Raw genomic sequence first — 230,686 nt, 5'->3', positions numbered from 1 at the left:
CGTTCCGTTCCGGGCGCAGCGCGGCGACAAAAAACGGCGACCTCGCGGCCGCCGTACGTGTCGGACCCGGGCAGGCGCGGATCGTCCGGCCTGCGGCTGCGGTGCGATGCGCGACGACCCACTCGGGACCGGGCGCGCAGTCTAGCGCGCCGATAGTGAAGCGTCGATGCGTGCCGCGCGACGGCCGGAGCGGCTGTGGCGCGGCCGTCGAAATGAACCTTTCACATCGCACGGCGAACGCAATCGCTGAACCGGTCAGGAGCGATGGCGTGGGCGGCTGACGCGCGCTGCGGCGCGTCCTGGATCGCCTCGTATCGCCTCGTATCGCCGGTTCGGCGATACGCCTAGCGTCGGCTACCGCACCCGATTACGCCGCCCCGCTCACCCCGTAGACAACAGCCGCCACGCCAGCCAGGCCGGGACGCCGAGGTAGAACGCCAAGCGGCCCAGCCATTCCAGCGCGTCGCGCAAGACGGCGGCGTGCGCGTAGCGCAGCGCCATGGCGAGTGCCGCGACCGTTTCGACGGCCACGCGCAGCACGGCGGCGAACAGCATCAGGCCGATCACCCAGGACGCCCACCAGATCAGCAAGCCGGTGAGATAGGCCGCCAACCCATAGCTGTAGTACTCGCCGAAGGTGCCGCCGAAGGCGATGACCTGATGCAGGCGGAACGCGACCAGCGCCAGCAGCAACGGGAATAGCGCGAACTTCACCAGCGGATGATCGAGCCGGCACCGGCGCGCATCGTCGCGGTGCTGGACGAGCTCGGCCCGAGCGGCGGCGAAGCGGCCTTCCCAGGCGATCGGCACGCCGGTCGAAACCAACAGTCGACGCAAGGCTTGCGGACGCGCCGACGCCAGGCTCCTGGTCCAGAGCGGGCCCGCGGCCAGGCGCAGATCGACGCCGCTGCGCGGCAACGGCAACCGCCATGGCCGCAACGCAGCGATCGACGCCAGCGGAAGTTCGATCCGTTGCCGTCGCTGATCCAGCACCAGCGACGCACCTTCGACGCGCACTTGCGCGGCGAACGCGAACTCGATGGCCCAGGCCGCCAGCGACGGCAGCAGCACCGCCACGGCGAACAGCCGCAGCTGCGACAGGGATTGGATCTGCAAGCCGGTACGCGCCAGCATGTCGAAGGCCAGCCACAACAGCCCCGCGCCGGCGCACAGCCTCAACACGCCGCTGAGCGCGCGCCACAACGGGGTCAGCACCACCGCGTCGACGACCGCTTCCGGTTCCGGCGCGGCGACGACGCGGCGGCGCAACGCCTGCCATACGGCCAGCGCCGTCAAAGCCAGTAGGAAGACCATGCCCGCGCGCCCTACCCAATCGCCCCAGCGCACCATCAAGGTGGGCGACGGGTCGCGGGCGCCGACGAAGGCGGTCAACACCGCCTGGTCGCCGACCGAGGTGTTCGCCAGCACCTCGCCGGTGTCGTCGATGATCGCACTGAGGCCGTTGGTGGTGACGCGCACCTGCGGCAACCGCGTTTCGATGCTGCGGAAGGCGGCGACCGCCAGGTGCAAGCGGGCGCCTACCGGGTAAGCGGTGAACCAGGAATCGTTGGACATACCTAGGATGGCTTGCGCGCCGAGCCGTGCGCCGTCGATGGCCAGGTCGGTATGCACGTCGTCCAGGCAGATCAGCGGCACCACGTTGACCTCGCGCCCGTCCGCGCTGCGCAGGGGCAGCACACGCGCGCCGTCGCCCGCGCGCCAGCCGCCGGTCCACGGCAGCCAGCTCCGCAACAGCGGACCGTCGAGCCAACGCGGCACGTACTCGGTCAGCGGGAACGGATGGCTCTTGCGATAGAAGCCGAGCAAGCCCTTGCCGGGCTCGAGGAACGCGGCGGCGTTGTATTCGCCTTGTTCGTCGCGGTCGTAGGTGCCGAACACCAGGGGCACGCCGGCGGTATCGACGAAGCCCTGGATCTCGCGGTCCAGCGCGGCGCCGTCCTCGCTGCGCGGGCTGCCGAAGCTGGTCGGGTAGACGGTCTCCGACCACAACAGCACGTCGGCGCCGTGGTCGCGGATCGCCGACCAGGACAATTCGTAATGCGTATCGAGCACCTTGCGCACCACCGCATAGGCGCCGATTTCCTTGCGCAAGCGCTCGTAGTCGGTGATGTTGGCCTGGACCATGGCGACGCGCAGCGTCGGCGCATCGTCGGCCACCGGCGCCTGCAAGCCGGCACGGCGCACCGCGCCGTAGCCTGCCATGCACACGACGATCAGCGCCCCCAGCGCGAGCGGCCGCAGCAGTGCGCGCATGCCGCGGTCGCGCTGGCGGACGGCGAATGCGACCGTCTCGTTGACCAACAGCAACAACAAGGTGATGCCGGCGGCGCCGCCGAGGTCGGCGACCTGGCGCAACACCGCGGACGGAAACAGGCCGTGCCCCAAGGTGTCGCCCAGCAGCTTGGGCAGCAGCCACTCGCAGGCCACCCAGGCCGACGCCGCGGCCAGGGCGCGCAGCACCGGCCCGTAACGCCGCCCCGCCCACCGGCGCACCAGCGCGAAGGCGAGGAATTGCGGCTGCAGCACGGGGGCCAGCACCAGCAACACCGTCGTCGCGGTGAGCGCGCCTACCCCGATATAGGCGCCGATCGCCGCGCCGAACCAATGAAACACGGCGGCCGCGAAGGCGATGCTCATCAACGCCGCATTCGCCAACGTGCGCAGCGTGGACCTGTCGCGGTCGAGAACCAACAACCACGGCACCAGCGCGACGAAGCCCAGGCCCCAGGCGGGGCCGCCGCGCGCGTACAGGCCGAGCAGGACAGCGGTGGCGAGAATGCCGGCGAGGCTACGCCAGCGGGACGAGGACAACCGCTCCTGGATCAATCGAAACACTCCGTGTCGCGGGTTCAGCGCGGGGGAATCCGGATCGGCCGCTGCGGCATCCCGGGCGGTGCGAGTTCCGGCGGCACCACCCGATCGGCCGGCATCGCGATGGGCCGGCCCTGCGCGTCGTGCAAGGTGAAGCCCGGAGCGAACATCAGCACCGGCTCGATCGGCACGCCCTCGTCGGTCACCTGATGGTGGCGAACATAGCCCGTGGGCAGCTCGTAGTTCTCCGGCACGGCCAGGCCGAGCAGCGGTGGACTGGTCCCGGGCGGATTGAATGCGCCGAGCCCGGTACGCACGCCGGCTTGCTGCAAGGCCTCGATGACCTGGGCGCCGGTGGGTTCGGGGTCGCCGGGTTGGAAGTAAGCGGCGAGGTCGTTCGGATCGTTGCTCGGCATGGCGGGCGGTTCGGGCGACGGTGCGGCGGGTCGTGTGCGACTCGCGGTTGCAGGCGAACCGTCGAGCGGAGCGGACACCGCGTTGCGATCCACGCCGGCCGTTGCGGCGACGGCATACGCGCCGCGCGCAGGCTCGCGCATCCACCACCCCGCCGCAATCACGGCGGCCAAGACCACGGCGCCGACCATCCACGGCGCGCGCCCACCTCGACCCGCGGGCGTTTTCGCGATCACACGCATGCCCTCGCCGTCCGCTCGGAACGACGGGGCATGCGGGCGATCGCGCCGGGTCATGGTCGGCTATCCGCCGGGCGCATACGTCAGGGCGAAGCCGGCTGATAGACCGACAAAGCCCAGCCCATGCGCTCGTGCCCGTACTGGTTCCAGATCGGGCTGCGGCCGTTGGTGAAGCTGGAATAGCGCGGCGCGCCGGTGCCGGTGCTGCCGCCCCACAGCCCAGCCGACACGGTGCCGCCGGTGTAGGTCGGGTGGGTATCGTCGGACTGGATGTAGTCGAACGAACTCGACGACGACACGAACTTGGTGTTGGCGTCGCGCAAGGTCGCACGCAAGGTGACGGCGGTGCGGTTGATGTAGCTCGCCTCGCTTTCGCCGGCCACGTAGCGCAAAGCGTCGGAGTCGATCTGGCCGTCGCCGTTGCTGTCGTAGTCCGCGCCCATGTACTGGGCGAAGCTGTCCGCGCACTGGAAGCCCTTCTGGCGAGCGTATTCGCACATCCAGTAATTCATCTTGGCGATGGCGGGCAGGAAGCGATCGCGCATGTTCACCGTCTGGCCGGTGGCGGCATCGCGGCACGAGCTCTGCACGTTGTCGGCGTTGTAACCGGGGTAATACAGATTCGAAATCACCTTGAGCTTGGTGTTGGCATGCGCATTGGCGTTGATGTAGTCCATCGCCGCCGCCACGTAGGTCCTGCAGGAACTGACCGCCGCGTCCAGCCCGCTGTAATTGCAGGTACCGGTCTGCTCCTTGAACGCGGTGCGCGCCTGCAGGCCGTCGTTGCCGCACATCTCGAAGCTCACCACCCGGGTCGAGGCGGCCTGCATGTAGGAACGGTCGGCGACGATCTTATTCTCGTACACATCCCGCGCCACCGCACCGGACTTGGCCCGGCGAATGCTTTCGACATCGACATTCCAGCGCGCCGACAGGTACTCGGCATCCACGGTCGGCGCCGAGTAGCGCGCCGCGTTGCTGATCGAACCGTTGTAGCCGGCGAAGATCGAATCGCCGTAAGCGACGACGCGGTACTTGGTGGTAGTCGCGGGCCGGTCGACGGTCCACGACACGTTCTGGTTGAGCGTGCTGGCCATGCCCGAAGCCGAGAGCGCGAACAGCGCCGCAGCCGAAAGCAACCGCCCCGCCTTATTGCGGAACAGAGTCTTCATCCTTAATTCCCCTTCGAGGTGATGAGCGCTGCGGACACCGGTGGGTGCCCGATGAGTAACGCGAAACCCGAATCACGATGGGGATGCCCGGACCTCGCAGCACGCCCCCCTGCCATCGCCCCCGGACGCTAGCGTATGGTTTCAGGGGGCGCAATGTGCGCTGCAACAGCAGCGGGGGGCTGCATCACGGTTTGGAGTTTGGGGGCCGTATACGCGCTATATGCGCCGATGAGGACTGCTATCTGGGCAGCAATCAAGCAAGTCTGTTATCTGAAATCGTGCTGTCTCATTGATCTAAAAATACCGCTGTGTAGATCAAGACAAGTTCCAAAAGGTGGAGCGTATACCTTCAACGCAGACGCCCCCCCCTCTCACCCATACCGCCCCACGTAATACAACGCCCCAATCAACCCGCTTGCCGCCAACGTCCACCCCATGCCGATCTTGAAGCGCAGCATGGCGATCAGCGCGGCGAGCGCGAGCACGGCGGCGCCGGGTTCGAGCGATGTCCAGTCCGGCCGGTCCAGGGTCAGCGGGCCCCACTGCCATGCGATGGTGGCGCGGAAGATCGTATGCAGTGCGAACCAGACGGCGAGGTTGAGTATCACGCCGACCACGGCTGCGGTGATCGTCGAGAGGGCCGCCTGCAGGCCGCGGCGTCGGCGCAATTTTTCGACGTAGGGCGCGCCTACGAAGATGAATAAGAAGCTCGGCACGAAGGTGACCCAGGTCGTCAGCGCGGCCCCCGACATTGCCGCCAACATCGGGTCCAGCGCGCCGGGGTTGCGGTAGGCGGCGACGAAGCCGACGAACTGCAGGACCATGATCAGCGGCCCCGGCGTGGTCTCGGCCAAGGCGAGGCCGTCGATCATCTCGTGCGGGCGTAGCCAGCCGAAGTCCTCGACGGCGCGCTGGGCGACGTAGGCCAGCACGGCGTAGGCGCCGCCGAAGGTCACCACGGCGGCCTGGCTGAAGAACACGCCTTCGCGCGCGATGACGTGGTCGCGCCCCAGCCACCAACCGGCCAGGGCGACCGGAAGCAGCCAAAGCACCAGCCCGATCGCGCTGGTCCACAAGCCTTTACGCCAGGAGGGCCGGGTATGCGGCGCCGCCCCGGACGCGAGCATCCGGTCGATCACGTAGCGCTCGTCTTCGCCGTCCGCGGACGTTTGCGATGTCGGCAACCAGGTCGGCGAGACGCGGTACGCCATCCAGCCCAACACGCCCGCCCCCAGCACGATCAGCGGAAACGGCACATGCAGTGCGTAGATCGCGACGAAGGACAGCCCCGCCACGCTCGTCAGGAAGCGGGTCTTCAATGCGCGCTTGCCGATCCGCAGCACCGCCTCGACCACGATGGCGAGCACGGCCGCCTTCAAGCCGAAGAACAAGGCCGCCACGAGCGGGGCCGAGCCGTGAACGACATACAGCCAGCCGAGCAGGCCCAAGACCAAAGCGCCCGGCAGAACAAACAGCACCCCGGCGACGATGCCGCCCCATTTGCGGTGCAGCAGCCAGCCGATATACACCGCAAGCTGCTGGGCCTCGGGCCCGGGCAATAACATGCAGTAGTTCAAGGCGTGCAGGAAGCGCGGCTCGCTGATCCACTTGCGCTTCTCGACCAGCTCGCGATGCATCAGCGCGATCTGGCCCGCCGGCCCGCCGAAGCCGAGCGCGCCGATCTTGGCCCACACGCGCAGCGCCTGTCCGAAGCCGATGCGCTCGTGCGTCTCGGCGGGGTCGTTCGGCGCGGGATCTGGCTCGTTCACATGGCACCCAAGGCTGGAGTCGGCGTGTCGCTGTCGGAGACGATAGCGTCGGCGAGCCTCCGTCGCCTTCGCCGCTGCATCGCACTCGGTCCGTTCGCCGATCGGCAGGATCTTCGATGGCTGCGCCAGTATCCGCCAGATGCTTGGCGATGGCCGCTGGGATATGCCCGGCCTCAAGACAGCCTGCGTGGCGCCCGACGCGCGTGCAGAGGCTCATCGGCCGGTTAGGCGGGAATGGACCGCGGCCTCGGCCTGCGGCGATATCGGCAGCGATCGCTGCGATGGGAATGGAGCGGGTGATGGGAATCGAACCCTTCACTAATTTCCAGATGCTAATCAGTTACTTAACGATTGGCATGGCTGGAAAACCGATACCTGAAACTATACCCATAGCCTACCTCAACCTCGACGCAAACCTCCAGAGGCAGTGAAGTGCCTGCAGGCTCGGAGCGCCGGTGCCAACCGACCCTCATTCTCGGCTCAGGCATAGCAAGCCGAGTGATGCAGCGCACCTTGCCCCCCCCGCGTGCTGCCAATCCATCTCGTCAAAGGTCTCCGCTATCCCCGGCGAGGCAAGGATGCGATCGAATGACCGGACGGGCATGTGCTCACGCGTCATCGAACTGGCAGACGGCGCTCCGCCACTTTGTTCGCGTTCTACGCAATCCATCTCAGTTCGCGGCCCTTGCCGATGTCGGTCTTTCTGCTTCTATCAATAGACCGCAACCAGCAGGAGACGACAATTAGAAGAATGCGTTTGATGATAGCGACCCATCTACTAGGTAGTTTGATCGCGCGCGACCAGGGTCGATCCTTGGCCCATCGAGAAGAAGAGATCGACCACAGTCTCCAACTCGCCGACCGGCTGATCGAGAAATCGGAACAAAAGCCACCAGAGCCAAACCAAGCTCCGATTTTTCCTAGGCAACAAGACAAGAAGGCACGGCCAGACACTCCGCGTCCCGTGCCCATCGGACGGGGAGAAAAACTGGTCAAGCCGAGACGCGCTTCCCACCTACCTACGCTGCACTGAATGATTTCCGACTTCCGAATAGGGCGCGCCCCAAAGGCGCGCCCATTGTCCTTACTGGGACCTAGTGAAGCGTCGATCGCAACCTGCGGGGTGCTTGATGCCCCTTCGCATGTCTCTGGTCATCAAGCGCCTCCTCTGCCTTTGAAACCTCAGGCGTGATCGGCTCGACCTCCTTGATCGAATACGACTTGCTCATACGATCGGCAATCCGCTTTAACTCGACCAAGCTCCGATCGACTTCCCGGGTATAGCGCACCTGAGCCTCAGGTCCTGTCGCATCCCGGGCCTCATCTCGCGCTCGCTGACGCTCGGCAACCCGCTGTTCCTGCGCTCGCCGACGCTGGGCCCACTCACGCTTGGTCCAGAGCGCTGCGCGAGCGATCTTTGGGTCTAACTGGCCCAACTCCAGCCTGGCCTGATCCAGCTCCATTTGAGCCCTGTCCGCGGCTTCCAGGCTCCTGGGCCACTGCGATTGGTCACGGCTGAACTGGCGTATAGCGCGAACAAGTTCCCGGCAGTCTCGATGTAGAGCCACGCGATGGCCGTGCTGGCGTATCAGCTCCTCCCGCTGCACCAAAAATAGCTCGATCGCCCAGTTGCTTTTTCGCACGGTCTCGTCAATCCCTTCCAGCCAACGGCGCATTGCCTCGAACAAGAGCAACTCGATCTCGCTCTCACGAGCGCTCTTCCCCTTCCCCACCCGCTGAAGACTGACACGCTGAGAACCTATCACCACCGGTGCCGATCGCGTGCGACGAACGCGTGGCCGGGCAAGACCGGCAGCCACAAGCTGTTCCGAGGAGAGATCTAGACGCGCGGATTGTTTGGCTTCCTGGCGTTCACGACGGGCGGCTTCTTGGGTATGACCGTCAGGTGTGGACATCAGGCGCCCCTCCTTCTGTATAGCCTCCAGCCGTGCCTGAAGATCGCCGTTGTTCTCCACCCGGATCATTTCGTTTTCGGCGCCTAGCGCTGAAGCCAAGCCTCCACGATCAAGGGCGGCCGCAGACTTGCCCAGATGTTTGGTAGGCTCGCGGGCCAGGAGCATTGCTGCTGCAAAATCACCTCGTTCCTCAGCGGATTGGGACTGCGCTTCGAGCGTGCGATGGTCGACCCGTGCGCTAATCCCTGCTTGTGCCAAGTGCGCATTGATCCGGTTGGCGAGCATTTCCCGCACCCAGTTCACCTCTGCCCGCCCCGAGGGCCCGCCATCGAGCTCTCGGGTCTTCTCACCCAGCCCCTCACGGGTCATCCGGCGGGTGGTCGCCAGGATGTGGACATGCCAGTTCAAGCCTCCCTGCGTGCGCGGGCTGTGGATGCTGGCTTGAACAGCAAAATTGTATCGATCAATCAACTGGCCGCAGATGTCTCCGACCAAGGCTGAGCGCTGGACAGCGTCGAGCTGATGAGGGAGTGCTGCTTCAAACTCCCGACAGAGCATCGCATCACAGCGTTTTTCGGCGGCACTCGCTCTAACCCAAAGCTCTTCGGGCTTGATCGCCCATTCCGGAGATCCCTTGGGAGCAAAGCAAACCGTATTTTCCACACCGCCGCGCCGCTTGTAGTTGTGGTGCTCACCCTTTGCATCCACAAGATGAAGGCCGGCGCGATACGCCGCCGCGGCTACTGCACTGTGGCCTTTGGCTCGACTGAAGGTTTTGATGTCTGCGTGATAAATCGCCATTAATCTCTCCGAAGTGGGGACGATTCCTTTATGTCTGGAAAGTCCCGCTTCGCAAGGCGATTCCAGCCTCTCAGCGACGACCCTAGAGGGTCTAGCATCGGGTGCCGTCGCGCAGCGACGGGGGTTCGGGGCGGAGCCCTGGCGCACGCATTCGAAGAATGCCTAGGTGCGCTCTTGCTCTGGTTTTTCAGCGTCGCTGAATGGGTCGTGGCATTTTCCGGAGCTGCGGTTGACGCGTCGGAAAGTTTTGCTTGGATGTTGGCGTATACCCACCATTCAGGAGCAAGCATGGGAACGACCGAACGACTTCGCGCACAGATCGACCGATCCACTCAGCGGCTAGCCCAACTGCGGGCGAAGGAGATGCTTTCTGAGCAACGGGAGGCAGTGAAGACACGACAAGCGAACCGGCGAGCGGAGCTTCACCGGAAGATCCAACTAGGCGGATGGGCAATGGACGCTGGCGCGGGAGAAATGACGGGCGCCGAACTGGTCGGCGCCCTACTCTCGTATCGCGAGAAAGTCGTGGCAACGGCTGAGCGGGAGCACCATCGCCAGCGCGGTGCCGTTCATTTGGCTCAACAGGCGGCGGCTCGAAGCGACGCCCGTCCCAACTGATACGGTCTCTTACTTCAGAGTGGCCAGCCCGGTCCAGGCCTTGAGCCGGGCGAACCACTCATCTCTCTCCTGGCCATTGATCTTGCTGGTCTTGATCCACCGGTCCGAATGGCGCTCGAATAGCACGCAGCATTGAGGGTTCGCGATATCCGCGATTTGGAGCTCAATGCGCTGCCTAAAAGTGCCATTCCGCCAATCGTGGTCGGTCTTCGCGGCCAAGATATCCGAGCGCAAGAGGTAGCGTTCGCCGCGCGTAGGATCTCGTATCCACAGCACCCCCTGTTCTGCGTCCAGCGCAATGTTGTCGTGCGCGATCGAGGGGATAAAGCCGTCTCGATACTTGACCGGCGCGGCCGGTCGGCGGTGGCTAAAGAGAAGTGGCACGAGCCACAGCACGGCCAGAACGATCGCCACGGGCACGACAGTCAAAATCAACCCGACGATATCGTCGCCGCGAAAGCTGATGAACAAAATCAGGGCGCAGAGGGCCGTTATCGCCAGCCTGGCGATTTTTAATAGTGCGAACATTGTGTCCTTCCTTAGAGAGGTGGGTAGCGGTTGACTGCAGTTTCCTAGCCGCATACAGCGGCTTATTCAAATAGGTGCGTCCGCTTCCTGGCTCCGGCCAAACACGCGGCTGGCCTGAGCGCGAGGTTCGTTGCCGTCATCGTCTTCGTGACCACCTCCCCTATTGGATGAGCACGCAGTGATCGCCCGGAGATGGCGCCGTTCCGGGTAACAGCTCTGTCTCAAGCACGGCGCCCCGCTGTCCCAGGACCAGCACGACCTGGCTGGGACTCGCTGAGGAGTCCTCCTCCCGCTCAACGAGGTAGGCCAACGCGACCTTGCCGCCGTAGTCGATCGAGCGACCAAAGCGGATCGAGCCTGCGAGAGGCGCCGGCAGCCGGAGCGCCTTGCCATCGAGCGTCAGGACCGTGGCTGGCCCCGTGCCCGCACCTTGGTAGATGTGGCCGATGCTGGTCTTGATCGGGCCCGCAGCCTCCTCCGTGCCGTGCGCTGCGCTCCAAATGAACTCAGCGACGACTGGAGCCCTAGCGGTGCCCTTGATTTGATCGCCGTGGACCCGGCACGACAGGCTGGCCGTCTCAGCGGCTTTCGACGGCGGCGCACCCAAAAAGCCCGCCAAGACGATTACGAGCGCCAAGGCGCGGGACAGGTGGGAAAGGATGGGCAGGCTCATGCTGGGGCTCCGGAGCGGATTGGCAGACTCTAATGAAGTCTTAGAAGACAAGTCCAGCGCCTTCTAAGACCCTCTTAGGTGTCGTTCACGCATGAGATCCCTGGCTTGCCCCGAGGTCCGGCCCCCAGCTCACTTGGTGTTGTCGCCCTGCGCCTGAAGCAGGCGCGCGAAGCCGTGGGCATGTCTCAGCGTGGCCTTGGCATCGCCGCTGGGTTCGACCCCACCGTCGCGTCGCCCAGGGTTAACCAATACGAGGCGGGCAAGCACACGCCGGACGTGCGCTCGCTGGAGTTGTTAGGGAAAGTGCTGGGCAAGCCCGTGCCGTTCTTCTATGCGTCCGACGATATCTTGGCGGAAGCGATCGACTTGCTCGCTCGAATGCCAATAAAGACCAGGAAAGAAGCGCTCAAGGCTCTGCGCGAGAGCATGGAAGCGAGTTGAGTTTGGAAAGCCGGCGAGCACTATTGGCCTGTCCGTCCTGAGCAGCACCCGGGAGACGGCTCTGTCTCGTTGATGTCAGTTGGACCTGTCGCTCTGAACGTTTGACCACAAAGAGAAAGGACTCCTCCATGAGCACACCCCAGGCTATTTTGCGCATTCTTGGCGCTATCCCGATGCCGGTCTCTCACAGCATGGCAGCCCTTATAGGAATCTGGCTGAGCTTAGGTATTCCACATCAGATAATCGTGGCGATGGTGATTGATCTGTTGATCGGGGGAGATGCAAGCCATTTGATTGATCAGAAAAAGCACGCGGATGCAGATTCGCTCGCGCAGGGCATTACGGACAAGACGGATACCGCAGCAGCGTTAAAGCTTGCCCTTTCAAGACACGCAATCGTTCAGCACTGGGCTCGTTGGGAACGAGTAGTGCGACGGATCAAAGAGCGTGCAGGCTCATTGACGCGCGACCAGCTCGCCGAGATTTATGAACGCTTCTGCGCTGGCGAGATGGATACCAGCGAAGACATCGACAGGATCCTAGACGCACTACTCCACCCTGTCGCGCAAGCGGGAAGCGATCGGCTTGGTGTTCCGCCAAGCGACCTTGGTGTCCGCTGAAGGCCTGAAATACTCCAAGACCAACGCATCCGCAGGCAGCGACTTGCTCCTTGCCGCGTAGGCCAAAAACGAAAGGACCACGGGCCTGTTCTCTTCCGACAGGAAGCGTAGTTCAGAGACATCCACGGGAAACTTCTGAGCGTATCCCAGTGCATTTAAGGCAATGCGCGCCATCAGCGACTTGTTTCGGTTCGCCATCCTAAAATAGCGAACGAAACTCGATAGGGGCAGAGACGAATGCATCGATCAATCCGCCCCTTGTTGTTGCGGCTCAGTCGGGAATGCACTCACCAGTTCCATCAACGCATGGCAGAGCCCCTCTTCTTTGTGCCAACTGCCATACTCGATGGGGAAGGACCCGCAGTTGCTGAAGAATGCGCCCACCATGATGCGGTTCTCGCTATGCAAGGCCAGCACCTCTGATAGGTCGACGGGATACTGTTCGGGATCGAAAAGAAAGTTGAGTGCTACACGAGCCATCACCCGCTGCTCTTCAGGCCAGCGGTTGGCCTCAATCACAAACAACGCGAAATCGCCTGGGTAGAGCATAGGTGGACTGGGTGTCGGGGCCCTCAACCTAGCCTCAGATCGTCTGGCGTCAAGATACGGAGCAAGCGCTTGGCGTGCCCACGGGGCGGTTAGCCGTTTTAAGACTGTCCAACAGCTGGCCGCGCCCCTTGATGCCCTGAGACACTACGGATATGCATCCAATCTTCCATATCACGGTCGACCAGATCCGCCGGCTCAATGATGGCCAAGCACGCGAGCTGATCGCCCGGCTCTCCCGCGCCCATCTCCAACGCGCAGGTCTGGACAGTTCCAGCGTGCAGTGGGGTGGCGACCAGCGCGCAGCGGATGGCGGTATAGATGTGCTGATCGAGCACTCGCCCGCGGTCGATATGGATGGCCCACTACGGCGCAGTGCCGGGATCATCCAGGTAAAGGCCGAAACGTTTGGTCCCGCCAAGATTGGACCTGAGATGGCTCCCAAGGGCGTCCTACGCCCGACCATCGCGGCGCTTGCGCCCCAACGCGGCACCTACCTAATCGCCTCGACTCGCGACGATCCCGCTGCCCCCGGAAAGCGCAAGCGCGTGGCGGCCATGGAGCAAGTGCTAAGCGACCATGGGTTCGCTGGACAGATCCATGTTGACTTTCTTGGGGCCAGAGAAGTCGCAGACTGGGTCGAGCAGTTCCCCCCGCTCGCCATTTGGCTTCGTCAAGCGATTGGCGATCCGCTGGTTGGCTGGAAAGGCTATGGACCCTGGGCCTACCATGAGGACGACGTCCAGGCAGCATTCGTTCTGAGTGACACACCTCGGGTGTTCGCTCCCGGCGCAACCGAGGCGATGACCGATGTGCAAGGTATCGATGCCATTCGCGCCGACCTGCACGCCGGGCGGTCAGTGCGACTGGTCGGATTGTCCGGCGTGGGTAAGACCCGCTTGGCGCAGGCGCTGTTCGATCCTCGTATCGAGACGAACACTCCAGCCCTATCGCCAGAGCGAGCTATCTATACCGACATTTCCGATCGGCCAGATCCTTCACCCGAGGCCATGACGGAGATCCTTCGGTCGACGCACGAACCTGCTGTATTGATCGTCGACAACTGCGGGCAGGAGACCCACAGCGCGCTTGTTGCGAAGAAGGGGCGGAACGCAAATACGCTTGGCCTTTTGACTATCGAATACGACATTCGCGACGACATTCCAGACGATACCCGCTGCTATCGGCTGGAAGGCTCCTCAGATGAGGCCCTGTGGTCCGTCTTGCACTCGCACTACCCAAATCTGTCCGGCCCGGATCTCACGACAGTTATTGCGGCGAGCCAAGGCAACGCCAGGCTCTCGTTCGCGCTGGCCTCCACCTCTCAACAGACTGGAGATCTCGCATCATTGCGCAGCGACGATCTTTTTAGACGGCTATTTGAACAAAAGCGTGGAGCTGGAGACGAACTGCTGCGGTGCGCCAAAGCAGCAAGCCTCATTTACTCTTTCAACGGCGAAGATCTCTCGGCCGGCTCAGAGATGACCCTCTTGTCGACATTTGCCCGCGTTTCGGCTGCGGACTTCCTGGCCTACATGGTCGAAATCCGCAGGCGCGGTTTGCTCCAAGAGCGCGGAAAGATGCGTGCCCTCCTGCCACATGCCGTGTCCAATCGCTTAGCCGCCGAGGCCCTCGAAGAGCTAAGTGCGGAGGATCTACAGGAGCGTCTGTTTCGCAGCGCACCGGCCCGCGTGCGGGCATCGTTTGCCAATCGCCTGAGTTATCTGCATTCGTCGCCTGACGCCCGGGCGATCGTCGCTAAATGGCTGGCGCCAACTGGGGATCTTGGGAACATCGGGACCCTCTCGCATCAAGACTTCCAGATCTTTCAGCGCGTCGCCGGCGTCGACCTGGCAGCAACGCTGGCCGCGATAGAACGCTTTTCTGAGCGTTCGCATTTAGGCCTTCGCAATGAGTATGAGATCGACAAGCTGGCGCAGATTACGCATTCCATCGCTTATGAGGCTCCCTATTTCGACCGATGTGTTGAAGTATTGCTGAAGTTGGCCCCCATGCAGCCAGTCAACCGAAACAGCGGCAAGCGAGGCCTGGAGCATCTAAAAGCGCTGTTCCAAGCCTACGGGTCCGGCACCCTAGCGCTCGCCCCTCAGCGCGCTGCGCATGTATCACGGCTACTGGCCTCTCGCGACCCCTCGGAACGCGAGATCGGCACAACGCTACTTGTTGAAGCGCTCAAAGTGCGGAACTTCCGCAATCATGGATCGTTCCAGTTTGGAGCACGCACGCGAACACAAGGGTGGCGACCGAGAGATGCGGCGGAGCATCGTGGTTGGTTTGAGGAGTTTCTAGTGCTTGCCGAGCCTCTTGCGATCCAGGACGATGAGGCTGGCCGCGCCATACGAACAGCGTTGGGCGGAACGATGCCGGGCTTTATCCGTGACCCGCTGTTAATGCGGCATTTGGAGCAACTGGCACCTCGCCTTCTGAAGATCGACGGCTGGCTTGCGAGTCTGAAGACGGCTAGGCTATTTCTGAAGCAGAAAGACCTGGACGTCCAGCTACGCGATCGCGCTCGTGAGTTCGAGCAGCTTGTGTCGCCCAAGGGCTTGCGTGACCAAGTGCTTGCCGCAATAGCAATGCGCGATCCGTTCGACTACGCGAAGGATGTCGAAGAAGATGCGGACCCCTATCAACGCGCCGCAAAACAAGCCGAGGCGCTCGGCCACCAGCTTGCGGCCGAGCCAACGCTGTTGCAGGAGTTGCTGCCCCGCTTGATCCACGGTGACGTCTACATTCAAGCCTTATCCATTGGCCGAGGCGTCGCCTCTGCCACCGCGGATGCGCAGACCCTGGTAGCGCAGGTCCGGTCCCAGATGCTGTCAGTTAGCGATCTACGATCACTGAGCCCGGCCTTTGTCAGCGGCCTGTTCTCCGGCTGGAACGACCGCGATCCGGCGCTGGCCACCCTGCTTCTTGATGAATCGCTCAACGACCCTGTTCTCGGCACATGGTTTACCTATTTGCAACTGAGCGTACCTTTGGATGCGCATGGCGCCGCGCGCATTCTGACCTCGATCGAGGTCGGACTCGCCCCAATAGCGAGCTATACGTCACTTGGACATGGCGGCGCTCTCAAGTCCATTTCCATCGCCGACGTTACTCGCATCCTTAATGCGCTTGCTCGCCTCGGTCCAGAAGGCGTCCATGTCGCCATAGATGTCTTGTCCATGGTTGTGTTTAGTGCAAACGAACGCGAGGCCTCGGAGCAGGCGGAACTGGCGGAGTTTTGTCGAAACTTTATGGCTCGGATTGACTGGCCGGCGACCGGTGACTTAGAGGACGGGCAAGATCATGAGATCTCGCAGATCATCGCCTTTGGAACGAAGCATTCGCAGGACTTCGAAGATGTGCGCCCATTGCTGCAGCGGGTCGTGAGCTATCGCGAGGACAGCTCGCAGTATGTCCCAGAGAACAAGGGGAACTATTTGTCACCTATCCTCCGACGACACCCACAAAAAGCTTTGGGCTATCTGTCGGAGCAGAGCACCGTGGACCTTCACCTCATCAGTGACATGGTGCTGAAAGCATGGGTCAGCGATGAGGTGGGGCAACCTCGCCCTGTGATGGAGGCCGATATGCTCGTCGATTGGTGCGCCGAGAAGCCGCACGAGCGTATGGCGTTCTGCGTCCAAATCTGCCCACTCGATGAGCCTGCAGACGGCACCATTTCAACTGCGGCGCGCCTCTATTCATTGGCGCCTAACAAGCCGGCCTTCATTGAAGGGATAGAGGAACGCTGTATGCACGGCGACAGCTCACAGGAAGAAATCCCGAACCTCACCGCAGGCATTCGTCTACTAGAGAGACTTCCTGTGCCTGGGGGTTCGCCGGAGGAGGCGCTGAATAAGCAGGCCATTGAAGGCTTGCGAAAACGCATCGACTGGTGGAACAAAATGCTCGGGCACACCGGCCGAGAGCGGGACGAAGGTTTCGAGTAGCGCGAGCCGATTTGCGCCATCTAAGGAAACGACGACCTCCGCATTATTTGCTGGGGAGCGGTCTTACGCACTCGTCCAGGCATCTGAGAGGAGCGCCCACCCTTGCAGGCTCGTCGCATCCCGCCGCGGCGCTTGGACATCCATATCAAGAACAGTGAACCGCCCCTGTTCCGCGACAGGCATCACATTACAGTCATGTCAATAACGACAGGTCTCTGTCGCCCCTGCGATTTTTTACTTTTTAACATTCTAGCGGCCAAGACCTTGAAGTGCGTTGGAAAAAGGACCTTGAGCATTGCCTCGAACTGTCTGCAGGAAAGGCCGACCCCGGTTGGCAGGCAGAGCACATTGAGCCGCTGGATACGCAGACCTAAGTGCTCGCCATCCTGACTTCGTTTCTGTAGCAGAGAAGGTGCGTGAGTGGATATTGGCGACCCCGGCCAAGGATGAAAAACAGGGCACGCAGAAAGCGCAATGACAACCTGACCTCAACAACAGGGCACTGGCTAGAACATCGAATTCGGCATATGGCAGAAGACGAATGGCCAGTCAGCCATGCAGTTGCTCTCATGCCTAAGGGCTTTGACTGCGATCGACTAATAGCAACCTGCCCAAGCTCTCGTATGGACGGGACGGGTGCTGCAGTTCAACAGACCATTTCGCGAAACGCACCACCGAGCGGTGGGCGTCAAAACTCGCATTCTGTCGACCATCAAGATCGAATGCGATGTAGTCGGTATCGAAGCCGCCTCCGTCCACATCACCACCAATGATTACTGGCCCAGCAGGCCCGACCGTCAGCGTGGCGGTTTGGTTGGCATCGCGCTGGGGAGTGGCGCCGTCCTCCACCGCTGGAAACCAGGTAAACGAAGAAGCGATCATCAAGCACCGTGGCATGCCGCTGCCAATCTTTATTAGCCGACCCGCGTAATCTCCCTCAAGCATGATGAAGCCTTTGGTCTCGGTTTGGTTGCCGAATACCACACGTAGTGCCCAGGAGTCCCTGAGCTTAAACAACTGACCAGGCAACATCTCTGATGGAAACTCCTCGCCGAACACTTCTGCTGGGATGCTCATAAATGTCCTAAGTTTTTTGAGTTGCACGAACCATCTGCAGCCCGCATGCCCGACAAGAGCAAAGTGGCATGGGAAATGCCGCCGCCAGTTGATAGACCATGGACAACATGGCACCTCCTAGCGTTGCAGGGATTCAATCAGCATTCCCCAATAGAGTTCTGCCGCCCCCTCCTGGGACAACTTCCGATCACGGTCTTGCGAGAAGCTCACCATTCCCATGTTCCTGAGGTAAAGCGTTTGATCGTCTGCCTGAACGGTCAGGCTCTCGTTCATGCTGTTGCTCTGGTGGGCGTGCCCATGGACGTAAGCAATGCCGCCAAGAAAACCGCCTGTATACACGGTGGCGCGGGCGACGTCCTTTCCATCTTTGTAGATCGAGGCAAAGAAACGACTAGCGTCGATGCGCCGAAAATCAATGTCGTAACCTGGGTTTCGAGCGGCCAGCTCCGTCAACGAGTTCTCGAAGTAACGTGCGATAAACTCGAACGTATCGGCCTGGAAGCGGTCTTTGTCTAACTGCGTAAACGACTTCGCCAAGCGCAAGTTGCTTGACCGCACGACAGCGGCTGACGCCGATGTCGTTGGAGCCGCACCGACCTGCAGCGCTGCGGCGAGCTTGGGTGCCGGCACGTCCGCCGGCGCCTTAGCTTGCTCCAAGCGCGCCGCCGCACCGCGAACCGCCTTCGCAACATGCAGAAAGGCTTCGTCGGTGTTCGGCCATTGGGTCACCGGTTTTCCGTCCAGAGGCGTGGCGTTGAGTTTTCCAAACGGCGCGGGGTGCCAGTCGCAGGGCCTTAGGATTACTGGAATGACGATAGCTGCGCCGGTTGCATGTCGTTCCATGGCCCGTTTCATTTCGATGTTGTAGCAGTAGTGGGAGGCGATGAAGTCCGGGCTCACGAGGAGCAGAATGATCTCGTCACCGTTGATTCGCTCATCGATAGCTTCATCGATATTTTCGCCAGCCCCGATCCGACGATCGTGCCAAGTTTCGATCACCCCCTGGTGTTTGAGCATGGAGAGCTGCTTTTCGAGCTGGTCCCGCAGCGCTTCGTCGGCGTGCGAGTAAGAAAAAAAGACGCTGGGCAAGATCTCTCTCCTTGCGATTGCCGTCGGCGAACCTTGATCATGGGGCCGGTGACGTCTGGGTTCCAGTGGTCTCGGGCAACAACAGCCCTGTTCGGATCTCGATGCCTTCTTTAGAGATAGTTCTCAGCACGCTGGTATCGATGTCATAGATTGCGATCAGAGTGTCGTTGGCCGAGACGATGTAGCCCCGAGCTTCCCGCTTGTCTCCGCGCCATAACTCGGAGCGACGCTCCAGCGTCTTAGAAGCGATGCGTGCTCGCGCCTTGTTGGCCATGCCCTTCCCCGCGGACACCCCTATCCCGACCGGCAGTATGCCAAGCACGAGCATGGCCACGCCGATGGCGCCGACGAATGCCAATGCCAACCCCGATGCAATACTCGACATGATGAGCTCTTGTATCCACCTGCGACGCCGCTTCAACCAAGCGCGGAGGGGCGCTTCACGTTTAACCGGGACCCGCGACAGCCAGATGGCTACTGTGACACTCAGGAAGATGATTACCGCGCCTTCCCATGGCAGCGCGGCAAGCAAATCCGTTCCCAGCAAGATGATCGCCTGGTAGCCAAGAAGTATCTTCCATTCTGACGCTTGCGAAAACAGATCCGAGTCGAGCCCGAGCGCCTCCAAATAGGTCGCGTGAGCGACATGTCCGATGAGGTGGAGACAGAATCCCACCAGCGTGGCAATCGCCAGCAACGTGGCTAATATTGAGCTCAAACTAGTGAGGGTGCGCAAAGGCTGTTCTGTTTCGTCGCTTTTGGCACCGGATTTCTGGTTATTCATAGGATCCTAAGTAGACGTTAGGTCGATGTCGGCCTCAACTCCGTCGTCTGCAGTCGAATACATCCCCGTCTCATCTAATGAGACCGCACCGAATTTCGACATACGGTCACCGGATACAGTCGCATCCAGGCCCCAGTCCGGGCTTCCACCACGGAGTAGACAGCACAAATCAACGTAAAGCTAGACGGCACAAATCGCTGCGAGGCAAGCGTTTCTGAGCCATATATATTCGTGGCTCTCGGATAGGAGCTCCTCATTAGCGCCCTAGCCCACAGGCTGCCTGGTCGCCTCACGGTGCCGGTAGGTGTCGGCCACGAAGTCGATGAACGCCACCGCCGAGGAAACCGCCAGCCGAGCATGCCGCGGCTGCAGGCCTCGATGCTTCCCATCGCGCCCATGGCCAGACCCATACAACCCGCGCAACTGGGCCAGGTTGTTCGTGAGCTGGGTTAGGTTGCGCAGGATGAGGCGGATGTTCTCGGCGCCCTTGGCCTCGTCGGAAATACCTTCAGGAACCAACTGGATCTCCTTGACCAGGAGTTTGGTCAGATCATTGAGGTCCACGCCCCTGGCGAACGCCACCCCGCGTTCGGTCAGGATGGTCTTACAGCACGATTCAACTAAATCCTTGGCCGTGCCGATGGCCAACTCCGGATCGGTGTCGATCGAGCGCTCTAGGCGCTCGATGGCCTTAGCCATCCAACCCGCGCTCAGTGCATCGGCCACCGTGCGGGCACGCGACACCGCACGGCCGCCCTGATGGTCGAGCTGGCGGTAGGTGAAGCGGGGCCGGCCACCGATGAGTTCTTCCTCGATTATTTCCCAACCGGCAGGTCGCAACTGGTTATTGTAGTGCGACACCACCTTGGCAGCATCGTCGCGCTCGGGGCGCACCACCGGGTGGACAGTTTCACAAAGAAAACGCAAGAAGCCTTCTGTCGAGCCATCCATCAGGCCGAAGCGCTTATCAGAGAATATCCAGCCTGCATCCCAATCGTCGTTGTTGATGCAGTGCTGCCAAATATCCCCGGCGGCATCCTTAAAGCGGGTGTCGTGCGACGGCAGCTTCTCCAGGTCGTAAAGGCGGCTCAGGAACTCGACATCGTCTAACTGCCCCCGCCAAGACACGTTCTCCAGGCGCAGGCCGTCGACAATGTTCGCCCGAACCTCGCGCGGCAAGCTAGAGCTTTCCGCTCGCCAGTCCTTAGCTTGTGTTCGTCGGGGCATGATCTTGGCGGAATACCAGTCCTGGGTTTCCGGCTCTACGACGGTCTTGAGCCGGGCCGTGATTTGCTCTTCGATTTGCGCTCGACGGGAGCCCAGACGGGCGTAATCCACCGGGGGCACGTCGAAGTAGACATCCCAAATGTTCGTCCCCCCGTTCCAGTTGTCATAGCCGGTTTGCTCAGTCCTTGCCGGATAGGCTCTTACAAAGTGCGCAGCGTCGTTCATGCCTTCTGCCACCAGCAAATCGTGGACGGTCCCCAACACTGCTTCCAGCTCAGTCGTGTCCATGCCCTCTCCTCGCCTTTTCCTCGGTCACCCGCAGTATTGATCGACGACGGTAAGCGGCTAATGTCGCGGCGATTGAGAACCCGCTCCCTAGCACCCCCGTCGTCAGCCGGCGAAAGCTCATGTTCATAGAAGCGCCTCGTCCGGCCGCAGGACCGAAGCCTTTTTTCGACCTTTTAGTTCAGCCACTTGCCAACCTCGGAGTTAGCCTTAGCCTCCGGGTATGGAACTCAATAAACCGCCAACCGATTCCGATAGCGAGGAGCCGCTCCCGCGTTACCTAGTAATCATGATCAAGATGCAGCCCTGGGTTAATGCAATCGGTGCATTAGTAGTGGTTGCTGGCGCTACATATCTGCTCACTCACTAGATCCAAGCAAACTGAAAGGGGCGTAAAAGAATGCGGCGGCAATCATCAACCAGATGACTATCCCAAAGCCATCGGCAAGCCGATCTTTTAAGGCGCGCTTATTCGGCTTTGCTCTGCGGTAAAGGTTGAGAGACAAGATCAACTTGTAGATAGCGACCAGGGACGCCGCAAAACCGCTGGCAAAAGCGATCTGTTGATCCGGAGTCAAAAGCCTAAGCATGTCGAACATGTCGCCTTAGGGACCTCGCTGACGTCAGGGGTGAAGTATTTTCTTGTCCACAAGTGCCGCATCGAACTGTCCTTGTGCATAACTTGCAAGGACAACTGCCGGCTCAAAACGCCGAAGGGCCTCCACGCGATCCGGCATGGTTTTGACCTCGGCAATATGGATGTAGTGGGTCTCTAGCACCGGCACCTGCTGCTTGCGGGCGTGGCCCGTCAACATCGCGATGACATTGATGTCCACCTCCGCCTCGGTGAGCTTCGTGGAAAGCGTGTGCCGGAAAGCGTGGAACGCCACACCCTTCTCCATGCCGAAGGTCTTGAGGTAAGCCGCGAACTGCCTCGATAGCTGGCGCCCATAACCTGTGCCATTCGGCTTGCCCGATTTGCTGGTCCCCGCCGGCAGGTGGGGAAACAGGCGCGGATGGCCAGCCCTACGCATGTCCTCGACGAACTCCAGGAACCCGGCATCGAGGAGGGGTTGCGCCAGTGGGACGAAACGGATGGACGATTGCGTTTTGATCTTCTGCGCCCGAGCGTTCTTCCAGAAGAAGACGCCCCAAACCCCCTTCACCTGACGAACATCGTCAAGGTAGAGCTGCGCGACCTCATTTACCCGAGCATCGGTATACAAGCCGAGCATGGGCCCCCACCAGCGATGCGGTAGGTCCTCAGCCCACGGCAGAAAGCGGGATGGATCGAAGATTTGCTGAAGCTCTTGATCGGTAAACGGCCGGCCAGTGTCCAGATCCGTCGAGGTATCGATCTCGGGCCCCATGCCCTTCAATGGAGACTTGGCAATCAAGTTGGTATCGACCAACCCATTGAAGAACACACTGAGCCGCTGTCGGTGCTTGTTGAGGGTATGCGTCGAGGGGGCGGGGACATCCTCGGCCTTGCCCCGCTCGATGATCTCGTGGATAGACAAGCCTTTGTAGGCGGGTTTCACGGTGGCATTAGCCGGCCACCAGCGCACTCCATTCCAAAAGAACCGAATGTGCGGCGCCTTGATCTTGTCGACTGGAACATCCCCGGCCAATGCCAAGAAGAGGCGCAGCGTGTGCTTGCTTTCGGTGATGGTGTCCGGCGATAACTTGCGTCGCTCCAGATCAGCGATGTGATTGGCGATCTCTGCGGACAGCAAGGGCGCGGACGAAATAGGTGCCGGAGCCGATGACTGGACGAATACTGGGGCGGTGGCCCGCCCCTCCGCTGCGAGAATCGCAGCCTCGAACACCTTCAGGAAATCGGCGGTGTCTTCCGGCCCGCTTGTAGTGACCGTGCCGAAGTCGACTTTGCCGACCTTCAAGCCGGTGGCCGTCCAGTCGCGGACAGACCCGTCGTCCGCAGCCTGCTGGGCTCCTTCCAAAAGCTTCTTGAAAGTCGACCATCCTGGGCCCCCGACGCAGCGCATCGAACGCCTCAGAGAGTGCCATAGCACAGTAGGCGGCCGCCAGCCGGGCATGGTCGCCGCGGCGTCCACCAAGGGATTGGACAATGAAGCGCGAGCCTACGCAGGCCCGAAGATCGACGGGCACTAGGAAGCGGACATAGAGCCCCGAAGGACGCACCAGCAACGCTGGCTTTGGCATAAACGATACCTAAAACGATACCCAGGGGAAGTCGTTTCAGGAATCACTGCCTATCCGAAAAAGCCTTGAAAACCAGCGATTTAGACATCGCGGCCAATCGGAATGGAGCGGGTGATGGGAATCGAACCCACGCTAGCAGCTTGGGAAGCTGCAGTTCTACCATTGAACTACACCCGCTTGCGAGCAGTTTATAGCGCCTGCCGCGCGGGTGGCAAACCCGGGGGCCGGTGGCGCCATGGCGCGGGGTCGGCGCCCTGCCCGCCCCGCGCTTGGGCCCGTCGCTGCACCTCGACAACGCCCCCAATCGATGCGTTGTCTCCGCCCAAAAAGAAACCGGGCCTTTCGGCCCGGTTCCAGTGACGCGATCGAACGAGTGCAGTACAGCAGCGATCAGAAGCCGCGGCCGACCTGTGCGAATACCGTGGTGTTGTTGCCGCCGCCCTGGCCGACGGTGGCGCTGGCGCCGATGTTGGCGTCCATGCCGAACAGGTGGGTGCGCACGCCGAACAGCAAGGTGCCGTAGTTCTGGTCGAACTGGCGGCCCATCACGGCGTAGTCGCCGAGGCCCGGCACCGTCTGCAGGCGTGCGTAGGCGTGTTCGGGGGCGTCCTCGAACTCGCGGTCGACGGTCAGGCGCGCGTACGGGCGGAAGCTTTCGCTGTGGGCGTAGTTGATCTGCCAGCCGACGCTGCCGATCAGCGAGTCGAACTCCTGCCTCGGATAGGCCAGCGAGGTCGACAGGGCCGGGTCGCTTTCGGCGAAGCCGTCGACTTCGATCTTCTGCGAGACCAGGCCGAGCACCGGGCCGTGGCGCAGCGCGTCCTGGCCGAACTCCCAGCCGCCGTTGACGGCGATGGTGAGGTTGTCGCCGTCGGCCGAGCCGTGGTGGACGCGGGTGACCGGGCCGAGATTGGCGTTGCGGTCGATGTCGAAGTCGAGCTGGGTGTAGCTGACCTGGCCGTTGACCCAGGCGCGCTCGCCGTACCAGCCGACGAAGCCGCCGAGGGTGGCTTCCTTCTGCTCGAACTCGCCGTTGCGCAGGCCGAAGTCGTTCTTCTGCTGGCCGTAGCCGGCGAAGGCGCCGAACACCAGGTTGCCGCGGTTCCAGTCGATACCGCCGCTCAGCGCCGGGCCGGCGCCGTCGTACAGGTCGCCATGGCCGTAGCGCTGGAAATCGCCGCGCAGGCTCGTCCACCAACGCATGCCGTCGCCGTCCTGCGGGCCGGCGAGGTGGTTGGCGACCTGGTCGGCGCGGGCGCGGCCGCTCATCGCCGCCGAGTTCGGCAACACCGCGATGAAGCGCGGCGCTTCGAGCACCGACAAGGCGTAGTCGCCGAGGATGCGGTGCGCCTTGCTCGAGGGATGCACGCCGTCGGCGAAGGCGTAGGTTTCCGGCGCGTCGGCGGCGGCGTAGTTGAGCGGGCTGCAGGTCAGCGACGAGCCGGTGATCTGCGGATTGCAGGCGGTGCCGGTGACGTTGGTGATGCCGTACGGCGCCGGGTTGGCGGCGATTTCCGCCAACAGGCTGAAGGTGTTGAGCGGGATCACCCGCAGGCCGGCCGAGGCGAGGCCGCCGTACAGCGCGTTGTTGTAGGTGGTCGACAGTTGGGTGCCGGTGGCCTGGGCGGCGGCGCCGCCCGCGCGGAACTGCGGGGTCAGGCCGAGGTTCGGCACGGTCGGCACCAGCACGTACTGGGCGCCGGCGTTCTGCAGCGCGGCGACCACGCCGATCTGCGCGGTGACGGCATTGGTGATGGTCGTCTGCACCGGTGCGCCGGCGACCACCGCGAACAGGTCGTTGGCGCCGCCCCACACGGTGTACAGCGCGTTGGGGTCGGCGCGGCCGCCGTTGGCGGCGAGGTAGTTGGCGGTCTGGGTGGCCAGCGATGGAATCGTGCCGAGCGCGCCGCTGGTGTTGGTGCCGGTGCGGGCGCCGCCGACGGCGTAGTTGGTGCCGCCCTGGTTGGCGCTGGTGGCGTTGGTGCCGTAGTACTCGGCGACGTATTCCGACCAGACCAGGCCCGGATTGGTGGTGAAGCGGCCGATCAGGGCCGCGTTCGGACCGACCGCCTGGAACAGCGCCGGGCGGAAATGGCCGGAGTCGGTCAGGCTGTCGCCGATGAAGACGGTCTGCGAATACTCCTGGGCGAAAGCCGGAGCGGCGGCCAGCACGAGAGCGGCGGCCAGCGCGGTACGAACGGGTTTCATCATGAACTTCCCTGCGGTGTTGTGACGGGTGATGGCGATCGAACGGTCGGTCGACCGCCGGAGAAAGACAGCCGCCGAGCCGGACATACGCCGGCGGATGGGCGAATCGAAACACGCGCCGGCGGATCAAGGCAAGGCGCAGCGCGGCAAAACCAGGCCGCGATTATCTCCGGCCGGACGCTCCGGCGCCGGGGCCAGAGGTCACAGAGCGCGGATACTCGGCCGGCTCGATGCGCGCCGACCGCCGCCGCCGAGACTGGCCGCGAGCCGGCGCCCACGCGACAATGGCGGCATGAATATCCTGCTCAATGGCGAACCGCGCGCGCTCGCGGCGCCGACCACGGTGGTCGAACTGTTGCACAACGAAGGCCTGGGCGAACGCCGGGTCGCGGTCGAGATCAACGGCGAGATCGTTCCGCGCGGGCGCCACGCCGAGCGCACCCTGGCCGACGGCGACAAGGTCGAGATCGTGCATGCGCTGGGCGGCGGTTGAGCGCGCAACCGCGCTGAGCCGCGGCGCCCCCCGGCGGCCGATGCGGGCGAGGGCTCGCCGGCCTCGATGTCTCTCGTCGCCCCGCTCCGCTGCTCCAGGGCGCGCCGGATAGGCAGCGCGCGCGGCTTATCGCCGGTTGAAATACACCGGGTTGCCCATCAACAGCAGGCGGCCTTGCGCATCGCGCACGTCGACGCGCAGCCAATGACGGGCGCCGTCGCTGCGCCAACGGAAATCGAAGCGCTGTTCGGCTTCGTCGATCGTCGGTCGGCCGATCAGCGGCGCGACGACGCCGTCGACGAGGGTCTCGACCCGGCCGCCGGCGACGTTGCGCACGGTCAGGCTCAACTTCGCCTCGTCTCCGGCGCGCAGGCGCAGTTCCCCGCCCATCGCGACTTGCTGGTCGCCGTGCCGAGCGCTGAGTTCCAGCGCACGGTCCTTCGAACCGCGCACGTCGACGAAGACATTGCCGGCGCGCAGGCCATCGAGGATCGCCGGCATCGACAGCTCGCGCGCATGCACCACCGTGGTCGGCCGGCCGATGCGGCTGGCGCCATAGGTCTCTTCGGCCTCGGTCGGCGCGTCGTGGTTGTCGCTGCCGCCGATGCCGGTGAGGCGGTGGCCGGCATTGAGTTCGCGCTGCCAGAACGCGATGCCGGAGCCCGGCGTGTCGGCGTCGCCGCCGTTGACCGCTTCGACCATGCCGACTCGCGACAGGTCCGCCGCCGGCACCGGCGTCCAGCCGCAGCCCATGCAGCGTTCGTCGGAGGGGCGGATCGGGTGGTTGATCGACACCGGCGCGCCGCGCTTTTCCAGCGCGCGCAATACGCTGTCCCAGTCCGGCACGGCGGCGCTGCCGACGCGGAAATCGACCGGCGCGTAGGTGCCGAACACGTTGGCATGGCCCTGGAAGGTGGTGATCTCGATGCCGGGCATCAGCAGCAACCGGTCGAAGTAGGGCTGCAACTCGCGCAGGGCCGACAGATGCGAGACGGTGTTGTGTTCGGTCACGGCGACGAAGTCGAGCCCCTGCCTGCTCGCGGCCTGCGCGGTCAGGAACAGCGGGCACGGCACCCGCGCGCCGGCCTGCGAGGCGCAGCTGCCGTCGCTGTGGCCGCTGTGCATGTGCAGGTCGCCGCGGTACCAGCCAGGCCCGGAGCGCAGCGGTTTGCCGGCGATGGCGGCAGTCAGGGCATCGGGACGATCGGCTGTGCCGAAATGGATGCGCGCGACGTACCCGGCGCGTTGATCGGCGCGGATGTTGGGAATGCCGAGCAACACCTTCCACTCGCCGGCCGGCAAGGCCCCGGCCGGGTACGACGGGGTGGCGTCGGTGGCGCTGACGGTGAACACGCGTTTGTTGCCGCCGCTCCAACCGCGGAAGCCGTCGCGGCCGAGGAAGTCGCCCGGTCCGATCAGGCCGAGGTCGATGGTGGTCTTGTGCTCGCGGCCGTCGTAGTCGAACTCGACGGTGATGCGGGCGACGCCATCCGGCACCCGGAACGGCAGTTCGCGGTAGCTGCGATTGTCACGGCCATCGATCGTGCCCTCGATGGTCAGGTCGGCGGCGGCGCTGGTCACCTCCGCGGCCGTGGCCGTCGCGCAGGCGAGGACCAGGATCAGCGCACCGCAGCAACGGCGCAGCGAAAACATCGCAAACGGATTCATGATCGCTCCGTACAGGTCAATCGTGCTTCTCGATCGCTTCGGCCGGGCGCTGGTTGCAACGCTCCGGCTGGCGCCGCGGGTTGCAGCGCGCGATTTCGCCGCGCGGGAATATCACGCGATAGCGGCTGAAGCGCCGATCGGGCTGCGGGTAGTCGGTAGAGATGTAGTGCGCGCCGCTGGCGAACGCGGCCTCGCGCCGGCCCGGGTCGTTGCGCCGCGCCTCGACCGTATCGGCGTCGGCGCGCGTGCGCACCAGGAAACCGGCGGCGACCGCCTTGGCGATGCGATCGCCTTGGCCGACCGGGTCGTTGAGGGTCAGGTAGGCGGCATCGGAGGCCTGCTCGTCGGTGTTGACGAACATCGCCCGCCCTTCCAGCGAGCGTCGCCCGCCGCGGTACAGGCCGACCTTGCGCGGGTCCTCGTCGAGCGCGAACAAGACCTTGCCGCGCGCCTGCCCCAGCGTCGGCCAGCCGCCGGCCAGCACCGCCGCGCGCAGGCTCGGCGCGGTGCCGCGCACGTCGTCGGGCACGATCAGTTCGCCAGCGGCGAACACCGAGCGGATCTCGGCGTCGAGCGCATCGAAGGCGGCGGCGTCGAACGGCAGCGGCGCCACCGCACCGGGTCCGCCGCGTCCGTCCTTGGCGTTGATTAGGATCAGGATCGGCGCGTGCTCGCGATGCCGTTGCGACCAGTCGCGGATCTGCCGCAGGCATTGCACGAAGACCATGCATTGGCTGCGGAAATCGATGTCGGCCAGGTGCATGACCTTGAAGCCGGGCCGCGCCATCTCGGCCGCGACCGCCGGCGACCAGGGGCCGGCCTCGCCGTAGCCGCGACGCGAGGCTCCCGGCGGATGCGCGTAACGGCCGCCGCGCGGGTCGTGGTAGACGTCGAGTTCGAGCGTGCGCGCGCCCTGCTCCAACTGCGCGAACAAGGGCGGGTGCGCGTAGTCGAGCGAATCCGCGCCGGCCGCATCGAGCGCGCGATGCGCGGCCAACTCTTCCGGCGGTATCGCGAGCTTGTAGCTGTTGTGGGTGCCGATCGCCTGCAGATCGTTGATCCGCAGGCGCGCATCGATCCAGGCCCGGCTGCAGTCCTGGCCGGCCGACGCGGCACGTTCGGCATCGAGCCTGCAGCCTGGGTCCGCGGCCGGTGCGCCGGTTTGCGCGCCGGCCACGCTTGCAAGGACCGGGACGCCAAGCAGCGCGCAGACAAGCAACGCGCCGCTCAGCCGGACTTTCGGCGTGGGTGCCCGCACCGCGCTCAGAACCGGTACATCAGCGCGGCGCGGAACGACCGGCCGAGCAGCGGGCGGGCGATGAAGGTGTTGGCGCCGGCGTCGGCACTCTGCAATTCGCCGGCACGTGGGTTGCCTTCGGTCAGGCCGCGCGAGTTGGTCAGGTTGTCGCCGTACAGGAACAGGGTCAGCCCTGGGGTGAACTCGTAGCGGGCGCTGGCGTTGAGGACGTTGTACGACGGCAGCCGCACCGAATTGGCGGTGTCGACGAAGCGCTCGCCCTGGTACTCGTAGGCGAGCTGCAGGCGCAGGCGGTCGTCGAGCAGGTTGATGCCGGGGACGATGCGGAAGCTGTTCTTCGGCACCCGGATCAACTGGTTGCCGACGAAGTCGCGCAACACCGGCGCGCCGTTGACGATCTCGGTATAGCGCAGGCCCTTGTACTGCGGGTCCTGCACGGTCGCGGTCAGCTGCAGGTCGAACCAGCGCACCGGGAACCACGAGGCCTCCAGTTCCAGGCCGGTGGTCTTGGTGTCGGCGTAGCCCTGCTGGACGGTCGAGGTGCCGGCGTTGAGGTCGAACACCGCATTGCTGAAGCCGACGTTCTCGTACTTGGTGTAGAACACGGTGGCGAACACGTCGAAGGTTTCGTTGCTGAACTTGTAGCCGACCTCGCCGAGCTGCATGGTCTGGATCACCGGCTGCGCCGCGGTGTCCTTGCCGACGCAGTCCTGCGCCGCGGCCTGGGTGCAGTTGGAATAACGGGTGATGAAGCTCGACAGATTGGGCAGGCGGAAGGTCGGGGTCCAGCGCGCGAACAGGCCGGAGTACTTGTCGAACTGCCAGTTGGCGCCCACGGTCCAGCCGAGCTTGTCGTAGTCGCGGTCGTAGCTCACGAAGCGGCCCGAGCCGGTCAGGATCTGCGAACTCGCCGGGGTGCCGAGGTCGACCTGTTTGCGGATCTCGGTCCAGCCCTTGGCGTTGACTTTCTCCCAGCGCACGCCGGCGTCGATGCGCAGGCGGTCGTTGACCTGCCATTCGTCCGACAGGTACACCGCCTGGGTGGTCGAGCGGCCGCTGGCGTTCTCCCACTCGTAACCGTACCGATAGAAGCCCTGGTCGGTCAGCGTCGTCAGCGCCCGGCCGGCGGTATCCACCGCGACCAGGTCCAGCAAACGCGCGTTGTCGCGCACGTCGAGCAGGGTCGTCGAGGAATATCGGTCGAAATCCTGGTCGAAGCGCGCGTAGTAATAGCCGAAGGTGAGGTCGTGGCTCTGCCCGCCGAAATCGAAGCGGCGCATCAGCCGGGTGTCGCTGATCAACTCGTCGACCGGCATGGTCACGCCGCGCAGGCCGCCGACCGTGACCAGGCCGTTGCCGTTCTGGTTGGCCACATCGAACACCTGGCCCGGGCTGTCGACATAACGCAGCTGGGCGCCAGCGGCGCCGGCAATCGCCGCGAGCTGCTTCTTCAGCGCCGGGTCGGACAGGAACCTGGAGGCGCTGAGCAGTTGCAGCGGGAATACGCCGTTGCGCTGGGTCTCGGTGCGGTCGTAGCGCAGCGACTGGGCCAGTTTGAAGCCGGCGCCGAGCTCGTAGTCGAACTTGACCGTGTACTGGTCGCGCTCGACCTCGGTGCCGCGCGCGTTGTCGAACGCATAGCGGCTGCGGTCGCCCTGCAGCATCGAGGCGTGACGCGTTTCCGGGCCGGCCAGGGTGCCGTAGTGGTCGTCGAAACCGGGCACGCCGCGGATCTTGCCGTCGGCGTAGGTGCGCATCGGAATGCCCAGGTACAGCGCGACGTTGTCGTCGAGGCGCTTGTAGTCGAGGGCGAAGCGGCCGCGTTCGAACTCCTTGCTCAGGTTGATCCGGTACTGGCCGCCGTCGTTGGCCTGGAAGCCGGGGTCGCGGATGCCGTCGTCGAAGCGATAGAAGCCGCCGAGGCCGAGCTTCCAGCCGGCGCCGAGCGGCGTACCGAAGAAGACATCGTAGCGGTTCAGGCCGTAGTCGCCGGCGGTGTACTTGACCACGCCCTCGGCGCTGTCGCCGACCACACGCGGGATGAAGTTGATCGCGCCGGCGGGCGCGTTCGAATAGAACACCGACGAGGGGCCGCCGCGCACCACCTCGATGCGTTCGATGGTTTCGTCGAGGCGGAACGCCTGATCGCCGTTGAGGAAGCCCAGGGCCGGGTCGTGCTGCACCGGGATGCCGTCTTCGAGCAGGGTCACCGAGCCGAAGCCGTCGACCGGGATGCCGCGCGCGCGGATGTTGCCGCTGGCTTCGCCGCCGGTGGCTTCGACCCAGAAGCCCGGCACCGACTTCATCGCCTCGGTGACCGAGGTCGGCGCCTGCATGCGCAGGCGGTCCTCGTCGATGGCGGTGATCGAATAGCTGGTCTCGGCCTTGCTGCGCTGGCGGGTGCCGGAGCGGCCGGTGACGATGACGGTGTCGAGATCGGTGGCGCTGGCGGCGGCTAGGCTCGCGTCGCTGGCGGAGGCCGCGGCGGTGTCCTGGGCCTGTGCGGTGGAGACGGCGAAGGCGGCGGCAGCGGTCGATACGAGGGCGCAGCGGATCGCCCGGCTCAGCTGGCGGGTGGAAGGCATCATGGATTCGGCGTTCGGAAGGAAGGGAAGGCTGCCGGCCGGTTCCGTCCGAAGGCCCTGCGTCGAGCCCGGCAATCCTGCGAATGCTGAGCCGCGACGTTTAAAGATTCGTGACAGCCGTCGATGCGATTGCGCGCATGCGGCTTGGCGCCAGGATCGGTCAAGCGTGGTGCGCGGGAGTCGGAGAGCCGCGCGCGGTCGCACAGCACAAGTAAATCCCTGCGCCGTCAGCCGAAGCGAAGCCAGGCTGCGCCAGGGTCACGCAGATCGCCATGATCTCGATGAGGCACTGACGCGCCGCCTCGCTCCACGCAAAGAGCCCCGGCCGAGGCCGGGGCTCTGTTGCGGTTTGCGAGTACCGTACGTATCAGCTGTCGCCGCCTCCGTCGATCACGGTGGCCGGCGAGACCGAGCAATGGCCGGGTCCGGTCGTGCCTTCGTTGTAGGCGGCGAGAATGCCGGCGAGCCGGATCGCGGTGTCGCGTGCCGGGCCCTTCGGCGCGTTGGTGTTGCGGCCGATGAACCATGCGGTGGCTTCGGCGATCGCGGCCTGCACCTGGGACGGAGCGCCCGCGCCGGCTTCGGCGTTGAGGCGTGCGGCCATGTACTGGTGCGCGAGGATGTAGTACCCGTTGCCGCCCTTCGGCGGGGTCCAGAACACCTTGTACCAGGTCTGACCGGACGCGAAGAACAGGGTGTCTTCGCCGATCGAGGCCCAGGTCGCGTCATACGGCGCGGGGCCGTACGTCGAGTGGGTCTTCCAATAACCCTGGGTGTAGGTGCATCCGCTCACGGCGCACAGTTCCGGCACCTTCACGCTGATCACGGCTTCGTCGCTCCTGTTGGCGCCGTTGTCGGTCGCCAGGTTGAGGAGGTTCGGAACCATGAATTCGCACGTGTTACCGGGGCCGACCTGGCTCGGCAGTATCCACGACGAGAAAATGTCGAGGCTGTTGACGATGCCCGGATCGGGGTTGATGTCGCCGGTGACGTACTGGTTGAAGCTGTCGCACATCAGCGGGCTGACCTGCCAACCGAAGCTGTCGCCGAGGTTGAGGCCGGCGGTGCCGTTGAACAGGTCGCTGACCTGCACGCAGGCGTCGGTTTCGACGTTCGGCGAGCCGTACACCAGCGCGGCCTGGTTGGAGGTGTAGCTCTTGAAGCCGCAGTCGCTGGCGTTGCCGGCGGCGTCGTAGCACTTCAGCACGCGCTGGATGCTCGCCTCGTTATAGCCTTCGAGCTTGCCGCTCAGCGCGGCCTCGTAGGTGCAGTTGAGCGAGGTCGGGCCCTGCGGATCGCAGGTCGGCGACACCGACTGGGTGTCTCCACCGGCGAAGTACAAGGTATCGCTCGGATCGGCCGGGCTGAACTGCGGCGTGGCGTCGGCGGGCCAGGAGACCATGATGCCGCCGCTGACCGCGAAGCCGCTTTCCGACTCGATGCTGCGGGTCGCCGCGAGACGATACACCGTCTCGTAGTTGCCGCCGACATTGAGCAGCACCTGCACGTCGTCGCACAGGAAGTTGCCAGCGTAGACGCCGCTGGCGATCGGATCGGCCAGGCAGCCCTGCATGCCGACGACCGTCGCGTCGGCCGGCGAAACCACCACGTGCTTGTCGGGAGCCCAAGCGTAGTCGCGGTCGTAGCGGGTCTGCGCGGTCTTGCTGATCGCGACGGTCCGGCAGGCGACGTTGACCATGGCCGAGTCGCTGGCGGTGGCCCTGGTGCTGGCGCTGGTGCTCCAGGTGCCGGTCGCGGTGTTGTTGTGCTGGCCCTCGTCGGCGCCGCACACGAACGGCAACGGACGCGGATAGGTCCACACGTACGGACCGTTGCCGAGACTGAAGCTGTGGTTCGGATCGCCGGGCAGCATCGAGTCGTCGATCGCGAACGTATCGCCGTAGCTCTCGGCCGGGTTCGCCGGGATCGAGAACGACGCCGAAGCGACGAACGTGTACGAACCGCCCGCCCGCTCGCTGGTGATGCCGGCGGCGTTACCGCCTCCGGAGGCATCCAGCAGGAAGGGATGGCTGTTGCTGCTCAAGTCGAATGCGTAATCGCAGGTCAGGATGATCTTGTCCGGATTCGCCGCCGGCTTGACGCAGGCCAGGGTGTCGGTGTCGCCGCCCTGCGAGGTCCACGCGAGCTGGAACTGGGTCGCGCTGTTGTTGAACTGCAGGGTGTCGACCACCGCGGTGGTCTTCCAGCCGAAGTCGAACGGATCCCTGACCGTGATGGCGCCGGCGACGCGGTACATGCCGCGGGTGGTCGGCGTCGCGGTGACGGTGTATTCGACCTGGTGGCTGTCGCCGTCGAACATCACGATGTTCTCGGGCGTGACGGTCTTGTCGATCTGCCAGTCGGTATAGCGCTTCCAACTCGCCGTGGCGGTCTTGTCGCCGCTCGGCTTGGGCAGGAAACAGTACACGACATGGCTGACGCCGGCGGGTTCGCCGCTGGAATTGAGCGGCGCGAACAGGTTGCCGTCGCTGAGCACGCCGGGGGCGTACTGGAAGACGTTGTAAGCGTTGCCGCCCTTGACCACGATGTAGTCCATCGGCGCGGTCGAGCTGAAGCCGAGGTACCTGTTTTGGTCGGCGGGGGTGTAGTTGAAGGTGATGGTCTGGCCGGCCGCGCCGAGGCTGTAACTTTGGCCGTTGACCGGCGCGCTGCCAGTGCTGCCGCCCAATCCGGACCAGGTCGCGACGCCGGGCAGGTCGTCGCAACTGGTGAAATTCCCCGAATAAGTGGTCGGCTGCACCGAGGCCGCCCAGGCCCCGGCAGGCAAGGCGGCAGCGGAAGCAAGCAGGAGCGCCGTTGCAAGCAACGGACGCCAACGTCGAGTGGTGGACATGTCAGAACTCCGTGAGCGGGGTGGCAAAGCACCCTGTTCTTCGCGCTCGGTAGCTCGGCCATGCTGACCTGGACGGCCCGCACCCGTGGCTTTGCGACGCCGGCTCTCGCCGGTTGTGCCTTTGTCGAGTCCCGTATGACGGCGCGGCGCCCACTTCCCCAGCGGACGCCGCCGGCGATGGCCTGTGCGTCGCGAACTACGGCGACGCCCAGTACCGCCTGGCGGCCAATATACGCTTCAAAATGTGATTGCAATCACATTTTTATCATTCGGCGACGAACGGTCGCCAACCTGGATAGCTGGCGCGGGCGGCCGGATTCGGCGCCGAGCCGCCTTATTCCGGCCCCTCCCCCACCCGACCGGGCGAGCCGCGGCAAGCACCGCGAAAACCGCATGCCGGATGAAACGCCGACGCGCGCGGGGTCCAAGCGCAGGGCGTTATCCGACATAATTCACCGATGACGAACAACGCCTTATCCGATCCGCTGGTCATCGCCGGCAAAACCTATCGCTCGCGCCTGTTGACCGGCACCGGCAAGTTCAAGGACCTCGACGAAACCCGCCTGGCGACCGAAGCGGCCGGCGCCGAGATCGTCACCGTCGCCATCCGCCGCACCAACATCGGCCAGAACCCCGGCGAGCCCAACCTGCTCGACGTGCTGCCGCCGGACCGCTACACCCTGCTGCCCAACACCGCCGGCTGCTATACCGCCGACGACGCGGTGCGCACCTGTCGCCTCGCCCGCGAGCTGCTCGACGGCCACAAGCTGGTCAAGCTCGAAGTGCTCGGCGACCAACGCACCCTGTTCCCGGACGTCGTCCAGACCCTGGCCGCGGCCGAGATCCTGGTCAAGGACGGTTTCGACGTCATGGTCTACACCTCCGACGACCCGATCCTGGCCAAGCGCCTGGAACAGATCGGCTGCGTGGCGGTGATGCCGCTGGCCGCGCCGATCGGCTCGGGCCTGGGCGTGCAGAACAAGTACAACCTGCTCGAGATCATCGAGAACGCCAAGGTGCCGATCCTGGTCGACGCCGGCGTCGGCACCGCTTCGGACGCCGCCATCGCGATGGAGCTGGGCTGCGACGGCGTGCTGATGAACACCGCCATCGCCGGCGCCCGCGACCCGATCCTGATGGCGCATGCGATGAAGCTGGCGATCGAGGCCGGCCGCGCCGCGTTCAAGGCCGGCCGCATCCCGCGCAAGCGCTATGCCAGCGCCTCGAGCCCGGTGGACGGGTTGATCGGCTGATATGACTGACCCGTTCTCGAGCGACGGCGCCAAGACCCCGCCCAAGCCGTTCACCGTGGAAGAAGGCCGGCGCCAGGTGCGCAGCTTCGTCCTGCGCCAGGGCCGCTTCACCCCGGCCCAGCAGCGCGCCTTCGACGAACTGTGGCCGCGCTTCGGCATCGACTACCAGGGCGTCCCGCGCGATTACGACGACATCTTCGGCCGCAGCGCCAAGCGCGTGCTCGAAATCGGTTTCGGCAACGGCGAGGCCTTGCGCTTCGCCGCCCAGCACGACCGCGAACGCGACCTCATCGGCATCGAGGTCCACGCGCCCGGTGTCGGCCGGCTGTTGAACGCCCTGGCCGAAGACGGCAGCGACCACGTCCGCCTGTATCACCACGACGCGGTCGAAGTGTTGAACCACGAAATCGCCGACGCTTCGCTCGACGAGGTCCGGATCTACTTCCCGGACCCCTGGCACAAGAAGCGCCACAACAAGCGCCGCCTGGTCCAGCCGGCGTTCGCCGAGCTGCTGGTGCGCAAGCTCTCGCCCGACGGTCGCTTGCACCTCGCCACCGATTGGCAGGACTATGCCGAACAGATGTGGGACGTGCTCGACGCGACCGCCGGCCTGGTCAACCGCGCCGGCCCGCGCGGCAGCGTGGCCCGGCCGCCGTGGCGTCCGCAGACCCACTTCGAGACCCGCGGCCAGAAACTCGGCCACGGCGTGTGGGATTTGCTGTACGACAAGAAGCCGGGAACTGGGAATCGGGAATAGGGAACCGGATGCGCCCCACCGAACATTCGCGATGCTTTGCCGAGCCCGAATCCGGTGCCGACGGGTTGCCTCGCCCCTGCTGTTCCGATTCCCGATTCCCCCATCCCGAATCCCGGCCCTAAATGGATACCGCCCTCGCGCTCACCACCGACATGAAGCTCGTTCTCGGGCTGGTGGTCTTCACGATGGCGATGTTCCTGTTCGAGCGCATCCGCGCCGACGTCGTCGCCCTGGTGGTGCTGGTGCTGCTGGGCCTGTCCGGCCTGGTCGAGCCCGACGAGCTGTTCAACGGCTTCTCGGGCAACGCGGTCATCAGCATCATCGCCACGATGATCCTCGGCGCCGGCCTCGACCGCACCGGCGCGCTCAACCGCCTCGCCGCCTGGCTGCTGCGGCGCGCGCACGGCGTCGAGCAACGATTGCTGCTGCTGACCACCGCGGTGGCCGGGCTCAATTCGTCCTTCATGCAGAACCCTTCGGTGATGGCGCTGTACATGCCGGTCGCCTCGCGCCTGTCCTCGCGCACCGGCCTGTCGCTGCCGCGCCTGCTGCTGCCGATCGCCGCGGCCATCGTGATGGGCGGCGCCCTGACCATGGTCGGCAACTCGCCGCTGATCCTGCTCAACGACTTGCTGCTCAACGCCAACAGCAACCTGCCCTCGGGCGCGGCGACCATCGAGCCGCTGAAGATGTTCGCGCCGCTGCCGATCGGCATCGCCCTGCTGGTGGCTTCGCTGGCGTACTTCCATTTCTTCGGCGACAAACTGCTGCGCGACGACAGCGACAAGGGCGCCACCCCGGCGCGCACCCAGAGCTATTTCGCCAAGGCCTACGGGATCGAGGGCGACGTCTACGAAATGACCGTCACCGCCGACAGCCCTTTGGTCGGCATGTCGCTCGGCGAGGCCGAGGCCCTGCGCGGCGCGCCGCTGCTGCTCGCGCTCAAGAGCGACGGCGAAGCGCGGCTGGCGCCGCCGGCCGAAACCCGCATCTGGGTCGGCAGCGTGCTCGGCGCGATGGGGCCGAAGCAGCAGGTCGCCGACTTCGCCCAGAACCAGTTCCTGCGCCTGTCCACGCGCTTGCGCAACTTCGCCGACCTGTTCAACCCCAGCCGCGCCGGCATCTCCGAAGCGGTGGTGCCGGCGACTTCGGCCTACATCGGCAAGACCGCCGGCGACCTGCACCTGCGCAAGCAAGCCGGCCTGAGCCTGCTGGCGATCAACCGCGACAAGAGCGTGCTGCGCGACAACGTGCGCACCGTGCCGATGCGCGCCGGCGACATGCTGGTGTTCCATAGCATCTGGACCGATCTGGCGACCGCGGCGGCGAGCAAGGACCTGGTCGTGGTCACCGACTACCCCAAGGGCGAGCAGCGCCCGCACAAGCTCAAACTCGCGCTGACCATCTTCGCCGTGGCGATGCTGCTGGCCCTGTCTTCGCGCCTGCCGGTGTCGATCGCGCTGATGACCGGCGTGGCCGGCATGCTGATCGCCGGAGTGATCAACATCGACGAGGCCTACGCGGCGATCAACTGGAAGACCGTGTTCCTGATGGCCTGCCTGATCCCGCTGGGCTGGGCGATGGATTCCAGCGGCGCGGCGGCGTGGATCGCCGGCCACACCATCGAGCGCCTGCCGACCGGCACTCCGGTGTGGCTGCTGGAGATTTTCATCGGCTTGCTGACCACGATGTTCTCGTTGGTCATCAGCCATGTCGGCGCGACCATCGTGGTGGTGCCGCTCGCGGTCAACCTCGCGCTGGCCGCCGGTGGCAACCCGACCGCTTTCGCCCTGATCGTGGCGCTGTCGGCCTCGAACAACTTCATGACCGCCTCGAACCCGGTGATCTCGATGATCACCGGCCCGGCCGGCTACACCGGCAAGGAGCTGTGGCGCATCGGCGGCCCGCTGTCGCTGATCTACACCGTGGTGACGGTGCTGATGGTGAATTTGTTGTTCTGGGGAAAGTGATGTCGCAGAAGCCGCAGCTTCGGTACGGCGGCCGGAAAAGCTGTTGGCTGTTGGCTGTTGGCTGTTGGCTGTTGGCTGTTGGCCGCTAACCGTCAACAGCCCTGTCTCACCCCAGCCACACCGCCCCATCGCGCACGGTCACCGCGACCGCGCGCAGCGCTTCGCCCCGGCAGGGGCCGGCGACGCACTGGCCGCCTTGCAGCTCGAAACTCGCGCCGTGCGCGGCGCAGACCAGCAGGCCGTCCTTGCTCTTGAGGAATTGCCCCGGCGCCCAGTCGAGACGACGGCCGGCATGCGGGCAGATATTCAACCAGGCGCGCACGGCCTCGCCGTCGCGATACAGCAGCAACGACTCGGCGTCGCCGTCCAGGGTCGCTTCGACTTCGGCGAAGGCGCCGTCGGCCAGCCGTTCAAGCCCGATCAGGGGCAACGCTGCGTTGCCGCCGTCGGCGGGAGGATTTAACGAACTTCTCACACCCTCGTCCATGCCTGGAACGATACTCCTGTGTCCGGCGTTTGCCGCATTGTCTCACGACACCCTAAATGTTTGCCCAGACCTTCCGATTCTCCGATCACCGACCGCAATGGAATGCGTTCCAGTCGCGCGTGCGCAACGCTTTCGAGCCGCGCAAGCCGCGTCACCGCCTCCTGCGTTTCGTGCTCGGCGTGGTCGGGCTCGGCCTGCTGGCGCTGCTGGTGATGTTCAGCATGGTGGTCGGCGCGGCGATGATCGCCGTCGGCCTCGCCTACAAGCTGTGGAAGCGCCGCGGCCAGCCGATGGCCCATCGCGGCCACGACATCGTCGAAGGCGAGTTCCGCGTCGTCGACGCGGCCCGGCTCGACCATCGCGCCCCTACTTCCTCCACCCATTGAACGCATGAGCGACGCGATCGCGGCACCGCCGCACACCCGCATTCCGGTCCGCGGCGCCGCCGTCGCCGACGGCACCACCTTCCCGGTCCGCCGCGTCTACTGCGTCGGCCGCAACTTCGCCGAACACGCTCGCGAGATGGGCGCGGCCGTACCGACCTCGGCCGCCGATCGCGGCCGCCCGGTGTTCTTCCTCAAGCCGCACGACGCGATCGAACTCGGCCAGGCCGTGCCCTACCCGCCCGGCACCGACGACCTGCACCATGAGGTCGAGCTGGTGGTCGCGATCGGTCGCGACGCGCCGGCCGGCGAGCTCGCCGTCGGCGACGCCCAGACGCTGGTCTATGGCTATGCGGTCGGCCTGGACCTGACCCGCCGCGACCTGCAGTCGCAGGCCAAAGCCAAGGGCCTGCCCTGGGATACCGGCAAGTCCTTCGATCATGCCGCGCCGATCAGCGCGATCGTGCCGGTCGCCGACGTCGGCGAACTCGGCGCGCGCGCCCTGAGCCTGGAAGTGAACGGCGAAGTCCGCCAGCGCGGCACGCTCGACGACCTGGTCTGGAACGTGCCCGAAATCCTGCACGAGCTGTCGCGGCTGTACGCGCTGCGCGCCGGCGACCTGATCTACATGGGCACGCCCTCCGGGGTCGGCCCGCTGCGGCCGGGCGACCGCTACCACGCCGTGCTCGAAGGCGTGGCCGAGCTGCACGGACACATCATCGCGGCGCCGGTATAGTCGCCCCGGCGCTGCGGCGCCGCCTTCATGTCGTCAACCAGGGAGAGCATGCGGATGGGCATGGTCAGCGAGTTCAAAGAGTTCATAGCGCGCGGCAACGTGGTCGATCTGGCCGTCGGTGTGGTGATCGGCGCGGCTTTCGGCAAGATCGTCACCGCCTTGGTCGACGGCATCGTCATGCCTTTCATCGGCTACCTCAGCGGCGGGGTCAACCTCAGCGACGCCAAGTACGTGCTGACCGCGGCGCAGATGGACGCCGCCGGCAAGGAAGTCGCCGCCGAAGTGGCGATCAAGTACGGCGCTTTCCTGCAGACCGCGGTCGACTTCCTGCTGATCGCGTTCGTGATCTTCCTGTTCCTCAAGGCTTACAACAAGGTCCGCAAGCCCGCCGACGCGGCGCCGGCGGCGACGCCCGAGGACATCGTGCTGCTGCGCGAGATCCGCGATTCGCTGCGCAGGTGAGAACGCTTCGCCCGTTGCGGCAAACCGCCTCAAACCTGGCGATAGGCAGCGACAAAAAACCCTCAAGTCCAACGTGACTTGCGACAGGTAGAGACGAAGCCGCGGGTTGCTAAGCTCGCGGCTTCGTCTTTTCCGGCCGTCTGGCTCCAGGCGGCCTCCGTACTTTCCAGATCAGGGAGTTGGGGATGCGCGCACCGTTGTGGGCAGCGATCGCTGCTGTGTTGTTCGTCGGCTCCGCCGTGGCCGCCCCGCGCGAAACGCGCATCCCCGAGGCCGCCATCGCCGCCGCCGGCGAATTGCGCGAAACCGCGCTGGCCAGCGACCTGGGTTATCGCATTACCGAATCGCTGACCACCGAAGTCGGCCCGCGCCTGGCCGGCAGCGAAGCCGATGCGCGCGCGGTGAAGTGGGCCGAAGCCAAGTTCCGCGAACTCGGCTTCGACAAGGTCTGGCTGGAGCCGGTGACGTTTCCGAAGTGGGAGCGCCGCAGCGAGCGGGCCGAAGTGCTCGGCGAGCATCGCCAGCCCTTGCACCTGACCGCCCTGGGCGGCAGCCCCGCCGGCAAGGTCGAGGGCGAGATCGTGCGCTTCGCCGACCTCGCCGCGCTGGAAGCCGCGCCGGCCGGTTCGCTCGAGGGCAAGATCGCCTTCATCGACTACCGCATGGAGCGGGCGAAAGACGGCGCCGGCTACGGCCCCGGCGGACGCGTGCGCAGCCGCGGCCCCTCGGCGGCGATCCGCGCCGGCGCCAGCGCCTACCTGATGCGTTCGGCCGGCACCGACTCGCACCGTAACCCGCACACCGGCATCACCCGTTTCGACGAAGGCCTGACCCCGATCCCGTCGGCCGCGCTGGCCGCGCCCGATGCCGACCAGCTCGCCCGCCTCGCCGCGCGCGGCCCGGTGCGCGTGCGCGTCGCCCTGGACTGCGGCTGGGACGGCGAAGCGACCTCGCACAACGTCATCGGCGAGATCCGCGGCAAGAGCAAGCCCGAGGAAGTCGTGATCATCGGCGGTCACCTGGACTCGTGGGACCTCGGCACCGGCGCGATCGACGACGGCGCCGGCGTCGGCCTGACCATGGCCGCGGCCAAGTTGATCGGCCAGAGCAAGCTGCGCCCGGCGCGCAGCATCCGGGTGATCGCCTTCGCCAACGAAGAGCAGGGCCTGTACGGCGGCAAGGCCTATGCGCTCAAGCACGCCGCGCAGGTCAAGCAACACCAGATCGGCGCCGAGAGCGATTTCGGCGCGGGCCGCATCTACGCCTATTCGAGTTCGGCCCCGGCGCATGCGCAGGCCGCCGACAAGCAGATCGCCGAGGCCCTGGCGCCGCTCGGCATCGAGCACACCCCGGGCAAGGGCGGGCCGGGTCCGGACATCTCGCCGTTCGCCGCGCAAGGCCTGGCCTGGGCGCGCCTGGCCCAGGACGGCAGCGACTACTTCGACTATCACCACACTCCCGACGACACCCTCGACAAGATCGACCCGAAGGCGCTGGCGCAGAACGTCGCCGCGTATGCGGTGTTCGCCTACCTGGCCGCCTCGGCCGAAGGCGATTTCGGCAGCGAAGCCAAGGCGGTTACGCCGCCGGAGGAGTGAAGCGGCGCGGTACTGCCGCTTGCCCGAGGCCACGGCAGAATCTGTTCGATCCACCCTGGTCTCTGCTTGAAACTGGCGCCCTCACCCCAACCCCTCTCCCGCACGCGGGAGAGGGGCTTTGAATCGGGCGGGACGGTCGGTTCGCTAGCTCGACGGAAACAAAGCCAGCCCCTTTCTCGCATGCGGAAAGGGGTTTTGCTTTTGCGCGGCACGGCGGTGCCGTTGCTGGAAGCGACGCAGGCTCAGTCCCCCTCTCCCGCGTGCGGGAGAGGGTCAGGGTGAGGGCGCTGCTACGCCCTGAAAGCCATGGTCAGAGCGCTCGCCGCCCCAAGGGCTATGCGCTGCGCGCCGTCCAGGCCGCCAGCAGCACCGCGGTCGCCGCGGCGACGTTGAGACTTTCGACCTTGCCGCTGCCGGGAATCGACAAACGCAGGTCGCAGGCGGCGACGAGGTCGCGGTCCATGCCTTCGCTTTCCGCGCCCAGCACATAGACCAGGCGCTGCGGCAGCGGGGTCGCGAAGGCGTTGTCGCCGCCGGAGACCACCGTCGCGGCCAGGGCGAAACCGGCGCCGCGCAGCTGGGTCAGCGCATTGTCGCTGCGGCCCATCCGCACCATCGGCACCGCTTCGGCGCCGCCTTCGGCGACGCGCGCGGCGGCGCCCGACAGGGCCAGGGTCGAGTCCTTCGGCATCAGCACCGCGGCGACGCCGAAGTGGGCGGCCGAACGCAGGATCGCGCCGAGGTTGTGCGGGTTGCCGACGCCGTCCAGCCAGATCGCCAGCTGCGGGCCGTCCGGCAATTCGCGCAGCCATTCCGACAAAGAGACCGGCTCCTCGCGCAATACGTCGGCGACCACGCCTTCGTGGTGGCCGCTCGCGGCGAGTTTGTCGAGGTCTGCTTCCTCGACCACGCGATAACCGACGCGATTGGCCACGCACCACGCCAGCAACGGCTGCAGGGCGGGAATGCGGTTGCCGCTCAGGTACAGCTTGCGGATCGCCTGCGGCCGGCGCGCGAACACCGCGCGGATCGCATTGAGACCGTACAGGCGCAGCTCGACGTCGCGGCGCGTGCGCTGCGGATGCGGCGCCTCGAACATGTCCTCGCCGAGGGGCTGGCGCAGGTCGGCCTCGTCGCGCTGGCGGTAGACCCGCTCGTCGCGCTCGTGGCGTTCCGGCCGGGCCCGCTCGCGCGGTGGACGCGTGTCGCCGGCATGTTGGGTGCGTTGCTCGCGCCGCTCCGAGCGCGAGTGCGGGTGCGCGTGCGCATGCCCGCTGCGGTCGTGTCCACCGCGATAGGGCGACGGCGGCGGCTCGACCGGCCCCGCGCCAGCCGGCGCATCGGGCTCGCGCCGCGGGCGTTGTTCGTCGTCGCGGCGCGGGCCGGTTCGCCAGGGGCTCTGTCCCGGAGCGAGGGGGGGGCGCGGACCGCGCGGGGGATCACGTCGCATCGTCGAGACTCCTTCTTACTTTGGCGAACACCCGCAGGTCGTGCAGTCGCCCGCGCTTGAACACGGCGCAGCGTTGCGCGCCTTCTTCTTCGAAGCCGTTCTTCAGCAGCACCCGCGCCGAGGCCGGATTGTGGTCGAGCACCGTCGCGCACAGCCGATACAGCGACAGCTCGCGCATGACCCAGGGCGCGAACACGCCGACCGCGCGGGTCATCAGGCCGGTATTCCACAGCGCGCGGCCGAGCCAGTAACCGAGCTCGGCGCTGTGGCCGCGCTCGCCCTGGCCGGCGCGTACGCCGATGCCGCCGCAGGCGCGGCCGTCGACTTCGATCGCGAACACCGGGGCCGAGAAATCGACGACCTGGCCGGACAAGAACCGTTCGCCGTCTTCGCGGGTATAGGGATACGGAAAACGGTCGCTGGTGGAACGCGAGACGTGTTCGTCGTTGGCGTGCAGGACCAGGTTGTCGAGGTCGTCGGGCCGCCAGCGGCGCAGGACGAAGCCTTCGCCAAGCAGGCGGATATCGCCCGGGTCGGATAAGGGAGCGGCGTTCATGGCGATAGCGTACTGCATCGCCCTCGGCGGGCGGAAACCGCGGTCTTTAGACGGATCGGGAGCAGGAGCGGCGCGAGCCGCGACCTGCGTCGTGGCCGCAGCCGCGCGGTCGCGGCCTGCGCCGTTCCTGCCCTGAGAACGACGCGTCCAGCCCGGAGACGGACGGCTTACCCGGTCAGGCGTGACCGCCGGCCTGCGGGGTTTCCTTTTCCAGTTTCTCCAGTTCGTGTGCGACCGCCTCGGGCGACTTGGTGTAGCGCGCCAGCAGGACGTAGAACGCCGGTACGATGAACAGCGACAACAGAGTCGAGAACGACACGCCGAAGATCACCACGATGCCGATCGTCGCGCGGCTCGCCGAGCCCGGGCCGCCGGCCAGGACCAGGGGCACGGCGCCGACCACGGTCGCGATCGAGGTCATCAGGATCGGGCGCAGGCGCACCGCCGAGGACTCGACGATCGCGGCATGGATGCTGCGGCCCTCGTCGCGCAACTGGTTGGCGAACTCGACGATCAGGATGCCGTTCTTCGCCGCCAGGCCGACCAGCATGACGATGCCGATCTGACTGAACAGGTTGAGGGTGCCGCCGGTCATCCACAGACCGAGCAAGGCCCCGAGCACGCCGAGCGGCACGGTCAGCATGATCACGAAGGGGTGGATGAAGCTCTCGAACTGCGCCGCGAGCACCAGGTACACGACGAGCAGCGCGAGAGTGAAGGTCATCAGCACTGCGCCGCCGGCCTTCTGGTATTCGCGCGATTCGCCTTTCCAGTCGATCTGCGCCTGCTCCGGCAGTTCTTCCTCGACCACCTGGTTGAGCCAGGCGATCGCCTCGCCCATGGAATAGCCGGGCGCGAGGCCGGCGCTGACGGTGATCGCGCGCAGCCGGTTGAAACGGTTGAGGCTGCCGGGCTCGGCCAGTTCCTTCAGCGTGACCAGGTTCGACAACGGCACCAGGCCGCCGTCGCGGGCGCGTACCTGGATCGCCGCCAGGTCGGCCGGCGAAGCGCGCACTTCGCGGCCGGCCTGGACGATCACGTCGTATTCCTCGCCGTTCTGCACGAAGGTGGTCGCGCGGCGCGACCCCATCATGGTTTCCAGCGAATGGCCGATGTCGGTGACGCTGACGCCGAGGTCGGCGGCGCGTTGGCGGTCGATCTCCACGCGCATCTGCGGCCGGGTTTCCTTGTAGTCCGAATCGACCGAGAACAGCCCCTTGTTCTGCTCGATGCGGGCCAGCAGCCGGTCGCGCCATTTCGCCAGTTCGAGGTATTCCGGGCCGCCGAGCACGATCTGGATCGGCTGCCCGCGGGTGCGCACCAGGCCGCCGCCGACCTGCGGCAGCGCGCGCACGCCGGTCAGCTGGCCGAGCTCGCTGCGCAGGCCGTCTGCGACGTCGGCGGTGCTGACCTCGCGCTTGTCCCAATCCTGCAGGAACACCGCGATGCGACCGGTGTGCATTTCCTCGCTGGCGCCGAAGCCGCCGGGCACGCGCGGGTTGTAGCGCTGGATGGTCTGGTCCGGCCCGGTGTGCGAGGCGATGATCTTCTCGACCTGCTGCACCTGCTTGACCGTGTAGTCGTAACCGGCGCCTTCCGGGCCGACGATCGAGACCTGGAACGAGCCGCGGTCTTCCTGCGGCGCCAGTTCCGACGGCACCAGCTTGAACAGGCCGAAGCTCAGGGCCAGCGCGATCAACAGCAGCGCGCCGAACAGCCACGGCCGCTCGACGGTGCGGTCGAGCAGCCCCTTGTAGCGCCGGCTCACGCCGTCGAGGCGCGCGTTGACCCAGCGGTTGACCGGATTGGATTTCTCTTCGCTGTGCGGTCGCACGAACTTCGACGACATCATCGGCGTCAGGGTCAGGGCGACGAAGGCCGACAAGGCCACCGCGCCGGCCAGCGCCACCGACAACTCGCGGAACAGCCGCCCGGTGTTGCCTTCCATGAAACCGATCGGCAGGAACACCGCGACCAGCACCGCAGTGGTCGCGATCACCGCGAACGCGACCTGCTTGGTGCCGCGCGCGGCGGCGACCAGTTTCGGCTCGCCGAGGTCGGCGCGGCGCTGGATGTTCTCCAGCACCACGATCGCATCGTCGACCACCAGGCCGATGCACAGCACCAGCGCCAGCAAGGTCAACAGGTTGATCGAGAAGTCGAAGGCGTACAGCGGGATGAAGGCGGCGATCAGGCACACCGGCACGGTCACCGCCGGGATCAGCGCGGCGCGGAAGCTGCCGAGGAACAGCCAGATCACGATCAACACCAGCACCACCGCCTCGGCCAGCGTGTGGTACACGCGTTCGACCGCCGACTCGATGAAGATGGTGGTATCGAAGGCGACGAAGATGTCGGTGCCGTCCGGCAGGCTGGGGCGGATCTTGTCGGCCTCGGCGCGAATCGCGCGGGCCACGTCCAGACTGTTCGCGGTCGAGGTCTTGACCACGCCCAGGCCGATGTTGGGCTCGCCGTTGCTGCGATAGTAGGCGCGGCGTTCGGCCGAATCGAGCTGGATCTTGGCCACGTCGCCGAGCCGCACCACATAGCCGTCGGCGCCCTTCTTCAGCGGAATCTGGGCGAAGTCCTCGGGCTTTTGATAACTGCGCGCGACCCGCAGGGTGAAGTCGCGCGACTGCGATTCGATGCGCCCGGCCGGCAGTTCGACGTTCTCGGCGCCGAGCGCGGCCTCGACTTCGTTGACGGTGATGTCGCGCGCCGCCAGCGCGTCCTGATCGAGCCAGATGCGCATGGCATAGCGCTGCTGGCCGCCGATGCGGACCTGAGCCACGCCGTCGACCGAGGACAGCCGGTCGACCACGTAACGCTCCGCATAGTCGGACAGCTGCAGCGTGTCCATCTGCTTGGAGTTCATGTTGAGCCACATGATCGGGTCGGCGTCGCTTTCGACCTTCTCGATCTGCGGCGGGTCGGCCTCTTCCGGCATGCGATTGGAAACGCGGCTGACCGCGTCGCGCACGTCGTTGGCCGCGGCTTCGATCTCGCGCTGCAGGGTGAACTCGATGCTGATCGAGGCGCGCCCGTTGACGCTGCGCGACTCGATGCTCTCGATGCCTTCGATGCCGGCCAGCGCGTCTTCCAGCACCTGGGTGATGCGGGTTTCGACCACCGCCGCCGAGGCGCCGGGATAGGTCACGTCGACCGAGACCACCGGCGGGTCGATCGCCGGCAATTCGCGCAAGGTCAGGCGCGAGAACGCCATCACGCCGAGGGCGATCAACAGCAGGCTCATCACGGTGGCGAACACCGGACGGCGGATCGACAGGTCGGAAATATTCATTGCGCTTCGCCGCCGTCGCGGCGCTTGGGCGCGCTGCGCTTGGGCGCTATGTAGATCGGCACGACCCGGGGCCGGTCGCCCGCGGCCTGCCCGGGGTCGCTGGCGAGGTCTTCAGGCGGCGCCGCCGGCACGCTGCGCAGGCGGAAGTCCAGAGCGCGCTTGACCGCGGCGCGCAGGTCGCCGGCATCGGGCTTGCGCGGCAGCGAGGACAGCAGGGAACGCATCCAGTCAGCCATTCGCGCCGCCCTTCGCCGCGGCGGCGCCCTTCTGTGCCGGCGGCTTCGTGCCGGCGGCCTGAATCTTGTTGCCGACGCGCAGCTTGCCGGTGCCGTCGACGACGATGACGTCGCCGACCTTGAGGCCCTTGACGATTTCGGCCAAGCCTTCGCGGCGGGTGCCGACCTCCACGTCGGCGCGCTCGACCGTGTTGTCCGGCTTGACCCGGAACACATAGGAATCGGTGCCGACCTGCACCACCGCGATCTCCGGCACCAACAGCGCCTGGCGTTCCGGCTGCAACAAGGTCACCTGCATCAGCATGCCCGGACGCAGGCGATGCTCGGGATTGGGGAAATCCGCGCGCACCGTGATCGCGCGCGTGGCCGGGTCGACCCGCGCGTCGATCGTGCTGACCTCGCCCTGGAACGGCTGGTCCGGATACGCGGCGCTGCGGCCCTCGACGGTCTGGCCCTTGGCCACCCGGGCCAACTGGGTTTCCGGCACCGGGAAATCGACGTAGACCCGGCCGGTGTCGTCGAGGGTCGCGATCGGCGTGCCCGGCGTCACCAGCGAGCCGGGGCTGACCTGGCGGATGCCCAGCACGCCGGCGAACGGCGCGCGGATCACCCGGTCGCCGATGTCGGCCTTCATTTGTTCGACCCGGGCGCGGGCGGCGTCGCGGGTCGCGCGCTGGGTGTCGAGCGCGGACCGCGCGATCAACTGCTGCGCGGCCAGTTCGCTCTGGCGCTGGTACAGGGCGGCGGCTTCCTTGGCGGTGGCCTCGGCCTGGGCCAGCGCGGCCTGCTGCGCCTTGCCGCTGAGGGTGACCAGGGACGCGCCGGCGGCGACCTGATCGCCGCTGTCGAAGTGCACGCCCTGGACGATCTCGCTGACCTTGGCGGTGACCGTGATCGACTCGCGCGCTTTGACGTTGCCCAGCGCCTGCACAGTGTCGTTCCAGGACCGCAGGCGGACCGGCTCGGTGGTGACCGGGATCGGACGATCGCCGCCCTGCCCTGCCTGGGGCGCCCCGCCCTTGCTGCCGCAGGCGGCTAGAGCGAGGGCGAAGGCAAGGGTGCAGCAGGAGCGAAGGCCGGAACGTGGTCGCATGCGGTTCTCTGAACGGGTGCCCGGAAGGGCGGCGGCGCGGGTCTGCCGGGCGCTGTCGCGACCCGGGCAGGCGATCCGCGCGGAAGGTAGAGCCGGCGCGGCGATGAGGCCGCGCGATTCTAGCGGTGCAGCATTAACGCTCGCGTGGGCCATTGGTTGACCACCGTATAGGCAAAGTCGTCCCGGCGATGTGTTGGGCCGGGCCCGCTCATCCGGCGCTCGTCCGGCGCTCGTCCTGGGCCTCGGCCGCAGTCCCCGCCGCGCCGATGTTTCATCGCGGTAATGACGGTGGTGCGCGGGCGGCACGGACGGAGTTCATACTCAGCGGGTCCCCCTGCTGGAGCCTGGTCATGATCCACGACAGCATTCTCGACACCATCGGCCGCACCCCGGTGATCCGCCTGCATCGCATCGCCCCGGCCCACGTCAGCCTGTACGCCAAGGTCGAATCCTTCAATCCCGGCGGTTCGGTCAAGGACCGCCTGGCCCTGGCGATCATCCTCGACGCCGAAGCCAAGGGCCTGATCAAGCCCGGCGACACGGTGATCGAGGCGACCTCGGGCAACACCGGCGTGGCCCTGGCGATGGTCTGCGCCGCGCTCGGCTACAAGTTCGTCGCCACGATGAGCGAAACCTTCTCGATGGAGCGCCGCAAACTCATGCGCGCCTATGGCGCCAAGGTGATCCTGACCCCGGCCGCCGAACGCGGCAGCGGCATGGTGCGGCGCGCCGAGGAACTGGCGAAGAAGCACGGCTGGTTCCTCGCCCGCCAGTTCGAGAATCCGGCCAACCCGGCCTATCACCGCAGCACCACCGCGGCGGAGATCCTGCAGGATTTCGCCGGCCGCCGGCTCGACCATTTCGTCACCGGCTGGGGTACCGGCGGCACCCTCACCGGTGTCGGCGAAGTGCTGCGGGTGGCGCGCCCGGAAGTACGCGTCACCGCCTGCGAGCCGGCCGGCGCGGCCCTGCTCAGCGGCAACGCCTGGCAGCCGCACAAGATCCAGGGCTGGACCCCGGATTTCGTCCCGGCCGTGCTCAACCGCGACGCCGCCCACGACGTGCTGACGGTCGACGAGGTGCTTGCGCGCGACACCGCACGCCGGCTGGCGCTGGAAGAAGGCATCTTCGTCGGCATTTCCGCCGGCGCCACCGCCGCGGCCGCGCTCGAAGTCGCGCGCACCGCCGAGCACGGCGCGGTGATCCTGGCGATGCTGCCCGACACCGGCGAGCGCTACCTCAGCACCTTCCTGTTCGAAGGCATCAACGAAGGCAGCGACGACGAGTGGCTGGCCTCGCTGGACTGAGAATCGGGACCGCGGGCTCTGTATCGACGGTCTAGCTACCCGATACGTACCAGGCCACCGCCGCCGCCCCGGCGATCAGCAACGCCCACCACAGCATCCCGGCGTCGCTGTCGCCGGGCCGGACCGTGCCGTCGACGCGGCCGCTCAGGCCGCGCTTGCCGCGCTGCCGTTCGTACTGCAGCACGCGCTGGATCGCGTCCGCATTCGCCAGCCCATGGGTCTTTTCCAACAGCTCGAGCGCGCCGACCCGGTCGCCGTGCATCAGCGCCATGGTTACATCGGCGGGCAAATCGGCGCGACCGGCGCCCACCCCGGTGGTGGACGCGTCCGCGTGTTGCCCGCGCAGATGCGCATCGACCACCGCGAGCGCATCGCGCAGGTCGAGCCGGTGGACCGCGCGCACGATCTTGACCGCCTCGATCTTGTTGCCGCTGCGCAGCGCCAGCTCGGCCTGCGCCGGGAAACCCTCGGGCGGCGATGGTGCCTCGTCGGGGGCGGCGCGGACTTGCCCGCCTTCGGCAGGCTGGCGCTGGTAATGCTCGACCGCGTTCTTCGCGTCGCGCAGGCCCAGTCCCGGATTCGCATCCAGCACCTGCTTGATCGCCTCGATCTTGCGACCGGCGCGCAACAGCGTGGCCGCCTGCGGCGGTATGAAAGGCGTGCGGTGGTCGCTCATCGCGGGCTCCTTGCCGGCTGCGGATCCAGCCAGCCTAACGGGCCATGGCCGGATCCGTCACGCTCGCAGGCCGCGCCTCAGCGCGACGACCACGCCAGCCTGGCGCCGAAGCCCAGCATCATCGTGCCGATCAGTCCGTCGAGCGCGCGCGCGACCCGTGCGCTGCGCAAGGTCCCGGCCATGCACGAGGCGGCCATCGCGACCACGCACAGCCACACCGCGCCGATGCTGTAGTGCAGCCCGATCATCAGCATCGAGTCGCGCGCCATGTGCGCGCCCGGGGCGAGGAATTGCGGCAGGAACGCGAGATAGAACATGGCGATCTTCGGATTGAGCGCATTGGTCAGCGCGCCCTGCGCGAACGCGCGCCACAACCCGGTCGCGGGCGTCGCCGGTTCCGGCAGCGGCGCGTCGGCGCGCGGCCGCAGCGCCGCGCGCAGCGCCTTCACGCCCAGATACGCCAGATACCCGGCGCCGAGCATTTTCACCGTCCAGAACGCGCGCTCGGAATACATCAACAACCGGGTCACGCCCAACGCGAACAGCGCGACATGGAACAAGCCGCCGAAGGTGATGCCGGCGACCGCAGCGAGCCCGCGGCGCACGCCGCCGAGCGCGTTGCCGATCACCAGGAACGTGTCGGGGCCGGGCATCAGCGTGAGCATCAGCGCGGCGACGGAGAAAGCGAGCCACTGGGTTTCCATGCGTCCGGATCCTGGCAGGTTGAAAGGAACGGTGGGCGCCAACGAAAAACGCCGGCGCGAAGCCGGCGTTTTTCCGATGCGTCGTAGCCGAAGCTTACGCCGCCGACTTCCACTGGCCCAGCGCCGCCAGGCCGTTGGCCTTGGCGCGCTCGTACACGGTCTGCTGGGCCTTGGCGATGTTGCCGACCAGGTCCTGCGACCACAGCTTCAGCGCCGCCGACTGCATGGCGCGGCCGTAGGAGAACGACAGTGGCCACGGGTTCGGGCCCATCTGGTTCATCGCGTTGAGATGCGCGGTGGCGTCCTCGTCCGACTGGCCGCCCGACAGGAACACGATGCCCGGCAGGGTCGCCGGCACGGTCGACTTCAGGCACTGCAGGGTGGCCGCGGCGACGTCGTCGACGCTGGCGCGGTCGTTCGACAAGGTGCCCGGCAGGACCATCGAGGCCTTCAGGATGGTGCCTTCGAGCACGACGCTCTGCTCGTACAGCGCGCCGAACAGCGAACGCAGGGTCACTTCGGTGACCTCGAAGCAGGTGTCGATGTCGTGGCTGCCGTCCATGATCACTTCCGGCTCGACCATCGGCACCAGGCCCTGCTCCTGGCACAGCGCGGCGTAGCGCGCCAGCGCGTGGCTGTTGGCCTCGATGCAGGTGCCCGACGGGATGTCGTCGCCGATGTTGATGACCGCGCGCCACTTGGCGAAACGGGCGCCGAGCTTGTAGTACTCCTCCAGGCGCGCGCGCAGGCCGTCGAGGCCTTCGGTCACGACTTCGCCGGGGAAGCCGGCCAGCGGCTGCGGGCCCTTGTCGACCTTGATGCCCGGGATCACGCCGTTGTCCATCATGATCTTGGTGAACGGCACGCCGGCCTTGGTCGACTGACGGATGGTTTCGTCGTACAGGATCGCGCCGGAGATGTAGTCGCCGATCTTCGGCGTGGTGAGCAGCAGCTCGCGGTAGGCGCGGCGATTCTCTTCGGTGTTGTCGATGCCGACGCCGGCGAAACGCTTGGCGATGGTGGCGTTCGACTCGTCGATCGCGATGATGCCCTTGCCCGCGGCGACCATGGCCTGGGCGGTTTCGGCAAGCTGTTCGATGCTCATGGAGATCCTGCGGCAGCGGTGGGAAGCCCGCGATTATAGCCGCTGACGGTGAACCTTGCCCCCTCCCGGGGCCTGTCGAATCAGGCACTTGCGCCCAGTTTCGACCGAAACCGTTTTCAGTGCGGCGCAGTCATCGATGTCACTGCGAAGCGCGGACCCGGCCGCTTTGCCGGCTCCGGCGCCGCTGCGAGCGCCTTGGCTGGGGACCGCATGGGGCTGATCGGAGTGGCATGGAATGAGGTATCACGGTGGTTCTGCCGACCACATGGCAGGACCGATCCATTGCCCCATCGCTTCGACGCGAAGGCACCGGACGCACCACGTCGTTGACACTCATACCGGCACCGTCGAGCATTCCACTGGCAATCGGCGCGCCATGGACGCCGCCCTCATCGCTCAGCAAGGAAGCCCTCGCATGTCCTATCTCCATTCCCGCCGCATCCTAGCCGCAGCTCTCGCCTGTGCGATCAGCCTGCTGCCTGCAACGGCCCTCGCCCAATCCAGCGACGCCGACCGCGAGTACCGCGAGGCGCTCGCCCATTGCGAATCGCATCCGGCGCCGTCGGTGCGCTACGTCGTGGCCGATGCGGCACGGATGCGTTCGCTGCCGCGCGCCGAGGGCGGCGCGGTAACCTCGGTGCCGATCGGCGCCGAGGTCGAGGTGCAATGCGCGTACGGCGAGTGGGTGCGGGCGACCTCGGAACGGCCGAACCCGTCGGTCGGGTGGATCCGCGCCGACCTGCTCGGCCCGCGCGCGCCGACCGCAGCCTCGCTGGAACAGGACTACCGCCGCGCCGCTGGCGCCGAACGGCGCACCATCGCCGAACGCGCGATCGCGCTGCGTCCGTTCGCGCGCGACAGCCATCAACTTTTGATCGATGCGCTGCAGGCCGATGGCGACAGCGCTGCGGCACAAGCCGCGATCCTGCGCCGCGAACGCATGACCGCGCCCAAGGTCGAACGCCTGGCCGGCGAACCGCGCCTGTTGTTCGGCGTCGATGGCGGTTATTTAATCGCGATTGCGCGAATCGACGGCACCGGCCGCTACGCCGAGGCCGCGATGCCGGACAGTACCTACGCGATCTGGCGCGGCTTTCATCTGTACCGCAACGGCGCGGCCGACGGACTGGTACAGATCATCGACCGCGGCGATGCCGTCGGCCTCGGAATGGAAGCGCAGGTGCGCCGCCCGCCGGCGACCGAGCGCGCCGATGGCCTGAGCGGCCTGGCCAGCAACGAAAGCCTCGGCGCCGGCGCGGCGCGGGTCGAACCGAACGTGTCGGCCGACGAGCGCCGCGCGGTCGAGCGCGAGCTGCGCAGCGTCCTGACCCGTCAGCGCATGGACCGCGCCGCCATCGACAAGGCGCTGCGCCCTTACGACGAAAAGCAGCGCTTTGGCCTGCGCGTCCACGCGGTCGCATTGGCCGGCGGCCAACGGTTGCTGGTCGCCACCGCCGACGCCGCGGTACGGCCGGAGCGCGCCGAACAGGCCGACACCAGCCTCGATGCGGTGCTGCTGCTGGAAGTCTCGGGCAGGCAATACCGCAATGTCGGTGAGATCGCGCGCGAAACCGCGGGCGACATGGTCGAAACCCATTCCTTCCACGACGCCCTCGACCTGGACGGCGACGGCCAGGCCGAGCTGATCTTCCGTCTGCACCAGTACGAAGGCAACGAGTACCAGATCTGGACACGCCGCTCGGAACCGGGCCCGTCCGGGCAGTGGAAACCGATCTACGCGGGCGGCTATACCGGCGCTTGAGGACTACCGGCGCCGGTCCGGACGCCGCGCTCCAGGGTAGGAGCGGCGCGAGCCGCGACCGCGGACCTCACAACGGCGACGCAAGCGCGGTGTCTCGGTCGCGGCTTACGCCGCTCCTACACCGCTGGCATCGGCGACTCGATGATCCGAGCCGCCGCTCTGCCTTAGAGCTCGCCGAGCCCCTCGGCGCAACCGCCCTCGCCCACCTGCAACAGGCGCAGAGTGTTGGTCGCGCCGTGCTGTTCCATGGTGTCGCCGCTGGTGAAGATCACCCGCTCGCCCTGGCCCAGCTTGCCGGCATCGAACAATTGCTTGACGACGTTGCGCGCGGCGTCGCGCGAAGCCAGGCCTCGGCTATCGAAGTCGATCGGGTAGACGTCGCGCATCATCGACATGCGCCGGCGCGCGCCGCCGTGGCGTGAGAACGCGTAAATCGGCGCATTCGAGCGGAAACGCGACAGGAAACGCACGGTGCCGCCGGACTCGGTCATGGCGACGATGGCGCGCACGCCGATGTGCTCGGACAGGAACATCGCCGCCATCGCGATGGCCTGGTCGGCGCGTTCGAGGTTGCGCGGCGCAGCCTCGAAATCGGTGTCGTGGTCGAACTGGCGCTCGGCGCCGAGGCAGATGCGCGACATCGCCTCCACCGCCTTGACCGGATAGCGGCCGGCCGCGGATTCCTGCGACAGCATCACCGCATCGGTGCCGTCGATCACCGCGTTGGCGACGTCGAGCACCTCGGCGCGGGTCGGGATCGGGTTGTCGACCATCGACTGCATCATCTGGGTGGCGGTGATGACCACGCGGTTGCGCGCCAACGACTCGCGGATGATCTTCTTCTGCAGGCCGGGCAGTTCGGCGTCGCCGATCTCCACACCGAGATCGCCGCGCGCGACCATGACCACGTCGCTGGCGTCGACGATTTCGGTCAGGTTTTCGATCGCTTCGGCGCGCTCGATCTTCGACACCAGCGCGGCGTCGCTGCCGGCGGCGCGGGCGATGCGGCGGGCCTCGTGCATGTCCTCGGCGTTGCGGCAGAACGACACGGCGATGAAATCGGCGCCGAGCTCGGCGGCGACCAGGATCAGCTCCTTGTCGCGCTCGGTCAGCGCGCCCAGCGACAGACCGCCGCCGAGCTTGTTCAGGCCCTTGCGGTCCGACAGCGCGCCGTCGTTGAGCACGGTGGTGATGATGCGTTCGCCGTCGACCGCGCCGACGCGCAGTTGCAGCAGGCCGTCGTCGAGCAGCAGCACGTCGCCGGGGGCGACGTCGTTGGGCAGGCCGAGGTAGCTCACACCGACCTCGCGCAGATTGCCCGGAGGGGCGCTCGCGCTGGCCAGCAGGTCGAAGCGGTCACCGGCCTTGAGCAGGACCCGGCCTTCGGCGAAACGCTCGATTCGGATCTTCGGCCCGGGCAAGTCGGCGAGAATGCCGACCTCCACGCCGACCCGCAGCGCGGCTTCGCGCACGGCCTGGGCGCGCGCGACCTGCGAGGACGGATCGCCGTGCGAGAAATTCAGGCGGACGACGTCGACGCCGGCATTGAGCAAGGCGTCGAGCACGCCCGGCGGATCGGTGGCCGGGCCGAGGGTGGCGAGAATCTTGGTGCGTCGCGGGCTTGAGGACATGGCAGGCTCTCTTGGCTGTCGGCCAAACTAGCACAGCTTCGGCGACGGTCGAACCCACTGCGAGCAGGGACATTCGTCGCGTACCCGCGATTGGAAAAAATCGCCCGGATTTGCGCGTGCGAAGCGCCGGCGCTGTGCGCTGCCGTATGCCGAGCGGCCCGGCGACCGCATGCCGCGGCGGCGTCACGGCCCCGGCGTTCGACCGACTCAGCTCGTGCCCGCGGGACGATGCGGCCGTAGATCAGCTTACGCAACCGGTTGGTCAAGCCCAGCCGGCGGTGCCCGGGCAGCGAATGCGATCGGCCGAAACGCGGCTTACTGGATCGCATCGCCGTAACCGCAGCCGACCGTCACCCATCTTGGTGCATACGACACATCGACCAACACCCGCACGGTCTTCTCGCCAGGCAGCACCTTCCGGTAGTCCAAGCCCTTCCAGCCGTAAGTCTCGACCATCGCCGCCAGGTCGGGACGCGGGCGCATGCCGCCGATCCGCTTGGCCAAGGCCTCGCCGATCTTCAACTCCTCCCCCGCCGGTACCTTATAGGCCAAGTGCATTTCCTGCCGGCTCGGATAATTGACGTAGGTGGATTTCTCGTCCCAGGCCGACAACGGCTGCGCACTCTTCCACAGCATCAAGGCGGCGTCGCCGCCATCGTCGCTCTGCGCCAGGCCCTCGACCTGCCCGGTATTGACCTCGTCGCCGAACGCCTCGACCTGCTCCAGGCTGAGCTTGCACTGGACGAAATCCGCCACCCGCTTCGCGGTGGCGTCCTGCGCCGAAGCCGATGCGGGCGCCAGCGCAGCCGACACCATGGCGAACGACAAAATCGTGTTGCGGTACTTGGTCATAATTCCCTGGGTTTCGGTGACGGATCGTGCATCACTAAACATGACGAAGCACGGGTGAGAATCCAGCACGCCGCTGAGGCAGATGGTGAATCTCTTGTTGGCCCGAATCGGCGGAACCAGCCTTCCTGTCTCAGCGACAGAAATACTGTCGTAGCTGCGCACCGATCTACTTGATTGATTCGTCCCGCCACAGTATGCCCACAGCGATCGGCGCGTACCGAGGCGCATCGGGCCAGCTTCGTAGGAGCCTAAATCCGAAAAACAGGGGGCAAAAGAATGAAATGGTATGCGGCAAGCGTGTTCTTCGAGGCTCAACACGCCCGCCCTCTTCCGTTCCGACGCTTTGGGAGGAGAAGATCTTCCTGGTGCAGGCTTGTTCGAGCGATGAAGCAGTCGAACTCGCGCGCGAGCTACCGATGAGGAACGAAGCGTCTTATCAGGTGGCGGACGGAGCGGTCGTTAATTGGAAGTTCCCAAAGATCGAACGCGTCAACGAACTTGGCTTCGAGACGATTGCATCGGGTTCGGAAGTTTTCTCAAGATTCCTGGGGGCTTCTGAAGTCGAAAGCCTGAATACACCTTTCGACTGATCCGTCAGCCACGCATTGGGTCCTCGGCGACAACGCGGTCCTGCTGTAGTCCCCTGCTGGGCCGGTACTAGCGCAGGCCGCCATTGGCCGCGATCGCGTATTCAGCCGTCCTGACGCCCAAGCGAAATCAGCAAGATGTCTCGGAAAAAGGAAGACGCCAAGGGCAGATAGAGAGGAAAAATACGCGACAGACTGCCCGAATTAGCATTCCCCTCACATGCCCTTTACGCATCGCTGCACGGGCTGCGCCATCTTAGGCATCCGGGGGCGATCTAGCCGAGTGCGTCGTCATGGTCATGAAGCCGATTCCGAAGTACGTCCGCCGCGTGGCGGACGCGAACCTGAGCTATTGGGTCCTGAATTATCCGTCGGCGCCGTTCCACCGGCCCGGCCTCACCTTCCGCGATTACGGCCCTGCGCTGTACCTGGGCATGATGACCTTCGAAGAGCACCCCGAGCGCTTCTTCGACGATCCGCGCTCGGATCTGCGTGGTCGCTACGAGGCGCTGAAGGGAGACTCGCCGCTCGCCTGGCCCGAAGCCCGCAAGGTGGCATGGGCCGCATGGGAACGCGCGCATGCGCAGGCCCTGGCCTGCCAGACCGGACCGATCGAATCGCTGCGTCTTTGCGCTCACGCGTAACGCACTGCATTCGAAACACGGCATCGGGAAACTGGTCTGTACGACTCTTGGCCGAATGTAGAAGAACGGTTATCTCGTTCGCTGCATCGACCATCCAACTCAAGCGACGAGCTGGACACTGATCGGCACCGACGGCACCCGCTAAAGAAAAAAGCACCTGGACGCGAGTCCAGGTGCTTGTCTTGTTTGGTGGGCCGTGAAGGATTCGAACCTTCGACCAAAAGATTAAAAGTCTGATTGACTTAGCTTTTGAATCAATAGCTTAGAGCTTTCATTTTTACCGAAGACCCGCAGATAGGGCGTTGATTGCACTAGATCAGACCCCCTAATTTTCCCGGCCCCACGCAGGCCCTGACGGCCCCGCGCGCGCCGGCTATCGGGTTCCAGCCTCGACCCTTGGAGCAATTGATTAAGAGTTAGATCGCCAAAAGCACATAAAGTGATAAAACTCAAACACTTAAAATTCTCATTTTTCCACTTTACAGTCTTGGAACCGCTGAGCGCAAAGCTTCCTCGCCACCATTTTTCCACCAAAGTTGCCGCTTCAGAAGCCCGTTTGTTCAACAAGTCTCACGGCAGAAGGCCGGCAGCGGCCCAGATGCGGCTATAGGCGTCAATTTTCAGGTTCGCCGTGTCGTCAGCTCGGATGATTTCCGCAGGCGCGCGTTTCGCAAAAGCGTTAAATGACTGCGTAATAGTCCAGGCTGTCTTGCTGTCTACAAATATTGCGCGATCGTGCAACGTTCCCTGAGCGGCCAGCCTCACCTCCAACGGACGGGTTGCTCCGAACTGAGCGACCCATGCACGTACGGCCGGGGCTAAGGATGGTTTCACGGAACGCTGATCCGCCAAAAGGCGGAATGAGATGCCATCCGGGACGGTGTGTCCGAACTCGTTTAAAACCACTTCATCCAGATACGGATCGACGACGAGAACGTCCTCGGTAGCAGAGCCGAAAATCTTGGAAATCGCTCTTAACGCGTCGAATGACGATCCCACTGGGATGAAAGCGTCCTGAGCCGCCGCTGGCACCGCCAACTCACAGACGGCCAGCGCCCGATAGCAAATCGCGAAGATCTCTCTAGAGGCGCTTTGCCAGCCCATGGTTCCCAAAGCCTGAGTCTTGTGCTGGAACGCTGGCGCGTCTAAAACTGATGCATTGACGGCACTAACAAGCGCGTATGCCCTGCCGAGCCATCTGGCCGCCTCATGGCTTGTGCGCACATCATCGTCTGCGAGATCAGGGGCGTTTTCCAGCAAGCGGCCGAGCTGGCTATAGAGGGCTACGTAATCCGGCGGCATCTGAGAAGTCCTTGTCAGCAGTGATTTGAGTGATCTTAGCGAACTCCGCGTGTCCCCGGAGGCTACTCTGAATCACCGCTGCACCAGCAATACGCCGCAACAAGCTGTTTCCCCGTTTTGTCAATCCAGTTGTTCGCTATAACTGGCAAGCAACTTAAGACGCACGCCCTCCCGGGCGCCAAAAAGCGATCCGTTTGATCAACAAGCGCAAGCCGCTGTACTGGCTAGCGTCATCGTCTTTTACGGGCACGTTCGGCTCCCACTCCTCCGGATAGTCGAGCTTCGCAAGACCCCGAGCCAAGGCACAAGCCTTGCGTGCCATAGTCATTGTCATGCTCGACGCCTCGTCCATGTCCTGCATGGCGACTCTGAACAAGGCCGGGTCGTGGATGATGTGCGCCAATCTACTTCGGTCCGGCTCGCCAACGGCTCGATAATTGTCGTACGCATCGCGAAATTTTCGAAGCTGGCGTTCCATCTCTCCGTGCGCGTCAAACACGCTGGCCACGGTGCTTGGATCACTAGAAAGCAGCAATGCTTGATTGGCCTGAAACACTGGAAAACTAATTCCCGCCAGATCAGCTACAGGGTCCACATCCAGCTCGTTGGGCAGGGTGACCAATGAACCATCTTGCTTAGATCGGTCATAACGCCGCCTACGCACCGCCTGCAGCGCCTTTTCAGCCGTGTTCGCTACGTGCCTGAACTCCTCAGCAACTACGTTGCCGGCGATCTGCCCAGCGAGATTGCGTGCCCGGCGTCGATCAAAGTACGGGAGCAATAGCGCTACGGCTGTGGCAATTGCCGTAGCTAGGGCCGCGACCGCATCCCAGTTCAGCGCCCACGCGCTCGCTTCCTCGGCCGCCTTGACGATGATCTGGCTCATTTGGTGATCCTCAACCCTTCCTTGGCAGACCTGAATTGTCACACGGTGGACACCACATCGCCCGAACGCGACACCCTGTCGAACGATGATTGGTTCCTGGAGCGGAAACACAGACAGCGTGTCATCCACGACGCCATCGAGGTATTTTGTTTACCATCTCACGAGCAGCCGCTTCGTCGGCGTAAAGCCGAGTTGACCGGGGATTTCCGAGGGGTCGGGCGGGGCAAGTTCCACTCGGAACTGCATCACACTCAGGCACTCAATCAGGTCGCCTGCTTCCACTCCTCGGGCGACAATGACTGTCATTGAATGAATACCGCGTGGCGCCCTCTCCTCGACAGCTGTTCGTGCAATGCTTGCAGCCTGTTCCGTAGCTGGCTCGCCGAACTTTGCGATCAGCTCTGCAAATATTCTCGCCCGCCTTCCTGCTTCTTGCCCGTCGATCATTCTGAGCCCTCTCAATGGCGGTTGAATTCTCTTAGACCCGACCGGCAGTCGCCCCACCTAAGCCGACGCGGCTCACATCGCTGCATGCTGGAATACCCAGCTAGGCTACCCGCTCAGGTTCTCCAATGCTTCGCAGAAGAGAATTATATTGATCACGATCTTTGTTCCAGATGGCGTCCAAGACATATGTCGCCAAACTCGGAATCTCGGGTATCTCAATCGGCCGCATGCTCCGATCAAAAATTTCCTCTAGGTGAGATAGTTCGTTGCTGATACGCGTCGCAACCGCCACAGCGCCGCTATCCTCTCCGAAAAAACGCCTCAAACGGGTCGCTTGAGTGTCGCCGTCATATGGATATTTATAAAAAAGAAACGCCTCAAGGAACTTTCGCAGGTTGTTCCCAAAGGAATAAAAAGTTTCATGCTCTTGTGCATTCGTAGGCTCCACCCTGCACTTATATATCTGATGAAACAGATATATGAATTCGGTCTGATACTTCTGTAGATACGGCGGCATAGATCGAATATTACTAGCGGACCCACCGCGTTCAATGAGGAAATATGCACTCTTGGCAGTCTTGTTGTTCGGGGCGCTAAGTCTCTTCATATATTTGAAGAAGTCTAAGCTGTGAGTAGAAACGAAAAACTGCCTGTACTTATATGTATGCGGTTGATTGGCAGGTTGATTGGCGACGACAATTGGCGCCGTTATAACGCTCTCAATGAGGCTAAAGATGAAAAAAACGTGGTTGCTATCTAAACTAGATATGGGGTCATCGATATAAATAATCATATCTTTTCCCGCGGTATCAACGTCCTGCAACTTCGCGATGAAGTAACAAAACGCAATTAAGCTACACTCACCTTCACTAAGATTGTAAGCGAGGTCTGCCCCTCGCCTGACTGCAAATTTAACCCCGGCGACACCTTCTGTCGTGTTCGCCTCCAGACGCAATCCTTGATGACCAAAGTGCGAGTTCAAGTACCCGTTGACCAATTCAGCCGCAGCACGCTCATCGTTGAGTTGAGACTGAAGTTCTCTAATGGCCTTTATTGTTTGTTTTTCTTCTTCCAAGAATGGAAGAATGGCTTTCTGCGCCGCCTGAGCCTCGACCTCAAGACTACCCACCCTTTCCAGCAGCGACGGGTAGTCAATCGCCGCAAGAAATTCGACCACGCTATCTAAGCGCAACGACTCTCTAGCGTTATGCTTTTCTGCTTCGAGCGACTGTGATCGAGCATTGTTCTCTGCAATTAGTAGCTTAATTTTCCCAACCAGATCCGAAAGAGCAGCAGCATTGTCGACTACTACAGGCACTGGTACCGCTGAAAATAGATTTCTCTTTCGAACTTCGAGGGCCTCTAACAAGAGTCCCAGTTGCCGACGGTAGGTTTTTAGTTCTTCGTCGAGTCGCGTCGAGATTGATTCGAACTTGGCGGCTTGAGCGCTATAAAAAAGACTTGCTTTCAACGACTCCGGAATCGCCGTCACGTCTAAGGCTCTTTTAACATCAGCTATCAGGTCATTGAGCCGTGATTCAAGCGACATCGACTCCTTGTCGAAATGAGCATCTAGCTCGACCCAAATGTTTTCTGGCAACGGTTGCCGACAGAATCCACAAGTGGTTCGCTTATTTCGATGTAATGAGATGCCTCTTTTGACCCATTCTTGAAGCAAGTCTTCGTTCAACAAATCTTGAATTGCAAGGCTTGGCTTTATTTCACGGGTGACCAGGGCGGCAACCTGATCACGGAGTTCAACGAGCTTAGGGCCGAAGCTCACCACTTCTTGAATGGGCGGAACCACGCTTTCCTTCAGAAGCTCGCGAAACTGCGACTCTTGCTCATACGGCATCTTCACAATACCATCTGAAGCAATTCGAAGAATGTCTTTCTTTATTGAGTCAATAATATAGTTCGGACTTCCGATATCGCGGTCCGGTTTTATGACCTCATTAGCATGTTTTCGCAGCTTACTCTCTATCTCTGCCTTCGCATCAGTCACCGCTTTAAGCGCGACTCTCGCCGCAGACTTGGCTGCCTCACCACTAGCCCTAGTCCCCTGACCTGTTGCGACATCACCCAACTGTTTTTCTAGTTCATCGATTTTTATTTCGATATCCTTATTCTTCGACCCAACAATGGCAAAAGGCTTTATTTCACCAGAGTTTTCATCTGTCAAAAAAATCAGATTCTCAACTGCGAAATCGCGGTTATAAACTCGCACTTCGCAGTTAGGCAGGGCCAGATTCGACTGACTTAGCGGGCCCGCGTCTGTTTCAGCTATAAACGACGAGTGTTCGAAGCGCGGTGGCAGCGTCTTCTGCTCGAAGCTTCGAAATATTCTAGATAGCGTGGTTTTTCCAGAATAGTTGCGTCCGTAGATGATGTTAACTTGCTGGAAAGTCTCAGTTGGCCCCACGGCATTCACGTCGCGCCAGGTGTAGTCATGAAAACTTCCAAAACTGGCTATGTTTATTCGTTTGAACACGCGAGCCCCCCTTGCGCCTCATCTATAGATGCAGACGCATAACGACGTTCATAGCGGACAGTTGCGAGTCCGCGAGCAGAGGCAGCTACGAGGAATTGCCTAGGCTGGAATATGCCGGGTAAGACTCCAGCTCTGCTGCCCCGGCCCACCGGATCGGGCCGGCGATCTTCGCCCCCGCGATGCGCCAGAAGCCCGAGCGGCCCCGCACGCGGTCGAGGTAGCACCCGCCATCGTCTCCGCGCAGCTCCAACAGAGCGCGACGCCGCAGGCAGCGGCCAGGGTCGCCCCATTCGTCGGACTCCCATTCCTCATCGACCACGGCGGTGCCGGCGACGCCATGCGCAGGATCGGCGCCAAGAGGGCCGCGCGACGCGATCACGACCCGGTATCGAACAAGACAGGAAGGCATGGCGCCATCGTAGCGGCCAGCGTCTTACAGCCTGAGACTATGCAGACTTTGGCCGGAGCTATCGGGTCCAGAACATTTGGGGGGTCATCGGAAATCGGTAACATCGGTAACGTGGACTCAAAGGGGCCACTTTCCATCATATTTACAATGACTTAGAGCAATGGGCGGCGGTAACCATTAGGGTAGCTAGAAGGTAATTAATTACTTCTATGTATAGGTAATGTCTTGACCCTAGCTCCCCTATAAAAATCAATTGCTTACGCGCTGATTACCGACCGGGTTACCGAAAATTACCGCTCTGCGGTAACCTTAAAATCCGTTTCATATCAGATGCTTAGGAGCGAAAAATGCCCCTTTCCAATGGAGTTACCGTTTTCCGATGCCCCTCCCCTTGCCTGGGGAAGCGCCGCGATTTCCGCTGATGTCATCGACCAATCGAGCGTGCGAAATCAGCAGCTCCGCAGCCCCGAGAAACCGCCTTGCGTGCGTCTATTCGCGTCAAAAAAGTGCTCGCGCCGAGCGCAGGTATCGCCATTGCGAGCGGGGCTCTCGGCCGACTCCACGATTTGAGTCGAAAGGGGCACAAGTAGCGGGAAGGCGTGGCGGGGTCTCGACCGCGCGCCAACGCGGCCAACCGCCTCCCGGGCGCCTATGCCGCAGCCCGGTCTTCACTCGCCATCGCTGGCGCCCTAACTCGCCCGCCCAGGGCCTGCGGACGTGCGCGGCGTCACCTGCGAGGAAGGCCGAGGGTTAGCCCGACACTCAGCGTAGGAAAAGTCTGACGTTCCCACGCGTCGGTCTAGGCGATACGCAGGGGATCAAGCCATTCTCTGACGCCACCGTAGACGGCCACGCTCCCCCTGGCGGAAGGAACCACTATGACCAGCGAGCCCGAAATCGAAACGGCGTTTGAAGGCAGCGCCTCAGCAGGCGACTTCTACGTTGTCGGTCCAGATATTTATCGCGGCGGCCCGGGACACGGGTTGGTCTTTGACAACCTTGACCGCCTACTAACACCACCTCGGAAAATTCTTCGCCCTTCGGCGGGCGGCTTTCCGGTACTTCGAGAGAAGCCGCGCCTTGTACATGATCGCGCGAACGGACGGGCCTTGAGTGATCTAGAAGCAACATTCAGCGGCTACTGGCTAGTCTCACAACGTCTCAAAGATACTTTTGAACGAATCGATCCTGAGGGCTTCGCGTTTGCCGCGTGTGATGTGGAACTGTCTGATGGGTCTTCAGCATCGCCGCACTACCTCTGTGATGTTCTGCGCGTAATTGACGCACTAGATGAAGACCGATCCAAGTTAAAAATAGAAATCAGCGACGAGTACGTTAAGGGAAAATTCTATTACATCGGAAATGGAGCACGCCTTGCATTTCGGAATGACGTGCTCGGGTCTGCTCACGCATTCCGGACGCCATATTCTGGATTTGTCTTCTGTGACAGGACACTGCAGGACGCGCTAACTCGCGATGGGTTCACAGGTATCAGCCTAGAGGACGCGAGCGATTACTAAATCGAATCCATGACCGGATTAGCGCCCGCCGTGGGGCAAAGGATTTGCCAAGATGAATGACGAACCGACCCGACAAGCGGAAACGCCTGCGCCAGCACAACATCAAGCGACACCCGGTAACGAGGCTTCGCCGGTCACACGGTCGGAACCGGCTGCCCCCGCGCCGGATCCGCCCAACGCCGCCACGCCGGCCCCGGACGACGTATTGCGTCCGGGCAGCGACGGTCAGGAAGTTAAATTTTTGCAGTACCGTCTAGATCGGGTTGGCTATCGCGGCCCCGAGGGTGAGCCCTTGCCGCAAACAGGACAGTACGACGCCAAGACCGAGCAGGCCGTGCGCCAGTTCCAGCGCGATCAAGGCATAGCCGATACCGGCATGACCGACCCAGCGACGCAACAAGCGCTGTCGACGGCACAACATGCGCGTATCGAGTCATCAAAGGTCGGCAGCGCGGCCGCGCCCGCGCCCTTAGAGGAGCCTCCCCGCACCGCGCCTCGGCCCGAGCCCCTGGCAACCGCGGAACCCACCGCCGTCCCCGCTCCCCCGCCCTATGAAGCGCCTACGCTGCTCCCTTACGAACATCGCGCCCCTACAGCGGCCAGTGACGACACGCCGCAGATGAAGCGCCCCCCGCCCTCTCGCCACCCGAAGCGCATTCCCACACGCCGTCATGGGAAGCGGCCTCGACCGCCGAGGCGGCACAACACGACGAATCGACCATCGCAGCGCAAACTCGCGAGCCCGCACCGCTCGCCGAGCCACTCGCCAACGCACCGGTACGCGCAGCATTCACCCGCGCAACCGCTAACGAGGATGAGGATCGGGCGCGCGCGCCTGCGCGGTCGGCGCCGGATCGTGCCCCCGAGCCATCGTTCAATCTGTCGCAGCTAAGCACGAAAGATCAGGCAATGTTCTCCAAGATTCGCAACGGGGCGCAGCCGAACGTGTCGGATGAAACCGTCGCACTAGCGATGCTTGAGGCCAAGCGCAATGGCATTCCCGACGCGGACCGAACCGGGCCGGTCGGTGTCGCAAACGGCACGCTATGGGTCGGTAGCGTGACGCCAGAATTTCGCGCAGGCGTATCCGAGAACGGGCCTACCCCGCCGATCCAAGACACCCTACGCGAGACTAAAGCGGTCAATCAGCAGTACGACCAGCGCCAACAACAGGAAGCGCAAGAACGAGAACTGGCGCAGAGCCAGAAACAAACAAACGCCATTCGCCCGCAGATATAATGTTCAACCAAACGAAGGAGTTCCGGAATTGCTAACCATGCGAGTTGCGGTTGGCAGGTTGTGCGTCAAATGGAATTAACCACCAAAGGACTACACAGTGAAAAAATACTTGTTGCCTCTTCTCGCCTTATCGTTGTTCTGCGGCAATGCCAGCGCCAAGGTACTTTCGTGTGATGGCTGCACTGCCGCAGAAATGTTTAGCGTTGCGGACAACTACCTCCAAGGCATTGGGCCGGTCGAACCTGCATACGTTACCGACATGCACAATCAAAGCGTCCGAAAATACGGCTACTACAACAACTGGACCCCTGATTTCGACCCGGAGACTGACGGATTAATTGAGTGGTCTGAAGAGATGGCAGTTGAGCCGGAGATTGCCGCAATCGTTCAAGCGTTCCCTATGGCTGATTTTCCTAGGACTTCTGCGTACCGGGGGCAAGCCATCACTTCGGCGTGGGATGTCATTCACAATCCGGCCAAAGAAGCTGCGGTCATTGAAGAGGTTTCCAATGGGTGGAACGCTATTCTGGCCAGGGTCACGGATTGGACCAGAGGCATCAACCCTTATCCGTGGTTTGATCCTAAGGAGGTTGTGACCGCCGTCGAGGTAGTTTTCCCCGACGGCTCCAAGATGTTCATTGATATAAATAAAAAAACTGGCAAATGGGAACGCGTAAAGGGCACTGCTGTCGATAGCAATAACAACATCATTCCGGAGACGAAACTCGACTTCACTGGCGGCCAGGACGGCAGGCGTGAGTATGAATTTCTGAACTCGAACAGCATCCCGGACTTGGAGCGTTTCCTTCGGGAAGCTGAGTTATATAAGATCCCGGTAACCGGCTCGCAAGGCAGTGGTCAGTACTACGGTGTTGCTTGTAGTTGGGTCAACGGAATTGCGACTTGCATTATTGTTGCTAGATAAGTTTAACACTTGGCCCCCTTGGAGCTGGACTAATGAAGGCGAAGACTGCGAAGATATTTTCGGCGGGCGTGATCGGCGTGTCGTTGATTTGCGGGACAATCTATTGGAGTTCTCGCGATCAAAATATACAACAGCCGTCGCGTGCTTCCGATTCTGAGTCCACCAAGGGCACTGAGAGTTCTTACGGTCAAGAACAAAGCAACAACCGGATTGGTGGCGTACTGCCACCAATCCATCAACCACTGAAGGAGTCCCTGGGCACACTTCGCCGAATGGCAGATAGTGGGCATCCGATTGCTGCCTGTCGTTTAGCTGCTGAATATCAGTTTTGCGCTGTGGCCGTTTCCAGAACAAATCGCCTGGATGACCTAGCAAGTACAGACCAGGCCGGAGCCCCAAAAGACGGCCCCAATCGATTTAAGCTGATAGATCCTTCGTTGCCCGAAGATGCAACACACTGTGAGGGAGTTGATCCACCGTCATCTCAGGCAATCGTCCAAGCCTGGCGGCGAGCAGCCGAACTTGGGAACGTTAAGGCGATGACAAACTATGCTGTCGGCAACGGCTTGTTCGCTAAAGACACGCTGAGCAATGTCGATGAGCTGAAGATATATAAGGATAACGCCGAAAAGTACGCGCGCCGTGCCGCTGAACTAGGCGATGGCGGTGCATTGCTGGCCCTAGCCGCGGCTTACTCTCCGCAAGCACACGAGTTAATGCCGTCCTTACTGACACAAGCGGTCAAGATAGACGTTCAAGAATCATTGTCGCTCTACCTACTTGCTAAAGACAGAATCCCAAACGATGCTGAGTCTGAGGCTTTACGGCAATTCGTTGACAGTAGAATCTCGGCTTTAGACGGATATGCCAGCTCCGAGCAGAAAAGCAACGCGAGGGCAGTGGCTGTTAGCCGGGGAGCAACGTGGAAAGCATCAAGTTTTCCAGAGGAAAGAGAGATAGCCGCGCTTGCAAGGGGTCGCGTGCTGGATTTGCGATTGGACGAATGCGAAGGGAACTGAGTTTCGAGGAATTCCTCGCGGTACCTGCCCCGTGACCCGGCGCCACAAGACCGATCGACGATCGATCGGCTAATAAAAAAAGCACCTGGACGCGAGTCCAGGTGCTTGTCTTGTTTGGTGGGTCGTGAAGGATTCGAACCTTCGACCAAAAGATTAAAAGTCTTCTGCTCTACCGACTGAGCTAACGACCCGAAGCGGTTGCTGCGGTCCCGGCGCTGCGCCGGGCCGGTGATTCTAACAAAACCTGCGGGGCGCAGTCAGGCCCCCTGGCCAAAGCTGTTCAGACGGCCGGCCTCAGACGTAGCGGGTCGGGTCGGCCACGCCGGCGGCGCTGAAGCCCTCGGCGCGCAGGCGGCAGGCGTCGCAATGGCCGCAGGCGCGGCCGTCGGCGTCGGCCTGGTAGCAGGAGACGGTCTCGGCGAAGTCCACGCCCAGGCGCAGGCCCTCGCGGACGATGTCGGCCTTGCTCATGAACTGCAGCGGCGCCTGCACGCGCAGGCCGGCGCCCTCGACGCCGGCCTTGGTCGCCAGGTTGGCCAAGCGCTCGAAGGCCTCGACGAACTCGGGGCGGCAGTCCGGGTAGCCGGAATAGTCGACGGCGTTGACGCCGCAGAAGATGTCGTTGGCGCCGAGCACTTCGGCCCAGCCCAGGGCGATCGACAGCATGATGGTGTTGCGCGCCGGCACGTAGGTGACTGGGATGTCGTCCTTGAGCGCGGCCTCGCCGATGGCGTGGCCGTCGTTGTCGAGCGGCACCGAGATGGTCTCGTCGGTCAGGGCCGAGCCGCCGATGCTGCGCAGGTCGACGTTGACGGTCTTGTGGGCGACCGCGCCTAGCGAGTCGGCGACGCGGGCCGCCGCGTCGAGCTCGGAGGTGTGGCGCTGGCCGTAGCGCACGCTGAGCGCGTGCACGGCGAAGCCCTGCTCGCGCGCGATGGCGATGACGACGGCGGAGTCCATGCCACCGGAAACGAGGACGACGGCTTTTTTCATGATGTGGGTCGGGGATCGGAAATTGGGGGGCTCGGGACTCGGGACTCGGGACTCGGGACTCGGGACTCGGGACTCGGGACTCGGGACTCGGGACTCGGGACTCGGGACTCGGGACTCGGGAAAAGGCTAAACGATGGAGACGATGGTTGGGCCGCCATCGCCGCGCAGGCGGGATCCAGAGGTTTCACCGCGGCATGGCTCTGAAGTCTCTGGATTCCCGCCTGCGCGGGAATGACGAGCAAGAGCAGAGCCACCAACGAGAGCCGAAGACCTTATCGGGGCTTCCAGCCCGGGGCTAGGGTTGGTCACGCACTCGAGTCCCGAGTCCCGAGTCCCGAGTCCCGAAACCCGAAACCCGAACCCCGAAACCCGAACCAGCCCCCTCACCGCCCCGGTTCGTCGTTCCAGAGAATCTTGTGCAGTTGCAGCTGGAATCGTACCTGCAGGCGGTCGGCGACGATCCAGTCGGCCAGATCGCTCGGCTTGACCTGGGTGAAGCTGGGCGAGAACAGGACGTCGCAGATCTGGGTCAGGCGGTGCTCGGCGACGATGCCCTTGGCCCACTCGTAGTCCTCGCGGCTGCAGATCACGAACTTGATCTGGTCGCGAGCGGTCAGCAGCGGCAGGTTGCTCCACAGGTTGCGGTGGGCTTCCTTGGAATCGGGGGTCTTGATGTCGAGCACGCGCGAGACGCGCGGGTCGACCGGGCCGATGTCGATCGCGCCGGAGGTTTCCAGCGAGACCTCATAGCCGGCGTCGCAGAGTTTCTGCAGCAGGGCGATGCAACGCTTTTGCGCCAGCGGCTCGCCGCCGGTGACGCAGACGTGGCGGGCGCCGTGCCTGGCGACCTCGGCCAGGATGGCGTCGAACTCCCACCATTCGCCGCCGTGGAAGGCATAGGCGGTATCGCAGTACTGACAGCGCAGGGGGCAGCCGGTCAGGCGCACGAACACGGTCGGCCAGCCGATGCTGTTCGACTCGCCTTGCAGCGACAGGAAGATTTCGGTCAGCCGCAGGCGTTCGGACGACGCTGCGGCCGTCTCGGTGGCAACGGCGGTCATGGGGTAACGGTCAGTTGCGCAGCCGGCTCAGCTGGATCGCATTGAGGCGGTCGGAAGCTGTGCGGGCGGCGTCGGTGCCGGGATAGCGGGCGGCAACGTCGGCGAGCGTGCGCTCGGCGGCATCGACCTGTTTGAGGCCGAACTGGGCCAGGCCGACCTTGAGCAAGGCGCCGGCGGCCTTGTCGTGGGTCGGATAGCGGTCGAGCAGGGTCTGGAATTCCTCCTGCGCGAGCTGGTAGTTCTGGGTGACGTAATAGCTTTCGCCGAGCCAGTACAGCGCATTGGGCGCGTAGGCCCCGCTCGGGTAGTTCGCCAGGAAGGCCTGGAACAGGCGCGCCGACTCGACGTACTGGCCGGCCTTGAGCGCGCTGAAGGCGGTGTCGTAGGCGCTGCGCTCGTCGCCGCTCTGGGCGAGCAGGCCGGCATCGCCGTGCACCGTCGGCGCGGTGTCCCTGACCGCCGCCGAAGGCGACGGCGCCGGGGGGGCCTGCGGTGCGGCGGCAGGAGCCGACGGCGCCACTCCGCCTTCGAGGCGGTTGAGGCGGTTGTCGGTGTCCAAGTACTGCGCCTTGCTGGTGTCCCGCAACTGGCGCGTGGTCTGCTGCAGTTCCTCGATCTGAGCGCGCAGGGCCTGCAGTTCGGTCTTGAGCTGAGTCACCTGATTGAGCAAATCGAGGTTGGCCTGGTTGTCCGAGGCACGCTGCTCGAGGACCGCGACGCGGTCGGCGAGGCTGGCGCGCTGGGCGAACGCGGGCGTGGCGGCCAGGCAGGCCGCCGCGATCGCCAAGGCTAGTGCGAACTTACGCATCGCTGAGATCAACCTTCGTGGTTCGTTCGGTCGGTGGACGGCGCCGATGCCCCGGCGCCGCCCTGCGCGACACCGCGATTACTTGGCGGTGTAGACGATTTCGACGCGACGGTTCTTGGCCCAGCAGTCTTCGTTCGACTCGGTGCAGACCGGGCGCTCTTCGCCGTAGGAGGTCACGGTGATCTGGCTGCCCGAACCGCCGTTGGCCTGGACCGCCGAGGACACCGCATTGCCGCGGCGTTCGCCGAGGCCGAGGTTGTACTCGCGGCTGCCGCGCTCGTCGGCATTGCCTTCGAGGGTCATGCGCGAGGACGGACGGTCGCGCAGGTACTTGGCGTGGCAACCGACGATCGCCTGGAATTCCGGCTTCAGCGAGTCCTGGTCGAGATCGAAGTAGACCACGCGCTGGCGCAGGCAGGCATCGGTGTCGAGATCGTTCGGGCCGTAGGCGCCCGAGGCGACCGGACCGCTGTCGGTCGGGGTGCTGGTGGACGGGCCGGTGCCGGAATCGGTCGGCGGGACTTCCTTGACCTTCTTCGAGCAGGCGACGGCTGCCGTACACAGCACGGCGGCGAGCAGGATGCGGGCGGTGTTGTTCATGGGTATTCCTCGTCAGTTGTAACGTGGGGCAGGAGTCGTTCGGGGGGGTGGCGCGTCCGCGCGCAGGGAAACGCCCGGCCGTTCATCGCGGCAGGCGGTAGGGTCCCCAGGCCGGTTCGCGCACGTCGCCGTCGGCGAGCACCAGGCGCTGGCGCACCCGGGCATCGGCTGAAACGGCATAGAGCACGCCACGGCGTCCTTCGCGCGCAGCATAAATGATCATGGAGGCATTCGGGGCAAAGCTCGGCGACTCGTCCAGCGAACCCGGCGACAGGGTGCTCCAGCGCGGCGAGCCCAGGCTGCTGTCCATCATCGCGATCCGGTAGGTATTGCCGGCGCCTTGCGCGGTGGCGATCTTCTTGCCGTCGAAGGCGACGCTGGCGCTGGCGTTGTAGCTGCCCTGGAAGGTGACGCGGGTGGCGCCGCCGCCGCTGGCCGAAACCTGGTAGATCTGCGGCTTGCCGCCGCGGTCGGAGGTGAAATAGATCTTGCTGCCGTCGGCGGCCCAGGTCGGCTCGGTGTCGATGCCGAAGTGGTTGGTCAGCTGGGTCAGCGCCTTGCTGCCGAGGTCCATCACGTAGATCTCGGGGTTGCCGCTGCGCGACAGGGTCAGGGCGAGGCGGCGGCCGTCCGGCGAGAACGCCGGGGCGCCGTTGATGCCGCGGAACTTGGCGATCAGCTCGCGGCTGCCGGTGCCGATGTTCTGGATGTAGATCGAGGAGTTGCCGCCCTCGAAGCTGACGTAAGCCAGGCGCGCGCCGTCCGGGCTCCACGACGGCGACAGCAGCGGCTCGGGCGAGCGCACCACGGTCTGCGGGTTGTAGCCGTCGGAGTCGGCGACCATCAGCGCGTAATTGCTGCCGCGGCCGACGCCGGTGGCGGTGACGTAGGCGATGCGGGTGAAGAACGCGCCGCGCACGCCGGTGATCTTCTCGTAGACCGCATCGGCGATCTGGTGGGCCACGTCGCGCATCGCGTTGGCGCGTGCGGTCAGGGCGAAACCGAGCAGGCGCTGCTGCTTGGCCACGTCGAACAACTCGTACTCGACCCGGTAGCTGCCTGCACCGGCATCGACCACGCGGCCGACCACGATGTAATCCTGGTTGAGCGCGCGCCAGTCCGGGTAGCTGATCTCGCTGCCCTTGGTCGGCTTGGCCGCCATCTGCTCGACCGGCAGGCCGCGGAACTGGCCGGACCGGTTGAGGTCGTTGCGGACGACTTCGGCCACGTCGGTCTGCGGCGCAGCGGCACCGCCCTGGTAGGGCATCGGCACCACCGCGATCGGCAGGGCCGAGGCGTTGCCGCCGACGATGTCGATCTCCAACCCTTGCTGTTGGGCTGCGGCGGCGAAGGGAAGCAGGAGAGCCAGCAGCGAGGCCAGCCAGCGCAGGGGTCGTTTCATCGGCACTCCGTGATCGGTCGACGCGGTTTGTTCAGGTTCGGCATTGTTAACGCTCGAGGGTGAACGTGGGCTCAAAAGCGGGGGTCAATTTGCGTTTCGGGCTTGCCGAATCGGCCCAACGGTCGCGATCGGCGCCCATTCCGGCCGTTTTGCCCCCCGTTGCGGACATGAATCCGGGGCCTCGGCGGGCCGGATGGCCCCTGGCCCGGCTCCGCCCGCGCCGCAGGCTCAGCGCTCGCGCAGCCGGTTCCACCAGCGCCGGGGCTTGGACACCACCGGGTCCTCGTCCTGGACCCGGAAGCTGAGCTGGATCTGCGGCCGGAACACTTGTTGGTAGCCCTGGTAAGGCAGCGGCGAGGCCTGGCGCGCAGCGGCGAGCAGGGACAGCCGCCCGCCCTCGTCCAGGCCGCAGGGCTCGATCACCTGCACCGACAGGACCCGCCCGCCCGGCGCCTGGCGCAGGTCGATGCTGCAACTGGCGTCGGCCGGCGTGGTGGCCGGCGGCGCCCATTGCTCGTCGATGGCGGTGCGCAGGACTTCGGCATAGCGCTGCTGGTTCTGCGCGGCCCGGTCCGACTGGGCCAGCCCGGCCGCGGACCACGCGCACAGCGCGAAGCCGGCGAGCAGGCTCAGGCGCAGCGGCACCGCCCTCGCCCCGCCCACTCAGCGGTCCTGGGCTTTGAAGTTGAGATTCAGATTGCGCTGGAACACCGACTCGAAGCCCGCATACGGCAAGGGCTGGGCCTTGAGCACGGCGGCCTCGATCGAACGCCGGCCTTGCTCGTCGTAAGAGCACGGCTCGACCACCTCGACCGCGAGCACGTTGCCGCCGGGCGACTGGCGGATGTTCAAGCGGCAACCGGCGCCGAGCGGCACGCTGTCGGGGCGCGTCCACTTCTCGACGATCGCGGCCTGCAGGGCGGCGGCGTACTTGGCCGCCAGGCCGGTGTCTACGCCCTGATTGCCGGTGGTCGCCGGCGCGGCGGCGGCGGCGTTCTGGCTGGCCTTGGCCGCGCGCGCGTCGGCGATCTGCTGCAGCTTCTGTTCGCTCAGGCTCTGCTCGCGCTGCAGCCTGGCGCGCTCGGCGCGGATCTTCTCCAACTGCTTGTCGCGTTCGAGTTGTTCGGCGGCCAGACGCTTTTGCTGCTGGGCTTCTTCCTGGCGCTGCTGCTCGGTCAGGTCGACCTGTTCCTGGCGCGCCTTGGCTTCCTGGACCTTCTGCTCTTCGGCGCGGTTCGGCGTGGGCGTGTCGACCACCTGTTCCTGGCTGGTCGTGTCCGGCACCGGGATGAAGTCCTGCGGCGATTGCTGTTGCGGCGCGGTCGCGTCCTGCGGCTTGGGCTCGGGGATGGGCTGCGGCAAGGGCGAGGCGTCCTCCGGCTCGGGCAGCGGCAACGGATCGACCGGCTCGGGGCGGTTGCGCAGGGTGCGCTGCATCGCCGCGGAGAGATCGCTGACGTCGGTCAGCTCCGAAGACAGCGGCGACCCCGCCGCGGACACCTGCGCGCTGTTCCAGTTCCAGAGCATGCTCAGGAAGATGGCGGCGACCAGCAGGCCGTGCAGCAGCACGGCCAGCATGATGGCTTGCGCGGTGTCGGCGCGGGTTTCCCTCATTTCTTCGCGCCCTTCTCGGGCTGGCTCATCAGGCCGACCTTCTCCACGCCGACGTCCTTGAGGATGTTCATCACGTCCATCACCGGCTGATAGTTCGAGCGGCCGTCGGCGGCGATGTAGACCTGCAGCTTTTCCTTGCCGTTCTGCTTGACCAGCGCGCCGACCTTGGTCGCCAGCGTTTCGCGGTTGACCGCTTCGTTGCTGCCGGCCTTGACCGCGAGGAAATAGTTGCCCTGGGCGTCGACCTGGACCACCACCGGGTCTTGCTTGGTCTCGATCGACTTGAGGTTGGAATTGGGCAGGTCGACGTCGATGCCGAGGGTCAGCAGCGGCGCGGTGACCATGAAGATGATCAGCAGCACGAGCATCACGTCGATGTAGGGAACGACGTTGATCTCGGCCTTGAGTTTGCGTTTGCGCGGGCGGCGGATGGCGGTGCCGGACATGGCGGAATTCCTCGTCGGTTACGCGTTGCGGTCGCGCTGGCCGTGGCGCAGCGGACGCGGGCGGTGCAGGCAGCGGTGCGGGCGGCCGTACAAGCGATGGGGCGCGAGCCGCATCACTCGTCCAGGTGGGCCTGGCGCTGCAGGATCGAGGAGAACTCTTCGGAGAACGCGTCGTAACGCACGGCCAGGCGCTCCACGCCGGTGGCGAAGCGGTTGTAGGCCCACACCGCCGGGATCGCCACGAACAGGCCCATCGCGGTGGCCAGCAGCGCCTCGGAGATGCCCGGGGCGACGTCGGCGATGCCGACCTGCTTGGATGCCGAGACCAGCGAATGCATGGTCACCATGATGCCGAATACGGTGCCGACCAGGCCGATGTAGGGCGAGGTGGAGCCGATGTTGGCGAGCAGTTCGAGGTTGTGTTCCAGGCCATCGAGCTCGCGCGAGCCGGTCGCGCGCATCGCTCGCTGGGCGCCTTCGAGCTGGGCGCGCGCGTCGACGCCGCGGCGCTGGCGGATGCGGTTGAACTCGCGGAAACCGGCTTCGAAGATCGCCTCCAGGCCGCCCATCGCGCGGTTGCGCTCGGTGGTGCCGGCGTAGAGCTTGGACAGCTCGGCGCCCGACCAGAAGCGCTCCTCGAAATGATCGGCTTCGGCACGCGCGCGGCGGATCACCTTCCATTTGCGGAAGATGATGATCCACGAGGTGATCGAGGCGATCACCAGCAGGGCCATGATGAACTGGACCGGGAGGCTGGCCTTGATCACCAGGTCCCAGAGATTGAAGCTGGCGGCTTCGCCGGCCGCGGCGGCGCCTTGGGTCACGGCCTGGACGGCTTCCTCCGGCAGGGCTTCCACGGTCGTGGCCAGAAGCGCGATCAGCGATGACGTCATGCTTGGTTCTCCGTAGCCCGGTACGCGGGCCTGTGGTGGGGCTGGGTGGTCCGTGGGGAGTAACGAACCGCCGGATGATTAGGGTTCAACGGTGACCTGGGCGCGAGGGCCTGGGGCTCAGTCGTCGCGGCCGGCCTGGACTTCCTGCGCCTGCAACTGCGCGAACAAGGCCGCTGGAATCGCGCAGGGACGCAGGTGCTCGGCGTCGACCGCGGCGACCCGGACCTCGGCGTCGATCAGTTTTTCCCCGCCGCACCGCACGCTCTGCGCGAAGATCAGGCTGGCGCGGCGGCAGCGCCGCAGTTCCACCGTGACCTCCAGCGCATCGTCGAGCCGCGCCGGCTTGAGGAAACCGATCTGCATCCCGGCAACCACGAACAGCAGCCCGTGATCGCGGCGCAAACCGTCCTGGCCGTAGCCCAAGGCGCGCACCCATTCGGTCCGCGCGCGCTCCAGGAACGCCAGGTACTGAGCGTGATAGACCAGTCCGCCAGCGTCGGTATCTTCCCAATAGACGCGTGTCGGCCAACTGAACACCGATTCGACCGCGCTCATGGCTCGGACGCCTCTTCGAACAGCCCGGCGGTATCGGCGCGGGGTTTCAGGCCCATGTGCCGGTAGGCGCGCTGGGTCGCCATGCGGCCGCGGGCGGTGCGGATCAGATAGCCCTGCTGGATCAGGAAGGGCTCGATCACGTCCTCGAGGGTGCCGCGTTCCTCGCTGAGGGCGGCCGCCAGCGACTCGACCCCGACCGGGCCGCCGTCGAAGGACTCGATGATGGTGCGCAGCAGGCGCCGGTCGAGATCGTCGAACCCTTCCGGATCGACCTTGAGCATGGCCATGGCGGCATCGGCGGTCTTCAGGTCGATGTTGCCGCCGGCGCGGACCTGGGCGTAGTCGCGCACCCGCCGCAACAGGCGGTTGGCGATGCGCGGGGTGCCGCGCGAGCGCCGGGCGATTTCCGCCGCGCCCTCGGCTACGCAGGAAATGCCGAGAATCTGCGCCGAGCGGCGCACGATCCGGGTCAGGTCCTCGGTGTCGTAGAACTCCAGGCGCTGGACGATGCCGAAGCGGTCGCGCAGCGGCGCGGTCAGCAGGCCGGCGCGAGTGGTCGCGCCGATCAGGGTGAACGGCGGCAGGTCGAGCTTGATCGAGCGCGCGGCCGGGCCTTCGCCGATCATGATGTCGATCTGGTAGTCCTCCATCGCCGGATACAGCACCTCCTCGACCACGGGCGAGAGGCGGTGGATCTCGTCGACGAACAGCACGTCGTGCGGCTGCAGGTTGGTCAACAGGGCGGCCAGGTCGCCGGCCTTCTCGATCACCGGGCCCGAGGTCTGGCGCAGATTGACCCCGAGCTCGTTGGCGATGACGTGGCTGAGGGTGGTCTTGCCCAGGCCCGGCGGGCCGAAGATCAGCACGTGATCGAGGGCCTCGCCGCGGTGCTTGGCGGCCTCGATGTAGATCTTGAGCTGCTCGCGCACCGGTTGCTGGCCGAGGTATTCGTCCAGCCGCTTGGGCCGGATCGAAGCCTCGATGGCGTCGTCTTCGCGGGTCGAGGAGGCAGCGATGATGCGGTCTTCGGTCATGCCGCTATGTTCGCATGGGACGGTGCGCGGGCGCAGGACGGAAAGTCCCGGGGTGGCCCGGTGGCGGGTTCAACGCCCGGGCGGTGGGGCGGCTTGCCGCGGGAGCCGGTTACCGCGCCGAGCCTGGACGACCGTGAGCCTGGAGACAGACCGCCCCTTCGACGAAGGGGACGGTCGGCTGACGTCGTGCGGCGAAGCCCCCCTGTCCTGTCCAGAGGGGCAAACGCATCGGCGAAGCGGAAGTTCAGTACGTCCTTCAAGCGAAATGCACGTCGTAGCGATCGTGCACTTCGGCCAGGCGCTCGGGGTCGACTTCGCCCCGCATGATGCTCGGCAGCATGCGGAAGTAGTCGAAACGGTCGATGCCAGGGGTCAGGGTGATGAATACGTCGGCCACCTGGCCCGCGCCGGCACCGAAGGAATGCACGACGCCGGGCGGGATCACCGCGTAACCGCCCTTCTCGACGGTCACGGCCTCGCCGTCGATGATCATCTCCAGCGCGCCGTCGAGCACGTAAAACGCTTCGCTCGAACGCTTGTGATGATGCGGCCTGGCGCCGGCGGCGCCGGCTTCCAGGCGCAGGCGGTTGGCGCCGAGCGCGCCGCAGCAGTCGCTGGCGTCGGCCAGCAACCACAACTGGGTGCCGTTGCCGGCGATGGTTTCGGCGGCTTGTTGCTGGATCACGAACGCGCGTTGTTTCGACATCGCAAAGCCTCGCAGTCGGTTAGGTCGACGGCAGGCTAGTCCGGCGCGCCGCGCCGCGCAGCGGCAGGCGTGGAACGCTTATTTCCCGGCCCGCCACGGACATCGCTGTGTTCCCGTGGCGGGGATTGCCAAGAAGGTCACGCACCGGTGCGGCCGGTGCGCCTGCGTCCGATCAGATTTCGACCTGGGCGCCGAGTTCGACCAGGCGGTTGCCCGGAATGCGGAAGAAACCGGTCGCCGGCGCCGCGTTGCGGTGCATGAAGGCGAACAAACGGTCGCGCCAGATCGGCATGCCGCGGTGACGGCTGGCGACCACGGTTTCGCGGCTGGCGAAATAGGTGGTGTCCATCGGGTCGAAATAGATGCCGCCGGCGTCGCAGGAGCGCATCAGCGCCAGCGGCACGTCGGGCACTTCCATGAAGCCGAAGCGGATCAGCACCCGGTAGAAGTCGTTGCCGATCGCCTCGATCTTCAGGCGCTTCTCGCGCGGCGCGTACGGAATGCCCAGCGTTTCCACGGTCAGGAACACGTTGCGCTCGTGCAGCACCTTGTTGTGCTTGAGGTTGTGCAGCAAGGCATGCGGCACCACGCCCTTGTCGGCGGTCATGAAGATCGCGGTGCCGGGCACGCGCACCGGCGGCGCCAGCATCAGGCCGGGCAGGAAGCTGCCGAGCTGGATGCCTTCCTTGCGCACTTCCTCGTGCAAAAGCTCGCGGCCGCGGCGCCAGGTGCGCAGCAGGGTGAACACCACCAGGCCCAGCACCACCGGGAACCACGCGCCCTGGAAGAACTTGGCGCCGTTGGCGATGACGAAGCCGACATCGACGACGAAGAACACCACGCACAACGGCAGCACCCACTTGCGCCAGCGCGGCCACAGCGCGCGCGCGACCAGCGCCAGCAGCAGGGTGTCGATCAGCATCGTCGCCGAGACCGAGATGCCGTAGGCCGTCGCCAGCGCGGTCGAGCTGCGGAAGGCCAGCACCACCGCGATCACCGTGATCGCCAGGATCCAGTTGATGTACGGCACGTAGATCTGGCCGATGGTGTCGCTGGAGGTGTGCTTGATCTGCATGCGCGGGATGTAGCCCAGCTGCATCGCCTGGCGCGCGACCGAATAGGCGCCGGTGATGACCGCCTGCGAGGCGATCACCGCCGCCATCGTCGCCAGCACGATCATCGGGTACAGCGCCCAGGCCGGCACCGCCTCGAAGAACGGGTTCTTGACCGCTTCGGGGTGGTGCAGCACGAACGCGCCCTGGCCGAGGTAGTTCAGCATCAGGCAGGGCAGCACCATGGTGTACCAGGCATAGCGGATCGGACGCGCGCCGAAGTGGCCCATGTCGGCGTACAGCGCCTCGCCGCCGGTGACCGCCAGCACCACCGCGCCGAGGATCAGCACCGAATGCGAGCCGTGCTCGACGAAGAAGCGCACGCCCCAGCGCGGGTCCAGCGCCTTGAACACCTCCGGCGCCTGGACGATGTTGTAAATGCCGATCGCGGCGAGCGAGAGGAACCACAGCATGGTGATCGGCCCGAACACCTTGCCGACCTTTTCGGTGCCGAAGCGCTGGGCCAGGAACACCATCACCAGGATCAACACGGTGATCGGCACGATGAAACGGTGCAGGCCGGGCGCGGCGACTTCCAGGCCCTCGACCGCGCCGAGCACCGAGATCGCCGGGGTGATGACGCTGTCGCCGAAGAACAGCGAGGCGCCGAAGATGCCCAGGATGCCGACCACGTAGGCCGAGCGCCCGCCCTTGGCCAGAGTGCGCTGGGCCAGGGTCATCAGCGCCATGATCCCGCCTTCGCCTTCGTTGTCGGCGCGCATGATGATGGTCACGTATTTCAGGGTGACCACGATCATCAGCGCCCAGAACACCAGCGACAGGATGCCGAGCACCGTGTCGTGATTGCCGGTCAGGCCGAAATGCGGCGAAAACGCCTCTTTCAGCGTGTACAGCGGGCTGGTGCCGATGTCGCCGAAAACCACCCCGATGGCGCCCACGACCAGCCCGGGCAACCCCTTCTTGGAGCCGTGATGGCCTGAGTCTTGCCCGTTCCCGGCCGAATGGCCGTGAGCGTGCTTGCCTTGGGAAGAGGGAACAGTGGAGGACATGTCGCGTGGTTCCGTGGCGGTAACCCGCCTTGGCTCAACGAAGCGCGGACTTTAGCGCTTTGCGGATGATGGCGGCTGCATCGTCGCCGGCGGCGGTGGCCTCGCGCGCCATGCGCGCGGCCTCGGCCGGTTTGTAGCCCAGCTGCTGCAGGGCGATGGTGGCCTCGCTCTGCGGATCGGCGGGAACCCCGCTGGAACCGAGCGTGGGCGCGCCGAGGCCGGCCAGATCGGCGGCGCGATCGCGCAGCTCGACGACCATGCGCTCGGCGGTCTTCTTGCCGATGCCCGGGATCCGGGTCAGCGCGGTGACGTCGCCGGTCTGGACCAGGCGCGCGAATTCCTCGACCGGCACCCCCGACAGCACCGCCAGGGCGATCTTGGCGCCGATGCCGCTGACCCGCTGCACGTCGCGGAACAGACGCCGCTCGGCCTCGCGCAGGAAGCCGTACAGCGAGACGCTGTCTTCCTTCTGCGCATAGTGGGTGAACAAGGACACTTCGCGGCCGAGCTCGGGCAGGTCGTAGAACGTGCTCATCGGCGCTTCGAGCTCGTAGCCGACGCCGTTGACGTCCACGATGAGCCACGGCGGCTGCTTGTGGATCAGGGTGCCTCTAAGACGACCGATCACTGTGGAGCTCCGGAAACGGCTGGCCACGCGCACCGGTAAAACGGCCGGGCGCGAAGCGGGCTGGGACGATGCGAAGACGAAGGCGGCATGTCGGACGGAACGCGGGTGCGGGCGCAGCTCCCTGCCCCGTGCGCGGCCGGGCCTGTGGCGCGGGCCGGGTTCACGCCCCGCGCCTGCGCAACTGGTGGGTCGCGATGCCGGTGCGCAGCGCCGTAGCACTCATGTGGGCATGGGTCAGGGCCACCGCAAGCGCATCGGCGGCGTCGGCCTGCAGCTTCACTTCGGGAAGATTCAGCAACAGCCGCACCATGTGCTGGACCTGCTGCTTGTCGGCCGCGCCGCGGCCCACCAGCGACTGCTTGATCAGGCGCGGCGCGTACTCGCTGATGGCGATGCGCCGGCGCACCACGGTCGCCAGTGCGGCGCCGCGGGCATGGCCGAGCTTCAGCGCGGAGGTGGCCGACTTGTCCATGAACACGGTCTCGATCGCGACCTGGTCGGGTCGGTACTCGTCGAGCACCGCTTCCAGGCCCTCGCACAGCAGGCCCAGGCGCGAGGGGAAATCCTCGGCGTCGAGCAGCTTGAGCGCTTGCGCGTGCACGTACACGCAGCGTCCGTCGGCCGCGACGTCGATCACGCCGAGGCCGGTCCGCTGCGAACCGGGGTCGATCCCAAGGATTCTAGTCACGGCGACAGCTTACGCGTTATGCGTAAGCGTCCTCGTCCAGATCGGCGTTCGAGTAGACGTTCTGGACGTCGTCGAGGTCTTCCAGCCAGTTCAGCAGCTTGACCACCTGCTGGGCGGTCTCCCCGGTCACGGCGATGTTGTTGTCGGCGCGCAGGGTGACTTCGGCCTGGCCGGCGACCAGGCCGGCGGCGTCCATCGCGGCCTTGACCTGGGCAAACGCTTCGGCGCTGGTCAGCACGTCGATCGAGCCGTCTTCCGGATAGACCACCACGTCGTCGGCACCGGCTTCGATGGCGACCTCGGTGATGCGCTCCTCGTCGGCGCCGGCCTCGAACCACAGCACGCCGCGCTTGGCGAACATGAAGGACACCGAGCCGTCGGTGCCGAGGTTGCCGCCGAACTTGCCGAAGGCATGGCGCACGTCGGCGACGGTGCGGACCTTGTTGTCGGTCAGGCAGTCGACGATCACCGCCACGCCGCCCGGGGCATAGCCCTCGTAGCGGATTTCTTCGTACTCGACGCCTTCCAGCGCACCGGTCGCCTTCTTGATGGCGCGCTCGATGACGTCCTTGGTCATGTTCGCCGACAGGCCCTTGTCGATGGCGCTGCGCAGGCGCGGATTGCTGTTGGGATCGCCGCCGCCCGAACGCGCCGCCACGCTGATCTCGCGGATGATCTTGGTGAAGATCTTCCCGCGCCGCGCATCCTCGGCGTTCTTGCGTGCCTCAATCGACGGACCTCTACCCATGGCGATAACCGGACGTGTTGTCTGAACAAGCCGGCGATTTTACTCGATCGTGCCCGCCCGCCGGCGGCCCGGACGACAATCGTCGGCGATCGGCCCGCTTCGGGCCGTTTGGGCGCTCTGCCCGGCTGAGCGATCGCTCGGTCGCCCGGCTCAGTCGCCGAACCGGCCGCGCCGGAAAAACCCCTCGGCCAGCCGCGCCGCCTGCGCCGAAAACAGCAGGCCGCTGTGGCTGGCGTCGATGACCGTGTGGTCGCGCAGGCCCGGCAGGCGGGTCTCGGCGACCGCCACGGTGCCGTCGTTTTCGCCCTCGAAACGGCCGAAGAAGCGCCCCAGCCCGTGCGGGGTGCGGCCGGCGATCAGCCCGACCTCGGCCGCGCCGCGCCATGGCGGGCAACCGCGTTGGAGCACTTCGGCGGCGCGGCCGAGCACCGCCGCGCTCCAGGCCTTGCGGGCCAGGCCGCCGGCGGCGGCGCTGCCGCACAGCGGGGTGCCCAGGCAGACCACGCGCCGCACCGGCAGCTGCGGCCGCTCGCGCAGGGCGTCGAGGACGATCAGACCGCCGAGGCTGTGCGCCAGCACGTGGCAGGGCGTATCCAGGCGCGCCGCCAGGCGCGCGACCGAGGCCTCGGGGCCGGCGGCGGCGCCGGCATAGGCGAAGACCTCGGGTTCGAAGCCGGCTGCCTTCAGGCGCGCGCCGAGCCAGGCCATCGACGCCCCGGGCATCCAGATGCCGTGCAGCAACAGCACCCGGCGCGGCCCGCGCGGTCTGGCGGCGCGCGCTGCGGCGGGTTCGGCGGTCTTGTGGGGGTCCGTGTCGCTGCGGCTGTCCATGCCGCGAATATGGCCGTCGTCGCCGGCGAATCCAAGCGCGCGGCGATAACCGCGTCGATGAGCGCCAGACGGCATTCAGCGATGCCGCCGCGCAGCCCCGGGGGCCGTGCGGCGGCATCGGGCCGATCAGCAGCGGTGCAAGGTCAGACCGGTCGGCGCGCCGGCCGCGCCCCAGGTCTGTACGTAGCCGTCGCATTCGATGCGGCCGCCGCCGATGGCGTTGCCGCTGCTGTCGTAACGCGTCCACTCGGCCCATTCGACGCCGAGGATCGGGTAGCGCGCGAACGCCGAGCCCGCCACCGCCACCAGTCCCAACAACAACGCTGCCGTGAATACCGCTTTACGGGTACGAAGCATCTGACCTCTCCTTGTGTGTGCCGCGGACTGCATGTCCGCGCTTGCAGGCTAAGCCAGAGCGCCACCACGAATGTTCACCGAAGACCGCCGGACATCACAGTTCGAGGATGCCGATGCCCGCCGAACCGTGCGTTGCCCCGCCTGCGGCTGCGACGGAGTGGTCCAAATCGGAACCCGTCAATACAGATCCAGCCCTATCCCATCGCGAAACCGCGACTCATCTCAACAAAGTCGAAGATAAAAACACGATCGCCGCCAGAGTGTGACGGCGAGCCAATCCTGCGCGTGTTCGCAGCCCCCAGGATTCGCCGCACCTCCCCCCGCTCTTTCGGAAGCCGGTATGACCTTGCGGCACCCTGCCTTGCCCGTCGTCAACGTGTTGGCCTCGGCGCTGCTCGCCGCGGTCGCCATGTTTCCCGCAGCGCCCGCATGTTCAGGCGAGCTGCGTCCCAGCCAAAGCAACAACGATCTGTCCAACCCGCATCGCGGCTTCCTGCTTTGGGGCAGCACCGCCGTCGCCGACGGCGGTCTGCCCGACAACCACTACGGCGCATCGATCTATCAGATCTACGTCCCGTGGCGCGAAATCGAAACCGCCGACGAGCAGTTCGACTGGGACCGGTTCGAAACCAACCACCTGAAGCCGATCCTCGACGAAAACCCCAACGCCACCTTCGTGCTGCGCCCGGTCGCCGACTATCCCGACAGCGTGGCCAACAACATCGGCTACTTCTACCGCAACGAAGCCGAGCCGCTGCGCGCCTATCCGAAGTTCCTCGAACTGGCGCCGGTGAGCATCCAGTTCCACAACTACAGCCAGACCCAGTGCGACGACGTCGGCCCCGGCCGCGCGCCGATCTACAACACGCCGGCGATGCGCCAGCAACTGGTGCAGTTCGTGCAGGCGTTCGGGCGCCGCTACGACGGCGACCCGCGCATCACCGCGGTGCACGTCGGCCTGCTCGGCTTTTGGGGCGAGTGGCACACCGCCGGCTGCGACAGTTGGGAGCCCGACGCGACCACCCGCAGCGTGGTGCGCGATGCTTATGCCGCGGCGTTCCAGCAAACGCCGGTGCACAGCCGCTACGCGCGCCAGTCCGACGTCGGCGGCACCCAGTTCGGCTTCAGCGAAGACTACTTCCCGTCGTTCACCGCGATGTGCAACAGGTTCGCGACCCGGCTGCCCGAGTGCGACGACAGCGGCTGGCACAACCTGGAGTGGGGTTTCCGCAACGACGCCACCGCCGCGCGCGGCAACTGGAAGTTCAACCCGATCGGCGGCGAAAGCCCGAACAACGGCCAAAAGGCCACCTGGACCGGACGCACCAACGACATCCTGACCCTGCTGCGCGAGTACCACTTCACCTGGCTCGGCCCGGCCGGCCAGCATGAGGTCGATCCGGCGGGCAAGCCGTCGACGTTCAAGGCCAACATGCTCAAGGTCAAGCGCGCGCTCGGCTACGAGTTCACCGTGCGCCAGGTCAACTGGCCCGACAGCATGCGGGCCGGTGCGGCGATCCCGCTCAAGCTGAGCGTCGAGAACACCGGTTCGGCGCCGCTGTACCAGGTCTATCAGACCGAACTGCATTGGGTCGACGCCGGCGGCACCACCCGCGCCAAGGCCGCCTTCGACTATCCCTTGAACGCCTTGATGCCGAACACCGTGCCGGCGCTGATCGACGCCACCGCGCAGGTGCCGGCCACGCTCGCGCCGGGCAGCTATTCGCTGCGCCTGGCGATCGCCGACAGCTGGCCCGGCCGGCCGGCGATCAAACCGCAGAACACAGGCCGCGACGCCGCCGGCCGACTGACGCTCGGCACGGTGACCGTCGCCGCGGCGGCGACCGGCCTTTGAACGCGCGGCCCGGCGTTCATACCCTGAACCTCGCCCCGCCCTGCATCGAATCCTGGCGCAGGCATTCACGCCCGGAGTCCGGAACCGACCCGGCGCCGCTCACATAAGCGCGTAAGCGCCCTCGCTCCATACGCCTGCGCCCGCGCGATCCGCGGGCGCAGTCACGTTCGCGGACCCGGCCTGCCCCTAGATTCCCCGACGCCCATCGGGGCCAAATCACCAGGGAGTCGGTATGAAACGATCGTCATGGTTCCTGGCGCTGAGCGTCGCGCTCGCGCCCTGCTTCGCCGCACACGCCGCGCCGCCGCGGGTCACCCAAGGCCTGGTCGGCGAATGGCATCTGGAGTTGTCCGGCAACACCGCTTACGACACCAGCGGTTTCGGCCGCAACGGCCTGGTCGTGGGCGGCGCCGCGTCGAGCTACGGCTGGCTCAACGCCGGCGCCGACTTCAGCGCCGGCAAGTACGTCGAAGTGCCCAATTCGTCGAACCTCAACTTCGGCACCGGCAGCTTCACCGTGGCCGCATGGGTACGCATGGCCAATCCCGGCTCCTCGATCGTCAAGACCCTGGTCGAGAACCGCGCCAGCGGCGTCGGCCGCGGCTACTCGTTCGGCGTCGATCAGGGCCGCAACGTGCTGCTGCAACTCAACGACGGCAGCACCTGGGCCAACTACGTCTCCGATGGCAGCCTGGCGCTGGCGCCGAACCGCTGGCACCACATCGCCGCGGTGGTCAACCGCAGCACCGCGCCGAACACGATCTCGTTCTACATCGACGGCCGCCGCACCACCGCCCAGCCGACCCCGATCGCGGCCAACATCGACAACGGCGACCGGCCATTCCTGATCGGCGGGCACAAGGACAGCCCGTCCTATCGCTTCAACGACCGCGCCGACGAAGTGCTGGTCTACAACCGCGCGATCCCGGCCGACGCCAGCGGCGGCCTCGGCGACCTGATGGCGCCGGGCCGCACCGTTTTCCAGCCGGCCTACTGGAACGACGACGCCACCCGTAAGCGCTACAACAACTGCTACAACTACGCCAACAACAAAGCCACCAACACCTTCGCCCAACCCGGCCGCGCCGCCGGCTCGATGTACAGCTCGATCAGCTGCGCCGCCGTGCACGCCGCCGCGGTGCGCGACGGCCTGGAGCCGGTCAGCGACATCAACGCTTCCAGCTACAAGAACATCGCCGCACTGGTGGTCGGGCCCAATTACGACTATCACTGGTACCGCCGCGACGCCAACGGCAAGTGGACCCACAAGCCCGGCCAGACCTCCGCCACCAACCGCGACAATTCCGGCAACGAAATCACCGACCCGCGCACCGCCAACCGCGGCGCCTACACCGATTTCTGCGGTTTCTTCCGGGTCTGGTCCGACAACGTGGAGGGCACCGGCCATGAACAAGTCAACTAAGCCTGCGTCCACCCTGGGAATCGCCATGACCAAGCTTTCGCTGAAAACCCTGTTGACCGGCCTGGCCCTGCTGGCCGCGCCGGGCTTCGCCCTCGCCGCCGAAGCGCCGGGCCTGCAGATCACCTACCTGGTGTATTCGGGCCGCCCGAACCCGGTGGTGACCGTGACCGACCCGGCCGCCCTGCGCGCGATCGAAACCCGCCTGGCCGATGCCCTGGCCGCCCCGGCCAAGACCGGCGCCGCGGCCGAGCCGGTGCTCGGCTACAACGGCATCCTGCTCGAACACGTCGGCGGCTCGTCCGCTAAAGCGAAGCCGCAGCCGTTGCTGATCAAGGGCCGGCAAGTGCGCGTCGACACCGCACCGGCCACCGCCATGAAAGCCGCGACGGCGACCACCCGCCAGTCGGCGGCCGCCGGCGACCTGGAAGCGATGCTGCTCAAGCTCGGCCAGAAACAGGGTGCGCTCGATGCGACCACGTTGAACGTGTTGCTCGACCAGCGCTGAGCATCGGCGTTTCGATGCGGCCTTCCCGTTTCGGCGGGGAGGCCGTTTTGTTTTGGCGGGTGCGGGTTGCGGGTTGCGGTTGGCGGTTGGCGATATGCGTGTAGAGACAGCGGCGCCGCGAACCTACCCCTGTGGGAGCGAGGTAAGCCGCGACCGCAGGGGGCGGAGAGGCAGCGAGGCTATCGCCATTCGCAGAACCGGCGGATTATCGCCAGGGCAGGAGCGGCGCAAGCCGCGACCACCATGCTTCAATCTCGCTTCGCACTCGCAAAACCTCTGTAGGAGCGACGTGAGTCGCGACCGCGCCACCTCGATCTCGTGCCGACACCGGCCGCAGCCCGTCAGGGTAGGAGCGACGCAAGCCGCGACCTCGCTGCACTGGTCTCGCGGCGCGAAGATTTTGTCGTTGCATTGCGCCGCTGCGCACTAGCGAAGGCAATTGAAGACCCGGAGGGCGGCCCGCAAGGATGCGGGCCGTTTTTCATCGGGACAGGGATGTCCCGTATGAAAAATCCCTGCGTATGCGACGATCGCGCGGGCACTTGATTCAAAACAAAGCACTTTTCTTTGGTTACCTTTCTTTTGTTGCTTTAGACAAAAGAAAGTAACCCGCCGCTTTAGTGGCGGAAGCTTTGGGTTTGATATTGATCTTGATCTATTAGATGAGAGAGGCGCCGCAAGACCGCCGCCTGTCTCACCCCGAAACCGCCACCGCATCGCGCCGCAGAATGAATTCATGGTCTCGCGTGTTGCCGACGATGAAGTCGTAATGCCCCACCTTCTCGAAGCCGTACCGGCTATAGAACCGCTGCGCGCCCAGGTTCTCCGACCACACGCCGATCCACAGGGTCCGCGGGCCATCGCGCTGCAGCCAATCGAACACGGTGTCGAACAAACGTGCGCCCCAGCCGCCGTTCTGCGCTTCGCGCAATACGTACAGCCGCTTGAGCTCGCCGTCGCCTTCGGCCACGTCCGGATGCGGCAGGCCGCAGGGGCCGGCCGCGGCATGGCCCACGACGACGCCGTCGCGTTCGAGCAGGAAGACCGCGTAGTCCGGGTGCGACAGGATCACGGCCTGTTTCTCGACCGAATAGCTGTCGAGCAGGAATGCTTGCAGGTCTTCAGGCGGGTACAGGTGGCCGAAGGTCTCGACGAAGGTGCGGCTGGCGATGTCGGCGACGGTTGGCGCTTCGTCGACGCCGGCGCGGCGGATGGAAAAGGTCGGTGCGGCGTTCGTCATAAGGCCTCGCGGTACGGCGGACGGTAACGATGGAGCGGCAACGCAAACAAGCTGGCGGGGGCCGATGACCGGCACAACCTCACTCGGCAGCCCCGACAGGCGCATCCCGCAGGCGGAGGAAACCAGCGACCTGCAGCGGCGCGCGACGATCCCGCGCGCCGCGGGAACCGGGCTCGACGAGCCCGGCACTGCGACCGGTCAGGCCGGGTCTTGCTTCGGACGCACCATTACGTGCACTTCGGCCAGCTGCGCATCCGGGATCGGCGACGGCGCGCCGGTCATCAGGCACTGCGCGGTGGTGGTCTTCGGAAACGCGATGACGTCGCGGATCGACTCGGTGCCGCCCATCAGCGCGGCGATGCGGTCGATGCCGAAGGCGATGCCGCCGTGCGGCGGCGCGCCGTACTTGAGCGCGTCGAGCAGGAAGCCGAACTTGGCCTCGGCTTCTTCGGCGCCGATGCCGAGCAGGTCGAACACCGCCGACTGCATCTGCGGGCGGTAGATGCGGATCGAACCGCCGCCGATCTCGTTGCCGTTGAGCACCATGTCGTAGCCGCGCGAAACCGCGGTCTTGGCGTTGGCGCGCAGGTCGGCGATGTCGTCGACCGCGGGCGCGGTGAAGGGGTGATGCAGGGCGACGTAGCGCTGCGCTTGTTCGTCCCACTCGAACATCGGAAAATCGGTGACCCACAGCGGCTTCCAGCCCTCGGCGACCAGGCCCAGGTCCTTGCCGAGCTTGAGCCGCAGCGCGCCCATGAAATCGCTGGCGGTCTTGTAATCGGCCGCGCCGAAGAAGATCGCGTCGCCGCTCTGGGCGCCGCTGAGCTCAACGATCTTGGCCAGAGTGGCGTCGTCGAGGAACTTGGCGATCGGCGAATTGATGCCGTCGCGGCCCTTCGACGCGTCTTCGATCTTCATCCAGGCCAGGCCCTTGGCGCCGTACTTGGCCGCGTGCGCGCCGCACTCGTCGATCTGCTTGCGCGACCAGCCGGCCGCGCCGGGGGCGCGCAAGGCGACGACGCGGCCGTCGGCGTGGTTGGCCCAGTCGGTGAAGACCTTGAACTCGCACTGCTTGACCAGTTCGGCGATGTCGACGAATTCCAGGTCGATGCGCAGGTCGGGCTTGTCCGAACCGTATCGGCGCATGGCTTCGGCATAGGTCATGCGCGGGAACTGCGCATCGAGTTCGACCCCGATGGTTTCCTTGAACACCACCCGGATCATGTCCTCGACGGTGTCCTGCACGTCGCGCTCGGAGACCCAGGCGAACTCCATGTCGAGCTGGGTGAATTCGAGCTGGCGGTCTGCGCGCAGGGCTTCGTCGCGGAAGCAGCGCGCGATCTGGTAGTAACGGTCGAATCCGGCCACCATCAGGATCTGCTTGAACAACTGCGGCGACTGCGGCAGGGCGTAGAACTCGCCCGGATGCATGCGCGCCGGCACCAGGAAGTCGCGCGCGCCTTCCGGCGTGGCCTTGGTCAGGATCGGGGTCTCGATGTCCTGGAAGCCGCGCGCATCGAGCCAGCGGCGCAGCGACTGCACCAGGCGGATGCGGGTGCGCATCATCTTCTGCATCTCGGGGCGGCGCAGGTCGAGGTAGCGGTAGGTCAGGCGGGTTTCCTCGCCGGCGTTCTCGTGCGCGTGGAACGGCAGCGGCTCGGCCTTGTTGAGCACCTCGATCGTCGCCGCCAGCACTTCGACCTTGCCGCTGCGGATCTTTTCGTTGGCGGCCTGGCGCGCGCGCACCGTGCCGGTCACCCGCACGCAGCTCTCCACGCTCAGATCGCCGGCGGTCTTGAACAGCTCGGCGGTATCGGAGTCGACGACGATCTGCACCACGCCCTCGTGATCGCGCAGATCGGTGAACACCACGTGGCTTTGGACGCGATTGGTGTTGACCCAGCCGCACAGGGTGACGGTCTGGCCGATCAGCGCCTCGTCGACGAGGCCGCAGAAATGGGTACGCATGAAAACTCCGATTGGTCGAACGCTGGATCGTGGGGGTTTGTCGCAGGAGGGGCCTGGGCCGGGCCGCGGCGCGGGCGCCGGGCCGGAAACACCTCGCCGGCCGGGGCCGGAACCGGTCATTCTAGTGCACGGCGGGAGCGGCATGCGTTCGCCGGAGCGTAGGGCAGAAACGGCCGGGCCGCTGGTTCGCGCTAGCCCGGGAGCCGAAAGCGGCCGCGAGGCAACGCCGCACGACGCCGCACGACACCAGGCGCAGCCGGATCCAACGCGCCCGGGTCAGGCAGCCGACGCGCTGTCGACCGGTTCGGCGTTCGCAATCAGCCCGCGCAGAAACAGCAGAATCAACCGGCCCGACGGATCGGGCCGGGGCCGCGCGCCTTGCAGCGCCAAGCCGTGAGCCAAGGCCATGAACGCCGCGGCCAGTTCCTCGGGTTCGGCCGGCGGCCGGCGCCCGAGGGCGGCGAACAACTTGCCGATCACGCCGCCGAGCCCGGCCCGGTGCGCATCCCAGACACGCTGGTACTTGTCGGCGAAGGTCGGGCTGCGCCTGGCGTGCAACTGCAGTTCGATCGACAGCACGCACCAGCCGACGTCGCGGTTGAGGGTGGCGGCCCAGGACTCGAGCTCGCCGAATATCCGCTCGGGCGTACGCCCGCCGCTGTCCATGAGCTCGGAAAGTTGTGCGGCTTCGGCCTCCATGTGACCTCGCAGCAGCTCCAGCAGGACCTCCTCCTTGCTGGCGAAGTTCGAGTAGAAGGCGCCCTGCGAATAACCCGCCCGGTCGGCGATGTCGCGGATCGAGGTGCCTGCGTATCCGTTCGCGACGAACAGCTGCCGCGCGGTTTCGATCAGTCGCGCGCGGGTCTGCGCCTGGCTTTCCTCGCGGCTCAGCCGCTTCTTCGGCATGGGTTCGCTCATGCGCCAAAGATCACACGACTGCCGATCGTCTGCAACTCAGATATCGCTTGACATCCAAAATCACTCCAGGCAGATTAAATTTCAATTGAATTTTGAATTTCATCCGCCATGCAAAGTGCTCCCCAACTGACGTCCGCGTTCGTCACCGGCGCGACCGGCCTGCTCGGCAACAACCTCGTGCGCGAGCTGATCGCGCAGGGCGCCCAGGTCAAGGCACTGGTCCGCTCGCTGGACAAGGGCAAGCAGCAATTCGCCGGGTTGGCGGGGGTCGAGCTCGTCCTGGGCGACATGGCCGATGTACCCGCCTTCGCCGCCGCACTGCTGGGCTGCGATGTCGTGTTCCATACGGCGGCCTTCTTTCGCGACAACTACAAGGGCGGCCGGCACTGGCAACAGCTCAAGCGCATCAACGTAGAGGGGACCGAATCGCTGATCGAGCGCGCGTACGCCGCGGGCGTGCGCCGGTTCGTCCAGACCTCGTCGATCGGCGTGCTCAACGGCGCGCCGGGCACTCCGATCGACGAAACCTGCCTGCGCGAGCTGGGCGATGCCGACGACTACTACCGCAGCAAGATACTGGCCGACCAGGCGGTGCTGCGCTTTCTGGCGCTGCATCCGGACATGCACGCGAGCCTGGTGCTGCCCGGCTGGATGTGGGGACCGGCCGATATCGGCCCCACCTCGTCGGGCCAGTTCGTCAACGATGTAGTGCTGGGCAAGTTGCCCGGGCTGGTGCCCGGCAGCTTTTCGGTGGTCGATGCGCGCGACGTGGCGCAGGCGCATATCGCAGCGGCGATGCGCGGCAGGCGCGCCGAACGGTATCTGGCCGCCGGCCGGCATATGACGATGCGCGAACTCGTTCCCGTGCTGGGCAGGATCGCCGAAGTCAAGACGCCGACGCGCGACTTGCCCCTGCCGCTGCTGTACGCCCTGGCGGCGGTGCAGGAAATCTATGCGCGCATCAGCGGCCGTCCCATCCTGCTCAGCCTCGCCACGGTGCGGTTGATGGTCAAGGAAGCCGGGCGCAGCCACTTCGATCACGCCAAGAGCGAACGCGAACTGGCCCTGAAGTTCAGGCCGCTCGAACAAACCGTGGCCGACACCGTCGCCTGGTACCGCAGCCACGGTTGGTTTTGACGCTCGGCTCGATCCCGGTCGGGCCGTCGCAGCAGTCCCCAACTCGGGCCGCACTCTTTCCGCGGGCTCGTCCGGCATGGGGCCTCACGGCGGACCACAGTCCCGGCCCGATCTCGCGTTGTAGCCTTGTCCCCGCCTTCGCGGGGATGACGATCCAAGAAAACCGAGGGTAAAGAAGGCGCGACCAGGGTCGCGAGACCATCCGCCGCGCTCCGTCGCTGTTCGGCGCAAAGCGGCATCCGGCGAGGACGAAGCAGTCCCGGAAACGCACTGGGGCGCCTCGCGGCGCCCCAGGGGAATCCAATCAAGACCCGGACGGGGCTCAGCTCAGCTCGCCCCGCCGCCGCTCGCCGGCTTGCTGGCCGCCGCGGTATCGGCCTTCTTCTCGGGTTTGGCCTCGGCCTTCTTCTCGGCCGGCTTGTTGTCGCCGCCGGATGCGGCGGAGCCCGAAGACGCGCCGCCGGAGCTGCCCTCGCCGGCCAGATTGCGTTTCTTGTCGCCGTCCTTCTTGAAGTCGGTCTCGTACCAGCCGCCGCCGGCCAGGCGGAACTGCGGCGCGGTCAACTGGCGCCCCACTTTCTCGGCGCCGCACTCGGGGCAGACGGTGGGGTCGGCGTCGGACAGCTTCTGCAGACGATCGAAGGCGTGGCCGCAGGCGCTGCACTGGAAGGCGTAGATAGGCATGGCGGTGACTGTAGTTCGGGACGACGGACTGGCAGTGTGGGGGCGGATCGCGGCGATGCAAGGCGCGGCGGCCTCTGATCGGACCCGCATCGAGCTCGTTTCAGGCCCCGGCGGGTTCGCTCCGGCCCCGGTCGGCGCGGTCTCGGCTACCGGCAAAGCCGCCGTTTCCTGCCGTTGCCAGGCCTCGTCCGAGCCGTGATCCGTCGGCGCCGGTGACGAAGGGCCGGATTCACATGGCGCCCGCCCTCATCCGGCGCTGCGCGCCACCTTCTCCCGCAAGCGGGAGAAGGATCCGCCCTTGCTCTGCCCTGCCCCTGCCGTTGCTGTAGGCGCCACGACTTTGCTGTTGCCGTTGCCGTTGCCGTGCGTCGATTCGCACTAGCGAAGGCCATAGAAGACCCGGAGGGCGGCCCGCAGGGATGCGGGCCGTTTTTCATCGGGACAGGGAGGTCCCGTATGAAAAATCACCGCGGAGGCACCGAACGTGCGGGCAGGTGATTCAAAGAGAAGCATTTTTCTTTGGTTACCTTTCTTTTGTTGCTTCAGACAAAAGAAAGTAACCCGCCGCTTTAGTGGCGGAAGCTCTGGGTTTGATCTTGATCTTGATCTTCCACGAAGTATGCGCCGCGAGCCCGCAACGGCGCGGTCGCGGCTTGCGCCGCTCCTACCCTTTAAGCCTCGCAGCCGAGCGTTTCGCAGCTGTTGCTGTGCGCCGTTCCGCACTAGCGAAGGCCATAGAAGACCCGGAGGGCGGCCCGCATGGATGCGGGCCGTTTTTCATCGGGACAGGGAGGTCCCGTATGAAAAATCCCCGCGGAGGCACCGAACGTGCGGGCAGGTGATTCAAAGAGAAGCATTTTTCTTTGGTTACCTTTCTTTTGTTGCTTCAGACAAAAGAAAGTAACCCGCCGCTTTAGTGGCGGAAGCTCTGGGTTTGATCTTGATCTTGATCTTCCACGAAGTATGCGCCGCGAGCCCGCAACGGCGCGGTCGCGGCTTGCGCCGCTCCTACCCTGGCGCAAACACGACGTCTCGACGAATGACAAAGGCCTCGCCATTCCTGCGCGTCCCGCGGTCGCGACTCACGTCGCTCCTACACAGGCCTTACCAATATGACGCGAGATCGAAGCATGGCGGTCGCGGCCCACGCCGTTCCTACAAGAGCGGCGTCCCGAACGCAGATGCGAAACCTCACGCCGCGTCGTACAACGCCATCCACTCCGCCTCGGCCCGGGCCAACTCCGCCGCAACCTTCTCGCGCTGCTTGGCCAGCTCGGCGGCGTTGTCGCCGCCACCGGCGTACTTGGTCGGGTCGGCCAGGTCCATGTCCAGGGTGTGCAACTTGGATTCCAGCTCGGCCACGCGCTTTTCCGCTTCCGCCAGCTTGACCGGGTTGACCTTGCGACCGCCCTTGCCGCCCGCAGCCTGCTTGGCGGCCGACGCGGCCGCGGTCGCCTGCGCGGCCGCCTTGGCCACCGCCGCGCCCTTGCCGTCGTTGCTGTTGTCGCGGGTGCGCAGCCACACCGCGTAGGCGTCGAGGTCGCCGTCGAACGGCTGGGCGACGCCGTCGGCCACGCGCCAGAAGGTTTCGCAGACCAGGCCGATCAAGTGGCGGTCGTGCGAGACCAGCACGATCGCGCCGGCGAAATCCGACAAGGCCTCGGCCAGCGCTTCGCGCACGTCCAGGTCCAAGTGGTTGGTCGGTTCGTCGAGCAGCAGCACGTTCGGCTTGCGCCAGGCGATCATCGCCAGGGCCAGGCGCGCGCGCTCGCCGCCGGAAAAACCGTCGACCGATTCGAAGGCGCGGTCGCCGGGGAAATTCCACTTGCCGAGGAAGTCGCGCAACTGCTGGGTCGGCACGCCGGGAGCGATTTCGGCCAGGTGGTCGATCGGGCTGACGCCGGCATGCAGCGATTCGACCGTGTGCTGGGCGAAATAACCGATGCGCAGGTCCGGATGGCCGCCGCGTTCGCCGGTCAGCAACTCCAGCTCGCCGACCAGCGACTTGACCAGTGTCGACTTGCCGGCGCCGTTCGGGCCGAGCAAGGCGATGCGGTCGCCGGCTTCGAGGATGAAACTGACGTCGTCCAGCACCACGTGGTCGCCGTAACCGCAATCGGCATGGATCAGGCGCAGCAACGCGTGCGGCAGCTTGGCCGGCGCCGGGAACTCGATCCGCATCGCGCGTTCCATCCGCACCGCCTCGGTGCCGACCATCTTGGCCAGGCGCTTGACCCGCGACTGCGCCTGCTTGGCCTTGGCCGCGCTGGCGCTGAAACGGTCGATGAAGCTCTGCAGGTGGGCGCGCTCGGCCTGCTGCTTTTCGTGAGTGATCTGCTGCAGGCGCAGGTGTTCGGCGCGCTGGCGTTCGAACGAGGTGTAATCGCCGGTATACAGCTTGGCCTTGCCGTCGTGCAGGTGCAGGGTGTGGGTGGTGACCTCGTCGAGGAACTCGCGGTCGTGCGAGATCAGCAGCAAGGTGCCCGGGTACTTGAGCAACCACTGCTCCAGCCACAGCACCGCGTCCAGGTCCAAATGGTTGGTCGGCTCGTCGAGCAGCAGCAGGTCCGACGGCGTCATCAGCGCGCGCGCCAGGTTCAGGCGCACGCGCCAGCCGCCGGAGAACTCCTTGACCGCGCGTTCGTGGGTATCGGCGGAAAAGCCCAGGCCGTGCAGCAGCTTGCCGGCGCGCGCGGTGGCGTCGTAGCCGCCGAGCTCTTCGAGCTGGTGGTGGGCCTCGGCGACCGCTTCCCAGTCCTCGCGCTCGACCGCTTCGCGCTCCTCGACGATGACTTTGTAAACGTTGGCGTCGCCGGACAGCACGAAGTCCAGCGCGGCATCGTCCAGGGCCGGGGTTTCCTGGGCCACGCTGGCGATGCGCACGCGGTTGGGCACGTCGATGTCGCCGCGGTCGGCCTCGACCTCGCCCTGGATCGCCGCGAACAGCGAGGACTTGCCGGTGCCGTTGCGGCCGATCACGCCCACCCGCCAGCCGGCGTGCAGGGTCAGGTCTACGTTGGACAGCAGCAGGCGTTCGCCACGCCGCATGGCGAAATCACGGAAAGAAATCATGCGGATATGGTCGCATGACTGATCCGTATTTGCTCATGAACACAAGTTCGGCCGTTGCCGGGGCGGCCGTCGAATAATCGGGACGTCGGCCTCAGACCGCCCCCACGCGTCAACGAGCTCGCCTCCCGCGGCAAAGCGCCCCTCGCGCCGGCCGTGGCGGCGGCGCTCGCCCTGACGTTCCCCCGTTCGACCGCCCGGAGCCCCCATGTCCCGCCGCCTGTCCGTGCTCAGCACCGCCGTATCGATCGCCCTGGCCACCGCTCCCGCCTGGGCCCAGGCCCCCGATGGGCAAGACCCGGCCGCCCCGGCTTCGACCGCTCCCGACCCGGGCGCCGCCAACCCGACCAACCTCGACACCCTGATTGTCACCGGCACCCGGGTCAGCGACCGTACCGTCGCCGAATCCACCGCGCCGATCGACATCATCACCCCGCAGACTCTGGAGGCCACCGGTACGGTCGAGCTGGCCACCGCGCTGTCGCGCGCCCTGCCCTCGTTGAACTTCCCGCGCCCGGCCATCACCGATGCCACCGATGCGGTGCGCCCGGCGCAGCTGCGCGGCCTCGCCCCCGACCAGGTGCTGGTGCTGGTCAACGGCAAGCGCCGCCACACGACCTCGCTGATCAATCTCAACGACAGCATCGGCCGCGGCTCTTCGCCGGTGGACCTCAACGCGATCCCGATTGCGGCGATCGAGCGCGTCGAAGTGCTGCGAGACGGCGCCTCGGCGCAGTACGGCTCCGACGCCATCGCCGGCGTGGTCAACATCGTGCTCAAGGGCCGCGGCACCGGCGGCAGCGTCGCCGCACGCTACGGCCAGTACAGCGCCGGCGACGGCAAGCAGTACCAGCTGTCCGGCGACGCCGGCTTCCAGCTCGGCGAGAACGGTGCGGTGCACCTGTCGGCCCAGGGCGGCCACAGCGACAACACCGACCGCGCCCGCCCCTACCTCGGCCCGGTCACCCCGACCAGCAACCCGCCCGGCAAGGTGGTGCACCGCTACGGCGACCCGGAGATCGACCAGGCCGCGCTGGCCTACAACGCAACGTGGAGCCCAAGCGAAGGGGTCGAGTTCTATTCCTTCGGCACCGCCAGCCGTCGCCGCGCCATCTCCAACGGCTACTTCCGCGCCCCCGGCAATCCCAACAACATCCGCTCGGTGTACCCGGACGGCTTCCTGCCGCAGATCGACAACGTCAGCCAGGACCGCGCCTTCGTGCTCGGCCTGCGCGGCCAGACCGCTGGCGGCTGGAACCTCGACCTGAGCTACAACTACGGCCAGAATCAGCTCGACTTCGACGTGCGCAACAGCATCAACCGCACCCTCGGCGCGGCCTCGCCGCGCGACTTCTACATCGGCGCGCTCGAAGTCACCCAGAACGTGCTCAACGCCGACTTCAACAAGTCCTTCGACGTGGGCTGGCTCGAGTACCCGCTGACCGTGGCCTTCGGCGGCGAATGGCGCGGCGAGAAGTTCAACCAGTCGCCCGGCGAACCGGCCTCGTATGTCGCCGGTCCCGAGCCCGGCGCGCCCGGCGCGCAAGTGTTCCCGGGCTTCACCCCGTCGGACGCCAGCCGCCGCAACCGCAACAGTCATTCGTTCTATGCCGACCTTGAAGCCGACGTGACCGCCAAGCTCTCGCTCGGCGCCGCCGCGCGCTACGAGCGCTACAGCGATTTCGGCGAAACCACCTCGGGCAAGCTGTCGGCGCGTTACGCCTTCACCGACAAGGTCGCCCTGCGCGGCACCCTGTCGACCGGCTTCCGCGCACCGTCGCTGCAACAGCAGTTCTACCAATCGACCCAGACCGTGATCGTGCTGGGCGACCCGACTCCGTTCCAGGTCCGCACCTTCGCCGTCGACGACCCGGCCGCGATCGCGCTCGGCGCCGAGCCGCTGAAGGCCGAGGAGTCGACCAACATCGGCCTGGGCCTGGTACTGCAGCCGGTCGAATCGCTGTACATCACCGTCGACGCCTACCAGATCGACATCGACGACCGCATCATCCTCTCGGAAAACCTGCGCGGCCCGGCGGTGGCGAGTTTCCTGGAAGCGCGCGGCCACCGCGGCATCACCGGCGGCCGTTACTTCACCAACGCCGTCGACACCCGCACCCGCGGCATCGACATCGTCGGCAGTTATCGATGGTCGCTCGCCGCCGGCGCCATCGACCTGACCGCCGGCTACAACCGCAACAAGACCACCCTGGAGCGCATCGCCCCCAACCCGCCCGAGCTCACCGCCGGCGGCGTCAACCTGCAGCGCATCGGCCGCGTCGAACAGGGCCGCATCACCCGGGGCGCCCCGCGCGACAAGTTCTTCCTCGGCGGCAGCTGGACCACCGGTCCCTGGCGCTTCGACGCCACCACGACCCGCTACGGCGAGTTCCATACCTTCAACGACGACCCCAGCGGCGTGCGCGACCAGACCTACCGCGCGAAATGGACCCTCGACCTCGCCGCGACCTACGCCGTCGACGGATGGGAGTTCACCGTCGGCGGCGACAACGTACTCAACGAATACCCCGACGAGTCGATCTACGCCAACAGCGAAAGCGGGCAGCTGCCGTATAGCGGCAATTCCCCGTTCGGGTTCAACGGCGCGTTCGCGTACGCCAAGGTCGGGTACAACTGGTGAGCCGGTAGCGGCGACGAGGGTCGCCGCATCCGATCGGGAGGCCGCCGCAGGGCGGCCTTTCTGATAGTGGGGTTTGTTCAACCCGAGAGCGACCGGCCCCTCGATGGCACGATCGTCAGGTCCTGGCCGATGCGCCGCGAGACCGCAAGCCCGCGGTCGCGGCTTGCGCCGCTCCTACCCAAGAGCAACGTCGCAGTTGGCGGTTCCGTTGCCGCGCCGTTGCCATGAAGATTTTACTGTTGCTGTGCGCAGCCGAGCACTCGCAAAGACCGTAGAAGACCCGGAGGGCGGCCTGCAAGGATGCAGGCCGTCTTTCATCGGGACACGGATGTCCCGTATGTAGATCCCTGCGTCGGCATCGCTCGTGCGGGCTCTTGATTCAAAGAAAAGCAACTTCTTTGGTTACCTTTCTTTTGTTGCTTCAGACAAAAGAAAGTAACCCGCCGCTTTAGTGGCGGAAGCTTTGGGTTTGATCTTGATCTTGCCTGAGGGAGACGTCGCGAGACCGCCACAGCGATGTCGCGGCTTGCGCCGCTCCTACCCTGGCGAAGGCCCGCCGCTTCGACGAACGGCGACGGCCCCGGCATCTCTGTGCGTCCCGTGGCCGCGGCTTGCGCCGCTCCTACCTGGCGACGGCACGCCGCGTCCACGGATGACGACGGCCTCGCTATCTCTGCGCGCAACCCAGCCCCCACCACCCCATTTCGCGCAAATCCGCGCCCGATCACTCCGAAGCCCCGCGCACAGCTGAACTCGCATTCATCCCTACACCTCCCGCGAACACGGACCGATCCCCGCCGACCGCCAGACCGTCACACCCGCACCACCCCTTGCGCGCAAGTCTCCGACACGTATCCGCACCGGCGCCGCCTGCCTGTCCACGGGTAAAAATGTTTCAGAAACAATCATTTGCAAGCGCCACAACAACGAGAAAGACTTGCATCCAACGGCCTCGCGACACATCCTAAAAGGACTACATCACAGGAGAGCCGATGCATCACACGTCCCTGATCGCCATCCTGGTAGCCGGTTTCGTACTCGCCTTCATCTTCGGCGCCATCGCGCAACGCCTGCGACTGTCGCCGCTGGTGGGCTATCTCATCGCCGGCATCGTCGCCGGACCCTTCACGCCGGGCTTCGTCGGCGACCAGACCCTTGCGCCGCAATTGGCCGAAATCGGCGTGATCCTGCTGATGTTCGGCGTCGGCCTGCATTTCTCCCTGCGCGACCTGCTCGAGGTCAAGAACATCGCCTTGCCCGGCGCGATCGTGCAGATCGTCGCCGCCACCGCGCTGGGCTGGGGCCTGGCCTGGCTGCTCGGCTGGAGCCACGGCGCCGGCCTGGTGTTCGGCCTGGCGCTGTCGGTGGCCAGTACCGTGGTGCTGCTGCGCGCGCTCGAGGAACGGCGGTTGGTCGAGACCGCCAAGGGACGCATCGCGGTCGGCTGGCTGATCGTCGAAGACCTGGCGATGGTGCTCGCGCTGGTCTTGCTACCGGCGCTGTCGGGCCTGCTCAAGGGCGAAGCCACCGAGGGCTCGGAAGTGTGGAGCCAACTCTTCATCACCCTGGCCAAGGTCGGCGCGTTCATCGCGGTGATGCTGATCGTCGGCCGCCGGGTCATCCCCTGGATTCTCGAACGCGTGGCCGGCACCGGTTCGCGCGAGTTGTTCACTCTGTGCGTGCTGGCGATAGCGCTCGGCGTCGCGTTCGGTTCGGCCGAACTGTTCGGCGTGTCGTTCGCGCTCGGCGCGTTCTTCGCCGGGATGATGCTAAACGAGTCCGAGTTCAGCCATCAGGCGGCCGCTGAGACCCTGCCGCTGCGCGATGCGTTCGCGGTGTTGTTCTTCGTCTCGGTGGGCATGTTGTTCAACCCGATGATCCTGGTCGAACGGCCGGTGGAAGTGGTCGCCACTTTCGCGATCATCGTGATCGGCAAGTCGGTGGCTGCCTATGCCATCGTGCGCGCGTTCGGAAAACCCAATTCGACCGCGATCATGATCTCGGCCAGCCTGGCCCAGATCGGCGAGTTCTCGTTCATCCTCGCTACCCTCGGCGTGGAACTGAAAATCCTGCCGAAGGAAGGCCAGGACTTGATTCTCGCCGGCGCGCTGCTGTCGATCATCGTCAATCCGCTGCTGTTCGCCTGGCTCGACCGCAAGCAGGCGCGCGAGGCCGCGGCCGCGATCGAGGCGAGGATCGACCCGATCGCGCCGCCGGTGCCGGCCGATATCGACCAACACGTGATTCTGATCGGCTACGGCCGGGTCGGCAGCGAGCTCGGCCGCCTGTTGACCGAGCACAAGGTGCCGCTGGTCGTGATCGACGGCGAGGACAGCCTGGTCGACAAGGCGCGCGCCGCCGGACTGCCGGCGGTGTTCGGCAACGCGGTCAACGAGCGGGTGCTGCGCGAAGCGCGGCCGGAACGCGCGACCACGGTGATGGTGGCGATCCCGAACGCGCTCGAAGCCGGCGAGATCATCGCCCGCCTGCGCGAGATCAACCCGGCCCTGAGCATCGTCGCCCGCGCCCACAGCGACAACGAGGTCAAGCACCTGCTCGAGCACGGCGCCGACGGCGCGGTGATGGCCGAGCGCGAGCTGGCCCACAGCCTGGCCGAGATGGTCATGGCCGCGCCGGTCTACCGCGGCGCGCGCCAGCTGCCGCCTTCGACCGCGCTCACCTGAGCGCGGTTCTTCCGCTTCGAACAGACACGAGTCCAGAACGACCATGAGCGAGCCCGACCACTCCAGCACCGACGCCGCATCCGACGCCACCCCGCAACTCAGCGCGGCCGAAGCGCGCATCATCGGCAGCCTGATCGAGAAGGAAGCGACCACTCCGGACGTTTATCCGCTGACCCTCAACGCCATCGTCACCGCCTGCAACCAGAAGACCGCGCGCGAACCGACGATGCAACTGGAACAGGGCGAGGTCGCCAATGCCCTGCGCCGGCTGGAGACGCGCGGCTGGGTGAAGTCGCAGCACAGCTCGCGCGCCGAGCGCTATTCGCATCGCGCCGCCACCGTGCTCGACCTGACCCGTCCGCAGACCGCCCTGCTCGGCTTGTTGCTGCTGCGCGGGCCGCAGACCACCCACGAACTGCTGTCGCGCAGCGAACGCATGGCCAAGTTCGAATCAGTCGGCGACGTGCAGTACGCGCTGGAGCGCCTGGCCCAGCACACCCCCGCCATCGTGCGGGTGATCCCGCGCCAGAGCGGGCAGCGCGAAGACCGCTACGGCCATTTGCTCAGCGGCGAACCGGTGTATGTCGGCGGCGGGTCGGGCGATGAAGGAGGCGGCGCATCGGCCCCCTCCTCGGCCTTGCTCGAACGCATCGCCGCGCTGGAAGCCAAGGTCGCCGAATTGGAAGCCCGGCTGGAAGCCGCCGGGGCCTGAGCGCGGGCGGTCGCGCCTGCCCCGAGGCCTTCGGGGCAGGAGCGGCGCAAGCCGCGATCGTCATCGCCCGCGATCGCGGCGTAATGCAAAACCCGCGTCGCGACCTCTGTAGGAGCGGCGCAAGCCGCGACCGCCATCGGCCCCGATGACCGCGCAATCGGATGCATAACGGCATGACAGGAATGGGCAGGATTTCGATTCGCGACCGGCACTGTCGCCGCAGCGGGTCACTGCGCGGTCGCGGCTTGCGCCGCTCCTAACCCTTCAGCGCAGCGCTGCGCCGCGACTCAACCCCGATCCTGCAGCGGCAGGTAGATATCGGTGCGCAGCAGCGGCTCCGGCACTTCGTCGGGGTCGTCGAGATATTCGTGGTGCAGCGGCGCATCGCGCAAGGATTCGCCGCTGTCGGGCAACCAGCGCGCCAGCAAGGCATCGGTCAGCGCCTCCAGTCCGTCGAAGGCGCCGACGTGACGGACGCGGGCGTAGCGGCCGCCGCCCAATCGCATCGTGTGCAGTCCGTCGCCGGCGTCGGGTTGCACCGGCGCGCCGAGGGCGATCATGCAATCGAAGGCGCAGGCCTGCGGCGGGGTGTCGCGGCGGTCGTCCCAGGGCACGCCGAACAGACCGGTCAGGGTATCCAGCAGGCCGCGCTCGGCGGCCCAGCCGAACAGGCGGCCGAAGCCGTCGTTCTGCTCCGGGTAGGCGCCGGTGACGCGCAAGGCGAGCACGTGGAAGGGATCGACGCTGACCACCTCGACCCGTAACGGCGACGACTGCGCGGACTCGCTCTCGGCCGGCAGCGACAGGCGTTCGATCTCGCGCCGCAGGCGTTCGGGTTCGGCGCGCAACTCGCTCGGGGTGCCGCCGACGCTCTGGCGGAACGCGCGGGTGAACGCCTGCGGGGTGTGGTAGCCGACCGCGAGCGCGGCGTCGGTGATGCTGCGCTCGGCGCTGGCGAGCAGCTGCAGCCCTTGCAACAGGCGCAGTCGCGCCACGGTCTGGCCGGTGGTCTCGCCGGTCATCGCGCGATAAACGCGATGGAAGTGGAACGGCGAGAACGAGGCCGCCTCGGCGAGCCGGTTCAACTCGGGCGGCTCCTCGCCGCGCGCGATCGATTGCTCGATCAGGGCGACCGCGCGGTCGATGCGGCGCTGGTGGACATCGCGGGTGCCGGCCTTCGAGGCGGGGCCGCTGCGTTCCTGGCTCGGGCATTCCTGGCTCGGGCGTTCCTGATTCGGGCGTTCCTGGCTCGGGTGCTGCTTGACCGATGACATGGCCGTGCTCCTTGCGGACGGTATGGGATCGGTGTCGAGCCTGGCAGGTCGGCGCCATCGCCGCGGTTCACATCTTGCGCTTTCGCAACCGGCCGGACCGGGCGCCCCGGATCGGCCGCGCCGGCGCCCGTCAGTAGGACAGCGCCAGGGCGACCAGCACCGCGGCTTCGGTGAGTTCGGTCAGCGCGCCGCAGGTGTCGCCGGTCATGCCCTGCAGGCGCCGCAGGCAGGCATGGCGCCAGTAAGCGAACACGAGCGCGGCGACGGCAAGCGCCAGCCCCCCGCGCCAGCCGCCTATCGCGCAGAACCCGGCGCTGGCGACGAGCGCGACGAGGCAGGCCGCGCGCGGCGCGTCGACCAGGCGCTGGCCGAGGCCGCCGCTGCGCACGTACGGCAGGCTCACGAAGGCCAAGGTCAGGGCCGCGCGCGCCAGCACCGGCGCGATCAGCAAGGCGACCCAGGCCGGCGCCGGCAGGCTCGCCAGGGCGGCGAACTTCAACAGCAGCGCCAGCACCACCGCGACCACGCCGACCGGGCCGCTGCGTGGGTCCTTCATGATGGTCAGGGTACGTTCGCGAGTCTGCTCCGGCGTGGCGCCCATGCCGCCGACCCAGGCGTCGGCGCTGTCGGCGAGGCCGTCCAGATGCAGGGCGCCGGTCGATGCCACCCAGGCCGCGAGCAGCAACGCCGCCGAGATCGGCGGCGGCCGAGTCTGCAGGGCCCAGGCCAGTGCGCACAGCAGCAGGCCGATCAACAGGCCCGCGGCCGGATACCAGGCCAGCGAGCGCGATTGCGCCTGGGGATCGTCGAACACGCGCGCCGGCACCGGAACCCGGGTCAGGAATCCGATCGCGGCCAGTAAAGCGCGCATCAACCGTCGACCGGGTCCGCTTGCTGCTCTTGCAAGGACGCCTGCGCCGAGGCGAATTCGTTGGCGTGGCCCGGGGCCGGCGGCCACGACAGCGGATGCAGCGAGGCGTGGGCGACGTCGATGTTGAGCATTTCGTTGTAACGCCGGCCGGCGGCCAGGCAACGCAGCAGGCGGATCACGCCGCCGTGAGTGATCACCAGCACGCGGCGGCCGGGATACTCGCGCAGGATCTCGGCGAGCGCGCCGGTCAGGCGCGCGGCGAACGCGGCGAAGGTTTCCGCGCCGGGCGGCGGATACGCGACCGGGTCGGCCCAGAACCGCGCCAGCGCCTCGCCTTCGTGGTTGGCGATGGCGTCGACCGGCCGGCCCTGCCACTCGCCGAAGTGGTATTCGCGCAGCCGCGGCTCCAATGCCAACGGCAGCCCGCGCGACTGCGACAGATCGCGCGCGAACGCGGCGCATCGCTGCAACGGCGAACTCACCACGACGTCCCACTCGCGCCCACGCACCGCGTCGCGCATCTGCCACCAGCCCAGTTCGAGCAGGCTGTCGTCGAGCTGTCCGCGGTAGCTGCGATGGCCGGTGTCGCCATGGCGCAGCAGGTCGATCAGGGTGGCGCTGGAACTCATCGCATCGGCTCCGGTCCTTGTGCGCGGCATGGGTTCGTCGGGGCCCACATCATGCCTGTTGCAGGGCCGCCTCGGACACTCCCGCCTCAGCGAAGGTGGCCATGCCGTTGTGCAGGGCGCAGGCCGAGCGCAGCAGCGGCACGGCGACCGCGGCGCCGCTGGCCTCGCCCAGGCGCATGCCGAGGTCGAGCAAGGGCTGCGCGCCAAGCGCCTGCAGCACCGCGGCGTGGCCGCGTTCGTGCGAACGATGCGCGTACAGGAACCAGTCGCGGCAACTCGGGTTCAGGGCCTGGGCGACCAGCGCGGACACGCTGGCGATGAACCCGTCGACCAGCACCGGCAAGCCGGCCTGGGCCGCAGCGATATAGGCGCCGGCCAATGCGGCGATCTCGAAACCGCCGAGGCAGCGCAGGCGCTCCCATGCGTCGCCGGCTCCGGCGTGCAGGACCAGCGCGCGTTCGATCACGCCGACCTTGTGGGCGATGCCCTCGGCATCGAGGCCGGTGCCCGCGCCGCTCAATTCGGCCGGGGAACGGCCGAGCAAGGCGCTCGCGAGCGCCGAGGCCGAAGTGGTGTTGGCGATGCCCATCTCGCCGCCGATGAACAACTGCGCCGCGCCGTCGAGCGCGGCGCGCACGCTGGCGGCGCCGGCGCCCAGGGCCGCGCGCAACTGCGCCTCGCTCATCGCCGGCGCGTCGCAGAAGTTGGCCGTGCTCTCGGCGATGATCGCCCGATGCACGCCGCGGATCGGGCCGGGGTCGTTGACCGTGCCGAGGTTGACCACGTCGAGGGTCGCGCCGAGGCTGCGCGCGAGCACGCTGATCGCCGCGCCGCCGTGGGCGAAGTTGCGCACCATCTCGCCCGTCACCGCCTGCGGGAACGCCGAGACGCCCTCGGCGGCGACGCCGTGGTCGGCGGCGAACACGCTGATCCAGACCCGGTCGGCTTTCGGCGTCGGCGTGCGCTGCAGCGCCGCCAGCCGCACCGCGAGCTCCTCCAGCGCGCCGAGCGAGCCCGGCGGTTTGGTCAGCCGGGTCTGGCGCGCGCGCGCCTGGCTTTCGATGTCGGCGTCCGGAGGTGCGCAACCGCGCAGCCACCACTTGCTTTCGTCGTTCAAGTTCCGGTTCCTCGCGTACTCGGCTCCGCAGCGAGCGGAGCGCCTTTCAATACCAGCGGCAAACCCGCCGCCACGAACACCACCCGGTCGCACAACGTACCGAGCGCTTGGTGCAGGCGCCCGGCCTCATCGACGTAGCGGCGCGTCAACGCGCCCATCGGCACCACGCCGAGGCCGACCTCGTTGCTGACCAGCAGCACCCGGCCCGGCAGATCCGCGAGAGACGACAGCAAGGCCTCGCGCTCGCGCCCGAACACGGTCTCGTCTTCAGCGCCGAGCAGGTTGCTGAGCCACAGGGTCAGGCAGTCAACCAACAGGCAGCGGTCCGGCGCGGCATGGCGGCCCAGCGCCGCGGCCAGGGCGATCGGCTCTTCGATGCAGCCCCAATGCGCCGGGCGGCGCGCGCGATGGTGGGCGATGCGTTCGCGCATTTCCTCGTCTCCGCCCTGGCCGGTGGCGAGGTAGACGACCTCGTCGGACTCGGCCGCCAGGCGTTCGGCCAGCGCGCTCTTGCCCGAGCGCGCGCCGCCGAGGATCAGGCTGTGCATAGCGCTTCCTCCAAGCCGAACCATTGCGCGAGCCGTGCGGTGTCGAGATGGGCCTCGACCGCATCGGCGAGCCGATCGATGCTGGCCTCGCGCAGGCCGCGCATGTCGAGCGGCTCGGCGTCGGCCAGGCCGGCCCAGCGCAGCAACGCCGCCAGCGCCGCCGGCTGGTCGAACAGGCCGTGCAGATAGCTGGCGAGAATCTGGCCGTCGGCGGAGACGGCGCCGTCGGCGCGGCCATCGTCCAGACGCAGGGCCGGCGACGCCAGCGCCGGGCCGCGGCTGATGCCGCAATGGATTTCGTAACCGGCCGCCTCCGCTGCACCGTCGCTGTCGCCGTCGCCGATGGAGAGGCGGCCGCGCACGTTGCGCAGTTGCTTGTGCGAGTCGAGTTCGGTTTCGAGATCGAGCCAGCCCAGGCCCTCGCTGGAACCCGGCTCGCCTTCGATGCCGAGCGGGTCGTGGACCGCACGGCCGAGCATCTGCAGGCCGCCGCAGATGCCGATCAGCTTGCCGCCGTAACGCAGATGCCGCCCGATCGCCTCGGCCCAGCCGTTGCGCCGCAGCCAGGCGAGGTCGCCGCGGGTCGACTTCGAGCCCGGCAATACGATCAGGTCGCAGACCGGCGGCGCTTCGCCCGGGCCAACGAACACGCAATCGACCTGCGGATGCGCCCGCAGCGGGTCGAAGTCGTTGTGGTTGCTGATCCGCGGCAACGCCGGCACTGCCACCCGCAGGCGCGCCCCGGCCCCGCCGGCGCGCTCGCGCGGCAGCGCGTCCTCCGCCTCCAGGTGCAGGCCGTGCAGATACGGCAGCACGCCGAGCACCGGTTTGCCGGTCTCGCGTTCGAGCCAGTCGAGCCCGGGTTGCAGCAAGGCGATATCGCCGCGGAACCGGTTGATGACGAAACCGACCACGCGCGCACGCTCGCTTTCGGACAACAGCGCCAAGGTGCCGACCAGATGCGCGAACACCCCGCCCCGGTCGATGTCTGCGATCAACAGCACCGGGCAGTCGACCGCCTCGGCATAGCCCATGTTGGCGATGTCGTTGGCGCGCAGGTTGATCTCGGCCGGGCTGCCGGCGCCTTCGACCACAACCGCGTCATAGCCTTCGACCAGGCGCCCGTGCGAGGCGAGCACGGCGTCGAGAGCGACCCGCTTGTAGTCGTGATAGCCGCGCGCATCCATGTTGGACACCGCGTGGCCGTGCAGGATCACCTGCGCGCCGGTGTCGCTGTTGGGCTTGAGCAGCACCGGGTTGAAGTCGGTGTGCGCGGCTACCCGGGCCGCCTGCGCCTGCACCGCCTGGGCGCGGCCGATCTCGCCGCCGTCGGCGGTGACCGCCGAGTTCAGCGCCATGTTCTGCGGCTTGAACGGCGCCACCGCAACCCCGCGCCGATGCAACCATCGACACAGCGCGGTCACCAAAGCGCTCTTGCCGGCATCGGAGGTGCAGCCCTGCACCATCAGCACGCGCGCGCTCACGACGCAGTCCTCGCGCCGACGGTCTCGGCCAGCGCCGCATCCAGTCGCGCCCATTGCGCGGCGTCGCCGGGCAGGCCGAAGCGCAGGCTCGCCGGCGCGTCGAACAAGCGGGTAAGAATGCCGCGCCGGGCCAACGCTTCGTGCAGCTGCGCGGCCTCGTCGCTGCGATGCCATTGGAAGAAGGCGCTGCCGCCGCTCGGCGCGAGGCCATGCGCGTGCAGCAATTCGGCCAGGCGCGCGCCTTGGGCACGCAGTCGCACGCGCATCGCCGCCTGCCAGTCGCGGTCGGAGAAGGCCTGGCGCAATACGTAACGGGTCGGGCCGGCCACGGCCCAGGGGCCGAGCCGGTCGCGCAAGCGTTCCAGCAGGGCCGGCGCGGCGCAGACGAAGCCGGCGCGCGCACCGGCCAGGCCGAAGAACTTGCCGGCCGAACGCAGCACGACCAGCCCCTCGCGCCCGCTGTGCGCGCACAGGCTGTGGTCGGGCGTGGCGTCCATGAAGGCCTCGTCGATCAGCAGCCAGCCGCCGCGCGCGGCGAGGCGTTCGTGCAGGCCGAGCAGGCGTTCGCGCTCGAAGCGATCGCCGCCGGGGTTGTTGGGATGGATCAGCACGATCACGTCGAAGTCGTCGGCATCGGCGATCAGCTCGTCGGCCGTGCGCAACTCGACCCGATGGCCGCAGCGGCGCCAGGCGTGCGCATGTTCGGCATAACCCGGCGCCAGCACGCCGACTCGCGACGCTTCACGTAGTTCAGGCAGGGCCTGGATCGCCGCCTGCGAGCCGGCGACCGGCCACAACGCCGGCGCCGCGTAGTAATCGCGGGCCGCTTCGACCAGCCCGTCGTCGTCCTCGGGCAGCCGATGCCAGGCGCGCGCGGGAATCTCCGGCACCGGCCAGGCCACCGGGTTGATGCCGGTGGACAGGTCCAGCCAGCGTTCGGGCGGGATGCCGTAACGCTGCGCGGCACGTAGCAGACGGCCTCCGTGCTCAAGCATGCGTTGATCTCCTGCCGCTCTTTGGAACCGCATCGTGCCTGCGAAAATGCAGCGATTGCGTGATGAAGGAAAGGTCGAACGCGACGCCGCATAGCGACGCGCCGATAGCGAAACACAGGGTCTTCGTCGCGATCAATGAATGCCTCGAAGCACAATGTATATCGCAATGAGTATCGACCGGCCGCAGCAGTGCGCGCGCGGCCGGTGCGGGCGTGCCGGCGGCGGCATGCGCGACCGCGAATGCCGTCACCCCCAGCAACCACAGCACCACGCCGCGCCCGACCAGGCTCTGCGCGCGCACGATCGTGCGCGCGTCCGGCGCCTGCCCTGCGCCGAGCACCGGCCGTTGCTCCCACACGCCGTGGTAAGGCGCGGCGCCGCCGAGGCGCACGCGCAAGGCCCCCGCCCCCGCCGCCATCACCGGGCCGGCATTCGGGCTGTCCCAGCGCGGCGCCTGCCGGCGCCAGCAACGCAGCGCGGAGGCGGTGTCGCCGAGCACCGCGTAAGTCGCCGCGGTCAGGCGCGCCGGCACCCAGTTCAAGACGTCGTCGATGCGCGCTGCGGCCCAGCCGAAGCGTTCATAGCGCGGGGTTCGATAGCCCCACATCGCATCGAGCGTATTCGCCAGCCGATACAGCACCGCCCCGCCGGGCCCGAGCACGGCGAACCAGAACAGCGCGCCGAACACCGCGTCGTTGCCGTTCTCCAGCACCGACTCGGTCGCCGCGGCGGCGACGCGTTCGGCATCGAGCGCCGCGGTGTCGCGGCTGACGATGCGGCCGACCGCCGCGCGCGCCGCGTCCAGGTCGCCGTCGCTCAGTGCGCGCGCGACCGGCGCGGCGTGTTCGCCGAGGCTGCGCAGACCCAGCACGAGATACAGCACGCCGGCCGCGTAGGCGGCGCCCAGCCACGGCGAACGCGCCTGCAACTCGAACTGCAGCCCGGCCGCGAGCAGGCTCGCCGGCAACACCGCCGCGGCCCAGGCCAGCACGCCGAGACCACGACGGTCGCCGTAGCAGCGGGCTTCGATCGCCCGCGCCATGCGCCCGAACCCGACCAGCGGATGCGCCCGCCGCGGTTCGCCGAGCAGGCGGTCCAGTACCACTGCGCTCGACATCGCGATGGCGAGCGTCGGCAGGCTCATGGCTGCAGGAGCTCGAGCGCCGCGACCGGGTTCGAGGGGAAATAGAAATGGACGAAACTCGCGCTCATGCGGCGGTCGCGGTACACCGCTTCGCGGCTCGGCCCGCCATTCGGGTTGACCGATTCGGCGATCGCCGCCGCCTCGATCTCGGCGCGGGCGTAATGGAAGGTATGCCCGCGCAAGCTGCCCTCGGGCAGCTCGACCGATTGCAGACCGAGCGCGGCCATGCGGGCCTGCATCACCGCATGCCCGGGCAGCAGGCCGGCCATGGCGGCGCGCTCGCCCTCGCGGTCGGTCAACGAGTCGAGCGCGTACAACAGGCCGCCGCACTCGGCCAGCAGCGGCTTGCCGGCGTCGCGATGCCCATGCAGGGCGTCGCGCAATACGACGTTGTCGGCCAGCGCCTGCAGGTGCAGCTCCGGATAGCCGCCGGGCAGCCAGGCCGCATCGCACTCGGGCAGGCCCTCGCCGGCCAGCGGCGAGAAAAACCTGAGCTCGGCGCCGGCCGCGCGCAGCAGCTCCAGATTGGCCGGATACAGGAAACAGAACGCGGCGTCGCGGGCGATCGCGATGCGGGCGCCTCGCAGCAGCGCCGGTACCGGTGCCGCCTCGACCGGCTCGATCGCGACCGGCGGCGGCAGGCTCCCATCGGCGTGCTCCCCCCAGGCATCGGCGAGCGCATCGAGCCGCGCGTCCAGGTCGCCGAGTTCGCCCGCCGCGACCAGGCCGAGGTGACGCTCGGGCAGGGCCAGGCCGGGATCGCGCGGCAAGGCGCCGAGCCAGCGCAGCTCGGGCGGCAGGCTGTCGCGCAGCAACTGCGCGTGATAGGCGCTGCCGATGCGGTTGGCGGCGACGCCGTACACCTGCAGGCCGTCGCGATAACGCGCCAGCCCGGTCGCCAGCGCGCCGAAGGTCTGCGCCATCGCCGAACCGTCGATCACCGCGAGCACCGGAATGCCGAGCCGCTGCGCCAGGTCCGCGCTCGACGGCGAACCGTCGAACAGCCCCATCACGCCCTCGATCAGGATCAGGTCGGCCTCGCCGGCGGCCGCATGCAGCCGCGCGCGCACGTCCTGCTCGCCGCACATCCACAAATCGAGTTGGTAAACAGGTTGCCCGCTGGCGCGTTCGAGCACCATCGGGTCGAGGAAATCCGGTCCGGTCTTGAACACCCGCACCCGCCGCCCCTGCCGCGCGTGGCAGCGCGCGATCGCCGCGGTGACGCTGGTCTTGCCCTGGCCGGAAGCGGGGGCGGAGACGAGCAAGGCGGGACAGGCTCGGGACTGGGGACTGGGGACTGGGGACTCGGCCGAAGCCGCGGCGGCGGCCGCAGTCGCGGGTGTGCCCGGGGACACCTCTGATTTTCTGTTGCCGGAAGCCATATCGCTTGTCCTGTCAGTGTCTACGCATCCCGCTTGCGAGTCCCGAGTCCCGAGTCCCAAGTCCCGAGTCCCAAGTCCCGAGTCCCGCGCTAAAGCTCAATCCCCTTCTGCGCCTTGATCCCCGCCTTGAACGCGTGCTTGACCACACGCATCTCGGTGACGGTGTCGGCCGCTTCGATCAGGGCATCGGGGGCGCCGCGGCCGGTGATGACCACATGCTGCCGCTCCGGGCGCGCCGCGACTGCGGCGAGGACGTCGTCGAGTGCGACGTAGCGGTGCGCGAGGGCGATGTTCAATTCGTCGAGCAGGATGAAGTCGTAGCCGGGGTCGGCCATCATCTTCGCCGCGATCGACCAGGCCGACTGGGCGGCGCGGATATCGCGCTCCTTGTCCTGGGTCTCCCAGGTGAAACCTTCGCCCATGACGTGGTAGTCCAGCTCCTCGAAGCGCCGGAAGAAGGCCTCTTCGCCGGTCGAGAAGCTGCCCTTGATGAACTGCACCACCCCGCACTTGAACCCATGCCCGAGCGAACGCGCGAGCATGCCGAAGCCCGAGGAGCTCTTGCCCTTGCCGTTGCCGGTGTTGACCACCAGCACGCCGCGCTCGATCGTCGCCTGGGCGATCTTGCGGTCGATCAGTTCCTTCTTGCGCTGCATGCGTTCGCGGTGGCGCTCCTCGCTGCTCGCAGCGAAACCGGCGCGATCGCCCGGGCCGTCGGTGTCGTGCGCGCTCATGCGGCCGCTCCGCTGCGTTGGCGCGCCACCAGGCTGCGCACGAGGGCATAGACCACGAAGGCCAGGCCGACATAACCGGCCAGGGTGCCGAGCGCGCGCGGGTAGTACTGCGGGATGCGGTCGATGAAACCGGCCAGGCTCGCGTCCGGATAGCGGCCGGACAGGAAATAGAACCCGCCCTTGGAAATCAGGTAAGCCGCCACCGAAGTCGCCAGCATCACCAACACCAGCCGCGGCGCCGTGCCCCAATGGTCGCGATGCAGATGCGCATACGCGCGCCCGCCCAGCCATAGCGCGCCATAGGCCAGCGCCAGCGCCCAATACGCCGGCGACAGGCACCAGTCGGTGATGCGGCCTAGCGCCAGGCTGCCCAGGTCGAGCGACGAGGACAGCACGAAGAACGCCGGGAACGCCCAGACCGGGCGCAGCAAGGCGCCGACCAGGAAGAACACCGCCCACGACGCGCTGGGCAAGGCGTCGACGCTGGCGAAGTGTTGGCCGCGGGTGCAGATCATCAGCAGCGCCAGCGACGCGCCGGTCGCGATCAGCGCCGGCCGCGATTCCAGCGGCAGCACCGCGGACGAGGCGACGGGAAGAGAGTGGGACATTTCAAGCTCCGGACGGCGTAGGGACGGCGACTGCGGCGACGATCAACGGTGAGCGCTCGGCTGCGAGACCGACGGCCGGGCGATGCGCGCGATCGCGGCGTGCGCGACGAGCGCCACCGCGATGTAACTCATGGTGGTGCGTACGAACAGCGGACCCCAGCGCCAGGCCCGGCTCAGATACTCGGCGAGGTTCGGCTCGGCGTAGCGGCCGCCGAGCCAGTAGAAGGCGCCGTTGGAAATCAGGAACGAGACACTGGCGGCGCCGAAGGCCACGCCGAAGGCCCGGGCGAATCCGCGCCAGCCGGCCGGCATCCGCGGCGCATACCAGCGCGCGGCGTACCACAGCACTGCGTAGGCCAGCAGCAGGAAGGCATACGAGGGCGTCACGCAGTAATGGTCGAAGAAATTCAGGCCGCGCCCGGTAATTGCGAGATAGTCGATGGCGACCGCGGCGAGCAGGAACACCGCAAAGCCCAGGTGGCGGCGCAGATACAGGCCGCCGAGAAAGAACACCGCCATCGAGGCGTCGGGCAGATGCAGCAGGTCGCCGAAGTGATGGAAGCGCGTGGCGATCATCGCCATCAGCAACAGACAGGACACGCTCAATTGGATGGGGCCGGGCAAGTTTTTCATCGCGACTCTCGATAGGCGCCGGCAACCCGGGGGCCGCCGGCGAAGCCCGCGACGCGGGCCGAGGCTGCTGATCCGTCAGCGGGAAGGCCGGTAACGCAAGCTCAACAGATAATTGCGCCCGGGCTGGTTGTAGAACGCGGCGGTTTCGTACCGCCGGTCGAATACGTTGTTCGCGGCCAGCTGCAGGCTCCAGGCCGGGTTGAAGGCGTAGCCCAGGCGCAGATCGGCGAGCGCGTAGCCGGCGAGGCGGCGGGTATTGGCCAGGTCATCGTAGCGATCGCCCGCGGCGTAGACGCTGGCGCCGAACGACCAGGCGCCGTCGCCGACCGCGAAGCGGCGGTCGGCATCGATGCGAGCGCTCTGCCGGGCACGCCGCGGCAGCAGCTTGTCGCGGCTGGCGCCGCGGCTGTCGTTGCGCGGGTCCAGCCAGGTCGCGCTGGCGCGCAGATCCCAGTCGGCCAATCGGGCGTCGAACGCCGCTTCCAGGCCGCGGATGCGTGCACGGTCGACGTTGCCGGGCAAACCAGTCGAGGCGTCGTACGCGATCAGGTCGTCGATGTCGCTCTCGTAGGCGTTGAGCGACCACACGTGCTGGCGGCGCGCGCCGTGGGTGCCGCGCAGGCCGATCTCGACGCTGCGCGAGGTCTCCGGCGCCAGGCCGGCATTGCCGTAGCCGGGGTAGTACAACTCGTTGAAGGTCGGCGCCTTGAACGCGGTGCCGTAGCTCGCGGTCAAACGCAGCGCCTCGCTGAAGTTCCAGCCCCACAACAGACTGCCGGTGGTCTCGCCGCCGAACTGGCTGTCGTCGTCGCGGCGCAGGCTGGCCTGCAGCGCATGCGCACCGAAACTCTGCTGCCACTGGCCGAAGGCGCCGCGCAGGATGCGGGCGTCGCGGGCATAACGGGTGTTGCTGTCGATGCGGTCGCGCTGCCAGTCGAAGCCGAGCGTGAGCAGGCCGATGCCGATGCCGATGTCGCCCTGCACCGAGCCGAGCTGGCGGCGGGTCTCGAAGGTGCTGGAGTACTTGCCGTTTTTGTAGGTGTCGCTGAGGTCTTCGCTGCGTCCGGCGCTGGCGCTGAGGTTGAAGCGGTCGCTGGGCCGGTAGCGCAACCTGGCTCCGGCGACCTGTTGCACGCCGTCGGCCTCGTTGTTCTGGCTGCCGTCGTACTGGTTATGGTTTTCGGCGCGCAGCAGCCGCGCTTCGGCGTCCCACTGCTCGTTGAAGCGATAACCGCCCTGCAAGGTCAGCGAATCGCTGCGATAGCCGTCGCGGTCCGGCGAGTTCGTGAAACATCCGGCGCCGCCCGGTGAGGGCTTGCCGCGGCAGGCGTTGATGCCGTCGGTATCTTCGTGCGCGGCATGGATCGAGTACCAGCCGCGCTCGCCCTTGCCGGCGACGCCTGCGCTGCCGCGGTGGGTGGCGTAACTGCCGATCGTGGCGCTGAAGCTCGGCACGAACGCACCCTGCGGGCGCCGGGTGAAGATCTGGATGACGCCGCCGATGGCCTCGGAGCCGTACAGACTGGAGAACGGGCCGCGCACGATCTCGACCCGCTCGATCTGCTCGACCGGAATGTCCTGCAGCGAGGCGCCGCCGCTGGTCGCCGAACCGATCTTGACGCCGTCGATCAGCACCAGCACATGGTCGGATTCGCTGCCGCGCAGGAACAACGAAGTCGCCTTGCCGGGGCCGCCGTTGTTCGCGAAGGATGCGCCCGGCGTGCCGCGCAACAGCTCCGGCAACGACCCCGGCTGCAGACGTTCGATCTGGGCGCGGTCGATCACGGTCACCGCGGCGAGCGTGGCGTCCTGGGTCTGGGCGGTGCGGGTCGCGGTGACCACGACCTGGTCGAGATCGACCGCGGGCGCGGCCGGCGCCGAAGCGGCGAATGCGCAGCCGGCGAGCACGAAAGCGCTGCGCGCAGGAAAGCGCGCAAGGCGCGGGGATACGGAAAAACGGAACGTCACGGTCGGCTCTCCATGGCCGCGCCTCACCCGCGCGGCCTAGATCAGGTCGTGACAGGCAGACGGCAGAACGGAGACGGCGCGCGCGCCGATGCCCCGGACACGGCCCTCCGCCTGTCGGTTCGCGCTCCGGGCCGGTCTCCGGGCTTGCGAGCGGAGTCGGCCCGAGATCGGACCGGTCTCCCGTACCGCGCCTTCCCGTGTCGGAACACAGTGGCGTCGAGCGGTACGTGTACTCGCTTACCGTTGCGGGGGCAGCTCCGGATTGACCGACCTGGCGAACGCCAGAAGCGGGGACCGGATTCCCGTTTCAATCGCCGACTGTGTCGGCGATCACCTTGAGCGCGCGCATCTTAGCAGTGATGCGCGGCGAGGACGCCACCGGGTGAGTGCGAGCGCGCTGGCGATCCCGGTGTCGCGGCCAAGCGCTCCGCGCAAGGCCCGGCCCGGGATCGTCATCCCCGCGAAGGCGGGGATCCACGGCTCCATCGCGGCGTCAATCCGAAGTCTGTGATAGCCGCTTCGCGGGATGGCTTAGGCGAGGGCACAAAATCCGTTCCGCGCCCAGCACAACGGCCGCTGGCCCTCCCTGGCCCCTCAAACAGTGTGCTTTACCACTTTTTTACTACTTGCGTTATGCAAGATTTGGCCGCTTTATTGACCGGTTGTTAGGTTCGTGTTAAATCCGGATGACATCGCTGTCATCCCCACCAAGGAGTCGTCATGCCCGTCCGCCGCACCTTCGCCGGTTCACGTCACCCTCTGGCCCTCGGCCTCCTGGTAGCGCTCGCCGCGCCGGTCCACGCGCAGGACGCGCCGCAAAGCGACCCCAAGACCCTGGACCAGGTCATCGTCACCGGCACCCGCGTCTCCGACCGCACCGTCGCCGAGTCCACCGCGCCGATCGACATCATCACCCCGGAAACCCTGGAGGCCACCGGCACCGTCGAGCTGGCCACCGCGCTGTCGCGCGCCCTGCCCTCGCTGAACTTCCCGCGCCCGGCCATCACCGACGGCACCGACGCGGTGCGTCCGGCGCAGCTGCGCGGCCTGGCCCCCGACCAGGTGCTGGTGCTGGTCAACGGCAAGCGCCGCCACACCACCGCGCTGATCAACCTCAACGGCAGCCAGGGACGCGGCTCCTCGCCGGTCGACCTCAACGCGATTCCGATCGCCGCGATCGAACGGGTCGAAGTGCTGCGCGACGGCGCCTCGGCCCAATACGGTTCCGACGCGATCGCCGGCGTCATCAACGTCGTGCTCAAGGGCAGCGGCACCGGCGGCAGCATCGCCGCGCGCTACGGCCAGTACAGCGCCGGCGACGGCAAGCAATACCAGTTGTCCGGCGACACCGGCATCAAGCTCGGCGAAAACGGCTGGCTGCACTTGGCCGCGCAGGGCGGGCATCAGGATCAGACCAATCGCGCACGCCCGTTCCAGGGCCGCGTCGAACAGCGCTACGGCGATCCCGAAATCGACCAGGGCGCGTTCTCCTACAACGGCGAGTACAGCCCGACCGAATACCTGAGCTTCTATTCGTTCGGCAGCTACAGCGAACGCGACGTGCTGTCGAACGGCTACTTCCGTTTCGCCGGCGACCCGCGCAACATCCCGTCGATCTATCCGAACGGCTTCCTGCCGCAGATCCACAACGTCAGCAAGGACCGCGCCGCGGTGTTCGGCCTGCGCAGCGAAACCGCCGGCGGCACCCAGATCGACCTGAGCTACAACTACGGCCACAACGGCCTGACCTTCGACATCGAAAACACGCTCAACCGCAGCCTCGGCCCGACCTCGCCGACCCAGTTCTACGCCGGCGCGCTGGAAGTCACCCAACACGTGCTCAACCTGGACTTCACCAAGTCGGTCGACTTCGGCTGGCAGTACCCGGTGACCTTCGCCTGGGGCGCGGAATGGCGCGGCGAGGAGTTCTCCGAACGCGCCGGCGAGCCGCTGTCCTACGCCAACGGCGGCATCGCCGCGCCGAACGGCCAGATCATCCCGGGCGCGCAGGTGTTCTCCGGTTTCCGCGCCAGCGACGCCGGCGACTTCGACCGCCACAGCTATTCGGTCTATATCGACGCCGAAGCCGACCTGACCGACAAGTTCTCCCTGGGCGCCGCCGCGCGTTACGAGAGCTACAGCGATTTCGGCGAAACCACCTCGGGCAAGCTGTCCGGCCGCTACGCCTTCACCGACCAGGTCGCGCTGCGCGCCACCGTCTCGACCGGCTTTCGCGCGCCGTCGCTGCAGCAGCAGTTCTTCCAGTCGATCGCCACCAACTTCATCAGCGGCATTCCGTACGAAATCGGCACCTTCCGCGTCGACAACCCGGCCGCCGTCGCCCTGGGCTCGGAAGCGCTGAAGGCGGAGGAATCGACCAACTACAGTCTGGGCCTGGTGCTGCAGCCGGCCGATCAGCTTTACATCACCATCGATGCCTACAACATCCAGGTGAAGGACCGAATCCTGCTGTCGGAAAACCTGACCAGTACCGCGGTGCGCAACTATCTCAACGCCAACGGCTATCCCGGCATCGGCGGCGGCCGCTATTTCACCAACGCCGTCGACACCGACACCAAGGGCATCGACATCATCGCCACCTACGGTTGGGACCTCGGCTCGGGCAAGTTCAACCTCACCGCCGGCTACAACTACTCCAAGACCGAGATCGACACGATCGCGCCGAACCCGCCGCGCCTGGCGGCGATCGACCCGGCCGCGGTGCGCATCGGCCGCACCGAGATCGGCCGCATCACCAAGGGCGCGCCGCGCGACAAGTTCTTCCTCGCCGGCGACTGGAAGACCGGCAACTGGAACTTCACCGCCACCGCCACCCGCTACGGCGAGTTCACCGAACTGCACGCGACCGACCCGCGCCAGGACCAGACCTTCGGCGACGAATGGACCCTGGATCTGGCCGCGACCTATCGCCTCGACAACTGGGACTTCACCATCGGCGGCGACAACGTGCTCGACGCCTACCCCGACGAATCCAAGCTGGTGCGCGGCACCCGCAACTACCTGCCCTACAACACCGCCTCCCCGTTCGGCTTCAACGGCGCCTTCGGCTACGTCAAGGTCGGTTATAAGTGGTAAGGCGTAGCGGCATGCAATTGCAGTGATGCGTTGATTCGATTTGCTCTGGCTTTGCGGCTTTGCCGGTCGAATGAAGACCCGGAGGGCGGCCCGCAGGGATGCGGGCCGCGCGCAAGCAGGCCATGGATGGCCTGTCTGGAGCATCCTTGCGCCGGCATCGATCGTGCGGGCTGGTGCCCTTGCAGGGAAGGCCTTTTCTTTGGTTAGCCTTCTTTTGGGCCACGGGACGCGCAGAGTCCACAACGCCTTTGCCGTCGACCGAAGGAGTGCATCGCCGCGAGGGTCAAGCGTCGCAACCTGCCACAGCGCAGTCGCGACTTGCGTCGCTCCTACCCTAGCGAAAACGCGCCGCTTCGATGAATGACGTCGGCCTTGACGCTTCTGCGCGTCCCGCGGTCGCGACTTACGTCGCTCCTACAGGGTAGAGCGCTCATCTTAAAAGCGGCACACACGACGACGGCCCGGACCATCCAGCCCGTCGTTTTCGTCGAACCCGGTACATTCCCCCCATCGACGAATCCGCTATAAAGAGGGCCTCGCCGCTGCGGGCGCCAGCGAACGGCGCGGCCCAGCGGCCCCGCCGCGAATGCCCGAGGTGCCCGCCATGCGCTCGACCGTTGCGCTGTTGCTGTCCCTGGCGGTTTCGAATGCCGTCGCCGCGCCCGCCAAGCGCGAACAGATCATGCTGCTGCAAGGCAAACCCGCCGGCCAGCAGACCGTCGAAACCACCCGCGACGGCGGCACCCGCGTCGAGTATCAATACAGCGACCGCGGCCGCGGGGATCATCTCAAGACCGAATGGACCCTCGACGCCTCCGGCATTCCGATCGAGTACAAGGGCAGCGGCCACAACTACCTGAAAGTGCCGGTCGATGAGACCTTCAGCCTGCGCGACGGCAAAGCGCGCTGGAAGAACGACAGCGAGCAAGGCGAGAAAACCCTGACCGCGCCGGCGTTCTTCCTGCCGCTCAACGCCACTCCGGAAATCCAGGGCGTGCTGGTGCGCGCCTTGCTGAAAGCGCCCGAACGCAAGCTCGCCCTGCTGCCGGCCGGCGAAGCGCGGCTCGACGCCGCCGGTACGCTCGACGTGCCCACGGCCAAGGGGCCGGCCACCTTGTCGCTGTATCGCGTGTCCGGGCTGGACTACACGCCGGGCTCGGTCTGGCTGGACGCCGAGGGCCATACCGCGGCGCTGATCATGGCCTCGGGCTGGGTCTCGATTCTCTCGCCCGAGTACAAGGATTCGCTGGCCAAGCTGATCGAATTCCAGGAACGCGCTGGCGCCGACTGGTCGCTGAAGCTCGCGAGCGAACTGACTCACACTCCGAAAGGGCCCCTGCTGATCCGCAGCGCGCGGCTGTACGACCCGCGCGACCTGTCGGTGACGCCTAACACCAGCGTCCTGGTCCAAGGCGAGCGCATCGTCCGCGTTGGTGCCGACGCGGCGCTCAAGCCGCCGGCCAACGCGGAGATCCTCGATGCCGGCGGCCGCTTCCTGATGCCCGGCCTGTGGGACGTGCACAAGCATTACGGCGATGCCGACGGCCCGATGGACATCGCCAACGGCGTCACCAGCAGCCGCGACGTCGCCAACAACACCGACGCCTTCCTGGACAAGGTCAAGCGATTCGACGCCGGCACCGAGATCGGCCCGCGCGTGCTCGCCGCCGGCTTCATCGACGGCCCCGGTCCTTACGCCGGCCCGACCAAGATGCTGGTCGACACGCCCGAGGAAGCGATCAAGGCGGTCGATTGGTACGCCGACCACGGCTACATGCAGATCAAAAGCTATTCCTCGTTGAAACCCGAGCTGGTGCCGGTGATCGCCGACCGCGCCCATGCCCGCGGCCTGCGCTACAGCGGCCACGTGCCCGCCTTCATGTCGGCGCGCCAGTTCATCGAGGCCGGCGCCGACGAGTTGCAGCACATCCTGTTCGTCGAACTCAACTTCCTCTACCCGCGCGTGCAGGAAACCCGCACCATGGCGCGGCTGACCGAGCCGGCCGCGCATGCCGCCGAGTTTCCGCCGGAACGCGCCGAGGTCCGCGATTTCATCGCCTTCCTCAAGCGCACGCATACCGTGCTCGACCCGACCATGGGCATCGCCGAAGACCTGTTCGCCGGAGATCCGCAAAGCAAGATCCCACCCGGGCTCAAGACCGTCGCGCCGCGATTGCCGCCGCAGGCCCGGCGCAATCTGAGCTGGGGCTCGTTGAAGGTACCCAAAGGCGAGGAACACGCCTATGCACAATCCTTCCCGACCATGCTGCGCGTGCTCAAGGCACTGCACGACGCCGGCGTGACGATACTCCCCGGCACCGACGCCCTGGCCGGCTACATGCTGCACGCCGAGTTGATCCTGTACGCCCGCGCCGGCATCGCCAACGCCGAAGTACTGCGCCTGGCGACCTTGACCCCGGCGCAAGTGCTCGGTGTCGACAAGGACCGGGGCGTGATCGCCCCCGGCAAGCTCGCCGACCTCGTGCTGATCGACGGCGACCCGATCCAGGACATGAACGACATCCGCAAAGTCGACGCCGTATTCAAGGGCGGCAAGCGCTACGACCCGGCCGAGATCGAGCGCGCACTGGGAATCGCGCCGCGCAAGGCGGCGGAGGTGGCGACGAACTGAGCAGCGGTCGGCGCCACCGCTCTAGAACGATGCACAGGCCCACGCGCTGAGCAGTACGGCCGGTACCGCGCCATTGCCGTTGCCCGTGTCGTCGTCTTGCCATGAGATTTTGCGGCTGCCGTTGCTGTGCGCAGTCTCGCACTCGCGAAGATCATAGAAGACCCGAAGGGCGGCCTGCATGGATGCGGCCGTTTTTCATCGGGACAGGGATGTTCCCGTATGAAAAATCCCTGCGTCGGCAACGAACGGGCGGGCCCTTGACTCAAAGAGAGCACTTTTCTTTGGTTGCCTTTCTTTTGCTGCTTTAGACAAAAGAAAGCAACCCGCCGCTTTAGTGGCGGAGGCTTTGGGTTTGAGCTTTGATCTTGGTATTGATCTTGATCTTTGATCATCGTTCGATGAACGACGCGCCGCAAGACCGCCACGACGATGTCGCGCTTGCGCCGCTCCTACCCTGGTGAGCGAACGCCGCTTCGATGAACGACATCAGCCTTGATGCCTCCGCGCATCCCTCGGTCGCGACTCACGTCGCTCCTACAGGGGAGAGGTTCGCGCAACGGGCCAATGCGGCGCTCCAGGGTAGGAGCGGCGCAAGCCGCCACCACGTACCGACCGGACACGGCGAAAAGCAAAGGCCCGCGAATCGCGGGCCTCTGCCGGTCAAACCCAAGCGGCGCCGACTGCTCCCATCATCCCTTGCCGAACACCAACCGCCCGCCCTCGGCATCGACACGAATCGTGTCGCCGCTGACGAACTCGCCGCTGAGGATCTTCTGCGCGAGCGGGTTCTCCAATTGCTGCTGCACCGCGCGCTTGAGCGGACGCGCGCCGTAGACCGGGTCGAAACCGACATTGCCGATCAGGGCCAGGCCGGCATCCGACAGCGCCAGCTTGAGACCGCGTTCGGCGAGGCGCTTTTCCAGGCCGTGCAGCTGGATCTTGGCGATCTCGCGGATCTGGCTCTTGTCGAGCGGGTGGAACACCACGATGTCGTCGAGGCGGTTGATGAACTCGGGACGGAAGTGCGCCTGCACCACGCCCATCACCGCCGCCTTCATCTGGGTGTAGCCCTCCGGCGTGTCGTCGGCATTGAGCTCCTGGATCATCTGCGAGCCCAGGTTCGAGGTCATCACGATCACCGTGTTGCGGAAATCGACGGTGCGGCCCTGCCCGTCGGTCAAGCGGCCGTCATCGAGCACCTGCAACAGAATGTTGAACACGTCCGGGTGTGCTTTCTCGACTTCGTCGAGCAGGATCACGCTGTACGGACGGCGGCGCACGGCCTCGGTCAGGTAACCGCCCTCTTCATAGCCGACATAGCCCGGAGGCGCGCCGACCAGGCGGCTGACCGCATGCTTCTCCATGAACTCGCTCATGTCGATGCGGATCATCGCGTCGGCCGAGTCGAACAGGAATTCGGCCAGCGCCTTGCACAGCTCGGTCTTGCCCACGCCGGTCGGACCGAGGAACAGGAACGAGCCGCTCGGGCGATTCGGGTCGGACAGGCCGGCGCGCGAACGCCGCACCGCGTCGGACACCACCCGCACCGCTTCGTCCTGGCCGACCACACGCGCGTGCAGCGCCTGTTCCATCTTCAACAGCTTGTCGCGCTCGCCTTCGAGCATCTTCGACACCGGAATGCCGGTCCAGCGCGCCACGACTTCGGCGATCTCCTCCGCGGTGACCTTGTCCTGCAGCAGCTTGAAGCCCTGGGTCTCGGCTTCCTGCGCGGCCTTGAGCTGCTTTTCCAGCTCCGGCAGCTTGCCGTACTGGATCTCGCTCATGCGCGCATAGTCCTGGGTACGCTGGGCGGCCTCGAGATCGAGCTTGGCCTGCTCGATCTGCTCCTTGATCTTGGTCGCGCCCTGCAGGGTCGCCTTCTCGGCCTTCCAGATTTCCTCGAGGTCGTTGAACTCGCGCTCGAGCGTGGCGATCTCGGCCTCGAGATCGGCCAGGCGTTGCTTGGACTCTGCATCCTTCTCCTTCTTCAGCGCCTCGCGCTGGATCTTGAGCTGGATCAGCCGGCGTTCCTTGCGGTCGAGCTCCTCGGGCTTGGAGTCGATTTCCATGCGGATGCGCGAAGCGGCCTCGTCCATCAGGTCGATGGCCTTGTCGGGCAGTTGGCGGTCGGCGATGTAGCGATGCGACAGGGTCGCCGCGGCGACGATCGCCGGGTCGGTGATCTCCACGCCGTGGTGCACGGCATAGCGCTCCTTGAGGCCGCGCAGGATCGCGATGGTGTCCTCGACCGTCGGCTCGCCCACAAACACCTTCTGGAAGCGGCGTTCGAGCGCGGCGTCCTTCTCGACGTACTTACGGTACTCGTCGAGCGTGGTCGCGCCGATGCAGTGCAGCTCGCCGCGCGCGAGCGCGGGCTTGAGCATGTTGCCGGCGTCCATCGCGCCCTCGGCCTTGCCGGCGCCGACCATGGTGTGCAGTTCGTCGATGAAGAGAATCACCTGGCCTTCGTTCTTGGCCAGATCGTTGAGCATCGCTTTCAGGCGCTCTTCGAATTCGCCGCGGAACTTGGCGCCGGCGATCAGCGCGCCCATGTCGAGCGACAGCACGCGCTTGCCGCGTAGGCCTTCGGGCACTTCGTTGTTGATGATGCGCTGGGCCAGGCCTTCGACGATCGCGGTCTTGCCGACGCCGGGTTCGCCGATCAGCACCGGGTTGTTCTTGGTCCGGCGCTGCAGCACCTGGATGGTGCGGCGGATCTCTTCGTCGCGGCCGACCACCGGGTCGAGCTTGCCCGACTCGGCGCGCGCGGTCAGGTCGATGCAGTATTTTTCCAGCGCCTGGCGTTGTTCTTCCGCGTTTTCCGATTGCACGCTTTCGCCCCCGCGCAGTTTGTCGATGGCCGGTTCGAGCTTGGCCTTGGTGGCGCCGGCCGCCTTCAGCGCGCGGCCGACTTCGCCGCCGTCGTCGAGCGCGGCGAGCAGGAACAACTCGCTGGCGATGAAGGCGTCGTTGCGTTGCTGCGCCAGTTTGTCGGTGACGTTGAGCAGGCGCGCGAGGTCGTTGCCGACCGAGACGTTGCCGGCCTGGCCCGACACCTTGGGCAGCTTTTCCAGCGCCTCGCCGAGGCGCTCGCGCAGCAGCGGCACGTTGACCCCGGCCTGGGCCAGCAGCGGCCGGGTGCTGCCGCCGCTTTGTTCGAGCAGCGCGGTCAGCAGATGCGCCGGCTCGATGACGCTGTGGTCGCGCCCGACCGCGAGCGATTGCGCGTCCGACAAGGCCTGCTGGAAGCGCGAAGTAAGCTTGTCCATCCGCATGGGTGGTCCCTCCGAAGGTGTGGCGGCCCGGGCGCGAGTGTCGCGCCGCGGCCGCGAATGACCTGTTAATGCGGGCTGGGGGCGCTGTTTCAAGCTTGCGCTGGGGTCGGGGCCGACGCAAAGGGGCCGCGGCAGGTGCTCGTTGCCGGCGGGAAGGATGGGCCGGATTCGAGGTAGGCCTGGGGAGCCGCCCTTGGGCCGCGGCCAGGCGCAAAGGCCAGAGCAAATCCCCCCCTCCCCTCTTCCAAAGGGGGGAGATGCGACGCGACAAGATCGGGAACTACCCCACGCGTAATCCACTGCCCCCTTTGAAGCAGGGGACGAGCCCGGCGTCCTCCCGAAGCCCGGTCGAAACGATAGCGCGGGAATTCGCCCTGCCCATGCCCATCGAAATTCGAGGACAAACGGCTTGCCCGTCGATCAGATCCGCGAGGTGGGCTGCAGGATCTCGACCCAGTAACCGTCCGGGTCCTTGATGAAGGCGATGTCCTTCATGCGGCCGTCGGTGAGGCGTTTCTGGAACGCCACGCCGAGTTGCTCGAAGCGCGCGCAGGCGGCTTCCACGTCGGGCACCGACACGCAGATGTGGCCGAAGCCGCGCGGGTCGCTGTTGCCGTCGTGGTAGGCGAAATCCGCGTCGTCCTCGGTGCCGTGGTTATGCGTGAGTTCGAGCACGCCGCGCTGGCTCAGCAACCATTCGCCGCGCGCGGGTTCTTCGGCCGGGACCTGCGCGGGGTCGGCTACCAGCACCAGGAAGTACAGGCTGAACTTGGCGTCGGCGAAGTCGCGCTTGCGCACCAGGGTGAAGCCGAGCACGCGGGTGTAGAAGTCCAGCGAGCGGCGCGGGTCTTTCACCCGCAGCATGGTGTGGTTGAAGACGAAGTCGCGGGTGGCGGCTTCCGGGCGCGCGGTCACGCCGGGGACGGCGTCGAGTTCGTTCTGCAAGGACATGGCGTGGGCCGGTTCAAAGGGGAACAGACGATCTGCGGGCAAACCCGGCCGCTCTCAAGCCTGCTGCTCGGCCGGCACGGCATTGCGCTGCAAAGACAGCAGGCCCAGCAAAACCGCCAGGCCGACATAGGCGCCGATGAATTGCAGGGCGATCGTGCGCTGCAGCCCTTCCAGCGCCCACGGCAGGTAGATGCCGCCGCGCGGGTCGACCGAATGGATGATGCCGAACAGGCTCAAGGCCGCGCCGACCAACAGGAACACGGCAGCGCGACGCAGGCGGCCGTCGACCATCGCCGCGACCGCCGAGGTCCAGATCATCGAGGTCATGATGAAGCCGTTGCCGAGGGTCACGATCACCGCCAGTTCCGGCAGCCCATGGCCGTCGAGCGCGTTCATCAGCTGGGCGTGGTGATCCGGGGCGATCCAGCCCGGATTGCCGGTCTTGATCGCGAGCATGTAGGCCACCGACGGTAGGAAGCCGAACACCATCGCGGTCGCGTGCTTGCTCGGCGTGGCCTGGAAGGCCTGGGTGGTGATGTCGAGGGCGACGTAGACGATGATCGGCGCGAGCACCGCCAGCGGCAGCCACTGCACCAGCCCGGAGACGATGCCGAGGATGCCGCCGAGGCCGATGAACAAGCCGGTCAACAAGGTGTAGCCGCTGCGCGCGCCCATGTGCTTGTAAGCCGGCTGACCGATGTAGGGCGTGGTCTGGGCGACGCCGCCGCAGAAACCGGCGACCAGGGTCGAGAAGGCCTCGGCCAGCAAGATGTCGCGGGTTCGGTAATCGTCGCCCGCGGCGCGCGCGCTTTCGCTGACGTTGATGCCGCCGACCACCATCAGCAGGCCGAACGGCAACAGCAGCGGCAAATAAGGTTTCGTGTAGGCCAGGCCGTCGATGAAGCCCAGGCTCGGCCACGGCAGCACGAAACGCAGCGGCGACGGCTCGGGCCAGGCGAAGCCGGGCGCTCCCAACCCAACCGCCCCGAACCCGTAATACAGCAAGGTGCCGAACACGAACGCCAGGAACACCCCCGGCAACTTCACCGGCAGCCGCCCCTTCGCGATCAACACGTACAGCAACAGCCCCAGCGTGATGAAGCCCACCATCGGCGAGCGCAGGGTCTCGATCAGCGGCAGAAAGCCCATCAACACCAGGGCGACGCCGGCGATCGAACCGAGCAGGCCGGCGCGCGGGATCAGCCGGGTGACGGCATCGCCGGCGAACGACAGCACGAACTTGAGCACGCCCATGACCACCAGCGAGGCCATGCCGAGTTGCCAGGTGGCCATCGCCGCGGCCTGCTCGTCCATGCCCTGCTGCTTGAAACCGACGAAGGCCGGGCCGAGCACCAGCAAGGCCATGCCGATGCTGGTCGGCGCATCCAGGCCCAACGGCATCGCGGTGACGTCGTCGCGGCCGCTCCTGGCCGCGAGGCGCCGCGCCATGAAGGTGTAGATCAGGTTGCCGACCAGCACGCCGAAGGCGGTGCCCGGGAACATGCGCGTGTAGATGACGTCGGCCGGGAAACCGAAGATGCCGATCAGCGCCGCGGAGATGAAACCGAGGATCGACAGGTTGTCGACGACCAGGCCGAAGAAGCCGTTGAGATCGCCGGCTACCAGCCAGCGCCGCGGAGAGGTCGCGTTCATCGGCCCCACCCTGCACGGCGAGCGGCGGCGAGAACGGCGGGGAGAACGCGGAAACTCGATGGCGTCATGTCGGTACTCGAAACGCGAAAGGTCGACGCATCCCTGCCCCGGTGACACCCGCGCTCCGTGCACAGGTGGATCGCAATGAAGGCCGCAAAGCCAAACCAACGACGCGCTCCGCCCTGAGGCAGAACCGACACACCATAGGGATGCCCCGCGCTCATAGGCCGCGACGGCGACCCTGCGAACGCGCCCCGGCAGCGACGATTCCCCGGCAAACCCAGGGATTTCGCTGGCAGATCCGCCCCCGGGAGCATAGAACGCCGCGACTGCGCGTGGGGGCCGGCTGCGGAACGCAGTGGCCCGGATAAGGACCCACCGGATGGCTACGAGGCTCGATCCTCGACGTCCAGCCAGCCCCGATAGCGCACCAGCAGACCGACGACCGGCAACTGCGCGCCGACATCGAAGTGGTAGCGCCCGTCGCGCTCGAACTCGCGCGCACGCACGCCGGCGAACCAGCCCGAGGGCAGCGGCAGGCCTAGCGCACGGACCCGCACCAGCCGCCACGACAGGCCGGGATCGCCCATCTCCGATTCGGTGCTATCGCCCGCAGTGCCCACCGGCTCGTCGGCCAGTTGGGCCGGCATGACCGCCGAGGACACCGTCACCTGCGCGCCGGTGCCGAGCGACATCACCCCCGAGGCGGCCGCATCGGGCAGCTCGCCGGCCAGGTCCAGCGCGAACGCGAAGCGCATCGGCCCCAGGCGCTCGAACACCAGACCGTCGCGTTCGATCAGCCGCGAGCGCATCGCCGACTTGCCGAAGCGCCGGGTCCAGGTCTCGCCGCGCGCGTGGGCGTCGATCTCGACCTCGATCGGCCCGGCATGCGCCCTGGGCAGGCGGGCGATGCGCGCGAACAGCCGCGAGCACCACCCGCGGCCGCGCTCGACCTGGGCCTCGCCGCGATAGACCCGGCGCCCGCCGCGGCCGTGCAGCAGCCGCAGGGTCCGCGGCAGGAACACGAAACGCACCCCCAGCGCGCGCGGGTACAAGCCTTCGCGCGCGCCTATCGCCGCCTCGATCGATGCCGGCGCCCGGTGGACTGCCTGGTTTCGCATCACAGCCCGCGCAGATCGTCCGGCACCGCGTACTCGCGGCCGTCGTAGGCCAGGCGCACGCTGCTCTTCTTGGTCGGGCCGGGCAGTTCGTTGCAGTCCTTGTCGTCGAGCTCGTTGCGGGTGTTTTCCTCGACGCTGTTGATGCGCAGGCCGGCGTAGCCATGGTCGCGTTTGGCGTCGATCGCGACAGTGCGCTGCACGTTCTCGAACTCGCCGGCGCAGTTGGTGTCCCATTCGCCGCGCTCTTTCGACACTTCGAGCTTGCTCAGCACCGGCCGCAGGGCGGCGCCGTCGGCGACGTACAGGTTCAACACCGTGCTGCCGTAGGGGTTGGCGCGCGACGAACCGGTGTAACCGATCCGCACGCCGAAGGCGGTGGTGCTTTCGTTGAGGCGGTAACGCGCGGTATCCAGGGTCACCGAGCTGATCCGCACCGCATCGGACTGCAGCGCCTCGTCTTCGCGGTAACGCTGCAGGATGCGCGGGCGCGCCGAATCGGCGACCAGCACTTCCAGGTCGGCGGTCTCGCTGTCCATGCCGGTCGCCGCGTCATGCCGCAGCCGCACCGCCAGCAGGGTCTTGTCCGGCGAGGCCGGCCAGACCTTGCAGGCCACCTCGCCGAGGTGGATCCAGCGCGTGGGCGAGCCGGCGGTGCGCAGCAGCTCGCCTTCGTCGCCGGTTTCGCCGATGCTGCCGGGATACGCCGCCCGCAGCAGGTCGTAAACGCGCGACTGGCAATCCGCCGCCGCGGCGTCGGCGCAGAACGCGCCGGTGCAGAGCAGCGCGCCGAGGGATAAAGACAGGGACAGGACCGTCCGTTGGGCCATGAGAGTCATCATTGCATCCAGATGAGGGTCGCCATGCGGCCGGTGCGGCGGTCGCGACGATGGGAATAGAAGCGGTCGGGTTCGGAAATCGTGCACAACCCGCCGCCGTGGATATGATCGGCCGCCAGGCCGGCCTGCGCCAGACGCATCCGCGCCAGGGCGTACAGATCGACCCGCCAATGCTCCGGGCGGGTGGCGACGAAGGCCGAGGCCGCTTCGGCATCGGTGGCGACGAAGGCCTCGCGCACCTCGGCGCCGATTTCGTAGCGCTGCGGCCCCGCCGCCGGGCCCAGCCAGGCGCGCAGGCGCCCCGGCGTGGTGCGCATCGCCGCGACCGTCGCTTCCAGCACTCCGCCAGCCAGGCCGCGCCAGCCCGCATGGGCGGCGCCGACTTCGCTGCCGTCTTCGGCGGCGAACAACACCGGCAGGCAATCGGCGGTGAGGATCGCGAGCACGGTGCCGGGGCTGGAAGTCACCGAGGCATCGCCGACCGGTTCCTCGTCCCCGTCGCCGCGACCATCGAAACGCACCACCTCGATGCCGTGCACCTGATGCAGCCAGCGCGGCGGCGACGGCAGGCCGGCGTGTTCGATCAACAGCTCGCGATTGCGCGTCACCGCGGCCGGGTCGTCGCGATCGCTGCCGTAGCGGGTACCCAGGTTGAAGCGGTCGAACGGCGCCTGCGACACGCCGAGGCCGGCGCGCAGCGTGCTGAACCCGTGCACCGACCCGGCCATCGGCCACTGGGCATCGATCCACGGCGCGGCGGCGCCCTCGCTCATCGCCCGGCCTCGGCCGCGGCGCGGGTGTCGGCGCCGAGTTCGGCGACCAGATGGCGCAGGTCGGCCGGCACCGGCGCGGTGCAGCGGATCGGCTCGCCGCTGACCGGGTGGACGAACTCCAGGGTCTCGGCATGCAGGGCCTGGCGCTTGAAGCCGCGCAGGGCCTCGACCAGGCCGTCGGTGGCGCCCTTGGGCAGCTTGAGCGGGCCGCCGTACAGCGGGTCGCCGACGATCGGGTGCTTCAGGTGCGCCATGTGCACGCGGATCTGGTGGGTGCGCCCGGTTTCCAGGCGGCATTCGAGCAGGGTGTGGGCGCGGAAGCGCTCGCGCAGGCGGAAGTGGGTGACCGCGTCGCGGCCGTCCTCGCGCACCGCCATGCGCAGGCGATCGCGCGGGTGGCGGTCGATCGGCGCGTTGGCGGTGCCGCCGGAGACCAGCGCGCCGACCACCACCGCGAGGTACTGGCGATGCACTTCGCGTGCCGACAGCTGCTCGACCAGCGAGGTATGCGCCGGCAGGGTGCGGGCCACGACCATGACCCCGGAGGTGTCCTTGTCGAGGCGGTGGACGATGCCGGCCCGCGGCAGGGTGGCCAGGCCGGGATCGCGGTGCAGCAAGGCATTGACCAGGGTGCCGGCGTGGTTGCCGGCGCCGGGGTGGACGACCAGCCCGGCCGGCTTGTCGAGGACGATCACGTCGGCGTCCTCGTACAGCACGTCCAGGGCGATGTCCTCGGCCTCGGCGCGGGTCTGGATGTCGAGGACGACGGTCAGCTCGACCGACTCCCCGCCCTGGACCGGATCGCGCGGACGCACCTCGCGGCCGTTCAGGCGCGCATCGCCGGACTTGATCCAGGTGGCCAGGCGCGAGCGCGAGTAATCGGGGAACAGTTCGGCCAGAACCGCATCGAAGCGGCGCCCGGCGGCGCTGTCGGGCACGGTGGCGGTGAGGGTCTGGCGGGGCTCGGTCATCGGAGGGGTCTATACGGCGGCGGGGAGACGGGATCGGTTAAGGGGCACGACCCGCGGACTGCTATTATCGGCGCTTCGTGCCTCCGGCGCCCGTCGATGCCTGCCATGACTGTACGTTTTGCCCCTTCCCGCGGACTTGTTCGCCTGTTTTGCCTGCTGTTGATCGTGGTTTTCGCTGCCTCCGGCTGCAGCCGCGTCGGCAAGATGTTCAAAAAGGACAAAGACGCGGACGAAGGCCAGCCGGTCGAGGCCATCTACCAGAAGGCCCACGGCTCGATGGTCAACGGCAACTGGGCCTCGGGCGAGGCGAGTTTCAAGCGTCTGGTCGCCCAGTACCCCTACGGCCCCTACACCGAGCAGGCCCTGATCGAAACGGCCTATGCCCAATACAAGTCGGGCAAGCACGACGACGCGATCAGCAGCATCGACCGCTTCATCCGCACCTACCCGACCCACCGCAACATCGCCTATCTGTACTACCTGCGCGGGTTGGTGAACTCCAGCCGCGACACGGTGTTCCTGCAGCGGGTCTGGCGCCTGGACGTCAGCCGCCGCGACCTGTCGACGCCGATGCAGGCCTATAACGACTTCCTGGCGGTGGTCGAGCGCTACCCGAACAGCCGCTATGCCGAGGACGCGCGCAAGCGCATGCTCGCCCTGCGCGACACCTTCGCCCGCCACGAACTCGACGTGTCGCTGTATTACCTGCGCCGCACCGCCTTCGTGGCTTCGGCCGACCGCGCCAAGTACCTGCTCGAGACCTATCCGCAGAGCCGCTACCAGAACGATGCGGTCGCGGTGCTGATGAAGGCTTACGAAGGCCTGGGCAACCAGACCCTCGCCGCCGACGCCAAGCGCGTGCTGCAGCAGAACGACGCCACCCATCCGGCGTTGTCGGAAGACTGGCCGGACTACCCGAGCAACCTGCGCAAGCTCAACCCGTTCGCGGGCGAGAAGTCGGCGGTCGACAACCGCGACCGCGACGAAGAAAAGCGCAAGCAGTAAGCGCCCGCTTCGCAACGCAACACGAAAACGCCGCCCTCGGGCGGCGTTTTTTGTGGGCCGGACTTACCGCCCCTGCAAAACGCTACGCGATCAACCGACGTAACCGTTGCTGATGGGGTAGCGACGCTCGCGGCCGAACGCCCGTCGCGAAACCTTCGGCCCCGGCGCGGCCTGGTGCCGCTTCCATTCGCTGATCCGCACCAGGCGCAGCACCTTGTCGACCGTGGCCGGGTCGTAACCGGCCGCGACGATCTCGTCGCGCGACTGCTCCTGGTCGACGTGGCGCAGCAGGATCGCGTCGAGCACGTCGTAGGGCGGCAGCGAGTCCTGGTCCTTCTGGTTTTCGCGCAGCTCGGCCGAGGGCGGACGGTCGATCACCGCCCACGGGATGACCGGCGCGCCGGCGACCGCGTTGCGCCAGCGCGAGAGCGCGAACACCTCGGTCTTGTACAGGTCCTTGATCGGCGCATAACCGCCGCACATGTCGCCGTAGATGGTGGCGTAACCGACCGCGTACTCGCTCTTGTTGCCGGTGGTCAGCAGCAGGCCGCCGAACTTGTTGCTCATCGCCATCAACAGCGCGCCGCGGGTGCGCGACTGCAGGTTTTCCTCGGTGACGTCGACCGCCTTGTCGGCGAACACCTCGGCCAAGGTGTCCAGATAGCCTTGGAACGGCTTCTCGATCGGCAGCGCCAGCAGGCGCACGCCCTGGCTCGCGCATTGCTCGGCGGCCAGGTCGTTGGACAGGTCGGCGGTGTAGCGCGAGGGCATGCGCACCGCGATGACGTTCTCCGGACCCAGCGCATCGACCGCGATCGCCATGACCAGCGAGGAATCGATGCCGCCCGACAGCCCCAGCCAGACCTTGTCGAAGCCGTTCTTGCGGCAATAGTCGCGAGTGCCGCGCACTACCGCGCGCCAGGCCAGCGCATCGCGCCCTTCGTCCGATTCGGCCGGCCAGGCCACCGGCACGAAGCTGCGGTCTTCGTCGCGGTAGTCGGCGACGAGCCAGTGATCCTCGAATGCGCTCGCAGCCGGATGCACCTGGCCGTTGCCGTCGGCGAGCACCGAGGCGCCGTCGAAGACCAGGGCGTCCTGGCCGCCGACGACGTTGAGATAGGCCAGCGCCACCCCGGTTTCCTTGGCCCGCAGCTCCAGCAGCGCATCGCGCTGGGCGTGCTTGTCGCGCTCGAACGGCGAGGCGTTCGGCACCAGCACCAGCCCGGCGCCGGCGGCCGCGGTCGCGGCGAGCGGCTCGGCGAACCACAGGTCCTCGCAGATCACCAGGCCGACGCAGACGCCCTTGACCTCGAACACGCAGGCCTCGCCGTCGGGGTCGACATCGAAATAACGGCGCTCGTCGAACACCGCGTAATTGGGCAGCTCGCGCTTGCGGTAGGTCGCCTCGACCCGTCCGTCGCGCAGCACGCTGGCGGCGTTGTAGACCACCGCGCCTGCGGCCTGCGGCCAGCCCACCACCGCGACAATCCCGCGCGCGGCCTGGGCGATCCGCCCCAGCGCGGCCTCGCACTCGGCGAGGAAGCTGGGACGCAGCAGCAGGTCTTCCGGCGGATAACCGCTGACCGCGAGCTCGGGAAACAACACCACCTCGGCGCCGTGGCGGTCGCGCGCCTCGACGATCATCGCCGCGATGCGTTCGGCGTTCTTTTCGACCGCGCCGACCGGGAAGTCGAACTGGGCCATGGCGATGCGCAGGGTCTTGGACATGGGGGCGATAGGGAAATTGGGCAGGGAACGCCGGCCTGGACCGACAGCATGGCAGACCAGGGCGGCATGAATCCGTTCCAGCACCACATCGGTCTGCGTCAGGACGTCATTGTTCCAGAATCTGAGGACGCGGTAGCCGTGGCTGCGAAGGCAACGGGTACGAATCCTGTCGCCCTGTGAGTCCGCGTGCTGGCCGCCGTCGACCTCGATGATGACACCGCGTTCCAGACAGGCGAAATCGGCGACATACGGACCGATCGGATGCTGGCGTCGGAACTTGCAGCCCATCAGCGCCCGGTTACGCAGGAAGAACCACAGCTTGCATTCGGCTTCGGTCATGACCCTGCGCAGGCGGCGGGCGAAATCGCGTTTCCGGCCTGGGCGCATCCTCGCGCTCCTATATTGGGAGCGATCAGCTTGGAGCTCGCGCTCTGTGCTTGGGTGTAGGAAAAAGGCGCCCTCACCCCAACCCCTCTCCCGCCAGCGGGAGAGGGGCTTGGTCTCGGCTGCGGGTAGGAGTTTTCGTAGCGGGGACGTTCTATCGACCTTCCTTTTCTACGGCCGGAAGGAAGATCTCTCGCGCGAACGCCTGCTTTTTAAAGAAAGCCCCTCTCCCGTTCACGGGAGAGGGGTTGGGGTGAGGGCAGCTTTTCGCCCCCAAAGAAAAGGCCGCCCGAAGGCGGCCTTTTCCAAACAACGACTTAGCAAACCGAACCGCTTACTTGGCCAGACGCTTGGCGATCGCCGCGCCGAGGTCGCCCGGCGACTTCACCGTGGTGACGCCGGCCTTTTCCATCGCCGCGAACTTGCCTTCGGCCGTGCCCGAACCGCCCGAGGCGATCGCACCGGCGTGGCCCATGCGCTTGCCCTTCGGCGCCGAGGCGCCGGCGATGAAGCCGACCACCGGCTTGGTCACGTACTGGCTGATGAATTCGGCCGCTTCTTCCTCGGCCGACCCGCCGATCTCGCCGACCATAATGATGCCTTCGGTCTGCGGGTCGTCCTGGAACCACTTCAGCGCGTCGATGAAGTTGGTGCCGTTGATCGGGTCGCCGCCGATGCCGATGCAGGTCGACTGGCCCAGGCCCACGTCGGTGGTCTGCTTGACCGCTTCATAGGTCAGGGTGCCCGAACGCGAGACGATGCCGATCTTGCCCGGCATGTGGATGTGGCCCGGCATGATGCCGATCTTGCACTCGCCGGGCGTGATCACGCCGGGGCAGTTCGGACCGACCAGAACCACGTCCTCGTAACCGTCGAGGGTGTTCTTCACCCGCAGCATGTCGAGCACCGGGATGCCCTCGGTGATGCAGACGATGACCCGGATGCCGGCGTCGGCCGCTTCCAGGATCGCGTCGGCCGCGAACGGCGGCGGCACGTAGATGACCGAGGCGTCGGCGCCGGTCTCGTCGACCGCGTCGCGCACGGTGTTGAAGACCGGCAGGCCGAGGTGCTCGGTGCCGCCCTTGCCCGGGGTCACGCCGCCGACGACCTTGGTGCCGTATTCGAGCATCTGCTCGGCGTGGAAGGTGCCTTGCGAGCCGGTGAAGCCCTGCACGATCACCTTGGTGTTCTTGTTGATCAAAACGCTCATGTCAGTCCTGCCTCACTTGCCCGCGACGGCGGCAACCGCCTTCTTGGCACCGTCGTTGATGTTGTCCGCCGCAGTGATGGCCAGACCCGAGTTCTTCAGCAGTTCCTTGCCGGCTTCCACGTTGGTGCCTTCGAGGCGCACGATCACCGGCACCTTGACGTCGACTTCCTTGACCGCGGCGATGATGCCCTCGGCGATCATGTCGCAGCGGACGATGCCGCCGAAGATGTTGACGAAGATCGCCTTGACCTTGTCCGAGCTCAGGATCAGCTTGAACGCTTCGGTCACGCGCTCCTTGGTGGCGCCGCCGCCGACGTCGAGGAAGTTGGCCGGCGAACCGCCTTCGAGCTGGATGACGTCCATCGTCGCCATCGCCAGGCCTGCGCCGTTGACCATGCAGCCGATGTTGCCGTCCATGGTGACGTAGTTGAGGTCGTGCTGGCTGGCCAGCACCTCGGTCTCGTCTTCCTGGCGGATGTCGCGCATGCCGGCGAGATCCTTGTGGCGGAAGGTCGCGTTGTCGTCGCTGTTGACCTTGCCGTCGAGCACGGCGAGGTCGCCGTTGGTCAGGATCGCCAGCGGGTTCAGTTCGACCAGCGCCAGGTCCTTCTCGTTGAACAGCTTGTACAGGCCCAGCATGATCTTGCTCAGCTGGCCGACCTGCTTGGCGTTGAGGCCGAGGGCGAAGCCCAGCTCGCGGCACTGGTAGGGCTGCAGGCCCTGCACGTAGTTGACGTGGATGGTCTTGATCGCTTCCGGGTTTTCCTCGGCGACCTTCTCGATTTCCACGCCGCCTTCGGCCGAGGCGATGAAGGTGATCGACTTGGTCGAGCGATCGACCAGGACCGACAGGTACAGCTCTTTGGCGATGTCGGTGCCTTCGGAGATCAGCACCGTATCGATCGGCAGGGCGACGCCGGCCGACTGGTAGGTCTCCATCTTGGTGCCGAGCATGGCCTGGGCGTACTGCTTCACTTCGTCGTAGCTCTTGGCCAGCTTGACGCCGCCGGCCTTGCCGCGGCCACCGGCGTGGATCTGGGCCTTGACCACCCACAGGTCGCCGGGAATGGCTTTGGCGGCCGCGACGGCCTCATCCGGAGTGCGCGCAACGCGCCCGGCCGGCACTGCGATGCCGTAGTCGGCAAACAGCTGCTTTGCCTGATATTCGTGAAAATTCATGCGTCACCGAGGGGAGTGAAAGACGTCCCGCAGGTGCATGCGGCCGGAAGCCGGAGCACGCGCGAGGGGGCCGCATTGTCGCCGATCGGGGCGGGCCGAAGCAAAACCCGTCGCTCGGCCGCCCCGGCCGGCCCGGCCTGCGTCCATCCGGCCCTCCCCGCCCGGCGCGGTCCCGGCCGCGGGATAGGCGCAGGCCGGGACAAGCCAGTCGCCTATACTGATCAATACTCCGCCCGCGCAGGGAAACCCCGCTTGCCGTCAGGTCTCGCCCCCGTCAGTCCGGCCGATGCCGACCTCGCGCTGCGCCGCGAACTCTATTTCTTCACCCTGTACCGGTTGCTCGAAGCCGCCCTGCTGGTGTTCTTCCTGTTCGGGCCGGTCGCGGACCTGATCGGAGCGCCGCGCCACGACCTGTTCGCCCGCTCGCTGGCCCTGTCCTATCTGTTCATCGCCAGCCTGCTGTTCCTGTTCAGTCGCCGCGGCGAGTTGCGCAGCCAGGTCTTCGCCGGCATCGCCAGCGACCTGTTCTTCGGCATCCTGGCGATCCACGCGCTGCCGCGCGCCGGCACCGGCATCGCCCTGATGCTGATGTTCAACGTCGGCGCCGCCGCCCTGCTGATGCGCGCGCGCTACGGCATCGGCGCGGCGGTGGTGGCCTGCATCGGCCTGATCGGCGAATGGGTCTGGAACGAGCTCGGCGGCGAAAGCCTCGGCCGCACCGTCGCCGAGCCGATCATGTTCGCTCTGGGCTACCTCTCGATCGCCCTGCTGACCAACGCCCTCGGCCGGCAGATGCGCGAGACCCAGGACCTGGCCGAGCGCCGCGGCGCCGAGGCGGCCAACTATGCCGAAATCAACGAACTGATCATCCGGCGCATGCGCACCGGCGTGCTGCTGGTCGACGGCGAAGGTCGCCTGCGCCTGGCCAACGAAGCGGCCATGCTGCTGCTCGGCGACTCCGGCGAGTACGACGGCCAGCGCCACGGCCACCGCGTGCTGGCGATCGCCTCGCCCGAACTGGCCCGCCGGCTGAGCCGCTGGCGCACCGAAGGCCGGCCCGACGAAAGCCCGCTGCAGCTCGCCCCGGACCTGCCCGAGGTGGTGCCGCGCTTCACCCGCCTGCTCGCCGGCAGCGACCAGACCCTGATCTTCCTCGACGACACCTCGCTGGTGTCGCGCCATGCCGAGTCGATCACCCTGGCCGCGCTCGGCCGCTTCTCGGCCAGCCTCGCCCACGAGATCCGCAACCCGCTCGCCGCGATCAACTACGCGGTGCAATTGCTGGAGGAGTCGCACGACATCGCCATCTCCGACCGCCGCCTGCTCGAAATCGTGCGCCAGCAGGGTTCGCGCATGAACGGCATCGTCGAGAACGTGCTCGGCATGGCCCGGCGCGAACCGGCCAAGCCCGAGCACGTCGAGCTGATGGGGTTCGTGCGCCAGTTCGTCGACGAATACCGCACCAGCCATCCGATCGAACAGGACACCTTGCGCGCGACCGGCCCGCGCAGCCAGGTCGAAGCCCTGGTCGATCCCAGGCAATTGCACCAGGCCTTGACCGTACTGGTGCACAACGCCCTGACCTACGGCCGCCTTCCCGGCCAGCCCGCGCGGGTCACCGTGCACGTGTACTTCGACGAAGTCGGCCTGCCGGCGATCGACGTGCTCGACCGCGGCCCGGGCATTCCCGAGTCGGTCGCCGAACGCCTGTTCCGCCCGTTCTTCACCACTTCCAGCCACGGCACCGGCCTGGGCCTGTACATCGCGCGCGAGCTCTGCCGAGCGAACCAGGCCTCGCTCGACTTCGTCCCGGTGCCCGGCGGCGGCGGCTGTTTCCGCATCCGGCTCGCCGGAGCGAGCGCGCTGTCCCTGGTCTGAGCCATACTTGCGTGAGCGGATTCCCGGTCTGGGATTCCCGATCCTGTGCGTCTTGGCCGCGACGGCCTCGTTAAGCTATCGTGGGCGGTGGAGGGCGCAATGGCAGAAACTCGTAGTGCATTGGTGGTCGATGACGAGCGCGATATCCGCGAGCTCCTCGTCATGACCTTGGGCCGGATGGGCCTGCGTTGCGATACCGCATCGGGCCTCGGCGAGGCGCGCAGCCAGCTGCTGCGCAATCGTTACGACCTGTGCCTGACCGACATGCGCCTGCCCGACGGCTCGGGCATGGACCTGGTCGCCGAGATCAGCCAGAAATACCCCAATACCCCGGTCGCGATGATCACCGCCTTCGGCAACGTCGAGGCCGCGGTCGACGCGCTCAAGGCCGGCGCCTTCGATTTCGTCGCCAAACCGGTCGACCTGGCGGTGCTGCGCGATCTGGTACGCCACGCCCTCGAACTCAACGACACTCGCCGCAGCGCCAGCGAAGCGGTCGGCTCGCGCCTGTACGGCGAATCGCCGGCGATGATCAAGCTGCGCCAGACCATCGGCAAGGTCGCCCGCAGCCAGGCTCCGGTGTACATCGCCGGCGAGTCCGGCGTGGGCAAGGAGCTAGTCGCGCGCACCATCCACTCCGAAGGCGGCCGCGCCGACGGCCCGTTCGTCCCGGTCAACTGCGGCGCGATCCCGGCCGAGCTGATGGAGAGCGAGTTCTTCGGCCACAAAAAAGGCAGCTTCACCGGCGCCCACGTCGACAAGCCCGGCCTGTTCCAGGCCGCCGACGGCGGCACCCTGTTCCTCGACGAGGTCGCCGAGCTGCCGCTGCCGATGCAGGTCAAGCTGCTGCGCGCGATTCAGGAAAAATCCATTCGCCCGGTCGGCGCCCAGGCCGAACTCGTCGTCGACGTGCGCATCCTGTCGGCGACCCACAAGGACCTGGCCGCGCTCGTCGCCGAAGGCCGCTTCCGCCAGGACTTGTACTACCGCATCAACGTGATCGAGCTGCGCGTGCCGCCGCTGCGCGAACGCCTCGACGACCTGCCCGGCCTCGCCGCGAAGATCCTGCACCGCCTCGCCGGCAGCCAGGGCCGTCCGGTGCCGCGTCTCGGCGACGACGCCCAGGATGCGCTGCGCGCCTACGGCTTCCCGGGCAACGTGCGCGAACTCGAAAACATTCTCGAACGCGCCCTGGCCCTGGCCGAAGGCGAAGTCCTCAATGCCAGCGACCTGCGCCTGCCGCGCCTGGCCACCCAGACACCGCCGAACGAACCGCAGACCCCAGGCGCAGCGCCGCAGCAATCCGCCGGCGCCGTCGACCCGCGCACCCTTAACCCGCGCGACACCGCGACCAGCGCCCTGCCTTCTTATATAGAAGAGATCGAGCGCGCCGCGATCCAGCAGGCGCTGCAGGAAAACCGCTACAACAAGACCCGCACGGCGGCCGCCCTCGGCATCACCTTCCGCGCGCTGCGCTACAAGCTCAAGAAGCTCGGGATCGACTGATCGCCGCGCGCGGGGCTAGGCCGGACGACGGCGTCGTTCGGCGGCATCCGCTGTCTGCCGGCAATGCTCTCGCGACTGCAGAATGTGATCACAAGCACAGCTTGTCGTAGGCGATCACGCCGCATCGCAACCCCTCGCCATGGCACACGAATCTACGCGCAGATCGCGTGCGCTGCCGCTCGATCGAGCGAGCATCGGCACCGCCGATCGCGTGGACAAACCCCATCCAGTCGCTTCGCCACGCAACACCGCGGGCGCGAGGATTAGGACAGCGAGCACGGTGCCAATCGCCCATGGCGCAAGGCTTTAGCCGACGACAACGGCCAAAAAACCGACCCTGGATGTCGACCGCGCAACGCACTCTGGATTCGCTCTCCTGCCTCATTGCCCTTGGCTCCCGGACCGGCCAAGCCGTGCGTGACGGGCGCCCCACTTCTGGCCAGGCAATGTGCAACGTGACGCATTAGGTCACCCTCACCACCCTTCGACTGACCTTATGCGTCACCCTCGCCGACCCCTCCAGCTCGCTTTACGTGACCTGACTATCACTTTCGATCCCCCGGTTCATGACTACGGAGGTTGGCATGGGATGTGCGTACTCCTACATGCACGTGCGGCACGCACGGCTGCCGAAGGATCGAACACTCGAGCCTGCAGGCACGTGAAGCAACTCAATCACTCCTAGGGGAAACATCATGAAGAAGCAGCAAGGCTTTACCCTCATCGAACTGATGATCGTCATCGCCATCCTCGGCATCCTGATCGCCATCGCTCTGCCGGCGTACCAGGACTACACCGTCCGCACCAAGAACGCCGAGTGCCTGAACGTCTCCGCCGCCGCCAAGCTGGCCGTGTCCGAGACCGCTCAGGATCGCGGTTCGCTGGCCGCCATCACGGCCACCAACACCGGCTACAGCTTCGTCGCCAGCAGCTACTGCGCTACTGTCGAAATCGCAGCCGGCACCGGCGTGATCACGGCCACCACCCAGGCCACCGGCGCAACCCAGCTCGCCACCTTCGAGCTGACCCCGGTCATGGAATCGGGCCGCATCGAGTGGACCTGCACGGAAACTGCCGGCGCCAAGGAATCGCAGATTCCGGCCGAATGCCGCGCTGACTAATAGCGGTTTCTGCTCCAAGGCTTCACAAAGAAACCCCGGCTCGCCGGGGTTTCTTCTAGCAAGAACGCAATGAATCGCCCCATTGCTAGGAATTCCCGGATCACCCCCCTGACGATCCGACCGTATTCACGGCTTCAACCGCACCAGATCCCAGGGGTTCCACTATGAAACGTCAACGCGGCTTCACCTTGATCGAGCTGATGATCGTCATCGCGATCCTCGGCATCCTGATCTCCATCGCCCTGCCGGCTTACCTGGATTACGTCGCGCGGACCAAGAACGCCGAATGCCTCAACGTCGCGGCGGCGGCCAAGCTTTCGGTGGCCGAGACGGCACAGGATAGAGGTTCGTTGAGCCTCGTCACCGCCACCAATACAGGCTACAGCTTTGTGGCATCCAGTTACTGCGCGACAGTGGAAGTCGGCGCTAGCGGGGTGATCACCGCTACGACGACCAATGTAAGAACGCCCATCACCTATACCTTGAGGCCTAGTTCCAGCGGGGGCAGACTCGAATGGGACTGCAGCGTCCCCAGCGATACCAACTTGACCTTGGTACCTGCCGAGTGCCGCTAAGCCCTGCCTGCAATGAAATAGAGCTCTCGGCTCAAGACGACATCAGTTGCGGTTACCAAGCACAGGCACAGACACAAGTCTTGCGGGTATAGTCCGCCTCACATATTTCCCGGTAGGACAGGCTCCATGCAGGCCCGCATTCTGCTTTGCGTCGCGATGGCGCTCACCGCATTCGTTTACTGGACGGGCCTTTCCGGCCCGTTCTTGTTTGACGACCTTCCCAATTTGAGCCCTATTCAAAACTGGCTGGCCGGCGAAGCCACCTGGCAGTCGGTAGTATTCGGCAACGCATCGGGCATGCTGGGCCGCCCATTGTCGATGGCGAGCTTTCTGCTCAGTGCCGAGCTGAGCGGCCATACGCCCTACGCCTACAAGTTAGGCAATCTCGTCATCCATCTGATTTGCGGCCTACTTGGCTGGCAGGTCATCCGACGGCTCCTGAGCGAGGATCCGCGCCTGTCCGCGCATGCCGACCTGCTCGCCAGCATCGTCATCGGCCTTTGGCTGCTGCATCCGATCAACGTGAGCACCGTGCTGTATTCGGTGCAGCGCATGGCTCAACTCAGCACGCTATTCGTGCTTGCCTCGCTTTGGGCCTACCTGACCGCTCGCCGACAGCTTAATGAAGGGAAGACTCGCAAGGCATTCGCCATGCTTTTCGTGCTCTTCCCGACCTTGGTGTTCGCCGGACTGATGAGCAAGGAAAATGCGGCGGTCGCCCCCGCCCTCTGCCTCGTCATCGAACTGGCCTATTTCGCCTCTGGCGGCACACGCACCCGAATCCTCAAGACGTTCTTCGGCCTGGTTCTCGCGCTGCCGGCTATTGCAGTCATCGGCGTGCTACTGATGAACCCCGATCGCTTGCTGGTGAATTATGCGGAGCGCGACTTCACGCTCGTCGAGCGCCTGTTGTCTCAAAGCCGTATTCTGATGGACTACATCGGTACGATCCTGATCCCTAGAACACCGTTGCTCGGCTTGTATACCGACGATTTTCAGGCCTCGACAGGTCTGCTTTCTCCGGCAACGACTCTGGTCTCACTGGCCGCCCTCGTGGCGATCAGTGCGGGCGCGATCGCATTGCGTAAACGCGCGCCCACTGTTTTTGCCGGCTGGTTCTTCTTCCTCGTTGCTCACGGTGTGGAGTCGGGCATCCTGCCTTTGGAGTTGTACTTCGAGCACCGAAATTACCTGCCCGCGATAGGCTTGCTCTTAGCCATCGTCGGACTGGCGATACTGCTGCTGAAAGAGCTTCCGACGAATGTATTGACCCCCAAGCATCTCGGATTTCTGGCAGCAGGCGGATTCGCCTTATCTTTCGCCTTCGCGACAGCTGGACGCGCGCATGTCTGGCAAGCCGAAGACACCATCCTGGCGCAAGGGCTCAAGCATCACCCGGATTCGATGCGTGCGCAGCTATTGAGAGCCACAATTGCCATGCGCCAAGGCGACACCCAGGGATCCTACGATGCTTTTGCCGATCTGCTATCGAGCAATAACCCACGCAACAGAGTGGTCGGGCGCATCAGCTGGGTAACACTCGATTGTATCCGCCGCATAGACGTCCCCCCCCAGGATCTGCAACGAGCCCTAGCCGAAGCACGCCCCAATTTGACCATGTCGGAAGTGCCGGCGCTGCGTTTGCTCGCACGCGTGAGCAAGGAACAAGGATGCGGCCGCCTGTCTGATTCGGTCATCGCTGACGGCATCGCGTCGATGCTCCAACGGGCTTCCGCGCAGCCTGAAGGATCGCGCTCGAAGTGGCTGACTCGGTTCCTGGCTGCGGAGATGTTCCTGCGCGCAGGCCGTTTAGCGGATGCCCAAAAACAGGCCGAGCAAGCATGGAATGCTAGCGGCGACCTTCCGGTCGGAGCGTTGCTCTCCCAGATTTACGCCATGCGCGGCCTGCGGCCCCAAGCCGAAGCCCTGGCCACAATCCTCGATCGCAAAATGAAACCTTACGACACGGCGGGCCGTGCGGAGCTCGCCAAAACACGTGTCTTGCTGCAACAGCAGAAGTAGCCGATTACGTTCAAGACCTGGGACTCCGCGCCGCGCGCGCGGAGCCCCACTAGTGCCGTTCGAACAAATCTTCGCTGCAAGGCTGCCCAGTGCACGGAATCGCAATGCAGACCAAACATTGGGTTTTTGCGAGCCTGATCTTTACGATCATCATGTATTGGGCAGGTCTCGACGGCCCCTTCCTCCTCGACGACCTGGCCAATCTGGCGCCCGTCCAACAATGGGCGCATGGCCGCATCCCTTGGTACGAAGCTGTATTCGGCAACTATTCCGGAGCACTGGGCCGGCCGGTTTCCATGGCGAGTTTCTTGCTGACCGCGGGACCTCTCGGCAATCACCCGTTCACGTTCAAGCTCGGGAATCTGATTACGCATCTGGCTTGCGGTTGGCTGGCTTGGCAGGTACTGCGCCGCATACTGACGCAAGATCCTCGCCTGCAAGTGCGCGCCGACGAGATTTCAGCAATCATCGTATCGATTTGGCTGCTGCATCCGATGCAGGTCAGCACCGTCTTGTACGCCGTGCAACGCATGGCGCAGCTCAGTACCTTATTCACCCTCGCCTCGATTCTGGTCTATCTGGATGCACGACAGCGCCTGGCATTGGATGACGACAAGGGCGCGGCATGGAAGCTATTTTTCTGGTTTCCGTTGCTGTTCGCCGCAGGGCTTCTAAGCAAGGAAAATGCGGCCGCCACCCCTGCTCTGTGCGCCGTACTCGAGCTTACCTACTATCGCCGAAACGCCGGCAACAAACGCATGCTCGGCTTGTTCTATGGGTTGTTCCTGGCGTTGCCGGCAACTCTGGTGGTTACCGTGTTCGTCCTCTCACCGGAGCGGCCCTTGGGCGGCTATGCCGTATTGGATTTCAGTCCTTATCAAAGGCTTCTGAGCCAGGCACGAGTACTGACGGATTACATAGGCCAACTGGTCCTGCCGCGCAGCGACGAAATGGGCTTGTACACCGACGACTTCAGGGCGTCGACTGGCCTGTTCTCCCCCTACTCCACCGCAATATGCGTGGCGTTCCTGGCAGCGTCATCCCTTGTTGCCATTGCCTTACGCAAACGCTGGCCGAGCCTGTTCGCCGGATGGTTCTTCTTTCTCCTCGCCCACAGTGTCGAGTCGAGCATCCTGCCGCTTGAGCTGTACTACGAACACCGCAACTATCTGCCGTCGATCGGCCTGGGCCTGGCGGTGATCGGAACGATCGCCGCTACGCTGCAAGGCGATCGAATCGCCGACCGGATCGCGATAATGATCGCTGTCGTCGCGCTCGCCACCCTGTCCTGGCTGACCTTGCAGCGCGCCCTGATCTGGCGCAGCAAAGACGCTATCGTCGATCTCGCCCTGATACACCACCCCGAATCGTTACGAGCCAGGCAGACAAAAGCGATGCGCGAACTCAATGCTCGGGCCTTCGGCCATAGCATGGCGGTCTTGCGTCCGATCGCCGAAGGCGACCGGCCACGCGAGCGGCTGCTGGCACGGGTAGATCTCGCTTCGGTGCGTTGTTTCGCCGATCTCGGCGTGCCCGCGAACTACTTCGAACGAGTCATGGCCGATGCGCGCGCCAAGATTACCGTCGGCGAGGTCCAGGCGTTCGATGTTCTCATACAGGCCAATCGCAACGGACGCTGCGGCTCATTGACCGACGGAGCAATCGTCGTGGCAATGCTACGACAATTGCAGGCCGCGAGTACTCAGCCCGAAGGCGCTCTGCCGAAACAGCAGTTTCGCGTTCTGACCGCAATCGTTGCGATCCGCGCGAGTACTTGGTCGGTTGCCGCAACACAAACTGAAATCGCTTGGCGATCGAATGCCTCGGCCGACATCGGCCTGTTACTAGCGCACGCACGCGCAGGACTCGGAGACTTGAACGGCGCGAAATTGGCCCTGAGCTCCGCCGAAAAACTGATCGATCCGGGACATCGCTCCCAGCGCCGACAAGCCGACGAGATACGTGGGTTGATCGAAACCAGCGCGGCAACCCCGGCAGCCGCAAGAGACTGACACTAGCCAAGGCGGGTTCGCCCTCGATCGCCGGGCCACGCATAGAGCTAACGGAGCCCTCTTCTGGCTCCGAATATCGACATCCTGTCTACGTTGCCGCCCGGCTTTCGCCTCCGCCTCGAACGTCGGCGGTCTGCCGTGCACGCCCGTCATTAGCCGCACGCGTTCATTGGCTTAGCGATTTCGGACACTCGCGTCGGAGGCTCAGATATCTAACGTCTTCCATGCGCGACTCACGGCCGCTCCGCTCAACCAGGAATCGAAGTAGCTCGAGGCCGCGTGCGCGAGCTCGCTCCGTCGCTGCGGGTCGTCGGCCAGGGCGGCCAGGGCATCGGCCAACGCGCCTGCATCGTCGAGCGCCACCGACTCGATCGGCGGTGCCGGGACGTTCGCGGGCAGGGAGATCGCTGCCTGGTTGACGATCGCACGGCCGCCCGCCAAATACATATAAAGTTTGAATGGCAAGACCCGCGATGCCTTTCCATGTCCGCCGAAAACGCCAAGGCAGATATCCGCGCCGGCGATTTCCTGGGCCACTCGATCCAACGGCTGCCACTCTCGTATCCAGGTTACTTTGTCGGGATCGTTGCGCTGCACGAACTCACTCAGCATGCTGCCCAGTTGGCCGTCGCCGACGAAGCGGAAGCGGAAGCGATCCCTCTGCGCAGGCGCATCGAGCAAGCGTTGCACGGCGTCGAGGATCGTCGGCACACCGTGCAGGGGAATCAAGGTGCCGACGAACAGCACGTTCAGCACCCCCGCGAGCGGCTCGTACTCCGGCGCAGCACGGAACGGCTTCGCGTCGATCGCCAGCGGCAGCGAGCGCACCCGCTCGGCAGCGAGGCCGAAGTCCTCGATCAGGCAATCCCGGTTGGCTTCCGTATCGACCAGCACCCGGCCCGCGGCACGCAGGGCGCGCGCCTCGATGCGCCTGATCCAGCGCGACGCCGTCGAATCGCCGCTGCGGGCCCGGTCGCGGAACATCGAATCCCATACCGAAATATACGCATCCGCGATGCAAAACGGCCGCCATGAACTGGGCAGGAACGACAACAGCCACAGGAAGAACACGCTCGGATACGGCACATAGACCCGGCTCTGCGGCGTCGCCACGCGCAGCACGCGGACGAGACTCAATAGATTACCGAACCCCAATCGCGCCAGTACAAGCAGTTGCCGGTGCGGCGGCAGGCGGCTGAGCTTCCACAGGTGCAGGTACGGGGGCAGGGCCTGGCCGAGGTCGCGGATCCGGCAATCGCCCTGTTCCTGCAGCAAACGGATGGTCTGCTCGGCATTGGGGTAGCCCTCGCCCGAGGCGCGCAATCCCGCGACGATCAGTTCCGAACTCACGACGACATCTTCCGTGGTTGCAGCATCCGATGACCGACCAACGAAGCCAGCGTTTCTGCGGCCAGGATCAGGGCGCGTGCCGCGACGACCCCGGCAAGTACGGTTTCCGCCGTGTTCTGGCCAGACCAGGCCGCGATCACCGATTCGCGCACCCCCAGGCCACCGGGCACCAGCACCGCGAGTACGCCGGCTACGGTACCGGCGAACAACGCCTGGATAAAGCGAATGGGTTCAGCCGGTTCGACCAAGACCAGATAGGCCCCGGCATACGGCAGCATCGCCGCCGCGTAGCAGGCCAGCCCCGCCAGCCAGCACGCCGGCCGCAGGAGCATGCGTCGGCGCAACCACCACCCGCCCCCCAGCAACAGTCCTACACCAGCCAGCGCCAAGCCCCAGGCGACCGGGTACGCGACATGCCGAGTCGCGATATACGCGAGCACCGCGATCGCCACGCACAACGCCATCGACAGCGCTTGCTCGAACAGCCCGACCCAGGCGGTCGCACGCGCGTCGACCCCATGACGTGACAACACCAGTCCGCGTCCCAGGACGTGGCCGATGCCAACCGGAATGTACTTGGCCAGCAAGGTCGCCAGCCACGCGCCAATCAACACGCGTGCCGGCGCCGTCGCTGCCAACGCTCGATTGGCGAAAGCGAACCCCCCTGCATTGAGTCCCAGTCCCAACGCGAACAAGCCGAATGCCGACGCCAAGCGGACCGGCGACAACTCCAGGATCGCCTCGACGAACCGCCCGCCATGCACGCCTAGATAACGGACGCAGAAATACAGGGCGAGCGCAGCCAGCCCATAGGCCGCGGCCAACCGCCACCAGCCGCGCCGCTCAACCACCATGGACGGCGTCGGCCCGGGTCCAGCGATGCAGGTATTGGAAGGTGACGAAACCGCGAAACGGCCAGAAATCGAGCGGCTTGGCCAGCACCAAGCTCCAGGCACGCGATTCGAGCAGCCGTACGTTGCGCCGTTCGGCGCGCAGTTCCAGCCCCGCCTGTTCGCCCAGGCGCAGAATATCGCGACGCGCGAAGAAGCGCAGATGGGTGCGGTCGTGAATGCCGCGCTCGCGTGCCGGCCACGTGCCGAGCAAGCCGAGCGCGACGAATGTGGACAGGTGGCGCACGTTCGGCAGGCTGGTCACCAGGCAACCGCCCGGGGCCAACCGCTGCGCCAGTGCGCGCAGCACCGGCAGCGGGTCGGCCAGATGCTCGAGCACGTCGGCGCAGACGATCGCATCGAACGGCGCCTGTGCGGCGAGGCGTTCCAGCACCGCCGGATCGTCGATCCGGCCTACGATCAGCTCGTCCACCTGCCCGCGGGCGTGTTCGGCCAGCGCTTGCACCGGCTCGATTCCGGTCACTCGCGCCCCTGAGCAGCGCTCACGAACCAGCGCTGCGGTCATGCCGGCGCCACAGCCGACATCGAGCACCCGGCTTAAACCCGTCTCGGGCAATAATCGGACGACGTCGGGCCGGGCGCCGGAGTAACCGCGGAACCGGCCGCGCAGCCCTGTGCGCTCAGCTAGCGCCATTCAGGGTTCTCGTCGGGATCGATCGCGGCATCGCGTCCGTGCAGATAGGTCAGACCGGTGATCTGCTCGGACACCAAGCCGATCAGGAACACGATCACCGACGCGCTCAGCAACAATGCGCTCATATTGGTGAAACGCCCCTGGGTCGCGAAGGTCCAGACGTAGTGCCCCAGCCCCAGCGCGGCAAACCCGATCGCCGCGGGCGCGAACAGCTTCAGCGGCGAATACAGGGTGGCGATCTTGAAGATGATCAGCAGGAAACGGATGCCGTCGCGCAGCGGTCGGATATGGCTTTGGGTGCCGACCCGGCGTGCGACCTCGATCGGCACGTAGGTCACCGGGTACGCACTGCGGAAAAACGCCATCGTGCTGGTGGTCGGGTAGCTGAAACCGTTCGGCAGCAAATGCAGGAACTCGCGGAACTTGGCGGCGCGCACGGCCCGGAAGCCCGAAGTCAGGTCCTGGACCTTGTGCCCGGTCATCCAACTGGCCAGGCGGTTGTATAACGCGTTCGCGGCGCCCCGGCCCACACTGGCCTGACCGCCTGAATCGCGTGCGCCGACGGCCATGTCGTACCCAGCATCCAGGCGCTCCAACAGCAACTGGATGTGCGCCGGGTCGTGCTGGCCATCGGCGTCCATGAACACGATGACGTCGCCTTTCGCGGCACGGGCGCCGCGCTTGATCGCCGCCCCGTTACCCATCGAGTAGGGCGACGAGAGGACCTTGGCCCCCAAGCCGGCGGCGACCGCGGCGGTATCGTCGGTAGAGCCGTCGTCGACTACGATGATTTCGGCCCCCGGCAGGGCCTGGCGCAGGGCCGGCAAGGTGCCGCGAAGCCCTTCCGACTCGTTTTTGGCCGGCAAAACTACAGATACGTGCATGTTGTCTCCCCAAGGGTGCAGGATAGCCTGTCCGCACTGGAGCTAGAACCGCCCGACTCCAGAAAAGCGACCGCGGTCAGCTCGCCGCGGCCTGAGATTGCGGTAAAGTCAGGGTGGGGAAAACTGAGGGCTGAAATGTCCAGCGTCGCGACCGCCAACTTGGTGGGTATCACCGGCATTGCCCGGCGTTTGGTTTTGGATGGTGCCTTGGACGAGGTCAAGGCGCGCGAAGCCATGGCCGCGGCCACCGCCGAACGTAAGCCTCTGGCCATTTATCTGGCCGAGCACCGTCTTGCCACCTCCGCCCAACTGGCCGCCGCCAACTCGATCGAGTTCGGCGTGCCGCTGTTCGACCCGAGCGCGCTGGACCCGAGCCAGTCCGCAGTCCGGGCGATCAGCGAGGAGCTGATCCGCAAACACAGTGCGCTGCCCTTGTTCAAACGCGGCAACAAGCTGTTCATCGGCTTGGCCGACCCGACCAATACCGCCGCCCTGGACGAGATCAAGTTCCAGACCAATGCCGCGGTCGAGGCCATCCTGGTCGACGAGGAGCTGATCCGCCGCACCCTGGACCGTTGGCTGGAAAATTCCGATGCCCTCGCCAACGCGGTCGGCGATGGCGAAGGCTTGGACACCCTGGAGATCGGAAAGGACGAGGACCTCAGCACCACCAGCGACACCGGCATCGACGCCAAGGGCGACGACACCCCGGTGGTCAAGTTCATCAACAAGGTTCTGGTCGACGCCATCCGCCGCGGCGCCTCGGACATTCACTTCGAGCCCTACGAGACCGACTATCGGGTTCGCCTGCGCATCGATGGTCTGCTTAAGCAAGTCGCCAAGGTCCCGAATAAACTGCATTCGCGCATCGCCGCGCGCCTGAAGGTCATGGCGCAGCTCGACATCGCCGAGAAGCGCGTGCCGCAGGACGGCCGCATCAAGCTCAATCTGTCCAAGACCAAGCAGATCGACTTCCGCATGAGCACCTTGCCGACCTTGTTCGGCGAGAAGATCGTGTTGCGTATCCTCGACGGCAGCGCGGCCCGCCTCGGCATCGAGAAGCTCGGCTACGAGGACTATCAAAAAGAGCTGTTCATCAATGCCGTGGTCAAGCCTTACGGCATGGTGCTGGTGACCGGCCCGACCGGCTCGGGCAAGACGGTCTCGCTGTATACCGCCTTGAACATCCTCAACGACGAGCAGCGCAACATCTCCACCGTCGAAGACCCGGTCGAAATCCGCGTACCCGGCATCAACCAGGTACAGATGAACGTCAAGCGCGGCATGACCTTCGCCGCCGCGCTGCGCAGCTTCCTGCGCCAGGATCCGGACGTGATCATGGTCGGCGAGATCCGCGACTTGGAAACCGCCGAAATCGCGATCAAGGCCGCCCAGACCGGCCATATGGTGCTGTCCACCCTGCATACCAACGACGCGCCCCAGACCATCGCCCGTCTCATGAACATGGGCGTGGCGCCGTACAACATCACTTCGTCGGTGACTCTGGTCATCGCCCAGCGCCTCGCCCGCCGTCTGCACGACTGCAAGCGCGAGGTGCATCTGCCGGAACACGCCCTGCTCGCCGAAGGCTTCACCCCGGAAGAGATAGCGTCCGGATTCAAGCTGTACGAGCCGGCGGGATGCCCGGACTGCACCGAAGGCTACAAGGGACGTACCGGCATCTATCAGGTCATGCCCATGACCGACGAAATCCAGGCCATCGTGCTGGAGGGCGGCAACGCGATGCAGATCGCGGCCGCCGCCATCAAGTCCGGCGTGAACGACTTGCGCCGCTCCGCACTGATCAAGGTGATGAACGGCGTCACCGGCCTGGCCGAAATCAACCGCGTAACCAAGGACTAAACCATGTCCGCGACCCGATCCGCCACCCGCACCGCAGCCAAGCAAGCCCCCGCGGTACGCCGCGCCAACCCGCTGGACCTGTTCGTCTGGCAAGGCACCGACAAGCGCGGCATCGTCATGAAGGGCGAGCAGGCGGCGAAGAACGCCAACCTGCTGCGCGCGGAACTGCGCCGCCAGGGCATCACCCCGACCGTGGTCAAGCTGAAGGGCAAGCCTCTGTTCGGCGCGAGCGGCAAACGCATCACCCCGGGCGAGATCGCCATCTTCAGTCGCCAGATCGCCACGATGATGAAGTCGGGCGTGCCGATCGTGACCTCGCTGGAAATCATCGGCGAAGGGCACAAGAATCCACGCATGAAGACCTTGCTCAACACCATACGTGCCGACATCGAAAGCGGCTCGTCGCTGCACGAATCGCTGTCCAAGCATCCGGTCCAGTTCGACGAGCTGTATCGCAACCTGGTCAAGGCCGGCGAGTCTGCCGGCGTGCTCGAGACCGTGCTGGATACGATCGCGAATTACAAAGAAAACATCGAGACCCTCAAGGGCAAGATCAAGAAGGCCCTGTTCTATCCCGCGACCGTCGTTGCCGTCGCGATCCTGGTCAGCGCGATCCTGTTGATCTTCGTCGTGCCGCAGTTCCAGGCCACCTTCAAGAGCTTCGGCGCCGACTTGCCGGCCTTCACCTTGATGGTCATCGGGATGAGCGACTTCATGATCAAGTGGTGGTGGGCGATCCTGCTGCTCGTGGTCGGCGCCGCCGTCGCCTTCATCATGGCCAAGAACCGCTCGCCGGCTTTCGCCCACTTCCTCGACCGGGCCATGCTCAAGATCCCGGTGGTCGGGCAAATCCTGCACAACGCCGCGATCGCCCGCTTCGCCCGCACCCTCGCCGTCACCTTCCGCGCCGGCGTGCCGCTGGTGGAGGCCCTCGACACCGTCGCCGGCGCGACCGGCAACGTGGTCTACGAAAAGGCCGTGTACCGGATCCGTGACGACGTCTCGGTCGGCTACCAGGTCAACATGGCGATGAAGCAGGTCAACCTGTTCCCGCACATGGTGGTGCAGATGACCGCGATCGGCGAAGAAGCCGGCGCCCTGGATACCATGCTGGTGAAGGTCGCCGAGTTCTACGAGCAGGAGGTCAACAACGCGGTCGACGCGCTGTCGAGTCTGTTGGAACCGCTGATCATGATCATCCTGGGCGTCATCGTCGGCGGCATGGTGGTCGCGATGTACCTGCCGATCTTCAAACTTGCTGCGACGATCTGATCGGGGAAGTATCCTTTCCGCATGGCATTCCTAGATCAGAACCCCGGCCTCGGGTATCCCCTCGCGGCCGGTTTCGGGCTGCTGCTCGGCAGCTTCCTCAACGTCGTCGTTCTGCGCCTGCCCAAGCGGCTGATGTGGCAGTGGAAGAAGGACGCGCGCGAAATCCTCGAGCTGCCGGAAGTCTACGATCCGCCCCCGCCCGGGATCGTGGTCGAGCGCTCGCACTGTCCGCATTGCAAACACCAGTTGTCCTGGTACGAGAACATCCCGGTGTTCAGTTACCTGGTGCTGCGCGGGCGCTGCCGCAACTGCAAGACCCCGATCTCGATCCAGTACCCGGCGGTCGAGCTGCTGACCATGCTGCTGATGGTGGCCTGCGTCTGGCGCTTCGGCTTCGGCTGGCAGGGCTTCGGCGCGATGGTCTTCACCGGCTTCCTGATCGCGATGTCGGGCATCGACTTCAAGACCCAGTTGCTGCCGGACCAACTGACCCTGCCGTTGATGTGGCTGGGCATCGTCGCCAGCAGCGACAACCTGTATTTCCAGACCAAGCCGGCCGTGCTCGGCGCGATCGCCGGCTATATGAGCCTGTGGCTGGTCAACTGGGTCTACAAGCAGTACCAGGTGGTGGTCAGGCGGGTCAAAGACCCGCATGAGGGCATGGGCCACGGCGACTTCAAGCTGCTCGCCGCGATCGGGGCCTGGGTCGGTCTCAAGGGCGTGCTGCCGACGATCCTGCTGTCGTCCCTGGTCGGCGCAGTGATCGGCTCGATCTGGCTGGCGGTCAAGGGCCGCGACATGGGCATTCCGATCCCGTTCGGCCCTTATCTCGCGATCGCCGGCTGGCTCACCTTCTTCTGGGGCGAGTCCCTGCTCCACGCCTACCTGCAGTTCTCCGGCCTCGCCTGAGCCATGGCGGCGTTCTGCGTCGGCGTCACCGGCGGCGTGGCTTCGGGCAAGAGCGAAGTCACCCGGCATTTCCAAGCACTGGGCATCGTCGTGGCCGATGCGGATCTGGCCGCGCGCGCGGCGGTCGCTTCCGGCAGCGCGGGCCTGGCCGAGGTGGTCGCCGAGTTCGGCGCGAGCGTCCTCGACGCCCAGGGCGCGTTGGACCGCGCCGCCATGCGCAAGCTCGTATTCGGCGACGACGCCGCACGACGCCGGCTCGAAGCCATCATCCACCCACGCGTGCGCTCGATGCTGCGCGCCCAGTGCGCGGACGCGCCGGGTGCTTACGCCGTCGCGGCGATTCCCTTGCTCGCCGAAGGCGGCGGGCGCGACGCCTATCCTTGGCTGGACCGTGTATTGGTAGTCGACGTGCCGGTCGATGTCCAACAGGCCCGGGTGATGCAGCGGGACCGCATCGACGGCGAACTGGCCCTGCGCATGATCGCGGCCCAGGCGAGCCGCGGCGAGCGGCTGGCCATCGCCGACGACGTGATCGTCAACGACGGCCCGATCGAAGCCTTGGCGGCCCAGGTCGCCGCCCTGGACCGGCGTTATCGGGCTCTGGCTGCGACTCACGCCGGCGACTGACCGACCGGACGCGTCAGCCGAGCCTCGGCAGATAATCCGGACCGGCGCTCGCCGGGCTCAGCCCACGTCCCAAAGGCCCCGAATGGCGGCGATGCCCTGGGCGCCGTGGTGCCGCGCTTCGATCAGCTCGTCCGGGACCAGCCCCCCGATCGCATAGATCGGCAGCGACACCGACTCGCGCAAGGCTGAGAACGCCTCCCAGCCGATGCCCGGCATCCCAGGGTGGCTCGGCGTCGGTTTGACCGAGCCGACCACGGCGAAATCGCAGCCTAGCGCCTGGGCGGCCCGCAGCTCATCGGCGTCGTGGCAGGAAGCCGCCAGGGGCACCTCGGCGGGGACCGGCCGTTCGCCTAACTCACGCAGTTGCACGGCGCGCAGATGCAGGCCCACGCCCAATGCGTTCGCCATGGCAGCGTCCCCATTGACCAGCACTTCCGCCTGCACGGCGCGACAGCGCGCCACCGCAGCGGCGGCCAGGCGCTGGCCGCGCTCGGCCGTCACGGTGCGCAGGCGCAGCTGCACACGGCGCACGCCGGCCTGCAGCGAGCGCGACAGCGCGTCGAGCCAGACGGCGTCGCTCTCGCCGGGCTCGGGGGTGACCAGATAGTGTTCGGATTGCTGCAGCGCGGCGACCACCGGGCGATCCGCCGGCGGCATGACGTAGCTGGCGAGCTTGTGCGGCGGCACCCAGACCAGGGCTTGGCCTTCGCGGCCGCGCGCGGTGCCGCGCCACTGGCGGATCTCGCGCACGTCCAGGACCAGGCGCTTGTCAGGGTAAGCCTGAGGCACGCGGATCACCGCCGCGCCGACTTCGGCCTCGATGCCCAGTTCTTCGTGCAGTTCGCGGGCCAGCGCGGCCTCGGGCGTCTCGCCGGGCTCGCGCTTGCCGCCCGGAAATTCCCACAGGCCCGCCAGGTCGCGGCCTTCGGTGCGGCGCGCGAGCAGCACCCGCCCGCGCGCGTCGCGGATCACCCCCGCGACGACCTCTACGAGCCGGGACTCGGAGCCAGGCTGGGACTGGGGACTCGGGATTCGGGACTCGGAAACAGCAGATGCCGCTATGGCTGCGGATGCCTCGGAACTCGCAGCCGAACCGGCCTTGCGAGTCCCAAGCCCCGAGTCCCGAGTCCCGCCTGACTCAGCCCAACTGCCCATGGCAGTGCTTGAACTTCTTGCCGCTGCCGCAGGGGCAAGGGTCGTTGCGGCCGGCGTTGGCGAAGGCCTCCTCGGACACCTCCGCGGCCTCCTCGTCGGCGCCGAAGCCGCCGGTGGAGGCGTGCTGGAACTGCATCTGCCGCGCCTGTGCTTCGGCCTGGGCGCGTTCGAGCGCCTCCATCTCGGCGACTTCCTGCTCGTTCTGGATGCGCACGCGCGCCAGGATGGTCACCACCTCGCGCTTGACCTTGTCGAGCATCTCCGAGAACAGTTCGAAGGCTTCCTTCTTGTACTCCTGCTTGGGCTGCTTCTGCGCATAGCCGCGCAGATGGATGCCCTGGCGCAGATAGTCCATGCGCGCCAAATGCTCCTTCCAGTTCTGGTCGAGCACGTTGAGCATGATGTGCTTCTCGAGCATGCGCATGGTTTCGGCGCCGACCTGGCTTTCGCGGGTCGTGAAGTGCGCCTCGACCGCATCCTGCACGGCCTGCGCGACCGTCTCGGCATCGAGCTCCTCGGCCGTGCGCGCCATCTCGACCAGCGGCACCTGCACGTTGAACTCCTGGGCGATCGTCGCCTCCAGGCCGGGCAGGTCCCACTGCTCGTCGACCGAGTTGGCCGGCACGTAACGCTGGACCATGTCGGCGACCACGTCGCCGCGGATCCCGACCACGTTGTCCTGCACGCTCTCGGCTTCCAGCAACTCGTCGCGCTGACCGTAGATGACCTTGCGCTGGTCGTTGTTGACGTCGTCGAAGTCGAGCAGGTTCTTGCGGATGTCGAAGTTGTGCGCCTCGACCTTGCGTTGCGCGTTGGCGATCTGCTTGGTCACCAGCGGGCTTTCGATGATGTCGTCTTCCTTCAGGCCCATGCGCGCCATCACGCGCTGGACCCAGTCGGCGGCGAAGATGCGCATCAGGTTGTCTTCGAGCGACAGGTAGAAGCGCGAAGAACCCGGGTCGCCCTGGCGACCGGCGCGGCCACGCAGCTGATTGTCGATGCGGCGCGATTCGTGGCGTTCGGTGCCGACGATGTGCAGGCCGCCGGAGGCCTTGACCTGGTCGTGGCGCTCCTGCCAGGCCGCCTTGAGGCGCTGGTGGGTGACTTCGTCGACCGGCTCGCCGCCGTTCTGCGCGGCCAGGTCGGCGAGCTCGGCTTCGAGCGAACCGCCGAGCACGATGTCGGTGCCGCGGCCGGCCATGTTGGTGGCGATGGTGATCGCGCCCGGCCGGCCGGCCTGGGCGATGATGTTGGCTTCGCGTTCGTGCTGCTTGGCGTTGAGCACCTCATGGGCGACGCCGGCCTCGGTGAGTTGCTGGCTCAGCATCTCCGAGACTTCGATCGAGGTGGTACCGACCAGCACCGGCTGGCCGCGCTCGTGCGCGGCCTTGATTTCGCCGAGCACCGCGCGGTACTTGCCGGCGCGATTGAGGAACACCTGGTCGGAGTGGTCCTTGCGCTGCATCGGCCGGTTGGTCGGGATCACGATCACTTCCAGGCCGTAGATGCTCTGGAATTCGTAGGCCTCGGTATCCGCCGTACCGGTCATGCCGGCCAGCTTCTTGTACATGCGGAACAGGTTCTGGAAGGTGATCGAGGCCAGCGTCTGGTTCTCGCGCTGGACCGGCACGCCTTCCTTCGCCTCGACCGCCTGGTGCAGGCCATCCGACCAGCGGCGGCCTTGCAGGGTGCGGCCGGTGAACTCGTCGACGATCACCACCTCGCCGTCGCGGACGATGTAGTCCACGTCGCGCTGGTAGATCGCATGCGCGCGCAGCGCGGCGTTGAGGTGATGGACCACGCTGATGTTGTGGCCGGCGTACAGAGAGTCTTCGTCTTCCTGCAGGATGCCGGCCTTGCGCAGCAAGTCTTCGGCGTGCTCCTGGCCGGCTTCGGACAGGTGCACCTGCTTGCCCTTCTCGTCGACCCAGTAATCGCCCTCGCCGTCTTCCTTCTCCTGGCGGATCAGCGACGGCACGATGCGGTTGACCTTGATGTACAGCTCCGGCGATTCGTCGGCCGGGCCGGAAATGATCAGGGGCGTGCGCGCCTCGTCGATCAGGATCGAGTCGACTTCGTCGACGATCGCGTAATGCAGACCGCGCTGGTAGCGGTCTTCCTTCGACAGCGCCATGTTGTCGCGCAGGTAGTCGAAGCCGAATTCGTTGTTGGTGCCGTAGGTGATGTCGCTGGCGTAGGCGGCATGCTTGTCGCTGTGCTGCATGCCCGGATAGACCACGCCGACGCTCAGGCCGAGCCAGTTGTAGAGCTTGCCCATCCACGCCGAGTCGCGGCGTGCGAGGTAGTCGTTGACCGTGACCACGTGCACGCCCTGGCCTTCGAGCGCGTTGAGGTAGACCGGCAAGGTGCCGACCAGGGTCTTGCCCTCGCCGGTGCGCATCTCGGCGATCTTGCCCAGGTGCAGGACCATGCCGCCGATCAGCTGGACGTCGTAGTGACGCATGCCGAGCACGCGCCTGGACGCCTCGCGGCAGACCGCGAACGCCTCCGGCAGCAGCTTGTCGAGCGACTCGCCGTCGGCGATGCGCTTCTGGAACTCCGGCGTCTTGGCCTGCAGCTGGGCGTCGGAGAGCTTCTGCATCTCCGGCTCGAGCGCATTGATCCTGACGACGGATCGTTGCAGTTGACGCAGCAGACGATCGTTGCGGCTGCCGAAAACGCGGGTAAGCAAGCTGTTGAGCATGAACGGGTCCGTGTAAAGCGAACGGGGTGGCACAGGCGGGACGGTTTAAGAGCGCGCCGCCGCCGGCAAGTTCCCCAGGAATCCAGACGACCAGCCCGTCCTTGCGTTTCGGCATCCCGAAAACGCGATCGGAGGCGCCGTGCGCCCCCGATCGAATCGAGCCTGGTCTTTGGCCACACGCATTCTAGCGTGGGGGGCGACCTGAACGGTATCAAGGGGGAGAGGCGCCGGTCGAATGTAGGACTTTGCCCGATTCCGCGGTTTGGGGGGTCTTTTGGGCGAGGCAAGTCCGGTGCGCGGGGGCCCGACGGGATCGTTGGCCGGCGATTGGGCGCTCGGCGCGGGAGGCGCTTCGGCTCGCTTGAGGCCGTAGATGGCTGTAGAGCTGGATCGTTCGGTCCGCGGGCCGGCGGGATAGGCCAGGACTGACACCCCGTATGCCCGGGTGGCCCGCCGCAGCGCGGCGGGCGTTCACCAAGCCCGCGAGCCGGTGGCTCGCGAGCGGGGCGCTGTCCGGTGGCTGATCGACCAGCAATGAGCGGGTGCTCCCGCTTGGTTTTGCTCGCCCGGCCCGCCGCAGCGCGGCGGGCGTTCACCAAGCCCGCGAGTCGGTGGCCTGCGAGCGGGGCGCTGTTCGGTGGCTGATCGACCAGCGGTGAGCGGGTGCTCCCGCTTGGTTTTGCTCGCCCGGCCCGCCGCAGCGCGGCGGGCGTTCACCAAGCCCGCGAGCCGGTGGCTCGCGAGCGGGCTTGGTTCACCCCCTCAACGGGGATTGCTGATTCAGGAATTTCAGCGGGTTCACCACCCGGCCGCCTTCCCAGACTTCGAAATGCACATGGGCGCCGGTGGAACGACCGCTGGAGCCGGCCTTGGCGATTTCCTGGCCGGCACGGACCAGCTCGCCGACCTTGAGCAGCAGGCTGGAGTTGTGCGCATAACGCGTCACGTAGCCGTTGCCGTGGTCGATCTCGATCACGTTGCCGTAACCCGAACGCACGCCGGAGTAGCTGACCACGCCATCGGCCACGGCCAGCACCGGGTCGCCCACGTCGGCCTCGAAATCGATGCCCTTGTGGAACGCGGCGCCGCCGTTGAACGGATCGGCGCGGCCGCCGAAGCCGGAGGTGATGTAGCTGTTGGCGATCGGCGCGCGCGAAGGCACCGCGTTCATGTCGATCTGGCGGTTGAACAGCAGCGACTCGAGCACCGAGAGCTGTTCGCCCGAGGCCTTGAACTGGCGGTCGAGCAGGTCCATGCCGGCATCGAGCTCGGGCTTGGCCATGTCGCGCACCGGGCCGGCGCCACCGACGCCGACCGGCTTTTCGAAATCGAATTCGCCGTCCTGCAGCTGGCCGATCCGGGTCAGGCGTTCGCCGAGCGCGTTGAGACGGTTGGCTTCGGCCTGCAGTTCGCCCATGCGTGCGGCGAGGGCATTGATCTCGCGCTGCGCGTCGCGGCGCGTCGCGGTGATCTGGGCCTGCTGCTGGGCCAACTGCGCGCGTAGCATGCGGTTGTCGGCGATGCCCGCGCCTGCGCCGATGCTGACGCCGGTGCCGAGCAGCAATGCGATGGCGAGCGCCGGTCGGCGGGAGCCGATCCGTCCGGCCTGCTGGAAGAACTCGCCCAGCCTGGCTCGTGTGTTGTCTACGATGGTTTTATAGGTCATGTGTCCGATGTCTTATTCCAAGCCCAAGCCGCCGTCGCGCGGCCCTTCGAAGCCGCGCATCGCCTTGGATGCACTGCTCGAAGACCCCGCTGGCAACCCGATCCGCCGAGCCTTGTGGCTCGACGAACTGGACCGTCGGTTACGCCCCTACCTGCCGCCTTCGCTCGCCGCGCATGCGCGGTTGGCCAATTTCGAACGCGGCAGGCTCGTGTATGTCGTCGATGCTCCGGTGTGGCGCGCCAAGCTCAGGCTCGCGGCTCCGGAACTGCTCGACGCAGCCCGATCCGTCGGGCTGGAAGCGGCCGAATTCGTCGTCAAGACGACGATTCCCATCCCGGCGGCAGTGCCGGTCAGAAAGGCCAAACCCATGTCGGCTGCGACGCTGGAAGCGCTGCAAGCCGCGCTGGCATCGCTGAAGAAACCTGATCCGTCAGGGCCCAGCGACGCCGGCTGACACTCGGGGCGGTCCGCGTCGTCGACGCAAACCGGCGGGGGTCCGAGAGCCGGGGTCGGGGAATCCTACTGGCCCTACCCCTCGGCTTTGTTAAAGAGCCGGAAGCATTTCAGAAAGGTTTCGTTAGAAATTAGTTAAGGCGTCACGCGCCGTTCACGAGTGTGACCGCGTTAACGTTCTTGATTTTCCGGGCTGGGCGCCGGTCCCGCGTTCAGGTTCGAACGCCGCACGCGGGCCTTCGCACTCGCCCGAAGCGGGCCGCCGGCGCTGCCGTCAGGCCGTATCGATCGGGCCGATCAGACGGATTCAGGCCGGAACGGGCTCGCCGTAGGCGACCGGCGTCGGCTCCGAGCCGGTGTAGGTGACCTGCTCCCAGGCCGAGCGTTCGGCCAGCAGGGCGCGCACCAGCTTGTTGTTGAGCGCGTGGCCGGACTTGTAGCCCTCGTAGGCGCCGATGACGGCGTGGCCGGCGAGGTAGAGATCGCCGACCGCGTCGAGGATCTTGTGGCGGACGAATTCGTCGGCGTAACGCAGGCCGTCGTCGTTGAGCACGCGGAATTCGTCGAGCACGATCGCATTGTCCATCGAGCCGCCGAGGCCGAGGTTGCGTTCGCGCATGTATTCCAGGTCGCGCATGAAACCGAAGGTGCGGGCGCGGCTGACTTCGCGGATGTAGTTCTCGGTCGAGAACTCGACCTGCGCGCGCGACTGAGCCGCCGGAATCGCCGGATGGTCGAAGACCACGGTGAAACCGAGGCGGAAACCGTCGAAGGGCTCGAAACGGGCGATCTTGTCGCCGTCGCGCACTTCGACCGGATGCTTGATGCGGATGAAGCGCTTGGGCGCGTCCTGCTCGGCGATGCCCGCCGACTGCAGCAGGAACACGAACGGGCCGGCCGAGCCGTCCATGATCGGTACTTCCGGCGCCGACAGTTCGACATAGCAATTGTCGATGCCGAGGCCGGCCATCGCCGACAGCAGATGCTCGACCGTCATCACCTTGCCGGCGCCGTAGGTCAGGCCGGTGCACAGGGTGGTCTCGGTGACCAGGTCGGCGCGCGCAGGCAACTCCACCACCGGGTCGAGATCGACGCGGCGGAACACGATGCCGGTGTCGGTCGGCGCCGGGCGCAGGGTGAGAAAGACCTTCTCTCCGCTGTGCAGGCCCACGCCGGTGGCGCGGATCACGTTTTTGAGGGTGCGCTGACGCAGCATGGTCGTGGGGAGACTTCCGCGGACGTGGAGTGATGGTGTCGTCGTCGGTCCGCAAAAACCTGCGGACGCGAGGGGCCGACCCAAGAATGGGGGTGGAACGAAGCCGCGCAAGATTAGCACGCGCAAGCCTGAACCTGAACGGAAAGGACACACTGTCCCGCCGTTGTCAACAGCGCTCGTCAAACTGACCGGTCGGCTCCCCCGAGGGGTGGGCCGACCGGCCCAAGACCCCGCGCTTTACGCCGGGGCAAGATGCCTCGGGCCGGGGACGAGTCCGGCCCTTGGGTGGTTCTCGAAGCAGAAACGAATCGAGAGCAGTGAAGAGTTGAGCGAAGCCGCCCTACTCGTTTCTCACTCCTGCCCACTCGTTCCTGGCTTCAACGCTTCAATCCGCCTGGCGGCGCAGGAACGCCGGGATGTCCAGGTAGCTGCTGTCGCTGCCGAAGTCCGCCACGGCCGGGCCGGTCGGTTCCTGGCGCGAGCTGCCGCGCAGGCTGCCGCCGAAGCTGGGCATCGGCGCGTGACCGACGTCGTCCATCGCCGAGAACTCGGGCTGGCCCGTGGTGGCGTTACGCACCAGCTGGATCGGCGCGCGCTGCGGCTCGCGGTCGTGGCCGTGACCGCGCACCGACTGCTTGACGGCGACGCGGTTGAGGCCGGTGGCGACCACGGTAACCCTGACCTCGTCCTGCATGTCCGGGTCGAGCACAGTGCCGATGACCACGGTCGCGTCTTCGGAAGCGAAGTTCTCGATGGTGCGGCCGACTTCGTCGAACTCGGCCATGGTGAAGTCCGGGCCGGCGGTGATGTTGACCAGGATGCCGTTGGCGCCGGCCAGGTTGACGTCGTCGAGCAGCGGGTTCTGGATCGCCGATTCGGCCGCGGCCTGGGCGCGGTCGTCGCCGCGCGCGGCGCCGGTGCCCATCATCGCCAGACCCATCTCGCTCATGACCGTGCGCACGTCGGCGAAGTCGACGTTGATCAGGCCCGGACGCACGATCAGGTCGGCGATGCCCTGCACGGCGCCGAGCAGCACGTCGTTGGCGGCACGGAAGGCCTGGATCATGGTCGCGTTGCGGCCGAGCACGGTGATCAGCTTCTCGTTCGGGATCGTGATCAGCGAGTCGCAGTGGTGCGACAGCTCCTCGATGCCTTTCAGCGCCACCTGCATGCGGCGGCGACCCTCGAACGGGAACGGCTTGGTGACGACCGCGACGGTCAGGATGCCCATCTCCTTGGCGAGCTGGGCCACGACCGGCGCGGCGCCGGTGCCGGTGCCGCCGCCCATGCCGGCGGTGATGAAGACCATGTCGGCGCCGGTCAGCGCGTCCATGATGCGTTCGCGGTCTTCAAGCGCGGCCTGGCGGCCGACCTCCGGGTTCGCGCCGGCGCCCAGGCCCTTGGTGACGTTGCTGCCGAGCTGCAGCTGCAGCTTGGCGCCGCAGTTCTTGATCGCCTGCGCGTCGGTGTTGGCGGTGATGAACTCCACCCCGTCGACGTTGCCGCTGACCATGTGCGCCACGGCGTTGCCGCCGCCGCCGCCCACGCCGACGACCTTGATGACCGCGTTCGGGGCCATTTTTTCAACCAGTTCGAAATGTGCCATGTCCTCGTCCTCTTATTAGTGCCGGGGTTCGGGAATCGGGAATGGGGAATCGGATGCGCTCCGTCCTCAACTCGATGCCGTCCTCTACGACGTTTTTGGTTTTAGTTACTTGGTGCTGCCGCTGCCACAACCTGCCAGTGCTGTTGCATGTCGCTGTTGCTCTTACGATTGCCTACTCTCAATTCCCGGTTTCCGGCGGTCAGAATTCGCCGCGATACCAGTTCTTGATCTTGTTGAAGAAACTGCCGGCGCGGCCGGTGGAGATCACCGGGCGGCGCGGGTTCTCGATCTGGCTGCCCATCAGCAACAGGCCGACGCCGGTCGCATGGACCGGGTTGCCGACCACCTCGCCCAGGCCGGTGACGTGCTGCGGGATGCCCACGCGCACCGGCATCTGCAGCATTTCCTCGGCCAGTTCGACCACGCCTTCCATCTTCGAGGCGCCGCCGGTCAGGACCATGCCGGCGCGCACGTGGTGCTCGAAACCCGAGCGGCGCAGTTCGGCCTGGATCATTTCGAAGATTTCCTCGTAGCGCGCCTGCACCGCCTGCGCCAGCGAGTGACGCGGCATGCGCCGCGGCGGGCGGTCGCCGACGCTCGGCACCTGGATCGATTCCTCGGCCGTGGCCATCTGCGCCAGCGCGCAGGCGTAGCGGACCTTGATCTGCTCGGCTTCCGGGGTCGGCGTGCGCAGCATGTGGGCGATATCTTCGGTGACCTTGTCGCCGGCGATCGGCAGGCTCGCGCTGTGGGCGATCGCGCCCTGCACGAACACCGCGATGTCGGTGGTGCCGGCGCCGATGTCGACCAGGACCACGCCGAGCTCGCGCTCGTCGCTGGTCAGCACCGCATTGCTGGAAGCCAGCACGCCGAGGATCAGGTCGTCGACCTGCAGGCCGCAGCGCTGCACGCACTTGCTGATGTTGGCCGCGGCCGACTGCGCGCACACGACCAGGTGCGCGTGCACTTCCAGGCGCACGCCGGTCATGCCGACCGGGTTGCGGATGCCTTCCTGCGAATCGTCGAGCACGTAGTCGCGCGGAATCGCATGCAGGATCTTCTGGTCGGCCGGGATCGCCACCGCCTTGGCCGCTTCGAGCACGCGGTCGAGGTCGCCGTAGGTGACCTCGCCGTCGCGGATCGGCGCGATGCCCTGCGAGTTGCGGCACTGGATGTGGTTGCCGGAGATCGAGGCGTAGACCGAGCGGATCTCGCAGCCGGCCATCAGCTCGGCTTCCTCGATCGCGCGCTGGATCGACTGCACCGTCGATTCGATGTCGACCACGACGCCGCGCTTGAGTCCGCGCGATTCGTGCGAGCCGATGCCGATGACTTCGATCGGAGTGCCGGGCCGGCCGTCCGAAGGCGTGTACTCGCCCACCAGCGCCACCACCTTGGAGGTGCCGATGTCGAGGCCTACGATCAGCGACTTGTCGCCTTTGCGGTTCATGACTGTCCTTGCTGCTGTTTCGGTGCCGCCTCGGGCGCCTGCACGGGCGCCCAGGACAGCGAAAAACCATTGGTGTAACGAAGGTCGGCGCGCGCGAGCACTTGCACGCGCTGGGCCAACAACTGCGGCAACAACCTGACGAAGCGGCCCAGGCGGGCGCGCGCTTCGCTGCGCCCGACCACGATCTGCGCGCCGTTGCCCAGACCGAGCGTCCAGCTGCCGCGCTGGTCCACCTCGACCTGCCTGACGTCCATGCCGACGGGGGCGAACAGTTCGCGCGACTCGTTGTACAGCGCGACCACGTCGGCGACCCGCGCATCGGGCCCGCCGAACTGCGGCAGGCCGTCCGGCACCTGGATGCCGTCGACCGGGAACAGACGTCCCTGTTCGGACAGCAGTTGATTCTTGCCCCAGCGCGCGAACGGCTTGTGTTCGATCACGCTGACTTCGAGCACGTCGGGCCAGCGCTTGCGCACTTCGGCATGCTCGACCCACGGCAACCTGGCGACCGAGTCCTGCGCCGCCGCCAGGTCCACCGCAAAGAAACCGCGCTGGGCATACGGCAACAAGGTCTTGCGCAGCGACGCCGCATCCACCCGCTCGAACTCGCCGGTCACGCGCAGGCGCTTGAGCGGCCACTGGTCCGCGCCGACCCAGCCGTTGAGCACGGCCACGACCGGCAGCGCGACCAAGGCCAGCGCGAGCAACCATCCGACGAGGCGGAGCATGGCGTTCACGCCGCGTCGCCTCCCACGGCGGGCGGCGCGGCCACGGTCGCCTCGAGCACCCGCCAGCACAGTTCGTCGTACTCGATGCCGACCTGGCGCGCGGCCTTCGGCACCAGCGAGTGGCTGGTCATGCCCGGGGCGGTGTTGACCTCGATCAGATACAGCTGGCCGCTGCTGCGGTCGCGCATCACGTCGACCCGGCCCCAGCCTTTGCAGCCCGCGGCGACGAAGGCTTCCATCGCCAGCCGGCGGATTTCGTCCTCGTCGGCGCCGTCCAGGCCCGGGCACAGGTACTGGGTGTCGTCGGCGATGTACTTGGCGTGGTAGTCGTACCACTCGCCCTTGGGCACGATGCGGATCGAGGGCAGCGCGCTATAGCCCTCGCCGTTGACCAGCACGGCCACGGTCAGCTCGTCGCCGATCACCATCTGCTCCATCAGCATCTCGCCCGGGTAGCGCGCAGCGAGCGCCACCGCCTCGTCGATGTCGGCGTCCTTGAGCACGCGCGATACACCGACGCTGGAGCCTTCGCTGGACGGCTTGATGATCACCGGCAGGCCGATCTCGCGCGCCGCCGCATGGACGTCGTCGCCCTTGGCGATGCGCTTGTAGCGCGGGGTCGGCAGGCCGGTCGACATCCACACCTGCTTGGTGCGGATCTTGTCCATCGCCAGCGCCGAACCGAGCACGTCGGAGCCGGTGTACGGCACGCCGAGCGCTTCCAGCACGCCCTGCAGTACGCCGTCTTCGCCGCCGCCCTTGTTGCCGTGCAGGATGTTGAACACACGGTCGACGCCACCGGCGCGGATGGTGTCCATCAGTGCCGGGATGCCGTCGACCGCGAACGCCTCGACGCCGCGCGAACGCAACGCTTCGAGCACGCCGCGCCCGGAATCCAGCGACACTTCGCGCTCGGCGCTGGTGCCGCCCATGAGCACGGCGACGCGGCCGAACACGGCCGGGTCGGTGACGCGCAACGGCGCGAACTGAACACTCACCACGCTCACTTCGATTCTCCCTGGAAACCCTGGTTGGCGAGCTGCTGGGCAGCCGCGCCGATGTCGCCGGCGCCCATCAGCAACAACAGATCGCCGTCGTTGAGGACGTCGGGCAGCACGCCGGCGAGGTCGCCGGCGCCGCTGACCACCACCGGATCGATGCGGCCGCGCGCGCGGATCGCGCGCGCCAGCGACTTGGCGTCGGCGCCGGCGATCGGCGCTTCGCCGGCCGGATAGACCTCGGTCAGCACCAGCGCATCGACCGAGGACAGCACCGCGGCGAAGTCGTCGAACAGGTCGCGGGTGCGGCTGTAGCGGTGCGGCTGGAACGCCACCACCAGGCGTTTGTCGGGCCAGCCGCCGCGCGCCGCGGCGAACACCGCTTCGAGTTCCTTCGGGTGATGGCCGTAGTCGTCGACCAACTGCACCGACGCGCCCTTGTCGGTGCGCAGTTCGGCGAGCAGGTTGAAGCGCCGGCCGATGCCTTCGAATTTCTCCAGCGCGCGCGCGATCGCGTCGGGCTGCACGCCGAGCTGCCAGGCCACCGAAGCGGCGGCCAGCGAATTGAGCACGTTGTGGCGGCCCGGCAGCGCCAGGGTCACCGCGGTGCGCGAGGCGTCCGGCAGGCACAGGGTGAAGTACATCGCCTCGCCGCGCTGGCTGACGTCCTCGGCGCGCACGTCGGCGGTCTCGTCGAAGCCGTAGGTCATGACGTGGCGCGGGGTCTCCGCGGCGAGCCGGGCGACGTTGGCGTCGTCGATGCACAGCACGGCCAGGCCGTAGAACGGCAGGCGGTGCAGGAATTCCTCGAACGCGGCCTGGACCTTGGCGAAGTCGCCGCCGTAGTTTTCCAGGTGATCGGCGTCGATGTTGGTGACGATGGCGATCTGCGGGTTCAGGCGCAGGAAGCTGCCGTCGCTTTCGTCGGCTTCGGCGACCAGCCACTGGCCTCCGCCGAGGCCGGCGTTGGCGCCGGCGGCGAGCAGCTTGCCGCCGATCACGAAGGTCGGGTCGATCCCGCCTTCGGCGAGCACGCTGGCGGTCAGCGAGGTGGTCGTGGTCTTGCCGTGGGTGCCGGCCACGGCGATGCCGCGGCGGAAGCGCATCAGCTCGGCCAGCATCTCGGCGCGCGGCACCACCGGAATGCGTTGGGCGCGCGCTTCCATCAGCTCGGGGTTGTCGCGCTTGATCGCGCTCGACACCACCACGCAATCTGCGCCCAGCACGTTGGCCGCGGCGTGGCCGCGGTGGACGCTGACGCCCATCGCTTCGAGCCGGCGGGTCACCGCGTTGTCGGCCATGTCCGAGCCGGACACCTGATAGCCGAGGGTGCACATGACTTCCGCGATCCCGCTCATGCCGGTGCCGCCGATGCCGACGAAGTGCACGCGCGGAAACGCCTTGGCCAGGTCGCCGGTGTGTTGCAGGCGGCGGCGAAGTGCGGTGCTCATGCTGCGTTCCTCGACGGGATTCGGAACTCGAGACTGGGGACTCGCGTAAACGCGCATCCCCCGCCGATCTGCTGCCAACCTGCTGCTGCCACTACCGCTCCTCTTACGAATACATCCGAAGCGACCCGGCGCTTGGCCGAGTCCCCAGTCCCGAATCCCGAGTCCCGTAGCCAAGCGTTCATCGCCCCGCCTCCAGCACCACGTCGGCGACGCGTTCGGCGGCGTCGGGCTTGGCCAGCGCACGCGCGGCGTTGGCCATCTGCAACAGCACGCCGCGCTCAGCCAGGATTTCGATGGTCGCCGACAGGCGCTCGGCCAGGTCGCCGGCCTGCGGCAGCAGTTGCGCCGCGCCGCGATCGACCAGGAAACGCGCGTTCTTGGTCTGGTGGTCGTCGACCGCCTGCGGGAACGGCACCAGCACGCTGCCGACTCCGGCCGCGCACAGTTCGGCCAGGGTCAGCGCGCCGGCGCGGCACACCACCAGGTCGGCCCAGGCGTAGGCGGCGGCCATGTCGGCGATGAAGGGTTCGACCGACGCGACCACGCCGGCCGCGGCATAGGCGCGTTCGGCGTCTTCGCGCAGCTTCTCGCCGCACTGATGCCGCACTTCGCAGGGCACCCGGCCGCGCAGGCCGGCGATCGCCGCGGGCACGCCGGCGTTGAGTGCACGCGCGCCCTGGCTGCCGCCGAGCACGAGCAGGCGCAGCGGCCCGCTGCGTTCGGCGAAACGTTGCGCCGGCGCGGCGATCGCCGCGATCTCGGCGCGCACCGGATTGCCGACCACTTGTTCGCGGCCGCCCGCGAAAGTGTCCGGAAAGCCGGTCAGCACGCTGCCCGCGAAACGCGAGAGCACTCGGTTGGTCATGCCTGGGGCGCGATTTTGTTCGTGCACGATCAGCGGCACGCCGGCCAGGCGCGCGGCCAGGCCGCCGGGGCCGGCCGCGTAGCCGCCGAAACTCACCACCGCGCGTGGCTGGCGCTGGCGCAGCACGCGCTGCGCCGCGCGCACCGACGACAGCAGACGGAACGGCGCGCGCAGCAACGTGGCCAGGCCCTTGCCGCGCACGCCGCTGATCGCGATGGTGTCGATGGCGACGTCGTGCTGCGGCACCAGGCGCGTTTCCATGCCGCCGTCGGCGCCGAGCCAGCACACCGGGACGCCGCGGCCGCGCAGGGCCTTGGCCACTGCGAGGCCGGGGAAAATGTGGCCGCCGGTGCCGCCGGCGAGAATCATCACCGGGCGTTCGCTCGCGCGCAGCTCGCTCATGCCGACCTCCCGAGCGAAGGCTCCGCGCGCTGGCGCAGGCGGCTGGTGCCGCGCGCATTGTCGTGGTTGCGCGCATTGGCCGAGGGCGCGGGGCCGGCGCTCGCCGCTGCCGACGGCGCCGCGCCCTGCCCGGCTTCGCCGCGCAGGCGCGCGACCTGGCGCTGGGCGCGGTCGAGTTCGTAGGACACGCGCAGCAGCACGCCGAGCGCGGCGCAGCTCATCAGCACGCTGGAGCCGCCGTAGGAAATCATCGGCAGGGTCAGGCCCTTGGTCGGCAGCAGGCCCAGGTTCACGCCGATCGAGACGAAGCTCTGCAGCCCCATCCACAGGGCGATGCCGAAAGCGACGTAGCCGGAGAAGTGGCGACGCATCTCGACGCACTTCAGCCCGATCCACAAGGCGCGCCCGGCCAGCAACACGTACATGCCGACCACCGCGCAGACGCCGGCGAAACCGAATTCCTCGCCGATCACCGCCATGATGAAGTCGGTATGCGCCTCGGGCAGGTAGGACAGCTTCTGCACCGACGCGCCGAGGCCGACCCCGGTCCACTCGCCGCGGCCGACCGCCATCAGCGCGTTGGTCAGCTGATAGCCGGTGCCGAACGGGTCGACCCAGGGATTCAGGAACGAGGTCAGGCGGGTGACGCGGTAGGGCTCGGCGATGGCGACGATCGCCAGCACCGGCAGGCCGATCAGCACCGGGCCGAACATGCGCGGCATGTTGACGCCGCCGAGCACCAGCATGCCGGCGGTGATCGCCAACAGCAGCGAAGACGAACCGAAGTCGGGTTGCATCAACAACAAGGCCACCAGCACCACGGCCACGCCGATCGGCTTGAGCATCGCGCCCCAGGTAGCCGAGATGTCTTCGCTGAAGCGCTTCAGATAACTCGCCAGCCAGACGATGTAGAGCAGCTTGACCGCCTCGACCGCCTGGAAGCTGGCCGGGCCGAGATTGATCCAGCGTTTGGCGCCGTTGACCTGCTTGCCGATCACCGGCACGAACACCAGCAGCAGCAACACCACGCAGACCAGCAGCAGCCACTGGTTGTGCTGCTCGATGGTCTTGAGCTCGGTGCGCATCAGCCAGAAGCCCAGGCCCAGGCCGACCGACAGGAAAATCAGGTGGCGGGTCAGGAAGTAGAACGGGTCGACCTCATGGGTCGCGGCCACGCCGAGCGAGGCCGAGCCGACCATGATCACGCCCGTGCAGGCCAGCGCCGCGGACACGGCGAGCAACCACGGGTCGTAGCGCCCGTGGATGGCGTCGAGTCGCGTTGCCTGGCGTGCGGAATTTTCCATCAACGGACCTTGAGCGTGGCCAGGCCGACCAGCACCAGCACCACCGAGATGATCCAGAAGCGCACGATCACCCGCGGCTCGGGCCAGCCCTTGAGTTCGAAGTGGTGATGGATCGGCGCCATGCGGAACACGCGCTTGCCGGTGAGCTTGAACGAGGCGACCTGGATCATCACCGACAGGGTCTCGATGACGAACACGCCGCCCATGATCACCAGCACCAGTTCCTGGCGCACGATCACTGCGATGGTGCCGAGCACCGCGCCGAGGGCGAGCGCGCCGATGTCGCCCATGAACACCATCGCCGGGTAGGTGTTGAACCACAGGAAGCCGAGCCCGGCGCCGGCGATCGCCGCGCAGATGATCACCAGCTCGCCGGCCCCGGGCACCTGCGGGATCTGCAGGTACTTGGAGAACTCGGCATGGCCGGAGGCATAGGCGAACACACCCAACGCGCAGGCGACCAGCACCGTCGGCATGATCGCCAGGCCGTCGAGGCCGTCGGTCAGGTTGACCGCATTGGAGAAGCCGACGATCCAGAAGTAGGCGACCACGATCAGGCCGGCGCCGAGCGGGATCGCGATGGCCTTGATCAGCGGCACGTAGAAGGTCGTGCTGGCCGCGGTCGAGGGATCGGCGGTGAAGTACAGGAAGGCGCCGGCGGCCAGGCCGAAGATCGACTGCAGCAGATACTTCCAGCGCGACTTCAGGCCGTTGGGGTCGCGGTGGACGATCTTGATCCAGTCGTCGTACCAGCCGATCGCGCCGAACGCCAGCATCACCGCCAGCACCAGCCAGACGTAACGGTTGCGCAGGTCGCCCCACAGCAGCACCGAGGCCAGCACCGTGACCAGGATCAGCGCCCCGCCCATGGTCGGCGTGCCGGCCTTGGAGAAATGCGTCTGCGGGCCGTCCTGGCGGATCGGCTGGCCGCCCTTGTACTGGGCGAGCTTGCGGATCACCGCCGGCCCCCACCACAACGACAAGGCCAGCGCGGTCAGCGCGCTGAGGATGCCGCGGAAGGTCAGATAACCAAAAAGACCGAAGAGGCTCTGCAGTTGTTCGAGCCAGCGAGTCAATTCAAGCAACATGCGTCGTCCCCTTCCCCTGTGCGGGCTTCTGCGCGGACAGCAACGCCGTCACGATCCGATCCATCGCACTGCTGTGCGACCCCTTGACCAACACCCGCACGCCTTCGCGCAGATCGGCGGCCAGCGCCTGCGCGAGCTCGGCATGGCTCGCGTGCACGCTGGCGCCCTCGCCGAAGGCCTGCGCCGCGACGGCGCTGAGCGCGCCGAGCGCGTACAGGCGGCGGACGCCGGAGGCCTTGGCGTGGCGGCCGATGTCGGCGTGCATGGCGATTTCGTCGTTGCCGATCTCGCGCATGTCGCCGAGCACCAGCCAGTTCTCGCCGCCGATTTCGGCCAGCGCGTCGATCGCCGCCGCGGTCGAGCCGGGGTTGGCGTTGTAGCTGTCGTCGATCAACACCGCGCCGTTGTCGAGACGGTGGGTGATCAGGCGACCCTCGACCGGCTGGGCGGCGTTGAGGCCGGCGACGACCGCGTCGAACCCGGCGCCGGCGCCCAGCGCCAGCGCGGTCGCGGCGAGCGCGTTGCGCACGTTGTGCCGGCCGACCAGGTTCAAGGCGATATCCGCCCGGCCCTGCGGCGTCACCAACGCGAACCTCGAACCGTCGGTGCCGACGCGAATATCCCGGGCGGTCACGTCCGCGCTGGACTCGAGGCCGAAGCGGATGACCCGGCGCCCGGCCGCGCGTTCGCCGAAATACGGGGCGAAGGCGTCGTCGGCGTTGATCACCGCCACGCCGCCGGCGGGCAGTGCGTCGTAGATGGCCGCCTTGGTGTCGGCGATGCCGAGCAGGCTGCCCATGCGCTCCAGGTGCGCCGGGGCGATGTTGTTGACCAGGGCCACCTGCGGACGCGCGACGCCCACCAGGTAAGCGATGTCGCCGGGCTTGCCGGCGCCCATTTCGTAAATCGAGAACCGGGCGTCTTCCGGCGCGTCGAGCACCGCCAGCGGCAGGCCGATCTCGTTGTTGCGGTTGCCCGGCGTCGCATACGTGCGGCCGGCGCGCTCCAGGATCGCCGCGGTCAGGGTCTTGACGCTGGTCTTGCCGTTGCTGCCGGTGATCGCGACGACGGTGTTGCCGCTGCGCTGCGCCTGCATCGCGGCGGCGAGGTCGGCGAGCGCGCGCTCGCTGTCGGCGACCACGACCTGGGCCACCGGCGCATCGGTCTCGCGCGCGACCAGCGCGCCGGCGACCGTGGTGCCGGCGAGTTTGGCGAGGTGATCGTGGCCGTCGAAGCGCTCGCCCTTGAGCGCGACGAACAGCGCCGCGCCGCGTTCGGGCAGCGCGCGGGTGTCGGTGACGACGAGTTCGATCGCCGCATCGGCGCCCTGCAGGCGGCCGCCGGTCATGCGCGCGATTTCGGACAGTCGCAGGCTCTTCATGGCCGCTCCTGCCCACTCTGGGTCCGCGCCGCCTGCCCATCCATGCGGGGCGCGCGAGCCTCCAGCGCCGCACGGGCTACCTCGGTGTCGTCGAAAGCATGGCGCACGCCATGGATCTCCTGATAAGGCTCGTGGCCCTTGCCGGTGATCAGCACGATGTCGCCGGCGTCGGCCTGGGCGATGGCGTGGCCGATCGCCGCGCGGCGGTCGCGCAGGATCACCGCGCGCTGCGGGTCCCGCAGGCCGGCCATGATGTCGGCGACGATGACCTCGCCGTCTTCGCCGCGCGGGTTGTCGTCGGTGACGATGACCAGGTCGGCGCCGTGCTCGGCGATCGCCGCCATCTGCGGGCGCTTGCCGCGATCGCGTTCGCCGCCGCAGCCGAACACGCAGATCAGTCGCGCGCCGGCGTGCGAGCGCAGCGAGGCCAGCGCCTGTTCCAGCGCGTCCGGCGTGTGCGCGTAATCGATCACCACCAGGGGCGCGACACCGTCGCCGCCGAGGCGGTTCATGCGGCCATGGATCGGCTGCAGTTGCGACAGGGTCTCGGCGATCTGCGCCGGCTTGTCGCCGAGCGCGTACAGGGTGCCGGCCACCGCCAGCAGGTTGTCGACGTTGAAGCGCCCCAACAGCGGCGACACGACCGCATGGGTCTGGCCGTCAACGACCAGATCGAAGCCGATGCCGCGATTGTCGAAGCTCAGGGCCTCGGCGCGGACGACGGCGTGGTCGCGGTCGCGCGAGCTCAGGCCGATCGCGCGCACCGACTTGGGCAGCTTGGCGATCAGTTCGCGGCCGAATTCGTCGTCGAGGTTGATCGCCGCGGCCTTGAGGCCGGGCCACGCGAACAGACGCGCCTTGGCCGCGCCGTAGGTCGCCATGTCGCCGTGATAGTCGAGATGATCGCGGGTCAAGTTGGTGAACACGCCGACGTCGAAGTGCACGCCGGCGACGCGGCCCTGGTCGAGCGCGTGCGAGCTGACTTCCATCGCGATCGCGCTGGCGCCGGCCTCGCGCATGTCGGCCAACAGTTCGTGCAGCTGCAGGACCAGCGGCGTGGTGAAACCGGTCGGGACGATTTCGCCGTACAAGCCGGCGCCGAGGGTGCCGACGCTGCCGCAGCGGATGCCGCGCAAGGCCCAGGCCTGTGCGATCAACTGCACGGTCGAGGTCTTGCCGTTGGTGCCGGTCACTCCGACCACGGTCATCGCGTCGGTGGCGCGGCCGTGAAAACGATCGCCCATCTCGCCCAGGCGCGCGCGCAGGCCGGGCACGGCAATCGCATCGGCCGGAGCCGGCAGTTCATCGGGTGCGGGCGGCTCGAACAGGATCGCGCTGGCGCCGTTGGCGCGCGCCTGCTCGACGAAACCCAGGCCGTGCGCGCCGAACCCGGCGATCGCGACGAAGGCATTGCCGGGACGCACCGCGCGGCTGTCCATCACCAGGCCGGTGATACGCAGATCGCCGGGGATGCCGGCGATGTCGGGCAACAGTTCGGCCAAGGGCATCAGGCGGCTCATCGCGCCCCTCCCTGGATCATCGTGCCCGCGGCGATCGGCGGCGGCGCGACGGTCTGGGTCGCCGCCGGAAGCACCGGGCCGCTCGGCTTGCCGCCGTTCTGCTTGAGACGCTTGGCTTCGGCCGCGGCCTGCACCGCCAGCCAGGTTTCGATGTCGTCGGGCGCCACGTCCATCAGGCGCAGCGCGCCGTCCATGACGTTGCGGAACACCGGTCCGGACACCGAGCCGCCGTAGTAACCGCGCTTGGTCGGGTCGGGCTCGCTGACCACCACCACCATCGAGAAGCGCGGCTTCTCCACCGGTACCACGCCGGCGAACAAGGACACGTACTTGCGCGAGTAACCGCCGGTGGCGCTGAACTTGCGGGTGGTGCCGGTCTTGCCGGCGACGTGATAGCCGAGGATCGCCGCCTGCTTGGCGGTGCCGCCCGGCTCGGTCACGGTCTGCATCATCCGCATGATTTCGCCGGCCACCGCCGGGTCCAGCACCTGCCGCGCTTCGTTGCGCTGGCCCTTGACGAAGGTCGGCTGGATCAGCCGGCCGCCGTTGGCCATCGCCGCGTAGGCCATGGCGATCTGCACCGGCGTCGCTGACAGCCCGTAGCCGTAGGACATGGTCGCCTTGGTGGTGCCGCTCCAGCGCGACGGCGGCGCGAGCAGGCCCGAGGACTCGCCCGGGAAGCCGCTGTTGGGCTTCTGGCCGTAACCGAAGCCGCGGATGAAGTTGTAGTAGTAGTCGTTCGGCAACGGCAGCGCGAGCTTGGCCGCGCCGACGTTGGAGCTCTTGGTGATCACGCCGGTAACGGTCAGCACGCCGTTGTTGTGGGTGTCGGTGATGCGATAGCGGCCATTGGGCATCCAGCCCGGCGTGGTGTTGACCAGGGTCGTGGGCTTGACCGCGCCGGCGTTGAGCGCGGCGGCGACGGTGATCGGCTTCATCGTCGAACCCGGCTCGACCACGTCGGTGACCGCGCGGTTGCGATGGGTGTCGCGGTTGCCGGCGCTGAGCAGGTTCGGGTTGTAGGTCGGCAGGTTCGCCATCGCCAGCACTTCGCCGGTTTCGATGTCGAGCACGACCGCCGAGGCGCTGCTGGCGCCGGTTTCGACCAGCGCCCGGCGCAGTTCGCGATAGGTCAGGTACTGGATGCGGCGGTCGAGAGTGAGGGTCAGGTCCTTGCCCGGCTCGGCCGACTGCACCAGGTCGACGTTCTCGACGATGCGGCCGGCGCCGTCGCGGATCACCCGCTTGGTGCCGGGCTTGCCGCGTAGCTCGTGGTCGAACGCCAGCTCCAGGCCTTCCTGGCCGCGGTCGTCGATGTTGGTGAAGCCCAGCACGTGCGCCATCGCCTCGCCCTGCGGGTAGAAGCGGCGGAACTCGCGCTGCGAGAACACCCCCGGCACCTTGTGGGCCAGGATCTTGCGCGCCTCGTCCGGATTGATCCGGCGCTTGAGGTACATGAATTCCTTGCCGGCGCGCTGGGCCAGCTTGCGGGTCAGCTCGTCGCGCGACACACCCAGCGCCTTGGCCAGCTCCGGCAGGCGCTCGGGGTTCTTGGCCAGCTCCTTGGGGTTGCCCCAGATCGACTCGACCGGGGTCGACACCGCCAGCGGCTCGCCGTTGCGGTCGGTGATCATGCCGCGCGAGGTCGGGATCGGGATCTCGCGCAGCGAACGCGCATCGCCCTGCTGGCGATAGAAATCGTTGCTGATGACCTGCAGGTCCAGCGCGCGCCCGACCAGGGCGACCGCGCACAGGCCGAGCGAGCCGCCGACCAGGATCAGGCGGTTGCGCAGGTTGAACTGGGCGACGCGACCGCGCGGCTTGTTGCCGCGCGAGCCGCGGTCTTCGCGGGCGCGCGCGAAGCGCTCGCCGATGCCCTCGACCAGGCGGTCGAAACCGCCGCCGCGGCCGCGCTCGCCGAGCACGCGATCGAGCGGCCCGCTGCGGGTGGGGCGATGCGGCTTGCGACCGTTCATGGCCGGATCACCACGGTTTCGGCGCCTTCCGGGAACTTCATCCCGATGCGCTCGCGCGCGACCTGGTCGATGCGGTTGCTCTCCGCCCAGGTGGCCTGTTCCAGCTGCAGGCGGCCGAACTCGATGTTGAGCTCGTCGCGCTCGCGCTGGAGCTTGTTGAGTTGCACGAACAACTGGCGATGCTCATGGCGCGCGAACACCACCAACAGGGCCGAGACCACGTTGGCGACGATCAGCAGGGCGAGCAGCAGGCGCATCATATGGTCGGGACTCGGGTTTCGGGACTCGGGACTCGGCCAGGAGCCGGAACTCGGAACTCGGAACTCGGGACTGGGTAAGGCGCTTGGGCTTCCAACTGATGAAGGTGCTTCGGCTTCGGGGGCACAGAGGCCGTCTTCGCGTGAGCGAATCCGGAGCCTTGAGTCCCGAGATCCGGCTTTTGACCGAGTCCCGAGTCCCGAAACCCGAGTCCCGGCTCCTCGCCGAGTCCCGGCAGCTTCTCGGCCACCCGCAGCACTGCGCTGCGCGCGCGCGGGTTGCTCGCGGTTTCTTCGTCGAAGGCCTTCTGCGCGCCGCCGATCGCCAGCAGGGTCGGGGTGAACGCCAGCTCGATCGGCATGCGCCGGTTGGCCGGCGGCGCCTTGGAGTGGCGGGCGATGAACTGCTTGACGATGCGGTCTTCGAGCGAGTGGAAGCTGATCACCGCCAGGCGGCCGCCGGGCTTGAGGCGAGCCAGCGCCGCGTCGAGGCCGGCTTCGAGATCGGCCAGTTCGCGGTTGATGAAGATGCGGATCGCCTGGAAGCTGCGGGTCGCCGGATGGATCTTGTTGTCGCCGCGCGGCATCACCGAAGCGATCAGGTCGGCCAACTGGGCGGTGCGCAGCAAGGGTTGCTCGCTGCGGCGGGCGACGATGGTGCGGGCGATCTTGCGGCTCTGGCGCTCTTCGCCATAGGTCCACAGCACCTCGGCGATCTCTTTCTCCGAGGCCGAGGCCAGCCACTGCGCCGCGCTCTGGCCGCTGTCGGGGTCCATGCGCATGTCGAGCGGGCCGTCCTTGCCGAAGCTGAAACCGCGCTCGGCGACGTCGAGCTGCGGCGAGGACACGCCCAGGTCCAGCAGCACGCCGTCGAGGCCTCCGGCGGTTTCGTCCCAATGGGCCAGGTCGGCGAAGCTGCCGCGATAGATCGACACGCGCGGGTCGCCACCGAACTCGCGTTCGGCCACGGCGATCGCTTCCGGGTCCTTGTCCATCACCAGCAGCCGGCCTCGCGCTTGCAAAAGCTCCAGCACGCCGCGGGCATGCCCGCCGCGTCCGAACGTGCCGTCGAGATAGGCACCGTTCCCGAGCACCCGCAGGCCATCCAGCACCTGCCGGTACATCACGGGAAGGTGGCCGGATCGCGCGTGCGTGCGTTCCATGCCACCGCCCGTCATAGCTGCAGGTCGAGCAGCTCGTCGCTCAGATCGTCGTCGGTGATCGTCTGACGGATCTGCGCGTGATGCGCCTGCTCGCTCCATAACTCGAACTTGTCGCCCATACCCAGCAAGACGGCTTTCTTCTCGATGCCGACCGCGGCGCGATGGCTGCCCGGCAGGGTGATGCGGCCGTTGCCGTCGAGTTCGACGAAGGCGGCCGCGCCGACCAGCTTGAGCTGCATGTTGCGGTTGACCTTCTTGGCCTTGGGCAGCTTGTTGACCTGGTCGCGAACGCGTTCCCAGATCGACAGCGGATACAGATAGAGCGAACCCGACTCGAACGGGTTGTAGGTGATGACCAGGCGGTTGCCGCATTCGCGCGCGACGACGTCGCGGTAGGCGGTGGGTACCGCCAGCCGTCCCTTGTCATCGATCGTGATGGCGGTTTCGCCCTGGAACATTGCGCACCTTTGTGGTTCCCGTCTCTACCGGACGGGTCACCTCAGTTCACCCGCCCGGCTGGACGGCTGGCCTCGAAAACCCACAAAAACCCAGGTTTTCCCTCGGATGTCCACATTAGCAGGGTGCACAAGGTTGTCAACAACTTTCCGGGCCGAATTTCACCAAGCACATCAATGGCTTGCGGCGGACTTCAGAGTCTTATTCAAGACTTATCCACTAACCTTTGTTTCGTCTCACATTTTGAGACTCAGCACGTCACAAAGTGACCCTCACGCGATGGCCGTCACAGTTGTTAAAGTCTTGTTGCGCAGCAGCAAGCCGTGCCGATCAGCGCAGAAGCTCGGGATTTGCCGGCATGATCGGCCGCAACTATCGGAACATCCGCATGCGAATGGGCGGCCAATGGCTGCTGCCCTGCGGCACCCGTTCAGCCTAAAGGGTCGGTGCCGGGGATCGAGGCCAAATCGCGCCAGCAAGCCGATCACCCGCCAAGCGCCGGGCCCGAAGAACAGGACCCGGAAGCGGCTGCCAGCCGAGCCCTAGTCCGCCCTCACCCACCTCTCCCGCCAGCGGGAGAGGAAGACAAGCCGCAGCGATCATCGTGATCGCCGACGCAGGCACCGAGCAAAGCAAGCAGCCCAAACCAAAGCCCAATCGAGAGCCCCCTTTAGTAAAGGGGGCGCCCCCACGGGGCGGGGATTTGGACGTACATAGCGGGGCCCGAAGTTTGCGCAGCGAACTTCGGGGTTCTCAGGGCGTAGCCCGAAGAACGCCGCCCCAACGGGGCGGGGATTTGGAAGCGCATAGCGGGGCCCAAAATTTGCCCAGCAAATTTTAGGGTTTTCCAGGCGCAGCCTGGAAAAGCGCGAAGCCGGCCGATAAGCCGGGTTCTGTCGTGGACAGTCATTCCTCTAGGCGCAACGTCGCCGTTACGCTCAAGCAACCTACCCGGAGACATCGCGGGCCGCGACATAGTCTCCCTATTTGGTTTTGCTCCCGGTGGGGTTTGCCGTGCCGGTCTGTTGCCAGACTCGCGGTGCGCTCTTACCGCACCGTTTCACCCTTACCACGCACCCTTGCGGGCCGTTCGGCGGTCTACTCTCTGTTGCACTTTCCGTCGGCTTGCGCCGCCCAGGCGTTACCTGGCACCGTGCCCTGTGGAGCCCGGACTTTCCTCGGCACCGGATCTTGCGATCCGATGACGCGACTGCCTGGCCGACTCCGCGCCGGCATTGTCGCACGCGCAGGGGCCGAACCGGCGGAAAGGACTCATCCAGGGCAAAGGAGCGCCGAGCTCATGCACCACGACGACCCGGAAGACCACTACCCGCTCTACCCCTTGGGCATGCTGCGCCGGCACGGGCTGGCCGGCGCCCAGGATCTGGCCGAGCGCCTGCCTTCGTGGAGCGAAAGCGAACTGCGCGAGGCGTTCTGGCCGGCCTACCGCGCGATCCGCGCCAGCGAGACCGAGCTGGAACGCAACTTCGGCATCGACGGCGGCGAACGGGTGCTGCGCCTCAACGGCCGGCCGATCTTCGTCTCCGAAGACATCTGGAACTTCCAGGTCGTGGCCGGTGCAGAACTGATCGAGGCGCTGATCGCCGCGCTCGAGCGCCAGCGCGCGGCCGCCCGGGACGGATCGACGCCTTAGTCGCCGCTGCCGTACAAGGCCTTGCGCGGCGCGCCGCTGAGCTCCGCCGCCAGCTTCGCCGCGGTCGACGGCGGCAGGTGCTCTTTCAACTTGGCGTACAGGCGCAGGCCTTCGACGACCTTGGCGTCGGCATCGTCGCCGGCGCCCTCGACGATCACCACGAACTCGCCCTTGCGCTGGTTCGGGTCGGCCTTGACCCGCGCGGCGAGCTCGCCGAGCGAGCCGTCGAGCACGGTCTCGAACAGCTTGGTCAGCTCGCGCGCCAGTACCGCCGGGCGTTCGAAGCCGAAGCTGTTGACCATGTCGTCGAGGGTGTCCTCGATCCGGTGGGAGGACTCATAGAACAACAAGGTCTGCGGCTCGGCGGCGAGCCGGGTCAGGCGTTCGCGCCGGGCCGAGCTCTTGGCCGGCAGGAAACCCTCGAAACTGAACCGATCCGAGGCCAGGCCTGCAACGCTCAGCGCGGCGATCGCGGCGCAGGCGCCGGGCACCGGTGAGACCCGGATGCCGGCGGCGCGCGCGGCGCGCACCAGGCGAAAGCCCGGATCGCTGACCAGCGGCGTGCCGGCATCGGACACCAGGGCCAGCGAATCGCCGGCCTGCAGGCGCGCCACCAACTGCGCCGCCTGCTGTTCCTCGTTGTGCTGGTGCAGCGCCAGCAGCGGCCGTTCCAGGCCGAAGTGCGCCAGCAGCTGGCGGGTGTGGCGCGTGTCCTCGGCGCAGATCGCCGCGACCGTACGCAAGGTCTCGAGCGCGCGCGGCGACAGGTCGCCGAGGTTGCCGATCGGGGTTGCCACAATATGAAGGGTGCCGGAGGTCTGCATCGTACGCTTAGGGTAAGGGCGGGTAGAATCCTAACCGGTCCCACAGGAACGCCGCTGGACGGCGGATGCAAGCCGATGAATTCAAAGCAAAACCGGCCCGCGATGACATGGATGTTCAGCCTTCTGGCCGCAACCGCCCTGCTCGGCGGCTGCGCCACGGTCGAAACCCGTCCGGTCGCCGCGGTCAATGCGGCCAATCCGCTGATCGCCCAGGCGGCTCACCTCGCCCGCAACAACGCCAGCCTCAGCGGCGCGGCGCGGACCCAGAACGAGCAACAGATCGAACGCCTGCTGTCGCAACTCGACAACGCCACGCTCGCGCGCGAAGCCGATGCCGCGCCGGTCGGCGATCCGCTCTACAACTACCTCGGCCGCCAGCTGATGCAGCGCGGCCTGCCCTTGCCGCGTCCGTTCGACCAGACCTCGAACTGGAGCTTCGGCGCTGCCGGCCAGCGCCCGCCGGCCGACAGCGACGGTTACCGCCCGCCGGTCAAGCTGGCGGTGTTGCTGCCGCTGACCGGCGCGCTTGCGACCGCGTCGGCGCCGGTGCGCGACGGCTTGCTCGCCGGCTACTACGGCGAAAGCCGGCGCCGTCCCGAAATCGCGTTCTACGACACCTCCGGCACCGCCGGCGGCACCCTCGCCGCCTATGACAAAGCCGCCGCCGCGGGCCACGACTTCGTGATCGGCCCGCTCGGCCGCGACGAAGTCAGCGCCCTGTTCGGCAAGGCCGCCCTGCCGGTGCCGGTGCTGGCGCTCAACCGCGGCAACGTCGCTCCGCCCAGCGGCAACGTCAGCTTCTCGCTGACGCCCGAGGACGAAGGGATCGCCGCGGCCGACTACCTGCTCGAGCGCAAGGTCGCGCGCGTGCTCGCCATCGGCGGCGGCGACGACGGCCAGCGCCGCGCGATCGCCGCGCTCAAGGAGCGCCTGGCCGCGCGCGGCGCCCAGGTCACCGACATCATCGGCGAAGGCACCGCCGATCTGGCGCCGTTCGTCGCCAAGGAAGGCGGCGTCGACGCCGTGTTCCTGGCGACCAAGGGCAGCGCCGCACGCACGTTGATTCCGAAGCTCGCGATCGTCGGCTTGGCCGACAAGCCGCGGGTGGCGACCTCGCAGTTGCTGTCGGGCACCGGCAAGCCGGAGCAGGACCGGATCCTGGACGGCATCGCCTTCCCGTCGGAATCCTGGACCAGCGGCGGCGTGCGCGGGCTGCCGCCGGCCGTCGGCGCCGGCGCCACCCTGCCGACCGCACGCGGCCCGGCCGCGCGCCTGTTCGCCTTCGGTTACGACGCCTGGTTGCTGTCGGCTTACCTCGAACGCCTTGCCACCCGCTCGGACGCCTTCGTCGCCGGCGCCACCGGCGTGCTGCGCGTCGACGGCTTCGGCACGGTGCTGCGCACGCCGGCATGGTCGACCTTCAGCAGCGGCGTCGCGGTGCCGCTGGCGGATGCCTCGCGCCGCTGATCGCAACGCAGCGCCGGCGCCGCCGGCGTCGGACCGGCGCGCGCGAGGCGCCGCGGTCGAAGCGGCCGCACGCGCGCACTTGCTCGCCGCCGGCCTGCGCGCGGTCGCGGCGAACGCCAACTACCGCTTCGGCGAACTCGACCTGGTGATGCTCGACGCCGCCGTGCTGGTGTTCGTCGAAGTGCGCTACCGCCGCGACGATCGCTACGGCGGCGGAGCGGCCTCGGTCGATGCGCGCAAGCGCCGCAAGCTGGTGCTGGCGGCGCAGAGTTTCCTCGCCGCGCATCCCCGCCTCGCCGACAGCGCCTGCCGCTTCGACGTGATCGAGGCCGACGGCGACCCCACTGCGCCGCGCCTGAACTGGTTGCGCGACGCCTTCCGCGCCGACGATCTCTGAGACGACCGCACCATGCCGACCGTAATGACTCACGCCATGGTTCCGCTCGCCCTGGGCTGGGCGCTGGGCTCGCGGGCGATCGACCGTCGCCTGCTGATCGCCGGCGCGCTCGCCGCGGTGTTGCCGGACGCCGACGTGGTCGCGTTCAAGCTCGGCATCGCCTATGCCGACGACTTCGGCCATCGCGGCGCCAGTCATTCCTTCGCCTTCGCCATGCTCGTCGCCGCGCTCGGCGCGCTCGCCTCGCGCTGGCTGCGCGCACCGCCATGGACCGCGGCCGCCTGGTTGTTCGTCTGCACTGCCTCGCATCCGTTGCTCGACGCGCTGACCGACGGCGGCCTCGGCGTCGCCCTGTATTGGCCGTGGTCGGACCAGCGGATCTTCGCGCCGTGGCGGCCGATCGAGGTCTCGCCGATCGGCGCGCGCTTCTTCAGCGCGCGCGGCCTGCAGGTGCTGTGGTCGGAGGCGCGCTGGATCGTGTTGCCCGCGCTCGCCGCCGGCGCCCTCGGCGCGGCCATGCGGCAGTGGCTGCCGCGTTCGGAACGCGCCCGATGACCGCCCTGCCCGACGAGTTGCAACGCGAGTTGTCGGGACTGCTCGGCGAAGGCTGGTTGACCGATCCCGGCGAACGCCTCGCCTATGCCTACGACAACTCGCGCCGGCAGGCGATGCCGGACGCAGTGGCGCTGCCGCGTACCCGCGAGCAGGTGCTCGCGCTGGTGCGCGCCTGCCGCCGCCATCGCGTGCCGGTGATCGCACGCGGCCGCGGCACCAACACCACCGGCGCCTCGGTGCCGGTCGCCGGCGGCGTGGTGGTCTCGTTCGAACGCATGAACCGGATCCTCGAGATCCGCCCGGGCGACCGTTGCGCGATCGTCGAACCCGGCGTGCTCAACGGCGATCTGCAAACGGCGCTGAAACCCCATGGCCTGTTCTGGCCGCCGGACCCGACCAGCGCCGCCTTCAGCACGGTCGGCGGCAACCTCGCCTGCAATGCAGGCGGGCCGCGCGCGGTGAAATACGGCGCCAGCCGCGACAACGTCCTGGCGCTGACCGCGGTGACCGGCGCCGGCGAGCTGATCGTCTGCGGCACCGCGACCACCAAGGGCTCGACCGGCTACGACCTGCATCGCCTGCTGGTCGGCAGCGAAGGCACCCTGGCCCTGATCGTCGAAGCCAGCCTGCGCCTGACTCCGTCCGCGCCGGCGCGTGCGGCCTTGCGCGCGATCTACCGCGACGTTTCGGCGGCGGCGCAGGCGGTGGCGCGGCTGATGGCGCAACCGGCGACGCCGTCGATGCTGGAATTCATGGACGCCCATGCCGTGCGCCTGGCGCGCGACGTCGGCGGCGCCGACCTGCCCGCGGACGCCGGCGCCTTGTTGATGATCGAGGCCGACGGCGACGCCCAGACCTTGCCGCATTCGATCGCGGCGCTGAAACGCGCGGCGCAGGGCGACGGCCTGATCTCGCTCGACGACGCCAGCGACGAAGCCGCACGCGAAAAACTGTGGGCCGCGCGCAAGGCGCTGTCGCCGTCGCTGCGCACCTTGGCGCCGGGCAAGATCAACGAAGACGTGGTGGTGCCGGTGTCGCGCATTCCCGAACTGGTCGACGGTGTGCAGGCGCTGGCCCGCGAGTTCGACCTGCCGATCGTCTGTTTCGGCCATGCCGGCAACGGCAACCTGCACGTCAACCTGCTCTACGACCCGGCCGACGACGATCAGAACGCGCGCGCCCACACGGCGATGTCGAGAGTGTTCGCCCTGGCCCTGGCGCTCGGCGGCACCTTGTCCGGCGAGCACGGCATCGGCCTGGCCAAGCGCGAGTTCATGCCGCAGGCCATCGATGCGGCCACCCTGGCGCTGATGCGTCAGGTGAAGACCGTGTTCGATCCCGACGGCATCCTCAACCCGGGCAAGCTGCTGCCGGACGCCTGAGACTCGCGCGCATCGATGTTCTCGCCGACGCGGCGCGCCGATCGGCCGGCCGGGCGTCGCCGCTCAGGATGCGAAATGCTGATAACCGCGACGGCTCGGCTGCCAGGCCGACCCGTCGGGCGCGCGCACCCGCAGACCGGGCTCGGCTTCGACCGCGCCGATCACCGTCGCCGGGGTGTCGACTGCGGCCAAGGCCTGCGCGATCGCCCCGCGTTGCGCTGGCGCCGCGGTGAAGCACAGCTCGTAGTCGTCGCCGCCGCCGAGCTGCAGGCCCCAACGCGCAGGGCCTTCGCAGGCCGCGGCCAAGGCCGGCGAAGTCGGCAGCGCACCGGCCTCGATGCACGCGCCGAGCCCCGATGCGGCGCAGACATGGCCGAGGTCGGCCAGCAAACCGTCCGACACGTCGATGCCGGCATGAGCCAGACCGCGCAAGGCGCGGCCCGCGCTCACTCGCGGGGTCGGCCGCTGCAAACGTTCGCGCAAGCGTTGGTTGTCGGTGGCCGGGTCGCCGGCGCAGCGCCGCACGGCGGCCTCGCGGTAGGGTGCGATGCCGGCCAGGGCCAGCGCCGCGGCGGCGTCGCCGAGCGTGCCGGTGGCCCAGATCTCGTCGCCGGCCTGCGCGGCGTCGCGGCGCAGCGCAGCGCCCGGCTCGACGAAACCGAGCACGGTCACGCACACCGACAAGGCGCCGCGAGTGGTGTCGCCGCCGACCAGGGCCACGCGGTGCCCGGCGGCGAGTGCGACGAAACCGTCGAGAAAGCGGTCGACGAAAACCTCGGTCTCGAAGCCGGCCTCGGCCGGCAGGGACAGCGACAGGGTGCACCAGGCCGGGCTCGCGCCCATCGCGGCGAGGTCGGACAGATTCACCGCGAGCGCTTTCCAGCCGATGTCGGCCGGCGCGGCGTCCTCGGGGAAATGCACGCCGCGGTTGAGGGTGTCGGTAGCGACGACCAGTTGCAGGCCGGGCGGCGGCTGCAGCAAGGCGGCATCGTCGCCGATGCCGAGCAGCACGTCCTCGCGCGGCGCCAGGCCGGCGCCGATGCGAGCGCGAATGCGGGCGATCAGGTCGAACTCGGCTGCGCTCATCGCGGTCTCGTCGCTGTCCGCGCTCGCCACCGAGCGCTCGGCAATCCATCTCGCTCGGACGTTGCGCGGCAACGCCCGGAAGGTTCGCTCAGCGCTTCTTAGACGCGGCGAACTCGGCCGCGCGCCAGTCGGCAGCGGCATGGTCGAGCACGCCGTTGACGTAGGTGTGGCCGTGTTCGGCGCCGAAGCGCTTGACCGTCTCGATCGCTTCGTTGATCACCACGCGATACGGTACGTCGAGGCGATGACGCAACTCGTAGGCGGCGATGCGCAGTGCGGCGCGTTCGATCGGGTCGACCTGTTCGACGTCGCGGTCGAGGAACGGCGCCAGGGCGACGTCCAACTCTTCCTGATGCTTGTCGACGCCGCGCACGAGGTCTTCGAAATAATCGAGGTCGGCGACTTCGTGGGCCTGTTCGTGGGCGAACTGGCCGATCACGTTGCTGACCGTGGCCCCCGACAACTGCCAGGCGTACACGGCCTGCAGCGCTCGGCGGCGGGCGCGCGAACGCGCTACGGGGTCGATTCCATCCTGACGACGGCGGTTCATGGCAATTGCCCCAGCAGATGGCTCATTTCGAGGGCGGCCAGCGCCGCTTCCTCGCCCTTGTTGCCGTGATTGCCGCCGGCGCGGGCCTCGGCGTCCTCGTGGCGTTCGACCGCCAGCACGCCGTTGGCGATCGGCAGGCCGTAGTCGAGCGAAACGCGCATCAGGCCGTCGGAGCAACCGTCGGCGACTTGTTCGTAATGGCGGGTGTCGCCGCGCACGACGCAGCCGAGCGCGACCACCGCGGCGTGCTGGCCGGCCACGGCCAGGCGCGCGGCGACCACCGGCAGTTCCCAGGCGCCGGGGACGCGGACCACGTCGATGGCGTCCTCGGCGACGCCGTGCTCGGCGAAGGTCTTGCGGGCGCCGGCTACGAGGGTGTCGGTGATGCGCGGGTTCCAGCGGCTGGCGATGATGGCGTAGCGCGCGCCCTCGGGGCTGCGCAGGTCGCCTTCGTAATGGGGCATGAGGGGGAATCGGCTGGACGAAAGGGATAGTTTAGCGGCTGGGGCCGGCCGGTGCCGGGCGCCGGGACGCTTCGGTCCGCGGCGCCGCCCTGGCGGGCCGGCCGGCGAGAGCGGCCGCCGGCCTCGCCGGGCTCGCCGGCCTCGCCGGGCTCAAGCGAGCTTGGCGATATCGACGTATTCGACGACTTCCAGGCCGAAGCCGGCCAGGCCGATCTGCCGGCGCGGGGTGCCGAGCACGCGCAGCTTGCCCAGGCCGAGATCGGCCAGGATCTGGCCGCCGGCGCCGTTGCGCCGCCACTCCGCCAGCGCGTGGCCACGGGTCGGCACCGGCGCGACGGTCTCGGCGGCCTCGTCGGCGGATGCCGCGTCCTGCGCCGCCTCGCCCGCCGCCGTCTCGCGCACGCGCGCCAGCAGGCTGTCGGCGTCGGCGTGATCGGCCAACACCACCAGCGCGCCGCTGCCTTCGCGGGCGATCGCCGCCAGCACGTCGCCGACCGCCGGGCCGAAGTCCGGCCGGCGCCAATGCAGGGCGTCGGCGAGCGGGTTCTGGATATGCACGCGCACCAGGGTCGGCGCGTTCGCATCGGGCTCGCCGCGCTGCAAGGCGAAATGCAGCGCGTGGGTCAGGCGGTCGCGATAGCTCAGCAGGCGGAACGGGCCGTGCTCGGTCTCGATCGTGCGCGCATCGACGCGCTCGACCGTGTGCTCGGTGGCGAGGCGATAACGGATGAGTTCCTCGATCGAACCGATCTTGAGCCCATGCTCGGCGGCGAAAGCTTCCAGTTGCGGGCGCCGCGCCATGCTGCCGTCGGCGTTGAGCACCTCGACCAGCACGCCGGCCGGCTCCAGGCCGGCGAGCAAGGCCAGATCGCTCGCCGCCTCGGTGTGGCCGGCGCGGCTGAGCACGCCGCCGGGCTGCGACATCAACGGGAAGATGTGGCCGGGCTGGGCCAGGTCGGCGGGCTTGGCGTCGGGCCGCACCGCGGTGCGCACGGTGTGGGCGCGGTCGTAGGCCGAGATGCCGGTGGTGACGCCCTCGGCGGCTTCGATGCTGACGGTGAAGTTGGTGTGGTGCGAGGAGGTGTTGTCGCGCACCATCGGTCCCAGGCCGAGCTGCAGGCAACGCTCGCGCATCAGCGACAGGCAGACCAGGCCGCGCGCATGGGTGACCATGAAGTTGATGTCGGCCGGGCGCACCAGCTCGGCGGCCATGATCAGGTCGCCTTCGTTCTCGCGGTCTTCGTCGTCGACGATCACGACCATGCGGCCGGCGCGGATTTCCTCGAGCAATTCGGGGACGGTCGCGAAATTCATGCAGCGGCTCCGGCAGCGTGGGGGTCGGTTCGATCGGAACCGAGTTGGTCGGAGCCGAGTTGGTCGGAGTCGGTTTGACGGGCGCCGAGCAGGCGCTCGACGTAACGCGCGACCAGATCGATTTCCAGGTTGACCGCATCGCCGACCGCGGTCTGCGCGAACGCGGTGTGCTCGACGGTGTGCGGGATCAGGGCGACTTCGAAGCCTTGGTCGTCGACTTCGTTGACGGTCAGGCTGACCCCGTCGACGCAGATCGAACCTTTCTTGGCGATGTAGCGCAGCAGCGCGGCCGGCGCGCGGAAACGCCAGCGCTGGGCGCGGGCGTCTTCGTGCACGCTCAGCACCGCGCCGACGCCGTCGACGTGGCCGCTGACCATGTGGCCGCCGAGGCGGTCGGTCGGGCGCATCGCCCGCTCCAGGTTGACGAGGGCGCCGCGCTCGAGCGCGCCGAGCGTGGTCAACGACAGGGTCTCGGTCGACGCGTCGGCCTCGAACCAGTCCTCGCCGAACGAGATCACGGTCAGACACACGCCGTTGACGGCGATGCTCTCGCCGAGCCTGGGCGCGCTGAAGTCGAGGCTGCCGGTGGCGATGCGCAGGCGCACGTCGCCGCCGAGGTCCTGGCTGGCGGCGAGCGAGCCGACGCCTTCGATGATGCCGGTGAACATCAGCGGGTCTCCTGGCGGAGCGCCGCTGCGATATCGCGATGGAAGTGGGTCATGAAACGTTTCCCGCATGTGGTGAGCGAAAAACGCCTCAAGGCATGGGCCAGCGCGCGACCCGCGGCGGCGCCGCGGATTCGGTGCTCCCGGCTCTTGCGAGCGCGAGCCGTGCATGGCCGTCTTCTTTCATCCGGACTGTGACCGTCGGCTCCGGCATCGGACCGGATCTGCTGACCCTGCGGGCCGGGTCCGGGACGTGACCGCCTTCGGAACCAGTGGCCTGCAGGCGCTCGCGGGCTCGCGCGTGACCGCGCCTACCGCCGGTGGGGAGTTTCGCCCCGCCCTGAAGACGTTACGTAGTGAAGCGCCGGCGAACCGGCAGGCGCAGTTTAGCACCCGGGCCGGGGCCGGCCGGTTGTCCGCCGCGGCCGGCTGCGGATGCACTGTTCCGCTCATGGCGCCACGGCGGCGGCAGGCGTGGCCGGGCTTGGCCGGGTCTGACGGGCCTGGCCGGCACGGGCTTCAGGCATACTCGTAAGAAAGACTCGGATTTCCGGCGCTCGCCCGGAGCATGCGCAGGCAGCGCAGGCCCACGCCCTGCCCCGCTCGCTCCCATCCCCAGGGCGCTTCCGCGCCGGCACTCAATCCGGCTTGCGCCGCAGATGCAGGAACAGCGGCCATTGCACGGTCCTTACGTCGCCCGACGCGCCCCAGGCCGCCGACAGTGCCGGCCCGTGCCGCGCGACCGGGTCTTCGCCGGTCGCCGCGCGGCAGCGTGCGGTCGCCGACATGCTGTTCAAGTAGCCGAGAAAGCGCCGCAGGCCCCACTGCGCTTCCAGCCACAGCGCCGGCGCCGGCAAGGCCGGGAACGGCCACTCGTAGCCGGCATAACGCTGTTCGATCTGGACCCGCTCCGGCGGCCAGTGTTCCTCGATCTGCTCGCGGAAGTCCGCGACCGCGCCGACCATGCCCTCGGGCGCGATGAAATCGCAGTAACCCCAGGCCGCGAGCACGCCGCCCGGCGCCAGCACGCGCTCGCACTCGGCGAAGAAGCGCTCGCGCTCGAACCAGTGCAGCGCCTGCGCGACCGCGATCAACTGCACGCTGGCGTCGGCCTGTTCGGTGCGCTCGGCCGGCTCGATCGCCAGGCTGACGTTGCCGCTGCCGCGCAGCGACGCGTCGTGCGCCCAGTGTCGTTCGATCTGTTGCGCGCTCGGCTCGGTCGCGTGGACCTGGGCGAAGCGCGCCGCCAGGCCGCGCGTGGCCTGGCCGCTGCCGCAACCGGCCTCCCACACCCGCGCGCTCGCCGGCACCTGCGCCGCGATCAGCTCGAACAAGGCCTCGGGATATTCCGGCCGCGCCGCCGCATAGCTGCCGGCGAGCGCGGAGAAATGGTCCTTGAATGCGTTTTGATTCATGGGGAGGTCGAGGAGTGAGGAGTGAGCGGAGCCGAAGCGCGGCGAGCTTTCGCCCGCTCCCCGCTTGCGTCGTCGAGCTTGCGGCAACCGGAGGGAATGAGGAGTGAGGAGTCAGAAGTGGGGCAAAGCGGACGCGCCGGCGCTCTCGCTCACTCCTCACTCCTCACTCTTCGCTTCTAGTTCCTAGTTCGTCCCCTCCCCCTAGCCCCGCGGCTGCAACAGCACCCGCGTGTCCTCGCCGAGCCGGCGCAAGTCGACCAGGTCCAGGCGCAATTTGTCCTTCATCGCCTCGATGCCGAGGCCGTCGAACAGGGGGCGCGCGCTTTCGCCTAGCAATACCGGGGCGACGTACAGCAGGACCTCGTCGACCCAGCCGCCGGCGAGGAAGGCGCCGGCCAGGGTCGCGCCGGCTTCGAGCTGGATCTCGTTGACGCCGCGCTCGGCGAGCAGCCTGAGCACCGCTTCCAGGTCGAACCGGCCCTGGCGCATCGGCACCGCCGCGTGCTGGGCGGCGAAACCGCGCGGCGGCTTGGCGTCGGGCGCGTGCAGGTACAGGGTCGGCGCATCGCCTTCGCGCACCCGGCCGCGCGCGACCGTGGCCAGGCCCGGGTCGAGCACCACCCGCAAGGGCGCGACGAAGGCGGTGTCGTCGCCGAGGCGCACGGTCAGCGAGGGGTCGTCGGCGAGCACGGTGCCGGCGCCGGTCACGATCGCGCCGGCGCGGGCGCGCCATTGCTGCACGTCCAGGCGCGAGGCTTCGCCGCTGATCCACTTGGATTCGCCGCTGGCCAGCGCACTGCGTCCGTCCAGACTGGTCGCCAGCTTGATCCGCAGCCACGGCCGGCCGCGCTCGATGCGCGACAGAAAACCGCGGTTGAGCGCGCGCGCCTGCGTTTCCATCAAACCGCTCGCGACCTCGATGCCGGCCGTCTGCAAGCGGGCGAAACCGGCGCCGTCGACCTGCGGAAACGGGTCGCGCATCGCCGCGATCACGCGGCCGACGCCGGCTGCGATCAAGGCCTCGCTGCACGGCCCGGTGCGTCCGGTGTGGGCGCAGGGTTCCAGGGTCGCGTAGACGGTCGCGCCGCGTGCGCGGTCGCCGGCGGCACGCAAGGCGTGCACTTCCGCGTGCGGTTCGCCGGCGCGCTCGTGCCAGCCTTCGCCGACGACTTCGTCGCCGTGTGCGATCACACAGCCCACCAGCGGATTGGGCTTGGTCGTGTACGCGCCTTTCTCGGCCAGGCGCAGCGCGCGGGCCATGTGCAGGTGATCGGTGGCGGAGAAGGGGTTGGTCATGGTATGCGCCTGAAGTGGGTGGCGTCGGGGAAATCTGAAATCAGGCCGCGGTCGGCTTGCAGGGTCAAAGTCATCATCCCGCCCTCGCCCGCACCGGTGGTCTGTGCGTCGAACTCGATCAGGTACAGCAGCCTGGTCGGACCGCCCACGCTCAACCAGCGCGGCGTATCGGGCTGTTCGGGGAAGCGTACGCCGATCGCTTTCACCGCGGCATCGGCGGGCAAGGCCTCGAACTCGTAGGTCCCGTCGTCGCCGCGCACCGGGTTTTGCTCGATCGTCCGGCCATCGGCCAGTCGCAGCAGCCCCCCTGGCGTCGCCCACCGCCAAACCATAGCGCGGGTCGTACACCTTCAGCCGCACCGTCTCGCCGGCTCGTCGCGGCCGATGCGTCCACCAACGCCCCATCGGCAGCAAACCCGCGTCCACCGCCTGCTGCAGGGTGTCGATGCCGTCGCCGCGCACCCGGTCCAGATCGGTGTCGGTCAATGGCGGCGGCAACGCGCGCCTGATGCCGTTTTCGCTGCCGAGCGCGCGCTCCACCAGCACGACGGTCTGCTCGCTGCGTTGCCAGCAGCCGGTCACGTCCAGGCCCGGGGTCGGCACCTCGCGCATCCGGAAGCTGCCGTCCCGGTTCAACTGCAGGCTCGGCCTGGGCTCGGCTTCAGTACCGGCATAAGCCCCCGCCAGCGCCGCGTCGGCGGGCGTGCAGGCGGCTGCCGCGAACGCGGCCGGGGACGCGAAGCAGGCGATCGCGGCGAGTGCGCCGGCGCGAAAAGCGGCCATCCAATGATTCATCGCATCCTCCGGCAAACCACTGTCAATGCCGCACATAACGGCCGGGTATCCGCGGCGCGATCAGGCCGCCCTCGTCGCGGGTCAGGATCAATTGTTCGAACGGCACCGGCATCGCCGCGGCGCTGTCCAGGCGTATCGCGAAAATGCGGCCCCGGCTTTCGTCCAGCGCCACGGTTTCGCGCGGGCGATCGGCCGGTTGCAGGATCGCCCGGGTCAGCCGCACCCCGGGACGCTGCACCGCCAGAGCCCAGCCGCCCGGACCGGTCTCGGTGCGCTCGCTGCGCCCGTCGGAATACACGAACTCGACGCCGATCCCCTGCGCCCGGTAGCCGCGCTGCGGGTCGCCGATCACGACCGCGTAACCGCCTCGTCCCTCGGCCTTGGCCGCCGGGTCCAGGCAGCGCTCGCGGTCGAATCGCGGCGCGGGCTGCTTCGGCATGGCACGGCCGGCCGTCGCGTGCAACGTGGCGGCCTGCTCCAACCGCTGCAGATAAGTGCGCATCGCGATATCCGCCGCCAATGGGTCCTCATCGAGCGCGCCGTCGTCGAGCAGGCCGTCTTCCTCGGCGCCGGCCGCGGCGGCAGCCTTCGCGGCCGAGGCCGCATTGCCCGGCGTCGCCGCCTGCCAGGCTTTCGGCCTGGTCTGCGCCGCCGTCGCTTCCAGCGCCAGCCGCGACTGTTCGAGCGCGGCCAACGCCGGCGCCAGCGACGCCACCGCGGCGCTGCGGCCTGCGGCATCGGCGGGCCCCGCCTCGGGCAGGCTGGCCGCAAGCAGCTCGGCGTATTCGACACCGGAGCCATAGGTCTTCAGGTAACCGCAGGCCGCCTCGATCAGGGCCTGCCGTCGTTCCGCCGCGTACTCGTCCAGGCGCTTTTGCGCGTCCGCAGTCCAGGCGACGGTCTGATCGAGTGCGAACACCGGCGCATCGAATGCGGGCGTATCCGTGCTCAACACGATGCCGTCGCCGCCCACGTTCCACTGGCCGCCGGCGGACTGGACCGTCGCACCGTCGCTGAGGCCCCACCGGAAACGGCCGTCGCGCTGGAGCACCAGTTCCGAGACGGCCTCGTCGGCGTCTTCGAGAACATAGCGGCCGGCGAGCGCCGCACGCTGGCGATCCTCGATCGGATCGGCGGCCGGGGCCCGGCACGGCAGCAGGGCCAGGCCCAACCAGGCGAGCATCGGCAGTGCGGATCGGTATGCCTTCAACATGCGCGAACTCCTTTCGCCGCGTGACAAAGCCCTGCCTCGGCAGGGAAGCTCAGCGCTTCTTCTTGTCCGGGCGCGGCTCGTCGTCGCCGAGCAAGGGCAGTTGGCCCTCGCCCGGGATGTCGCGCTCGAGCCGGTCGAGTTCCTCGCGGAAATCGGCCACGTCTTCGAACGAGCGATAGACCGAGGCGAAACGTACGTAGCCGACATGGTCGAGCTTGCGCAGTTCGGCCATGACGAACTCGCCGACCCGGCGCGAGGCGAGCTCGCGCTCGGCGGTCATGCGCAGTTGGTGGACCACCGCGCGCACCGCCGACTCGATCTGTTCTTCCGAGACCGGCCGCTTCTGCAGCGCGCGGTCGAAACCGGCGCGCAGCTTGCGCGCGTCGAAGGCTTCGCGGCGGCCATCGCCCTTGATGATGACCGGCAGCTTGAGCTCGATCGTCTCGATCGTGCTGAAACGTTCCCCGCACGCCTCGCAGACGCGACGGCGGCGGATCGTCGCGCCGTCGTCGGACACGCGCGAATCGATGACGCGGGTGTCCTGGTGCTGGCAGAAGGGGCAATGCATCAGCGCTCCACCCGGGACTCGGGACTCAGGACTCGGGACTCGGATAAAAGTTCGGCTGCGCGTTGCGGTCGTCGCCTGACGATATGCTCAGACTCGGGACACGGCGCTTCGCCGAGTCCCGAACCCCGAGTCCCGAGTCCCGAGGACTTACTCATACACCGGGAACTGGGCGCACTGCTTGGTCACGTTCTCGCGGACTCCGGCGATGACCTTCTCGTCCTTCGGGTTGTCGAGCACGTCGCAGATCCATTCGGCCAGGGCGACGCAGTCGGCTTCCTTGTAGCCGCGGGTGGTGACCGCCGGGGTGCCGATGCGCAGGCCCGAGGTCACGAACGGCTTTTGCGGGTCGTTCGGCACGGCGTTCTTGTTGACCGTGATGTGGGCCTGGCCGAGCGCGGCTTCCGCGTCCTTGCCGGTGATGCCCTTGCCGATCATGTCGACCAGCATCAGGTGGTTCTGCGTGCCGCCGGAGACGATCTTGTAGCCGCGCGCGATGATGGTCTTGGCCATCGCCTGGGCGTTCTTGACCACCTGCGCCTGGTATTCCTTGAATTCCGGCTCCAGCGCTTCCTTGAAGGCGACCGCCTTGGCCGCGATCACGTGCATCAGCGGACCGCCCTGGATGCCCGGGAACACGATGCTCTGCAGCTTCTTGACCAGGTCCTCGGACGGGTCCTTGGCGACGATGATGCCGCCGCGCGGGCCGCGCAGGGTCTTGTGGGTGGTCGAGGTGACGACGTGGGCGTGCGGCAGCGGGCTCGGGTACACGCCTGCGGCGATCAGGCCGGCGACGTGGGCCATGTCGACGAACAGAAGCGCGCCGACCTTGTCGGCGATGGCGCGGAAGCGCGCCCAGTCGACGACCTGCGAATAGGCGCTGAAGCCGGCCACGACCATCTTCGGCTTGTGCTCGAGCGCCAGGCGCTCGACTTCGTCGTAATCGATCAGGCCCTGGTCGTCGACCCCGTACTGCACGGCGTTGAACAGCTTGCCGCTGGCGTTGACCTTGGCGCCGTGGGTGAGGTGACCGCCGTGGGCCAGGCTCATGCCGAGGATGGTGTCGCCCGGGTTGAGCAGGGCGAAGTACACGGCCTGGTTGGCCTGCGAGCCCGAATGCGGCTGGACGTTGGCGTAATCGGCGCCGAACAGCTGCTTGGCGCGGTCGATCGCGAGCTGCTCGGCGATGTCGACGTATTCGCAGCCGCCGTAGTAACGCTTGCCCGGATAGCCCTCGGCGTACTTGTTGGTCAGCACGCTGCCCTGGGCTTCGAGGACGCGCGGGCTGGCGTAGTTCTCCGAGGCGATCAGCTCGACGTGGTCTTCCTGGCGGCGGACCTCGGCGGCCATGGCCTGGGCGAGTTCATCGTCAAATCCGGCAATACGGGTGTGGCTCGGGAACATTACGCGGCCTCGGGAGGGGAGAGAACGGACGGGAGGGAGGGGGAACCTCGCATCAGGCCGGGCCGTGTGGATCCGCGGGCGGGCTTGACGTAAGACTTGAAATGTTAGCCTAGGGGCGTATGGCGGCCAACCGCCAAAGCGGGGCTGCCGCCGGCCCCGGCCCCGACGGACAATACAGCCTGCGCGCTCCGTCGCCCCCCTAGCCTCGCCCCTGGATGTCCCGACCGTGAAATGGGTCTTCGTTTTCCTGTTCCTCGCCAGCGCGGTGTACGTGCACCTGCGCGGCCGCGTACGCCACCGTCTTGGCCGCCAGTTGCTCGACCATTCGACCTTCATGGCGCCGGTCAACGTGCTGATGTACGCCTGCTCGCGCGTGCCGACCACCGCCTTCCTGAGCCCGGACCAGCATTTCCCCGAGCTCGAACCGCTGCGCGCGCGCTGGCGCGAGATCCGCGCCGAGGCCCTGCACCTGCGAGCGATCCAGCAGATCAAGGCCGCCGACGGCTACAACGATGTCGGCTTCAATTCGTTCTTCCGCCGCGGCTGGAAGCGCTTCTACCTGAAGTGGTACGACGACGCCCACCCCTCGGCGGCCGAGCTGTGCCCGGTCACCACCGAGCTGCTGCGGCAGATCCCCGGGGTCAAGGCGGCGATGTTCACCGAGCTGCCGCCCGGCGGCGAACTGCGCCCGCACCGCGACCCCTATGCCGGCTCGCTGCGCCTGCACCTGGGCCTGGACACGCCCAACGACGACGCCTGCTTCATCGACGTCGACGGCACCCGCTACAGCTGGCGCGACGGCGAGTGGACCATGTTCGACGAAACCTATATCCACTGGGCCCAGAACGGTTCCGGGCAGAACCGCATCATCCTGTTCTGCGACATCGAACGGCCAATGCGTTGGGCCTGGGCGCGCGGCCTGAACCGGTTCATCGCCAAGCACCTGATCGCCGCGGGCGCCTCGCCGAACATGGAAGGCGACAAGACCGGCGGCATCAACCGCCTGTTCAAGTACTTCTACGCCCTGCGCCTGAAGGCCAAGGCCCTGCGGGCGCGCAGCAAGGGCACCTATTACGCGCTCAAGTACGCCCTGGTCGCCGGCGTGATCGCGCTGATCGTCTGGCTGTAAGCCATCGGCGAAGCTGAACCCAGGCACGCAGAGCGCTCGAAGTTTCCGGCCCCGCCCGCAACGCGCCGATCCGCCCGCCGAACCGCTCCAGCGGGCCTTACGGGCTGGGTCGAAAGGTTTCGGCGGCTCCCCGTCCCGCTACCTCCGCCCTATCCCGCCGGCCTTCGCGCTGGAACGCAGCCAGCGCCTGCGGGATAATCGCGGTTTCCCGCCCCGCCCCAGGCCGCCTCGGCCCGGCTCGGCGCGTCCATGCTTCGGAGCCCGCATGCAATACATCTACACCATGAACGGCGTCAGCAAGACCGTGCCGCCGAAGCGTCAGATCATCAAGGACATCTCGCTGTCGTTCTTCCCCGGCGCCAAGATCGGCCTGCTCGGCCTCAACGGCGCGGGCAAGTCGACGGTGCTGAAGATCATGGCCGGCGTCGATACCGATTTCAGCGGCGAAGCGCGTCCGGCCACCGGCATCAAGGTCGGTTACCTGGCCCAGGAACCGCAGCTCGACCCGACCCAGACCGTGCGCGAAGCGGTCGAAGTGGGCGTCGGCGACGTGCTCAGCGCGCAGGCCGCGCTCGACAAGATCTACGAGGCCTACGCCGAAGAAGGCGCCGACTTCGACAAGCTCGCCGCCGAACAGCAGCGCCTGGAAGCGATCCTCGCCTCCGGCGATGCGCATACCCTCGAACACCAGTTGGAAGTCGCCGCCGACGCGCTGCGCCTGCCGCCGTGGGACGCGATCATCGGCAAGCTGTCGGGCGGCGAGAAGCGCCGCGTCGCGCTGTGCCAGTTGCTGCTGCAAAAGCCCGACATGCTGCTGCTCGACGAACCGACCAACCACCTCGACGCCGAATCGGTCGAATGGCTGGAACAGTTCCTGGCGCGCTACACCGGCACCGTGGTGGCGGTGACCCACGATCGCTACTTCCTCGAAAACGCCGCCGAGTGGATTCTCGAACTCGACCGGGGCCGCGGCATTCCGTGGAAGGGCAACTACACCGCGTGGCTGGAGCAGAAGTCCGAGCGCCTGAAGCAGGAAGAAAACACCGAGAAGGCGCGCCAGAAGGCGCTGGCCAAGGAACTCGAGTGGGTGCGCAGCAACGCCAAGGGCGGCCGCAGCAAGGGCAAGGCGCGTCTGGCCCGCTTCGAGGAACTCAACTCGGTCGAGTATCAGCGCCGCAACGAGACCAACGAAATCTTCATCCCGCCGGGCGAGCGTCTCGGCAATTCGGTGATCGAGTTCAAGAACGTCTCCAAGTCGTTCGGCGACCGCCTGCTCATCGACGATCTGAGCTTCATCATTCCGCCCGGCGCGATCGTCGGCATCATCGGCCCCAACGGCGCCGGCAAGTCGACGCTGTTCAAGATGATCACCGGCCAGGAAACCCCGGATAGCGGCGAGATCGTCAAGGGCCCGAGCACCAAGATCGCCTACGTCGACCAGAGCCGCGACAAGCTCGAAGGCAACCACAACGTCTTCCAGGAAGTCTCAGGCGGCGCCGACATCCTCAACATCAACGGTGTCGAGATCCAGTCGCGCGCCTACATCGGCCGCTTCAACTTCAAGGGCCAGGACCAGCAGAAGATGGTCGGCTCCCTGTCGGGCGGCGAACGCGGCCGCCTGCACCTGGCCAAGACCCTGCTGCAGGGCGGCAACGTGCTGCTGCTCGACGAACCGTCCAACGACCTCGACGTGGAAACCCTGCGCGCGCTCGAAGACGCGCTGCTGGAGTTCCCGGGCTGCGCGGTGGTCATCTCGCACGATCGCTGGTTCCTCGACCGCATCGCCACCCACATCCTCGCTTTCGAAGGCGATTCGCACGTGGAGTTCTTCCAGGGCAACTACCGCGAGTACGAGGAAGACAAGAAGCGTCGTCTCGGCGAAGAAGGCGCACGCCCGCACCGCTTGCGCTTCAAGGCATTGAAGTAAGGTCCCCAGGGGCCGCCCGCGCCTGGCGCGGGCGGCCTTGGCGAAGTCCGATCCCGCGCACACGAGGGTCGATGCGGCGCGGTTTCCCGCACTCGGCCGCGGACGGCGCGATCCGCGCCGGCCCGAGCCGAATCACGCGCGCAGGCCGAGCGCCACTGCCGGGCCTCCGCCACCGATCGAGGAGCGCATCATGACCGTCGAACACGCCCACGAACTCGAAGGCCTGCGCCGCGCAGGCGCCCTGGTGTCCGGCATTCTCGCGACCATGCGCGAAGCCGCGGTGGCCGGCGCGGTGTCGCGCGACCTCGATGCGATCGGCGCGCAGATGATGCGCGCCGCCGGCGCGCGTTCGGCGCCGGCGCTGACCTACGATTTTCCCGGCGCGACCTGCATCAGCATCAACGCGGTCGCCGCGCACGGCATTCCCGACGCCAGCGTGTTGCGCGACGGCGACCTGGTCAACATCGACGTCTCGGCCGAGCTCGACGGCTACTTCGCCGACACCGGCGGCAGCTTCGTGGTCGGCGCCGCCAGCCAGGCGCAACAGCGCCTGCTCGACGCCACCCGCGAAGCCCGCGATGCGGCGATCGCGCAGTTGCGCGCCGGCAACCCGATCAACAGCATCGGCCGCACCGTGGAAGGCATCGCCGCGCGGCGCGGTTTCCGGGTGATCCGCAACCTCGGCAGCCACGGCGTCGGCCGCTCGCTGCACGAAGCGCCCGGCAGCATTCCCGGCTACTACGATCCGCGCGACACCCGCCGTCTGCACGACGGCATGGTGATCACGATCGAACCTTTCCTGGCCACCCATTGCACCCGGGTCGACGAAGGCGACGACGGCTGGGCGATGCGTTGCCGCCGCGGGTATGCCGCGCAGTTCGAGCACACCGTAGTCGTTACTCATGGGGCGCCGATTGTGGTGACTTGAGGTTCGGGACTCGGGATTCGGGGCTCGGGGCTCGGGGCTCGGGGCTCGCGGAACTAGGAACTAGGAACTAAGAACTAAGAACTAGGAAGTAGGAAGTAGGAAGTAGGAAGTAGGAACAATACGGTGCGGGGTGGTTGGGACGGGAGGTTCCGCGCCGCATCGAGTTGAAACAGATTTACTGCAATCACCATCAGGAATCGCATCGATGAGCTTCATGCAGGCATTGCGTCAACGCTGGCAACAGGCCGGCACTCTGGTCTGCGTCGGTCTCGACCCGGAACCGGCGAAGTTTCCGGCGCGTTTCGCCGGCGACGCCGATGCGGTGTTCGCCTTCAATCGCGACATCATCGACGCCACCGCCGAGTTCGCCTGCGCGTTCAAGCCGCAGATCGCCCACTTCGCCGCGCTCGGCGCCGAAGACGCGCTGGCCCGCCTGGTCGCCTACGCGCACGCGAACCATCCCGGCATCCCGGTGATCCTCGACAGCAAGCGCGGCGACATCGGCAGCACCGCCCAGCATTACGTCACCGAAGCCTTCGACCGCTACGGCGCCGATGCGGTCACCGCCAACCCCTATCTCGGACGCGACTCGGTCCAGCCCTTCCTCGACCGCGCCGACCGCGGCGTGGTGGTGCTGTGCCGCACCTCCAACCCCGGTGCCGGCGACCTGCAGGATCTGGACGTCGCCGGCCGCCCGCTGTACCAGCACGTCGCCGAGAAGGTCGCACGCGAATGGAACGGCCACGGCAATTGCGCGCTGGTGGTCGGCGCGACCTGGCCGTCGCAGTTGCGCGAAGTGCGCGCGATCGTCGGCGAGGTGCCGTTCCTGGTGCCCGGCGTGGGCGCGCAGGGCGGCGATGTCGAGGCGGTGGTGACCAACGCCAAGACCGCCGACGGCACCGGCCTGATGGTCAGCAGTTCGCGCGCGATCCTGTACGCCTCCAACGCAGACGACTATGCCGCCGCCTCGGCCGCGGCGGCGAAGTCCCTGCGCGACGAGATCAACCGCTACCGCTGAGCCTTGGTCGGGCGCGCGCCCGCCAAACCGGGGTCAGCTAGCGAACACCTGCAGCCCGCCGTCGCGGTGGATGAACAAGGCGCGCGAGAGGTTGTAGCTCGACGACAGCGCGATCTCGCCGGCGATGTCGCGCAACGAGGCGACGCTGTCGTCGTCCTCGCTGCCGCACAGCATCAGCTCGTCGCGCGCGGCGATCGCGAACACCGGCTCGCCCTTGATCTCGATGCGGTCGCGCCAACGGTCGAACAGCAGCACCATGCTGGCGTCGTAGTTGCGGTCGAGCCGGGCGACGTAGCGCCCGCCGCCGCCCTGCACGTCGAGTTCCGGTAGGAACCGGGTCAGGTTGTCGAGCGCCTGGATGTACAGGCTTTCGCGGTCGAGACCGCGCCGCTCGGCCTCCGACGGCGACAGGAAACTCATCGAATCCGGGGTGTCCTCGACATAGGTCAGGACCAGATCGCCGGCCAGCGGCTCGACGATGAAGGGCAGCATCGACTCGGTGCCGAATGCGCGCGCCTGCTGCAAAGCGGTCTCGTGCCAGCCGCGGGTCTTCAGCACCGGCAGGATCACCGTGTTCGCGGCCTCGGGCCCGCTGGCGAAATCGCGCTGGATCGCGCGCGCGCCGGCCAGTTGCTCGGCGAAGATCGTCTCCAGCTGCTGCGGCGCGCCGAGATAGCGCAAGTAGCTGTTGCCGAGAAAATGAGTGGCCTTGAAGCCGTCCGGCAGGCTCCAGTCGACCCGGGTGTCGGCGGTCGCCGCGCCGTGCCCGATCTCGATCCGGGCCTCGGGCCAGGCGGCACGCACCGCCGCGGCGTAGCGCTCGGCGAAAGTCACCAGGTCCATCGGCGCCGCCTGTTGCGAACTCGCGGGCTTGCCGCCGAACCACTTGCTGAAGATGGACATCACCGACTCCCTGTCGACTGACCGACCCCCTGTGGTCGTCCGACCGACTATACGGCCGGGCCCAAGCCGGCAACGTCGCCGCGCTGCATTTTCCGACTGGCGGCACACGCCGCGAGCGAGCGCCGCTCCAGATACGTGCGTGCCGAGTACGACCGCACCGTTGGCCCGGCGCGACCGCATGGCATTAGGCTGTGGCCATGGCCGCCATCGACACCCTGTCCCGCAGACGTTTTCTCGCCGCCACCGGTGGCCTGGCCCTTGGCGCGCTGGCGCCGGGTTTCGGCTCCGCAGGGGCCGCGCCCGCGGCGGTGTCACCGCGGTCGCGCCTGATCCTGCTCGGCACCGCCGGCGGCCCGACCCCGAAGGCGCTGCGCGCGGCGCCCGCGCAAGCGGTGGTCGTCGACGGCGCGGTCTACATCGTCGACTGCGGCAACGGCATCGCCCGGCAGATGGCCCTGGCCGGGCTGCCGCTCGGCGCGATCCGGGAGGTTTTTCTCACCCACCACCATTCCGACCACAACGCCGACTACGGCAATCTGCTGTTGCTGGCCTGGGCCGCCGACCTGCGCCGGCCGGTCGGCACTTGGGGGCCGCCGCCACTGGCGCGCATGACCCGGCGCTTCCTGCAGCTCAACGCCGAGGACATCCGCACCCGCACCGCCGACGAAGGCCGCCCGCCGCTGGCGCCGCTGATCCGCCCGCACGAACTGCGCCGCGGCGGCGTGGTGATGCGCGACGAACGGGTCAAGGTCACCGCGGCCCTGGTCGATCATCCGCCGATGGCTCCGGCGTTCGCCTACCGTTTCGACTGCCCGGACCGCTCGATCGTGTTCTCCGGCGACACCCGGCCGTCGCCGGCGCTGATCGAACTCGCGCGCGGCGCCGACGTGCTGGTGCACGAGGTCATGTACCTGCCCGCGCTGGAGCGGCTGATCGCCAGCGAAGCCCAGGCCGGCCGTTTGCGCCAGCACCTGCTCGACAGCCATACCACCACCGAGCAGGTCGGCCGCCTCGCCACCGAAGCCGGAGTGAAGACCTTGGTGCTGAGCCATTTCGTGCCGGGTGGCGACCCCTCGCTGACCGACGAGGTCTGGCGCGACGCGGTCGCGCCGTATTACGCCGGGCGCCTGGTGATCGGGCGCGATCTGATGGAGCTTTGAGGTGCGCGTTGTCCGTCTTCCCTTGCGGTTGAAAGGATGCGCAGTACCGCAGAACGCAAGCATCTAGGTTCGCTGGCTTTAACGCTACGGCGGCGCTCCACCTCTGTCTCGCGAGCGGGAGCGGCGCTGAAGCTTCACGTCGGAAGGGCCGAAGCGAGCCGGTACTTCGTTGCAGGCAAAGCCCGGCTTTGCCCTTCTCCCCCAACGGCAGAAACTGCGCGCAGCACGGATGAGCGCGCGCTCCTGGATTTCACCGCGCGAACGTGCGGACTGGAAGCAGCCGGAAACCGGCCGCGATGCGCAGCGTCGCGGCTCAGCGCCACCACGCCCGCAACGCCGCGATCGGAAAACGCCCCCAGATCGCCGCGAACACGCCGATACGCACCAGCGCGCCGCGGCGCGAGGCTTCGAACTTGCGGAAGTAACGCCAAAGGCCGCGATGCTTGTGCCACTCGACGAAGAACGGCCGCGAGCGGCTGGATACGCCGCGCACGTGCACGACGCGGACGCGGTTGGCGACCGCGACGACCGCGCCGGCTTCGCGTACCCGCCGGCACAGGTCGAGGTCTTCGGCATGCAGGCGGTAGCCCTCGTCGAAGCCGCCGATGCGCGCGAACAGGCGCCGGGGCATCAGCATCAGCGCGCCCGAGGTCGCCTCGACCTGTTGCACGGCCAGGGTGTCGTCGGGCGCGACCGCCATCTTCGGCGCCGCCCACGGGCGCAGCAGGCCGGCCAGCATCGCGCCGAAATCGGGGTCGCGGCGGCGCACGGCGACGTCGCGCTCGCCCTGCTCGTTGATCAGGTCGGCGCTGAGCAAGACCTCGCCGAGCGGCGCCGCCAGCGCATGCAATTGCAGCAAGGTGTCGCGTTCGACCATGCAGTCCGGATTAACGAACACCAGCCAGTCGTCCTGCTCCGCCGACGGCTCCAGGTCGGCCGCGCCCTGGTTGCAACCGACCGAGAAGCCCGGGTTGTCGGGGTTGGCGATGAAGCGCAGGCGCGGGTCGGCGGAGGCGTGGCGCTGGACGATGTCGAGAGTGCCGTCGTCGGACTGGTTGTCGACGACGCGGATCGCCTGGACGCCGAGGCTGTTGCGCAGCCGGCTCAGGCATTCGTCGATCGTCGCCGCGCTGCGGTAGCTGACCACGATCGCCTTGAGCGCAGGCTCGTTGAGCGCAGGCTGGTTGGGAGCCGCGCGCTCGTCGGCGCCCGGATGCGCCTGGCCGGGGTCAGAGGAAGAGATCACGTTGCGGTTCCGGTGGGCCGACGCGTTCGAGGCGGTCGGCGAGTTGTTGGCGCGGCTCGCGCAGGGGGTCGTGCATGAGGAAGTTCGCCAGGCGCGCGTGCCAGTCCGGCCAGCGCGCGGCCAGCGCGTCCATGTCGCCGTCGCTGGGCCGGCCTTCGCCGCCGCGAGCGACATAAGCGGTATCGCACAACACGTTGCGCCAGCCCAGTCCGGACAGGCGCAGGGACAAGTCGGTCAGCGCCGCATACCAGGAGCCGTAGCTCGCCGCATCGAGGCCGCCGGCGCGGCGGCGGGCGCTGCCGCGCAGCAGCACCGCGTGGCCGATCGCGGCCGGCAGTTCCGGGTACAGCGCCGGCATCTGCTGCAGGGCCCGCGACAGGCGGTCGGCATCTTCAGCGTCCGGCAGGGGCGCGATCTCGCCGATCCGCGGCCAGGCCGCCGCTTCGCCGGCGTTGCACCAGGGCGTGGCCGAAGCGATCGCGCCGTCGGCGGCCAGGCAGGCGCTCAGCCGCGACAGCCAGCCCGGCGCGGGCACCGCGTCGGGGGCGAGCACGGCCACGTCGGCGTCGCCGCAGACGCTCAATACTTCGTCCAGGTGAGCGACCTCGCCGAGGCTGCGCTGCCGGCGGCTGTAATCGGCCTTGAGCGCGGTGCGCTGGAGCCAGCGTTCGACGATGGCGTAGCCGCGCGGCCCGGCGCGGGCGTCGTCGGCCAGCCACACCCTCGCACCCGGCGGCGTGCACAGCTCCAGTGCGGCGAGGCAAGCATCGAGTGCGTCGTCGTCGGCACCGACCGGCACTACGACGATGGGCAATTCAGTCATGGCGGGGTTCTATCACGAAGCCGCATGGTCCCATAGCCGGCCGGGCAAGGGAGCGTTCGTCGGGGCGGTCGTGGGCGGCGGACATGGCTTGAGCTATTCGACCCGAGGCCGGGGCACGGCGGCGTGGGCGCGGCGCCACTGGCCCGCGGACAATTAGGGGACCAGCCGGCGACGGTCCGCAGAACGACCGAGCCGGCAAGGTGCGAGGCTCCGAAAACAACGGGGCCGGCAAGCCGGCGGGCCCTGCAAAGCGACGGGGCCGGCAAGCCGGCGGGCCCTGCAAAGCGACGGGGCCGGCAAGCCGGCGGGCCCTGCAAAGCGACGGGGCCGGCAAGCCGGCGGGCCCTGCAAAGCTGGGGCCGGCAAGCCGGCCCCAGGCAGACACCGCGCAGCCAGGTTTACTTCTTCTTGGGCTGCAGGGGTTCCATGGCGCGGAAGCGACGGCTGTATTCGTCGGTCAGGTCGCGCGATTCCTGCGGGTTGCGCACCAGGGTCGGGGTCAACAGGATGATGGTCTCGCGACGCGTGGTCGCCGACTTCTGGCTGCCGAACAACGCGCCGAACACCGGGATGCGGTTCAAACCCGGCAAGCCGCCCGAACTGCGCCGGGTTTCGTCGTTGATCAGGCCCGCCAGCATCACCGTCTCGCCGCTCTGCACCGCCGCCTCGGTCTTGAGCTTGCGGGTGTTGACGGTGACGTTGGGGCTGTTGTCGTTGAGCCGTGGGCCGACCGAGCTGACTTCCTGGACGATGTCCATGAACACCATGCCGTCGCGGCTCACCCGCGGCCGCACCTTGAGGATCACGCCGGTGTCGAGGTACTGCACCTGGCTGACGGTGTTGTTGTTGCCGGTACCGGCGTTGACCGAGACCGACTCGATCGGGATCTTGGTGCCGACGTTGAGCGAGCCCTCGGCGTTATTGCGCACCAACAGCGACGGCGTCTGCAGCATGTGTACGTCGGTGACCGAGTCCAGGGCCTTGAGGATGGCCGCGGCGTTGTTCTTGATCAGCGACCACGACAGGCCGTTGCCGCCGACGCCGCCGATGCTGGCCGCAACCGTGCTCCACTTGGGCGGCACCGCCGGATTGGTGCTGCGGTTGAGGTCGCCGAAGCCGTTGTCGATGGTGGCGCGGTCGAGGAACCACTGCACGCCGTATTCGAGCGCGCCGCCGAGTTCGACCTCGGCCACCTGGGCCTCGATATGCACCTGCATCGGCATCACGTCGAGCTTTTCGATCACGTTGCGGATCGACTTCCAGGCCTGCGGGCTGGTACGCACGAGGACCGAATTGGTTTCCTCGACGGCCGACACGCCGACCTTGGCGCCGTCGACCTCGAGGGTGACCGAACCATTGCCGGACTGGCGCGAACCGAGCGATGCGCCGCTGCCGAGGCCGCCGCCGCTGGAACCCGAGCCGCTGTCGCTACCGCCCTTGCCGATGTCGGCGCTCGATCCGTTGTCGCCATCGCGCAGCTCGACCGATTCCAGGCCGGGCATCAGCGAAGGCGGACCGTTGTCGCCGCCGCCGTTGCCGCTGCGGTTGGAGCCGTACACTTCGGCGAGGCGGTCGGCGAGGTCCTTGGCCTTGATGTATTTGAGTTCCAGGGTGAACAACTGGATGTTGTCGCCGGCGCTGTCGATGCGGTCGAGCCAGTCCTTGATGTCGTCGAGATAGTCGGCCTGCGGCGTGATCACCATGACCGCGTTCGCGCCTTCCAGCGGCATGAAGCGGAACATGCCCGAGACCGGCGACTTGCTCTGCTCGCCGAACACCTTCTCCAGGTCGGCGACGACCTTGGTGGCCTTGCCCGACTGCAGCGGGAACACGCCGACCGACATGCCCGACAGCCAGTCGACGTCGAACACTTCGATCGTGCGCAGGTAGTTTTCGAGCTCGGCGCGGGTACCGCCGACGCTGATCACGTTGCGCGCATTGTCGACGGTGACGATCGCGTTCGGACGCGCGTACGGCTTGAGGATCTTTTCCATCTCGGTGGCCGAGATGAACCTCAGCGGCACCGTGCGCACCTCGAAGCCGCGCGCGGCCGCGGCCGAGCCGGTGCGCGGCGCCACGTTGCCGGCCAGGGCCTGGTCGGACGGGACGATGTTGTAGCGGCCGCCGGTGTAGACTAGGCGCGCGTTGTTCCAGCTCAGCACCATCTCGAGCAGGTTCAGCGCTTCGGCCGCGCTGACCGGCTTGGGCGTGCCCAGGGTCACCGTGCCCTGCACGCCCGGCGCGATCACGTAATTCTGGCCCAGCATGTCGCCGAGGATGGCCTTGGCCACCGCGTGCACCGACTCGCCTTCGAAATTGAAAGTGGCGGTGCCGTTGGTCGCGCCCAGGCCCGGCGGCGGGGCCGCAGCGGCGCTGCGGTTGATGACCTGGCCGGTGCCGCGGCGGATCTGCGCCTGCGGACCGTCCTCGTCGGCCTGCCCTTCGAGCGGCTGCTGGACGACGCCGTCGCGAACCAACCTGGCGCGGGCATCCTCGCCCTGGGGTCCCTTGAGAGAGGCCGGATCGCCGTCGCGGTGCAGTCGCGGCGACATCACGCTGGCGCACGACGCCAGTTGCGTGGCGATGACCGCTGCGGCGAGGGCGTGGGTGGCGTATTGCTGGGGACGTAGCTTCATGCGTTCACTCTACGGCGTGTTGGCCGGTGGTTGAGCGGCTTGTTGCTGCCGCAGTTGCGCGCGACGCGCTTCGATCCGCTTGCGGATGGCTTCCATCTGCGCCTGCTCGGTGAGCGGGGCGGATGCGTTGTTGTCGGTCGGTCCGGCTTCGTTGGGCTTGTTCTGCGGGGTCGGCATCTGCGGGGCCGGCGGCACCTGCGAGATGTTCGGGACGCGATTGGACTGCGGTTGCGGCGACGGCGGCGGTATCGGCGGCGGAGGCATCGGACGCGCGCCCGGTTGCGGCCCGGTGCCCGGCTGCGGCGCGGCGATCGCGGTCGGCGGCTCGCCGCCCTGGCCGTTGAAGATGCGCAGGTCGAGTTCGCGCCGGCCTTCGGGCCCTTCGAACACGGCGCGACGCGGCTCCAGCGACGTCAGGCGCCAGGCCGGGTGCGACTCGGGCACTTCGCCGAGCTTGACCCGCACCGATTCGCTGCCGTCGGCCGGCTGCAGGAAGGCCATCGACAGTTGCGGGGTGATCAACACGCTGGTCAGCAGGTAATCGAACGCGGCCGCCTGGTTTTCGCCCTCGCCCTTGCCCTGCATGAAGAACGGCTTGGGCCGGCGGTCGTCGACGAACAGCGGACGCGCGGCGATCTCGGCGTACTTGCTCAAGGGTCCGAGCGTGTCGGGCGCGCTCTTGCGCACCTGCGGCAGCGCCTTGACCAGGCTGGGGTCTTCGTCGAGCGGATCGACGCTGCGGCCCATGCCGGCGAGCGCCAGCACCCAGGTCAACAGCGCCCAGCCGGCGGCGGTGGCCAGCAGCCAGGTGCGCGGGCTGGCGTCGTCAAGGCGCATTGGAAGTCACCGCCGCGGGGTTGGCGTTGGGAGCGGCCGCCGGCGCCGGGCTCGGGCGCAGGTAGCCGTACAGATCGAAGCTGACGTCGAGGCCGCCGTCGTTGGCCGGGCCGGCGGTGCCGGGCACGAAATAGCCGCGCGTCGACAGCAGGTTGAGGTTGCCGACGAACAGCCGCGGCGAGCCGCTTTCCAGCGAATGCAGCACCGCGGCGGTCTCGGGCGCGCCGCAGCGCAGGCGCACCTGCACCACCACGCGCGCGTAGCGGTCGCGTCGCGGCTCGGCCAGCGGCGAGCGATTGACGATGCCGCAACTGCGGTTGCCGGGGCTGGCCTCCAGCACCACCGTCTCCAGGCGCTGGACCAGGCCGGCGGTGGCGAGTTCGGCGGTCGCCTCGGGCAGGAAGCCGGGGCGGCTGGCCTGCAGCTTGCGTACTTCCTCCAGGCGCAGGCTGATCTGCGGCGCCTGCTTGAGCTCCATGCGCTGGCGCAGTTCGCGCTCCTGCAGGCGGTCGATCTGTTCGCCGGCCTCCATCATCGGCACCGTCCACCACGGGTGGACCAGCACCGCATAGGCGATCGCCAGCGCGGCCAGCAACAGGCCCAGCGCGAGCCAGCGCTCTCGGTCGGCGGCCCAGGTGCGCCAATTACTGCTCACGCGCGGCCCCCGGGGTTTGCTGCTTCGGCGGACCGATCTCGGCGGTCAGGGTGAAACGGTCGCGGCTGGTCGCCGGGTCGGGCTGGACCGCGCCGGTCAGCGCCGGCGAGCGCCACAGCTTGGTGCCCTGCAGCTTGCCGATCAGCGACGACGCCTCGCGGCTCAGGCCGATCATCAACAGGCTCTCGTCCTCGATCGCGAGCTTCTCCAGATAGGTCGAATCGGGCAGCCGGCGGCTGAGTTCGTCGATCACCTCGACCGTACTCGGGCGCGCGGCGCGGGTGCGGTCGAGGAAGGCCTGGCCGTCGATCAAGTCGACCAGCAACTGGCGCTGGGTCGCGGCCTGGCGCGCGGCGTTGGCGTTCTTGGCGATGGTCTGCTGCAGGCTGCGGCTGGCCTCGCGGCGGTTCTCGAGCACTTGCCACATCGCCGCGGCGAGTGCGAACACGGCGACCGCGGCCAGGGCCAGGTTCCAGTAACGGAACGGGTCGCTGCGGGTGCGGCGCTGCGATGGCGGCAACAGGTTGACCCCGAGCGGCACGCCGTCGGCGCCGGCGACCTCGATCCCCGACAGGGTCGAAGCGAGCGGGCCGATCGCGGCGAGCTGCGGGTCCAGCGATTGGCGCGGCACCGCCACCAGTTCGGCGTCGAGCTGTCCGTCGCTGTCGCGGCGGGCCAGCACGCGCGCGTCGTAGGCCACGGCATCGGCGGTGAAAGGGGTCTGGCGGTCGATCTCGAAGCCGACCACATCGCGCAGGCGGTCGGCCGCGGCGGCCGGCAGGGTAAGGCGGCGGCGCAGGCTCGCGGCCGGCGGCAACAGCAGCCAGCGCGGCAGGTCGCCGACGCGCGGCGGCAGCAACGGCGCCAGCGGATCGGCGACGACGCCGCCGGCCGGCGCATTCAGGTCGGCCAGGCTCGGCAGCGCGGCCAGGTCGCGCACTTCGTTGGCCTGCTGCAGGCGCAGGCGCACGCTGTCGCCGTCGACCTGCAACAGCAGGCGGCCGCGATCCACGCCCAGGGCCTGGCGCATGCGCAACGGCAGCCACGAGGCCAGGGTGCGGCCCCACCAGGAAAAGAAGCCGCCCGCCCCGGGTGCGAAGCGCGCGCTCAAACGTCTGAACCGGTTTTCCCCCAACCGGCTTTCGGCAACCTGCGAGTTCATCGTGACGAAGCTCCCTCCTCCCAACGCAGCGGTGTATAGGCCATTCCGGGAACGGAACTCCCCCCTGCACGCACAACCACTCGCAATACCGATTCACGGCCATCCGCTAGCCGTGCATGGCTGTCGATACTATAGGTGCCGCTGCGTTCGCCGACGAGACCGGCGAGTTCGCCGCCGACTTGCGCGCCCGTCAACTGTGACCCGGGCGGCGTTCTGCGCCGTTGCTCTACGAGCTGGGCGCCGTTCATTCCCATAGCATCCAATACTTCCTTCGCTGCGAACGCCGGCTCCGGGCGCGTACGACCGCTGTAAACCGTGACCAGCGGCTCGATCTTGGCATACAGCGCCGGCGTCATGCCCAGCACTTGTTCCAACTCTGCAACGCTTTCGAATTCGGCATCCTTGGCGCCGTAAGGGCGGCCGGCGGACGCGTAGTCGGCGTCTTCGGCGCCGCCTGCGGGTTGGGTCAAGGTGTCGGCATCGCGCCAGTCGAGGATAGCCGCGGCCAGGCGCGCGGCCTCGCCCTGCTCCATCCCGCCCACGCCCTGGATCAACGCGGTCAACAAGGCGAAATCGCCCTGGTTGAGGTCGACCTTGCCGTTCTCGTCGACGATCTTGATCTCGAGCCTGGCTTCGCCGAAGCGCCACGGGTTCGGGCGTCCGTCGGGCTGCCATTGCAGCTTGGGGTCGGTCATCGCCACCCGCGTCATCGCGTATTCGAGCCCGGCGCGCGCGGCGTTCTGCGCGACCAGGCCGCGCACCAGCACCCGCCCCTGCAGGTTCTCGGTGCGCGCCGACAATGCGAATGCGCCGATCAGCGCAGTCAACAGGGCGATTACCCACAGCACCAGAAGAAGCGCCGCACCGCGCGATCGTCGAGACGCGATCGTCGCATCGCGAGGTTTTCCGACGCATGCCGCCCGCTGCGCCGCGCGCCGCACGATGCCGTCTGCTGTCGTCCTGGTGGCTCGGATCGTCCGCATTACAGCTCCGGCACGAAGCCGCCGGCCGTCGCGCTGGCCAGCGGCAGGGCCACTACCAGCGGCGGCCAGGCGCGGCCGTCGCGATCGGTCAGTGTGACTTCGACGAACAAGGGCAACTGCTCCGGCGTCTGCCAGCGCTCCTGCCACTCTCCGAGTTCGCCGCGTTGCGGATCCATCGAGCGATAACGAAAGCGCGCCGACTTCAGGCCCTCGACCAGCAACTCGGGCGGACGCTCGCGTGCCTCCTTGATGGTTTCGCCGGCCAGCACCATCGACAAGGACAGCAGGATGCGGGCCTGATCGCCATCGCCCTCGATCACGAAGTCGTGCAGATACGGTCCGCCCTGGCCCAGGTAATCGGGCAGGTCGGCGACGAAACGCAGGCGGTCCGGCTCGCCGACGAAGCGTTGCGGCACCGCGGTGCTCTGGTCGAACGCGAACGGAATCGGCCGGGTCGCAGCGATGCGCTTGCGCAGGAACCCCTCGACCGCGCGCTCGCGCTCGCTGCGCTGGGCCAGGGCCTCGCCGCGCGAAGCGGTCTTGGTCGCCGCCGACAGAGTGGCGAAGGCGAGGGTCAGGCCGGCCACCAGCAACACCATCGCCAGCAGCACTTCGATCAGGGTGAAACCGCGCGCACGGCGAGGCGTAGCGGTGCCGTGCACCGCCCTCATCGGACCAGCCATGCGCGCCATCAGAACTGCACCTCGTTGGAGGCGGCTGCGGTGCGCAGGGTGCGCAGCAGCAAGCGGCGACCGCCGCCGCCCTCGCCCCACTCCACCGCCAATTGGACCTCGAACATGCGCATCGCATTCGGATCGATCGGCTGCGACGAGGCCGGCATCGGGTCGCGCCACGGCGCCACGCCGAGAGTCCAGCGATAGCGGCCGTTCTCGAACTCGCCGCTGCGTTGGCCGGGCTTGAGCGGTTGCCCGACCCCGACCTGATCCATCAGCGATTGCGCGTACAGCGCGGCGCGGCCGGCATCGCTGGACCAGCGCACCTGGCGCGTCGCGCCCGACAAGGTGCCGAGCAACAAGGACAACGCCATCGCCAGCAAGGCGAAGGCGACGATCACCTCCAGCAAGGTGTAGCCGCGCTCGCGGCGTTGCGAGAGCGGACGCCGCAGGCGCATGGGCATCGATGCGCACACGGGCGCTTTCATCGCGGCGCCTCGCCGCGCTTGAGCTTGACCTCGCCGGTCAACCAAGCGACGTCGACGTTCCAAGCTGCCTGCTTGACGTTGAGCTTGATCCGCCCGCCGGTGGAGGCGCCGTCGGCGAAGAACAGGATCGCGCCCTCGCCGCGGCGCGGTTGCACTTCGCGCGCGCCGGTGAAGGTCACGCCGACCGCCTTGGGAATATCCCCCTTGCGCCCGTTCGGTGCGGTCCAGGTGCGCGCGGCCGGGTCGATGGTGAATGTCTGCGAGCGCCCGGTCGAGATCGCCTGGCTGCGGGTATAGCGCAGTTGCGAAGCGATTTCCTTGGACGCCGAGCGCAGCTGCATGCCGCTCATGCCGCCGCTCATCATGCCGACGGTCAACACGCCGATCGCCGCGATCAGGGCGATCACCAACAGCATTTCCAGCAACGACATGCCGCGCATCGAAGCCGGCCGCGACGGGCCGCTGGCGCGACTCGCTCGCATCGCGCACGCAAGAGCGCACCGGACGGCGTTCGCCCCGACCCGGTCCCCCCGCCCTCCGGCGGAGGGCCTGTGCCGCAGGCGTGTCATCGCAGGCGCTTACTCAGTTGTTCTTGATGTCGCCGTCGACGCTGCTGCCGCCGGCCTTGCCGTCCTTGCCGTAGCTGACCAGATCGTAGGGACCGCTTTCGCCCGGCTGGCGGTACTCGATCGCGTGGCCCCAGGGGTCCTTCAGCTCGGTTTCCTTGGCGTACGGCCCCAGCCAACCGTTGGCGTCGGCCGGCTGCTTGACCAGTTCCTCGAGCGAACCCGGCAGACGGCCGGTGTCCATCTGGAACGAGTCGATCTTGCCGGCGAGGGTCTGCACCTGGCCCTTGGCGAGGTTGTAGTCGCCGCGGTCCTTGCCGCCGAGCACGCGGTTGCCGACGAAGGCGAGCACTGCGCCGATCAGCACGATCACGATGATGATCTCGATCAGGCTCATACCGCGCTGGCCGGCCGGGGACGGGGAACGGGTAATCGAACGGGGATTGCGCATCTCAGTGATCATCCATAGTGGTGGGTTCTGGACAGAGGTTGTGCTTCAACGGCCGGGACAAGGCAAGGGGGTCGAAGCCGTCGCTCGCATCCGAGGGACTGCATAGGATTCTGTTCCGCGCCGATCGGCGAAAGTTCGCGCGAATCGGCTGCCGGTACAGCCGGCGTTCAAGCGCGCGGCATGAACGGGCGGTCCGCGACGACGGCAGGCCGGCACCGACACCGCCGGGCTCAACCGATCGCATTGGTGAGGTCGTACAGCGGCAGCAGCACCGCCATCACGACCGTGGCGACGATGCCGGCCAGCACCACCGTGACCACCGGGACCAGGGCGGCGAGCATCCGGTCCAGGGCCATCCCGGTATCCTGCTCGAAGGTCTCGGCGGTCTTCATCAGCATCGCATCGAGCGCGCCGGACTCCTCGCCGACCTGGATCATCTGCAGGGCCAGGCGCGGGAAGCGCTTGCCCTTGCCGAGCGCGGTCGACAGCGCGACGCCGTTCTTGACGTCTTCGCCGGCGGCATCGACGTCGGCGGCGAGGACACGGTTGTTGAGCACGTTGCGGCCGATGCCGATCGCGGTCATCAAGGGCACGCCGTTGCGCACCAGGGTGCCCAAGGTGCGCGCCAGGCGCGCGGTCTCGATCTTGCCGATCAGCGGGCCTACGAACTTGCGCTTGAGCAGCCAGGCGTCGAGCGCCTCGCGGAACGCAGGGTCGCGGCGCTTGCGGTCGAACCAGAGAAAGCCGACCGCGGGAATCGCGATCAACACGATCCACCAGTCGCGCACGAACAGGCCGAGCCACAGCACCACCTGGGTGAACATCGGCAGCTCGGCGTCGAGGCTTTCGTACATCGCGCCGAACTGCGGCACCACGTAGCCGAGCAGGAACAGCAGGCTCGCGCCGACCATGACCATCAGGATCGCCGGATAGATCAGCGCGTTGATGACCCGGCCCTGCAGCACGCGGCTGCGTTCTAGATAGTCGTCGAGCCGCGACAGGGTTTCATGCAGGTTGCCGCCGGCCTCGCCGGCCCGGACCATGTTGATGTACAGGCGCGAGAAGGTGCCGTGCTGGCGTTCCAGCGCGACCGACAGCGACGTGCCGCCGCGCACCGCGTCGCGGATGTCGGCGACCGTGCTCCTGGCGGTGTCGTCCTCGGGCAGGTCGAGCAGGATGGTCAGCGCGCGGTCCAGCGGCTGGCCGGCGCCGAGCAGGGTCGACAACTGCTGGGTGAACTGCACCAGCCGCGCCCCGGTGAAGGGCTTGGGCTTGAACAAGGCCTTCCACGACGACGACGCCCCCGCCTCCGAGGCCAGCTTGGCCTCGACCGGCAAATGCCCCTGCTCCTGCAGGCGCTGCACGACCTCGGTACCGCTCGCGGCCTCCATCTGGCCATCGAGCAGTTCGCCGCGCGCGTTCAGGGCTTTGTAGTGGAAAAGAGGCATGGGGACTCGGGACTCGGGACTCGGGACTCGTGACTCGTGACTCGAACTCAGGATCGCAGCGGCGAGTGGGGGCGCACGCGAATCGGGCTCTTGCGAGTCCCAAGTCCCGAGTCCCGAGTCCCGCCGCTCCAGCGCTTACGCATCCTCGGTCACCCGCAACACTTCCTCGATCGTGGTCTGGCCGGCCAGCGCCTTGACGATGCCGTCCTCGTACATGGTGCGCATCCCGGCGCTTTCGCGCGCGATCTGCTCGATCTCGCCCATGCCGGCGTGACGCATCACCGCGCGGCGCAGCTCGTCGTTCATGACCAGGAATTCCATGATCGTGGTGCGGCCGTGGTAACCGCTCGGCGCCAGCGCCGAACCGCGCGGGCGGAACAGGTAGATGTCGCCCTCGGGCTGGTAGCGGCGCAGGTTGAACTTTTCGATTTCCTCGGGCGAGGCGAGGTATTTCTCGGCATGGGTCGGCTCGAGGCGGCGCACCAGGCGCTGGGCCAGGATGCCGTTGATCGTGGAGGTCAGCAGGTAATCCTCGACGCCCATGTCGAGCAGACGGGTGATGCCGCCGGCGGCGTTGTTGGTGTGCAGGGTGCTGAGCACCAGGTGGCCGGTCAGCGCCGACTGGATCGCGATGCGGCAGGTCTCCAGGTCGCGCATTTCGCCGATCATGATGATGTCCGGGTCCTGGCGGACGATCGAACGCAGCGCATGGGCGAAGTCCAGGCCGATCTGCGGCTTGGCCTGGATCTGGTTGATGCCTTCGATCTGGTATTCGACCGGGTCCTCGACGGTGATGATCTTGACGTCGCTGGTGTTGAGCTTGCTCAGCGCCGTATACAAGGTGGTGGTCTTGCCCGAACCGGTCGGGCCGGTCACCAGCATGATGCCGTGCGGCTGGTCGAGCACCTTCTGGAACTGCGGCAGGAACTCGTCGGTGAAGCCGAGCTTGTAGAAATCGAACACCACCGTCTCGCGGTCGAGCAGTCGCATCACCACCGATTCGCCGTGCGCGGTCGGCACGGTGCTGACGCGCAGGTCGAGCTCCTTGCCCTGCACCCGCAACATGATCCGGCCGTCCTGCGGCAGGCGGCGCTCGGCGATGTTGAGCTTGGCCATGATCTTGATGCGGCTGATCACCGCCGCGGTGAGGTTGGCCGGCGGGCTTTCGCCCTCGGCCAGCACACCGTCGACGCGGTAGCGCACCTTCAGGCGGTTCTCGAACGGCTCGATATGGATGTCCGAGGCGCGCAACTCCACTGCGCGCTGGATCACCAGGTTGACCAGCCGGATCACCGGCGCTTCCGAAGCCAGGTCGCGCAGGTGCTCGACGTCGTCGAGATCGCCCGCGCCCTCGCCTTCGGCGGTCTCGACGATCGCACCCATCGCACTGCGGCCCTGGCCGTACCAGCGCTCGACCAGGTCGCCGACCTCCGAGCGCAGGGCCACGTAGGGACGGACCTCGCGCTGGGTCGCCAGACGCAGGGCGTCGAGCTGGTAGAGGTCCTGCGGATCGGCCATGAGCACGTCGACGTGGTGCTCGCCCTCGCCGACCGGGCAGACCGCGAACTGCTTCATGAACTTGGGCGTCAGCGCCACCCCTTCGGGCGGCAGCTCGGGCGCGTCCTTGATGCTGACCAGGGGCAACTCGAGCGCCGCGGCCACGGTTTCGGCGTGATCGCGCTCGGACACCAGCCCGAGCCGCGCCAGCAACGCGAGCAGGCTGCCGCCGGTTTCCTCCTGGAGCCGGCGCGCGCGCACGAGGTCGGCCTCCTTGAGGCGCCCCTTCGCCAGCAGGGCGTCGACGATACGAAGATCGACCGTGGCCTGGGCGTCCCCGCCCGCCGGTACTGCCTGGGCGGTCGGTTCGTTGGATGTGGCTACTGCGTTCACGTCACCCTCCTGCGCGTGATTCCCGACTTTAGCAGTTTCGTTCGCCGTCTCGACCAGCCCGGATCCGGCCGGGTAGCCGACGGTGAATGAAGCACAGTCGTCGAAGCGAGAGTGACGATGCCCGGCCCGAGTCGCAGGACTTCGGATTCATGAACAGGGGCAGTTACGGACTGAAAGATCAGTCACATTTTGTTCGCGCGGACGCCATTGGCCGGGCATGCCGGTGCCGTGGTGCTGTGCTAGCTGGCGAAGTAAAGAGCTGCATTCGCTTCGAAGGGCCGTGGCAGCAAGCCTCGGCCTGTCGCCGGTCAGTCTGCCGGCACGGCCTCCAACCAGCTCTCGTGAATTTCGTTCGCCGCCCCGTCTTCGTACTCCACCGTATAGACGACACCCGGCGGAAATCGCGAGAAGTGAGCGCCGGGCGGTCTGTCCTCGAACACTCCTCAGAGAGGCGAAAAATGAGCGCCCCCATTTTTGATCGGGCAACCGAAGTGCAGCCCACCAGCCACCGTGGCGCAACTGAGAAATCAGCCCCAAGCAAGTAGGTGATCAATATAGGCACCCAAGCCAAAATTATCGTGCACCTGCCCTATGAAATCGTCCCTCATCTGCTCTCGCACTTTCGCGATGCCCCCCGCGCGCCGCAGGCATGCGCCAAAAAAATCGGCATCCCCGACAAACAGACTAACATCCTGGTCGAGCAAACACGCCCACCGCCTCGACCCACCAACCAAATACTGATCCTTCAGAAATCTTACCTCTTCATCAAGATATCCCATTATCACCGCGAGATCTGGCAATAGCGACACGGCACCCCCCCGACTTACGACTGCCTCCCTAGGAACAATCAAAACTTCTTTTTCTAAAGCAATTTCTCGCGAACAGCTTAAAAGCGCATCCCAAAAAAATACCGGTGCAAGCGCCTCATATCTATTACGATCAAAAGCCGCGCCAAGCCAATCATTTCGCACCAATGGATTTTCCGGAGGAAACCGCCCACTGAAAATTGAAACAATAAAATCATTAACCTCCATTAGCCGCCCTCATTTTTCGGGATAACTAACAGTTGTTCCCGGAGCCTTTGAGCCAACGGGATAATGCTTGATGGTTTTCGATCCCTGCGCAGGACCGTCAGCATAAGGTCTTGTACTACTATGCCTATTCACATTACTACCATCCGGCATCTTGATATTATTTTCATCCCTAAGCTCTGCGCCAGGCACACTCGCCAGGTTATCAAAATCCGCGTCCGCATCCTCTACATTCCCCTGCAGCTCTCCGCGCTCACCCGCCAGACCATCTGCAGGACTTTTACCGTTGCGCAGCCCATCTATCGCCACCTTGGTGATTTCTTCCGGGTTCTCGGCAGAAGCTTCCTCAGCTTCCGCGGACTCTGATTGCTGCGCGACCGGAGATAACATCTGCGTGATATTAATAATATCGCGTATCACACGCATTCCGCCATACGCCGCAAAATCATGCAGGCACTCGATACCCTGACACTTAATATTACAGTTTTGCCCGTCGCAGGCTATCGCCCTCCCATCCGGGTCAGTAAACCTATAAGGATTATTTGCTGCATAGCTGTAACGATTGAAGTTCCAACCATTACCCGCGTCAACACCAACAGGATCAACACTTAAAAATCTTCCGATAGCCGCATCGTAATACCGCTGCTGCATGTAGGCCAGCCCCGAAGAGGCATCCTGCAAATGCCCAGTATGAACGACCCGTCGACCTCGTCCCGGTTAACCACCTTGCCGTAGGGCTCGAACTCGCTGGTCTGGATGATGGCCTCAAAGCCCGCTCAGCGAGCGGGCTTTCTTTTGTTGTCGGAATGATTAATTTCCTCCGTCCCCTTTAGTTCTTTAGTTGGATTAATTTCCTCCGTCCCCTTTAAGTCGGTTTTGTCTGATAAGAACTCTAGTGCGGATGAACGCAAATCCACGGCCACCGCACTAAGATCAAAAACTAGATCTCTGACTGTTTCGTATACAAAGTTCGATGAACCAATGGGGTCCCAACCGACATCCTGACCGCTCCATCCATACTCAGACTCCAAAGTCCATTTTCCCTCAAAATGGCTAACCACTAGAGAAAAGCCAATCGCCTTCTTATTCGCATCAACCCAGTTCTTCAGCTCACCATCAATAGAAAAATTCAAAGACGTTCTTTTTGAACTGTCGAATGAACTTTGGCCAGAAAATGGGAGCAGTGAGGTTGAGACGCTAGAAAAGTGGCCACTCTTTTCCATGAAAATGTGGATGTCTCTTAGTATGCCACGGACCTCGGATAAAGCATCCATGAACTCTAATGTCTCTGCGTATGCGTTCATTGTTTTGGTAACTTCCCACCGCCGACAGTTGCTTTGACAATTTCTTCAGGAGTCGCCTTTACCGACACGTGTCCTTCAGGCATTACTTTACCTCCAACAGTCTTTCCGCCATCAACAACGACACTTCCGGCCGGCAATTTTGAAGGGTCAACCTCGATGTAATTTCTGCCAGGCGTTAGTACCGCTTGTTCTTTGTTCGCTGGATTGCTAAACGAATCTCTAAAGGAAACCGCTTCCTCTCCTTCACGCGTTTTTACATGATTAGGATTCCCCTCGGTTCCAGCTCGATATATTCTCTCCGGCAATTTCTGATTCGAAGGACGATTCGACCCAAGTGTTCTAGCTGCTCCAACCAATGCCCTCACAACAGGACCACCAGGAAGCATGGCAGTGGTCACAGCAATCGCAGGTTTCACGAACGGCTCATATACCGCCATATTTCCTGCAGCTGCGTCTTGTGCAAATTGATCGCCGAACCGATCGCATGCACCACAACGCCCGTCTGGATCAGTGAACTTGTATGGGTTGTTATACGCATAGGCGTAGCGGTTGAAGTGTCGCATATCGCCATTGGTTAAAGCCGTCACTGGATCGACACTCAGGAACCTACCGATCCCCGGATCGTAATAGCGCTGCTGCATATACGTCAGCCCGGTCGCACCATCCATCATATGACCGGTGTAACCGACGCCGTTATATGCCGACTGGCCCGGCTCGCGTATGGCTGCGCCGAACGGCTCCCATTCGGTACGTTCGAGCACTTGCCCGGCAGCATTCGTGACCGCTACCGGGCTTCCCAATGCATCCGTGTGCTGGTACTTGACCTGACCAGAGCCCGTCGCACGATTCCATTCGACCGTGGCGAGCAGGCTGCCGCCCAGATAGATATGCGGGATGTTGAGCTCGGGGTGGCTATCGTTTTCTGCTTCTCCGACATGGTGCTCCTCGCGAAACAGCAATTGACCGGCCTGGCTGTAGAACGACCGAGAGAACGTCGTGTCTGGACGCTCCGTTGTACCGACTCGACGGCCGTAAGCGTCGTAACGATAGATCTCTTTCCCGGTCACCTTGCGCAGTCGGTTGCCGAAATCGAAGTCGTAGGCCTGGCCGTTCTTATTATCCAGGTTGCCTTGGTTGTCGTAGCCAAATCCGACCACCGACGGAGTAGTGCCATCGGCATTGACGTTCTGAATATTGGTCAGCTGATTATTGCCGTTGTAAAGATAGCGATGATTCTTTACGCCACCGAGCGACCAGGTCTTGATATTGTCCAGCGCGTCGTAGGTGAAACGGTGCCAGCAATCGCCCTTGAAGCTGCACGACCCCGCCGAAGTGAGACGATCCAGATTGTCGTACCCCATCCATCGACTGTAGTGATCGCCACGCAGCCGATCCGAGATATTGCTGACGTTGCCGCTCGCATCGTACCCGGTGGAAAAATCGATGACCCCGGCGTCGACGCTGAACATCGGCAGTTGCCGGGCATTCTGGGTCATCGAATGAACGATACCGTTGCCGTAGGTGAACTGCCTGATCGCGCCGTTCGGGTAGTAGCCGATGCCTGAAGCGTGTGTGCCCCAAGACGTGCTGACGGTTGTCGGCTGGCCCAACGCATTGTTGGCATAGTTGACCTGCAATCCATCCGGAGTCGTGTAACGGCTGCGATTGCCGTTGCTGTCGAATCCATTGGCACTGGTCCAGGCATACACGCCCGGCTGACTGACCGATTCGGCACTTAGCAAGCGACGCTTGTTGTAGCTGTAGGTGTTGACGACCACGCCCAGCCCAGCACCTTCGTTACTGGTCGTGACCTCTCTGGGCAGACCATCAGGGGTGTATAGCCAAGTCTGATTGCCACGGCCGTCCGGGAAGCTTAAAGCCGCTAGTCGGTTGCGATTGTCATAACTGCGGTCGACACGGCGGCCCGACGAGTAGGCCTCCATGAAATCGCAGCTGCTCGGACTGGGCAAAGCCAAGCCAGCAGCCGACCACGCCGGGTTGCCGGCGTCGTCGTACCCGGTGACCGTGGCGCCGGTTTCCGGCTCGATGCTCTTACACAGGCGCTGATGCACGTCATAGACGAGATAACGATACGCCGACAGACTTTGATCGCCATTGCGTCGGCGCAGCGAAGTGGGCTTACCGAACACGTCTCGCGCGATCTCTGTATAGACACCTTCTGGGCTGCTAATGACAACGGGCGCGTCGTAGCTGGGCGCGCCAAACGCCTGGAACGCTGTCAAGGTGGCATTGCCGCGCGGATTCTTAACCGAAGTCTGAAACCCGTTGAGGTAATCGGTAGTCGTAGTCAAAACTCCGAGTTCAGAATCCTGCTTGACGCTGACCACCCGACCGAGCACATCGTAGCGAGTTCGTACCCCCAACAAAGACGATGCTGGTGGCGCCTGAACTTGCACCACCTGATTCGCGGAGGGATCGCCAAACCAGGTCACGCCCTCTTTCAGCATTCGCCATTGAAAATTATAAGCTCCCGCCGCAACAGGCGCTCTAACGGAAAAATTGAAGGTCGCAACCTGCCCGGGAGCTATGTCGCCTGCCACGGGAACACGCGCAATATTCCAGGTGCCGTTGTCGTAAGGATTGAACGAGCCCAGCTTAATAGCTTCGGAGCTTCGCCAGGTCGCGGTACCGATATTCCTCATTTGCACGCTGACAGCATGCGAAGAACCCGGCACCATGTTCACCGGCACGGACTGGGCTACGAACTCGGATGCCAATGCGGGCGGCGTGCGCACCTGTATCACCTGGTTCGCGGAAGCGGTACCGAACCACTGCGCCCCCTCTTTCAGCATTCGCCATTGAAAGTTGTAATCGCCATCCGTGGTCGGTGCTGTCACATTGAAATCGAATACAGCGGTCTGTCCCGGCGCGACGTCGCTCGCCAGATTGATACGAGAGGCACCCCACGTATAATTGTCGCCAGGGTTGGACGAGCCCAGCTTATAGCCTTCGCTGCTGCGCCATACCGAGCTCCCGGTGTTCTTCATCTGCACGCGAACCGGATAGACCGCTCCCGACGCCATGCCGGCAGGCACATTTTGCCCAACGAACTCCGCGCCGGCGGTATCTACAACTACGGTAACCGGCGCAGAACTCCCGTGCTTGTTCTTATTGTCGTAAGCGGTCGCTACAACCGTATAAGTGCCTGGCGCAGCACCGTTCCATTGCGCCGTAAAAGGCGGCGTCATCGAGGCCGCAACCCATGGTCCCATTAGCGGAATACTCGACCTTGCTGACCGAGCCATCGCTGTCGGCAGCGTTGGAGGCAAGCGTAATATTCGCAGGCGTAAGGTACCGCGTCCCTCCAGGCAAACTCAGGCTTACCGTAGGCGCTTGATTCGCGGGTTGGATCACAACCTGCTTGCCGACCGTATTCGTGCGCCCGCCGAAATCTTTCGCCGTGGCGGTGAAATTATAAGTACCAGCAGGCAAACCGGTGACTGTTTTATCGACGACGTAGTCGTAAACCTTAATGAGTTGGACCCCGTTTTGGGAAAGGGTGATCCACTCTATCCCGGCATCTCCGGATCCCTCGGCATATATCTCCAAGGTCGCCGGCTCTTCATAGCTCGGGATCGCATTCACCGAGATCGTGATCGCCGGCGTGCCGGCGGCATTCGCAGCCAACCCCATCAGTAGCCAGAGCGCAGCTGCCGTCCCCCAAACTCCGACATGCCGGAAAAGGCTGCCACAGCGGCTTCGCCGCCTTACGACATTCACGCCCTGCGTCATACTTCCCCCGAAAACAACGTTCGTTCCACCCGGCGCTTTCTCTCGACGGCTCATGGCGCGAGCCCCGAACAGTCATACGCAGGCACACCATCGGTAAACGGATTTCGTGGGTAGGACGAGAACGTGACCCGCCCCTCCGAGTCGTAGCACTTCATCGTCCAACGGGCAGTGGATTGGGGGTCGGCGATATCTTCTTCCTGCTCGATCACCGGCCGCCACAAGGCATCGAAATGAGTCGTCTTCTTGCCATTGCCGGTACTTACGACATGGCGCCAGTGCCCGGCAGGCAGCCCGTATACGACTCCCGCGACCTGCTCGAAACTCAGGACCGTATCGTTCCAAACGGTATCGTCACCCGTGGGATACACGATGCGTGTCATGCGCCCCATCAGGTCGTAGCTGTAATTCGTCACGTGGCCGTTCTCATCGGTGACCGAGGCGATCCAGCCGCTATTGTCGACGACGACCTCTTTCTTCGTGCCGTCCTGGAAAAGAATCGTCTGCGGCATTCCCCGCTTCCAATTGCTAAGCCCGGTCTTCAGGTTGCGCCCGTCCTTTACACTGGACAACGTGCCATCCGGGTAATATTCCAGGGTCTGCTGCAACTTTCCGTAGGCGTAAGTGCGTATCGGCAAAGCAGTGGCCGGGTCGTAATCGGTCTGCGATACGACTGTGCCTGTATTGGTATTGGTTTCCTTCAGGACTTGGCCAACGACCCACTTCGACAGATCGTTGTAGTACTCGGTCGTATTGCTGCGGCTATAGCCCAAACTGCTGACTTCCGTCCTGCTGGTCGGTTGGACGAAGGCGTCGAAGCCAGTCACTTTGTTGGCGAACGTTGCCCCGTCCTGTTGGGTTGAGCTTTCGATGACCGGACGCAGGCTTTCCGATGAGAACGAGTCCAAACGAACCTGCGGGCTGACGCCCATGCGGTGCGCGAATACGTTTTGCTGCTCCGCGGCGCCATTGCTCAGGTACTCGGTAGCGGATGTACGTAGTAGCGTGTTGCCTGAGAAGACTTCGGTCTTCAGCAACTGGCCCTCATTAGCGTTGAAAACGACGCCGTAAGTATTGACGGTGCGCTCGCCGCCCGGCCCGGTGACCGTCGTAGTCTTGGTCGTGGCGCAATTCGTGCATTCGCCCTCCCAGCTTCCTACCGGCGTCGTGTAATCGTAATTCCAAGTCGCGGATGGGAGCCCGGGTCCGGTGATGCGCTTGGTCCGGATCGCCAGCACATCGAACCGTGCCGGCACCATGCTGGTCAGCGTGTCTTCTGGCTCGGGGTTGTCTGGCAGCGTGCCGCCAAGATTCGGAGGCGGCAGACACTCGGACTGAACGGCGTTGCGGCCATGGCGGACTGTCTGGAATACGAATTCGCCAGTCGCGCCGGATGGATGAGTGATGGTCGCGGTTCGGGTGAGCGGCCTGAGCACACGCATCCATGAGCAGAACAAGGCCTTATCCTGGACGGGCACGCGGCGACCGTCGGCCATGACTTCTTCGGCTTGTTCGTAAAAGGGCCCGCCCCACATCTCTAAAAGATTGAGCTTCCATTGCCCGCCATCAGGCAAGGTCACGGACGTCAGTCGCGCGTACGCCGAGTAATCGTAGTTCCACTCGCGCACGGGTGTGGTATTGGCCGCGACTTTGGTGACCCGGTCATAACCGCTCGTGTTTTCCCAGGTCAGGTTGAGCTGTCGGCCGTCGCTGGAAGTAATCGACGCGAGTCGATTGCCGTTCCAGTTGTAGGCTACCCAGTTGCCGAAGCGATCCTCGACGCGCGTCGCATACAGACGGATTTCGTCGCGCGGCACCGGCCTGCTGAGGATGGTGCCATCGCCCGCAAAAGGCTTGACCAAGTCGTCGGTTTGTCGCGCAACCATCCAATCGAAGCGATAACGGGTGCCATCCGGAGCGAGCGCGAGGAAGCCTTCGCCCGGCTGTCCGCTCTGCAGATTGGGCAGACACGACAAGTGCCAGAACTTGTTGGTGACCCAGGGATAAATCTTGCCATCGGTGGGTTTAGGCTTGGTCTGCGCCGTTGCGAAGAGCAATTCCTGGTCGGCGCCCCCTACCGACATGCGATAGCCGCTCCAATACTCCCAGGCCTGGACCGGCGCGCTGCGCCCTGGCGTGGAACTGAGCACCTTGACGATGGGCGGCCTCGCGGTCTCAGGGGACGTCGGCGAGGAGCAACGGTTGGGCGTCGCGTCGGGCGGGATGTCGCCGATGACCCAGCCCGAGCTTCGGCTGAAAGTGCCGCTGATATAGGGCACATCCCAGTCCCAATCCGCGAAAGGCCGATTGCGCGCGTCGCTTTGCGCAGAAAAACGCCGCCCAAGCGCCACCACCAAACCGCTGTTGCCCGGCAAAGAGACATCCGTCGCCGTAAAGCTGGTCGCCCCGGTATAGAGGTTGACGGAATCGCCGAACAAGCCCGGCCCCTCGGTCTTGATCGTCTGTGCCGACTTGACGAACTTGTCGTACTCCTCCCACGGCGCCTTTTGCGCGACAGCCGCGCAGGACACAGCGGCCAACAACACCCCACACAAATAACGCACGGCCTTCTCCCCGGTTCCCTGGCCCGACACTGATCGGTCGCCACGCGACGTCGATTCGCGAACTTTCTATCACGGCTTCGATACGGCAGGCTATATGTGCGAAGACTCAAGCGATGAGACTCGCATAGGCACATTGGCCCGCAACGCAAAACGGGCGCCCCTTGGGCGCCCGCATGCAACTGACGGCTGGACAATTCTGCCCCTGCACAGGCCTACCCCACCCACACCCGCGCATTGCGGAACATGCGCAGCCACGGCGAGTCGCCGCTCCAGTCGCGCGGCGACCAGCTGAAGTTGGCGTTGCGCAAGGTGCGCTCGGGGTGCGGCATCAGGATCGTGGCGCGACCGTCGCTGCTGGTCAGGCCGGCGATGCCGTCGGGCGAGCCGTTCGGGTTGAGCGGGTAGCGGTCGGCGACGCGGCCGTCGCCGTCGATGTAGCGCAGCGAGACGTTGGCCGCGGTCTGATCGAGGTTGCTGGCGAAGCGGGCCCGGCCTTCGCCATGGGCGACCGCGACCGGGATGCGCGAGCCGGCCATGCCGCGGAAGAACAGCGACGGCGACTCGGCCACTTCGAGCAGGCCCAGGCGCGCTTCGAACTGCTCACTGCGGTTGCGCAAGAACACCGGCCAATGCTCGGCGCCGGGCACGATCGGCTTGAGCTGGGCCAGCATCTGGCAACCGTTGCAGACGCCGAGCGAGAAGCTGTCTTCGCGGGCGAAGAACGCGGCGAAGGCGTCGCGCAGGGCGCTGCGTTCGAGGATGCTGGTGGCCCAGCCGCGTCCCGCGCCGAGCACGTCGCCGTAGCTGAAGCCGCCGCAGGCGGCGAAGCCCTTGAAGTCCTCGAGCTGGAAGCGGCCGTTGATCAGGTCGCTCATGTGCACGTCGAAGGCTTCGAAGCCGGCGCGGTCGAAGGCCGCGGCCATTTCGATCTGGCCGTTGACGCCCTGCTCGCGCAGGATCGCGACCTTCGGCCGCACCCCGGTGTTGATGAAGGGAGCGGCGACGTCTTCGGCGGTGTCGAAGCTCAGCTTCGGCTTGAGGCCCGGCGCGTTGAAGTCGCGCGCGATCGCACGCTCTTCGTCGGCGCATTCGGGGTTGTCGCGCAGCTTCTGCAGCGCATGGCTGGTCGACCACCAGGCATCGAACAGCTCGTCCCAACGCCATTCGACCAGGACCTTGCCGTCTTCCTTGACCCGCACCGCGGCGGCCGTGGTCGGCTTGGCGATGCGCTGCGCGCAATCGATCAGGCCGTGGCGGGCGACCAGGTCGGCGAATTCGGCGCGGTCCTCGTCGGCGATCTGGACGATCGCGCCGAGCTCTTCGTTGAACAGGGTGCGGAACGGATCCTCGCCCCAGCCGTCGAGGCTGATGTCGAGGCCCAGGCGCGAGCAGAACGCCATTTCCGACAGCGCGGCGAAGGCGCCGCCGTCGCTGCGGTCGTGATACGCCAGCAGCAGGCCGGCTTCGCGCGCGTCGCGGATCAGCTCGAAGAAATCGCGCAGGCGCTGCGGACTGTCGAGATCGGGCACGCCGGTTTCGTGGCGCGCGCCCTCGCCGGGCACCCCGGCGAAGGCCGGCAGGCCGCCGTCGCGGCCGGCTTCGGGATGGCACTGGGCCAGCACCGAGCCGCCGAGGCGCTGCTTGCCGGCGCCGAGGCCGATCAGCCACAGCTCGCTGTCGGGGTCGCGCGACAGCAGCGGGGTCAGTTGCTGGCGCACGTCGACCACCGGGGCGAACGCGCTGACGATCAAGGACACCGGCGAGACCGACTTGTGCATGACGGGACTCGCAACAGCCGCGTCTCCGTCCTGCCCTTCATCCGCCTGCCCTGCGCGAGTCCCGAGTTCCGAGTCCCGGGTCCCGAGCCACTGCGCCTGCATCGACAGCGAATCCTTGCCGACCGGGATGCTCAGTTCGAGTTCCGGGCACAGCTCCAGGCCGACCGCCTTGACCGCGTCGAACAACAGCGCGTCTTCGCCCGGATGCGATGCGGCCGCCATCCAGTTGGCCGACAGCTTGATGCGGTTCAGCGATTCGACCGGCGCGGCGCACAGGTTGGTGATCGCCTCGCCGACCGCCATGCGGGCGGCGGCGGCGGCATCGAGCAAGGCCAGCGGCGTGCGCTCACCGATCGACATCGCTTCGCCGACGTAACCGTCGAAGTCCGACAAGGTGATCGCGCAATCGGCCAGCGGCAGCTGCCAGGGGCCGATCATCTGGTCGCGCGCGACCAGGCCGCCGACGGTGCGGTCGCCGATGGTGATGAGAAAGTTCTTGGCCGCGACGGTCGGATGCGCGAGCACGCGCAGACCGGCCTCGCGCAGGTCGAGTCCGTCCCACTGCAGCGCCGGCCACGGCGCGTCGGCGGGATAACGGGTGTCGCGGTGCATCTTCGGCGGCTTGCCGAACAGCAGGTCCATCGGCAAATCGATAGGCCAATCGGCATCGACGACGCGGTTATCGCCATATACCGTCTCGACCGTCGCGCCATAGCCGACCACCAGGCGCTCTTGCGCGGTCGCATAGCCGACCACGGCGAAGGGGCAGCGCTCGCGCTCGCAGATCGCGGCGAAGTCGCCGACGCGGTCGGCCGGCAGGCCGAGCACGTAGCGTTCCTGCGATTCGTTGCACCACAGCTGCATCGGCGACAGCGAGGGATCGTCGCTCGGCACCTTGGCCAGGTCGATCACGCCGCCGAGGCCGGAATCGTGCAGCAGCTCGGGGATGGCGTTGGACAGACCGCCGGCGCCGACGTCGTGCGCGCTGTCGATCGGATTGGCTTCGCCGAGGGCGACGCAACGGTCGATCACTTCCTGGCAGCGACGCTCCATTTCCGGGTTGTCGCGCTGGACGCTGGCGAAATCGAGCGCTTCGGCGCTGTCGCCGGAAGCGACCGAACTGGCGGCGCCGCCGCCGAGGCCGATCAGCATCGCCGGACCGCCGAGCACGATCACCGCATGCCCCGGCTTCAGGCCGAGCTTGGCGACCTGGACCCGGTCGATCGCGCCGAGGCCGCCGGCCAGCATGATCGGCTTGTCGTAGGCGCGGGCGAGGCTGGCGTCGCCGGTCTCGCCCTCGGCCAGCTCGAAGCTGCGGAAATAACCGACCAGGTTCGGACGGCCGAATTCGTTGTTGAACGCGGCCGCGCCGAGCGGGCCGTCGAGCATGATTTCCAGGGCCGGCGCCATGCGCGGGTTGAGCGCGCGCTCGCCTTCCCACGGCTGCGGCAGGGTCGGGATGCGCAGGTGCGAAACGCTGAAACCGCACAGGCCGGCCTTGGGACGGCCGCCGCGCCCGGTCGCGCCTTCGTCGCGGATCTCGCCGCCGTTACCGGTGCTGGCGCCCGGGAACGGCGCGATCGCGGTCGGGTGGTTATGGGTTTCGACCTTGATGCAGAACGCCGAGGGCACCTGCGCTTCGGCCGCATAAGCCTGGCTGCCGGGCTGCGGGCGGAAACGCCGCGCCGGATAGCCTTCGACCACCGCGGCGTTGTCGCTGTACGCCGACAAGGTGTTTTCGGGCGTCTGCGCGTGGGTGTTCTTGATCATCTTGAACAGCGACTGCGGCTGTTCACGGCCTTCGAGCGTCCACGAGGCGTTGAAGATCTTGTGCCGGCAATGCTCGGAGTTGGCCTGCGCGAACATCATCAGTTCGACGTCGGACGGGGTGCGGCCGAGTGCGGCATAGCGCTCGCGCAGGTAGCCGATCTCGTCCTCCGCCAGGGCCAGCCCGAGCCGGCCGTTGGCCGATTCGAGTTCGTCGAGGGGAATGCGTTCGAGCTCGCCGCGCGCCGGCACGGCGAACAACGCCGCGGCGTCGTCGCGCGCTTCGAGCAGCGACTGGGTCATCGGGTCGTGCAGGACCTTGGCCAGCGCGCCCTGGGTGGCGGCGTCGCTCGGCCAGCCTTCCAGGTCGTAGCGGGTGCCGCGCTCGACGCGCTTGACCGGCTGGCCGGCGCCGCGCAGCAGCTCGGTGGCCTTGCTCGCCCACGGCGACAAGGTGCCCAGGCGCGGGGTCACGTAGCGCGAGACGGCCGCATCGGTGCGGGCGGCTTCATGCGGTTCGGCCTGGAGGATGCGGCGCAGGGTCGCGTCGTCGGGCGCGGCGCCGGGCTCGGGTTCGACCCAGTAGACGGGCCAGGCATCGAGCAGACGGATACTCGGATGAAGGGCGGACAGTCGAGCTTGGAGACGCTCGCGGCGGAACGAAGACAGGGCCGAATGGCCCTCGAGGACGATCATGTCCGGGGAACCGTGCAACGCAGGGCCCGGTATTGTATCCAAAACCGCCAGCGAGCTTCGGCCTGGCCTTTAGACGGGGCGGCGACCGGGCCACGGGGCAGTCCGCGGGCCCCTGCCTCGGCGCGCTGGGATGCCGTTGCCATTCCCGGCCGCTGCCGGTTCCGCTTTCGGGCCGGCCCGGCCGATCGCGAAACGCTGTCCCGGAAACGACATCGCCGCCCAATGGGCGGCGATGCGGTCGAACCTGGCCGGGACGCCGGGCGCGGGGTCTTGCTCAGCGCCCGCCGGTCGGCACGGCGACGGCCGCGGTCGGCTTGGCGCCCGAGGCGGCCGGCTTGGATTCGGCGGCGATCTTGTCCAGCGCCTCGCGCAGCTGCGCCGGCGGCACGTAGCCGCCGAGCTGGATGCCCTCGGAGGTCAGGATCATCGGCGTACCGGTCAGGCCGACGCGCTGGCCGACGTTGTACTGCATGGTCACGGTGTTCTTGCAGTCCTTGTTCGGGATGGCCTGCTCGCTCTTGGCGTCGGTCAGGGCCTTGCGGCGGTCGACCGCGCACCACACCGAGACCATCTTCTTGTAGTCCTCGCTGCCGATGCCCATGCGCGGGAAGGCCAGGTACTCGACCGCGATGCCCTGGCGGTTGTACTCGGCGATCTCGCTGTGCAGCTTGCGGCAATAGCCGCATTCGACGTCGGTGAAGATCGTTACCGTGTGCTTCGGATTGGCCGGAGCGAAGACGATGCGCTCGCTGGCCGGGATGGTCTTCAGCAGGTCCTTGCGCATGCCGGCGAGGCTGTTTTCGCTGAGGTTCTTCTTGGCCTGGGTGTCGAACAGCGCGCCGCCCGAGCCCGGCAGGAACAGATAGCGGCCGTCGTCGCTGACGTACACGACCTGGCCCTGGGCCAGCGCCTCGCGGAAGCCCGGCACCGGCGAGGGGCCGACCTTGTCGATGCTGACGTTGGGGTTGAGCTGGCGGATGGCCTCGACGGCCAGCGCATCGGCGCTGCCGGCCTTGACCTGCGGCGCCGAACCCTTCGCGGCGGCCGCGGTCTTGGCGGGAGCGGCCGGATCGCTCTTGGCGGCGGCGCCCTGCGGCGCCTGGGCACAGGCGGACAGGCTGATCGCGCCGAGCACGGCGAAAATGATGCGCTTCATCAATCGAATCCTTGGCGTTCTGAGGTCGGGGTCTTGGACCGCTCGACGAGGAATAGGTTCTGCCGATTGTGGCACGGCCGGCCGCGCGAGCGCGGATCCGGAACCGCAGTCACGCGGCGAAGTGGCGATGGGAGTCGCGGTTTGGGGGTGTGGTCGGCCGAGACGCGCCCCCCGGGCCTAGGGTGGGAGCGGCGCGAGTCGCGATCGCCGCCGAAGCTCGCTCAAACGAAGACCCCGCCGCGCGCCTTCCCCTGTAGGAGCGGCGCGAGCCGCGACCCGTAACTACGGTCAGCGGCGCCGGCCGGGTTCAGTCAGCCCCCAGGCGATGCGGCAGTGCCGCCGGCCGCTTCGTTGGGGTGCTCGCGATCTGACGGAACGTGCCCCGGCCCGGCGCAGGGGCGCCGGGCGTTCAGAGCAGCAGGCGGCAGTGCCGCCGGCCGCTTCGTTGGGGTGCTCGCGATCTGACGGGACGTGCCCGGCCCTGCGCAGCGGCGCCGGGCGTTCAGAGCAGCAGGCGGCAGTGCCGCCGGGCGCTTCGTTGGGGTGCTCGCAATCTGACGGGACGTGCCCCGGCCCGGCGCAGGGGCGCCGGGCGTTCAGAGCAGCAGGCGGCAGTGCCGCCGGCCGCTTCGTTGGGGTGCTCGCAATCCGACGGGACGTGCCCCGGCCCGGCGCAGGGGCGCCGGGCGTTCAGAGCAGCAGGCGGCAGTGCCGCC

Annotated in this window: 184 protein-coding genes, 2 tRNA genes, 1 other RNA gene, 5 pseudogenes and 3 riboswitches; of the genes and pseudogenes, 53 read left to right on the top strand and 139 right to left on the bottom strand. The window is 66.6% G+C overall.

From position 1 onward, the window contains the following. Positions 1-381: 381 nt before the first annotated feature. From lnt to AC6CH2_RS13580, 5 genes are all read right to left on the bottom strand, one after another. A complete protein-coding gene (lnt, locus tag AC6CH2_RS13600; RefSeq protein ID WP_498269689.1) occupies positions 382-2,832 on the bottom strand; it encodes an apolipoprotein N-acyltransferase in 2,451 nt (816 codons plus the stop codon). A 38-nt stretch (positions 2,833-2,870) separates the two neighbouring features. Beyond that, on the bottom strand, positions 2,871-3,542 hold the full coding sequence (locus AC6CH2_RS13595; RefSeq protein WP_498269688.1) for a hypothetical protein: 672 nt from the start codon (positions 3,540-3,542) through the stop codon (positions 2,871-2,873). 26 nt (positions 3,543-3,568) lie between these two features. Next, positions 3,569-4,657 carry an SGNH/GDSL hydrolase family protein gene (locus AC6CH2_RS13590; RefSeq protein WP_435394007.1) on the bottom strand — a complete coding sequence of 363 codons (1,089 nt, stop codon included), beginning with the start codon at positions 4,655-4,657 and terminating at the stop codon, positions 3,569-3,571. A 371-nt stretch (positions 4,658-5,028) separates the two neighbouring features. Next, complete coding sequence (gene chrA / locus AC6CH2_RS13585; protein ID WP_498269687.1) at positions 5,029-6,426, bottom strand: chromate efflux transporter; 1,398 nt, start codon at positions 6,424-6,426, stop codon at positions 5,029-5,031. 1,094 nt (positions 6,427-7,520) lie between these two features. Then, a complete protein-coding gene (locus tag AC6CH2_RS13580) occupies positions 7,521-9,143 on the bottom strand; it encodes a MobA/MobL family protein (RefSeq protein WP_498269686.1) in 1,623 nt (540 codons plus the stop codon). Positions 9,144-9,431: 288 nt separating this feature from the next. On the opposite strand from AC6CH2_RS13580, the gene AC6CH2_RS13575 reads away from it, so the two are divergent. Further along, a complete protein-coding gene (locus AC6CH2_RS13575; protein ID WP_051547351.1) occupies positions 9,432-9,761 on the top strand; it encodes a conjugal transfer protein TraD in 330 nt (109 codons plus the stop codon). Between the two features lie 9 nt (positions 9,762-9,770). On the opposite strand, the gene AC6CH2_RS13570 is transcribed toward AC6CH2_RS13575, so the two are convergent. Further along, complete coding sequence (locus AC6CH2_RS13570; RefSeq protein WP_498269685.1) at positions 9,771-10,289, bottom strand: hypothetical protein; 519 nt, start codon at positions 10,287-10,289, stop codon at positions 9,771-9,773. Positions 10,290-10,449: 160 nt separating this feature from the next. Continuing rightward, positions 10,450-10,962: a hypothetical protein gene (locus tag AC6CH2_RS13565; RefSeq protein WP_498269684.1), complete on the bottom strand. Its 513-nt coding sequence runs from the start codon at positions 10,960-10,962 to the stop codon at positions 10,450-10,452. A 78-nt stretch (positions 10,963-11,040) separates the two neighbouring features. Here AC6CH2_RS13565 and AC6CH2_RS13560 point away from each other — a divergent pair, with 78 nt between their 5' ends. Further along, a complete protein-coding gene (locus AC6CH2_RS13560; protein WP_235592203.1) occupies positions 11,041-11,403 on the top strand; it encodes a helix-turn-helix domain-containing protein in 363 nt (120 codons plus the stop codon). 128 nt (positions 11,404-11,531) lie between these two features. After that, entirely contained in the window at positions 11,532-12,023 is a 492-nt protein-coding gene (locus tag AC6CH2_RS13555) for a hypothetical protein (RefSeq protein WP_498269683.1), read from the top strand. Positions 12,024-12,269: 246 nt separating this feature from the next. On the opposite strand, the gene AC6CH2_RS13550 is transcribed toward AC6CH2_RS13555, so the two are convergent. Next, positions 12,270-12,572 carry a hypothetical protein gene (locus tag AC6CH2_RS13550; protein WP_498269682.1) on the bottom strand — a complete coding sequence of 101 codons (303 nt, stop codon included), beginning with the start codon at positions 12,570-12,572 and terminating at the stop codon, positions 12,270-12,272. A gap of 152 nt (positions 12,573-12,724) precedes the next feature. On the opposite strand from AC6CH2_RS13550, the gene AC6CH2_RS13545 reads away from it, so the two are divergent. Further along, on the top strand, positions 12,725-16,528 hold the full coding sequence (locus AC6CH2_RS13545; RefSeq protein ID WP_498269681.1) for a hypothetical protein: 3,804 nt from the start codon (positions 12,725-12,727) through the stop codon (positions 16,526-16,528). Positions 16,529-17,101: 573 nt separating this feature from the next. Here AC6CH2_RS13545 and AC6CH2_RS13540 read toward each other — a convergent pair. The 9 genes and pseudogenes from AC6CH2_RS13540 to AC6CH2_RS13500 form a co-directional block, all read right to left on the bottom strand. Beyond that, the gene (locus AC6CH2_RS13540) at positions 17,102-17,605 is read right to left on the bottom strand and encodes a hypothetical protein (RefSeq protein ID WP_036106857.1); all 504 of its coding nucleotides are present in this window, start codon (positions 17,603-17,605) and stop codon (positions 17,102-17,104) included. Between the two features lie 117 nt (positions 17,606-17,722). Then, positions 17,723-18,694 (bottom strand): toll/interleukin-1 receptor domain-containing protein, encoded by a 972-nt coding sequence (locus AC6CH2_RS13535; protein WP_036106854.1) that lies wholly within the window; start codon positions 18,692-18,694, stop codon positions 17,723-17,725. Between the two features lie 37 nt (positions 18,695-18,731). Continuing rightward, positions 18,732-19,478 (bottom strand): hypothetical protein, encoded by a 747-nt coding sequence (locus AC6CH2_RS13530; protein WP_498269680.1) that lies wholly within the window; start codon positions 19,476-19,478, stop codon positions 18,732-18,734. Between the two features lie 264 nt (positions 19,479-19,742). Beyond that, positions 19,743-20,993 (bottom strand): abortive infection family protein, encoded by a 1,251-nt coding sequence (locus AC6CH2_RS13525; protein ID WP_498269679.1) that lies wholly within the window; start codon positions 20,991-20,993, stop codon positions 19,743-19,745. 356 nt (positions 20,994-21,349) lie between these two features. Next, positions 21,350-21,589, bottom strand: coding sequence for a hypothetical protein (locus AC6CH2_RS13520; protein ID WP_498269678.1), 240 nt, complete (start codon positions 21,587-21,589; stop codon positions 21,350-21,352). A gap of 24 nt (positions 21,590-21,613) precedes the next feature. Further along, positions 21,614-22,951 (bottom strand): site-specific integrase, encoded by a 1,338-nt coding sequence (locus AC6CH2_RS13515; protein WP_498269677.1) that lies wholly within the window; start codon positions 22,949-22,951, stop codon positions 21,614-21,616. Positions 22,952-22,994: 43 nt separating this feature from the next. After that, positions 22,995-23,174 (bottom strand): annotated as a pseudogene (locus AC6CH2_RS13510) (DUF6538 domain-containing protein); the annotation flags it as partial. A gap of 103 nt (positions 23,175-23,277) precedes the next feature. Further along, positions 23,278-23,351, bottom strand: a tRNA-Gly gene (locus AC6CH2_RS13505). A 213-nt stretch (positions 23,352-23,564) separates the two neighbouring features. Continuing rightward, entirely contained in the window at positions 23,565-25,361 is a 1,797-nt protein-coding gene (locus AC6CH2_RS13500) for an autotransporter domain-containing protein (RefSeq protein ID WP_498269926.1), read from the bottom strand. 313 nt (positions 25,362-25,674) lie between these two features. Between AC6CH2_RS13500 and thiS the strand changes: the two genes are divergently transcribed. Then, on the top strand, positions 25,675-25,875 hold the full coding sequence (gene thiS / locus AC6CH2_RS13495; RefSeq protein ID WP_498269676.1) for a sulfur carrier protein ThiS: 201 nt from the start codon (positions 25,675-25,677) through the stop codon (positions 25,873-25,875). 126 nt (positions 25,876-26,001) lie between these two features. Here thiS and AC6CH2_RS13490 read toward each other — a convergent pair whose 3' ends face one another. The 4 genes from AC6CH2_RS13490 to AC6CH2_RS13475 all read right to left on the bottom strand — a co-directional run bounded on the left by AC6CH2_RS13490 (position 26,002) and on the right by AC6CH2_RS13475 (position 34,240). Continuing rightward, positions 26,002-27,543: a CehA/McbA family metallohydrolase gene (locus AC6CH2_RS13490; protein WP_498269675.1), complete on the bottom strand. Its 1,542-nt coding sequence runs from the start codon at positions 27,541-27,543 to the stop codon at positions 26,002-26,004. 16 nt (positions 27,544-27,559) lie between these two features. Next, positions 27,560-28,720 (bottom strand): phosphatidylinositol-specific phospholipase C1-like protein, encoded by a 1,161-nt coding sequence (locus AC6CH2_RS13485; RefSeq protein ID WP_498269674.1) that lies wholly within the window; start codon positions 28,718-28,720, stop codon positions 27,560-27,562. A gap of 86 nt (positions 28,721-28,806) precedes the next feature. After that, positions 28,807-31,386, bottom strand: a complete 2,580-nt coding sequence (locus tag AC6CH2_RS13480; protein WP_498269673.1) for a TonB-dependent receptor — start codon at positions 31,384-31,386, stop codon at positions 28,807-28,809. Positions 31,387-31,753: 367 nt separating this feature from the next. Continuing rightward, positions 31,754-34,240, bottom strand: coding sequence for a hypothetical protein (locus tag AC6CH2_RS13475; RefSeq protein ID WP_498269672.1), 2,487 nt, complete (start codon positions 34,238-34,240; stop codon positions 31,754-31,756). A 45-nt stretch (positions 34,241-34,285) separates the two neighbouring features. After that, positions 34,286-34,370: riboswitch (cyclic di-GMP riboswitch) on the bottom strand. Positions 34,371-34,698: 328 nt separating this feature from the next. On the opposite strand from AC6CH2_RS13475, the gene AC6CH2_RS13470 reads away from it, so the two are divergent. The 3 genes from AC6CH2_RS13470 (at position 34,699) to AC6CH2_RS13460 (ending at position 38,220) form a co-directional block, all read left to right on the top strand. Further along, positions 34,699-35,493 (top strand): thiazole synthase, encoded by a 795-nt coding sequence (locus AC6CH2_RS13470; protein WP_408952747.1) that lies wholly within the window; start codon positions 34,699-34,701, stop codon positions 35,491-35,493. Between the two features lies 1 nt (position 35,494). Beyond that, positions 35,495-36,250, top strand: coding sequence for a tRNA (guanosine(46)-N7)-methyltransferase TrmB (gene trmB / locus AC6CH2_RS13465; RefSeq protein WP_498269671.1), 756 nt, complete (start codon positions 35,495-35,497; stop codon positions 36,248-36,250). A 122-nt stretch (positions 36,251-36,372) separates the two neighbouring features. Next, complete coding sequence (locus tag AC6CH2_RS13460) at positions 36,373-38,220, top strand: SLC13 family permease (RefSeq protein WP_435393999.1); 1,848 nt, start codon at positions 36,373-36,375, stop codon at positions 38,218-38,220. A 106-nt stretch (positions 38,221-38,326) separates the two neighbouring features. Here the strand turns inward: AC6CH2_RS13460 and AC6CH2_RS13455 are convergent, their stop codons facing one another. Continuing rightward, positions 38,327-38,707: a Rieske (2Fe-2S) protein gene (locus tag AC6CH2_RS13455; RefSeq protein ID WP_498269670.1), complete on the bottom strand. Its 381-nt coding sequence runs from the start codon at positions 38,705-38,707 to the stop codon at positions 38,327-38,329. A gap of 56 nt (positions 38,708-38,763) precedes the next feature. On the opposite strand from AC6CH2_RS13455, the gene AC6CH2_RS13450 reads away from it, so the two are divergent. From AC6CH2_RS13450 to AC6CH2_RS13435, 4 genes are all read left to right on the top strand, one after another. Further along, entirely contained in the window at positions 38,764-39,093 is a 330-nt protein-coding gene (locus AC6CH2_RS13450; RefSeq protein ID WP_498269669.1) for a hypothetical protein, read from the top strand. Positions 39,094-39,097: 4 nt separating this feature from the next. Then, positions 39,098-39,826, top strand: coding sequence for a fumarylacetoacetate hydrolase family protein (locus AC6CH2_RS13445; protein WP_498269668.1), 729 nt, complete (start codon positions 39,098-39,100; stop codon positions 39,824-39,826). Between the two features lie 54 nt (positions 39,827-39,880). Next, complete coding sequence (gene mscL, locus AC6CH2_RS13440) at positions 39,881-40,288, top strand: large-conductance mechanosensitive channel protein MscL (protein WP_498269925.1); 408 nt, start codon at positions 39,881-39,883, stop codon at positions 40,286-40,288. A gap of 185 nt (positions 40,289-40,473) precedes the next feature. Beyond that, entirely contained in the window at positions 40,474-41,886 is a 1,413-nt protein-coding gene (locus AC6CH2_RS13435; RefSeq protein WP_498269667.1) for a M28 family peptidase, read from the top strand. Between the two features lie 334 nt (positions 41,887-42,220). Here the strand turns inward: AC6CH2_RS13435 and AC6CH2_RS13430 are convergent, their stop codons facing one another. From AC6CH2_RS13430 to AC6CH2_RS13410, 5 genes are all read right to left on the bottom strand, one after another. Then, the gene (locus AC6CH2_RS13430; protein ID WP_498269924.1) at positions 42,221-43,009 is read right to left on the bottom strand and encodes a TrmH family RNA methyltransferase; all 789 of its coding nucleotides are present in this window, start codon (positions 43,007-43,009) and stop codon (positions 42,221-42,223) included. Positions 43,010-43,325: 316 nt separating this feature from the next. Next, complete coding sequence (locus AC6CH2_RS13425) at positions 43,326-43,892, bottom strand: GNAT family N-acetyltransferase (RefSeq protein ID WP_498269666.1); 567 nt, start codon at positions 43,890-43,892, stop codon at positions 43,326-43,328. Positions 43,893-44,067: 175 nt separating this feature from the next. After that, a complete protein-coding gene (locus AC6CH2_RS13420; RefSeq protein ID WP_498269665.1) occupies positions 44,068-47,193 on the bottom strand; it encodes an efflux RND transporter permease subunit in 3,126 nt (1,041 codons plus the stop codon). Further along, complete coding sequence (locus tag AC6CH2_RS13415) at positions 47,190-47,429, bottom strand: hypothetical protein (protein ID WP_498269664.1); 240 nt, start codon at positions 47,427-47,429, stop codon at positions 47,190-47,192. The genes AC6CH2_RS13420 and AC6CH2_RS13415 overlap by 4 nt, the downstream gene beginning before the upstream one ends. Then, positions 47,422-48,522 carry an efflux RND transporter periplasmic adaptor subunit gene (locus AC6CH2_RS13410; protein WP_498269663.1) on the bottom strand — a complete coding sequence of 367 codons (1,101 nt, stop codon included), beginning with the start codon at positions 48,520-48,522 and terminating at the stop codon, positions 47,422-47,424. The genes AC6CH2_RS13415 and AC6CH2_RS13410 overlap by 8 nt, the downstream gene beginning before the upstream one ends. Before the next feature lie 350 nt (positions 48,523-48,872). Between AC6CH2_RS13410 and cysK the strand changes: the two genes are divergently transcribed. Beyond that, the gene (gene cysK / locus AC6CH2_RS13405) at positions 48,873-49,829 is read left to right on the top strand and encodes a cysteine synthase A (RefSeq protein ID WP_498269662.1); all 957 of its coding nucleotides are present in this window, start codon (positions 48,873-48,875) and stop codon (positions 49,827-49,829) included. Between the two features lie 31 nt (positions 49,830-49,860). Here cysK and AC6CH2_RS13400 read toward each other — a convergent pair whose 3' ends face one another. From AC6CH2_RS13400 to AC6CH2_RS13390, 3 genes are all read right to left on the bottom strand, one after another. Then, a complete protein-coding gene (locus AC6CH2_RS13400) occupies positions 49,861-50,505 on the bottom strand; it encodes a hypothetical protein (protein WP_498269661.1) in 645 nt (214 codons plus the stop codon). 77 nt (positions 50,506-50,582) lie between these two features. Further along, positions 50,583-51,209, bottom strand: coding sequence for a LysE family translocator (locus tag AC6CH2_RS13395; protein WP_498269660.1), 627 nt, complete (start codon positions 51,207-51,209; stop codon positions 50,583-50,585). A gap of 94 nt (positions 51,210-51,303) precedes the next feature. Continuing rightward, positions 51,304-52,314 carry a class I fructose-bisphosphate aldolase gene (locus AC6CH2_RS13390; RefSeq protein WP_435393986.1) on the bottom strand — a complete coding sequence of 337 codons (1,011 nt, stop codon included), beginning with the start codon at positions 52,312-52,314 and terminating at the stop codon, positions 51,304-51,306. A gap of 415 nt (positions 52,315-52,729) precedes the next feature. On the opposite strand from AC6CH2_RS13390, the gene AC6CH2_RS13385 reads away from it, so the two are divergent. Continuing rightward, positions 52,730-54,076 (top strand): SH3 domain-containing protein, encoded by a 1,347-nt coding sequence (locus AC6CH2_RS13385; protein WP_498269659.1) that lies wholly within the window; start codon positions 52,730-52,732, stop codon positions 54,074-54,076. A 164-nt stretch (positions 54,077-54,240) separates the two neighbouring features. Here the strand turns inward: AC6CH2_RS13385 and pyk are convergent, their stop codons facing one another. Both pyk and AC6CH2_RS13375 read right to left on the bottom strand, forming a co-directional pair. Continuing rightward, positions 54,241-55,707, bottom strand: coding sequence for a pyruvate kinase (gene pyk / locus AC6CH2_RS13380; protein ID WP_435393984.1), 1,467 nt, complete (start codon positions 55,705-55,707; stop codon positions 54,241-54,243). Positions 55,708-56,022: 315 nt separating this feature from the next. Continuing rightward, a complete protein-coding gene (locus AC6CH2_RS13375; protein WP_498269658.1) occupies positions 56,023-56,721 on the bottom strand; it encodes a hypothetical protein in 699 nt (232 codons plus the stop codon). 8 nt (positions 56,722-56,729) lie between these two features. On the opposite strand from AC6CH2_RS13375, the gene AC6CH2_RS13370 reads away from it, so the two are divergent. Beyond that, on the top strand, positions 56,730-57,149 hold the full coding sequence (locus AC6CH2_RS13370) for a DUF4288 domain-containing protein (RefSeq protein WP_498269657.1): 420 nt from the start codon (positions 56,730-56,732) through the stop codon (positions 57,147-57,149). Between the two features lie 290 nt (positions 57,150-57,439). Next, the gene (locus AC6CH2_RS13365; RefSeq protein WP_435393979.1) at positions 57,440-57,790 is read left to right on the top strand and encodes a hypothetical protein; all 351 of its coding nucleotides are present in this window, start codon (positions 57,440-57,442) and stop codon (positions 57,788-57,790) included. A 570-nt stretch (positions 57,791-58,360) separates the two neighbouring features. Here AC6CH2_RS13365 and AC6CH2_RS13360 read toward each other — a convergent pair. Both AC6CH2_RS13360 and AC6CH2_RS13355 read right to left on the bottom strand, forming a co-directional pair. Beyond that, positions 58,361-59,092: a hypothetical protein gene (locus tag AC6CH2_RS13360; RefSeq protein WP_498269656.1), complete on the bottom strand. Its 732-nt coding sequence runs from the start codon at positions 59,090-59,092 to the stop codon at positions 58,361-58,363. Between the two features lie 154 nt (positions 59,093-59,246). Further along, positions 59,247-59,978, bottom strand: a complete 732-nt coding sequence (locus AC6CH2_RS13355) for a hypothetical protein (RefSeq protein WP_498269655.1) — start codon at positions 59,976-59,978, stop codon at positions 59,247-59,249. On the opposite strand from AC6CH2_RS13355, the gene AC6CH2_RS13350 reads away from it, so the two are divergent. Further along, positions 59,979-60,287, top strand: a complete 309-nt coding sequence (locus tag AC6CH2_RS13350; RefSeq protein WP_498269654.1) for a hypothetical protein — start codon at positions 59,979-59,981, stop codon at positions 60,285-60,287. Between the two features lie 238 nt (positions 60,288-60,525). Here the strand turns inward: AC6CH2_RS13350 and AC6CH2_RS13345 are convergent, their stop codons facing one another. Then, the gene (locus tag AC6CH2_RS13345) at positions 60,526-62,916 is read right to left on the bottom strand and encodes an AAA family ATPase (RefSeq protein WP_498269653.1); all 2,391 of its coding nucleotides are present in this window, start codon (positions 62,914-62,916) and stop codon (positions 60,526-60,528) included. A 1,287-nt stretch (positions 62,917-64,203) separates the two neighbouring features. Here AC6CH2_RS13345 and AC6CH2_RS13340 point away from each other — a divergent pair. The 5 genes from AC6CH2_RS13340 (at position 64,204) to AC6CH2_RS13320 (ending at position 68,028) form a co-directional block, all read left to right on the top strand. Further along, positions 64,204-64,845, top strand: coding sequence for a DUF1629 domain-containing protein (locus AC6CH2_RS13340; protein WP_498269652.1), 642 nt, complete (start codon positions 64,204-64,206; stop codon positions 64,843-64,845). 52 nt (positions 64,846-64,897) lie between these two features. Continuing rightward, positions 64,898-65,737 carry a peptidoglycan-binding domain-containing protein gene (locus AC6CH2_RS13335; protein ID WP_498269651.1) on the top strand — a complete coding sequence of 280 codons (840 nt, stop codon included), beginning with the start codon at positions 64,898-64,900 and terminating at the stop codon, positions 65,735-65,737. A 17-nt stretch (positions 65,738-65,754) separates the two neighbouring features. After that, positions 65,755-66,084 (top strand): hypothetical protein, encoded by a 330-nt coding sequence (locus AC6CH2_RS13330; RefSeq protein ID WP_498269650.1) that lies wholly within the window; start codon positions 65,755-65,757, stop codon positions 66,082-66,084. A 97-nt stretch (positions 66,085-66,181) separates the two neighbouring features. Continuing rightward, positions 66,182-67,009, top strand: coding sequence for a hypothetical protein (locus AC6CH2_RS13325; RefSeq protein WP_498269649.1), 828 nt, complete (start codon positions 66,182-66,184; stop codon positions 67,007-67,009). Positions 67,010-67,041: 32 nt separating this feature from the next. After that, positions 67,042-68,028 (top strand): hypothetical protein, encoded by a 987-nt coding sequence (locus tag AC6CH2_RS13320; protein ID WP_498269648.1) that lies wholly within the window; start codon positions 67,042-67,044, stop codon positions 68,026-68,028. 115 nt (positions 68,029-68,143) lie between these two features. Here the strand turns inward: AC6CH2_RS13320 and AC6CH2_RS13315 are convergent. The 19 genes from AC6CH2_RS13315 to AC6CH2_RS13225 all read right to left on the bottom strand — a co-directional run bounded on the left by AC6CH2_RS13315 (position 68,144) and on the right by AC6CH2_RS13225 (position 83,514). Next, positions 68,144-68,219 (bottom strand) — tRNA-Lys (locus AC6CH2_RS13315). 103 nt (positions 68,220-68,322) lie between these two features. Beyond that, positions 68,323-69,021, bottom strand: a complete 699-nt coding sequence (gene queC / locus AC6CH2_RS13310; protein WP_498269647.1) for a 7-cyano-7-deazaguanine synthase QueC — start codon at positions 69,019-69,021, stop codon at positions 68,323-68,325. Positions 69,022-69,404: 383 nt separating this feature from the next. Beyond that, positions 69,405-70,082 carry a 7-carboxy-7-deazaguanine synthase QueE gene (gene queE, locus AC6CH2_RS13305; protein ID WP_498269646.1) on the bottom strand — a complete coding sequence of 226 codons (678 nt, stop codon included), beginning with the start codon at positions 70,080-70,082 and terminating at the stop codon, positions 69,405-69,407. Positions 70,083-70,092: 10 nt separating this feature from the next. Further along, positions 70,093-70,890 carry a tol-pal system protein YbgF gene (ybgF, locus tag AC6CH2_RS13300; protein WP_498269645.1) on the bottom strand — a complete coding sequence of 266 codons (798 nt, stop codon included), beginning with the start codon at positions 70,888-70,890 and terminating at the stop codon, positions 70,093-70,095. 78 nt (positions 70,891-70,968) lie between these two features. Further along, positions 70,969-71,490 carry a peptidoglycan-associated lipoprotein Pal gene (gene pal, locus AC6CH2_RS13295; RefSeq protein ID WP_435393975.1) on the bottom strand — a complete coding sequence of 174 codons (522 nt, stop codon included), beginning with the start codon at positions 71,488-71,490 and terminating at the stop codon, positions 70,969-70,971. 82 nt (positions 71,491-71,572) lie between these two features. Beyond that, on the bottom strand, positions 71,573-72,892 hold the full coding sequence (gene tolB, locus AC6CH2_RS13290; RefSeq protein ID WP_435393974.1) for a Tol-Pal system beta propeller repeat protein TolB: 1,320 nt from the start codon (positions 72,890-72,892) through the stop codon (positions 71,573-71,575). 228 nt (positions 72,893-73,120) lie between these two features. Next, positions 73,121-73,555: a hypothetical protein gene (locus AC6CH2_RS13285; RefSeq protein ID WP_498269644.1), complete on the bottom strand. Its 435-nt coding sequence runs from the start codon at positions 73,553-73,555 to the stop codon at positions 73,121-73,123. Further along, positions 73,556-74,506 carry a cell envelope integrity TolA family protein gene (locus AC6CH2_RS13280; protein ID WP_498269643.1) on the bottom strand — a complete coding sequence of 317 codons (951 nt, stop codon included), beginning with the start codon at positions 74,504-74,506 and terminating at the stop codon, positions 73,556-73,558. It lies immediately after the preceding gene. Beyond that, positions 74,503-74,952, bottom strand: a complete 450-nt coding sequence (tolR, locus tag AC6CH2_RS13275) for a protein TolR (protein WP_031373500.1) — start codon at positions 74,950-74,952, stop codon at positions 74,503-74,505. The genes AC6CH2_RS13280 and tolR overlap by 4 nt, the downstream gene beginning before the upstream one ends. Before the next feature lie 113 nt (positions 74,953-75,065). Continuing rightward, on the bottom strand, positions 75,066-75,845 hold the full coding sequence (tolQ, locus tag AC6CH2_RS13270; protein ID WP_435393971.1) for a protein TolQ: 780 nt from the start codon (positions 75,843-75,845) through the stop codon (positions 75,066-75,068). Positions 75,846-75,962: 117 nt separating this feature from the next. Beyond that, positions 75,963-76,400, bottom strand: coding sequence for a tol-pal system-associated acyl-CoA thioesterase (gene ybgC / locus AC6CH2_RS13265; RefSeq protein WP_498269642.1), 438 nt, complete (start codon positions 76,398-76,400; stop codon positions 75,963-75,965). Continuing rightward, positions 76,397-77,434 (bottom strand): Holliday junction branch migration DNA helicase RuvB, encoded by a 1,038-nt coding sequence (ruvB, locus tag AC6CH2_RS13260; RefSeq protein WP_498269641.1) that lies wholly within the window; start codon positions 77,432-77,434, stop codon positions 76,397-76,399. The genes ybgC and ruvB overlap by 4 nt, the downstream gene beginning before the upstream one ends. Positions 77,435-77,690: 256 nt before the next feature. Next, positions 77,691-78,140: a cupin domain-containing protein gene (locus tag AC6CH2_RS13255; RefSeq protein ID WP_498269640.1), complete on the bottom strand. Its 450-nt coding sequence runs from the start codon at positions 78,138-78,140 to the stop codon at positions 77,691-77,693. A 172-nt stretch (positions 78,141-78,312) separates the two neighbouring features. Continuing rightward, on the bottom strand, positions 78,313-80,262 hold the full coding sequence (locus tag AC6CH2_RS13250) for a potassium transporter Kup (RefSeq protein WP_498269639.1): 1,950 nt from the start codon (positions 80,260-80,262) through the stop codon (positions 78,313-78,315). A gap of 34 nt (positions 80,263-80,296) precedes the next feature. Continuing rightward, positions 80,297-80,890: a Holliday junction branch migration protein RuvA gene (gene ruvA / locus AC6CH2_RS13245; RefSeq protein ID WP_435393966.1), complete on the bottom strand. Its 594-nt coding sequence runs from the start codon at positions 80,888-80,890 to the stop codon at positions 80,297-80,299. Positions 80,891-81,050: 160 nt separating this feature from the next. After that, positions 81,051-81,578: a crossover junction endodeoxyribonuclease RuvC gene (ruvC, locus tag AC6CH2_RS13240; RefSeq protein WP_435393965.1), complete on the bottom strand. Its 528-nt coding sequence runs from the start codon at positions 81,576-81,578 to the stop codon at positions 81,051-81,053. Between the two features lie 16 nt (positions 81,579-81,594). Next, complete coding sequence (locus tag AC6CH2_RS13235; protein WP_435393964.1) at positions 81,595-82,326, bottom strand: YebC/PmpR family DNA-binding transcriptional regulator; 732 nt, start codon at positions 82,324-82,326, stop codon at positions 81,595-81,597. A 150-nt stretch (positions 82,327-82,476) separates the two neighbouring features. Next, the gene (locus AC6CH2_RS13230) at positions 82,477-83,157 is read right to left on the bottom strand and encodes an alpha/beta hydrolase (protein ID WP_498269923.1); all 681 of its coding nucleotides are present in this window, start codon (positions 83,155-83,157) and stop codon (positions 82,477-82,479) included. Between the two features lie 126 nt (positions 83,158-83,283). Next, complete coding sequence (locus AC6CH2_RS13225; RefSeq protein ID WP_435393962.1) at positions 83,284-83,514, bottom strand: hypothetical protein; 231 nt, start codon at positions 83,512-83,514, stop codon at positions 83,284-83,286. Between the two features lie 340 nt (positions 83,515-83,854). Here AC6CH2_RS13225 and AC6CH2_RS13220 point away from each other — a divergent pair, with 340 nt between their 5' ends. The 3 genes from AC6CH2_RS13220 (at position 83,855) to AC6CH2_RS13210 (ending at position 87,297) form a co-directional block, all read left to right on the top strand. Further along, complete coding sequence (locus AC6CH2_RS13220) at positions 83,855-85,369, top strand: DUF4832 domain-containing protein (protein WP_498269638.1); 1,515 nt, start codon at positions 83,855-83,857, stop codon at positions 85,367-85,369. Between the two features lie 232 nt (positions 85,370-85,601). Further along, the gene (locus tag AC6CH2_RS13215) at positions 85,602-86,792 is read left to right on the top strand and encodes a LamG domain-containing protein (protein WP_498269637.1); all 1,191 of its coding nucleotides are present in this window, start codon (positions 85,602-85,604) and stop codon (positions 86,790-86,792) included. A 25-nt stretch (positions 86,793-86,817) separates the two neighbouring features. Then, positions 86,818-87,297, top strand: a complete 480-nt coding sequence (locus AC6CH2_RS13210) for a hypothetical protein (RefSeq protein WP_498269636.1) — start codon at positions 86,818-86,820, stop codon at positions 87,295-87,297. 694 nt (positions 87,298-87,991) lie between these two features. Here AC6CH2_RS13210 and AC6CH2_RS13205 read toward each other — a convergent pair. The 3 genes from AC6CH2_RS13205 to AC6CH2_RS13195 all read right to left on the bottom strand — a co-directional run bounded on the left by AC6CH2_RS13205 (position 87,992) and on the right by AC6CH2_RS13195 (position 91,423). Further along, complete coding sequence (locus tag AC6CH2_RS13205; RefSeq protein WP_498269635.1) at positions 87,992-88,537, bottom strand: GNAT family N-acetyltransferase; 546 nt, start codon at positions 88,535-88,537, stop codon at positions 87,992-87,994. Between the two features lie 198 nt (positions 88,538-88,735). Then, positions 88,736-90,505, bottom strand: coding sequence for an aspartate--tRNA ligase (gene aspS, locus AC6CH2_RS13200; RefSeq protein WP_498269634.1), 1,770 nt, complete (start codon positions 90,503-90,505; stop codon positions 88,736-88,738). Positions 90,506-90,781: 276 nt separating this feature from the next. Continuing rightward, positions 90,782-91,423, bottom strand: coding sequence for a TetR/AcrR family transcriptional regulator (locus AC6CH2_RS13195; protein WP_498269633.1), 642 nt, complete (start codon positions 91,421-91,423; stop codon positions 90,782-90,784). Between the two features lie 108 nt (positions 91,424-91,531). Here AC6CH2_RS13195 and AC6CH2_RS13190 point away from each other — a divergent pair, with 108 nt between their 5' ends. Then, a complete protein-coding gene (locus AC6CH2_RS13190) occupies positions 91,532-92,560 on the top strand; it encodes an SDR family oxidoreductase (protein ID WP_498269632.1) in 1,029 nt (342 codons plus the stop codon). Between the two features lie 327 nt (positions 92,561-92,887). On the opposite strand, the gene AC6CH2_RS13185 is transcribed toward AC6CH2_RS13190, so the two are convergent. Together AC6CH2_RS13185 and AC6CH2_RS13180 are read right to left on the bottom strand one after the other, a co-directional pair. Further along, entirely contained in the window at positions 92,888-93,244 is a 357-nt protein-coding gene (locus AC6CH2_RS13185) for an FmdB family zinc ribbon protein (protein ID WP_498269631.1), read from the bottom strand. A 1,191-nt stretch (positions 93,245-94,435) separates the two neighbouring features. After that, the gene (locus AC6CH2_RS13180; RefSeq protein WP_498269630.1) at positions 94,436-96,316 is read right to left on the bottom strand and encodes an ABC-F family ATP-binding cassette domain-containing protein; all 1,881 of its coding nucleotides are present in this window, start codon (positions 96,314-96,316) and stop codon (positions 94,436-94,438) included. A 205-nt stretch (positions 96,317-96,521) separates the two neighbouring features. Between AC6CH2_RS13180 and AC6CH2_RS13175 the strand changes: the two genes are divergently transcribed. The 3 genes from AC6CH2_RS13175 (at position 96,522) to AC6CH2_RS13165 (ending at position 102,350) form a co-directional block, all read left to right on the top strand. Continuing rightward, positions 96,522-98,954, top strand: a complete 2,433-nt coding sequence (locus AC6CH2_RS13175) for a TonB-dependent receptor plug domain-containing protein (protein WP_498269629.1) — start codon at positions 96,522-96,524, stop codon at positions 98,952-98,954. A 992-nt stretch (positions 98,955-99,946) separates the two neighbouring features. Further along, on the top strand, positions 99,947-101,638 hold the full coding sequence (ybaL, locus tag AC6CH2_RS13170; RefSeq protein WP_498269628.1) for a YbaL family putative K(+) efflux transporter: 1,692 nt from the start codon (positions 99,947-99,949) through the stop codon (positions 101,636-101,638). 43 nt (positions 101,639-101,681) lie between these two features. Further along, positions 101,682-102,350, top strand: coding sequence for a YceH family protein (locus AC6CH2_RS13165; RefSeq protein WP_498269627.1), 669 nt, complete (start codon positions 101,682-101,684; stop codon positions 102,348-102,350). Between the two features lie 287 nt (positions 102,351-102,637). Here the strand turns inward: AC6CH2_RS13165 and AC6CH2_RS13160 are convergent, their stop codons facing one another. The 13 genes and pseudogenes from AC6CH2_RS13160 to btuB form a co-directional block, all read right to left on the bottom strand. After that, the gene (locus tag AC6CH2_RS13160; RefSeq protein ID WP_498269626.1) at positions 102,638-103,624 is read right to left on the bottom strand and encodes an AraC family transcriptional regulator; all 987 of its coding nucleotides are present in this window, start codon (positions 103,622-103,624) and stop codon (positions 102,638-102,640) included. 130 nt (positions 103,625-103,754) lie between these two features. After that, on the bottom strand, positions 103,755-104,498 hold the full coding sequence (locus tag AC6CH2_RS13155) for an adenosylcobinamide-GDP ribazoletransferase (RefSeq protein WP_498269625.1): 744 nt from the start codon (positions 104,496-104,498) through the stop codon (positions 103,755-103,757). Further along, entirely contained in the window at positions 104,495-105,124 is a 630-nt protein-coding gene (locus AC6CH2_RS13150) for a histidine phosphatase family protein (protein WP_498269624.1), read from the bottom strand. Before AC6CH2_RS13150 ends, AC6CH2_RS13155 begins: the two co-directional genes overlap by 4 nt. Before the next feature lie 49 nt (positions 105,125-105,173). Continuing rightward, entirely contained in the window at positions 105,174-106,241 is a 1,068-nt protein-coding gene (cobT, locus tag AC6CH2_RS13145) for a nicotinate-nucleotide--dimethylbenzimidazole phosphoribosyltransferase (protein ID WP_498269623.1), read from the bottom strand. Continuing rightward, a complete protein-coding gene (gene cobU / locus AC6CH2_RS13140) occupies positions 106,238-106,789 on the bottom strand; it encodes a bifunctional adenosylcobinamide kinase/adenosylcobinamide-phosphate guanylyltransferase (RefSeq protein ID WP_498269622.1) in 552 nt (183 codons plus the stop codon). The genes cobT and cobU overlap by 4 nt, the downstream gene beginning before the upstream one ends. Then, positions 106,777-108,273 (bottom strand): cobyric acid synthase, encoded by a 1,497-nt coding sequence (locus AC6CH2_RS13135; protein WP_498269621.1) that lies wholly within the window; start codon positions 108,271-108,273, stop codon positions 106,777-106,779. The genes cobU and AC6CH2_RS13135 overlap by 13 nt, the downstream gene beginning before the upstream one ends. Next, on the bottom strand, positions 108,270-109,268 hold the full coding sequence (cobD, locus tag AC6CH2_RS13130) for a threonine-phosphate decarboxylase CobD (protein ID WP_498269620.1): 999 nt from the start codon (positions 109,266-109,268) through the stop codon (positions 108,270-108,272). The genes AC6CH2_RS13135 and cobD overlap by 4 nt, the downstream gene beginning before the upstream one ends. A 229-nt stretch (positions 109,269-109,497) precedes the next feature. Beyond that, a pseudogene (cbiB, locus tag AC6CH2_RS13125) lies at positions 109,498-110,412 on the bottom strand (adenosylcobinamide-phosphate synthase CbiB); the annotation flags it as partial. Next, positions 110,409-111,677 (bottom strand): cobyrinic acid a,c-diamide synthase CobB, encoded by a 1,269-nt coding sequence (locus AC6CH2_RS13120; RefSeq protein ID WP_498269619.1) that lies wholly within the window; start codon positions 111,675-111,677, stop codon positions 110,409-110,411. The gene AC6CH2_RS13120 and the pseudogene cbiB, both read right to left, overlap by 4 nt. A gap of 206 nt (positions 111,678-111,883) precedes the next feature. Beyond that, on the bottom strand, positions 111,884-112,528 hold the full coding sequence (gene cobO / locus AC6CH2_RS13115; protein ID WP_498269618.1) for a cob(I)yrinic acid a,c-diamide adenosyltransferase: 645 nt from the start codon (positions 112,526-112,528) through the stop codon (positions 111,884-111,886). Beyond that, positions 112,525-113,136, bottom strand: coding sequence for a hypothetical protein (locus AC6CH2_RS13110; RefSeq protein ID WP_498269617.1), 612 nt, complete (start codon positions 113,134-113,136; stop codon positions 112,525-112,527). The genes cobO and AC6CH2_RS13110 overlap by 4 nt, the downstream gene beginning before the upstream one ends. 42 nt (positions 113,137-113,178) lie before the next feature. Then, positions 113,179-113,769, bottom strand: coding sequence for a hypothetical protein (locus tag AC6CH2_RS13105; protein ID WP_498269616.1), 591 nt, complete (start codon positions 113,767-113,769; stop codon positions 113,179-113,181). Positions 113,770-113,844: 75 nt separating this feature from the next. Beyond that, the gene (gene btuB, locus AC6CH2_RS13100) at positions 113,845-115,737 is read right to left on the bottom strand and encodes a TonB-dependent vitamin B12 receptor (RefSeq protein ID WP_498269615.1); all 1,893 of its coding nucleotides are present in this window, start codon (positions 115,735-115,737) and stop codon (positions 113,845-113,847) included. A 112-nt stretch (positions 115,738-115,849) separates the two neighbouring features. Then, positions 115,850-116,090, bottom strand: a riboswitch (cobalamin riboswitch). Positions 116,091-116,457: 367 nt separating this feature from the next. Between btuB and AC6CH2_RS13095 the strand changes: the two genes are divergently transcribed. Both AC6CH2_RS13095 and AC6CH2_RS13090 read left to right on the top strand, forming a co-directional pair. Continuing rightward, on the top strand, positions 116,458-118,833 hold the full coding sequence (locus AC6CH2_RS13095) for a TonB-dependent receptor plug domain-containing protein (RefSeq protein WP_498269614.1): 2,376 nt from the start codon (positions 116,458-116,460) through the stop codon (positions 118,831-118,833). Between the two features lie 604 nt (positions 118,834-119,437). Further along, positions 119,438-121,465 carry an amidohydrolase family protein gene (locus AC6CH2_RS13090; protein ID WP_498269613.1) on the top strand — a complete coding sequence of 676 codons (2,028 nt, stop codon included), beginning with the start codon at positions 119,438-119,440 and terminating at the stop codon, positions 121,463-121,465. A 689-nt stretch (positions 121,466-122,154) separates the two neighbouring features. Here AC6CH2_RS13090 and clpB read toward each other — a convergent pair. From clpB to rluD, 7 genes are all read right to left on the bottom strand, one after another. Beyond that, the gene (clpB, locus tag AC6CH2_RS13085; protein WP_498269612.1) at positions 122,155-124,740 is read right to left on the bottom strand and encodes an ATP-dependent chaperone ClpB; all 2,586 of its coding nucleotides are present in this window, start codon (positions 124,738-124,740) and stop codon (positions 122,155-122,157) included. Between the two features lie 420 nt (positions 124,741-125,160). Continuing rightward, entirely contained in the window at positions 125,161-125,691 is a 531-nt protein-coding gene (gloA, locus tag AC6CH2_RS13080) for a lactoylglutathione lyase (RefSeq protein ID WP_498269611.1), read from the bottom strand. Positions 125,692-125,745: 54 nt separating this feature from the next. Continuing rightward, the gene (locus AC6CH2_RS13075) at positions 125,746-127,344 is read right to left on the bottom strand and encodes a SulP family inorganic anion transporter (RefSeq protein ID WP_498269610.1); all 1,599 of its coding nucleotides are present in this window, start codon (positions 127,342-127,344) and stop codon (positions 125,746-125,748) included. 386 nt (positions 127,345-127,730) lie between these two features. Then, positions 127,731-128,465, bottom strand: coding sequence for a DUF4166 domain-containing protein (locus AC6CH2_RS13070; protein ID WP_498269609.1), 735 nt, complete (start codon positions 128,463-128,465; stop codon positions 127,731-127,733). Next, positions 128,465-129,292 carry a PA3715 family protein gene (locus AC6CH2_RS13065; protein ID WP_498269608.1) on the bottom strand — a complete coding sequence of 276 codons (828 nt, stop codon included), beginning with the start codon at positions 129,290-129,292 and terminating at the stop codon, positions 128,465-128,467. Before AC6CH2_RS13065 ends, AC6CH2_RS13070 begins: the two co-directional genes overlap by 1 nt. 8 nt (positions 129,293-129,300) lie before the next feature. Then, positions 129,301-130,074: a peptidoglycan editing factor PgeF gene (gene pgeF, locus AC6CH2_RS13060; protein ID WP_498269607.1), complete on the bottom strand. Its 774-nt coding sequence runs from the start codon at positions 130,072-130,074 to the stop codon at positions 129,301-129,303. Continuing rightward, positions 130,071-131,045, bottom strand: a complete 975-nt coding sequence (gene rluD / locus AC6CH2_RS13055) for a 23S rRNA pseudouridine(1911/1915/1917) synthase RluD (protein WP_435393931.1) — start codon at positions 131,043-131,045, stop codon at positions 130,071-130,073. The genes pgeF and rluD overlap by 4 nt, the downstream gene beginning before the upstream one ends. A 105-nt stretch (positions 131,046-131,150) precedes the next feature. On the opposite strand from rluD, the gene AC6CH2_RS13050 reads away from it, so the two are divergent. Next, positions 131,151-132,050, top strand: a complete 900-nt coding sequence (locus AC6CH2_RS13050) for an outer membrane protein assembly factor BamD (RefSeq protein WP_435393930.1) — start codon at positions 131,151-131,153, stop codon at positions 132,048-132,050. Positions 132,051-132,140: 90 nt separating this feature from the next. On the opposite strand, the gene AC6CH2_RS13045 is transcribed toward AC6CH2_RS13050, so the two are convergent. The 3 genes from AC6CH2_RS13045 to sucC form a co-directional block, all read right to left on the bottom strand. After that, positions 132,141-134,165 (bottom strand): NAD+ synthase, encoded by a 2,025-nt coding sequence (locus AC6CH2_RS13045; RefSeq protein ID WP_498269606.1) that lies wholly within the window; start codon positions 134,163-134,165, stop codon positions 132,141-132,143. Positions 134,166-134,496: 331 nt separating this feature from the next. Then, complete coding sequence (gene sucD / locus AC6CH2_RS13040) at positions 134,497-135,372, bottom strand: succinate--CoA ligase subunit alpha (protein WP_435393926.1); 876 nt, start codon at positions 135,370-135,372, stop codon at positions 134,497-134,499. A gap of 12 nt (positions 135,373-135,384) precedes the next feature. Next, positions 135,385-136,551: an ADP-forming succinate--CoA ligase subunit beta gene (gene sucC / locus AC6CH2_RS13035; protein ID WP_435393925.1), complete on the bottom strand. Its 1,167-nt coding sequence runs from the start codon at positions 136,549-136,551 to the stop codon at positions 135,385-135,387. Positions 136,552-136,803: 252 nt separating this feature from the next. Between sucC and AC6CH2_RS13030 the strand changes: the two genes are divergently transcribed. The 6 genes from AC6CH2_RS13030 to AC6CH2_RS13005 all read left to right on the top strand — a co-directional run bounded on the left by AC6CH2_RS13030 (position 136,804) and on the right by AC6CH2_RS13005 (position 145,665). Continuing rightward, a complete protein-coding gene (locus AC6CH2_RS13030) occupies positions 136,804-138,429 on the top strand; it encodes a sensor histidine kinase (protein ID WP_498269605.1) in 1,626 nt (541 codons plus the stop codon). A 99-nt stretch (positions 138,430-138,528) separates the two neighbouring features. Then, positions 138,529-139,935, top strand: a complete 1,407-nt coding sequence (locus AC6CH2_RS13025) for a sigma-54-dependent transcriptional regulator (RefSeq protein WP_498269604.1) — start codon at positions 138,529-138,531, stop codon at positions 139,933-139,935. A 695-nt stretch (positions 139,936-140,630) separates the two neighbouring features. Further along, a complete protein-coding gene (locus AC6CH2_RS13020; protein ID WP_498269603.1) occupies positions 140,631-141,056 on the top strand; it encodes a pilin in 426 nt (141 codons plus the stop codon). A 164-nt stretch (positions 141,057-141,220) separates the two neighbouring features. Beyond that, the gene (locus tag AC6CH2_RS13015) at positions 141,221-141,631 is read left to right on the top strand and encodes a pilin (protein WP_498269602.1); all 411 of its coding nucleotides are present in this window, start codon (positions 141,221-141,223) and stop codon (positions 141,629-141,631) included. Between the two features lie 126 nt (positions 141,632-141,757). Continuing rightward, positions 141,758-143,653, top strand: a complete 1,896-nt coding sequence (locus AC6CH2_RS13010) for a hypothetical protein (protein WP_498269601.1) — start codon at positions 141,758-141,760, stop codon at positions 143,651-143,653. A gap of 104 nt (positions 143,654-143,757) precedes the next feature. After that, a complete protein-coding gene (locus tag AC6CH2_RS13005; protein ID WP_498269600.1) occupies positions 143,758-145,665 on the top strand; it encodes a hypothetical protein in 1,908 nt (635 codons plus the stop codon). Positions 145,666-145,869: 204 nt separating this feature from the next. Here AC6CH2_RS13005 and AC6CH2_RS13000 read toward each other — a convergent pair whose 3' ends face one another. The 4 genes from AC6CH2_RS13000 to AC6CH2_RS12985 are packed head-to-tail and all read right to left on the bottom strand — an operon-like array spanning position 145,870 to position 149,444. Beyond that, entirely contained in the window at positions 145,870-147,015 is a 1,146-nt protein-coding gene (locus AC6CH2_RS13000; protein WP_498269599.1) for a glycosyltransferase, read from the bottom strand. Then, a complete protein-coding gene (locus AC6CH2_RS12995) occupies positions 147,012-147,869 on the bottom strand; it encodes a hypothetical protein (protein ID WP_498269598.1) in 858 nt (285 codons plus the stop codon). Before AC6CH2_RS12995 ends, AC6CH2_RS13000 begins: the two co-directional genes overlap by 4 nt. Beyond that, on the bottom strand, positions 147,859-148,560 hold the full coding sequence (locus tag AC6CH2_RS12990) for a class I SAM-dependent methyltransferase (protein ID WP_498269597.1): 702 nt from the start codon (positions 148,558-148,560) through the stop codon (positions 147,859-147,861). The genes AC6CH2_RS12995 and AC6CH2_RS12990 overlap by 11 nt, the downstream gene beginning before the upstream one ends. Beyond that, positions 148,551-149,444 (bottom strand): glycosyltransferase family 2 protein, encoded by an 894-nt coding sequence (locus tag AC6CH2_RS12985; RefSeq protein ID WP_498269596.1) that lies wholly within the window; start codon positions 149,442-149,444, stop codon positions 148,551-148,553. Before AC6CH2_RS12985 ends, AC6CH2_RS12990 begins: the two co-directional genes overlap by 10 nt. 135 nt (positions 149,445-149,579) lie before the next feature. On the opposite strand from AC6CH2_RS12985, the gene pilB reads away from it, so the two are divergent. From pilB to coaE, 4 genes are read left to right on the top strand one after another with little or no spacing between them, the layout of a single operon-like run. Then, complete coding sequence (gene pilB, locus AC6CH2_RS12980; RefSeq protein ID WP_498269595.1) at positions 149,580-151,307, top strand: type IV-A pilus assembly ATPase PilB; 1,728 nt, start codon at positions 149,580-149,582, stop codon at positions 151,305-151,307. Between the two features lie 3 nt (positions 151,308-151,310). Further along, positions 151,311-152,579 carry a type II secretion system F family protein gene (locus AC6CH2_RS12975; RefSeq protein ID WP_498269594.1) on the top strand — a complete coding sequence of 423 codons (1,269 nt, stop codon included), beginning with the start codon at positions 151,311-151,313 and terminating at the stop codon, positions 152,577-152,579. Positions 152,580-152,600: 21 nt separating this feature from the next. Continuing rightward, positions 152,601-153,488 (top strand): prepilin peptidase, encoded by an 888-nt coding sequence (locus AC6CH2_RS12970; RefSeq protein ID WP_498269593.1) that lies wholly within the window; start codon positions 152,601-152,603, stop codon positions 153,486-153,488. A 3-nt stretch (positions 153,489-153,491) separates the two neighbouring features. Then, a complete protein-coding gene (coaE, locus tag AC6CH2_RS12965) occupies positions 153,492-154,115 on the top strand; it encodes a dephospho-CoA kinase (protein ID WP_498269592.1) in 624 nt (207 codons plus the stop codon). 57 nt (positions 154,116-154,172) lie between these two features. Here coaE and AC6CH2_RS12960 read toward each other — a convergent pair whose 3' ends face one another. The 3 genes from AC6CH2_RS12960 to AC6CH2_RS12950 form a co-directional block, all read right to left on the bottom strand. Beyond that, the gene (locus tag AC6CH2_RS12960; protein ID WP_498269922.1) at positions 154,173-155,147 is read right to left on the bottom strand and encodes a Nudix family hydrolase; all 975 of its coding nucleotides are present in this window, start codon (positions 155,145-155,147) and stop codon (positions 154,173-154,175) included. 106 nt (positions 155,148-155,253) lie between these two features. Further along, complete coding sequence (secA, locus tag AC6CH2_RS12955; protein WP_498269591.1) at positions 155,254-157,974, bottom strand: preprotein translocase subunit SecA; 2,721 nt, start codon at positions 157,972-157,974, stop codon at positions 155,254-155,256. A gap of 754 nt (positions 157,975-158,728) precedes the next feature. Next, positions 158,729-159,640: a M23 family metallopeptidase gene (locus AC6CH2_RS12950; RefSeq protein ID WP_435393906.1), complete on the bottom strand. Its 912-nt coding sequence runs from the start codon at positions 159,638-159,640 to the stop codon at positions 158,729-158,731. A 7-nt stretch (positions 159,641-159,647) separates the two neighbouring features. Here AC6CH2_RS12950 and AC6CH2_RS12945 point away from each other — a divergent pair, with 7 nt between their 5' ends. Next, positions 159,648-160,094, top strand: coding sequence for a DciA family protein (locus AC6CH2_RS12945; RefSeq protein WP_498269590.1), 447 nt, complete (start codon positions 159,648-159,650; stop codon positions 160,092-160,094). Positions 160,095-160,400: 306 nt separating this feature from the next. On the opposite strand, the gene lpxC is transcribed toward AC6CH2_RS12945, so the two are convergent. The 16 genes and pseudogenes from lpxC to rnpB form a co-directional block, all read right to left on the bottom strand. Further along, complete coding sequence (lpxC, locus tag AC6CH2_RS12940) at positions 160,401-161,309, bottom strand: UDP-3-O-acyl-N-acetylglucosamine deacetylase (RefSeq protein WP_441328777.1); 909 nt, start codon at positions 161,307-161,309, stop codon at positions 160,401-160,403. A gap of 385 nt (positions 161,310-161,694) precedes the next feature. Then, complete coding sequence (ftsZ, locus tag AC6CH2_RS12935) at positions 161,695-162,915, bottom strand: cell division protein FtsZ (RefSeq protein WP_498269589.1); 1,221 nt, start codon at positions 162,913-162,915, stop codon at positions 161,695-161,697. A 199-nt stretch (positions 162,916-163,114) separates the two neighbouring features. Further along, positions 163,115-164,365, bottom strand: a complete 1,251-nt coding sequence (gene ftsA / locus AC6CH2_RS12930) for a cell division protein FtsA (RefSeq protein ID WP_031371603.1) — start codon at positions 164,363-164,365, stop codon at positions 163,115-163,117. 8 nt (positions 164,366-164,373) lie between these two features. Continuing rightward, positions 164,374-165,102 (bottom strand): annotated as a pseudogene (locus tag AC6CH2_RS12925) (cell division protein FtsQ/DivIB); the annotation flags it as partial. Next, complete coding sequence (locus tag AC6CH2_RS12920) at positions 165,099-166,091, bottom strand: D-alanine--D-alanine ligase (protein ID WP_498269921.1); 993 nt, start codon at positions 166,089-166,091, stop codon at positions 165,099-165,101. The pseudogene AC6CH2_RS12925 and the gene AC6CH2_RS12920, both read right to left, overlap by 4 nt. A 5-nt stretch (positions 166,092-166,096) precedes the next feature. After that, a complete protein-coding gene (gene murC, locus AC6CH2_RS12915; RefSeq protein ID WP_498269588.1) occupies positions 166,097-167,542 on the bottom strand; it encodes a UDP-N-acetylmuramate--L-alanine ligase in 1,446 nt (481 codons plus the stop codon). Between the two features lie 178 nt (positions 167,543-167,720). Beyond that, entirely contained in the window at positions 167,721-168,809 is a 1,089-nt protein-coding gene (gene murG, locus AC6CH2_RS12910) for an undecaprenyldiphospho-muramoylpentapeptide beta-N-acetylglucosaminyltransferase (RefSeq protein ID WP_435393900.1), read from the bottom strand. After that, on the bottom strand, positions 168,806-170,113 hold the full coding sequence (ftsW, locus tag AC6CH2_RS12905) for a putative lipid II flippase FtsW (RefSeq protein ID WP_498269587.1): 1,308 nt from the start codon (positions 170,111-170,113) through the stop codon (positions 168,806-168,808). The genes murG and ftsW overlap by 4 nt, the downstream gene beginning before the upstream one ends. Beyond that, positions 170,113-171,201: a phospho-N-acetylmuramoyl-pentapeptide-transferase gene (mraY, locus tag AC6CH2_RS12900; protein WP_223619731.1), complete on the bottom strand. Its 1,089-nt coding sequence runs from the start codon at positions 171,199-171,201 to the stop codon at positions 170,113-170,115. Before mraY ends, ftsW begins: the two co-directional genes overlap by 1 nt. Then, complete coding sequence (locus AC6CH2_RS12895) at positions 171,191-172,582, bottom strand: UDP-N-acetylmuramoyl-tripeptide--D-alanyl-D-alanine ligase (protein WP_498269586.1); 1,392 nt, start codon at positions 172,580-172,582, stop codon at positions 171,191-171,193. Before AC6CH2_RS12895 ends, mraY begins: the two co-directional genes overlap by 11 nt. Next, positions 172,579-174,102 carry a UDP-N-acetylmuramoyl-L-alanyl-D-glutamate--2,6-diaminopimelate ligase gene (locus AC6CH2_RS12890; protein ID WP_498269585.1) on the bottom strand — a complete coding sequence of 508 codons (1,524 nt, stop codon included), beginning with the start codon at positions 174,100-174,102 and terminating at the stop codon, positions 172,579-172,581. Before AC6CH2_RS12890 ends, AC6CH2_RS12895 begins: the two co-directional genes overlap by 4 nt. Next, positions 174,099-176,078 carry a peptidoglycan D,D-transpeptidase FtsI family protein gene (locus AC6CH2_RS12885; RefSeq protein WP_498269584.1) on the bottom strand — a complete coding sequence of 660 codons (1,980 nt, stop codon included), beginning with the start codon at positions 176,076-176,078 and terminating at the stop codon, positions 174,099-174,101. The genes AC6CH2_RS12890 and AC6CH2_RS12885 overlap by 4 nt, the downstream gene beginning before the upstream one ends. Continuing rightward, entirely contained in the window at positions 176,075-176,338 is a 264-nt protein-coding gene (gene ftsL, locus AC6CH2_RS12880) for a cell division protein FtsL (protein WP_031371593.1), read from the bottom strand. Before ftsL ends, AC6CH2_RS12885 begins: the two co-directional genes overlap by 4 nt. Further along, positions 176,335-177,513 carry a 16S rRNA (cytosine(1402)-N(4))-methyltransferase RsmH gene (rsmH, locus tag AC6CH2_RS12875; protein ID WP_498269583.1) on the bottom strand — a complete coding sequence of 393 codons (1,179 nt, stop codon included), beginning with the start codon at positions 177,511-177,513 and terminating at the stop codon, positions 176,335-176,337. The genes ftsL and rsmH overlap by 4 nt, the downstream gene beginning before the upstream one ends. Continuing rightward, complete coding sequence (gene mraZ, locus AC6CH2_RS12870) at positions 177,510-177,956, bottom strand: division/cell wall cluster transcriptional repressor MraZ (RefSeq protein WP_057916931.1); 447 nt, start codon at positions 177,954-177,956, stop codon at positions 177,510-177,512. Before mraZ ends, rsmH begins: the two co-directional genes overlap by 4 nt. A gap of 864 nt (positions 177,957-178,820) precedes the next feature. Next, positions 178,821-179,180, bottom strand: an RNA gene (gene rnpB, locus AC6CH2_RS12865) — RNase P RNA component class A. A gap of 74 nt (positions 179,181-179,254) precedes the next feature. Between rnpB and AC6CH2_RS12860 the strand changes: the two genes are divergently transcribed. Next, the gene (locus AC6CH2_RS12860; RefSeq protein ID WP_498269582.1) at positions 179,255-179,608 is read left to right on the top strand and encodes a hypothetical protein; all 354 of its coding nucleotides are present in this window, start codon (positions 179,255-179,257) and stop codon (positions 179,606-179,608) included. Here the strand turns inward: AC6CH2_RS12860 and rsmI are convergent. After that, on the bottom strand, positions 179,605-180,432 hold the full coding sequence (gene rsmI / locus AC6CH2_RS12855) for a 16S rRNA (cytidine(1402)-2'-O)-methyltransferase (RefSeq protein WP_498269581.1): 828 nt from the start codon (positions 180,430-180,432) through the stop codon (positions 179,605-179,607). The genes AC6CH2_RS12860 and rsmI overlap by 4 nt on opposite strands. A gap of 111 nt (positions 180,433-180,543) precedes the next feature. Here rsmI and AC6CH2_RS12850 point away from each other — a divergent pair, with 111 nt between their 5' ends. The 4 genes from AC6CH2_RS12850 to AC6CH2_RS12835 are packed head-to-tail and all read left to right on the top strand — an operon-like array spanning position 180,544 to position 184,233. After that, complete coding sequence (locus AC6CH2_RS12850) at positions 180,544-181,899, top strand: penicillin-binding protein activator (RefSeq protein WP_498269580.1); 1,356 nt, start codon at positions 180,544-180,546, stop codon at positions 181,897-181,899. After that, positions 181,883-182,296 (top strand): YraN family protein, encoded by a 414-nt coding sequence (locus AC6CH2_RS12845; RefSeq protein ID WP_498269579.1) that lies wholly within the window; start codon positions 181,883-181,885, stop codon positions 182,294-182,296. Before AC6CH2_RS12850 ends, AC6CH2_RS12845 begins: the two co-directional genes overlap by 17 nt. Positions 182,297-182,308: 12 nt before the next feature. Continuing rightward, positions 182,309-182,851 carry a metal-dependent hydrolase gene (locus AC6CH2_RS12840; RefSeq protein ID WP_498269578.1) on the top strand — a complete coding sequence of 181 codons (543 nt, stop codon included), beginning with the start codon at positions 182,309-182,311 and terminating at the stop codon, positions 182,849-182,851. After that, a complete protein-coding gene (locus AC6CH2_RS12835) occupies positions 182,848-184,233 on the top strand; it encodes an FAD-binding oxidoreductase (protein WP_498269577.1) in 1,386 nt (461 codons plus the stop codon). Before AC6CH2_RS12840 ends, AC6CH2_RS12835 begins: the two co-directional genes overlap by 4 nt. A gap of 63 nt (positions 184,234-184,296) precedes the next feature. Here AC6CH2_RS12835 and thiL read toward each other — a convergent pair whose 3' ends face one another. The 11 genes and pseudogenes from thiL to glyA form a co-directional block, all read right to left on the bottom strand. Continuing rightward, the gene (gene thiL / locus AC6CH2_RS12830) at positions 184,297-185,319 is read right to left on the bottom strand and encodes a thiamine-phosphate kinase (RefSeq protein WP_498269576.1); all 1,023 of its coding nucleotides are present in this window, start codon (positions 185,317-185,319) and stop codon (positions 184,297-184,299) included. A gap of 88 nt (positions 185,320-185,407) precedes the next feature. Continuing rightward, positions 185,408-185,869, bottom strand: coding sequence for a transcription antitermination factor NusB (gene nusB / locus AC6CH2_RS12825; protein WP_498269575.1), 462 nt, complete (start codon positions 185,867-185,869; stop codon positions 185,408-185,410). Next, positions 185,866-186,333, bottom strand: coding sequence for a 6,7-dimethyl-8-ribityllumazine synthase (gene ribH, locus AC6CH2_RS12820; protein WP_057916922.1), 468 nt, complete (start codon positions 186,331-186,333; stop codon positions 185,866-185,868). The genes nusB and ribH overlap by 4 nt, the downstream gene beginning before the upstream one ends. Before the next feature lie 150 nt (positions 186,334-186,483). Further along, on the bottom strand, positions 186,484-187,647 hold the full coding sequence (gene ribB, locus AC6CH2_RS12815) for a 3,4-dihydroxy-2-butanone-4-phosphate synthase (protein WP_498269574.1): 1,164 nt from the start codon (positions 187,645-187,647) through the stop codon (positions 186,484-186,486). A 77-nt stretch (positions 187,648-187,724) separates the two neighbouring features. Continuing rightward, positions 187,725-188,315: pseudogene (locus AC6CH2_RS12810) on the bottom strand (riboflavin synthase); the annotation flags it as partial. A gap of 168 nt (positions 188,316-188,483) precedes the next feature. Then, positions 188,484-188,664, bottom strand: a riboswitch (FMN riboswitch). 286 nt (positions 188,665-188,950) lie between these two features. Continuing rightward, a complete protein-coding gene (locus AC6CH2_RS12805) occupies positions 188,951-189,727 on the bottom strand; it encodes a class I SAM-dependent methyltransferase (RefSeq protein ID WP_498269573.1) in 777 nt (258 codons plus the stop codon). A gap of 201 nt (positions 189,728-189,928) precedes the next feature. After that, complete coding sequence (ribD, locus tag AC6CH2_RS12800) at positions 189,929-191,023, bottom strand: bifunctional diaminohydroxyphosphoribosylaminopyrimidine deaminase/5-amino-6-(5-phosphoribosylamino)uracil reductase RibD (protein WP_498269572.1); 1,095 nt, start codon at positions 191,021-191,023, stop codon at positions 189,929-189,931. Beyond that, positions 191,020-191,355 carry a hypothetical protein gene (locus tag AC6CH2_RS12795; protein WP_498269571.1) on the bottom strand — a complete coding sequence of 112 codons (336 nt, stop codon included), beginning with the start codon at positions 191,353-191,355 and terminating at the stop codon, positions 191,020-191,022. Before AC6CH2_RS12795 ends, ribD begins: the two co-directional genes overlap by 4 nt. 485 nt (positions 191,356-191,840) lie before the next feature. Then, positions 191,841-193,031, bottom strand: a complete 1,191-nt coding sequence (locus AC6CH2_RS12790; protein WP_498269570.1) for a hypothetical protein — start codon at positions 193,029-193,031, stop codon at positions 191,841-191,843. A 49-nt stretch (positions 193,032-193,080) separates the two neighbouring features. Beyond that, on the bottom strand, positions 193,081-193,599 hold the full coding sequence (nrdR, locus tag AC6CH2_RS12785) for a transcriptional regulator NrdR (protein WP_435396316.1): 519 nt from the start codon (positions 193,597-193,599) through the stop codon (positions 193,081-193,083). Between the two features lie 147 nt (positions 193,600-193,746). After that, on the bottom strand, positions 193,747-195,000 hold the full coding sequence (gene glyA, locus AC6CH2_RS12780; RefSeq protein WP_498269569.1) for a serine hydroxymethyltransferase: 1,254 nt from the start codon (positions 194,998-195,000) through the stop codon (positions 193,747-193,749). Between the two features lie 226 nt (positions 195,001-195,226). Between glyA and lpxO the strand changes: the two genes are divergently transcribed. The 4 genes from lpxO (at position 195,227) to pyrF (ending at position 200,002) form a co-directional block, all read left to right on the top strand. Then, positions 195,227-196,129, top strand: coding sequence for a lipid A hydroxylase LpxO (gene lpxO / locus AC6CH2_RS12775; RefSeq protein WP_435396314.1), 903 nt, complete (start codon positions 195,227-195,229; stop codon positions 196,127-196,129). A gap of 265 nt (positions 196,130-196,394) precedes the next feature. Next, positions 196,395-198,056, top strand: a complete 1,662-nt coding sequence (gene ettA, locus AC6CH2_RS12770) for an energy-dependent translational throttle protein EttA (protein ID WP_435396313.1) — start codon at positions 196,395-196,397, stop codon at positions 198,054-198,056. A 190-nt stretch (positions 198,057-198,246) separates the two neighbouring features. Beyond that, positions 198,247-198,984, top strand: a complete 738-nt coding sequence (map, locus tag AC6CH2_RS12765; protein ID WP_498269568.1) for a type I methionyl aminopeptidase — start codon at positions 198,247-198,249, stop codon at positions 198,982-198,984. 205 nt (positions 198,985-199,189) lie between these two features. After that, positions 199,190-200,002, top strand: coding sequence for an orotidine-5'-phosphate decarboxylase (gene pyrF / locus AC6CH2_RS12760; RefSeq protein ID WP_498269567.1), 813 nt, complete (start codon positions 199,190-199,192; stop codon positions 200,000-200,002). 33 nt (positions 200,003-200,035) lie between these two features. Here the strand turns inward: pyrF and AC6CH2_RS12755 are convergent, their stop codons facing one another. Beyond that, positions 200,036-200,905: a DUF1444 domain-containing protein gene (locus AC6CH2_RS12755; protein WP_498269566.1), complete on the bottom strand. Its 870-nt coding sequence runs from the start codon at positions 200,903-200,905 to the stop codon at positions 200,036-200,038. Between the two features lie 197 nt (positions 200,906-201,102). Here AC6CH2_RS12755 and AC6CH2_RS12750 point away from each other — a divergent pair, with 197 nt between their 5' ends. Beyond that, positions 201,103-202,065: an MBL fold metallo-hydrolase gene (locus tag AC6CH2_RS12750; protein WP_498269565.1), complete on the top strand. Its 963-nt coding sequence runs from the start codon at positions 201,103-201,105 to the stop codon at positions 202,063-202,065. Between the two features lie 313 nt (positions 202,066-202,378). On the opposite strand, the gene AC6CH2_RS12745 is transcribed toward AC6CH2_RS12750, so the two are convergent. The 21 genes and pseudogenes from AC6CH2_RS12745 to AC6CH2_RS12645 form a co-directional block, all read right to left on the bottom strand. Further along, a complete protein-coding gene (locus AC6CH2_RS12745) occupies positions 202,379-203,311 on the bottom strand; it encodes a glycosyltransferase (RefSeq protein ID WP_498269564.1) in 933 nt (310 codons plus the stop codon). Further along, positions 203,295-204,134 carry a glycosyltransferase family 2 protein gene (locus AC6CH2_RS12740; protein ID WP_435396307.1) on the bottom strand — a complete coding sequence of 280 codons (840 nt, stop codon included), beginning with the start codon at positions 204,132-204,134 and terminating at the stop codon, positions 203,295-203,297. Before AC6CH2_RS12740 ends, AC6CH2_RS12745 begins: the two co-directional genes overlap by 17 nt. Before the next feature lie 398 nt (positions 204,135-204,532). Next, on the bottom strand, positions 204,533-206,686 hold the full coding sequence (gene gspD, locus AC6CH2_RS12735) for a type II secretion system secretin GspD (RefSeq protein ID WP_498269920.1): 2,154 nt from the start codon (positions 206,684-206,686) through the stop codon (positions 204,533-204,535). 93 nt (positions 206,687-206,779) lie between these two features. Further along, complete coding sequence (locus AC6CH2_RS12730) at positions 206,780-207,607, bottom strand: type II secretion system protein, XpsN-like (protein WP_498269563.1); 828 nt, start codon at positions 207,605-207,607, stop codon at positions 206,780-206,782. After that, positions 207,597-208,262: a type II secretion system protein GspM gene (gene gspM, locus AC6CH2_RS12725; RefSeq protein ID WP_498269562.1), complete on the bottom strand. Its 666-nt coding sequence runs from the start codon at positions 208,260-208,262 to the stop codon at positions 207,597-207,599. Before gspM ends, AC6CH2_RS12730 begins: the two co-directional genes overlap by 11 nt. Further along, positions 208,252-209,424: a PilN domain-containing protein gene (locus tag AC6CH2_RS12720; protein WP_498269561.1), complete on the bottom strand. Its 1,173-nt coding sequence runs from the start codon at positions 209,422-209,424 to the stop codon at positions 208,252-208,254. Before AC6CH2_RS12720 ends, gspM begins: the two co-directional genes overlap by 11 nt. Beyond that, positions 209,421-210,407 carry a type II secretion system minor pseudopilin gene (locus AC6CH2_RS12715; RefSeq protein ID WP_498269560.1) on the bottom strand — a complete coding sequence of 329 codons (987 nt, stop codon included), beginning with the start codon at positions 210,405-210,407 and terminating at the stop codon, positions 209,421-209,423. Before AC6CH2_RS12715 ends, AC6CH2_RS12720 begins: the two co-directional genes overlap by 4 nt. Next, positions 210,407-211,090, bottom strand: a complete 684-nt coding sequence (locus tag AC6CH2_RS12710) for a type II secretion system protein GspJ (RefSeq protein WP_498269559.1) — start codon at positions 211,088-211,090, stop codon at positions 210,407-210,409. Before AC6CH2_RS12710 ends, AC6CH2_RS12715 begins: the two co-directional genes overlap by 1 nt. An 8-nt stretch (positions 211,091-211,098) precedes the next feature. Continuing rightward, on the bottom strand, positions 211,099-211,539 hold the full coding sequence (gene xpsI, locus AC6CH2_RS12705; protein WP_435396196.1) for a type II secretion system protein XpsI: 441 nt from the start codon (positions 211,537-211,539) through the stop codon (positions 211,099-211,101). Between the two features lie 26 nt (positions 211,540-211,565). Beyond that, a complete protein-coding gene (xpsH, locus tag AC6CH2_RS12700; protein WP_498269558.1) occupies positions 211,566-212,051 on the bottom strand; it encodes a type II secretion system protein XpsH in 486 nt (161 codons plus the stop codon). A 100-nt stretch (positions 212,052-212,151) separates the two neighbouring features. Next, positions 212,152-212,586 (bottom strand): type II secretion system major pseudopilin GspG, encoded by a 435-nt coding sequence (gspG, locus tag AC6CH2_RS12695; RefSeq protein ID WP_057916903.1) that lies wholly within the window; start codon positions 212,584-212,586, stop codon positions 212,152-212,154. Between the two features lie 230 nt (positions 212,587-212,816). Further along, positions 212,817-214,034 carry a type II secretion system protein XpsF gene (gene xpsF, locus AC6CH2_RS12690; RefSeq protein ID WP_498269557.1) on the bottom strand — a complete coding sequence of 406 codons (1,218 nt, stop codon included), beginning with the start codon at positions 214,032-214,034 and terminating at the stop codon, positions 212,817-212,819. Between the two features lie 135 nt (positions 214,035-214,169). Further along, positions 214,170-215,840: a type II secretion system ATPase GspE gene (gene gspE / locus AC6CH2_RS12685; RefSeq protein WP_498269919.1), complete on the bottom strand. Its 1,671-nt coding sequence runs from the start codon at positions 215,838-215,840 to the stop codon at positions 214,170-214,172. Between the two features lie 611 nt (positions 215,841-216,451). Continuing rightward, positions 216,452-216,958, bottom strand: a complete 507-nt coding sequence (locus tag AC6CH2_RS12680) for a hypothetical protein (RefSeq protein ID WP_498269556.1) — start codon at positions 216,956-216,958, stop codon at positions 216,452-216,454. Positions 216,959-216,967: 9 nt separating this feature from the next. Then, positions 216,968-217,642 (bottom strand): annotated as a pseudogene (locus AC6CH2_RS12675) (RHS repeat-associated core domain-containing protein); the annotation flags it as partial. An 89-nt stretch (positions 217,643-217,731) separates the two neighbouring features. Then, on the bottom strand, positions 217,732-218,259 hold the full coding sequence (locus tag AC6CH2_RS12670) for a hypothetical protein (protein WP_498269555.1): 528 nt from the start codon (positions 218,257-218,259) through the stop codon (positions 217,732-217,734). Beyond that, entirely contained in the window at positions 218,256-221,468 is a 3,213-nt protein-coding gene (locus tag AC6CH2_RS12665) for an RHS repeat domain-containing protein (RefSeq protein WP_498269554.1), read from the bottom strand. Before AC6CH2_RS12665 ends, AC6CH2_RS12670 begins: the two co-directional genes overlap by 4 nt. Continuing rightward, positions 221,389-222,066: an Ig-like domain-containing protein gene (locus AC6CH2_RS12660; protein WP_498269553.1), complete on the bottom strand. Its 678-nt coding sequence runs from the start codon at positions 222,064-222,066 to the stop codon at positions 221,389-221,391. Before AC6CH2_RS12660 ends, AC6CH2_RS12665 begins: the two co-directional genes overlap by 80 nt. Then, positions 222,063-224,573 (bottom strand): RHS repeat protein, encoded by a 2,511-nt coding sequence (locus AC6CH2_RS12655; RefSeq protein ID WP_498269552.1) that lies wholly within the window; start codon positions 224,571-224,573, stop codon positions 222,063-222,065. The genes AC6CH2_RS12660 and AC6CH2_RS12655 overlap by 4 nt, the downstream gene beginning before the upstream one ends. A 212-nt stretch (positions 224,574-224,785) precedes the next feature. Continuing rightward, positions 224,786-228,814, bottom strand: a complete 4,029-nt coding sequence (gene purL / locus AC6CH2_RS12650; RefSeq protein ID WP_498269551.1) for a phosphoribosylformylglycinamidine synthase — start codon at positions 228,812-228,814, stop codon at positions 224,786-224,788. 274 nt (positions 228,815-229,088) lie between these two features. Further along, positions 229,089-229,970: a DsbC family protein gene (locus AC6CH2_RS12645; RefSeq protein ID WP_498269550.1), complete on the bottom strand. Its 882-nt coding sequence runs from the start codon at positions 229,968-229,970 to the stop codon at positions 229,089-229,091. Positions 229,971-230,686 lie beyond the last annotated feature (716 nt).

The organism is Lysobacter sp. GQ73 (assembly GCF_059758755.1).
This window is presented reverse-complemented; position numbering and strand designations above follow the sequence as displayed.

What these genes read in the sequence shown, in the direction of transcription:
- xpsH (WP_498269558.1), bottom strand. Translation starts at nt 212,051, where the DNA reads ATGCGAGCGAGTCGCGCCAGCGGCCCGTCGCGGCCGGCTTCGATGCGC.
- AC6CH2_RS12805 (WP_498269573.1), bottom strand. Translation starts at nt 189,727, where the DNA reads ATGAATCAAAACGCATTCAAGGACCATTTCTCCGCGCTCGCCGGCAGC.
- rsmI (WP_498269581.1), bottom strand. Translation starts at nt 180,432, where the DNA reads ATGCAGACCTCCGGCACCCTTCATATTGTGGCAACCCCGATCGGCAAC.
- AC6CH2_RS12660 (WP_498269553.1), bottom strand. Translation starts at nt 222,066, where the DNA reads ATGAGCCGTCGAGAGAAAGCGCCGGGTGGAACGAACGTTGTTTTCGGG.
- xpsF (WP_498269557.1), bottom strand. Translation starts at nt 214,034, where the DNA reads ATGCCTCTTTTCCACTACAAAGCCCTGAACGCGCGCGGCGAACTGCTC.
- mraY (WP_223619731.1), bottom strand. Translation starts at nt 171,201, where the DNA reads ATGTTGCTTGAATTGACTCGCTGGCTCGAACAACTGCAGAGCCTCTTC.
- AC6CH2_RS13175 (WP_498269629.1), top strand. Translation starts at nt 96,522, where the DNA reads ATGTCCCGCCGCCTGTCCGTGCTCAGCACCGCCGTATCGATCGCCCTG.
- map (WP_498269568.1), top strand. Translation starts at nt 198,247, where the DNA reads ATGACCGTCGAACACGCCCACGAACTCGAAGGCCTGCGCCGCGCAGGC.
- pal (WP_435393975.1), bottom strand. Translation starts at nt 71,490, where the DNA reads ATGAACAACACCGCCCGCATCCTGCTCGCCGCCGTGCTGTGTACGGCA.
- sucC (WP_435393925.1), bottom strand. Translation starts at nt 136,551, where the DNA reads ATGAATTTTCACGAATATCAGGCAAAGCAGCTGTTTGCCGACTACGGC.
- AC6CH2_RS13065 (WP_498269608.1), bottom strand. Translation starts at nt 129,292, where the DNA reads ATGGCCCAACGGACGGTCCTGTCCCTGTCTTTATCCCTCGGCGCGCTG.
- AC6CH2_RS13015 (WP_498269602.1), top strand. Translation starts at nt 141,221, where the DNA reads ATGAAACGTCAACGCGGCTTCACCTTGATCGAGCTGATGATCGTCATC.
- AC6CH2_RS13335 (WP_498269651.1), top strand. Translation starts at nt 64,898, where the DNA reads ATGAATGACGAACCGACCCGACAAGCGGAAACGCCTGCGCCAGCACAA.
- ribH (WP_057916922.1), bottom strand. Translation starts at nt 186,333, where the DNA reads ATGCCCCATTACGAAGGCGACCTGCGCAGCCCCGAGGGCGCGCGCTAC.
- cysK (WP_498269662.1), top strand. Translation starts at nt 48,873, where the DNA reads ATGATCCACGACAGCATTCTCGACACCATCGGCCGCACCCCGGTGATC.
- AC6CH2_RS13070 (WP_498269609.1), bottom strand. Translation starts at nt 128,465, where the DNA reads ATGCGAAACCAGGCAGTCCACCGGGCGCCGGCATCGATCGAGGCGGCG.
- AC6CH2_RS13340 (WP_498269652.1), top strand. Translation starts at nt 64,204, where the DNA reads ATGACCAGCGAGCCCGAAATCGAAACGGCGTTTGAAGGCAGCGCCTCA.
- AC6CH2_RS12945 (WP_498269590.1), top strand. Translation starts at nt 159,648, where the DNA reads ATGTCTTATTCCAAGCCCAAGCCGCCGTCGCGCGGCCCTTCGAAGCCG.
- AC6CH2_RS12715 (WP_498269560.1), bottom strand. Translation starts at nt 210,407, where the DNA reads ATGCGGACGATCCGAGCCACCAGGACGACAGCAGACGGCATCGTGCGG.
- queE (WP_498269646.1), bottom strand. Translation starts at nt 70,082, where the DNA reads ATGACCGCCGTTGCCACCGAGACGGCCGCAGCGTCGTCCGAACGCCTG.
- mraZ (WP_057916931.1), bottom strand. Translation starts at nt 177,956, where the DNA reads ATGTTCCAGGGCGAAACCGCCATCACGATCGATGACAAGGGACGGCTG.
- AC6CH2_RS13320 (WP_498269648.1), top strand. Translation starts at nt 67,042, where the DNA reads ATGAAGGCGAAGACTGCGAAGATATTTTCGGCGGGCGTGATCGGCGTG.
- nrdR (WP_435396316.1), bottom strand. Translation starts at nt 193,599, where the DNA reads ATGCATTGCCCCTTCTGCCAGCACCAGGACACCCGCGTCATCGATTCG.
- AC6CH2_RS13110 (WP_498269617.1), bottom strand. Translation starts at nt 113,136, where the DNA reads ATGTCCCACTCTCTTCCCGTCGCCTCGTCCGCGGTGCTGCCGCTGGAA.
- AC6CH2_RS13445 (WP_498269668.1), top strand. Translation starts at nt 39,098, where the DNA reads ATGAGCGACGCGATCGCGGCACCGCCGCACACCCGCATTCCGGTCCGC.
- AC6CH2_RS12990 (WP_498269597.1), bottom strand. Translation starts at nt 148,560, where the DNA reads ATGGCGCTAGCTGAGCGCACAGGGCTGCGCGGCCGGTTCCGCGGTTAC.
- ftsW (WP_498269587.1), bottom strand. Translation starts at nt 170,113, where the DNA reads ATGGAAAATTCCGCACGCCAGGCAACGCGACTCGACGCCATCCACGGG.
- AC6CH2_RS12740 (WP_435396307.1), bottom strand. Translation starts at nt 204,134, where the DNA reads ATGACTGAATTGCCCATCGTCGTAGTGCCGGTCGGTGCCGACGACGAC.
- AC6CH2_RS13590 (WP_435394007.1), bottom strand. Translation starts at nt 4,657, where the DNA reads ATGAAGACTCTGTTCCGCAATAAGGCGGGGCGGTTGCTTTCGGCTGCG.
- AC6CH2_RS13540 (WP_036106857.1), bottom strand. Translation starts at nt 17,605, where the DNA reads ATGAGCATCCCAGCAGAAGTGTTCGGCGAGGAGTTTCCATCAGAGATG.
- AC6CH2_RS13215 (WP_498269637.1), top strand. Translation starts at nt 85,602, where the DNA reads ATGAAACGATCGTCATGGTTCCTGGCGCTGAGCGTCGCGCTCGCGCCC.
- cobU (WP_498269622.1), bottom strand. Translation starts at nt 106,789, where the DNA reads ATGCACAGCCTGATCCTCGGCGGCGCGCGCTCGGGCAAGAGCGCGCTG.
- AC6CH2_RS13045 (WP_498269606.1), bottom strand. Translation starts at nt 134,165, where the DNA reads ATGCGCCCAGGCCGGAAACGCGATTTCGCCCGCCGCCTGCGCAGGGTC.
- thiL (WP_498269576.1), bottom strand. Translation starts at nt 185,319, where the DNA reads ATGAGCGCAGCCGAGTTCGACCTGATCGCCCGCATTCGCGCTCGCATC.
- pgeF (WP_498269607.1), bottom strand. Translation starts at nt 130,074, where the DNA reads ATGAGCGAGGGCGCCGCCGCGCCGTGGATCGATGCCCAGTGGCCGATG.
- AC6CH2_RS13005 (WP_498269600.1), top strand. Translation starts at nt 143,758, where the DNA reads ATGCAGACCAAACATTGGGTTTTTGCGAGCCTGATCTTTACGATCATC.
- AC6CH2_RS13025 (WP_498269604.1), top strand. Translation starts at nt 138,529, where the DNA reads ATGGCAGAAACTCGTAGTGCATTGGTGGTCGATGACGAGCGCGATATC.
- coaE (WP_498269592.1), top strand. Translation starts at nt 153,492, where the DNA reads ATGGCGGCGTTCTGCGTCGGCGTCACCGGCGGCGTGGCTTCGGGCAAG.
- AC6CH2_RS12975 (WP_498269594.1), top strand. Translation starts at nt 151,311, where the DNA reads ATGTCCGCGACCCGATCCGCCACCCGCACCGCAGCCAAGCAAGCCCCC.
- AC6CH2_RS13385 (WP_498269659.1), top strand. Translation starts at nt 52,730, where the DNA reads ATGTCCTATCTCCATTCCCGCCGCATCCTAGCCGCAGCTCTCGCCTGT.
- AC6CH2_RS13330 (WP_498269650.1), top strand. Translation starts at nt 65,755, where the DNA reads ATGTTCTCCAAGATTCGCAACGGGGCGCAGCCGAACGTGTCGGATGAA.
- AC6CH2_RS13570 (WP_498269685.1), bottom strand. Translation starts at nt 10,289, where the DNA reads ATGTTCGCACTATTAAAAATCGCCAGGCTGGCGATAACGGCCCTCTGC.
- secA (WP_498269591.1), bottom strand. Translation starts at nt 157,974, where the DNA reads ATGCTCAACAGCTTGCTTACCCGCGTTTTCGGCAGCCGCAACGATCGT.
- AC6CH2_RS13395 (WP_498269660.1), bottom strand. Translation starts at nt 51,209, where the DNA reads ATGGAAACCCAGTGGCTCGCTTTCTCCGTCGCCGCGCTGATGCTCACG.
- AC6CH2_RS13425 (WP_498269666.1), bottom strand. Translation starts at nt 43,892, where the DNA reads ATGAACGCCGCTCCCTTATCCGACCCGGGCGATATCCGCCTGCTTGGC.
- AC6CH2_RS13550 (WP_498269682.1), bottom strand. Translation starts at nt 12,572, where the DNA reads ATGCTCTACCCAGGCGATTTCGCGTTGTTTGTGATTGAGGCCAACCGC.
- AC6CH2_RS13235 (WP_435393964.1), bottom strand. Translation starts at nt 82,326, where the DNA reads ATGGGTAGAGGTCCGTCGATTGAGGCACGCAAGAACGCCGAGGATGCG.
- AC6CH2_RS13565 (WP_498269684.1), bottom strand. Translation starts at nt 10,962, where the DNA reads ATGAGCCTGCCCATCCTTTCCCACCTGTCCCGCGCCTTGGCGCTCGTA.
- AC6CH2_RS13455 (WP_498269670.1), bottom strand. Translation starts at nt 38,707, where the DNA reads ATGGACGAGGGTGTGAGAAGTTCGTTAAATCCTCCCGCCGACGGCGGC.
- AC6CH2_RS13525 (WP_498269679.1), bottom strand. Translation starts at nt 20,993, where the DNA reads ATGGACACGACTGAGCTGGAAGCAGTGTTGGGGACCGTCCACGATTTG.
- AC6CH2_RS12950 (WP_435393906.1), bottom strand. Translation starts at nt 159,640, where the DNA reads ATGACCTATAAAACCATCGTAGACAACACACGAGCCAGGCTGGGCGAG.
- queC (WP_498269647.1), bottom strand. Translation starts at nt 69,021, where the DNA reads ATGAAAAAAGCCGTCGTCCTCGTTTCCGGTGGCATGGACTCCGCCGTC.
- AC6CH2_RS13280 (WP_498269643.1), bottom strand. Translation starts at nt 74,506, where the DNA reads ATGAGGGAAACCCGCGCCGACACCGCGCAAGCCATCATGCTGGCCGTG.
- AC6CH2_RS13575 (WP_051547351.1), top strand. Translation starts at nt 9,432, where the DNA reads ATGGGAACGACCGAACGACTTCGCGCACAGATCGACCGATCCACTCAG.
- AC6CH2_RS13090 (WP_498269613.1), top strand. Translation starts at nt 119,438, where the DNA reads ATGCGCTCGACCGTTGCGCTGTTGCTGTCCCTGGCGGTTTCGAATGCC.
- AC6CH2_RS12885 (WP_498269584.1), bottom strand. Translation starts at nt 176,078, where the DNA reads ATGAACGGTCGCAAGCCGCATCGCCCCACCCGCAGCGGGCCGCTCGAT.
- AC6CH2_RS13210 (WP_498269636.1), top strand. Translation starts at nt 86,818, where the DNA reads ATGACCAAGCTTTCGCTGAAAACCCTGTTGACCGGCCTGGCCCTGCTG.
- AC6CH2_RS12890 (WP_498269585.1), bottom strand. Translation starts at nt 174,102, where the DNA reads ATGAGCCGCCTGATGCCCTTGGCCGAACTGTTGCCCGACATCGCCGGC.
- AC6CH2_RS12795 (WP_498269571.1), bottom strand. Translation starts at nt 191,355, where the DNA reads ATGGTTTGGCGGTGGGCGACGCCAGGGGGGCTGCTGCGACTGGCCGAT.
- rsmH (WP_498269583.1), bottom strand. Translation starts at nt 177,513, where the DNA reads ATGACGGGCGGTGGCATGGAACGCACGCACGCGCGATCCGGCCACCTT.
- rluD (WP_435393931.1), bottom strand. Translation starts at nt 131,045, where the DNA reads ATGACCGAGCCCCGCCAGACCCTCACCGCCACCGTGCCCGACAGCGCC.
- clpB (WP_498269612.1), bottom strand. Translation starts at nt 124,740, where the DNA reads ATGCGGATGGACAAGCTTACTTCGCGCTTCCAGCAGGCCTTGTCGGAC.
- xpsI (WP_435396196.1), bottom strand. Translation starts at nt 211,539, where the DNA reads ATGCGCCTGCGGCGTCCGCTCTCGCAACGCCGCGAGCGCGGCTACACC.
- AC6CH2_RS12845 (WP_498269579.1), top strand. Translation starts at nt 181,883, where the DNA reads ATGCCTCGCGCCGCTGATCGCAACGCAGCGCCGGCGCCGCCGGCGTCG.
- AC6CH2_RS13225 (WP_435393962.1), bottom strand. Translation starts at nt 83,514, where the DNA reads ATGCTTCGTACCCGTAAAGCGGTATTCACGGCAGCGTTGTTGTTGGGA.
- AC6CH2_RS12835 (WP_498269577.1), top strand. Translation starts at nt 182,848, where the DNA reads ATGACCGCCCTGCCCGACGAGTTGCAACGCGAGTTGTCGGGACTGCTC.
- trmB (WP_498269671.1), top strand. Translation starts at nt 35,495, where the DNA reads ATGACTGACCCGTTCTCGAGCGACGGCGCCAAGACCCCGCCCAAGCCG.
- AC6CH2_RS13460 (WP_435393999.1), top strand. Translation starts at nt 36,373, where the DNA reads ATGGATACCGCCCTCGCGCTCACCACCGACATGAAGCTCGTTCTCGGG.
- tolQ (WP_435393971.1), bottom strand. Translation starts at nt 75,845, where the DNA reads ATGACGTCATCGCTGATCGCGCTTCTGGCCACGACCGTGGAAGCCCTG.
- AC6CH2_RS13450 (WP_498269669.1), top strand. Translation starts at nt 38,764, where the DNA reads ATGTTTGCCCAGACCTTCCGATTCTCCGATCACCGACCGCAATGGAAT.
- ybgC (WP_498269642.1), bottom strand. Translation starts at nt 76,400, where the DNA reads ATGAGCGCGGTCGAATCGGTGTTCAGTTGGCCGACACGCGTCTATTGG.
- ribD (WP_498269572.1), bottom strand. Translation starts at nt 191,023, where the DNA reads ATGACCAACCCCTTCTCCGCCACCGATCACCTGCACATGGCCCGCGCG.
- AC6CH2_RS13360 (WP_498269656.1), bottom strand. Translation starts at nt 59,092, where the DNA reads ATGCCGCCGGATTACGTAGCCCTCTATAGCCAGCTCGGCCGCTTGCTG.
- nusB (WP_498269575.1), bottom strand. Translation starts at nt 185,869, where the DNA reads ATGAACCGCCGTCGTCAGGATGGAATCGACCCCGTAGCGCGTTCGCGC.
- AC6CH2_RS13105 (WP_498269616.1), bottom strand. Translation starts at nt 113,769, where the DNA reads ATGAAAAACTTGCCCGGCCCCATCCAATTGAGCGTGTCCTGTCTGTTG.
- AC6CH2_RS13185 (WP_498269631.1), bottom strand. Translation starts at nt 93,244, where the DNA reads ATGCCTATCTACGCCTTCCAGTGCAGCGCCTGCGGCCACGCCTTCGAT.
- AC6CH2_RS12750 (WP_498269565.1), top strand. Translation starts at nt 201,103, where the DNA reads ATGGCCGCCATCGACACCCTGTCCCGCAGACGTTTTCTCGCCGCCACC.
- AC6CH2_RS13095 (WP_498269614.1), top strand. Translation starts at nt 116,458, where the DNA reads ATGCCCGTCCGCCGCACCTTCGCCGGTTCACGTCACCCTCTGGCCCTC.
- AC6CH2_RS13220 (WP_498269638.1), top strand. Translation starts at nt 83,855, where the DNA reads ATGACCTTGCGGCACCCTGCCTTGCCCGTCGTCAACGTGTTGGCCTCG.
- AC6CH2_RS13490 (WP_498269675.1), bottom strand. Translation starts at nt 27,543, where the DNA reads ATGAATCCGTTTGCGATGTTTTCGCTGCGCCGTTGCTGCGGTGCGCTG.
- AC6CH2_RS13205 (WP_498269635.1), bottom strand. Translation starts at nt 88,537, where the DNA reads ATGACGAACGCCGCACCGACCTTTTCCATCCGCCGCGCCGGCGTCGAC.
- ftsA (WP_031371603.1), bottom strand. Translation starts at nt 164,365, where the DNA reads ATGAACCGCAAAGGCGACAAGTCGCTGATCGTAGGCCTCGACATCGGC.
- AC6CH2_RS12665 (WP_498269554.1), bottom strand. Translation starts at nt 221,468, where the DNA reads ATGACGCCGCCTTTTACGGCGCAATGGAACGGTGCTGCGCCAGGCACT.
- AC6CH2_RS12895 (WP_498269586.1), bottom strand. Translation starts at nt 172,582, where the DNA reads ATGAAGAGCCTGCGACTGTCCGAAATCGCGCGCATGACCGGCGGCCGC.
- AC6CH2_RS12670 (WP_498269555.1), bottom strand. Translation starts at nt 218,259, where the DNA reads ATGAACGCATACGCAGAGACATTAGAGTTCATGGATGCTTTATCCGAG.
- AC6CH2_RS13160 (WP_498269626.1), bottom strand. Translation starts at nt 103,624, where the DNA reads ATGTCATCGGTCAAGCAGCACCCGAGCCAGGAACGCCCGAATCAGGAA.
- AC6CH2_RS13365 (WP_435393979.1), top strand. Translation starts at nt 57,440, where the DNA reads ATGGTCATGAAGCCGATTCCGAAGTACGTCCGCCGCGTGGCGGACGCG.
- AC6CH2_RS13530 (WP_498269680.1), bottom strand. Translation starts at nt 19,478, where the DNA reads ATGAATAACCAGAAATCCGGTGCCAAAAGCGACGAAACAGAACAGCCT.
- AC6CH2_RS12730 (WP_498269563.1), bottom strand. Translation starts at nt 207,607, where the DNA reads ATGCGCCTTGACGACGCCAGCCCGCGCACCTGGCTGCTGGCCACCGCC.
- AC6CH2_RS13545 (WP_498269681.1), top strand. Translation starts at nt 12,725, where the DNA reads ATGCATCCAATCTTCCATATCACGGTCGACCAGATCCGCCGGCTCAAT.
- AC6CH2_RS12970 (WP_498269593.1), top strand. Translation starts at nt 152,601, where the DNA reads ATGGCATTCCTAGATCAGAACCCCGGCCTCGGGTATCCCCTCGCGGCC.
- murC (WP_498269588.1), bottom strand. Translation starts at nt 167,542, where the DNA reads ATGAGCACCGCACTTCGCCGCCGCCTGCAACACACCGGCGACCTGGCC.
- AC6CH2_RS13520 (WP_498269678.1), bottom strand. Translation starts at nt 21,589, where the DNA reads ATGTTCGACATGCTTAGGCTTTTGACTCCGGATCAACAGATCGCTTTT.
- murG (WP_435393900.1), bottom strand. Translation starts at nt 168,809, where the DNA reads ATGAGCGAGCTGCGCGCGAGCGAACGCCCGGTGATGATTCTCGCCGGC.
- tolR (WP_031373500.1), bottom strand. Translation starts at nt 74,952, where the DNA reads ATGTCCGGCACCGCCATCCGCCGCCCGCGCAAACGCAAACTCAAGGCC.
- AC6CH2_RS13555 (WP_498269683.1), top strand. Translation starts at nt 11,532, where the DNA reads ATGAGCACACCCCAGGCTATTTTGCGCATTCTTGGCGCTATCCCGATG.
- AC6CH2_RS12995 (WP_498269598.1), bottom strand. Translation starts at nt 147,869, where the DNA reads ATGGTGGTTGAGCGGCGCGGCTGGTGGCGGTTGGCCGCGGCCTATGGG.
- AC6CH2_RS13020 (WP_498269603.1), top strand. Translation starts at nt 140,631, where the DNA reads ATGAAGAAGCAGCAAGGCTTTACCCTCATCGAACTGATGATCGTCATC.
- sucD (WP_435393926.1), bottom strand. Translation starts at nt 135,372, where the DNA reads ATGAGCGTTTTGATCAACAAGAACACCAAGGTGATCGTGCAGGGCTTC.
- AC6CH2_RS13355 (WP_498269655.1), bottom strand. Translation starts at nt 59,978, where the DNA reads ATGAGCCAGATCATCGTCAAGGCGGCCGAGGAAGCGAGCGCGTGGGCG.
- AC6CH2_RS12850 (WP_498269580.1), top strand. Translation starts at nt 180,544, where the DNA reads ATGTTCAGCCTTCTGGCCGCAACCGCCCTGCTCGGCGGCTGCGCCACG.
- AC6CH2_RS12710 (WP_498269559.1), bottom strand. Translation starts at nt 211,090, where the DNA reads ATGGCTGGTCCGATGAGGGCGGTGCACGGCACCGCTACGCCTCGCCGT.
- cobO (WP_498269618.1), bottom strand. Translation starts at nt 112,528, where the DNA reads ATGAGCGCGCACGACACCGACGGCCCGGGCGATCGCGCCGGTTTCGCT.
- AC6CH2_RS13255 (WP_498269640.1), bottom strand. Translation starts at nt 78,140, where the DNA reads ATGTCGAAACAACGCGCGTTCGTGATCCAGCAACAAGCCGCCGAAACC.
- AC6CH2_RS12860 (WP_498269582.1), top strand. Translation starts at nt 179,255, where the DNA reads ATGCACCACGACGACCCGGAAGACCACTACCCGCTCTACCCCTTGGGC.
- AC6CH2_RS13580 (WP_498269686.1), bottom strand. Translation starts at nt 9,143, where the DNA reads ATGGCGATTTATCACGCAGACATCAAAACCTTCAGTCGAGCCAAAGGC.
- AC6CH2_RS13075 (WP_498269610.1), bottom strand. Translation starts at nt 127,344, where the DNA reads ATGAACGCGACCTCTCCGCGGCGCTGGCTGGTAGCCGGCGATCTCAAC.
- gloA (WP_498269611.1), bottom strand. Translation starts at nt 125,691, where the DNA reads ATGTCCTTGCAGAACGAACTCGACGCCGTCCCCGGCGTGACCGCGCGC.
- ybgF (WP_498269645.1), bottom strand. Translation starts at nt 70,890, where the DNA reads ATGCGTAAGTTCGCACTAGCCTTGGCGATCGCGGCGGCCTGCCTGGCC.
- AC6CH2_RS13190 (WP_498269632.1), top strand. Translation starts at nt 91,532, where the DNA reads ATGCAAAGTGCTCCCCAACTGACGTCCGCGTTCGTCACCGGCGCGACC.
- AC6CH2_RS13050 (WP_435393930.1), top strand. Translation starts at nt 131,151, where the DNA reads ATGACTGTACGTTTTGCCCCTTCCCGCGGACTTGTTCGCCTGTTTTGC.
- cobD (WP_498269620.1), bottom strand. Translation starts at nt 109,268, where the DNA reads ATGCTTGAGCACGGAGGCCGTCTGCTACGTGCCGCGCAGCGTTACGGC.
- AC6CH2_RS13435 (WP_498269667.1), top strand. Translation starts at nt 40,474, where the DNA reads ATGCGCGCACCGTTGTGGGCAGCGATCGCTGCTGTGTTGTTCGTCGGC.
- AC6CH2_RS13415 (WP_498269664.1), bottom strand. Translation starts at nt 47,429, where the DNA reads ATGGCTGACTGGATGCGTTCCCTGCTGTCCTCGCTGCCGCGCAAGCCC.
- AC6CH2_RS13250 (WP_498269639.1), bottom strand. Translation starts at nt 80,262, where the DNA reads ATGTCCTCCACTGTTCCCTCTTCCCAAGGCAAGCACGCTCACGGCCAT.
- ettA (WP_435396313.1), top strand. Translation starts at nt 196,395, where the DNA reads ATGCAATACATCTACACCATGAACGGCGTCAGCAAGACCGTGCCGCCG.
- AC6CH2_RS13420 (WP_498269665.1), bottom strand. Translation starts at nt 47,193, where the DNA reads ATGAATATTTCCGACCTGTCGATCCGCCGTCCGGTGTTCGCCACCGTG.
- AC6CH2_RS13390 (WP_435393986.1), bottom strand. Translation starts at nt 52,314, where the DNA reads ATGAGCATCGAACAGCTTGCCGAAACCGCCCAGGCCATGGTCGCCGCG.
- AC6CH2_RS12680 (WP_498269556.1), bottom strand. Translation starts at nt 216,958, where the DNA reads ATGGAGGTTAATGATTTTATTGTTTCAATTTTCAGTGGGCGGTTTCCT.
- AC6CH2_RS12840 (WP_498269578.1), top strand. Translation starts at nt 182,309, where the DNA reads ATGCCGACCGTAATGACTCACGCCATGGTTCCGCTCGCCCTGGGCTGG.
- AC6CH2_RS13180 (WP_498269630.1), bottom strand. Translation starts at nt 96,316, where the DNA reads ATGATTTCTTTCCGTGATTTCGCCATGCGGCGTGGCGAACGCCTGCTG.
- AC6CH2_RS13595 (WP_498269688.1), bottom strand. Translation starts at nt 3,542, where the DNA reads ATGACCCGGCGCGATCGCCCGCATGCCCCGTCGTTCCGAGCGGACGGC.
- AC6CH2_RS13475 (WP_498269672.1), bottom strand. Translation starts at nt 34,240, where the DNA reads ATGTCCACCACTCGACGTTGGCGTCCGTTGCTTGCAACGGCGCTCCTG.
- AC6CH2_RS13150 (WP_498269624.1), bottom strand. Translation starts at nt 105,124, where the DNA reads ATGAGTTCCAGCGCCACCCTGATCGACCTGCTGCGCCATGGCGACACC.
- AC6CH2_RS13480 (WP_498269673.1), bottom strand. Translation starts at nt 31,386, where the DNA reads ATGCCTTCCACCCGCCAGCTGAGCCGGGCGATCCGCTGCGCCCTCGTA.
- gspD (WP_498269920.1), bottom strand. Translation starts at nt 206,686, where the DNA reads ATGTCGCCGCGACTGCACCGCGACGGCGATCCGGCCTCTCTCAAGGGA.
- AC6CH2_RS13010 (WP_498269601.1), top strand. Translation starts at nt 141,758, where the DNA reads ATGCAGGCCCGCATTCTGCTTTGCGTCGCGATGGCGCTCACCGCATTC.
- AC6CH2_RS13470 (WP_408952747.1), top strand. Translation starts at nt 34,699, where the DNA reads ATGACGAACAACGCCTTATCCGATCCGCTGGTCATCGCCGGCAAAACC.
- glyA (WP_498269569.1), bottom strand. Translation starts at nt 195,000, where the DNA reads ATGTTCCCGAGCCACACCCGTATTGCCGGATTTGACGATGAACTCGCC.
- AC6CH2_RS13165 (WP_498269627.1), top strand. Translation starts at nt 101,682, where the DNA reads ATGAGCGAGCCCGACCACTCCAGCACCGACGCCGCATCCGACGCCACC.
- pilB (WP_498269595.1), top strand. Translation starts at nt 149,580, where the DNA reads ATGTCCAGCGTCGCGACCGCCAACTTGGTGGGTATCACCGGCATTGCC.
- pyk (WP_435393984.1), bottom strand. Translation starts at nt 55,707, where the DNA reads ATGTCCTCAAGCCCGCGACGCACCAAGATTCTCGCCACCCTCGGCCCG.
- AC6CH2_RS12985 (WP_498269596.1), bottom strand. Translation starts at nt 149,444, where the DNA reads ATGCACGTATCTGTAGTTTTGCCGGCCAAAAACGAGTCGGAAGGGCTT.
- ruvB (WP_498269641.1), bottom strand. Translation starts at nt 77,434, where the DNA reads ATGACCGAAGACCGCATCATCGCTGCCTCCTCGACCCGCGAAGACGAC.
- ftsZ (WP_498269589.1), bottom strand. Translation starts at nt 162,915, where the DNA reads ATGGCACATTTCGAACTGGTTGAAAAAATGGCCCCGAACGCGGTCATC.
- ybaL (WP_498269628.1), top strand. Translation starts at nt 99,947, where the DNA reads ATGCATCACACGTCCCTGATCGCCATCCTGGTAGCCGGTTTCGTACTC.
- ribB (WP_498269574.1), bottom strand. Translation starts at nt 187,647, where the DNA reads ATGAATTTCGCGACCGTCCCCGAATTGCTCGAGGAAATCCGCGCCGGC.
- mscL (WP_498269925.1), top strand. Translation starts at nt 39,881, where the DNA reads ATGGGCATGGTCAGCGAGTTCAAAGAGTTCATAGCGCGCGGCAACGTG.
- AC6CH2_RS13230 (WP_498269923.1), bottom strand. Translation starts at nt 83,157, where the DNA reads ATGGACAGCCGCAGCGACACGGACCCCCACAAGACCGCCGAACCCGCC.
- AC6CH2_RS13400 (WP_498269661.1), bottom strand. Translation starts at nt 50,505, where the DNA reads ATGAGCGACCACCGCACGCCTTTCATACCGCCGCAGGCGGCCACGCTG.
- AC6CH2_RS12720 (WP_498269561.1), bottom strand. Translation starts at nt 209,424, where the DNA reads ATGAACTCGCAGGTTGCCGAAAGCCGGTTGGGGGAAAACCGGTTCAGA.
- AC6CH2_RS12645 (WP_498269550.1), bottom strand. Translation starts at nt 229,970, where the DNA reads ATGAAGCGCATCATTTTCGCCGTGCTCGGCGCGATCAGCCTGTCCGCC.
- AC6CH2_RS13195 (WP_498269633.1), bottom strand. Translation starts at nt 91,423, where the DNA reads ATGAGCGAACCCATGCCGAAGAAGCGGCTGAGCCGCGAGGAAAGCCAG.
- tolB (WP_435393974.1), bottom strand. Translation starts at nt 72,892, where the DNA reads ATGAAACGACCCCTGCGCTGGCTGGCCTCGCTGCTGGCTCTCCTGCTT.
- AC6CH2_RS13410 (WP_498269663.1), bottom strand. Translation starts at nt 48,522, where the DNA reads ATGCGACCACGTTCCGGCCTTCGCTCCTGCTGCACCCTTGCCTTCGCC.
- purL (WP_498269551.1), bottom strand. Translation starts at nt 228,814, where the DNA reads ATGATCGTCCTCGAGGGCCATTCGGCCCTGTCTTCGTTCCGCCGCGAG.
- pyrF (WP_498269567.1), top strand. Translation starts at nt 199,190, where the DNA reads ATGAGCTTCATGCAGGCATTGCGTCAACGCTGGCAACAGGCCGGCACT.
- lpxC (WP_441328777.1), bottom strand. Translation starts at nt 161,309, where the DNA reads ATGCTGCGTCAGCGCACCCTCAAAAACGTGATCCGCGCCACCGGCGTG.
- thiS (WP_498269676.1), top strand. Translation starts at nt 25,675, where the DNA reads ATGAATATCCTGCTCAATGGCGAACCGCGCGCGCTCGCGGCGCCGACC.
- aspS (WP_498269634.1), bottom strand. Translation starts at nt 90,505, where the DNA reads ATGCGTACCCATTTCTGCGGCCTCGTCGACGAGGCGCTGATCGGCCAG.
- gspG (WP_057916903.1), bottom strand. Translation starts at nt 212,586, where the DNA reads ATGCGCAATCCCCGTTCGATTACCCGTTCCCCGTCCCCGGCCGGCCAG.
- AC6CH2_RS12755 (WP_498269566.1), bottom strand. Translation starts at nt 200,905, where the DNA reads ATGTCCATCTTCAGCAAGTGGTTCGGCGGCAAGCCCGCGAGTTCGCAA.
- ftsL (WP_031371593.1), bottom strand. Translation starts at nt 176,338, where the DNA reads ATGATGCGCCTGCTGCTCGCCCTGCTGATCGTCGCCAACGTGGTCTCG.
- AC6CH2_RS12790 (WP_498269570.1), bottom strand. Translation starts at nt 193,031, where the DNA reads ATGTTGAAGGCATACCGATCCGCACTGCCGATGCTCGCCTGGTTGGGC.